The 227032-nt window shown below is 73.0% G+C and carries 201 protein-coding genes, 1 tRNA gene, 2 pseudogenes and 1 riboswitch (2 of these 205 cut by a window edge); of the genes and pseudogenes, 107 read left to right on the top strand and 97 right to left on the bottom strand.

Annotated features, from left to right (window positions below; all coding sequences use genetic code 11):
* Positions 1–579 carry the 3' portion of a DsbA family protein gene (locus ACIGEZ_RS01315; RefSeq protein WP_399824509.1) on the top strand. Its footprint begins 249 nt before the window's first position, so 579 of the gene's 828 nt are visible here — the last part of the coding sequence; the start codon falls outside the window, past its left edge; it ends in the stop codon at positions 577–579.
* Positions 580–672: 93 nt separating this feature from the next.
* Positions 673–1698, top strand: coding sequence for a prolipoprotein diacylglyceryl transferase (gene lgt, locus ACIGEZ_RS01310; protein WP_399824508.1), 1026 nt, complete (start codon positions 673–675; stop codon positions 1696–1698).
* A 71-nt stretch (positions 1699–1769) separates the two neighbouring features.
* On the opposite strand, the gene ACIGEZ_RS01305 is transcribed toward lgt, so the two are convergent.
* From ACIGEZ_RS01305 to ACIGEZ_RS01275, 7 genes are read right to left on the bottom strand one after another with little or no spacing between them, the layout of a single operon-like run.
* Positions 1770–2585, bottom strand: coding sequence for an HpcH/HpaI aldolase/citrate lyase family protein (locus tag ACIGEZ_RS01305; protein WP_399824506.1), 816 nt, complete (start codon positions 2583–2585; stop codon positions 1770–1772).
* A complete protein-coding gene (locus ACIGEZ_RS01300) occupies positions 2582–3799 on the bottom strand; it encodes a CaiB/BaiF CoA transferase family protein (protein ID WP_399824505.1) in 1218 nt (405 codons plus the stop codon). Before ACIGEZ_RS01300 ends, ACIGEZ_RS01305 begins: the two co-directional genes overlap by 4 nt.
* A complete protein-coding gene (rbsK, locus tag ACIGEZ_RS01295) occupies positions 3796–4707 on the bottom strand; it encodes a ribokinase (protein ID WP_399824504.1) in 912 nt (303 codons plus the stop codon). Before rbsK ends, ACIGEZ_RS01300 begins: the two co-directional genes overlap by 4 nt.
* The gene (locus tag ACIGEZ_RS01290) at positions 4704–6167 is read right to left on the bottom strand and encodes an ADP-ribosylglycohydrolase family protein (RefSeq protein WP_399824502.1); all 1464 of its coding nucleotides are present in this window, start codon (positions 6165–6167) and stop codon (positions 4704–4706) included. The genes rbsK and ACIGEZ_RS01290 overlap by 4 nt, the downstream gene beginning before the upstream one ends.
* Entirely contained in the window at positions 6164–7315 is a 1152-nt protein-coding gene (locus tag ACIGEZ_RS01285) for an ADP-ribosylglycohydrolase family protein (protein ID WP_399824501.1), read from the bottom strand. The genes ACIGEZ_RS01290 and ACIGEZ_RS01285 overlap by 4 nt, the downstream gene beginning before the upstream one ends.
* A complete protein-coding gene (locus tag ACIGEZ_RS01280) occupies positions 7296–8762 on the bottom strand; it encodes an ADP-ribosylglycohydrolase family protein (RefSeq protein WP_399824499.1) in 1467 nt (488 codons plus the stop codon). Before ACIGEZ_RS01280 ends, ACIGEZ_RS01285 begins: the two co-directional genes overlap by 20 nt.
* Entirely contained in the window at positions 8762–9790 is a 1029-nt protein-coding gene (locus tag ACIGEZ_RS01275) for an ADP-ribosylglycohydrolase family protein (protein WP_399824497.1), read from the bottom strand. Before ACIGEZ_RS01275 ends, ACIGEZ_RS01280 begins: the two co-directional genes overlap by 1 nt.
* 238 nt (positions 9791–10028) lie before the next feature.
* On the opposite strand from ACIGEZ_RS01275, the gene ACIGEZ_RS01270 reads away from it, so the two are divergent.
* The 3 genes from ACIGEZ_RS01270 to ACIGEZ_RS01260 all read left to right on the top strand — a co-directional run bounded on the left by ACIGEZ_RS01270 (position 10029) and on the right by ACIGEZ_RS01260 (position 17331).
* Positions 10029–10757, top strand: coding sequence for a VIT1/CCC1 transporter family protein (locus tag ACIGEZ_RS01270; RefSeq protein ID WP_399824495.1), 729 nt, complete (start codon positions 10029–10031; stop codon positions 10755–10757).
* 561 nt (positions 10758–11318) lie between these two features.
* Positions 11319–15878, top strand: coding sequence for a glutamate synthase large subunit (gene gltB / locus ACIGEZ_RS01265; RefSeq protein WP_399824493.1), 4560 nt, complete (start codon positions 11319–11321; stop codon positions 15876–15878).
* On the top strand, positions 15871–17331 hold the full coding sequence (locus tag ACIGEZ_RS01260; protein WP_399824491.1) for a glutamate synthase subunit beta: 1461 nt from the start codon (positions 15871–15873) through the stop codon (positions 17329–17331). Before gltB ends, ACIGEZ_RS01260 begins: the two co-directional genes overlap by 8 nt.
* Positions 17332–17492: 161 nt before the next feature.
* Here ACIGEZ_RS01260 and ACIGEZ_RS01255 read toward each other — a convergent pair whose 3' ends face one another.
* The 5 genes from ACIGEZ_RS01255 to ACIGEZ_RS01235 form a co-directional block, all read right to left on the bottom strand.
* Positions 17493–17945: a hypothetical protein gene (locus ACIGEZ_RS01255; protein ID WP_399824490.1), complete on the bottom strand. Its 453-nt coding sequence runs from the start codon at positions 17943–17945 to the stop codon at positions 17493–17495.
* Positions 17942–18412: a hypothetical protein gene (locus ACIGEZ_RS01250; RefSeq protein ID WP_399824488.1), complete on the bottom strand. Its 471-nt coding sequence runs from the start codon at positions 18410–18412 to the stop codon at positions 17942–17944. The genes ACIGEZ_RS01255 and ACIGEZ_RS01250 overlap by 4 nt, the downstream gene beginning before the upstream one ends.
* 88 nt (positions 18413–18500) lie before the next feature.
* A complete protein-coding gene (locus tag ACIGEZ_RS01245) occupies positions 18501–19373 on the bottom strand; it encodes an alpha/beta hydrolase (protein WP_399824487.1) in 873 nt (290 codons plus the stop codon).
* Positions 19370–20095, bottom strand: a complete 726-nt coding sequence (locus ACIGEZ_RS01240) for an SDR family NAD(P)-dependent oxidoreductase (RefSeq protein WP_399824485.1) — start codon at positions 20093–20095, stop codon at positions 19370–19372. The genes ACIGEZ_RS01245 and ACIGEZ_RS01240 overlap by 4 nt, the downstream gene beginning before the upstream one ends.
* Positions 20092–21219, bottom strand: a complete 1128-nt coding sequence (locus ACIGEZ_RS01235) for an LLM class flavin-dependent oxidoreductase (RefSeq protein WP_399824484.1) — start codon at positions 21217–21219, stop codon at positions 20092–20094. Before ACIGEZ_RS01235 ends, ACIGEZ_RS01240 begins: the two co-directional genes overlap by 4 nt.
* A 116-nt stretch (positions 21220–21335) precedes the next feature.
* On the opposite strand from ACIGEZ_RS01235, the gene ACIGEZ_RS01230 reads away from it, so the two are divergent.
* From ACIGEZ_RS01230 to ACIGEZ_RS01215, 4 genes are all read left to right on the top strand, one after another.
* Complete coding sequence (locus ACIGEZ_RS01230) at positions 21336–21920, top strand: helix-turn-helix transcriptional regulator (protein ID WP_399824482.1); 585 nt, start codon at positions 21336–21338, stop codon at positions 21918–21920.
* Positions 21911–22660 (top strand): vWA domain-containing protein, encoded by a 750-nt coding sequence (locus tag ACIGEZ_RS01225; RefSeq protein WP_399824481.1) that lies wholly within the window; start codon positions 21911–21913, stop codon positions 22658–22660. Before ACIGEZ_RS01230 ends, ACIGEZ_RS01225 begins: the two co-directional genes overlap by 10 nt.
* A 60-nt stretch (positions 22661–22720) precedes the next feature.
* On the top strand, positions 22721–23098 hold the full coding sequence (locus ACIGEZ_RS01220; protein WP_399824480.1) for a VOC family protein: 378 nt from the start codon (positions 22721–22723) through the stop codon (positions 23096–23098).
* A 73-nt stretch (positions 23099–23171) separates the two neighbouring features.
* Positions 23172–23690: a pyridoxamine 5'-phosphate oxidase family protein gene (locus ACIGEZ_RS01215; protein ID WP_399824478.1), complete on the top strand. Its 519-nt coding sequence runs from the start codon at positions 23172–23174 to the stop codon at positions 23688–23690.
* Here the strand turns inward: ACIGEZ_RS01215 and ACIGEZ_RS01210 are convergent.
* Both ACIGEZ_RS01210 and ACIGEZ_RS01205 read right to left on the bottom strand, forming a co-directional pair.
* Positions 23685–24668: an acyl-CoA dehydrogenase family protein gene (locus ACIGEZ_RS01210; RefSeq protein ID WP_399824476.1), complete on the bottom strand. Its 984-nt coding sequence runs from the start codon at positions 24666–24668 to the stop codon at positions 23685–23687. The genes ACIGEZ_RS01215 and ACIGEZ_RS01210 overlap by 6 nt on opposite strands.
* Positions 24668–25813 carry an acyl-CoA dehydrogenase family protein gene (locus tag ACIGEZ_RS01205; protein WP_399824475.1) on the bottom strand — a complete coding sequence of 382 codons (1146 nt, stop codon included), beginning with the start codon at positions 25811–25813 and terminating at the stop codon, positions 24668–24670. Before ACIGEZ_RS01205 ends, ACIGEZ_RS01210 begins: the two co-directional genes overlap by 1 nt.
* Before the next feature lie 64 nt (positions 25814–25877).
* On the opposite strand from ACIGEZ_RS01205, the gene ACIGEZ_RS01200 reads away from it, so the two are divergent.
* Genes ACIGEZ_RS01200 through ACIGEZ_RS01185 form a run of 4 tightly spaced genes read left to right on the top strand, consistent with a single transcriptional unit; the run spans position 25878 to position 29630 of the window.
* Positions 25878–27014, top strand: a complete 1137-nt coding sequence (locus ACIGEZ_RS01200) for an acyl-CoA dehydrogenase family protein (protein ID WP_399824473.1) — start codon at positions 25878–25880, stop codon at positions 27012–27014.
* The gene (locus ACIGEZ_RS01195) at positions 27011–27811 is read left to right on the top strand and encodes an SDR family oxidoreductase (protein WP_399824471.1); all 801 of its coding nucleotides are present in this window, start codon (positions 27011–27013) and stop codon (positions 27809–27811) included. The genes ACIGEZ_RS01200 and ACIGEZ_RS01195 overlap by 4 nt, the downstream gene beginning before the upstream one ends.
* 15 nt (positions 27812–27826) lie before the next feature.
* Positions 27827–28450, top strand: coding sequence for a TetR/AcrR family transcriptional regulator (locus ACIGEZ_RS01190; protein WP_399824469.1), 624 nt, complete (start codon positions 27827–27829; stop codon positions 28448–28450).
* 22 nt (positions 28451–28472) lie between these two features.
* Positions 28473–29630 (top strand): acetyl-CoA C-acetyltransferase, encoded by a 1158-nt coding sequence (locus ACIGEZ_RS01185; RefSeq protein WP_399824468.1) that lies wholly within the window; start codon positions 28473–28475, stop codon positions 29628–29630.
* 46 nt (positions 29631–29676) lie between these two features.
* Here ACIGEZ_RS01185 and ACIGEZ_RS01180 read toward each other — a convergent pair.
* The 6 genes and pseudogenes from ACIGEZ_RS01180 to ACIGEZ_RS01155 form a co-directional block, all read right to left on the bottom strand.
* A pseudogene (locus ACIGEZ_RS01180) lies at positions 29677–30174 on the bottom strand (transposase); the annotation flags it as partial.
* A gap of 172 nt (positions 30175–30346) precedes the next feature.
* Positions 30347–31243, bottom strand: coding sequence for a tyrosine-protein phosphatase (locus ACIGEZ_RS01175; RefSeq protein WP_399824467.1), 897 nt, complete (start codon positions 31241–31243; stop codon positions 30347–30349).
* An 18-nt stretch (positions 31244–31261) separates the two neighbouring features.
* Positions 31262–32308 carry an NAD(P)H-dependent flavin oxidoreductase gene (locus ACIGEZ_RS01170; protein ID WP_399824466.1) on the bottom strand — a complete coding sequence of 349 codons (1047 nt, stop codon included), beginning with the start codon at positions 32306–32308 and terminating at the stop codon, positions 31262–31264.
* Positions 32308–33021: a CoA-transferase subunit beta gene (locus ACIGEZ_RS01165; protein ID WP_399824465.1), complete on the bottom strand. Its 714-nt coding sequence runs from the start codon at positions 33019–33021 to the stop codon at positions 32308–32310. The genes ACIGEZ_RS01170 and ACIGEZ_RS01165 overlap by 1 nt, the downstream gene beginning before the upstream one ends.
* A complete protein-coding gene (locus ACIGEZ_RS01160) occupies positions 33018–33872 on the bottom strand; it encodes a CoA transferase subunit A (protein ID WP_399824464.1) in 855 nt (284 codons plus the stop codon). The genes ACIGEZ_RS01165 and ACIGEZ_RS01160 overlap by 4 nt, the downstream gene beginning before the upstream one ends.
* Positions 33869–34618: an enoyl-CoA hydratase family protein gene (locus tag ACIGEZ_RS01155; RefSeq protein ID WP_399824463.1), complete on the bottom strand. Its 750-nt coding sequence runs from the start codon at positions 34616–34618 to the stop codon at positions 33869–33871. Before ACIGEZ_RS01155 ends, ACIGEZ_RS01160 begins: the two co-directional genes overlap by 4 nt.
* A 66-nt stretch (positions 34619–34684) precedes the next feature.
* Here ACIGEZ_RS01155 and ACIGEZ_RS01150 point away from each other — a divergent pair, with 66 nt between their 5' ends.
* Both ACIGEZ_RS01150 and ACIGEZ_RS01145 read left to right on the top strand, forming a co-directional pair.
* A complete protein-coding gene (locus tag ACIGEZ_RS01150; RefSeq protein WP_399824462.1) occupies positions 34685–35464 on the top strand; it encodes an SDR family oxidoreductase in 780 nt (259 codons plus the stop codon).
* Positions 35451–36326 carry an SDR family oxidoreductase gene (locus tag ACIGEZ_RS01145; protein ID WP_399824460.1) on the top strand — a complete coding sequence of 292 codons (876 nt, stop codon included), beginning with the start codon at positions 35451–35453 and terminating at the stop codon, positions 36324–36326. The genes ACIGEZ_RS01150 and ACIGEZ_RS01145 overlap by 14 nt, the downstream gene beginning before the upstream one ends.
* A gap of 16 nt (positions 36327–36342) precedes the next feature.
* On the opposite strand, the gene ACIGEZ_RS01140 is transcribed toward ACIGEZ_RS01145, so the two are convergent.
* Both ACIGEZ_RS01140 and ACIGEZ_RS01135 read right to left on the bottom strand, forming a co-directional pair.
* Positions 36343–37845, bottom strand: a complete 1503-nt coding sequence (locus ACIGEZ_RS01140) for an ankyrin repeat domain-containing protein (protein ID WP_399824459.1) — start codon at positions 37843–37845, stop codon at positions 36343–36345.
* A gap of 52 nt (positions 37846–37897) precedes the next feature.
* A complete protein-coding gene (locus ACIGEZ_RS01135; RefSeq protein ID WP_399824457.1) occupies positions 37898–38722 on the bottom strand; it encodes a hypothetical protein in 825 nt (274 codons plus the stop codon).
* Positions 38723–38893: 171 nt separating this feature from the next.
* Between ACIGEZ_RS01135 and ACIGEZ_RS01130 the strand changes: the two genes are divergently transcribed.
* Positions 38894–39676, top strand: a complete 783-nt coding sequence (locus ACIGEZ_RS01130; protein WP_399824456.1) for a S1 family peptidase — start codon at positions 38894–38896, stop codon at positions 39674–39676.
* Positions 39677–39840: 164 nt separating this feature from the next.
* Here ACIGEZ_RS01130 and ACIGEZ_RS01125 read toward each other — a convergent pair whose 3' ends face one another.
* Positions 39841–41586, bottom strand: a complete 1746-nt coding sequence (locus ACIGEZ_RS01125) for a beta-galactosidase family protein (protein ID WP_399824454.1) — start codon at positions 41584–41586, stop codon at positions 39841–39843.
* Between the two features lie 95 nt (positions 41587–41681).
* On the opposite strand from ACIGEZ_RS01125, the gene ACIGEZ_RS01120 reads away from it, so the two are divergent.
* The 6 genes from ACIGEZ_RS01120 (at position 41682) to ACIGEZ_RS01095 (ending at position 49564) form a co-directional block, all read left to right on the top strand.
* Complete coding sequence (locus tag ACIGEZ_RS01120) at positions 41682–42569, top strand: helix-turn-helix domain-containing protein (RefSeq protein WP_399824453.1); 888 nt, start codon at positions 41682–41684, stop codon at positions 42567–42569.
* A gap of 11 nt (positions 42570–42580) precedes the next feature.
* Positions 42581–42913 (top strand): chorismate mutase, encoded by a 333-nt coding sequence (locus ACIGEZ_RS01115; protein ID WP_399824451.1) that lies wholly within the window; start codon positions 42581–42583, stop codon positions 42911–42913.
* Positions 42913–43911 (top strand): asparaginase, encoded by a 999-nt coding sequence (locus ACIGEZ_RS01110; protein WP_399824450.1) that lies wholly within the window; start codon positions 42913–42915, stop codon positions 43909–43911. The genes ACIGEZ_RS01115 and ACIGEZ_RS01110 overlap by 1 nt, the downstream gene beginning before the upstream one ends.
* A gap of 116 nt (positions 43912–44027) precedes the next feature.
* Positions 44028–46511 carry an aminopeptidase N gene (gene pepN / locus ACIGEZ_RS01105; protein WP_399824449.1) on the top strand — a complete coding sequence of 828 codons (2484 nt, stop codon included), beginning with the start codon at positions 44028–44030 and terminating at the stop codon, positions 46509–46511.
* Between the two features lie 273 nt (positions 46512–46784).
* On the top strand, positions 46785–48155 hold the full coding sequence (locus ACIGEZ_RS01100; RefSeq protein ID WP_399824447.1) for a pyridoxal phosphate-dependent decarboxylase family protein: 1371 nt from the start codon (positions 46785–46787) through the stop codon (positions 48153–48155).
* A complete protein-coding gene (locus ACIGEZ_RS01095; RefSeq protein ID WP_399824446.1) occupies positions 48152–49564 on the top strand; it encodes a lysine N(6)-hydroxylase/L-ornithine N(5)-oxygenase family protein in 1413 nt (470 codons plus the stop codon). Before ACIGEZ_RS01100 ends, ACIGEZ_RS01095 begins: the two co-directional genes overlap by 4 nt.
* A gap of 10 nt (positions 49565–49574) precedes the next feature.
* Here ACIGEZ_RS01095 and ACIGEZ_RS01090 read toward each other — a convergent pair whose 3' ends face one another.
* Positions 49575–51377 carry a 5'-nucleotidase C-terminal domain-containing protein gene (locus tag ACIGEZ_RS01090; RefSeq protein WP_399824444.1) on the bottom strand — a complete coding sequence of 601 codons (1803 nt, stop codon included), beginning with the start codon at positions 51375–51377 and terminating at the stop codon, positions 49575–49577.
* Positions 51378–51501: 124 nt separating this feature from the next.
* Here ACIGEZ_RS01090 and ACIGEZ_RS01085 point away from each other — a divergent pair, with 124 nt between their 5' ends.
* Entirely contained in the window at positions 51502–52176 is a 675-nt protein-coding gene (locus ACIGEZ_RS01085; RefSeq protein ID WP_399824443.1) for an SIMPL domain-containing protein, read from the top strand.
* A 146-nt stretch (positions 52177–52322) separates the two neighbouring features.
* Entirely contained in the window at positions 52323–53753 is a 1431-nt protein-coding gene (gene pyk, locus ACIGEZ_RS01080; protein ID WP_399824441.1) for a pyruvate kinase, read from the top strand.
* Between the two features lie 3 nt (positions 53754–53756).
* Here pyk and ACIGEZ_RS01075 read toward each other — a convergent pair whose 3' ends face one another.
* On the bottom strand, positions 53757–54539 hold the full coding sequence (locus tag ACIGEZ_RS01075; RefSeq protein WP_399824440.1) for a helix-turn-helix domain-containing protein: 783 nt from the start codon (positions 54537–54539) through the stop codon (positions 53757–53759).
* Between the two features lie 109 nt (positions 54540–54648).
* A tRNA-Leu gene (locus ACIGEZ_RS01070) sits at positions 54649–54723 on the bottom strand.
* A 121-nt stretch (positions 54724–54844) separates the two neighbouring features.
* Here ACIGEZ_RS01070 and ACIGEZ_RS01065 point away from each other — a divergent pair.
* Positions 54845–55507: an ANTAR domain-containing response regulator gene (locus ACIGEZ_RS01065; protein ID WP_399824439.1), complete on the top strand. Its 663-nt coding sequence runs from the start codon at positions 54845–54847 to the stop codon at positions 55505–55507.
* Positions 55508–55612: 105 nt separating this feature from the next.
* Here the strand turns inward: ACIGEZ_RS01065 and ACIGEZ_RS01060 are convergent, their stop codons facing one another.
* From ACIGEZ_RS01060 to ACIGEZ_RS01020, 9 genes are all read right to left on the bottom strand, one after another.
* Positions 55613–56329 (bottom strand): ABC transporter ATP-binding protein, encoded by a 717-nt coding sequence (locus tag ACIGEZ_RS01060; RefSeq protein ID WP_399824438.1) that lies wholly within the window; start codon positions 56327–56329, stop codon positions 55613–55615.
* Positions 56326–57435: an ABC transporter ATP-binding protein gene (locus ACIGEZ_RS01055; protein ID WP_399826149.1), complete on the bottom strand. Its 1110-nt coding sequence runs from the start codon at positions 57433–57435 to the stop codon at positions 56326–56328. The genes ACIGEZ_RS01060 and ACIGEZ_RS01055 overlap by 4 nt, the downstream gene beginning before the upstream one ends.
* A gap of 5 nt (positions 57436–57440) precedes the next feature.
* Positions 57441–59213: a branched-chain amino acid ABC transporter permease gene (locus tag ACIGEZ_RS01050; protein ID WP_399824436.1), complete on the bottom strand. Its 1773-nt coding sequence runs from the start codon at positions 59211–59213 to the stop codon at positions 57441–57443.
* Positions 59214–59218: 5 nt separating this feature from the next.
* Entirely contained in the window at positions 59219–60151 is a 933-nt protein-coding gene (locus ACIGEZ_RS01045) for a branched-chain amino acid ABC transporter permease (RefSeq protein ID WP_399824434.1), read from the bottom strand.
* A 111-nt stretch (positions 60152–60262) separates the two neighbouring features.
* On the bottom strand, positions 60263–61501 hold the full coding sequence (locus ACIGEZ_RS01040) for a branched-chain amino acid ABC transporter substrate-binding protein (RefSeq protein ID WP_399824433.1): 1239 nt from the start codon (positions 61499–61501) through the stop codon (positions 60263–60265).
* 450 nt (positions 61502–61951) lie between these two features.
* Entirely contained in the window at positions 61952–62374 is a 423-nt protein-coding gene (locus ACIGEZ_RS01035; protein WP_399824432.1) for a hypothetical protein, read from the bottom strand.
* A gap of 153 nt (positions 62375–62527) precedes the next feature.
* Positions 62528–63037 carry a PaaI family thioesterase gene (locus ACIGEZ_RS01030; RefSeq protein ID WP_399824431.1) on the bottom strand — a complete coding sequence of 170 codons (510 nt, stop codon included), beginning with the start codon at positions 63035–63037 and terminating at the stop codon, positions 62528–62530.
* A gap of 75 nt (positions 63038–63112) precedes the next feature.
* A complete protein-coding gene (locus tag ACIGEZ_RS01025) occupies positions 63113–64045 on the bottom strand; it encodes a hypothetical protein (RefSeq protein ID WP_399824430.1) in 933 nt (310 codons plus the stop codon).
* Between the two features lie 336 nt (positions 64046–64381).
* Positions 64382–66667: an FdhF/YdeP family oxidoreductase gene (locus tag ACIGEZ_RS01020; RefSeq protein WP_399824429.1), complete on the bottom strand. Its 2286-nt coding sequence runs from the start codon at positions 66665–66667 to the stop codon at positions 64382–64384.
* 139 nt (positions 66668–66806) lie between these two features.
* Here ACIGEZ_RS01020 and polA point away from each other — a divergent pair, with 139 nt between their 5' ends.
* Entirely contained in the window at positions 66807–69527 is a 2721-nt protein-coding gene (gene polA / locus ACIGEZ_RS01015; protein ID WP_399824428.1) for a DNA polymerase I, read from the top strand.
* A 131-nt stretch (positions 69528–69658) separates the two neighbouring features.
* Positions 69659–70312, top strand: a pseudogene (locus ACIGEZ_RS01010) (serine hydrolase); the annotation flags it as partial.
* A 199-nt stretch (positions 70313–70511) separates the two neighbouring features.
* Here the strand turns inward: ACIGEZ_RS01010 and ACIGEZ_RS01005 are convergent.
* Complete coding sequence (locus tag ACIGEZ_RS01005; protein WP_399824427.1) at positions 70512–71540, bottom strand: DUF4184 family protein; 1029 nt, start codon at positions 71538–71540, stop codon at positions 70512–70514.
* A 194-nt stretch (positions 71541–71734) separates the two neighbouring features.
* Here ACIGEZ_RS01005 and ACIGEZ_RS01000 point away from each other — a divergent pair, with 194 nt between their 5' ends.
* From ACIGEZ_RS01000 to ACIGEZ_RS00990, 3 genes are all read left to right on the top strand, one after another.
* Complete coding sequence (locus tag ACIGEZ_RS01000; RefSeq protein ID WP_399824426.1) at positions 71735–73465, top strand: lytic transglycosylase; 1731 nt, start codon at positions 71735–71737, stop codon at positions 73463–73465.
* Between the two features lie 171 nt (positions 73466–73636).
* Positions 73637–73777, top strand: a complete 141-nt coding sequence (locus ACIGEZ_RS00995; RefSeq protein ID WP_399824425.1) for an SPW_0924 family protein — start codon at positions 73637–73639, stop codon at positions 73775–73777.
* A 12-nt stretch (positions 73778–73789) separates the two neighbouring features.
* Positions 73790–74797 (top strand): DUF3068 domain-containing protein, encoded by a 1008-nt coding sequence (locus tag ACIGEZ_RS00990; RefSeq protein ID WP_399824423.1) that lies wholly within the window; start codon positions 73790–73792, stop codon positions 74795–74797.
* Here the strand turns inward: ACIGEZ_RS00990 and hrpB are convergent.
* Both hrpB and ACIGEZ_RS00980 read right to left on the bottom strand, forming a co-directional pair.
* Positions 74781–77348, bottom strand: a complete 2568-nt coding sequence (hrpB, locus tag ACIGEZ_RS00985; protein ID WP_399824421.1) for an ATP-dependent helicase HrpB — start codon at positions 77346–77348, stop codon at positions 74781–74783. The two genes, ACIGEZ_RS00990 and hrpB, sit on opposite strands and share 17 nt — an antisense overlap.
* Positions 77349–77453: 105 nt before the next feature.
* Positions 77454–78287 carry a class I SAM-dependent methyltransferase gene (locus ACIGEZ_RS00980; protein WP_399824420.1) on the bottom strand — a complete coding sequence of 278 codons (834 nt, stop codon included), beginning with the start codon at positions 78285–78287 and terminating at the stop codon, positions 77454–77456.
* A 375-nt stretch (positions 78288–78662) separates the two neighbouring features.
* On the opposite strand from ACIGEZ_RS00980, the gene rpsA reads away from it, so the two are divergent.
* The gene (gene rpsA, locus ACIGEZ_RS00975) at positions 78663–80165 is read left to right on the top strand and encodes a 30S ribosomal protein S1 (protein ID WP_399824418.1); all 1503 of its coding nucleotides are present in this window, start codon (positions 78663–78665) and stop codon (positions 80163–80165) included.
* Positions 80166–80263: 98 nt separating this feature from the next.
* Here the strand turns inward: rpsA and ACIGEZ_RS00970 are convergent, their stop codons facing one another.
* On the bottom strand, positions 80264–81214 hold the full coding sequence (locus tag ACIGEZ_RS00970) for a right-handed parallel beta-helix repeat-containing protein (protein WP_399824417.1): 951 nt from the start codon (positions 81212–81214) through the stop codon (positions 80264–80266).
* A 209-nt stretch (positions 81215–81423) separates the two neighbouring features.
* Here ACIGEZ_RS00970 and ACIGEZ_RS00965 point away from each other — a divergent pair, with 209 nt between their 5' ends.
* From ACIGEZ_RS00965 to ACIGEZ_RS00955, 3 genes are all read left to right on the top strand, one after another.
* Positions 81424–82362 (top strand): PAC2 family protein, encoded by a 939-nt coding sequence (locus ACIGEZ_RS00965; RefSeq protein WP_399824415.1) that lies wholly within the window; start codon positions 81424–81426, stop codon positions 82360–82362.
* A 31-nt stretch (positions 82363–82393) separates the two neighbouring features.
* The gene (gene coaE / locus ACIGEZ_RS00960) at positions 82394–82999 is read left to right on the top strand and encodes a dephospho-CoA kinase (protein WP_399824413.1); all 606 of its coding nucleotides are present in this window, start codon (positions 82394–82396) and stop codon (positions 82997–82999) included.
* A gap of 134 nt (positions 83000–83133) precedes the next feature.
* Positions 83134–83505 carry a tetratricopeptide repeat protein gene (locus ACIGEZ_RS00955; RefSeq protein ID WP_399824411.1) on the top strand — a complete coding sequence of 124 codons (372 nt, stop codon included), beginning with the start codon at positions 83134–83136 and terminating at the stop codon, positions 83503–83505.
* A 15-nt stretch (positions 83506–83520) separates the two neighbouring features.
* Here ACIGEZ_RS00955 and ACIGEZ_RS00950 read toward each other — a convergent pair whose 3' ends face one another.
* Positions 83521–83793, bottom strand: a complete 273-nt coding sequence (locus ACIGEZ_RS00950) for a DUF6343 family protein (RefSeq protein ID WP_399824410.1) — start codon at positions 83791–83793, stop codon at positions 83521–83523.
* A 99-nt stretch (positions 83794–83892) separates the two neighbouring features.
* Between ACIGEZ_RS00950 and ACIGEZ_RS00945 the strand changes: the two genes are divergently transcribed.
* Positions 83893–84621, top strand: a complete 729-nt coding sequence (locus ACIGEZ_RS00945; protein ID WP_399824409.1) for a class I SAM-dependent methyltransferase — start codon at positions 83893–83895, stop codon at positions 84619–84621.
* On the opposite strand, the gene ACIGEZ_RS00940 is transcribed toward ACIGEZ_RS00945, so the two are convergent.
* Positions 84611–84946 carry a hypothetical protein gene (locus tag ACIGEZ_RS00940; RefSeq protein WP_399824407.1) on the bottom strand — a complete coding sequence of 112 codons (336 nt, stop codon included), beginning with the start codon at positions 84944–84946 and terminating at the stop codon, positions 84611–84613. The two genes, ACIGEZ_RS00945 and ACIGEZ_RS00940, sit on opposite strands and share 11 nt — an antisense overlap.
* A gap of 192 nt (positions 84947–85138) precedes the next feature.
* Here ACIGEZ_RS00940 and ACIGEZ_RS00935 point away from each other — a divergent pair, with 192 nt between their 5' ends.
* Genes ACIGEZ_RS00935 through ACIGEZ_RS00920 form a run of 4 tightly spaced genes read left to right on the top strand, consistent with a single transcriptional unit; the run spans position 85139 to position 91937 of the window.
* Positions 85139–88012, top strand: coding sequence for a DEAD/DEAH box helicase (locus ACIGEZ_RS00935; RefSeq protein ID WP_399824406.1), 2874 nt, complete (start codon positions 85139–85141; stop codon positions 88010–88012).
* Positions 88009–89301 (top strand): SWIM zinc finger family protein, encoded by a 1293-nt coding sequence (locus ACIGEZ_RS00930; RefSeq protein WP_399824405.1) that lies wholly within the window; start codon positions 88009–88011, stop codon positions 89299–89301. The genes ACIGEZ_RS00935 and ACIGEZ_RS00930 overlap by 4 nt, the downstream gene beginning before the upstream one ends.
* Positions 89302–89343: 42 nt before the next feature.
* Entirely contained in the window at positions 89344–89829 is a 486-nt protein-coding gene (locus ACIGEZ_RS00925) for a hypothetical protein (protein ID WP_399824404.1), read from the top strand.
* Positions 89826–91937, top strand: coding sequence for a tetratricopeptide repeat protein (locus ACIGEZ_RS00920; protein ID WP_399824402.1), 2112 nt, complete (start codon positions 89826–89828; stop codon positions 91935–91937). Before ACIGEZ_RS00925 ends, ACIGEZ_RS00920 begins: the two co-directional genes overlap by 4 nt.
* A gap of 49 nt (positions 91938–91986) precedes the next feature.
* Here ACIGEZ_RS00920 and ACIGEZ_RS00915 read toward each other — a convergent pair whose 3' ends face one another.
* A complete protein-coding gene (locus ACIGEZ_RS00915; protein ID WP_399824401.1) occupies positions 91987–93858 on the bottom strand; it encodes a hypothetical protein in 1872 nt (623 codons plus the stop codon).
* A gap of 179 nt (positions 93859–94037) precedes the next feature.
* Between ACIGEZ_RS00915 and ACIGEZ_RS00910 the strand changes: the two genes are divergently transcribed.
* The gene (locus ACIGEZ_RS00910; RefSeq protein WP_399824400.1) at positions 94038–94835 is read left to right on the top strand and encodes a chaplin; all 798 of its coding nucleotides are present in this window, start codon (positions 94038–94040) and stop codon (positions 94833–94835) included.
* Positions 94836–94930: 95 nt separating this feature from the next.
* On the opposite strand, the gene ACIGEZ_RS00905 is transcribed toward ACIGEZ_RS00910, so the two are convergent.
* From ACIGEZ_RS00905 to ACIGEZ_RS00895, 3 genes are all read right to left on the bottom strand, one after another.
* Entirely contained in the window at positions 94931–95590 is a 660-nt protein-coding gene (locus ACIGEZ_RS00905; protein WP_399824398.1) for a DUF2293 domain-containing protein, read from the bottom strand.
* Positions 95591–95633: 43 nt separating this feature from the next.
* A complete protein-coding gene (locus ACIGEZ_RS00900; RefSeq protein WP_399824397.1) occupies positions 95634–96092 on the bottom strand; it encodes a hypothetical protein in 459 nt (152 codons plus the stop codon).
* 116 nt (positions 96093–96208) lie between these two features.
* Positions 96209–97420, bottom strand: coding sequence for a pyridoxal phosphate-dependent aminotransferase (locus ACIGEZ_RS00895; RefSeq protein ID WP_399824395.1), 1212 nt, complete (start codon positions 97418–97420; stop codon positions 96209–96211).
* Positions 97421–97486: 66 nt separating this feature from the next.
* On the opposite strand from ACIGEZ_RS00895, the gene ACIGEZ_RS00890 reads away from it, so the two are divergent.
* Entirely contained in the window at positions 97487–98179 is a 693-nt protein-coding gene (locus ACIGEZ_RS00890) for a winged helix-turn-helix transcriptional regulator (RefSeq protein WP_399824394.1), read from the top strand.
* Here ACIGEZ_RS00890 and ACIGEZ_RS00885 read toward each other — a convergent pair.
* Together ACIGEZ_RS00885 and ACIGEZ_RS00880 are read right to left on the bottom strand one after the other, a co-directional pair.
* Positions 98110–98529, bottom strand: coding sequence for a MerR family transcriptional regulator (locus ACIGEZ_RS00885; protein ID WP_399826145.1), 420 nt, complete (start codon positions 98527–98529; stop codon positions 98110–98112). The genes ACIGEZ_RS00890 and ACIGEZ_RS00885 overlap by 70 nt on opposite strands.
* Positions 98530–98555: 26 nt before the next feature.
* On the bottom strand, positions 98556–99359 hold the full coding sequence (locus ACIGEZ_RS00880; RefSeq protein WP_399824393.1) for an SDR family NAD(P)-dependent oxidoreductase: 804 nt from the start codon (positions 99357–99359) through the stop codon (positions 98556–98558).
* 62 nt (positions 99360–99421) lie between these two features.
* On the opposite strand from ACIGEZ_RS00880, the gene ACIGEZ_RS00875 reads away from it, so the two are divergent.
* Positions 99422–100057, top strand: a complete 636-nt coding sequence (locus ACIGEZ_RS00875; protein WP_399824391.1) for a uridine kinase — start codon at positions 99422–99424, stop codon at positions 100055–100057.
* Between the two features lie 121 nt (positions 100058–100178).
* Here the strand turns inward: ACIGEZ_RS00875 and ACIGEZ_RS00870 are convergent, their stop codons facing one another.
* Genes ACIGEZ_RS00870 through ACIGEZ_RS00855 form a run of 4 tightly spaced genes read right to left on the bottom strand, consistent with a single transcriptional unit; the run spans position 100179 to position 104037 of the window.
* A complete protein-coding gene (locus ACIGEZ_RS00870) occupies positions 100179–101078 on the bottom strand; it encodes a carbohydrate kinase family protein (RefSeq protein WP_399824390.1) in 900 nt (299 codons plus the stop codon).
* Positions 101075–101986 carry a pseudouridine-5'-phosphate glycosidase gene (locus tag ACIGEZ_RS00865; RefSeq protein ID WP_399824388.1) on the bottom strand — a complete coding sequence of 304 codons (912 nt, stop codon included), beginning with the start codon at positions 101984–101986 and terminating at the stop codon, positions 101075–101077. The genes ACIGEZ_RS00870 and ACIGEZ_RS00865 overlap by 4 nt, the downstream gene beginning before the upstream one ends.
* 49 nt (positions 101987–102035) lie before the next feature.
* On the bottom strand, positions 102036–103169 hold the full coding sequence (locus tag ACIGEZ_RS00860; protein WP_399824387.1) for a hypothetical protein: 1134 nt from the start codon (positions 103167–103169) through the stop codon (positions 102036–102038).
* Positions 103153–104037, bottom strand: coding sequence for a hypothetical protein (locus tag ACIGEZ_RS00855; RefSeq protein ID WP_399824386.1), 885 nt, complete (start codon positions 104035–104037; stop codon positions 103153–103155). Before ACIGEZ_RS00855 ends, ACIGEZ_RS00860 begins: the two co-directional genes overlap by 17 nt.
* A gap of 451 nt (positions 104038–104488) precedes the next feature.
* On the opposite strand from ACIGEZ_RS00855, the gene ACIGEZ_RS00850 reads away from it, so the two are divergent.
* The 4 genes from ACIGEZ_RS00850 (at position 104489) to ACIGEZ_RS00835 (ending at position 108700) form a co-directional block, all read left to right on the top strand.
* Positions 104489–104845: a cupin domain-containing protein gene (locus ACIGEZ_RS00850; RefSeq protein ID WP_399824385.1), complete on the top strand. Its 357-nt coding sequence runs from the start codon at positions 104489–104491 to the stop codon at positions 104843–104845.
* 251 nt (positions 104846–105096) lie between these two features.
* Positions 105097–106461 carry a discoidin domain-containing protein gene (locus tag ACIGEZ_RS00845; protein ID WP_399824384.1) on the top strand — a complete coding sequence of 455 codons (1365 nt, stop codon included), beginning with the start codon at positions 105097–105099 and terminating at the stop codon, positions 106459–106461.
* A complete protein-coding gene (locus tag ACIGEZ_RS00840) occupies positions 106461–107720 on the top strand; it encodes an MFS transporter (RefSeq protein WP_399824383.1) in 1260 nt (419 codons plus the stop codon). The genes ACIGEZ_RS00845 and ACIGEZ_RS00840 overlap by 1 nt, the downstream gene beginning before the upstream one ends.
* The gene (locus ACIGEZ_RS00835) at positions 107717–108700 is read left to right on the top strand and encodes a hypothetical protein (protein ID WP_399824381.1); all 984 of its coding nucleotides are present in this window, start codon (positions 107717–107719) and stop codon (positions 108698–108700) included. Before ACIGEZ_RS00840 ends, ACIGEZ_RS00835 begins: the two co-directional genes overlap by 4 nt.
* Before the next feature lie 46 nt (positions 108701–108746).
* On the opposite strand, the gene ACIGEZ_RS00830 is transcribed toward ACIGEZ_RS00835, so the two are convergent.
* The gene (locus ACIGEZ_RS00830; protein ID WP_399824380.1) at positions 108747–110039 is read right to left on the bottom strand and encodes an MFS transporter; all 1293 of its coding nucleotides are present in this window, start codon (positions 110037–110039) and stop codon (positions 108747–108749) included.
* 164 nt (positions 110040–110203) lie between these two features.
* Positions 110204–110767: a methylated-DNA--[protein]-cysteine S-methyltransferase gene (locus ACIGEZ_RS00825; RefSeq protein WP_399824378.1), complete on the bottom strand. Its 564-nt coding sequence runs from the start codon at positions 110765–110767 to the stop codon at positions 110204–110206.
* Positions 110768–110923: 156 nt separating this feature from the next.
* On the opposite strand from ACIGEZ_RS00825, the gene ACIGEZ_RS00820 reads away from it, so the two are divergent.
* From ACIGEZ_RS00820 to ACIGEZ_RS00800, 5 genes are all read left to right on the top strand, one after another.
* Positions 110924–111814, top strand: a complete 891-nt coding sequence (locus ACIGEZ_RS00820) for an MHYT domain-containing protein (protein WP_399824376.1) — start codon at positions 110924–110926, stop codon at positions 111812–111814.
* 71 nt (positions 111815–111885) lie between these two features.
* Complete coding sequence (gene uvrB / locus ACIGEZ_RS00815; RefSeq protein WP_399824375.1) at positions 111886–114018, top strand: excinuclease ABC subunit UvrB; 2133 nt, start codon at positions 111886–111888, stop codon at positions 114016–114018.
* A 128-nt stretch (positions 114019–114146) separates the two neighbouring features.
* Entirely contained in the window at positions 114147–114725 is a 579-nt protein-coding gene (locus ACIGEZ_RS00810) for a TerD family protein (protein ID WP_399824374.1), read from the top strand.
* A gap of 43 nt (positions 114726–114768) precedes the next feature.
* Positions 114769–116625 (top strand): TerD family protein, encoded by a 1857-nt coding sequence (locus ACIGEZ_RS00805; protein ID WP_399824373.1) that lies wholly within the window; start codon positions 114769–114771, stop codon positions 116623–116625.
* A 247-nt stretch (positions 116626–116872) separates the two neighbouring features.
* On the top strand, positions 116873–117928 hold the full coding sequence (locus ACIGEZ_RS00800) for a TerC family protein (protein WP_399826142.1): 1056 nt from the start codon (positions 116873–116875) through the stop codon (positions 117926–117928).
* Between the two features lie 104 nt (positions 117929–118032).
* Here the strand turns inward: ACIGEZ_RS00800 and ACIGEZ_RS00795 are convergent, their stop codons facing one another.
* The 3 genes from ACIGEZ_RS00795 to ACIGEZ_RS00785 form a co-directional block, all read right to left on the bottom strand.
* Positions 118033–119319, bottom strand: coding sequence for an MFS transporter (locus ACIGEZ_RS00795; RefSeq protein WP_399824372.1), 1287 nt, complete (start codon positions 119317–119319; stop codon positions 118033–118035).
* 82 nt (positions 119320–119401) lie between these two features.
* On the bottom strand, positions 119402–120058 hold the full coding sequence (locus ACIGEZ_RS00790) for an MBL fold metallo-hydrolase (RefSeq protein ID WP_399824371.1): 657 nt from the start codon (positions 120056–120058) through the stop codon (positions 119402–119404).
* A 47-nt stretch (positions 120059–120105) separates the two neighbouring features.
* A complete protein-coding gene (locus ACIGEZ_RS00785; protein WP_399824370.1) occupies positions 120106–120798 on the bottom strand; it encodes a maleylpyruvate isomerase family mycothiol-dependent enzyme in 693 nt (230 codons plus the stop codon).
* A gap of 213 nt (positions 120799–121011) precedes the next feature.
* Here ACIGEZ_RS00785 and uvrA point away from each other — a divergent pair, with 213 nt between their 5' ends.
* Positions 121012–124020, top strand: coding sequence for an excinuclease ABC subunit UvrA (uvrA, locus tag ACIGEZ_RS00780; protein WP_399824368.1), 3009 nt, complete (start codon positions 121012–121014; stop codon positions 124018–124020).
* A 69-nt stretch (positions 124021–124089) separates the two neighbouring features.
* On the opposite strand, the gene ACIGEZ_RS00775 is transcribed toward uvrA, so the two are convergent.
* A complete protein-coding gene (locus tag ACIGEZ_RS00775; protein WP_399824365.1) occupies positions 124090–124983 on the bottom strand; it encodes a carbohydrate kinase in 894 nt (297 codons plus the stop codon).
* Positions 124984–125138: 155 nt separating this feature from the next.
* Between ACIGEZ_RS00775 and ACIGEZ_RS00770 the strand changes: the two genes are divergently transcribed.
* Entirely contained in the window at positions 125139–125564 is a 426-nt protein-coding gene (locus ACIGEZ_RS00770; protein ID WP_399824363.1) for a Rieske (2Fe-2S) protein, read from the top strand.
* A gap of 35 nt (positions 125565–125599) precedes the next feature.
* Here the strand turns inward: ACIGEZ_RS00770 and ACIGEZ_RS00765 are convergent, their stop codons facing one another.
* Positions 125600–126529, bottom strand: a complete 930-nt coding sequence (locus tag ACIGEZ_RS00765) for a hypothetical protein (RefSeq protein ID WP_399824362.1) — start codon at positions 126527–126529, stop codon at positions 125600–125602.
* A 235-nt stretch (positions 126530–126764) separates the two neighbouring features.
* Here ACIGEZ_RS00765 and ACIGEZ_RS00760 point away from each other — a divergent pair, with 235 nt between their 5' ends.
* Positions 126765–127352, top strand: coding sequence for a papain-like cysteine protease family protein (locus tag ACIGEZ_RS00760; RefSeq protein ID WP_399824360.1), 588 nt, complete (start codon positions 126765–126767; stop codon positions 127350–127352).
* Between the two features lie 5 nt (positions 127353–127357).
* Complete coding sequence (locus ACIGEZ_RS00755) at positions 127358–128155, top strand: hypothetical protein (protein WP_399824358.1); 798 nt, start codon at positions 127358–127360, stop codon at positions 128153–128155.
* 89 nt (positions 128156–128244) lie between these two features.
* Here the strand turns inward: ACIGEZ_RS00755 and ACIGEZ_RS00750 are convergent, their stop codons facing one another.
* Positions 128245–129060, bottom strand: coding sequence for an SDR family NAD(P)-dependent oxidoreductase (locus ACIGEZ_RS00750; RefSeq protein WP_399824357.1), 816 nt, complete (start codon positions 129058–129060; stop codon positions 128245–128247).
* Between ACIGEZ_RS00750 and uvrC the strand changes: the two genes are divergently transcribed.
* From uvrC to ACIGEZ_RS00700, 10 genes are all read left to right on the top strand, one after another.
* Positions 129059–131050: an excinuclease ABC subunit UvrC gene (gene uvrC / locus ACIGEZ_RS00745; protein WP_399824355.1), complete on the top strand. Its 1992-nt coding sequence runs from the start codon at positions 129059–129061 to the stop codon at positions 131048–131050. The two genes, ACIGEZ_RS00750 and uvrC, sit on opposite strands and share 2 nt — an antisense overlap.
* A 53-nt stretch (positions 131051–131103) precedes the next feature.
* Positions 131104–132009 carry an RNase adapter RapZ gene (gene rapZ / locus ACIGEZ_RS00740; protein WP_399824353.1) on the top strand — a complete coding sequence of 302 codons (906 nt, stop codon included), beginning with the start codon at positions 131104–131106 and terminating at the stop codon, positions 132007–132009.
* The gene (yvcK, locus tag ACIGEZ_RS00735) at positions 132006–133028 is read left to right on the top strand and encodes a uridine diphosphate-N-acetylglucosamine-binding protein YvcK (RefSeq protein WP_399824351.1); all 1023 of its coding nucleotides are present in this window, start codon (positions 132006–132008) and stop codon (positions 133026–133028) included. Before rapZ ends, yvcK begins: the two co-directional genes overlap by 4 nt.
* On the top strand, positions 133019–134008 hold the full coding sequence (gene whiA, locus ACIGEZ_RS00730; RefSeq protein ID WP_030205188.1) for a DNA-binding protein WhiA: 990 nt from the start codon (positions 133019–133021) through the stop codon (positions 134006–134008). The genes yvcK and whiA overlap by 10 nt, the downstream gene beginning before the upstream one ends.
* Positions 134009–134161: 153 nt before the next feature.
* Positions 134162–137110 carry a M14 family zinc carboxypeptidase gene (locus ACIGEZ_RS00725; protein ID WP_399824349.1) on the top strand — a complete coding sequence of 983 codons (2949 nt, stop codon included), beginning with the start codon at positions 134162–134164 and terminating at the stop codon, positions 137108–137110.
* A 247-nt stretch (positions 137111–137357) separates the two neighbouring features.
* Positions 137358–138368: a type I glyceraldehyde-3-phosphate dehydrogenase gene (gene gap, locus ACIGEZ_RS00720; protein WP_399824347.1), complete on the top strand. Its 1011-nt coding sequence runs from the start codon at positions 137358–137360 to the stop codon at positions 138366–138368.
* Between the two features lie 104 nt (positions 138369–138472).
* Positions 138473–139684, top strand: a complete 1212-nt coding sequence (locus ACIGEZ_RS00715) for a phosphoglycerate kinase (protein ID WP_399824346.1) — start codon at positions 138473–138475, stop codon at positions 139682–139684.
* Positions 139685–139691: 7 nt separating this feature from the next.
* Positions 139692–140468, top strand: coding sequence for a triose-phosphate isomerase (gene tpiA / locus ACIGEZ_RS00710; RefSeq protein WP_399824345.1), 777 nt, complete (start codon positions 139692–139694; stop codon positions 140466–140468).
* A gap of 114 nt (positions 140469–140582) precedes the next feature.
* A complete protein-coding gene (secG, locus tag ACIGEZ_RS00705; RefSeq protein WP_399824343.1) occupies positions 140583–140813 on the top strand; it encodes a preprotein translocase subunit SecG in 231 nt (76 codons plus the stop codon).
* Between the two features lie 77 nt (positions 140814–140890).
* Positions 140891–141226, top strand: coding sequence for an RNA polymerase-binding protein RbpA (locus ACIGEZ_RS00700; protein ID WP_003957010.1), 336 nt, complete (start codon positions 140891–140893; stop codon positions 141224–141226).
* Between the two features lie 98 nt (positions 141227–141324).
* On the opposite strand, the gene ACIGEZ_RS00695 is transcribed toward ACIGEZ_RS00700, so the two are convergent.
* Complete coding sequence (locus ACIGEZ_RS00695) at positions 141325–142161, bottom strand: MurR/RpiR family transcriptional regulator (protein ID WP_399824342.1); 837 nt, start codon at positions 142159–142161, stop codon at positions 141325–141327.
* Between the two features lie 62 nt (positions 142162–142223).
* On the opposite strand from ACIGEZ_RS00695, the gene ACIGEZ_RS00690 reads away from it, so the two are divergent.
* The 5 genes from ACIGEZ_RS00690 to ACIGEZ_RS00670 all read left to right on the top strand — a co-directional run bounded on the left by ACIGEZ_RS00690 (position 142224) and on the right by ACIGEZ_RS00670 (position 147894).
* The gene (locus tag ACIGEZ_RS00690) at positions 142224–143144 is read left to right on the top strand and encodes an N-acetylglucosamine kinase (RefSeq protein ID WP_399824340.1); all 921 of its coding nucleotides are present in this window, start codon (positions 142224–142226) and stop codon (positions 143142–143144) included.
* 115 nt (positions 143145–143259) lie between these two features.
* Complete coding sequence (locus ACIGEZ_RS00685; RefSeq protein WP_399824339.1) at positions 143260–144024, top strand: sugar isomerase domain-containing protein; 765 nt, start codon at positions 143260–143262, stop codon at positions 144022–144024.
* Positions 144025–144099: 75 nt separating this feature from the next.
* A complete protein-coding gene (gene pgi, locus ACIGEZ_RS00680) occupies positions 144100–145764 on the top strand; it encodes a glucose-6-phosphate isomerase (RefSeq protein ID WP_399824337.1) in 1665 nt (554 codons plus the stop codon).
* Positions 145765–145768: 4 nt separating this feature from the next.
* Positions 145769–146269 (top strand): PH domain-containing protein, encoded by a 501-nt coding sequence (locus ACIGEZ_RS00675; RefSeq protein WP_399824336.1) that lies wholly within the window; start codon positions 145769–145771, stop codon positions 146267–146269.
* Complete coding sequence (locus ACIGEZ_RS00670) at positions 146266–147894, top strand: PH domain-containing protein (protein WP_399824334.1); 1629 nt, start codon at positions 146266–146268, stop codon at positions 147892–147894. Before ACIGEZ_RS00675 ends, ACIGEZ_RS00670 begins: the two co-directional genes overlap by 4 nt.
* 22 nt (positions 147895–147916) lie before the next feature.
* Here the strand turns inward: ACIGEZ_RS00670 and pgl are convergent, their stop codons facing one another.
* From pgl to tkt, 5 genes are read right to left on the bottom strand one after another with little or no spacing between them, the layout of a single operon-like run.
* Positions 147917–148699, bottom strand: a complete 783-nt coding sequence (gene pgl, locus ACIGEZ_RS00665; RefSeq protein WP_399824333.1) for a 6-phosphogluconolactonase — start codon at positions 148697–148699, stop codon at positions 147917–147919.
* Positions 148696–149730, bottom strand: a complete 1035-nt coding sequence (gene opcA, locus ACIGEZ_RS00660; protein WP_399824331.1) for a glucose-6-phosphate dehydrogenase assembly protein OpcA — start codon at positions 149728–149730, stop codon at positions 148696–148698. Before opcA ends, pgl begins: the two co-directional genes overlap by 4 nt.
* The gene (gene zwf, locus ACIGEZ_RS00655; protein ID WP_399824329.1) at positions 149727–151259 is read right to left on the bottom strand and encodes a glucose-6-phosphate dehydrogenase; all 1533 of its coding nucleotides are present in this window, start codon (positions 151257–151259) and stop codon (positions 149727–149729) included. Before zwf ends, opcA begins: the two co-directional genes overlap by 4 nt.
* Positions 151260–151264: 5 nt before the next feature.
* Positions 151265–152383, bottom strand: coding sequence for a transaldolase (gene tal, locus ACIGEZ_RS00650; protein ID WP_399824327.1), 1119 nt, complete (start codon positions 152381–152383; stop codon positions 151265–151267).
* Between the two features lie 36 nt (positions 152384–152419).
* Positions 152420–154504 (bottom strand): transketolase, encoded by a 2085-nt coding sequence (gene tkt, locus ACIGEZ_RS00645; RefSeq protein WP_399824326.1) that lies wholly within the window; start codon positions 154502–154504, stop codon positions 152420–152422.
* Positions 154505–154836: 332 nt separating this feature from the next.
* Here tkt and ACIGEZ_RS00640 point away from each other — a divergent pair, with 332 nt between their 5' ends.
* The 3 genes from ACIGEZ_RS00640 (at position 154837) to ACIGEZ_RS00630 (ending at position 157411) form a co-directional block, all read left to right on the top strand.
* On the top strand, positions 154837–155790 hold the full coding sequence (locus ACIGEZ_RS00640; RefSeq protein ID WP_399824324.1) for a heme o synthase: 954 nt from the start codon (positions 154837–154839) through the stop codon (positions 155788–155790).
* Positions 155791–155906: 116 nt separating this feature from the next.
* Positions 155907–156242, top strand: coding sequence for a hypothetical protein (locus tag ACIGEZ_RS00635; protein WP_399824323.1), 336 nt, complete (start codon positions 155907–155909; stop codon positions 156240–156242).
* An 89-nt stretch (positions 156243–156331) separates the two neighbouring features.
* Positions 156332–157411, top strand: a complete 1080-nt coding sequence (locus ACIGEZ_RS00630) for an amidohydrolase (RefSeq protein WP_399824322.1) — start codon at positions 156332–156334, stop codon at positions 157409–157411.
* A 33-nt stretch (positions 157412–157444) separates the two neighbouring features.
* On the opposite strand, the gene ACIGEZ_RS00625 is transcribed toward ACIGEZ_RS00630, so the two are convergent.
* From ACIGEZ_RS00625 to ACIGEZ_RS00615, 3 genes are all read right to left on the bottom strand, one after another.
* Entirely contained in the window at positions 157445–158413 is a 969-nt protein-coding gene (locus ACIGEZ_RS00625; protein ID WP_399824320.1) for a heme A synthase, read from the bottom strand.
* Between the two features lie 87 nt (positions 158414–158500).
* Positions 158501–159268, bottom strand: coding sequence for an ABC transporter permease (locus tag ACIGEZ_RS00620; protein WP_399824319.1), 768 nt, complete (start codon positions 159266–159268; stop codon positions 158501–158503).
* Positions 159265–160200 (bottom strand): ABC transporter ATP-binding protein, encoded by a 936-nt coding sequence (locus ACIGEZ_RS00615; protein ID WP_399824317.1) that lies wholly within the window; start codon positions 160198–160200, stop codon positions 159265–159267. Before ACIGEZ_RS00615 ends, ACIGEZ_RS00620 begins: the two co-directional genes overlap by 4 nt.
* 111 nt (positions 160201–160311) lie before the next feature.
* Here ACIGEZ_RS00615 and ACIGEZ_RS00610 point away from each other — a divergent pair, with 111 nt between their 5' ends.
* The 9 genes from ACIGEZ_RS00610 (at position 160312) to ACIGEZ_RS00570 (ending at position 167816) form a co-directional block, all read left to right on the top strand.
* Complete coding sequence (locus tag ACIGEZ_RS00610; RefSeq protein ID WP_399824316.1) at positions 160312–161121, top strand: DUF72 domain-containing protein; 810 nt, start codon at positions 160312–160314, stop codon at positions 161119–161121.
* A gap of 103 nt (positions 161122–161224) precedes the next feature.
* Positions 161225–161965, top strand: coding sequence for a helix-turn-helix transcriptional regulator (locus ACIGEZ_RS00605; protein ID WP_399824315.1), 741 nt, complete (start codon positions 161225–161227; stop codon positions 161963–161965).
* Positions 161962–163377 (top strand): Fe-S cluster assembly protein SufB, encoded by a 1416-nt coding sequence (sufB, locus tag ACIGEZ_RS00600; RefSeq protein ID WP_399824313.1) that lies wholly within the window; start codon positions 161962–161964, stop codon positions 163375–163377. Before ACIGEZ_RS00605 ends, sufB begins: the two co-directional genes overlap by 4 nt.
* An 84-nt stretch (positions 163378–163461) precedes the next feature.
* Entirely contained in the window at positions 163462–164643 is a 1182-nt protein-coding gene (sufD, locus tag ACIGEZ_RS00595; protein WP_399824312.1) for a Fe-S cluster assembly protein SufD, read from the top strand.
* Positions 164643–164960 carry a bifunctional 3-phenylpropionate/cinnamic acid dioxygenase ferredoxin subunit gene (locus ACIGEZ_RS00590; RefSeq protein ID WP_350973455.1) on the top strand — a complete coding sequence of 106 codons (318 nt, stop codon included), beginning with the start codon at positions 164643–164645 and terminating at the stop codon, positions 164958–164960. Before sufD ends, ACIGEZ_RS00590 begins: the two co-directional genes overlap by 1 nt.
* Before the next feature lie 7 nt (positions 164961–164967).
* Positions 164968–165732 (top strand): Fe-S cluster assembly ATPase SufC, encoded by a 765-nt coding sequence (gene sufC / locus ACIGEZ_RS00585; RefSeq protein WP_399824311.1) that lies wholly within the window; start codon positions 164968–164970, stop codon positions 165730–165732.
* Positions 165729–166997, top strand: coding sequence for a cysteine desulfurase (locus ACIGEZ_RS00580; RefSeq protein WP_399824310.1), 1269 nt, complete (start codon positions 165729–165731; stop codon positions 166995–166997). Before sufC ends, ACIGEZ_RS00580 begins: the two co-directional genes overlap by 4 nt.
* A 10-nt stretch (positions 166998–167007) precedes the next feature.
* Positions 167008–167481, top strand: a complete 474-nt coding sequence (sufU, locus tag ACIGEZ_RS00575; protein ID WP_399824308.1) for a Fe-S cluster assembly sulfur transfer protein SufU — start codon at positions 167008–167010, stop codon at positions 167479–167481.
* Positions 167478–167816: a metal-sulfur cluster assembly factor gene (locus ACIGEZ_RS00570; RefSeq protein ID WP_399824306.1), complete on the top strand. Its 339-nt coding sequence runs from the start codon at positions 167478–167480 to the stop codon at positions 167814–167816. Before sufU ends, ACIGEZ_RS00570 begins: the two co-directional genes overlap by 4 nt.
* A 72-nt stretch (positions 167817–167888) precedes the next feature.
* Here ACIGEZ_RS00570 and ACIGEZ_RS00565 read toward each other — a convergent pair whose 3' ends face one another.
* Positions 167889–168965 carry an oxidoreductase gene (locus ACIGEZ_RS00565; RefSeq protein ID WP_399824305.1) on the bottom strand — a complete coding sequence of 359 codons (1077 nt, stop codon included), beginning with the start codon at positions 168963–168965 and terminating at the stop codon, positions 167889–167891.
* Between the two features lie 62 nt (positions 168966–169027).
* Between ACIGEZ_RS00565 and ACIGEZ_RS00560 the strand changes: the two genes are divergently transcribed.
* The 4 genes from ACIGEZ_RS00560 to ACIGEZ_RS00545 all read left to right on the top strand — a co-directional run bounded on the left by ACIGEZ_RS00560 (position 169028) and on the right by ACIGEZ_RS00545 (position 171960).
* Complete coding sequence (locus tag ACIGEZ_RS00560; RefSeq protein WP_399824304.1) at positions 169028–169348, top strand: DMT family transporter; 321 nt, start codon at positions 169028–169030, stop codon at positions 169346–169348.
* Positions 169349–169385: 37 nt separating this feature from the next.
* On the top strand, positions 169386–169949 hold the full coding sequence (locus tag ACIGEZ_RS00555; RefSeq protein WP_399824302.1) for a TetR/AcrR family transcriptional regulator: 564 nt from the start codon (positions 169386–169388) through the stop codon (positions 169947–169949).
* Positions 169950–170057: 108 nt separating this feature from the next.
* Entirely contained in the window at positions 170058–171041 is a 984-nt protein-coding gene (gene dapD, locus ACIGEZ_RS00550) for a 2,3,4,5-tetrahydropyridine-2,6-dicarboxylate N-succinyltransferase (RefSeq protein WP_399824301.1), read from the top strand.
* A 100-nt stretch (positions 171042–171141) separates the two neighbouring features.
* Entirely contained in the window at positions 171142–171960 is an 819-nt protein-coding gene (locus tag ACIGEZ_RS00545) for an SDR family NAD(P)-dependent oxidoreductase (RefSeq protein WP_399824300.1), read from the top strand.
* Between the two features lie 37 nt (positions 171961–171997).
* Here the strand turns inward: ACIGEZ_RS00545 and ACIGEZ_RS00540 are convergent, their stop codons facing one another.
* Positions 171998–172450, bottom strand: coding sequence for a GNAT family N-acetyltransferase (locus ACIGEZ_RS00540; protein ID WP_399826139.1), 453 nt, complete (start codon positions 172448–172450; stop codon positions 171998–172000).
* A gap of 34 nt (positions 172451–172484) precedes the next feature.
* A complete protein-coding gene (locus ACIGEZ_RS00535) occupies positions 172485–174335 on the bottom strand; it encodes an endonuclease/exonuclease/phosphatase family protein (protein WP_399824298.1) in 1851 nt (616 codons plus the stop codon).
* Positions 174336–174549: 214 nt separating this feature from the next.
* Here ACIGEZ_RS00535 and ACIGEZ_RS00530 point away from each other — a divergent pair, with 214 nt between their 5' ends.
* Positions 174550–175998, top strand: coding sequence for a hypothetical protein (locus ACIGEZ_RS00530; protein WP_399824296.1), 1449 nt, complete (start codon positions 174550–174552; stop codon positions 175996–175998).
* Positions 175999–176058: 60 nt separating this feature from the next.
* Here the strand turns inward: ACIGEZ_RS00530 and ACIGEZ_RS00525 are convergent, their stop codons facing one another.
* Positions 176059–176865: an SDR family NAD(P)-dependent oxidoreductase gene (locus ACIGEZ_RS00525; protein WP_399824295.1), complete on the bottom strand. Its 807-nt coding sequence runs from the start codon at positions 176863–176865 to the stop codon at positions 176059–176061.
* 87 nt (positions 176866–176952) lie between these two features.
* Here ACIGEZ_RS00525 and ACIGEZ_RS00520 point away from each other — a divergent pair, with 87 nt between their 5' ends.
* From ACIGEZ_RS00520 to ACIGEZ_RS00510, 3 genes are all read left to right on the top strand, one after another.
* Positions 176953–178398, top strand: coding sequence for an alkaline phosphatase PhoX (locus tag ACIGEZ_RS00520; protein ID WP_399824293.1), 1446 nt, complete (start codon positions 176953–176955; stop codon positions 178396–178398).
* Positions 178399–178496: 98 nt separating this feature from the next.
* Entirely contained in the window at positions 178497–179153 is a 657-nt protein-coding gene (locus tag ACIGEZ_RS00515; RefSeq protein ID WP_399824291.1) for a GntR family transcriptional regulator, read from the top strand.
* 108 nt (positions 179154–179261) lie between these two features.
* Positions 179262–180281 carry a 1-aminocyclopropane-1-carboxylate deaminase gene (locus ACIGEZ_RS00510; protein ID WP_399824289.1) on the top strand — a complete coding sequence of 340 codons (1020 nt, stop codon included), beginning with the start codon at positions 179262–179264 and terminating at the stop codon, positions 180279–180281.
* On the opposite strand, the gene ACIGEZ_RS00505 is transcribed toward ACIGEZ_RS00510, so the two are convergent.
* Together ACIGEZ_RS00505 and ACIGEZ_RS00500 are read right to left on the bottom strand one after the other, a co-directional pair.
* A complete protein-coding gene (locus tag ACIGEZ_RS00505; protein ID WP_399826137.1) occupies positions 180282–181493 on the bottom strand; it encodes a TerD family protein in 1212 nt (403 codons plus the stop codon).
* A gap of 45 nt (positions 181494–181538) precedes the next feature.
* Positions 181539–181778, bottom strand: a complete 240-nt coding sequence (locus ACIGEZ_RS00500; RefSeq protein WP_399826135.1) for a hypothetical protein — start codon at positions 181776–181778, stop codon at positions 181539–181541.
* A 55-nt stretch (positions 181779–181833) separates the two neighbouring features.
* Between ACIGEZ_RS00500 and ACIGEZ_RS00495 the strand changes: the two genes are divergently transcribed.
* Positions 181834–182799 carry an AraC family transcriptional regulator gene (locus ACIGEZ_RS00495; RefSeq protein WP_399824288.1) on the top strand — a complete coding sequence of 322 codons (966 nt, stop codon included), beginning with the start codon at positions 181834–181836 and terminating at the stop codon, positions 182797–182799.
* A gap of 247 nt (positions 182800–183046) precedes the next feature.
* Here ACIGEZ_RS00495 and ACIGEZ_RS00490 read toward each other — a convergent pair whose 3' ends face one another.
* On the bottom strand, positions 183047–183859 hold the full coding sequence (locus tag ACIGEZ_RS00490) for an NAD-dependent epimerase/dehydratase family protein (RefSeq protein WP_399824287.1): 813 nt from the start codon (positions 183857–183859) through the stop codon (positions 183047–183049).
* A gap of 206 nt (positions 183860–184065) precedes the next feature.
* Here ACIGEZ_RS00490 and ACIGEZ_RS00485 point away from each other — a divergent pair, with 206 nt between their 5' ends.
* Both ACIGEZ_RS00485 and ACIGEZ_RS00480 read left to right on the top strand, forming a co-directional pair.
* The gene (locus ACIGEZ_RS00485) at positions 184066–184998 is read left to right on the top strand and encodes a 5-dehydro-4-deoxyglucarate dehydratase (RefSeq protein ID WP_399824285.1); all 933 of its coding nucleotides are present in this window, start codon (positions 184066–184068) and stop codon (positions 184996–184998) included.
* Positions 184995–186131 (top strand): hypothetical protein, encoded by a 1137-nt coding sequence (locus ACIGEZ_RS00480; RefSeq protein WP_399824284.1) that lies wholly within the window; start codon positions 184995–184997, stop codon positions 186129–186131. The genes ACIGEZ_RS00485 and ACIGEZ_RS00480 overlap by 4 nt, the downstream gene beginning before the upstream one ends.
* Before the next feature lie 62 nt (positions 186132–186193).
* On the opposite strand, the gene ACIGEZ_RS00475 is transcribed toward ACIGEZ_RS00480, so the two are convergent.
* A complete protein-coding gene (locus ACIGEZ_RS00475; protein ID WP_399824283.1) occupies positions 186194–187351 on the bottom strand; it encodes an MFS transporter in 1158 nt (385 codons plus the stop codon).
* Positions 187352–187479: 128 nt separating this feature from the next.
* Here ACIGEZ_RS00475 and cpt point away from each other — a divergent pair, with 128 nt between their 5' ends.
* On the top strand, positions 187480–188001 hold the full coding sequence (cpt, locus tag ACIGEZ_RS00470) for a chloramphenicol phosphotransferase CPT (RefSeq protein ID WP_399826132.1): 522 nt from the start codon (positions 187480–187482) through the stop codon (positions 187999–188001).
* Between the two features lie 159 nt (positions 188002–188160).
* Here the strand turns inward: cpt and ACIGEZ_RS00465 are convergent, their stop codons facing one another.
* The 6 genes from ACIGEZ_RS00465 to ACIGEZ_RS00440 form a co-directional block, all read right to left on the bottom strand.
* Positions 188161–188553 (bottom strand): hypothetical protein, encoded by a 393-nt coding sequence (locus ACIGEZ_RS00465; RefSeq protein WP_399826129.1) that lies wholly within the window; start codon positions 188551–188553, stop codon positions 188161–188163.
* Positions 188554–188763: 210 nt separating this feature from the next.
* On the bottom strand, positions 188764–190212 hold the full coding sequence (locus ACIGEZ_RS00460) for a peptidoglycan D,D-transpeptidase FtsI family protein (protein WP_399824282.1): 1449 nt from the start codon (positions 190210–190212) through the stop codon (positions 188764–188766).
* A gap of 138 nt (positions 190213–190350) precedes the next feature.
* The gene (locus ACIGEZ_RS00455; protein WP_399826127.1) at positions 190351–190998 is read right to left on the bottom strand and encodes a response regulator; all 648 of its coding nucleotides are present in this window, start codon (positions 190996–190998) and stop codon (positions 190351–190353) included.
* A complete protein-coding gene (locus ACIGEZ_RS00450) occupies positions 190998–192245 on the bottom strand; it encodes a sensor histidine kinase (protein ID WP_399824280.1) in 1248 nt (415 codons plus the stop codon). The genes ACIGEZ_RS00455 and ACIGEZ_RS00450 overlap by 1 nt, the downstream gene beginning before the upstream one ends.
* Positions 192242–193234, bottom strand: coding sequence for a hypothetical protein (locus tag ACIGEZ_RS00445; protein WP_399824278.1), 993 nt, complete (start codon positions 193232–193234; stop codon positions 192242–192244). The genes ACIGEZ_RS00450 and ACIGEZ_RS00445 overlap by 4 nt, the downstream gene beginning before the upstream one ends.
* 92 nt (positions 193235–193326) lie before the next feature.
* A complete protein-coding gene (locus tag ACIGEZ_RS00440; RefSeq protein ID WP_399824276.1) occupies positions 193327–194097 on the bottom strand; it encodes an IclR family transcriptional regulator in 771 nt (256 codons plus the stop codon).
* Positions 194098–194211: 114 nt separating this feature from the next.
* Here ACIGEZ_RS00440 and ACIGEZ_RS00435 point away from each other — a divergent pair, with 114 nt between their 5' ends.
* Positions 194212–195705 carry an aldehyde dehydrogenase (NADP(+)) gene (locus tag ACIGEZ_RS00435; RefSeq protein WP_399824274.1) on the top strand — a complete coding sequence of 498 codons (1494 nt, stop codon included), beginning with the start codon at positions 194212–194214 and terminating at the stop codon, positions 195703–195705.
* A gap of 90 nt (positions 195706–195795) precedes the next feature.
* Here the strand turns inward: ACIGEZ_RS00435 and ACIGEZ_RS00430 are convergent, their stop codons facing one another.
* Entirely contained in the window at positions 195796–196794 is a 999-nt protein-coding gene (locus tag ACIGEZ_RS00430) for a zinc-dependent alcohol dehydrogenase family protein (protein WP_399824273.1), read from the bottom strand.
* 102 nt (positions 196795–196896) lie between these two features.
* Here ACIGEZ_RS00430 and ACIGEZ_RS00425 point away from each other — a divergent pair, with 102 nt between their 5' ends.
* Positions 196897–197811, top strand: coding sequence for an AraC family transcriptional regulator (locus tag ACIGEZ_RS00425; RefSeq protein ID WP_399824271.1), 915 nt, complete (start codon positions 196897–196899; stop codon positions 197809–197811).
* On the opposite strand, the gene ACIGEZ_RS00420 is transcribed toward ACIGEZ_RS00425, so the two are convergent.
* Positions 197793–199232, bottom strand: coding sequence for an MFS transporter (locus ACIGEZ_RS00420; RefSeq protein WP_399824270.1), 1440 nt, complete (start codon positions 199230–199232; stop codon positions 197793–197795). The genes ACIGEZ_RS00425 and ACIGEZ_RS00420 overlap by 19 nt on opposite strands.
* Positions 199233–199302: 70 nt before the next feature.
* Between ACIGEZ_RS00420 and ACIGEZ_RS00415 the strand changes: the two genes are divergently transcribed.
* From ACIGEZ_RS00415 to ACIGEZ_RS00405, 3 genes are all read left to right on the top strand, one after another.
* Positions 199303–200283, top strand: a complete 981-nt coding sequence (locus ACIGEZ_RS00415; RefSeq protein WP_399824269.1) for a GlxA family transcriptional regulator — start codon at positions 199303–199305, stop codon at positions 200281–200283.
* Positions 200284–200533: 250 nt separating this feature from the next.
* The gene (locus ACIGEZ_RS00410) at positions 200534–201226 is read left to right on the top strand and encodes a DsbA family oxidoreductase (RefSeq protein WP_399824268.1); all 693 of its coding nucleotides are present in this window, start codon (positions 200534–200536) and stop codon (positions 201224–201226) included.
* A 144-nt stretch (positions 201227–201370) separates the two neighbouring features.
* Positions 201371–202426, top strand: a complete 1056-nt coding sequence (locus tag ACIGEZ_RS00405; RefSeq protein WP_399824267.1) for an aminotransferase class V-fold PLP-dependent enzyme — start codon at positions 201371–201373, stop codon at positions 202424–202426.
* A gap of 58 nt (positions 202427–202484) precedes the next feature.
* Here the strand turns inward: ACIGEZ_RS00405 and ACIGEZ_RS00400 are convergent, their stop codons facing one another.
* Positions 202485–202979 carry a MarR family winged helix-turn-helix transcriptional regulator gene (locus ACIGEZ_RS00400; RefSeq protein ID WP_399824265.1) on the bottom strand — a complete coding sequence of 165 codons (495 nt, stop codon included), beginning with the start codon at positions 202977–202979 and terminating at the stop codon, positions 202485–202487.
* Between the two features lie 117 nt (positions 202980–203096).
* On the opposite strand from ACIGEZ_RS00400, the gene ACIGEZ_RS00395 reads away from it, so the two are divergent.
* Entirely contained in the window at positions 203097–204164 is a 1068-nt protein-coding gene (locus ACIGEZ_RS00395) for an alkene reductase (RefSeq protein WP_399824263.1), read from the top strand.
* 39 nt (positions 204165–204203) lie between these two features.
* Here ACIGEZ_RS00395 and ACIGEZ_RS00390 read toward each other — a convergent pair whose 3' ends face one another.
* Entirely contained in the window at positions 204204–205310 is a 1107-nt protein-coding gene (locus ACIGEZ_RS00390; RefSeq protein WP_399826125.1) for a pyridoxal-phosphate-dependent aminotransferase family protein, read from the bottom strand.
* Between the two features lie 273 nt (positions 205311–205583).
* Between ACIGEZ_RS00390 and ACIGEZ_RS00385 the strand changes: the two genes are divergently transcribed.
* Both ACIGEZ_RS00385 and ACIGEZ_RS00380 read left to right on the top strand, forming a co-directional pair.
* Positions 205584–206594, top strand: coding sequence for a hypothetical protein (locus tag ACIGEZ_RS00385; protein ID WP_399824262.1), 1011 nt, complete (start codon positions 205584–205586; stop codon positions 206592–206594).
* Positions 206595–206670: 76 nt separating this feature from the next.
* Positions 206671–207765 (top strand): amidohydrolase family protein, encoded by a 1095-nt coding sequence (locus ACIGEZ_RS00380; RefSeq protein ID WP_399824261.1) that lies wholly within the window; start codon positions 206671–206673, stop codon positions 207763–207765.
* A gap of 96 nt (positions 207766–207861) precedes the next feature.
* Here ACIGEZ_RS00380 and ACIGEZ_RS00375 read toward each other — a convergent pair whose 3' ends face one another.
* Positions 207862–208455, bottom strand: coding sequence for a GNAT family N-acetyltransferase (locus ACIGEZ_RS00375; RefSeq protein ID WP_399824260.1), 594 nt, complete (start codon positions 208453–208455; stop codon positions 207862–207864).
* Positions 208442–210598, bottom strand: a complete 2157-nt coding sequence (locus ACIGEZ_RS00370; protein ID WP_399824259.1) for a penicillin acylase family protein — start codon at positions 210596–210598, stop codon at positions 208442–208444. Before ACIGEZ_RS00370 ends, ACIGEZ_RS00375 begins: the two co-directional genes overlap by 14 nt.
* 83 nt (positions 210599–210681) lie before the next feature.
* Between ACIGEZ_RS00370 and ACIGEZ_RS00365 the strand changes: the two genes are divergently transcribed.
* Positions 210682–211446, top strand: coding sequence for a siderophore-interacting protein (locus ACIGEZ_RS00365; RefSeq protein ID WP_399824258.1), 765 nt, complete (start codon positions 210682–210684; stop codon positions 211444–211446).
* Between the two features lie 284 nt (positions 211447–211730).
* On the top strand, positions 211731–212756 hold the full coding sequence (locus ACIGEZ_RS00360) for an SCO1860 family LAETG-anchored protein (protein WP_399824257.1): 1026 nt from the start codon (positions 211731–211733) through the stop codon (positions 212754–212756).
* 87 nt (positions 212757–212843) lie between these two features.
* Here ACIGEZ_RS00360 and cobC read toward each other — a convergent pair whose 3' ends face one another.
* Positions 212844–214406 (bottom strand): Rv2231c family pyridoxal phosphate-dependent protein CobC, encoded by a 1563-nt coding sequence (gene cobC, locus ACIGEZ_RS00355; protein ID WP_399826123.1) that lies wholly within the window; start codon positions 214404–214406, stop codon positions 212844–212846.
* A 45-nt stretch (positions 214407–214451) separates the two neighbouring features.
* Here cobC and ACIGEZ_RS00350 point away from each other — a divergent pair, with 45 nt between their 5' ends.
* The gene (locus ACIGEZ_RS00350) at positions 214452–215231 is read left to right on the top strand and encodes a ZIP family metal transporter (protein WP_399824256.1); all 780 of its coding nucleotides are present in this window, start codon (positions 214452–214454) and stop codon (positions 215229–215231) included.
* Between the two features lie 2 nt (positions 215232–215233).
* Here the strand turns inward: ACIGEZ_RS00350 and ACIGEZ_RS00345 are convergent, their stop codons facing one another.
* The 7 genes from ACIGEZ_RS00345 to ACIGEZ_RS00315 all read right to left on the bottom strand — a co-directional run bounded on the left by ACIGEZ_RS00345 (position 215234) and on the right by ACIGEZ_RS00315 (position 223639).
* Positions 215234–216613 carry a cobyrinate a,c-diamide synthase gene (locus ACIGEZ_RS00345; RefSeq protein WP_399824255.1) on the bottom strand — a complete coding sequence of 460 codons (1380 nt, stop codon included), beginning with the start codon at positions 216611–216613 and terminating at the stop codon, positions 215234–215236.
* The gene (cobO, locus tag ACIGEZ_RS00340) at positions 216607–217215 is read right to left on the bottom strand and encodes a cob(I)yrinic acid a,c-diamide adenosyltransferase (protein ID WP_399824254.1); all 609 of its coding nucleotides are present in this window, start codon (positions 217213–217215) and stop codon (positions 216607–216609) included. Before cobO ends, ACIGEZ_RS00345 begins: the two co-directional genes overlap by 7 nt.
* Positions 217215–219275 (bottom strand): putative cobaltochelatase, encoded by a 2061-nt coding sequence (locus ACIGEZ_RS00335; protein WP_399824252.1) that lies wholly within the window; start codon positions 219273–219275, stop codon positions 217215–217217. Before ACIGEZ_RS00335 ends, cobO begins: the two co-directional genes overlap by 1 nt.
* 61 nt (positions 219276–219336) lie before the next feature.
* The gene (locus ACIGEZ_RS00330; protein WP_399824250.1) at positions 219337–220845 is read right to left on the bottom strand and encodes a cobyric acid synthase; all 1509 of its coding nucleotides are present in this window, start codon (positions 220843–220845) and stop codon (positions 219337–219339) included.
* Positions 220842–221816 carry a cobalamin biosynthesis protein gene (locus ACIGEZ_RS00325; protein WP_399824249.1) on the bottom strand — a complete coding sequence of 325 codons (975 nt, stop codon included), beginning with the start codon at positions 221814–221816 and terminating at the stop codon, positions 220842–220844. Before ACIGEZ_RS00325 ends, ACIGEZ_RS00330 begins: the two co-directional genes overlap by 4 nt.
* Before the next feature lie 33 nt (positions 221817–221849).
* A riboswitch (cobalamin riboswitch) is annotated at positions 221850–221985 on the bottom strand.
* 141 nt (positions 221986–222126) lie between these two features.
* Positions 222127–222348, bottom strand: coding sequence for a hypothetical protein (locus tag ACIGEZ_RS00320; protein ID WP_399824247.1), 222 nt, complete (start codon positions 222346–222348; stop codon positions 222127–222129).
* Between the two features lie 16 nt (positions 222349–222364).
* Positions 222365–223639 (bottom strand): anion permease, encoded by a 1275-nt coding sequence (locus tag ACIGEZ_RS00315; RefSeq protein WP_399824245.1) that lies wholly within the window; start codon positions 223637–223639, stop codon positions 222365–222367.
* Between the two features lie 339 nt (positions 223640–223978).
* Here ACIGEZ_RS00315 and ACIGEZ_RS00310 point away from each other — a divergent pair, with 339 nt between their 5' ends.
* Together ACIGEZ_RS00310 and ACIGEZ_RS00305 are read left to right on the top strand one after the other, a co-directional pair.
* Positions 223979–225106, top strand: coding sequence for an alpha/beta hydrolase (locus ACIGEZ_RS00310; protein ID WP_399824244.1), 1128 nt, complete (start codon positions 223979–223981; stop codon positions 225104–225106).
* Between the two features lie 121 nt (positions 225107–225227).
* Positions 225228–226610 carry a hypothetical protein gene (locus ACIGEZ_RS00305; RefSeq protein WP_399824242.1) on the top strand — a complete coding sequence of 461 codons (1383 nt, stop codon included), beginning with the start codon at positions 225228–225230 and terminating at the stop codon, positions 226608–226610.
* 37 nt (positions 226611–226647) lie between these two features.
* Here the strand turns inward: ACIGEZ_RS00305 and ACIGEZ_RS00300 are convergent, their stop codons facing one another.
* Positions 226648–227032, bottom strand: partial view of a VOC family protein gene (locus tag ACIGEZ_RS00300; RefSeq protein ID WP_399824240.1) — the 3' portion only. Its footprint extends 23 nt past the window's final position; the window shows 385 of its 408 coding nt (coding positions 24–408); its start codon lies off the right edge, out of view; its stop codon occupies positions 226648–226650.

Genomic DNA, 227032 nt, shown 5'->3' with positions numbered 1-227032 from the left:
GGCAGGCCCGACGCCCCTTCCACCCTGCAGATCTGGGAGGACTTCCGCTGCCCCGCGTGCGCCCAGTTCGAGAACGTCTTCCGGGACACCATCCACGAGCTGGAGGCCGCCGGCGCCGTCAAGGCCGAGTACCACCTCGCCACCCTCATCGACGGGAACATGGGCGGCAGCGGCTCCCTGCGCGCCGCCAACGCCGCCGCCTGCGCCCAGGACGCGGGGAAGTTCACCGCGTACCACGACGTGCTCTACACCAACCAGCCGCAGGAGACCGACGACGCCTACGCCAAGAACGACAAGCTCGTCGAGCTCGCCGCGAAGGTCCCCGGCCTCGACACCCCCGCCTTCCGCAGCTGCGTCGAGGAGGGCACGCACGACGGCTGGGTGAAGAAGTCGAACGACGCCTTCCGCAGCAGCGAATTCCGCGGCACGCCGTCCGTCCTGCTCAACGGAGAATCGATCTTCCCGACGAAGGGGAACGAGCAGATCTCCCCGGACAACCTGAAGAAGTGGGTCGCCGAGGCCAACAAGGGCAAGAAGGCGGGCACCGCCTCCCCGGCCGCGGGATCCCCGGCCCGCTGACGTCCGACGGCCCGCTGGGCCCGACGGCGTTACGGAGAAGTTGCCGGGCTGGCTGCCGTACGGCCCGCCCGGCAAGGTAGCGTCGGTCCTGCCATGGACCTTGCCTACATTCCCAGCCCGTCGACCGGCGTGATCCACCTCGGACCGATCCCGCTGCGCGGCTATGCCTTCTGCATCATCATCGGTGTCTTCGTCGCCGTCTGGCTCGGCAACAAGCGCTGGGTCGCCCGGGGCGGCACCGCCGGTACCGTCGCCGACATCGCCGTCTGGGCGGTGCCCTTCGGCCTCGTCGGCGGCCGGCTCTACCACGTGATCACCGACTACCAGCTGTACTTCAGCGAGGGTGAGAACTGGGTCGACGCCTTCAAGATCTGGGAGGGCGGCCTCGGCATCTGGGGCGCCATCGCGCTCGGTGCCGTCGGCGCCTGGATCGGCTGCCGCCGCCGCGGCATCCCGCTCCCGGCGTACGCGGACGCCATCGCGCCCGGCATCGCCCTCGCCCAGGCCATCGGCCGCTGGGGCAACTGGTTCAACCAGGAGCTGTACGGCAAGCCGACCGACCTGCCCTGGGCGCTGAAGATCACCGCCGGCCCCAACCGCGAGGCCGGCCTCTACCACCCGACCTTCCTCTACGAGTCGCTGTGGTGCGTCGGCGTCGCGCTCCTCGTCATCTGGGCCGACCGCCGCTTCAAGCTGGGCCACGGCCGCGCCTTCGCGCTCTACGTCGCCGCGTACTGCGCCGGCCGGGTGTGGACCGAGTACCTGCGCGTCGACGAGGCGCACCACATCCTCGGCCTGCGGCTGAACGTGTGGACCGCGATCATCGTCTTCGTCCTGGCGGTCGCCTACATCGTGATCTCGGCGAAGGTGCGCCCGGGTCGCGAGGAGATCGTGGAGCCGAGGAAGCCGACCGGCGACAAGGCGGCGGAGGGCGAGTCCACGAAGGACGAGTCCGCCGGGGACAAGGCCGGGGAGGGCGAGAACGACTCCGTCGTGGATGCCGCTGTGGCCGATCCGGCGCCGTCGGACGAGACCCCCGGCGACACCCCGGACGAGACCCCCGACGACATTCCCGCGAAGGACGGCGCCGACAACGGCGCGGGTGCCACCGGGCGCTGATCCCGTGCAAGGAACGGCGAGGAACGGCGGAGGGCCGCCGGGACCGAAGGGACCCGGCGGCCCTCTCCGTTTCAGGACCCGCGGGCGGCGAGGGCCAGGACGCGGCGGGCGCCGGTGACCACCGCCGCGTCCACGAAGCGGCCGTCGGGCAGGGCGAGCGCACCCTCCTGGGTCTCCGACGCCTTGACGACCTCCTCGGCGGCGGCGATCTCGTCGGGGGTGGGGAGATAGGCCTGCTCGATGACCGGGAGCTGGCGCGGGTGGATCGCGGCCCGGCCCAGGAAGCCCATCGCCCGGCCCCGGGCGCAGCTCGCGGCGAGCGACGCCAGGTCGCGGACGTCGGGGTGCACCGACTGGATCGGGGGCGGGAGCGCGGCCGCCCGGGCGGCGACCACGACCCGGCTGCGCGGCCAGTCGAGGCCGCTGTCCTCCCGTACGCCCAGGTCGGCGCGGAGGTCCGCCTCGCCGAGGGCGATGCCGCGGACCGTGGGATGGGCGGCGGCGATGGCGTACGCGTGCTCGACGGCCAGCGCGTTCTCCAGGAGCGGGTAGAGCGGGAGGCCCTCCGCGAGCTCGACGAGCCGGTGGATGTCAGTGGCGTGTGTCACCTTGGGAACACGGAGAGCGACGAGTCCGGGAAGGGGAGCGAGCGATGGGATGTCGCGGGGCGCGTGGATGCGGACATGGACCGGTACGGGCTGGGGGTCCGCGAGCAGTTCGGCGGTGGCGGCCAGGGCGTAGGCCCGGCGGTCCGGGGCCACCGCGTCCTCCAGGTCGACGATGACGACGTCGGCTCCGGAGGCCAGTGCCTTCTGGACCACGGCGGGGCGGTCGCCGGGGGCGTAGAGCCAGGTGAGGGCGACGGGCTGGCCCGGGGGCTCGATCACAGGGCCCCCTCGGCGCGCAGGGCGTCGATCTCGGCGCCGGTGAGGCCGAGCTCGGCGAGGAGCTCGGCGGTGTCGGCGCCGTGCGGCCGGCCGGCCCAGCGGATCGCACCGGGGGTCTCGGAGAGCCGGAAGAGGACGTTCTGCATGCGGATCGGCCCCAGTTCGGGGTCCGGCACCTCGGTGACGGTGTCGAGGGCCTGGAACTGGGGGTCGGCGAGCACGTCGCGGACGTCGTAGACCGGGGCGATGGCGGCCTCCGCCTTCTCGAAGGCGGCCATCGCCTCGTCGCGGGTGTGCCGGGCCATCCAGGAGCCGACCGCCTCGTCGAGGAGCTCCGCGTGGGCGGCCCGGCCGGAGCCGTCGGCGAACCAGGGCTCGTCGATCAGTTCCGGGCGGCCGACCAGGCGCAGTACGCGTTCGGCGATGGACTGGGCGGAGGTGGACACGGCGACCCAGGAGCCGTCGGCGGTCCGGTAGGTGTTGCGCGGGGCGTTGTTGCGGGAGCGGTTGCCGGTGCGGGGCTGGACGTAGCCGAGCTGGTCGTACCAGAGGGGGTGGGGTCCGATGACGGAGAGCATCGGTTCGATGATGGCCATGTCGACGACCTGGCCGCGGCCGGTGGTGTTCCTCGCGGTGAGCGCCGTCATCACGGCGTACGCGGTGGCGAGGGCGGCGATGGAGTCGGCGAGGCCGAAGGGCGGGAGGGTCGGCGGGCCGTCCGGTTCGCCGGTGATCGCGGCGAAGCCGCTCATGGCCTCGGCGAGGGTGCCGAAGCCGGGACGGTGGGCGTACGGGCCGAACTGGCCGAAGCCGGTGACCCGGGCGAGCACGAGGCGCGGGTTGACGGTGGACAGCTCCTCCCAGCCGAGGTCCCAGCGCTCCAGGGTGCCGGGGCGGAAGTTCTCCACGATCACGTCGGCGTCGGCGGCGAGCCGCAGCAGGGTGTCGCGGCCGCCGCGGGTCGACAGATCGAGGGTCATCGTCCGCTTGTTGCGGCCGAGGACCTTCCACCACAGGCCGACGCCCTCCTTCGCGGGGCCGTGGCCGCGGGACGGGTCGGGTTTGCGGGGGTGCTCGATCTTGACGACGTCGGCGCCGAAGTCGCCGAGCATCATCGCCGCGAGCGGTCCGGCGAAGAGGGTGGCGAGGTCGAGGACGCGCAGTCCGTGCAGGGGAGGGGCGGCGGAGCTACCTGCGGCGGGTGTGCTGGTCATACGGGATCGGCCTCCAGGTTCTCGGCTGCGGCCTCGATCTCGGTGCGGTACGGCATCGAGGTGGACGCGCCCTCGCGCTGGACGGAGAGCGCGGCGGCGGCCGAGGCCCAGGCGAGGGCCCGCGGCACGGGCCGGCCCTCGGCGAGGGCGACGGCCAGGGCGCCGACGAAGGTGTCGCCCGCGGCGGTGGTGTCCACGGCGCGGACCCGGGGCGCGGGCACGGTGACCGGCCGGCTGCCGCGGGCGGCGTGCAGGCAGCCGGCCGCGCCGAGGGTGACGACCACCTCGGGGACGTCCGCCAGCAGGGCCTGGGCGGCGGCATGCGGGTCGTCGAGGCCGGTGAGGGCGGCGGCCTCGTGCTCGTTGGGCACCAACAGGTCGGTGGCGGCGAGGAGTTCGGGTGGGAGGGGGCGTGCGGGGGCCGGGGTGAGGACGGTGCGGACGCCTCGCTCGCGGGCGGCCCGGGCGCCCTCGACGACCACGGAGAGGGGGAGTTCGAGCTGGAGGAGCAGGGCGTCGGCGGTGGCGATCAGCGCCTCGTCGCCGTGGGTGAGGGAGGTGACGGTGCCGTTGGCGCCGGGGACGACGACGATCGCGTTGCCGCCCTCGTCGTCGACGACGATGTGCGCGGTGCCGGAGGGGCCCTCGGAGGTGCGCAGCAGGTCCGTGTCGACGCCGCTGTGGTCGAGCGCGGCCCGGAGCCGTAGGCCGAAGTCGTCGGCGCCGACCGCGCCGATCATCGACACCTCGGCGCCCGCGCGGGCGGCGGCGACGGCCTGGTTGGCGCCCTTGCCGCCGGGGACGGTGCGGAACTCGCGGCCGGTCACGGTCTCGCCGAGGGCGGGGGCCCTGGCCACGTAGGCCACGAGGTCCATGTTCGTGCTGCCGAGCACGACGATGCTGGTCATGGGCGTACTGCCTCCGAGTGCGTCAGTGCGGCCAGGGTGTCGAAGCCGATGCCGTCGAAGGACGGCACCGAGGTCGAGAGCCGGTTCTTGAGAGGGGAGGTCCAGCGTTCGGGCAGCCGGTCGGGCCGGCCGGCGAGGAGACCGGCGACCGAACCCGCCGTGGCGCCGTTGGAGTCGGTGTCCCAGCCGCCGGAGACCGCCGCGCAGACGGAGCGCGTGAAGTCGCCGTCGGCGTGGGTGAGGGCGGCGGCGAGCAGGGCGGCGTTGGGTACGGCATGGACCCAGTGATACCCGCCGAACTCGGCGTGGAGCCGGTCGACGACGGCGTCGAAGTCGCGGGTGGCGCGGGCGGCGGCGATGCCGCTGCGTACGGCGCGGGCGAGCCGTGACCCCGGCGGTACGACACCGAGTCCGGCGGCCAGGGCCTGGTGCACGTCGGCGGTGCCGGTGGCGGCGGCCGCGATCGTGGCGGCGACGAACATGGCGCCGTAGACGCCGTTGCCGGTGTGGGTGAGCACGGCGTCCCGGTGCGCCTGCCGGGCCGCCGCCGCGGGGTCACCGGGACGGGTCCAGCCGTGCACGTCGGCGCGGATCTGGGCGCCGATCCACTCCCGGAACGGGTTGCGGTGGGAGGCGGTTCGCGGGGGCTCGATGCCGTCGAGGAGGTTGCGGTAGGCGATCCGCTCGGCGGTGAAGGTGCGCCCGGCGGGCAGCTCGTCCAGCCAGAGCCGGGCGACGTCGGCGGTGGTGAAGTCGCGGCCGTGGCGCTGGAGGAGCAGGAGACCGAGGAGGGGGTAGTTGAGGTCGTCGTCCTCGGGCATGCCGTCGATGTTCTCGGCGAGGGAGGTGGGGGCGGAGCGGCGGTTCCACGGGTGCGCGGCGAGGAGCGCGGCGGGCACGCCACGGGCCGTGAACCAGTCGGCGAGCGGCCAGTTGCCGGTGGCCCGGGCGAGCTTCCGGATGGCCTCCAGGGGCAGTTTCTCGACGGGCTTGCCGAGCAGACACCCGACGGCGCGGCCGAGCCAGGCGGCGTGCAGGCGGTCGAGCAGCCCGCTGCCTTCCCCCACGCAGCCCCTGTCCGGAACCCTCCCCGGCTCCGGGGGGCGCGGCCAGTCGGGGCAGAGCGCCACGATCGCGTCGAGGGCGGCGGGCTCGCCTTCGGCGGAGGGGGAGGGGAGCTCGGCCAGGGTGTCCAGGAGTTCCTCGGCCAGCGGGCGCAGGTCGGGGCGCGGGGTGGGGGACGCGCCGGCGGCCGGCGGGGCGGGGTGGCCGCCGGCGGCGTACCAGCGGTCGGCGAGGGCGCGGGCGTCGCGGCCGTCCTCCGCGGCCTGGCGCAGCTCGTGGCCCACCAGGTCCTCCGGCTGGACCCAGGTCAGGCGCAGGAGGCCGGCGGCCCTGTCCGGCCGACCCGGCGCCCGGACGCTGCCGACTGCGGGCGCCCCTGAGCCGGTGTCCGTCATCGGGGCGCGCCCCTCAGCGCCGCGAATGCCGACTCGTGGGCTCTGCGGCGGGCCGTGTCCCGGGTGAAGATCTCCTGGGTCACCGTGGTCAGGGACGTCGCCGGGGCGTGGAGGTCCAGGCGGCTGGCTTCCGCTACCTGCTTCGACCAGTCCGCGGGCACGGCGGATTCGCCGTGGAGGGCTCCGGCCAGGGCTCCTGCCATCGTGGCGATCGAGTCGCAGTCGCGGCCGTAGTTGACGGCGCCCAGCACCGTGCGGCGGTAGTCGCCCTCGCCGACGAGGAGCATGCCGAGGGCGATCGGGAGTTCCTCGATCGCGTGCAGGCGGGACGGGCGGCGGGCGGCGAGGGACGGGGCGCGGTAGTCGGGGCCCACGGAGTCGTAGGGGGCGACCGCCCGGCGCAGGGGGGCCAGGGCGGGTTCGAAGTCCCGGTGGGAGTCCGCTACTTCGGCCACCGCCTCGATCGCGGAACGGGTGCCGTCCTTCGCCAGGGAGAGGGCCGCTTCCACGACTGATTCCGGGGTCGCGCCCGGAGCGCACGCCGCCGCCACCGCCGCCGCGAAGACGCCGGCCGCCTCACGGCCGTACGAGGACTGGTGGGCGCCCGCGATGTCGAGGGCCTCGGCGTAGGCGCCCGCCGGGTTGGCCGCGTTGACCAGGCCGACCGGGGCCATGTACATCGCCGCACCGCAGTTGACGATGTTTCCGGTCCCGGCCTCGCGGGGGTCGGCATGCCCGTAGTGGAGTCGCGTCACGATCCACTTCTCGGCGAGGAAGACGCGTTGCAGGGGGAGCGCCTCCGCCTCCAGCTCCGGGATCCAGACGGGGCGGCCCATCAGTTCGGGCACGAGGTGGTCCGCGACGGCGTACGCGTCGAGGTGGTCGCGGACCTTTTCGTACACCCTGATCAGGGCGTGCGTCATCAAGGTGTCGTCGGTGACGTGCCCGTCGCCCTTGTGGTACGGCGCGATGGGGCGGGCGGTGCGCCAGGCGTCGCCGTTCCAGGGGCCGACGATGCCGGTGACGCGGCCGCCGTGGCGTTCCAGGATCTGCTCGGGGGTGTAGCCCTCGACGGGGCCGCCGAGGGCGTCGCCCACGGCGGCGCCGACGAGACTGCCGGTGATCCGGTCATCCAGAATGGGGGTCATGTCGGAATTGTCCACCCGGGGCGGTCAGTTCCGTGGCTGCGAGGAGACCGGCGAGTTCGACGAGATCCGTGCCCGCGAGGCGGGGCAGCGCGCAGCCCGCGAGCGTGCGGCACGCCTCCCGCCAGGTCTTCGGGACCGAACCCCCGCCGCTCAGCGCGCCGGTGAGCGCGCCCACCAGCGCGGGGGCGGAGTCCGCGACGCGGGAGAGGCAGGCCGCGGCCGGTACCGCGGCGGAGACCTCGCCGCGGGCGGCGGTGGCCAGGGCGAGGGTGACGGGTACGGTCTCGGCGGCGGCGATGCCGTAGCTGTAGACGTGGTCCACGATCTGGTGTTCCAGGAGCGGCACCAGTTCGAACGCGGAGGCGGCGGTGCGGGCCAGCTTGACGGCGTACCGGCCGTTGCGGCCGATCTCGGTGGCGGGCGGCAGCTGGTGCAGGGCCGCGTCCACCGCCTCGTCTGGCGACGCCCCACCGAGCGCCGCCGCCGTGGCCGCCGCCATCGCGCGGGCGCCGTGGACGCCGTCGCCGTCCTGGGTGTACCGGGCGTCGAACTCGGCGAGTTCGGCGGCGGACGCCGGGTCGCCGGGGTGGACCAGGGCGAGCACGGCGGCGCGGACGCAGGCGGCGTCGTCGAAGTAGTGCGGGTTGTCGTGGCCGGTGGCGGGCGGGCGCAGGCCGGCGGCGAGGTTGCCGAGGCCGGCGCGGACCGAGATGCGGGCGCGCAGGGGGAGGACGGCGGACTCGACCTCGGGCGCGCGGTCGGCCGCGGCGGCGACCTGGCTCGCGAGGGCGTTCCAGGCGAGGTCGACGGCGGCGCGGAGGCGGCGCTCGGGGGCGAGGGTGCGGAACAGGGGGCCGTTCGCGGCGAGCAGCGCCTCGGCGGTGAACACCGCCCACTCGGCGTCGTCGGACGGGCCGAGCCGGAGGGGCTCGGGGGGCTGGTTGAGGGCGATCGGGACGGGGAGGGTGGTGGTGGCGTTCTGCTCGGCGAAGGTGTCGAGCTCGCGGGTGAGACGGCGGGTCCACTCGGGCATGCGGGCGGCGCGGTGGCGGGCGGCCGGCCAGCCGGCGGCGTCGCCCGCGGCGAGGCCGAGCAGGAGGCCCTCGACCCTGTCGCGGCTCGCCCTGGCGGGGGGCGCGGGCGTGCCGGCCCGGAGGGCGGCGCCCAGGACGGGGGTGCGCCGCTTCGCCTGGGTGCCCCGCACCGTGGGCCCCGCAGGGTGCCGGCGGACACCGTCCAGCAGGTCCGTCCCCGACGTCGTGGGCAGGTCCCACCCGTGCCCCCCGGCGGAACGGCTGCCCACAGCGGGAGCCTCGGCGGTGCCCACCCCGGGAGCGGCGCCGGCGGCGAAGCCGCCCAGCCCCAGGGCGGGGGCGTCTGCCGCGGCGGAGGAGCCGTCCGCGGGGCCGGGTGTCACGGTGTTCACCGTCGTCGTGTCCGCGCTCATCAGGCGTCTCCCTCCGGGGTCAGCAGGTCCGCGATGTCCAGGACGTGGTAGCCGCGCATCGACGGGAGGCAGCTGCCGGCTACCGGAGGGATGGCCGAGGACCACTCCTCCGGGATGGCGCTCACGCCGCCGAGGGCGCCCGCCAGCGCGCCCGCGACCGCCGCGGTCGTGTCGGCGTCGCGGCCCATGTTGACCGCGGTCAGGACCGAGGTGCGGAAGTCGCCGCGGGCGGCGGCGAAGGCGCCGAAGGCCAGGGCGACGGCCTCGGGGGCCAGGTCCGTCCAGGGGTAGCCGCCGATGACGACGGCCGAGCGGACCGTGCGCTCGCGTTCCAGCGGGTCCGGCTGCACGCGTCCGGCGGCGACCACCGCGCGGCGCATCGAGCGGGCCGTCCACGAGTCCATCGGGACCACCGAAAGGGCCGCCGCGATGACCGACGTCACGGACGCGCCGCCCATCGCCGCCGCCACGCCCGCCGCGACGGCCTGGCCGCCGTAGATGCCCTCGCCGTCGTGGCTCACGCTGCCGTCGATGGCGACCAGTCGCGCCGCCTCCGCGGGGCGACCCGCCGCGAAGACCCCGAAGGGCGCGGCCCGCATCGCCAGGCCGTCCGACCACGCGTGCCGGTGCTGCGCCGAGATGGGCGCAGCGAGCCCGCGCCGGAGGTTCTCCAGCGTGCCGCGCTCGCTGAAGCCCGCGCCGCGGAACGGGCCCTCGTCGAGGTCCGCGATCCAGTGGTGCCAGGCGCGTTCGACATGGGCGACGGTCAGCGCCGAGCCGTGCCGGGCGAGCAGCAGTCCGGAGAAGATCGCGTACTCCGTGTCGTCCGTCCCCGCCGGACGGTCCGTCACGAAGCCCTCGATCCGGCCCCACCGGCGGCGGATCTCCGAGGGGCGCAGGTTCTCGGCGGGCGCGCCGAGCGCGTCGCCGACCGCCAGGCCGAGCAGTGCGCCCCGCGCGCGCTCGCGCACATCGCAGAGGAGCGTCGCAGCCTCGGTCCCCGTCTCGGTACTCGACTCTCCGGGCATCTCGCTCCCCTTTCACGGTCACCGGATCCACCGGATCTGTGCCACGCGGGGAGGCCCACCCCTTCACAGAAACGTTTCTGTCACCCGGGTGACAGCGCCTCAGGTTCCCGTCCCCACACCAAGGCGAGCCTTACTAAGTACGGCCTGCCTTGCTGGCGCGCCCCTTACATCGCGCGTATTTTCGAGAGTGTCCAAGGGGGCGGGCGCGCCGAACCCGCAGGAAAGACAGGGGAGAAGCATGTCCATCATCGAAGCCGTCGCACCACTTCACGAGGCGCACCGCGACAACCACACCCACCGTGACGTCAACGGCGGCTGGCTGCGCCCCGCGGTCTTCGGCGCGATGGACGGACTCGTCTCCAACCTGGCACTCATGACCGGTGTCGCCGGCGGCGCCGTCTCCTCGCAGACCGTCGTCATCACCGGCCTCGCCGGACTCGCGGCCGGTGCCTTCTCGATGGCCGCCGGCGAGTACACCTCCGTCGCCTCGCAGCGCGAGCTCGTCCAGGCCGAACTGGACGTCGAACGTCGTCAGTTGCGCAAGCACCCGATCGACGAGATGGAGGAGCTGGCCGCGCTCTACGTCTCCCGTGGCGTCGAGCCCGCGCTCGCCCGCGAGGTCGCGATGCAGCTGTCGCGCGACCCGGAGCAGGCGCTGGAGATCCACGCCCGCGAGGAGCTGGGCATCGACCCCGACGACCTGCCGTCGCCGATGGTCGCCGCGGTGTCGTCGTTCGGCTCGTTCGCGCTCGGCGCGCTGCTGCCCGTACTGCCGTATCTGCTCGGGGCGACCGCGCTGTGGCCGGCCGTGCTGCTCGCGCTGCTCGGGCTGTTCGCCTGCGGCGCCCTGGTCGCCCGGGTCACCGCCCGCAGCTGGTGGTTCAGCGGGCTGCGCCAGCTCGTCCTCGGCGGCGCCGCCGCGGCCGTCACCTACGGACTCGGCATGCTCTTCGGTGCGGCGGTGTAGCGGTCGTGCCGTACCCCGTTGGGCCTGAGCGGCCCCGGCGGGACCTCCAGCCCTCCCGTACCCCTTCGGCCTGAGCGGCCCCTACAGGGCCTCCGGATTCCCCGGAGGCCCTTTCCCGTGCCCCCGGCACGTACCCCGGGCAGGTAGGAACGCACGGACGCCGGCCCCTGTCTCTGTGACGTATATCCCTGAGCGGATCCGGCCTTCCGGTGCGACACTATGCACAGCGCCACATAACTAGCCGGTTACTCGGCGGTTTCGGATCCCGGACCACCGGGCATGAGGCGTAAGCGCCGCGGGCAATGAAGCCCGCTCTTGCGACGGGTCGCCGGAGACCCCCGGAACATCGAGCCGTCCCTCACGGAAACACCGGGAAACCCCGTAGTTGCCGTGCCCCACAGCTGAACCACACGACACCGCCCGTATCGGCGGTGTCCGCATGCTGGAATGAGCTATCCACTTTCCGAGAAGCCAGCCATCATGTAACCTGCACGAAATTTCGCGGAGGGCCAACGTCGTCCCTCGGCTGCTGCATATGCCACGACGACGACGGGAGAGCCGATGCGTTCCGACGCCTGGTCGCCCATGGACGGTCGCCCCGCCCCGCAGGGGATGTACGACCCCCGTAACGAACACGACGCCTGTGGTGTCGGGTTCGTGGCCACCCTCACCGGTGTAGCCAGCCACACGCTGGTCGAGCAGGCGCTGACCGTACTGCGCAACCTCGAGCACCGCGGCGCCACCGGCTCCGAGCCCGACTCGGGAGACGGCGCCGGCATCCTGTTCCAGGTCCCGGACGCGTTCCTGCGCGAGGTCACCGGATTCGCCCTTCCCGACGCCGGCTCCTACGCCGTCGGCATCGCCTTCCTTCCCGCAGACGGCTCCGCACAGGCCGTCTCGCGGATCGAGACGATCGCCGCCGAAGAGGGCCTGGACGTCCTCGGCTGGCGCGAGGTCCCCGTCGCCCCCGAGCTGCTCGGCGCCTCCGCCCGCAGCACCATGCCGGTCTTCCGCCAGCTGTTCGTGGCGGACGGCGAGAACGCGGGCATCGCGCTCGACCGCAAGGCCTTCGTCCTGCGCAAGCGCGCCGAGCGCGAGGCCGGGACCTACTTCCCGTCGCTCTCCGCCCGCACCATCGTCTACAAGGGCATGCTGACCACCGGCCAGCTCGAGCCCTTCTTCCCGGACCTGTCGGACCGCCGCTGCGCCTCCGCCGTGGCCCTGGTCCACTCCCGGTTCTCCACCAACACCTTCCCGAGCTGGCCGCTGGCCCACCCGTACCGCTTCGTCGCCCACAACGGTGAGATCAACACCGTCAAGGGCAACCGGAACTGGATGACCGCCCGCGAGGCCCAGCTCGTCTCGGACGTGTTCGGCGAGGGCGAGCTGGAGCGGATCTTCCCGATCTGCACCCCCGACGCCTCGGACTCCGCCTCCTTCGACGAGGTCCTGGAGCTGCTCCACCTCGGCGGCCGCTCGCTGCCGCACGCGGTCCTGATGATGGTCCCCGAGGCGTGGGAGAACCACGACTCCATGGACCCGGCCCGCCGCGCCTTCTACCAGTACCACTCCACGATGATGGAGCCCTGGGACGGCCCCGCCTGCGTCACCTTCACCGACGGCACCCAGGTCGGCGCGGTCCTCGACCGCAACGGTCTGCGCCCCGGCCGCTACTGGGTCACCGACGAGGGCCTCGTCGTGCTCTCCTCCGAGGTCGGCGTCCTCGACATCGACCCCGCCAGGGTCGTCCGCAAGGGCCGCCTCCAGCCCGGCAAGATGTTCCTCGTCGACACCGCCGAGCACCGCATCATCGAGGACGACGAGATCAAGGCCGGCCTCGCCGCCGAGAAGCCGTACGCGGAGTGGCTGGAGGCCGGCGAGATCGAGCTCTCCGACCTCCCCGAGCGTGAGCACATCGTGCACACCCACGCCTCGGTCACCCGCCGCCAGCAGACCTTCGGCTACACCGAGGAGGAGCTCCGCGTCATCCTCGCCCCGATGGCCCGCACCGGCGCCGAGCCGATCGGCTCCATGGGTACGGACTCGCCGATCGCGGCCCTGTCCGAGCGCCCCCGGCTGCTCTTCGACTACTTCACCCAGCTCTTCGCGCAGGTCACCAACCCGCCGCTGGACGCCATCCGGGAGGAGCTCGTCACCTCCCTGCGCTCCTCGCTCGGCCCGCAGGGCAACCTGCTCGACCCGACCTCCGCGTCGTGTCGCAGCGTCACCCTGCCCTTCCCGGTGATCGACAACGACGAGCTGGCCAAGCTCATCCACATCAACGCCGACGGCGACATGCCCGGCATGAAGGCCGTGACGCTCTCCGGCCTCTACCGGGTCTCCGGCGGCGGCGACGCGCTCGCCGCCCGCATCGAGGAGATCTGCGCCGAGACCGACGCGGCGATCGAGGGCGGGGCCCACCTCCTCGTCCTCTCCGACCGGCACTCCGACGCCGAGCACGCGCCGATCCCGTCGCTGCTGCTCACCGCGGCCGTCCACCACCACCTCATCCGCACCAAGCAGCGCACCCAGGTGGGCCTGCTCGTCGAGGCCGGTGACGTCCGCGAGGTCCACCACGTCGCCCTGCTCATCGGCTACGGCGCCGCCGCCGTCAACCCGTACCTCGCCATGGAGACCGTCGAGGACCTGGTCCGCGCCGGCACCTTCATCGAGGGCCTGGAGCCCGAGCAGGCCATCCGCAACCTGATCTACGCCCTCGGCAAGGGCGTCCTGAAGGTCATGTCCAAGATGGGCATCTCCACCGTCGCCTCCTACCGCGGCGCCCAGGTCTTCGAGGCCGTCGGCCTCGACACCGCCTTCGTCGAGAAGTACTTCAACGGCACCGCCACCAAGATCGGCGGCGCCGGCCTCGACGTCGTCGCCAAGGAGGTCGCCGCCCGCCACGCCAAGGCGTACCCCGCCACCGGCGTCCCCTCGGCGCACCGCGCCCTGGACATCGGCGGCGAGTACCAGTGGCGCCGCGAGGGCGAGCCGCACCTGTTCGACCCGGAGACCGTCTTCCGCCTCCAGCACGCCACGCGCTCCAAGCGGTACGACATCTTCAAGAAGTACACGGAGCGGGTGAACGAGCAGTCCGAGCGGCTCATGACGCTCCGCGGCCTGTTCGGCTTCGCGTCCGACCGGGAAGCCATCTCCGTCGACGAGGTCGAGCCGGTCTCCGAGATCGTCAAGCGCTTCTCCACCGGCGCCATGTCGTACGGATCGATCTCCCGCGAGGCCCACGAGACCCTCGCCATCGCCATGAACCAGCTGGGCGGCAAGTCCAACACCGGTGAGGGCGGCGAGGACCCGGACCGCCTCTACGACCCGGCGCGCCGCTCCGCGATCAAGCAGGTCGCCTCCGGCCGCTTCGGCGTGACGAGCGAGTACCTGGTCAACGCGGACGACATCCAGATCAAGATGGCCCAGGGCGCCAAGCCCGGCGAGGGCGGCCAGCTGCCCGGCCACAAGGTCTACCCGTGGGTCGCCAAGACGCGTCACTCGACGCCCGGCGTCGGCCTGATCTCCCCGCCGCCGCACCACGACATCTACTCCATCGAGGACCTGGCCCAGCTGATCCACGACCTCAAGAACGCCAACCCGGCCGCCCGCATCCACGTGAAGCTGGTCTCCGAGGTCGGCGTCGGCACGGTCGCCGCCGGTGTCTCCAAGGCCCACGCGGACGTCGTCCTCATCTCCGGCCACGACGGCGGTACGGGCGCTTCGCCGCTCACGAGCCTCAAGCACGCGGGCGGTCCCTGGGAGCTCGGCCTCGCCGAGACCCAGCAGACGCTGCTGCTCAACGGCCTGCGCGACCGGATCGTCGTCCAGACCGACGGCCAGCTCAAGACCGGCCGCGACGTCGTCATCGCCGCGCTGCTCGGCGCCGAGGAGTTCGGTTTCGCGACCGCGCCGCTCGTCGTCTCCGGCTGCGTCATGATGCGCGTCTGCCACCTGGACACCTGCCCGGTCGGCATCGCCACGCAGAACCCGGTCCTGCGCGACCGCTTCTCCGGCAAGGCCGAGTTCGTCGTCAACTTCTTCCGGTTCATCGCCGAAGAGGTCCGCGAGATCCTCGCCGAGCTGGGCTTCCGCACCCTGGAGGAGGCGGTCGGCCACGCCGAGCTGCTCGACACCAGCCGCGCGGTCTCCCACTGGAAGGCGCAGGGCCTGGACCTGGAGCCGCTGTTCCACGTGCCGGCGCTGCCCGAGGGCGCGGTCCGCCACGCCCTGGTCGAGCAGGACCACGGCCTGGAGAAGGCCCTCGACAACGAGCTGATCGAGCTCGCCGCCGAGGCCCTGAACGCCGAGTCCGCCGAGGCCGCCCAGCCGGTCCGCGCCCAGGTCGCGATCCGCAACATCAACCGGACGGTCGGCACCATGCTCGGCCACCAGGTGACGAAGAAGTTCGGTGGCGCGGGCCTGCCCGCCGACACCGTCGACATCACCTTCACGGGCTCCGCCGGCCAGTCCTTCGGCGCCTTCCTGCCGGCCGGTGTCACCCTCCGCCTCGAGGGCGACGCCAACGACTACGTCGGCAAGGGCCTCTCCGGCGGCCGCGTGATCGTCCGCCCGGACCGGGGCGCCGACCACCTGGCCGAGTACTCCACCATCGCGGGCAACACCATCGCGTACGGAGCCACCGGCGGCGAGCTGTTCCTGCGCGGCCGCACCGGCGAGCGCTTCTGCGTCCGCAACTCCGGCGCGCTGGTCGTCTCGGAGGGCGTGGGCGACCACGGCTGCGAGTACATGACCGGCGGCCAGGCGGTCGTCCTGGGCGAGACGGGCCGCAACTTCGCGGCCGGCATGTCCGGCGGCGTCGCGTACGTCATCGACCTCGACCGGGACAACGTCAACTCCGGCAACCTGGGCGCCGTCGAGGCCCTGTCGGACACCGACAAGGCGTGGCTGCACGACGTGGTGCGCCGCCACCAGGAGGAGACGGCCTCGACCGTCGCCGAGAAGCTGCTGGCCGACTGGGACACCGCCGCGGCCCGCTTCAGCAAGATCATCCCCACCACGTACAAGGCAGTGCTCGCCGCCAAGGACGCCGCTGAGCTCGCCGGTCTCTCCGAGGCCGAGACCACCGAGAAGATGATGGAGGCGGCGACCCATGGCTGACCCCAAGGGCTTCCTGACCACCGGGCGCGAGGTCGCCAAGACCCGGCCGGTGGGCGAGCGAGTCAAGGACTTCAACGAGGTCTACGTTCCCGGCTCCCTGCTGCCGATCATCAGCAAGCAGGCCGGCCGCTGCATGGACTGCGGCATCCCGTTCTGCCACAACGGCTGCCCGCTGGGGAACCTCATCCCCGAGTGGAACGACTACGCCTACCGCGAGGACTGGTCGGCGGCGTCGGAGCGGCTGCACGCGACCAACAACTTCCCGGAGTTCACCGGCCGCCTGTGCCCGGCTCCGTGCGAGGCGGCGTGCGTGCTCGGCATCAACCAGCCGGCCGTCACCATCAAGAACGTCGAGGTCTCGATCATCGACAAGGCGTGGGACGGCGGCGACGTCCGGCCGCAGGCGCCCGAGCGCCTGTCCGGCAAGACCGTCGCGGTGATCGGCTCCGGCCCGGCGGGTCTCGCCGCCGCGCAGCAGCTGACCCGGGCCGGGCACACCGTGGTCGTGTACGAGCGGGCCGACCGCATCGGCGGTCTGCTGCGCTACGGCATCCCCGAGTTCAAGATGGAGAAGCGGCACATCAACCGCCGCATCGAGCAGATGCGCGCGGAGGGCACCAAGTTCCGCACCGGCATCGAGATCGGCCGCGACCTGACCGCGACGGACCTGCGCAAGCGGTTCGACGCCGTCGTCGTCGCCGCCGGCGCCACCACCGCCCGCGACCTGCCCGTCCCGGGCCGTGAGTTCAAGGGCGTGTACCAGGCGATGGAGTACCTGCCGCTCGCCAACAAGGTCGTCGAGGGCGACTTCGTGTCCTCGCCGATCTCGGCCGAGGGCAAGCACGTCGTCGTCATCGGCGGCGGCGACACCGGCGCCGACTGCGTCGGTACGGCGCACCGCCAGGGCGCGGCCTCCGTCACCCAGCTGGAGATCATGCCGCGGCCGGGCGAGGAGCGGAACCCGGGCCAGCCCTGGCCGACCTTCCCCATGCTGTACAAGGTCACCTCGGCGCACGAGGAGGGCGGCGAGCGGGTCTACTCCGTCTCCACCACCCACTTCGAGGGCGACGACGAGGGCAACGTCCAGTTCCTGCACCTGGTCGAGGTCGAGTTCGTCGACGGCAAGCCGACCCAGAAGCCGGGCACGGAGCGCAGGATCCCCGCCCAGCTGGTCACCCTCGCGATGGGCTTCACCGGCACGGACGTGGAGAACGGCCTGGTCGGGCAGTTTGGTCTGGACCTCGACGAGCGGGGTAACATCGCCCGTGACGCGGACTTCGCCACCAATGTCGATGGCGTCTTCGTCGCCGGTGACGCCGGCCGCGGTCAGTCGCTGATCGTCTGGGCCATCGCCGAGGGCCGCTCGGCCGCCCGTGGCGTGGACCGCTACCTGACGGGCGCCAGCTCCCTGCCGGCCCCGATCCGCCCGACGGACCGTGCACTGACGGTCTGACCGGCCGGAACCACCCCACAGACGTCCCGTACAACGACGTGCGGAACTGAGCGCGGCGCTCGCCCCACCTGTCCCCGACCGGACGAACTGGGCGAGCGCCGCGGCGCGTCCGGCCCGCCGGCCGGTGCCCCGGCCCCGAGCCGGGCCGGGGCGGGGCGACGTCACGTGGCGCCGGGCACGATCCAGGTCACCAGCGCGGCCGCCGCCACCGCGAGCACGGCGACGAGCCCGAGCCAGCGGGCCCAGTCGGTCATCCGCCGTACGGTACGAGCGCGATCCCGCTCGTAGCGCAGGATCTGTACGGCCCCGAGCGGCCGGGTCCGGCCGGGCCGCTCGTGGACGGCGGACACCATCATCCAGGACGCCGTGATCAGCAGCAGGAACGCCCCGGAGAGCAGCCCGATCACGGTCCACTTCGGCCCCGCCGTCAGCTTGCCCAGATTCTCCTGCCCCTTCAGCACGAAGATCACGGTGAGCAGCCCGGTGAGGGTGGTGAGGAAGTTGCGGTACCCCTCCGCCTGCTGAAGCGCGGCCTTCAGCTGCTGCGGCGGGGAGGCCATCTCCGCTGCCCGGTCGTCGGCGTCCCGGAGCTGCTCCGGCGTGAACTCGTTCACCGCGGCAGGCCCTGCGGCGGAAACGCGATCCAGAACCCGGCCCCGCACCCGCGCTCCACCCCCTCAGGCCGGTTCACGTGCACGGACGCGCAGGTGCATTTGGTGAACCAGGGCCCGTCGTCCTCCTCCGGCCGCTGCCGCCGGCTGAACGGCCCCTTGGTGGTCGTGTGCTGCCCGTACGGCCAGGACTTCGTCATCACACACCGGCACCCGGGGCACTCGCCGGTCACCTCGTACGACCAGTCGCCCTCACGGCGCAGCTCCCACAGGAAGTATCCGGCGGCCTCGGTGAGGGGTTTGTTCTGCTCGGTGTACGGCACGGATGAGCTCATGGGCGTGGGCCTCCGGTGGCGGTGGTCGGCAATTGCGAGGTCGAAGAGCCGGGCGTACGGCCGGAGCCTGCCCAGGACCTCCTCCTCGGTCAGGTGGGGCTCCTCGGAGCAGAGAACGACGTGATCGGGGTCCACGGTTCCTTCGACGGCGGGGGCGCGGCCGGTGAGCCGCGTGGTGAGAACGATGACACCGCGGGCGAAGGCGCGGGAGGGGCGACGGTCGTCACCGGCTGAGGGCGGACAGCCAGGCGGCCGCCGCGTCCAGTGCTTCGTCCGCCTCCGGGAGCAGGCCCGCGCCGCCCAGGAAGCCGTGGAACATGCCGGTGTGCAGCTGGACCCGGGCCCGCACGCCCGCCGCGGAGAGGCGGCGGGCGTAGGCCAGGCCCTCGTCGCGCAGCGGGTCGCAGTCGGCGAGGACGAGGAGGGCCGGGGGGAGGTCCCTGAGGTCGGCGGCGAGGCCCGGGGAGGCGGCGGCCGGGTCGCCGCCGGGGCCCACGTACTGCTGCCAGTACCAGCGCATGTGGGCCGTGGTGTGGAAGAAGCCCTCGGCGTACGTCCTGGCCGAGGGCCCCTCCAGGCGGTGGTCGAGGACCGGGTAGACCAGGAGCTGTCCCGCCACCGGCGGGCCGCCACGGGCGCGGGCGCGCAGGGCGGCCGCCGCCGCGAGGTTGCCGCCGCTGGAGTCGCCGGCCAGGACGAGCGGGCGGCCCGGGTAGGCGGCGGCCGCCCACTCCAGGGCCGCGTACACGTCGTCCTCGGCGGCGGGGAAGCGGTGTTCGGGGGCGCGGCGGTAGTCGACGGAGACCACGGTGGCGCCGGTACGGGAAGCGAGCGCGCGGCACAGGCGGTCGTGGGTGTCCAGGTCGCACAGCACCCAGCCGCCGCCGTGCGCGAAGACGACGACCGTGTCGGCGGTGCCCTCGTAGCGGCGGACCGGGACGCCGTGCGCCGACGCCCCGGCCGCGGGCGGCAGCTCGCCGAGGTGCGCCCTGGCCGCTGCGCGCAGTGCCGCCGCGCCCGCCTCGGGACGGGGGAAGCCCGCCGACAGGGCGTCGCACAGCGCGCGGGCCGCGGGGGTGAGCGGGTCGGTCGTCACGCCGTCAGCCCCCCGTCCACCGTGAACGCCGCGCCCGTCACGTACGACGACGCGTCCGAGAGAAGGAACGCCACCAGCTCCCCGACCTCCTCCGGCCGGCCCATCCGGCCCAGCGGCACGTGCGACCAGTCCCGGCCCGCTACCGCCGCCGTCATGGGGGTGTCGACGGCGCCGGGATGGACGGAGTTGACGCGGACGCCGTACGGCGCGAGGTCGAGCGCCGAGGACCGGGTGAGGCCGCGGAGCCCGAACTTGGACGAGCCGTAGGCCGCGTGGCCGGCGATCCCGACCAGGCCCGCGGTCGACGAGACGTTCACGATCGAGCCCCCGCCGGCCTCCCGGAGCGCCGGCAGAACCGCCTGGATGCCGAGGAACGGGCCCAACAGGTTGACCCGCAGGAGCAGTTCGAAGTTGTCGTACGTCTCCGACTCCACGGGCGCGGTCCGCCACAGGGCCGCGTTGTTGACCAGCCCGTCGATCCGGCCGAACGACCCCAGGGCCCTGGCCACTGCCGCGCCCCAGTCCTCCGGTGACGTCACGTCGTGGCGGACGAACACCGCCGCGCCGCCGCCCAGTCCGGCGGCCACCGCGCGGCCCTCCTCCTCCCGTACGTCGGTGAGCACGACCCGCGCCCCCTCCGCCACCAGGAGCCGGGCCTCGGCCGCGCCCTGTCCGCGGGCCGCGCCGGTCACGATCACCACCTTGTCCTGGAGGCGGCTCACGACGTCGCCTCCAGCGCGCGGAAGTGGGGGATGACCTTCTCGCCCCACTGGCGGATGGTCTCCATGCAGACGTCCTGGGGCACGGTCCCCATCTGGATCAGGCACATCACCTCGTCGACACCGATCCGCCGCAGCCGTTCCACGTACGCGACGGCCGTGCCGGCGTCCCCGTAGGCGTGGTCGGTGTTGTACGTGCCGGTGTCGACCGGCCGGGCCGGGATGTCCGCCTCGTGCAGCCGGGCCACCAGCTCCCGCCGCTCCCGTTCCAGCGCGCCCGCGTGGTCCTCGTCCTCCGCGTAGCCGGTGGGCGCGGGGGCGCCGCCGTACCAGTGGGCGATGGACTCGGCGAAGAAGCGCTGGCCGCGGGTGCCGAGCCGCAGCGCGCGGGCGGCGTCGTCCAGGACGACGGTCGGGCAGAGCGCGGAGAAGTGGTCGTTGACCTGGGTGGAGACCAGGTGCGAGCCGTCCCGCACGGCGATGGCCTCGTCGTACACCTTGCGCATCGCGCGGACGTCGTCGGCGCCCGCGAACCCCATCACCAGGGCCCCGATGCCGAGTTCGGCGGCGCGCTTGAGGGAGTCGTGCTGGGAGCAGGCCATGAACAGCGGCGGGTGCGGATGCTGCACCGGGCGGGGCAGGACGGCGCCCGGGCCGATGTCGAGGGTGCCGTGCCACTCGAACTCCGGCTCGCGCCAGGCCGCGGCGAGGATCCGCAGCGCCTCCTCCGTCTGCGGGCGGGTGTCGTCGGGGCGGACCCCGAACATCCGCATCTCCTGGCGGGTCGCGCCCCGGCCGGCGCCGATGTCGACCCGGCCGCCGGAGAGCACGTCGAGCATGGCGGCGCGTTCGGCGACCCGGACCGGGTGCTGGTAGCCGAAGGGCATGGTGACCACGCCGTGTCCGATGCGGATGGTGCGGGTGCGGGCGGCGACCCAGGTCAGGAAGATCTCGGACGCGCTCATGTGCGCGTACTGGGTGAGGGAGTGGTGTTCGACCGCCCAGATCCGGTCGAAGCCCATCTCCTCGGCGTGGACGGCCTGTTCGACGCAGTCGCGGATGACCTGGTGTTCGCGGGCGGGCGTGGGGTCGACGAGCTGTGCTTCGAAGATCATCGAGAACTTCACGGGGAGCTCCTCCCGGAACCGATAGGCGAGCGAGTGGATATGCCTCTTCAGAATGCCTAATCGAAATACTTCTAGCAGGCATAGGTGGAGGAGGGAAGGGCCGTAGACTGCCGTCCGTGGTGGACGACGAGAAGGTGCCCGCGCTTCCCGCGACCAGCTGGGCGGTGCTCGGACTGCTCTCCTTCGGGCGGGAGTTGTCCGGCTACGACCTGAAGAAGTGGTCGGACCGGTCGCTGAGCCTGTTCTACTGGAGCCCGTCCTTCAGCCAGATCTACAGCGAGCTCAAGCGCCTGGAGGGGGCCGGTTACGCCACCTCCCGCCTGGTCGCGCCGGAGAGCGGCACCCGCGACAAGCGCGTCTACCGGATCACCGGCGAGGGCCTGGCCGCCGTGCGGACCTGGGCCCGCACCGCCCCCCTCGACCCGCCCGTCCTCAAGCACGGGCCGATGCTGCGGCTCTGGCTCGGTCACCTCGTGGAACCCGACCGGAGCCGCGAGATCCTCGCCGGGCACCGGGAGTTCGCCGAGACCATGCGGCTGCGCGCCGAGGCGGACGTCGCCGACGCCGGGGCGGACGAGGCGTGGGCGTACCCCCTGCTCACCCTCAAGTGGGCCGAGCGGTACTACGCCGCCGAGCGCGACCTGGCCGACGCCATGCTCGCGGACATCGAGGAGCTGGAGAGGAACCGCCCGTGCCCCTGAGCCTGCGCAAGGTCGAGGAGACCGCGCCCGCCCTGGTCAGCCTGTACAAGACGGCCGGGGAGTCGTTGCGGCGGCACGGCATGGGAGACGGCGCGGGCGGGCCGCACGGGCCGGCCGGCGAGCGGGTCGCCGTCTACCTCGTCGTCGACTACTCGGGTTCCATGAAGCCGTACTACGCCGACGGCAGCGTCCAGGCCCTCGCCGACCGGGTGCTCGGGCTCTCGGCGCACCTCGACGACGACGGCCGGGTGCCGGTGGTCTTCTTCTCCACGGACATCGACTGCGAGACCGACATCGCGCTCGCCGACCACCAGGGCCGCGTCGACCGGATCGTCGCGGGCCTCGGCCACATGGGCAAGACCAGCTACCACCTGGCCATGGACGCGGTCATCGACCACTACCTCGACAGCGGCACCCGTGCGCCCGCGCTCGTCGTCTTCCAGACCGACGGCGGGCCGATCAACAAGCTCGCCGCCGAGCGGTACGTGTGCAAGGCGGCCCGGCTGCCGATCTTCTGGCAGTTCGTCGGGTTCGGCGACCCGGACAGCCGCCAGTTCGACTTCCTGCGCCGGCTCGACGAGCTGGCCGTGCCGGCGAAGCGGCCCGTGGACAACGCCGGTTTCTTCCACGCGGGCAAGGACCCGCGCCGGGTCCCGGACGCGGAGCTGTACGACCGGCTCGTCGCCGAGTTCCCGGCCTGGCTCGCCGCCGCCAGGGCCCAGGGCATCGTCCGCGCGTGACGCGCGGGGGCACCGGTAATGGAGTGGTGGGGGGCGGCGCCGCCGCGCGATAGTGACGGCATGACCTCTCTCGTGCGACACGTCACCATCGACTGTTCCGACCCCTACGCCCTGGCCACCTTCTGGAGCCAGGTCCTCGACTCGAAGGTGTCCGACGAAGACCAGCCGGGCGACCCGGAGGTGCTGGTCGAATCGCCGGGCGCCGGCCTGCTCTTCATCCAGGTGCCCGAGAAGAAGTCGGTGAAGAACCGGGTCCACCTCGACGTCCAGCCGCAGGACCGCACCCGCGACGAGGAGGTCGAACGACTCCTCGCGCTCGGCGCCACGCTCGTCGGCGACCACCGCAACCCCGACGGGACGGGCTGGGCGACCCTCGCCGACCCGGAGGGCAACGAGTTCTGCGTGGAGCGCAGCACGGCGGAGCGCGCGCAGGCGTGACGCCGGGCGCGGTGCTGAGCGGTCCGGAGTAATCCGGACAGAAGGCGTCGGGTTTCCGGTGTTCCCTGGAGCCATGGGACACACCGGAACCACCCCGACCGCCGGCTGGGCGGCCTTCGAGGCCGCCGAGCCCGACCTCGCCGCGACCGTGCGCGAGCGCTTCGGGCAGTACACCCACCACGCCCTCGCCACCCTCCGCACGGACGGCTCGCCCAGGCTCAGCGGCATCGAGGCGGACTTCCGCGCCGGCGAACTGTGGCTCGGCATGATGCCGAACTCCCGCAAGGCCCTCGACGTCCGCCGCGACCCCCGGCTCGCCCTCCTCGCCAACCCGGGCGAGGGCACCGGCATGGGCGGCGGCGACGTCCGCGTCTGCGGCCGTGCGGTCGAGATCACCGACCCGGAGAAGCTGGCCTGGTACGCGGACGAGGCCGGCGAGCCGCAGCCGTACCACCTCTTCCGCGTCGAGCTCACGGAGGTCGTCCGGACCTCGGTGGAGGGCGACGAACTCGTCATCCGCACCTGGTCGCCGGGACGACGGCTCCGTACGATCCGACGCGGCAACGACGAGAGCCCGCCCAGGGAGTCATGAGGACGCGGCGATGACCTCGGCCCGGCACCAGGACGGCGTGCCCCAGGCGTCGCGCAGGGGGCGGGCCTTGCGGAGCCAGAGGGAGAGGTCGAGTTCTTCGGTGTAGCCGAGCGCGCCGTGGATCTGCAGGGCGGTGCCGGCCGCCGCGTACGCGGCCTCACCGGCCGTCGCCTTGGCCGCCGCGAGATCGGCGCGCTCGAAGGTGAGCGCCGCTCCGAAGACGAGCGGGCGGGCGAATTCCAGGGCGACCAGGGTGTCCGCGAGGCGGTGCTTGACCGCCTGGAAGGAGCCGATCGGCGCGCCGAACTGGGTGCGCTGCCTCGCGTAGGTCACCGTGCGGTCCAGGAGCGCGAGCCCCACCCCGAGCGACTGCGCGGCCGTCGCGAGCAGCGCCCAGCGCCGGGCCGCCCGGGCCGCCGCGACCACGGCGGGGCCGGCCGCGAGCCGTTCCCCGCCGGGGGCGGGCCGCGCGAGGCGTCGTACCGGGTCGGAGGAGATGCGGAGGCCCCCGTGGCCGGGGGCGAGGCGCAGCTCCTCGCCGTCCACCACCAGGAGCACGTCGGCCGCGTCCGGATCCAGGGCGAGGGCGTCCGGGGCGAGGGCCAGCGTCGCCGTCGCCGCGCCCCCCACCAGCCCCGGCAGGAGCCGCTTCGCCGGGACGGGCTCGCCCAGCTCGGCCAGCTCCGCGAGCAGGGCCGTCGCCGCGACCGTCTCCACCAGCGGGCCCGGCACCGCGTGGCGGCCCGACTCGACCAAGGCGTGGGCCAGTTCGACGGGGAGCGGGCCCACGCCCTCGTACGCCTCGGGAGCCGCGAGCGCGAAGACGCCCGCCTCCCCGAGCCGCCGCCACACCGCGCGCCCGGGTCCCGGGTCGCCCGCGGCCCAGGCCCGTATCGCGAGGGGCGTGTCCGCCGCGGAGAGCATCGCGTCCAGGGAGCGAGCGAAGTCCCGCTGCTCGTCGGTCGGCAGAAAACGCATCAGCGGCGGCCCTTCGGGAGGCCGAGCAGCCGCTCGGCGATGATGTCGCGCTGGATCTCGTTGGTGCCGGCGTAGATCGGGCCGGCGAGCGAGAAGACGTGGCCCTCGGCCCACTCGGTGTCGGCCAGCTCGCCCTCGGCGCCGAGGAGGTCGAGCGCCGTCTCGTGCAACGCGATGTCGTAGCCCGACCAGAACACCTTGTTGAGGCTGGATTCCGCCCCGGTGCTCCCGCCCGCCGCGAAGCGCGAGGCTCCCGCGGCCGTGAAGAGCTGGTAGGCGCGGGCCCCGATCACCGCGTCCGCCACCCGGTCCCGCAGTGCGGTCCCGCCCGCCTCCCCCCGCTCGTGCCACAGCCGTACGAGCCGGTCCGCCGCGGCCAGGAAGCGGCCCGGGGAGCGCAGCGTGAGGCCCCGCTCGTTGCCCGTCGTGGACATCGCGATCCGCCAGCCCTGCCCGGGCTCGCCGATGACGTCCTCGTCGGGTACGAACACCTCGTCCAGGAAGAGTTCGGCGAAGGCCGGCTTGCCGTCGAGCCGCCCGATGGGCCGTACGGTCACGCCGGGCGCGCGCAGGTCGAACATCAGATACGTCAGGCCCCGGTGCGGCCGGCCGGCGTCCGGGTCGCTGCGGAAGAGGCCGAAGGCGCGGTCGGCGAAGGCGGCCCGCGAGGACCAGGTCTTCTGCCCGGAGAGCAGCCAGCCACCGTCCGTGGGGACCGCCCGCGAGGTCAGCGAGGCGAGGTCGGAGCCGGCCTCCGGCTCGGACCAGGCCTGCGCCCAGATCGTCTCGCCGGTCGCCATCGACGGCAGGACGCGGGCCCGTTGTTCCTCGGTGGCGAAGTCGAAGAGCGTGGGAGCGAGCAGGTTGATGCCGTTCTGCGACACCCGGCCGGGCGCCCCCGCCGCGTAGTACTCCTCCTCGAAGACCAGCCAGCGGAAGATGTCGGCGTCCCGGCCGCCGTAGCGCTCCGGCCAGGAGACCACCGACCAGCGGTCCGCGGCGAGTTCGGCCTCCCAGGCGCGGTGCGCGGCGAAGCCCTCCCCGGTCTCCAGGGACGGCAGCGGCACGGCGGGCACATGGTCGCGCAGCCAGGCGCGGGCCTCGGCGCGGAAGGCGTGCTCCTCGGCGGTGTACGAGAGGTCCATCGGCTCCCCGACTCCTTCCCTAACAAGTGTTTGGTAGGTTAACGTACGGCCCATGAGGAGCGCCATGAGCAGCGTCCAGGAGTTCCGCACCGAGGTACGGGACTGGCTACACGACCGGCTCCAGGGCGAGTTCGCCGATCTGAAGGGCCGCGGCGGCCCCGGCCGCGAGCACGAGGCCTTCGCCGAACGGCTCGCCTGGGAACGCCACATGGCCGCCCACGGCTGGACCTGCATCGGCTGGCCAGAGGAGCACGGCGGCCGCGGCGCGAGCATCGAGCAGCAGATCGCCTTCCACGAGGAGTACGCGCTCGCCGACGCCCCCGCCCGCGTCAACCACATCGGCGAACAGCTCCTCGGCCCCACCCTCATCGCCCACGGCACCGACGAGCAGAAGGCCCGCTTCCTGCCGCCCATCCGGGCCGTCGAGGAACTGTGGTGCCAGGGCTACAGCGAACCCGACGCCGGATCCGACCTCGCCGCCGTCCGCACCCGGGCCGTCCGCGAGGGCGACGCGTGGGTGCTGCACGGCCGCAAGATCTGGACCTCCCTCGCCCACGAGTCCCAGTGGTGCTTCGTGCTGGCCCGCACGGAACCGGGTTCCCGGCGCCACACGGGACTCTCCTACCTCCTCGTCCCGCTCGACCAGCCGGGCGTCGAGATCCGTCCGATCGTGCAGCTCACCGGCACCAGCGAGTTCAACGAGGTCCTCTTCGACGGCGCCCGCACCCCCGCCGCCCACGTCGTCGGCGCCCCCGGCGACGGCTGGCGGATCGCCCTGGCCACCCTCGGCTACGAGCGGGGCGTGTCCACCCTCGGCCAGCAGGTCGGCTTCCGCCGCGAGCTGGAGGCCCTCGTCGCGCTCGCCCGCGCCAACGGCGCCGCCGCCGACCCGCTCATCCGCGAGCGCCTCGTCCGCGCCTGGACGGGCCTGCGCGCGATGCGCGCCAACGCCCTGCACGGCACCGAACCCTCCATGGCCAAGCTCTACTGGTCCCACTGGCACCGCGACCTCGGCGAACTCGCCATGGCCGTCCGCGGCGCCGGCGCCACCCTCGCCGCCGGCGAGCCGTACGAACTCGACGACTGGCAGCGGCTGTTCCTCTTCTCCCGCGCCGACACCCTCTACGCCGGATCGAGCGAGATCCAGCGCGACATCATCGCCGAGCGGGTGCTCGGCCTCCCGAAGGAGCCGCGCCCATGACCCGTACGCCCGCGCCGCCGCCTCCGCCCTACGTCCCCGGGCACGGCCTGCTCGCCGGCCGCACCGCCGTCGTCACCGCCGCCGCGGGCGCCGGCATCGGCGGCGCCACCGCACGCCGCCTCCTGGAGGAGGGCGCCCGCGTCGTCGTCAGCGACGCCCACGCCCGCCGCCTCAAGGAGACCGAAGCCGCCCTCGCCGGCGAGTTCGGCGCCGACCGGGTCGCCGCCCAGGCCTGCGACGTCACCGACGAGACCCAGGTCCAGGCCCTCCACGACACCGCCGTACGGCTCCACGGCGGGCTCGACATCCTCGTCCACAACGCCGGCCTCGGCGGCACCGCCGCACTCGCCGACATGACCGACGAGCAGTGGAACCGCGTCCTCGACGTCACCCTGAACGGCACGTTCCGCTGCACCCGCGCCGCCCTGCGCCACTTCCGGGAGACCGGGCGCGGCGGGGTGATCGTCAACAACGCCTCCGTCGTCGGCTGGCGTGCCCAGGCCGGGCAGGCCCACTACGCCGCCGCCAAGGCCGGGGTGATGGCCCTGACCCGCTGCGCCGCGATCGAGGCCGCCGAGTACGGGGTGCGCGTCAACGCCGTCGCGCCCTCGCTCGCCATGCACCCGCACCTGGTCAAGGTCACCTCCGCCGAGCTGCTCGCCGAACTCACCGAGCGGGAGGCCTTCGGGAGGTACGCCCAGCCCTGGGAGGTCGCCAACGTCATCGTCTTCCTGGCCAGCGGCTACTCCTCGTACATGACCGGCGAGACGGTCTCCGTCAGCAGTCAGCACCCGTAGGACCAGAATGGACGTGTGCCGAAGACTGCCAGCAAGAAGAAGACCCAGGTGACCGCCTCGCCCGAGCGGCGGCGCGAGCTCCTGGACACGGCGGCCGAGGTGTTCGCCGCCCAGGGTTACAACGCCACCACCGTCCGCAAGATCGCCGACGCCGCCGGCATGCTCGCCGGCAGCCTCTACTACCACTTCGATTCCAAGGAGTCGATGCTCGACGAGATCCTCTCCACCTTCCTCGACGAGCTCTGGGACGGGTACGACACCGTCCTCGCCGCCGGACTCGGCCCCCGGGAGACCATCGAGGCCCTCGTCACCGAGTCCTTCCGGGAGATCGACCGGCACCGCGCCGCCGTCGCCATCTACCAGAAGGAGTCCCGCCACCTGGTCGACCAGCCCCGCTTCCACTACCTCGCCGACTCGCAGGTCAAGTTCGAGAAGGCCTGGCTCGGCACCCTGGAGCGCGGGGTCGAGGCCCGGGTCTTCCGCGCCGACCTCGACGTCCGGCTCACCTACCGGTTCGTGCGCGACACCGTCTGGGTCGCCGCGTCCTGGTACCGCCCGGGCGGACAGCACAGCCCCGAGGAGATCGCCCGCCAGTACCTGTCGATGGTGCTCGACGGGATCGCCGTACGAACCGGATAGACCACCCACAGGAGGAACTGCCATGGCCGAGGCCTATATCGTCGACGCGGTCCGCACCCCCGTGGGCCGCCGCAGGGGCGGCCTCGGCGCCGTCCACCCGGCGGACCTCGGCGCGCACGTCCTGAAGGCCCTCGTCGAGCGCACCGGCGTCGACCCGGCCGCCGTCGAGGACGTCGTCTTCGGCTGCCTCGACACCGTCGGACCGCAGGCCGGCGACATCGCCCGCACCAGCTGGCTCGCGGCCGGACTGCCCGAGGAGGTCCCCGGCGTCACGATCGACCGCCAGTGCGGCTCCTCCCAGCAGGCCGTCCACTTCGCCGCCCAGGGCGTGCTGTCCGGCACCCAGGACCTGGTGGTCGCGGGCGGCACACAGAACATGACCATGATCCCCATCGCTTTCGCCTCCCGGCAGGCCGCCGAACCGCTCGGCCTCACCGAGGGCCCGTACGCCGGCTCCGAGGGCTGGCGCGCGCGGTACGGGGACGCGCCGGTCAACCAGTTCCACGGCGCCGAGCTGATCGCCGCCAAGTGGGGCATCACCCGCCGCGAACAGGAGGAGTTCGCCCTCCGCTCGCACCAGCGGGCGCTGCGTGCCATCGACGAGGGCCGCTTCGCCCGCGAGACCGCCGCCTACGGCCCCGTCACCGCCGACGAGGGCCCGCGCCGGGACACGAGCCTGGAGAAGATGGCCACCCTCAAGCCGGTCGTCGAAGGCGGCACCATCACCGCCGCCTGCTCCTCCCAGGTCTCCGACGGCGCCGCCGCCATGCTCCTCGCGAGCGACCACGCCGTACGGGAACACGGACTCACCCCCCGCGCCCGCATCCACCACCTCTCGGTGCGCGGCGAGGACCCGATCCGCATGCTCTCCGCGCCCATACCCGCGACCGCCCACGCCCTGCAGAAGACCGGCCTGACCATCGACGACATCGACCTGGTCGAGATCAACGAGGCCTTCGCCCCGGTCGTCCTGGCCTGGCTGAAGGAGACCGGCGCCGACCCGGACCGCGTCAACGTCAACGGCGGCGCCATCGCCCTCGGCCACCCGCTCGGCGCCACCGGCGTCAAGCTGATGACGACCCTCCTGCACGAACTGGAACGCACGGGCGGCCGCTACGGCCTCCAGACCATGTGCGAGGGCGGCGGCCAGGCGAACGTGACGATCATCGAGCGCCTCTAGGACCCCCCCTACGGCGGCGGCCCGCACCCCGGGAGAGGGATGCTGGTGTCTCGTTGACCAGCTCCAGCCAGTTCAGAGCCCGCGCTGAGGACTCCACGTGGGTGGAGTCGGTGCGAGCGCGGCCGGCGGTCTTCAGCAGCCCTTTCTCGCGGCAGCCGACAAGGATGCCGTCCAGCACCCGCGGCCCGGCATCCGCCCCGATCAGACGGTCTCTGAACTCCGAGAGCACCGAGAAGTCGAAACCCGGATCACCCAGGTCCAGGCCCAAGGCGTACTTGTAGTCGATCCTGGCCCGCACCGCTTCCGCGGCCTGCCGGTCGGTCAGCCCCTCGACGAACTGCAACACCAGCACCAGCGCGAGGCGGCCCGGTGACCAAGCGGGCCTGCCACGCGTCGGGAACAGGTCCGCGAACTCATCATCGGTGAACAGCAGCCCCAGCTCGTCCCTCACCCGGATCGCCAGACTGCCCTTCGGGAACGCGGCCCGCGCCACCCGTACCGTCTCCGCGGGGATCTCCTCAGACCCCTTCGGCTGCATCGACACCCGCACCCACCCCATACGACAACGTCGGCCTTCAAGACCACAACCAGGTCTCGAAGGCCGACGTCACGCCGCAGAGGGGCCCAATTGACCAACTGCGTCCCCGGGAGAGGGCGCGGGCCGCTCGCCGTACGGCTCCCCGGGGCCGGCCCCGGGGAGATCCGACAGGCACGGGCTAGCTGACCAGGCGGTTCCTGAGCCCCGCCAGGACCCCGATGTCCAGGCCCAGGCCGGTGGTGGCGTAGCGGTAGAGGGTGCCGTAGGCGTTGCGGACCTCGGTCAGGGCCGCGTCCAGGTAGGCCTGGCGGACCTCCTGGAGGGGGATGATCAGGTCCGGGTTCTGCATCAGGCCGCCCTGCTTCAGGCCCTCGCGGACCCGGGCGTCGTAGGCGGCGCGGAAGGTGTTGGAGGCCAGGTAGTCCTCGGTGGCCGTGCGCTCGGGGACGCCGACGAGATTGAGGATCAGCCAGCTCGTCCAGCCCGTACGGTCCTTGCCCGAGGTGCAGTGGTAGAGCACCGGTGCCGCGCCCGGCTGGGCGAGCTCGCGCAGCGTCGCGCCGAGGCGTTCGCGGTTGGCCGCGCTGGTGACGAAGGTGCGGTACACCTCGGTCATGAACGCCGCCGCCCGGCCGCCGCCCAGCATCTGCTCCTGCCGCACCGGGTCGCGCGAGCCGATCGCCGCGAGCAGCTGGCCGAACAGGCCGTTGTCGGTGAGGGAGCGGGAGACGCCCGCGACACCGGCCGGCAGCCGGTCCGCGCCGTCGTACTGCACCTCGAGGGGGATCCGGAAGTCGATCACCCGGCCGAGGCCGAGACCGCCGATCGTGGCCACGTCGGCGTCGGTCAGCTTGCCGAGGTGGTCGCCGCGGTAGACCAGGCCGTGCCGGAACCTGGCCCCGTCGTAGGTGAGGTAGCCGCCCAGGTCACGGACGTTGACCGCGCCCTGGAGCGGGATCTGCCGGATGGCGTTCGCGGTGCGGACCCGTGGTCCGGCCAGGACGGGCGGGGCGGCGATCGCCAGGATCGCGGTGGCACCCGCGGTGCTCAGCAGTGCGCGTCTCGACAGAGACATGGCTGACTCCCTTGAGCCTTAGAGAGAGGGAAGGGTACGGAGCACGTGCGCGGCCTCGGACATGATCCGGGTGACGAGTTCCTCGCAGCTCGGCAGGTCCTCGATCACCCCCGCGACCTGTCCGGAGGCCATGACGCCGAGGTCGGTGCGGCCCTCGACCATGGAAGCCTTCAGGAGCATCGGGGTGTTCGCGGCGAGCAGGACCTGGCTCCAGGACAGGTCCTTGCCGTGGCGCATCGCCAGGCCGTCGCGGACCATCGCCGCCCACGAGAGCCCGGAGATCCTGCGGAAGCCGGCCGCCCGGCGCACGGCCTGCGCCAGCGCCCGTACCCGGCCCGCCCGTTCGAGCGCGGCGACCATCTCGGTGCGGAGCATCCGGTGCGGGAGGCCGTCCACGGCGGTGGTCACGGTGATGTCCCCGACCGTCGCCGACAGGTACCTCGCCTTGACCGCGTCCGGCACCGTCGAATCCGCCGTCAGCAGGAAACGCGTGCCCATCGCGATCCCCGCCGCCCCGTACGACAACGCAGCCACCAGGCCCCGCCCGTCGTGGAAGCCGCCGGCGGCGACCACCGGGATGTCCACCGCGTCCACCACCTGCGGCAGCAGTACGGTCGTGGCGACCTCGCCGGTGTGCCCGCCGCCCTCGCCGCCCTGCACGATCACCGCGTCCGCGCCCCAGGCCGCCACTTTCTCGGCGTGCCGGCGTGCCCCGACGGAGGGGATGACGACGACCCCGGCGTCCTTCAGTTCGGCGATCAGCTCGCGGGACGGCGCGAGGGCGAAGGAGGCGACCCGTACGCCCTCGTCGACGATGATCCGGACCCGCTCCCGGGCGTCGCCCGCGTCCGCCCGCAGGTTGACCCCGAAGGGCCGGTCCGTACGGGACTTCACCTCGCGGACCGCCGCGCGCAGCTCGTCCACGGTCATGGTCGCGGAGGCGAGCACGCCGAGGGCGCCCGCGTTCGCGCTGGCCGAGACGAGCCGGGGGCCCGCGACCCAGCCCATGCCGGTCTGCACGATCGGGTGGCGGACACCGACCAGTTTGGTGAGCGGCGTCTCCATCAGACCCTGACCTCACGGTTCCTGAGGCCCTGCGGGTCGATCACCTCGCGGATCAGCCGCAGTTCGGCGTCCTCCGGCTCGCGCGTGTACGGCACCTCCCCGTCCACCACGAGCTCGAAGCCGGTCGCCGCCCGGACCTCGGCCACCGTCACGCCCGGGTGGACGGACGCCAGCCGCATCGCGTGGCCGGGCGTCTCGAAGTCGAGGACGGCGAGGTCGGTGACGACCCGGGGGAGGCGGTGGTAGGGGCCGACGGCATGGTCGTAACCGACCCCGCTGATCATGTCGACGCGCTCGACGAACACCCGGGGGGAGTGCTTGGGGATCCAGTAGCTGACCGGGTTGTTGAGCGTGTTGACGGGCGCGCCGCGCACGCCGAGGAGCTGGCGGGCGGGCCGCTCCCAGTCGCCGATGCAGGAGATGTTCTGGTTGCCGTACCGGTCGATCTGGCTGGCGCCCATCATCACGTGCCGCCGCCCGCCGGTGACCACGGCGAGGTGCCTGCGGTACGGCAGCCAGCCCTCGGGCTCGCCGTCGAGGCCGACGAGCAGGGCCTCGCCGTCGGTGAGCAGCAGGTCGGGGGAGAAGGTGCGCTTGGCCAGCCGGGCGCCGAGGGACGGGATGAGGCCCATGGGGCTGGCGAGCACCTCGCCGTTGTCGCGCCAGGCCTCGGCGCAGGCGATCACGCAGTATTCGGCTCGGCTGGTCGTCACCGCTGCTCCTCGCGCTCGTCGTGCCAGGTCCGTACGGCGGCCTGGTAGTCGTCCTCGCTCTTGCCGGACAGGAAGCGCTCGGCGAACTCGGGCCAGGGGGTGGTGGCGTAGAGCCGCTGGAAGGGCTCGTCGCGGTCGTGATCGGGGACGCAGGAGGTGAAGTGGGCCCCGTTCGGGGTCTCGACGACGCCGGTGACGCTGTGCCGGCTCACGAGCAGGGTCTGCGGCACCACGTCGGGGCCGAAGGAGTCCACGACCTTCTCGCAGGAGACGTACGCGGTGTCGGCGGCCTCGCAGAACAGGTCGTCGAAGTACGGGTCGGGGCCGAGGTACTGCCCGTTGCCGAGCCGGTCGGCGCGGTTGAGGTGCACCAGCGCGGCGTCCATGCGCAGGGCGGGCACGGCGACGAACTCCTCGCCGTCCTCGTACGGCGAGGTGACCGTCCGCAGACCGGGGTTGACCCGCATCACGTCCGAGCCGAGCCCGGCCCGCACCGGCAGGAAGGGCAGCCGGTTGGCGGCGGCGTGCAGACCCCACATGAACATCGCCTCGTCGAGCTCGGTGAGCTCGAAGGCGCCGCTCTCGCGGGCCGCCCGGAAGTGGGGTTCGAGGGGAATGGAGTCGAGGGTCGCGAAAGGGGCGACCAGCCGGCGGATCCGGCCGGCCGCGGCGAGCAGGCCGACGTCGGGGCCGCCGTACGAGATCACCGTGAGATCCGTGATCCCGGACCGGAGCAGCGCTCTGACCAGGGCCATGGGCTTGCGCCGCGAGCCCCAGCCGCCGATGCCGACGGTCATGCCGGAGCGGAGTCGTCCGACGACGTCCTCGGGGGTCATGGTCTTGTCGGTCACCGTGAGCTCTCCGTCCCGAAGGTGTCGCGGACCCGGTCGGCGACGCCGCTGAGGTTCGCCTCGAAGGTGAAGCCCTGCTCGAAGCGGTAGCTGCGGCGCACGTCGACGGGGTCGATGCCGTTGATGGCGGCCTTGGCGAGCCGGATCAGGGTGCCGTCCTTCGCGGCGATCTCGCCCGCCAGCTCCAGTGCCGCCTCCAGGAGTTCCGTGCGCGGCACGACCCTCCAGACCGAGCCGTGGGCGTGCAGCTCGTGCGCGGTGGCGGTGCGCGAGGTGTAGTAGAGGGCGCGCATCAGGTGCTGGGGGACGAGCCGGGCCAGATGGGTGGCGGCGCCGAGCGCCCCCCGGTCGAGTTCGGGCAGACCGAAGACGGCGTCGTCGGCGGCGACGATCGCGTCGGCGTTGCCGGCGAGCCCGATGCCGCCGCCGAGGCAGTGGCCGCCGACCGCCGCGACGACCGGCACCTCGCAGTCGTAGACCGCCGCGAACGCCTCCGCGCAGCCGCGGTTGACGGCGACCAGCGAGCCGTGGCCGGGATCGCGCTGCAGCTCCTTGATGTCGACGCCCGCGTTGAAGCCGCGGCCCTCGGCGGCGAGCACGACACAGCGGATCTCCTGGTCGCGCCCGGCGGCGCGGACGGCGTCGGCGAGCTCGTACCAGCCCCGTACGGGAAGGGCGTTGACGGGCGGGTGGTCGACGGTGACGAGCGCGACGCCCTTGCCGGGGCGTGAGGTGGAGACACCCATGAGCGGATCAGCTACCTTTCCACCAAACGTTTGTTAGGTGAGGTCCTGGGAGGAAGGTAGCAGCCGATGGAGCTGGACGGGAGGGTCGCCGTCGTCACCGGCGGAACCCGCGGGGTCGGCGCGGGCATCGCCCGGGCCTTTCTGCGGGCCGGCGCCGAGGTCGTGGTCTGCGCCCGCAGACCCCCGGACGAACCGGTCGCCGCGGCCGGCCGCACGGCCCGCTTCCACCCGCTCGACCTGCGGGAACCGGAGGCCGTACGCGGCTTCTTCGGCGAGCTCGCCGAGCGGTGCGGCCGGCTCGACACCCTCGTCAACAACGCCGGCGGCACGCCGTACCGCCTCCTGGGCGAGGGCGAACCCGACCGCCACGCCAGAGTCGTCGAGCTGAACCTCACCGTCCCCCTCACCGTCTCCCTCGCCGCCCACGAGCTGCTCCGCGCCGCCCGCGGCTCGGTCGTCATGATCGGCAGCGTCAGCGGCACCCGCCCCTCGCCGGGCACCGCCGCCTACGGCGCCGCCAAGGCCGGCCTGGAGAACCTGGCCCGCTCCATGGCCGTGGAATGGGCCCCCGACGTGCGGGTCAACACGCTGGTCCTCGGCATGGTCAGGACCGAGCTGTCCCACCTCCACTACGGCGACGCCGACGGCATCGCCGCCGTCGGCAGGACCGTGCCGCTGGGCCGGCTCGCCGAGCCGGCCGACATCGGGGAGGCGGCGGTCTTCCTCGCCTCCGACCGGGCGGCCTACGTCACGGGAGCCTCGCTCCTGGTGCACGGGGGCGGGGAGCGCCCCGCCTTCCTGGATGCCGCAAACGTCAACAAGGAGAGCCGAGATGGGTCTGTGTGACGAGCGAGTGGTGATCGTGACCGGCGCGGGCCGGGGGCTCGGCAGGGCCCACGCCCTCGCCTTCGCGGCCGAGGGCGCCCGGGTCGTCGTCAACGACCTCGGCGTCGGCCTCGACGGCCGCCCCGGCCCCGACAGCCCGGCCGCGCGGGTCGTCGAGGAGATCAGGGCCGCCGGCGGCGAGGCCGTCGCCCACGGCGGCGACATCGCCACCGGGGACGGGGCCGCGTCCCTGGTGGCGACCGCCCTGGAGACGTTCGGCCGGCTCGACACCCTCGTCAACAACGCCGGGTTCCTGCGCGACCGCATGCTCGTCAACCTGGACGAGGACGACTTCGACGCGGTCCTCCGCGTCCACGTGAAGGGCCACTTCCTGCCGCTCAGGCAGGCCGCCGCCCACTGGCGCGCCGAGGCCAAGGCGGGCCGCCCGGTGGCCGCCCGGGTGGTCAACACCACCTCGGGGGCGGGCCTGCTCGGCAGCGTCGGCCAGGGCAACTACGCCGCCGCCAAGGCCGGCATCGTCGGCCTGACCCTGGTCGCCGCCGCCGAGATGGGCCGCTACGGCGTCCAGGTCAACGCCATCGCCCCGGCCGCAAGGACCCGCATGACCGAAGAGACCTTCGCCGGCCTCGCCGCCCTCCCGGAGGACGTCTCCCCCCTGGTGGTCTGGCTCGGCTCCGCGGCCTCGGCGGGCGTCACCGGCCGCGTCTTCGAGGCCGAGGGCGGCCGCCTCACCGTCATGGAGGGCTGGCGCCCCGGCCCCACCGCCGACAAGGGCGCCCGCCGCACCCCGGCCGAGGCGGGCGAAGCGGCCCTCGAGCTCCTGGCGCAGGCGGAGCCGCCGCAGGCGGTGTACGGCGCGTAGCGCGTACGACGCCCCCTCAGCGGCAGCGCGGTGCCGTCCACTCCAGGCGGGTCCGAATCCGCGGATCCCGTACGTGTTCCAGGGCGGCCAGGGCCGTCTCACGGGGCGTGCCGTCCGGGTCGCCGTCGGCCAGGACACGGGCCAGGGCCTCGACGGCGCGCGGGTCCTGACGGATGGCCAGGCCGCGGGCGGCCTCGGCGGCGGTCTCCGGGTCCGGGTCGGCGAGGCGGGCGGCGAGGGCCTCGCGCAGGGCGGGGGTGTCGTCGGGGAGCTCGGCGAGGGCCAGGGTGGCCCAGTCGCGGACCCGGGGCTCGTGGTCCCGGCTCAGGCCGACCAGGACGGCGACGGCCTCGCCGTGCCCGGCCGGGACGAGACCGGTGAGCGAGGCGGCCACTTGGCGGCGTACCTCGGGCTCGGGATGCCGGGCGAGCCCGAGCAGTTCGGGCACGGCACCCGGGTCCGCGCAGTCGCCGAGCGCGGTGGCGAGGGAGAGGGCGGGCTCACGGGCGGCGGCGGTGGGTCCGCCCGCCCCCGCCCCCTCGCCCGGGGCCCCGGCCGCCGCCAGGCTCCGCAGCACCGGCACCGCCCGCGCCGCGAAGCCGGGCAGGGCGGCCAGCACGCGCGCGCCCAGGGCGCGGCGCAGCGGATCGGGGCTCGCGCACCAGGCGGCGGCCGCCGTGAAGGCGGGCTCGTCGCCCCGGGCCGCGAGGGCGGCGACCGCCGTGGTCCAGTCGTCCTGCTCCGGGTCGCCGCAGCGCAGCGCCCGGGCGGCCAGCTCCTCGTGCGGGACGCGGATGCCGAGGGCGCCCTCCAGGAGGGTGGCGATGGCCGCGTGGCCGGTCTGGCGCTCGTCGCCGCGGCCCGGGGCGCCGTCCTCGCGCAGCAGCTCGACGACCACGGTCACCCCGCCGTCCTCGGGGACCCGCCGCACCACCGCCTCGTACGTGTCCCCGGCGCCGCCGCCCTCGACCAGCCCGCGCCGCAGCACGGCCGCCATGTCGGCGCCGATCCACCGCCGGGCCTCGTCGAGGGCCTCCGCCACGTTCCCCGCGCCGTGGTCGAGCAGTGCCCGCACGCACGGGGTCGAGCCGCGGCGGGCGGCGGCGACGAGCGGAGCGAGCCCGTCGGGGCCGGGCCGGCCGGGGGAGGCGCCGGCTTCGAGGAGGGCGCGGACGGTGTCGGCGTGGCCGAGGCGTACCGCCCAGGCCAGGGCGGTGAAGCCGAAGCCCTCCTCCTGGTCCGGGTCCGCGCCCCCGGCGAGCAGCGCCCGTACCACCTCCGTATGACCCCCGCAGGCGGCCCCGCACAGCGGCAGGTCGGTGTCGTCCTCGCCGCTCGCACGTCCGGGGTCGGCGCCGGCGGCGAGGAGCAGCCGGACGGCGACCGGGTGGTTTCCGACGGCCGCCCGGTACAGCGGGGTCTCGTCGTCCTCCCTCGCCTCGGGGTCCGACCCCTCCCGCAGGGCCCGGACCACCCCGTCGTCGTCCCCGCGCCACAGCGCCTCGAACAGCTTGCTCATGCGCCGACCTTCACCCGAAGCGCCCGAACGGCGCAAATACATGGCCCGTTCGCTACGGCGCGCACTCCAGGACCGTGCGGCACACCCCGCACCGCGCCTTCACCCGCCGCCCCGGTGCCACGCGCAGCCGCTGGCAGCACACCGGGCAGCGGAACACGCCGTCGCCCACCGCCCGGGCGCGCCGGCGGGCCGCCCACCCGGCGCCGGCGAGCGGCGGGCGCCGCCAGTCGCGGGCGGCCTCGTCCCGGCCCCGCACCCACGCGTCGTACGCCACCGCGCTGGTGAACCACGGCGAAGGGTCCTCCCCGAAGGCCTCGGCCCGTTTGGCCAGGACGTAGCCGAACTCCTCCGGCGTCAGGTAGCCGAGCTTCTGGCTCGACATGCCGTCCTGCCGGAAGGCGTCGAGGAGCAGCCAGCCCGCGCCGAGGTACGTCGTGACGACGTCGGTGAGGATCTCGTTCTCCCTGGTCGTGGGGAAGGCGAGGCCGAGGCGGTGGAGCAGGACGTGGGTGATCTCGTGGGCGAGGGCCGCGCCGATGTCCCGGCGGTGGTGCCGGAAGCGGTCGTTGAGCTCGACGAAGTACTCGGGGCCGGAGGTCAGTCCGACGCTCGCCGCGTGCTCCATCGTGCGGAAGCTCACCACCATCCGGGCGTCGGGAAGCCGCAGGTGGCGGACGAGGGCCCGGGCCGCGCGCTGGGTGCCGAGGAACAGCTCCGCCGGGTCCTCCACGGCGACGTCGGAGGCCGGGACGCTCGTCTCGTAGCGCCGTACGCCGTCGGGGGAGAGCCGCCGGTAGAGGGCGGTGATCGCGGCCCGGACCGTGTCGAGGTGCTCGAAGCCGTGGACCACACGGGAGACTTCATCGCTGTGCGGCAAAGCGACCACCCCCTGATGTCCAGGGTACGGGCGGCGCCCATGTCCCCGCGTGTCCCCCATCTGGCCGAAAAGGCCTCCTTGTGACGCCCGTTGCGCGCTGTCCATAATCCGGACCAGTTCTTGACGGGCACATGCCATCAAGATCAACCCCCCATGAAAGAAGGCAGTCGAATGCAGAAGAACAGACTGGTTCGCGCACTGCAGAAACTCGCCGCGGCCGGCGCCGTCGTCCTCGCCGCCGTCAGCCTCCAGCCCACCACCGCCTCCGCGGCTCCCGCGCCGGTCGTCGGCGGCGTCCGCGCCGCCCAGGGCGAGTTCCCCTGGATGGTCCGGCTTTCCATGGGCTGTGGCGGCTCCCTGATCACCCCTCAGGTCGTGCTCACCGCCGCGCACTGCGTGAACGGCTCCGGCAACAACACCAGCATCACCGCCACCGCCGGTGTCGTGGACCTCCAGTCCGGCAGCGCCATCAAGGTCCGCTCGACCAAGGTCTACCAGGCCCCCGGCTACAACGGCCAGGGCAAGGACTGGGCCCTCATCAAGCTCGCCTCGCCGATCAGCAGCCTGCCCAACCTGAAGATCGCCGAGACCACCGCGTACAACAACGGCACCTTCACCGTGGCCGGCTGGGGCGCCACCCGCGAGGGCGGCGGCCAGCAGCGGTACCTGCGCAAGGCGACCGTCCCGTTCGTCTCGGACGCCGACTGCCAGTCCGCGTACGGCAGCTCCCTCGTCCCGGGCGAGGAGATCTGCGCCGGCTTCGACGAGGGCGGCGTCGACACCTGCCAGGGTGACTCCGGCGGCCCGATGTTCCGCAAGGACAACAGCAACGCCTGGGTCCAGGTCGGCATCGTGAGCTGGGGCGAGGGCTGTGCCCGCGCCGGCTACCCCGGTGTCTACACCGAGGTCTCCACCTTCGCCTCCGCGATCAAGGCCGCGGCGGCATCGCTGTGACCCCCTGAACGACATCGGGTGCCCGGGGCCTCGCGCCCCGGGCACCCGCGCGTACGAGGACGCCCCCGGCACGCGGCGCACGCGGCCCCCGCTCCCCTGCACGGCCGCCCGCGGCGCCCGAACCGGCACTGCCCGTTTGCGGCGGCCCGCCCCGCGGCGTTGCCCTACGCCAGCTCCACCGCGCCCCCCGCCCCGCCCTCCAGCTCGAGCACCCACACCTCGTTGGCGCCCTCCCGCAGCACCGGGCCCGGCACGAACAGCGAATCCTGCGGGCCCGCGTTCCAGTAGCGGCCCAGGCAGAAGCCGCCCACCCACACGAAGCCGCGGGTCCACCCCGGCAGCCGAAGCGCCGCGTCGCCCGGCGACGGGACGTTCAGGGTGCCCCGGTACAGGCCCGGCCCCGCCGCCGCGGGGACCTCGCCGAACGGCACCCTCCCCACCGCCCCGGCCTCGAACGCGTCGAGCCGCAGCCCCCGCGCCCGCACCCCGTGCAGATACTGCCGCTCGTGCCGCACCCCGCCCGTGATGCCCTTGGCCTCCGCCTGCCGCGGCCCGTAGTTGACCCGGCCGAGGGACTCCACCCACAGCTCCACCACCGCGGGCCCCGCCACCGGCTCCGGCAGCTCCGCCTCCTCCGCCTCGAGCACCCCGGCCAGAGCCCCGTCCACGTACACCGTCGCCCGGTCCCGCAGCCCCGTCACCGCCAGCGGATACGGCTGCCGCGGGCCCGGCACCTCGAGCCGGTAGCGGACCAGACCCCGGTCCACCCCCAGCTCCTCGAAGGTCGGCGGCACCGGCGTGTCCGACTCCTCGTCGCCCAGCACCGCCAGGACCTCCGGCAGCGGCGCCCAGCCGTCCGGCGCACCGGCCACCGGCGCGCCGATCCGCACCGGCGGCTCCGGCACCTCGGGCAGCGGCCCCTCCGCGTACTCGGCGAGCACCTCGCGGAACCGCCAGAACTTCTGCGTCGGCAGCCCCGCCTCGTCGACCGGCGCGTCGTAGTCGTACGAGGTCACCGTCGGCCGCAGCGCCCCCTCGTGAAGGCGTCCCGCCCGGTTCGCCCCCGCCCACCCGGCGAAGCTCGTGCCGCCGTGCGCCATGTAGACGTTCACCGACGCCCCGCACTCCAGGATCTCCCGAAGCGTCGCCGCCGCGTCCGCCGCGTCCCGCCCGACGTGCTTCGTGCCCCAGTGGTCGAACCAGCCGCACCAGAACTCCATGCACATCAGCGGCCCCTCCGGCCGGTGCCGCCGCAGCGTCTCGAACGCCTCCCGCGCCCCCGAGCCGAAGTTCGCCGTCGCCAGCACCCCCGGCACCGAACCGCCCGTCAGCATGTGGTCCTCCGGGCCGTCCGAGGTGAACAGCGGCACCTCCACGCCACAGGCGAGCAGCAGGTCCTTCATGTGCCGCAGATACCCGGCGTCCGTGCCGTAACTGCCGTACTCGTTCTCCACCTGCACCAGGATCACCGGGCCGCCCCGCCCGATCTGCCGCTCCACCACCTGCGGCAGCAGCCGGCGGAACCAGCGGTCCACGTGCACCAGGAACTCCGCGTCGTCCGTCCGCACCCGCCGGCCGAGCCGCCCCGTCAGCCAGTGCGGCAGTCCGCCGTTCTCCCACTCGGCGCAGATGTACGGGCCGGGGCGCACGATCGCCCACATCCCCGCCCGCTCCACCGCGTCCAGGAAGCGGCCGAGCGCGCCCACGTCCCCGTACCGGCCCGGCTCCGGCTCGTACAGGTTCCACGGCACGTACGTCTCGACACAGTTGAGGCCCATCGCGCGCAGCATCCCGAGCCGGTGCTCCCACTGCTCCTCGTGCACCCGGAAGTAGTGCAGCGCTCCCGAGAGGAGCCGCACCGGCCGCCCGTCGAGGAGAAAGTCCTCGTCACCCACCACGAACTCGCTCATGCGCCTCACCTTCGCCCTCTGGCGGCGGACCGGTCCATGGACAAAGATCGTCGCAGTTTGGACGTTCAGTCGGGTGCTCGGGAGGCTGCCGCGCGATGTACCACACCTGGATGCGCTACTTCACGCCCGGCCCCGTCCACCACCGCCTCGGCCTGGTCTGCCTCGGCGTCGGACTCCAGCACGGCGCGCTGCCCGCCGTCGGCCCGCGCACCCTCGACCACCACGTCGCCGTCGTCGTCAGCTCCGGCAGCGGCTGGTACCGGGGCCCCGACGGCCGCCGCACCACCGTCACCGCGCCCGCGCTGATCTGGCTCACCCCCGGCGCCCCGCACCACTACTCCGCCGACCCCGGCACCGGCTGGGACGAGTCCTTCGTCGACTTCACCGGTCCCGCCACCGCCACCTACACCGAACTCGGCTACATCGAACCCGAGCGGCCCGTCGTCCCCCTCTCCGACGCCGCCCCCGCCCGCGCCGCCATCGGCCGCATCGCCCGCGCCGCCCGCCCCGGCAACCCCCTCCTGGAGGTCGAGACCGCCGCCGCCGTCCACGAACTCCTCGTCGCCCTGCGCCGCGCCCGCGCCGACACCAACGCCGACGGCGCCCCCGTCCTCGCCGCCCTCGCCCGTGACGCCTTCACCCGCCTCACCGTCGCCGAACACGCCACCCGGCACGGCATGACCCCCGCCGAGCTGCGCACCGCCGTCCGTCGCGCCGCCGGCTGCAGCCCCAAGGACTACCTGCTCACCGTCCGCCTCGGCCGCGCCAAGGAGCTGCTCGCCGCCACCGACCTGCCCGTCGCAGCCGTCGCCCGCCGGGTCGGCTACGACGACCCCGCCTACTTCTCCCGGCTCTTCACCCGTCGCGTCGGCACCGCCCCGATCCGCTTCCGCGAGCAGCAGGGCAGGACCGTCCACGGCGGCTGGAGCAACACCGTTCCGGATCCCGAACACCCGCCCACGATCCCCCCGAGATCCGGATAGGCTCGCCCATCATGAGCGAGACCAGTGACCCCAGCGCCACCACCGGCATCGACGAGTCCGTACGCGCCGAGCTGACCCGGCTGCGGGAGAGCATCGACAACATCGACGCGGCGGTCGTCCACATGCTCGCCGAACGCTTCAAGTGCACCCAGCAGGTCGGCGTCCTCAAGGCCGAGCACAACCTGCCGCCCGCCGACGCGGCCCGCGAGGCGCGCCAGATCGCCCGGCTGCGCGAACTCGCCGAGAGCGCGAAACTGGACCCGGCGTTCGCGGAGAAGCTGCTGAACTTCATCATCGCGGAGGTCATCCGCCACCACGAGACGATCGCGGACGGAGCACGCTGATGGCGCGCGTCACCGTATTCACGCTGGGGGGAACCATCTCCGCGCGAGGCGGTGACGCGACGCGCATGACCGGCACCGAGGTGCTCGCCGAGCTCGGTGCGGCCACCGGCCCCGACCTCGACGTCGAGCTGCGCGACTTCCGCCGGGTGCCCAGCTCCTCGCTCTCCTTCGAGGACCTGGCCGAGCTCGCCGACGAGGTGCGGGCGACCGTCGCCGCCGGCTCCGGCGTCGTCGTCGTCCAGGGCACCGACACCCTGGAGGAGACCGCCTTCCTCCTCGACCTGCTGTGCACCACCGAACAGCCGGTCGTCGTCACCGGCGCCATGCGCCGCCCCGACCTGCCCGGCGCCGACGGCCCCGCCAACCTCGCCGCGGCCCTCGCCGTCGCCGCCGCCCCCGGCTGCCGCGGCCTCGGCGTCCTCGTGGTCCTCGCCGACGAGATCCACGCCGCCCGCTTCGCCCACAAGAGCCACACCACCTCCGTCGCCACCTTCGCCTCGCCCGGCGCGGGCCCCCTCGGCGCCGTCGTGGAGGGCGAACCGCGCATCCTGCTCCGCCCCGCCGGAGCGGCCGCGCCGTGCCACCTCTCCTTCGACCCCGCCGTACGGGTCGCCCTCCTCACCCTCTCGGTCGGCGACCGCGGCGACCTCCTCGACACCGTCGCCGAGCGGTACGACGGCCTGGTCGTCGCCGCCTTCGGCGCGGGCCACGTCCCCGGCTGGCTCGTCGAGCCGCTGGCCGCGCTCGCCGAGCGGATGCCGGTCGTCCTCGCCTCCCGTACGGGCGCGGGCGCCACCCTCTCGCACACCTACCGCGGCCCCGGCTCCGAGTACGACCTGCTGCACCGCGGCCTCGTCCCGGCCGGCCCGCTCGCCCCCGTCAAGGCCCGGCTGCTGCTGCACGCCCTGCTCTCCAGCGGCGCCAAGGGACCCGCCGGCTACGACCGGCCCCGGATCTCCGCGGCCTTCGCCCACCTCGACGGCACGGGCCTGGCCTAGGGGCGTCCCGGGCCTCCGGCGGACCGGCGGATCAGGCCCTAACCGGGCAACATGGCGCAATCGGGCATTGCGGGATCGCCGTACCCCTGCCCGGTCTCATCAGGCAGCATGGGCCCATGTCCGTACTGACGCGCGACGAAGCGCAGACCCGTGCCCAGCTCCTCGACGTCCACCACTACACCGTGGACCTCGACCTCACCACCGGCGACGAGACCTTCGAGTCCACCAGCCTCATCAGGTTCACCGCCCGCGCCGCCGGGGACACCTTCGTCGAGCTCAAGCCGGAAACCCTCCACTCCGCCGTCCTCGACGGCGAGCGGCTCGACCCCGCGGCCCTCGACGGCAACCGGCTCTCCCTCACCCTCACCGAAGGCGAGCACACCCTCAGCATCGCCACCACCATGCGCTACTCGCGCACCGGCGAGGGCATGCACCGCTTCACCGACCCCACCGACGGCGAGGCGTACGTCTACACCCAGCTGTTCATGGAGGACGTCCAGCGCGTCTTCGCCGCCTTCGACCAGCCCGACCTCAAAGCCGTCTTCGAGGTCTCCGTCACCGCCCCCGACGGCTGGACCGTCCTGTCCAACGGCATCACCGAGCAGCAGTCCGACGGCCGCTGGACCGCCGCCCCCACCCCGCTGCTCTCCACCTACTTCGTCTGCGTCGCCGCCGGACCCTGGCACTCGGTCCGCACCGAGCACGCCGGCCTGCCCTTCGGCATCCACTGCCGCCGCTCGCTCGCCCCCCACCTCGACGCCGACGCCGACGAGATCCTCGACATCACCAAGGCCTGCTTCGACCGCTACCACGAGAAGTTCGACGAGCCGTACCCCTTCGACTCGTACGACCAGGCCTTCGTCCCCGAGTTCAACGCGGGCGCCATGGAGAACCCCGGACTCGTCACCTTCCGCGACGAGTTCGTCTTCCGCTCCGCCGTCACCGACACCGAGCGGATGACCCGCGCCATGGTCATCGCCCACGAGATGGCCCACATGTGGTTCGGCGACCTCGTCACCCTGCGCTGGTGGGACGACATCTGGCTCAACGAGTCCTTCGCCGAGTACATGGGCTTCCAGACCGTCAACGAGGCCTGCTCCGACCGTTTCGCCGACACCTGGATCGACTTCGGCGTCACGCGCAAGGCCTGGGGTTACGAGGCCGACCAGCGCCCCTCCACCCACCCGGTCGCCCCCGACCCCGACGCCGTCCCCGACACCGCCTCCGCCCTCCTCAACTTCGACGGCATCTCCTACGCCAAGGGCGCCTCGGCGCTGCGGCAGCTCGTCGCCTGGATGGGCGAGAAGGACTTCCTCGCCGGCATCAACATCCACTTCAAGCGGCACCGGTTCGGCAACGCCACCCTCGCCGACTTCATCGACAACCTGGCCGCCGCCACCGACCGCGACGTCCACGGCTGGGCCGAGCAGTGGCTGCGCACCACCGGCGTCGACACCCTCACCCCGCGCCTCACGGGCGAGGGCAACCGCTGGCGGCTCGGCGTGGACCACGACGGCAGCCGGCCGCACCGCCTCTCCGTCGGCGTGTACGACCGCGACGCCGCCGGCGACCTCGTGCTGCGCGAGCGGCCGTGGGCCGACGTCCCGCAGGAGGCCCCGCTCGACCTCACCGGCCCGCGCCCGGCCCTCGTGGTCCTCAACGACGCCGACCTCACGTACGCGAAGATGCGCTTCGACGAGGTGTCCGAGGAGACGGCGCTGCGCTCGCTGTCCCGCATCCCCGACGCGCTGACCCGAGCCGTCGTCTGGAACAACCTGCGCGATACGGTCCGCGACGGCGTCCTCGAGCCCTCCGCCTACCTGGAGACCGCCCGCGCCCACCTCTGCGGCGAGACCGAACTCGCCGTCGTGCAGGGCGTCCTGGGCTTCGCCCGAACGCAGATCGCCGACCGCTACCTCTCCGAGGCCGACCGGCCCGCCGCCCTCGCCACGATCTGCGAGATCGCCCGCGACCTGATGCGCCGCACCGAGGACGGCGAGGCGCCCGGCCTGCGCCTGACCGCCGTACGCACCTACATCGACAGCGCCACCACCCCCGACAAGATCGCCTCCTGGCTCGAGGAAGGCACCGTCCACGGCGGCCCCGAGCTCGACCCCGAGCTCCGCTGGCGCATCCTCGCCCGCCTCGCGGTCCTCGGCGCGACCGACGAGGCCGCGATCGCCGCCGAGCTCGACCGCGACCCGAGCGCCAGCGGCCAGGAGGGCGCCGCCCGCTGTCGCGCCGCCCTGCCGACGGCGGAGGCGAAGGCGGCCGCATGGGCGGCGATGTTCGACACCGACGACCTCTCCAACTACCTGTTCACGGCCACCGCCCAGGGCTTCTGGAAGCCCGAACAGTCCGACCTGGTACGGGACTACGTCGCCCGCTTCTACCCCGCCGCCACCGCCCTCGCCACCCGCCGGGGCCCCGCCATGGCCGAGGCGGCAGGCCGCTGGGCCTTCCCCTCCTACGCGATCGACGCGACCTCCCTGACCCTGGGCGAGCGCCACCTCGCGCAGACCCCCACCACCCCGGCCCTCCACCGCAAACTCGTCGACCAGCTCGACGACCTGCGCCGGGCCCTGCGGGTCCGCGGCTAGCCGCGGGGCCGGGCCCCGCCCGCGCCGGGGCCCACCCCGCCGTCGGGCCCCGGGCAGTCGTCCCACAGGCGGGACGGGCGGGCGCAACCCGACCACCGGGCCGCACCCGCCCCCTCTGCCGCACCCGCCCCCCTCTGCCGCACCCGCCCCCTCTGCCGCACCCGTCCCCTACTACCGGGGCACGGCGCCCAGTACAGAGCCCGTGTCCCCCGTTCGGGGTACACGACCGTACTCTCCGGACAAACCCCGACAACCCCCGGCACCCTGTCGTCCATGCGTGCCGAACCCCCAGCCCTCGCCGCCGACACCCCCACCCTGCGCCGCCTCCTCGACACCGTCCTCGACGCCCTCACCGAGGGGGCCGCCACCCGCGGCGGACCCCTCCCGGCCGGGGGCCCGGACGCCGTGGACGGCCACATCCGGCAGGCCCTCGGGCAGGCCCTGCCCGAGAAGGGCACCGGCCCCACCGAAGCCCTCCGCACCCTCGTGCACGCCCTCGCCGCCGGCGCCGCCGACCCCGCCCACCCCCTGTGCACGGCCCACCTCCACACCCCACCCCTCGCCCTCGCGGCCGCCGCCGATCTCGCCGCCTCCGCGCTCAACCCCTCCCTGGACTCCTGGGACCAGGCCCCGGCCGCCGCCGCGCTCGAAGCCCTGGTCACCGCAGCCCTCGCCGCCGAGGTGTTCCCCGCCGCACCCCGCCCCGACGCCCTCGTCACCACCGGCGGCACCGAGTCCAACCAGCTCGCGCTGCTCCTCGCCCGGGAGCGGCACCGCACCGTCCAGACCGTCGCCGGCGCCAACGCCCACCACTCCTTCCGGCGCGCCGCCTGGATCCTGGGCCTGCCCGAGCCGGTCGTCGTCCCCGCCCCGAACGGCACCATGGACCCCGTCGCCCTGGACGAGGCCCTCACCGACCTGACCGGCCCCCTCCTCGTCACGGCGACCGCGGGCACCACCGACGCCGGACTCATCGACCCGCTCCCCGAGATCGCCGACCTGTGCGCGGCCCACGGCGCCGAGCTGCACGTCGACGCGGCCTACGGCGGGCCCGTCCTGTTCAGCGCCGCCCACCGCCCGCTCCTCGCCGGTCTCGACCGGGCCCGCAGCGTCACGGTCGACCTGCACAAGCTGGGCTGGCAGCCCGCCGCCGCCGGAATCCTCGCCGTACGCGACGCCGACGACCTCGCCGTACTCGGGCACACCGCCGACTACCTGAACGCCGACGACGACACCGCCGCCGGGCTCCCCGACCTCCTCGGCCGCTCCCTGCGCACCACCCGCCGCCCCGACGTCCTCAAGACCGCCGTGACCCTGCGCGCCCTCGGCCGCTCGGGCCTCGGCTCCCTCGTCGACACGTGCATGGGTCTCGCCGGGGAGCTGGCCGACCTGGTGGAGAAGGCGCCCGGCCTCGAGCTGTACGCGCGGCCCACCCTCACGACCGTCCTGTTTCGCCCGTACGACCTCGCCGACGCCGCCGTCGCCGACATCCGCCGGACCCTCCTCGCCGAGGGCCGCGCGGTCCTCGGCCGGGCCGAGGCCGACGGCCGGCTGTGGCTCAAGGCCACCCTGCTCAACCCCCACGCCACCCCCGGCGACCTGGCACAGATCATCACCCTCGTGGAAGGCGGCACCGACCGATGACCGGCAGCATCCCGCAGCACGACCTCGACCGGCCGCACGACCTCGTGGGTGTCGGCATCGGCCCGTTCAACCTCTCGCTCGCCGCCCTCGCCCACGGTGTCCCCGGGGGCCTCGACACCGCCTTCTACGAGCAACGGCCCGCCTTCCACTGGCACCCCGGGCTCCTCATCGAGGGCGCCACCCTCCAGGTGCCCTTCCTCGCCGACCTGGTGACCCTCGCCGATCCGGCCAGCCCCTGGTCCTTCCTCAACTACCTGCGCTCCCGCGACCGGCTCTTCCCCTTCTACTTCGCCGAGCGCTTCCACATCCAGCGTGCCGAGTACGACGCCTACTGCCGCTGGGTCAGCGAGCTGGTGCCGGGACTCCACTTCGGCCACCAGGTCGACTCGGTCCGCTGGAACCCCGAACGCCGCTTGTTCGAGGTCGACTTCACCCAGCTCGACGCCGACGGCGAGGCCGAGGCGCTGGGCCGCACCCACACCCGTAACGTCGTCCTCGGCGTCGGCACCGAGCCGTACGTCCCCGAGCCGCTCCGCCCGCTCGCCCAAGCGCCCGGCGTACCGGTCATCCACTCCGCCGACTACCTCACCCACCGCGAGGCCCTGCTCGCCGCCGGACACGTCACCGTCATCGGCTCCGGCCAGTCCGGCGCCGAGATCTTCCTCGACCTGCTGCGCGCCCGCCCGGCCGGGGCCGAGCGGCTGCACTGGCTGGCCCGCACCGAGGCGTTCGCCCCGATGGAGTACTCCAAGCTGGGCCTGGAGCACTTCACCCCCGACTACACCCGCTACTTCCACGCGCTCCCCGAGCCCGTACGCAACGAACTCGTGCCCCGCCAGTGGCAGCTGCACAAGGGCATCGACGCCGACACCATCGCCGCACTCCACGACGAGCTCTACCGCCGCACCCTGCACGGCGGCTGGCCGGACGCCGTCCTCACCCCGGGCGTGCGGGTCCGCACCGCGGGCCGGGTCGCCACCACCAAGGTGGAGCTCCACCTGGAACACGTCCAGCAGGCCAGCCGCTCCCGGCTCACCACCGACGCCGTCGTCCTCGCCACCGGCTACCGCGAACGCCCCGTGGAGCGGATGCTCGCCGGCCTCGACCCGTATCTGCGCCACGACTCGGCCGGCCGGGCCCGGATCGACGCCGCGTACCGGCTCGTCCTGGACGACTCGGTCACCGGCTCGGTCTACGTGCAGAACGCGGAGAAGCACACCCACGGCGTCGGCGCCCCCGACCTGGGGCTCGCCGCCTGGCGCAGCGCCGTCATCCTCAACTCGGTCACCGGCAAGGAGCCGTACCCGCTGCCGCGCCGCACCGCCTTCACCAGCTTCGGCCTGGACGCGCGAGAGGCGCCGGGCATTCCGGCCCAGGGCCAGAAGCTGACGCCTCTCGTACAGCATTGAGAACGGGGGATCAGAAGACCGGCACGCCGTCGCGGGTGAGCTTCCAGTCCACCGACGCGAACCCGCCCGGGTCCACCGTCCCCTTCGCCTTCACCCACTGGATGATCGTGTTGCGGATCTCCTCCGAGTTCGCCCACAGCTGCTGGGCCTTGGCCACGTGCGGGAAGGCGCCGCCGCCGCTGGCCCGGTAGTTGTTGACCGCGAGCACGAACTGCGCGGCCGGGTCGAGCGGCTTGCCCTGGAAGGCGAGGTTCGCGATCCGCTGACCCACCGGCTTGGCGACGTCGATGTCGTAGGTCAGACCCGACACGGCGTCGTAGTTGTAGTCCGGGGTGTTGTCCGCGTTGGTCAGCTTCGACGTGTCGACGGGGGAGCCCGCCGGGGTCTGCACGTAGTACCGCGCCGAGAACTCCAGGTAGTCCTTCAGCTGGGCGCCCGTCATCAGGCGCGCCTCCAGGGTGTTCTCGAAGGGGTAGAGCCCCGCGGCGTCCTTGATGGTGACCTGGCCGGCCGGGATGCGGGCGGTGCGGGAGAAGCAGGAGGCCTGGGAGAGCACCGGCAGGCTCGCGTACGCGCCGCCGGCCAGGGCGGCCTTGACGGTCTCGGCCTGGACGACGTTGATCAGGTCGATGATCGGCTCGTCCTTCCACGGCGCGTCGGCCGTGGTCATGGCGGCGGTGGAGGTGCCGATGACCTGGTTGACGTACTCGACGACCTTCTTGTGCTCGTCGATGAGCAGCCCGGTGATCTCCGGGTCCTCGGCCACCGTGTTGGAGTTGAGCACCTGCGCGCCGACCTTCTCGACGACCCAGCGGCCCTTCTCCCACACCAGGTCGAAGTCGAACAGGGTGAGGCGCTGGCCCCACTTGAGCGGCTCGGACAGGACGACGTCCTTGCCGGTCTCCTTGTTCCTGACCCGGTACTCGGGGATCTCGGTGTGCGCGTGGCCGACGAGGATCGCGTCGATGCCCGGGACCTGCTCGGCGACCAGCCCGGCCGCGTTCTCGACGTACGGGAGCTGGTCACCGTACGAGGAGGTGCCGCTGGAACCGGAGTGCGCCGAGACGACGACCACGTCGGCGCCCAGGGAGCGCAGCCTCGGCACCCACTTGGCCGCCTGCTCCTCGAGGCCGGGGAAGACCATCCTGCCGCTGACGTTGGCCTTGTCCCAGATGGCGATGCCGGGGTTGGTCAGACCGAGGACGGCGACCTTGACGTCGCGGCCGTGCGGGGTGCGCAGCCGGTGGATGCTGTACGGCGGGAAGGCCGGGCGCAGGGTCTTCGCGTCCAGCGCGTTGGCGCCGAGCAGCGGGAAGTCGCACTGCTCCTGGAACTTGCGGAGCACCGGGATGCCGTAGTTGAACTCGTGGTTGCCGAGCGCGGCGGCGTCGTAGCCGATGGCGTTCATGGCCTGCGCCATCGGGTGGACCGGGCCGCCGGCCTGGGTGATGGGGTCGACCTTGGCGTAGTAGTAGGACAGCTGGGTGCCCTGGATGGTGTCGCCGGCGTCGATGAGCAGGGTGTTGCGGCGGCCCTTCTCCTTGCGGACCCGGTCGACCAGGGTGGAGATCTTGGCGAGGCCGACGTCGTTGTGCGCCTTGTCGTCGAACTCCCTGTCCGTGAAGTAGTCCCAGTTGAAGACGTTTCCGTGCAGGTCGGTGGTGCCCATCACGGTGAAGGAGTACCGCTTCTGCGGACGCGGGCGGCCGTGGCCGCCGTGGGCCTCGGCAGGGACGGCGGCGGCGCCGGTGAGGGCCACTCCGGCCCCGGCGGCGGCCGAGCGCTCCAGGAACGTCCTGCGGTTCAGCGGCATGTGTTCTCTCCCCTTTGGTTCAGTGACGCCGGCGCCTCCCACGGCGCACAACGCGCGTAGATTCTGGCTCAGACCGCACTGTCGCAACAGCCCTTTCGGGTTACGGAGTGGGAAAGTGTTCGGTATGACACAGCCGCACCCCACCCCCGAGGCGCCCCAGGTGACGGTCCGCGGCGAGGGCCGCCTCGAGGTCGAACCTGAGCTCGCCCGCATCGGAGTCTCCGTACGCGCCAGGGGCACCGACCGGGCCTCGGTCCTGGCCGCGCTGACGGGCCGTAACGCCGAGGCGATCGCGCTCGTCAAGTCGTACGGCGAGGCCGTGACCACGCTGGAGACGGGCGGCCTGTCCGTCACCCCCGAACCCGCCCGGCACGGCCGCGGCGAGCGCGTGCGCGGCTACCAGGGCTGGGTGCACCTGTCGGCCGAGCTCACCGACTTCACCGCCCTCGGCGAACTGACCACCCGCCTCGCCGACCTGGAGTGGACCCGGGTGGACGGGCCGTGGTGGGCGCTGCGCCCGGACTCCCCGGCGTACGCGGAGGCGCGCCGGCAGGCCGTACGGGAGGCGGTGCGGCGGGCCCGCGAGTACGCGCAGTCGCTCGGCTCGTCGCTGGTGGCGCTGCTCGAACTCTCCGACACCGGGCTCACCCCGCTCGCCCCCGCCGGGACGGGCAGCCCGCGGATGGCGTTCGCCGCGGAGGCCGTCCCGGCGCCCGCCGCGCTGGACCTGGAGCCACAGCGGCAGACGGTCACGGCGGAGGTCGCGGCGCGGTTCACCATGGCGCCGCCCGTACTCTGAGACAACCGTGCGCCGGGCCCGTAATCCGCTCATCGGAGCAGTCAGGTGCACAGATTCAAGACTTGTCAACAGCCTTTCACGGAAAGGTTGTTGAGTAGTCATGTCCGGCCCGTTCGCTACCCGTGGGTAAGCCCTAGGCTCGCCTCATGCGCCGAGCAAAAATCGTTTGTACCCTTGGGCCCGCCACCGAAACATACGACCAGATCAAGGCGTTGATCGAGGCCGGAATGGACGTGGCCCGCCTCAACCTCAGCCACGGCAGCTATGTCGAGCACGAGGAGCGCTACCAGCGCGTTCGCAAGGCCTCCGACGAAACCGGCCGCAGCGTCGGCGTCCTGGCCGACCTTCAAGGCCCGAAGATCCGCCTCGGCCGATTCCGCGAGGGCCCCGTACTCCTTGAACGCGGCGACGAGTTCACCATCACCGTCGAGCCGGTCGAGGGCGACCGCCACTGCTGCGGCACCACCTACGCCGGCCTGGCCGGTGACGTCACCGCCGGTGAGCGCATCCTCGTCGACGACGGCCGGGTCACCCTCGAGGTCACCTCCGTCGACGGCCCCCGCGTCCACACCCTGGTCGTCGAGGGCGGCATGGTCTCCGACAACAAGGGTCTCAACCTGCCCGGAGTCGCCGTCTCCGTCCCCGCCCTGTCCGAGAAGGACGTCGAGGACCTGCGCTGGGCCCTGCGCACCGGCGCCGACGTCATCGCCCTCTCCTTCGTCCGCAGCGGCCGCGACGTCGAGGACGTCCACCGGATCATGGACGAGGAAGGGCGCCGGATCCCGGTCATCGCCAAGGTCGAGAAGCCGCAGGCCGTCGAGAACATCGACGACATCGTCGCCGCCTTCGACGGCATCATGGTCGCCCGCGGCGACCTGGGCGTCGAGATGCCCCTGGAGCAGGTGCCGATCGTCCAGAAGCGGGCCGTCAAGCTCGCCAAGCGGAACGCCAAGCCGGTCATCGTCGCCACCCAGATGCTCGACTCGATGATCGACAACTCGCGCCCCACCCGCGCCGAGGCCTCCGACGTCGCCAACGCCGTCATCGACGGCACCGACGCCGTGATGCTCTCCGGCGAGACCAGCGTCGGCAAGTACCCGATCGAGACCGTGCGCACCATGAGCCGGATCGTCGAGGCCGCCGAGGAGGACATCCTCGCCAAGGGCCTGCCGCCGCTGACCGAGCGCAACAAGCCCCGCACCCAGGGCGGCGCCGTGGCCCGGGCCGCCGCCGAGATCGGCGACTTCCTCGGAGCGAAGTTCCTGGTCGCGTTCACCCAGTCCGGCGACACCGTCAAGCGGCTCTCCCGCTACCGCTCGCCGATCCCGCTGCTCGCCTTCACGCCCGACCCGGCGACCCGCTCCCAGCTCAACCTCACCTGGGGCGTCGAGACCTTCCTCGGCCCGCACGTCGACTCCACCGACGCGATGGTGGCCCAAGTCGACGAGGAACTGCTGCGGATCGGCCGCTGCAAGAAGGGGGACATCGTGGTCATCACGGCCGGCTCCCCGCCCGGCGTCGCGGGCTCCACCAACCTGGTCCGCGTCCACCACATCGGGGACCCGGTGAGCAGCTGACGCTCAGTACTTCGGGCCGACGTGGGCGTCCATGAGCGCGACGGAGTCCCGGCGGGCGACGGACACGTCCTGAGCCCCCGTCGCCCGCCGTCGGCTCCGCCAGGCGACTCCGACCCGGTCCAGGGTGTCGGTGTACAGCCGGACGACGTCGTCCGACGTGTTGGTGAAGAAGTAGCGGGGGTACTCGTAATGCTTCGTCCGCCCGGCGATGGTCTTCCGCGTCCGGTTGACGATCCGCGACCCGTCGGAGTGCATGAGCCCCCTGAGCAACTCCCACGGACGGGCCTCGACGATCTCCTGCTGCCAGGTCTCGAGGACGATGGGGCGTTCGTGCTTCCTGCCGGGGCCGTGCTGGGGGAACAGACACGTCCAGTGCCGGCCGTAGCTGGTCACCATGACGCACCCCTGCTTTTGGAGGGCGCAGGTGCTGCCCTCGGGGCGAACCGCCAGGATCGCCGTTCGACACGCCTCGATGAGCCCGGGCCACGCGTCCGCGCACGCGATGCGGAGGTACCGGCCGCCCCGGGGATGGTCGCTGATGCAGCCGTCCCCGAGGTACAGGCCCAGCAGGTAGGCGTACGCCGCCGTGTCGTCGGGCGGGCCCGGGAGGGGGCGACATCTCGCGCAGGTGGAAGCCCGTCCGTTGGCGTGCGGAGGAGCCCCGTCGCGCAGCTGCCAGGCACGCAGAGCGGAACGCGAGATACCGGTCTGTCTGCTCACGGAGCTGAGGCTGTGGCCATCGGAGACGAGGGCGAGGGCGTGTGCGCGCGTCGCAAGGTCATACATACGTGCGAGCTTCGTGGGCGGAGTGTCCACGCGTCTCGTATTCGAAGAGGTGTTCACCAGTGTGGGTGAACAGTCGAGCGGGAGGCGGAACCTTGGAATCAATGGAAGGTGCCCCAGGTGGGATTCGAACCCACACTGTCCGCTGTTTGAGAGCGGCCTCTCTGACCAATTGGAGTACTGGGGCCTTGGAAACACAGGGCCGCATGGGCCCTGCGGACCACCACCTTACAGGAGGTAGGTAGGCTCATGGGGAGCTGTATCCGCCTCGATCCCCCTTGGAACGAGGCCTTGAACGAGGAGCCCGCGTGACCGCCCCCGAGTCGCCCCAGCCCGCCGCCGACGACGACGCCGCCACCGCGTCCCACGTCCCGCCGCTGACGACCCGCGTCGTCATCGCCGAGGACGAGGCCCTCATCCGTCTCGACCTCAAAGAGATGCTGGAGGAGGAGGGCTACACCGTCGTCGGCGAGGCCGGCGACGGCGCCACGGCCGTCGAGCTGGCCCGCGAGCACCGCCCCGACCTGGTGATCCTCGATGTGAAGATGCCCGTCCTCGACGGCATCTCCGCGGCCGAGAAGATCGCCGGCGAGTCCATCGCCCCGGTCCTGATGCTGACCGCCTTCTCGCAGCGCGAGCTCGTCGAGCGCGCCCGGGACGCCGGCGCCATGGCGTACCTGGTCAAGCCCTTCAGCAAGAGCGACGTGGTGCCCGCCATCGAGATGGCCGTCTCCCGCTTCGCCGAGCTGCGCGCCCTGGAGAAGGAGGTCGCCGACCTCTCCCAGCGTCTGGAGACCCGCAAGCTCGTCGACCGCGCCAAGTCGATCCTGCAGACGCAGTACGGGCTGACCGAGCCCGCCGCTTTCCGGTGGATCCAGAAGACCTCCATGGACCGCCGCATGTCGATGCAGCAGGTCGCCGAGGCCGTCATCGAGGACGCCGAGGAGAAGAAGGCCGCGAAGGGCCAGTAGGCGCGGCCGGCCCGAAGTCGTCGCCAGTCGTCGCCGGCGGTAGTCAAGCGAAGAAGGCCCGCCCCACGTCACTGTGGGGCGGGCCTTCCGTTTGGGGTGGAGGGGCTACTCCTCGCCGAGGTACGTCTTGCGGACCTCGTCGTCGACGAGCAGGTCCTGGCCCGTGCCGGACAGCTTGATCTTGCCGACCTCGAGCACGTAGCCGTAGTCCGCCAGCGAGAGGGCGGCCTGCGCGTTCTGCTCGATGAGCAGGATCGTCATGCCCTCCGCCTTCAGGGTGGCGATCGTCTCCATGATCTTCTGCATCATGATCGGGGAGAGACCCATGGACGGCTCGTCCAGCATCAGCAGCTTCGGCCGGGACATCAGCGCCCTGCCCATCGCCAGCATCTGCTGCTCACCGCCCGAGAGGGTGCCGGCGGCCTGCTTGCGGCGCTCGCCCAGGATCGGGAAGAGCTCGTAGGACCGCTGGATGTCCTGCGCGATGCCGTCCTTGTCCTTGCGGAGGAAGGCGCCGAGCTGGAGGTTCTCGGCGATGGTCAGCTTGGGGAAGATGTGCCGGCCCTCGGGGGAGTGGGCCATGCCCAGCGAGACCGTCTTGTGGGCCGGGATGCCGTTGAGCACTCGACCGTCGAAGGTGATCTTCCCGCTGACCGGCTTGATCAGGCCGGAGAGGGTCCGCAGGGTCGTGGTCTTGCCCGCGCCGTTGGTGCCGATCAGGCTGACGACCTGGCCGGCTTCGACGGAGAAGGAGATGCCCTTGACGGCCTCGATCTTGCCGTAGGCGACCCTGAGGTCCTCGACCTCGAGGAGTGCGGTCACTTGGAGTCTCCTTCGGTGGTGCTGTCCGCGTCGGCGGCCGGAGCCGCCTCGTCGGCCGGGGCTTCGCCGGCCGGAGCCTCAGCCGCGGGGGTGTCGTCGGCCTCGTCGGCCTCGGACTCGCCGGTCTCGTCGGCGTCGGGGGCCTCGACGGCCTCAGCGGTCTCGTCGGCCTCGGCGGCCTCGACAGCCTCAGCGGCCTCGTCGGCCTCAGCCGTCTCGACGGCCTCAGCGCTCTCGTCGGCCTCGGCGGCCTCCTCGGCCGCGTGGGCCTCGGCCGCCTCGACCTCGGCCGCCTCCTCGGCGCCCGGCGCGCCCTCGTACGGCGTGCCCAGGTAGGCGGCCACGACGCGCTCGTCGCCCTGCACGACCTCGGCCGTGCCCTCGACCAGCTTCTCGCCCTGGACGAGGACGGCCACACGGTCGCACAGGTTGAAGATGAACTTCATGTCGTGCTCGATGACCAGGACCGCGATGCCGAGGTCCCGGATCGCGAAGACCAGCTCCTCGGTGGTGCGGGTCTCGTTCTGGTTCATGCCGGCCGTCGGCTCGTCGAGCAGCAGCAGACCGGGGTCGCTGGCGAGCGCGCGGGCGATCTCCAGCTTGCGCTGCTCGCCGTACGGCAGGTTGCGGGCCAGGTGCTCCGCCTTGGCGGCGAGGCCCACGAACTCCAGGAGTTCCATGGCGCGTTCGCGCGAGGCGGCCTCCGCCTTCTTGAAGCCGGGGCCGCGCAGCAGCGCGGACCACAGGCCCTCCTTGGTCCGGGTGTGGCGTCCGACGAGGACGTTCTCCAGGACCGTCATGTTGGAGAAGAGGCGGATGTTCTGGAAGGTGCGGGCGATGCCGGCCTGGGTGACCAGGTGCGGCTTCGGCGGGAGCACCGTCCCCTTGTAGCTGACCTGGCCCTCGGTCGGCACGTACAGACCGGTGAGGCAGTTGAAGAAGGTCGTCTTGCCGGCGCCGTTGGGGCCGATGAGGCCGACGATCTCGCCCTCGCGGACGGTCAGGTCCACCCCGCGCACGGCGGTGAGTCCGCCGAAGCGCATCGTGACACCGCTGGCGTCGAGGACCGTGGTGGCCGTGGCCTTCGTGGTGGTGGTGGTCGTCATGGCGTTCACGCACCCGCCTTCGCGGTTCCGGCGCCGGAGTCGGCGGACAGCCGCTGTTCCGGTACGTCGAGCTTGTCGGCGCCCTCGTCGTGCTCGTGGTACTCGAGCTGCGCGCGCCGGTTGGGGATGAGGCCCTCCGGGCGGAAGCGCATGAGCAGGATGAGCGCGAGGCCGAACGCGAGCAGCTGGTAGTCCTTGAGGAAGGCCAGCTTCTCGGGGATCAGGAAGAGCAGCGCCGCGCCGAGGAGCGGGCCGCGGATGGTGCCCATACCGCCGAGGATGACGGCCGCGAGGAGGAACGCGGAGTTCGGGGCGACGGGGCCGGCGAACACGTACATCTCGGGGAGGACCGTGCCCTGGAAGTGGGCCTGGACCGTGCCGGCGACGCCGGCGAGGGTGGCGCCGAGGGCGAAGGCGATGAGCTTGACCCGGAAGCCGTTGATGCCCATGGCGGTGGCGGCGGTCTCGTCCTCGCGGATGGCGACCCAGGCGCGGCCGATGCGGGAGTCCTGCGCCCGGCTGAAGACCAGGACGACGAAGACCATGACGAGCAGCATCAGCAGGTAGTAGTTGGCGTACGAGCTGATCTCCACACCGAGGACGGTGTGCGTCGCGCCGAAGTCGTAGCCGAAGATGTCGAGCGCCGGGATGTTCGGGATGCCGTTGGGTCCGTTGGTGATCTGCGGACCGTTGTCGCCGTCCATGTTGTTGACGGTGATACGGAAGATCTCTCCGAAGCCCAGGGTCACGATGGCGAGGTAGTCGCCGTGCAGCCGCAGGGTCGGCGCGCCGATGACGACGCCGAAGACCAGGGCGACGAGCGCGCCGATGACGATGGCGGCCCAGAACGGCAGCTGGATGTCGAAGGCGGAGGCTGTGGACCCGGACACCAGGGCGGCGGTGTAGGCGCCGACGCCGAGGAAGGCCACGTAGCCGAGGTCGAGGAGACCCGCCAGACCGACGACGATGTTGAGGCCGAGCGCGACCGTCGCGAAGATCAGGATGTTGACCGCGATGACGGTGAACGTGTCCGTGGTCTGCGTGAAGGGGAACGCGGCCGCGGCGACGAACGCCGCGGTGGCGGCGACCTGCTTGTTCTTGGAGGCGATGGCCGAGACCCGGGACATCAGGCCGGACTTGTTGAAGGCGGCCGCGGCGAAGCCCGCGAGGAGCAGGTAGCCGATGAACAGCTCGCCGTACTCGGTGGAGATGCCGTAGGTCACCGCGTACATGCCGATGGCGAACGCCGCGACGAGGACGAGGATCTCCGCCCAGGAGGGGATCTCCCTGGGCTTGGCCGGCTTGCGCGAGTCGTCCTTCAGCAGGAAGGCGGTCAGCGGGACCAGCGTGGCGACGGCGGCTATGAAGCCGCCGGGCTCCAGGTGCACGAGGCCGCCGAGCTGTACGGCGATCGCGAGCACGGTGTACCAGGTGGTGGCGAACGCGCCGAGGGCGAGGAACCGCAGTGCCTTCGTGGAGCCGCCCGGGGTCAGCCAGCGCAGGCCCTTGATGCCGAGCCCGGAGAGGGCGAAAAGGATCAGGAGCGCGCCGGCGACCAGGGTGAGGACCTGGAGGCCGCCGGGGTAGCCGGTGACGGTGAGGTCGCCGGGGAACGCGGTGGTGTAGGTCCAGGCGAGGAACGTCGAGGCGACGGTGGCGAGGCCACCGGCGGCGACGGCCCAGTGGAGGAGGCCCGGGCCCTGGGGCGCCGCGGTCTTCTCCGCCGTCACGGCGGGGGTGCCGGACTCTTCGGGGGACTTGGTGAGGTCGGTCGTCATCACGATCACGCCCTGTCCGCTGTGCGTTGTCCGAGCAGACCCTGGGGCCGGAACAGCAGCACGAGGATGAGGAGGGAGAAGACCCAGATGTCCTTCCAGGCACCGCCGCCGAACTGCGCCATCCCGGGGATGTGCTCGACGTAGGCGATGGAGAGGGTTTCCGCGAGACCGAGCACCACGCCGCCGATCATGGCGCCGTAGATGTTGCCGATGCCTCCGAGCACGGCGGCGGTGAACGCCTTGAGGCCGAGCAGGAAGCCCATCTCGAAGCGGATCTGGCCCTTGTCGAGGCCCTCGGCGACCGCCGCGACCGCCGCGAAGGCGGCGCCGATGGCGAAGGCCATCACGATGATGCGGTCGGTGTTGATGCCCATGAGCTTCGCGGTGTCCGGGTCCTGGGCCGTGGCCTGCATGGCGCGGCCGCTGCGGCTCTTCTGGACGAAGATGCCGAGGGCGAGCATGCAGGCGGGGGCGGCGACGAGGACGAACGTGTCGGCGCGGGAGATCGCCAGGTTCTCGAAGATCTGGAAGCTGTCGCCCTTGAACTCGGGGAACTTCACGGCGCTCTTGGCGCCGGGGTAGAAGCCCCAGATGAGCTGCTGGAGGACGATCGACAGGCCGATCGCCGTGATCAGCGGGGCGAGGCGGGGGGCGCCGCGCAGGGGACGGTAGGCGAAGCGTTCGGCAGCGGTGGCCACCGCCACGGAGACCAGCGCGCCTCCGACCAGCATCACCGGGATGGCGATGGCCAGTGCGGTGCCGTCGGGGAGGATCGTGTACGCCGTGAGGGCGCCGAAGCCTCCGATCATGAAGATCTCGCCATGGGCGAAGTTGATGAGCTGGACGATGCCGTAGACCATCGTGTAACCGATGGCGATGAGCCCGTAAAGGGCCCCGAGGGCAAGGCCGTCGGCCAGCTGTTGCGGCAGTTCGTTCACCGCAGGGCCTCCGATGAGCGTGTCGGATATGACACCGCGCGAGGGCGCTGTTTGCGCCCTCGCGCGGCTTGGTTCATGTGGTGCGTGTTGCTGTGCGGGGCGGTGCGGGGGTCAGTCCTTGAAGGTCTCGGACTTGACGTCGGTCCAGGCGCCGTTCTTGACCTGGTAGACGGTGAGCTGCTTGTTGGTGGTGTCGCCGTACTGGTCGAAGGCGACCGTCCCGGTCACACCCTCGAAGGAGACCTTGGCCATGGCCTCGGTGACCTTGGCGCGGGCGTCCTCGGGCAGCTTGCCGTTGTTGGCGGCGGCGACGGCCTTCACGGCCTGGATGATGGACCAGGCGGCGTCGTAGGAGTAGCCGCCGTAGGCCGCGTACGCGTCCTTGTAGCCGGCCGCCTTGTAGTCGTCGATGAACTTCTTGGCGGTGGGGAGCTTCTCGACCGGGTAGCCGACCGAGGTGGCCAGGTCACCGTCGTTGGCCTCGCCCGACGCCTTGATGAACTCGGGGTCGTAGATGCCGTCGCCACCCATGGTGGGGATCTTCGCGCCGGCCTTCTTGACCTGGTCGGAGAGGAGACCGCCCTCCGGGTACTGGCCGCCGAAGTAGACGGAGTCGGCGCCCGAGGCCTTGATCTTGTTGGCGGTGGAGGAGAAGTCGGTCTCCTTCACGGTGACGGAGTCCGTGCCGACGACGGTGCCGCCGAGGCGCTTGAACTCGTCGCTGAAGATCGCGGCGAGGCCGGCGCCGTAGGTCTGCTTGTCGTTGACGACGAAGACCTTCTTCTTGCCGGCGTCCTTGAACAGGTAGTTCGCGGCGAACTTGCCCTGGATGACGTCCGTGGTGGCGGTACGGAAGTACGTCTTGAACGGACGCTTGAACTCGCCCTTGCCCCAGTTGTCGCCCTGGGAGAGCGACGGGTTGGTGTTGGCCGGCGAGACCTGGGTCAGGTTGGCCTTGTCGAAGTCGGCCTGCATCGACTGGGAGACGCCGGAGTTCAGCGGGCCGACGACGCCGAGGACGTCCTTGATGCCGACGAGCTTGGTGGCGTTGGCCTTGCCGGTGGCCGGGGTGGCCTGGTCGTCGAGGGCCTCGATCTTGAAGGTGACCCCGGGGACCTCTTTGTTCTTGTTGGCGGTCTGGACCGCCAGGTCGACGGAGTTCTTGATGCCCTGGCCCAGCGCGGAGAGCGAACCGGTGAGCGGGGCGTCGACACCGATCACGACGGTCGTGGTGCCGCCGGCGTTGTCGCCGCCGCCGTTGGCCTTGTCGTCGCGCGAACCGCAGGCGGTGAGAGTGAGTGCTCCGGTCGTGAGCACGCTGGTGAGGATGAGCAAGGAACGGTGTCGCACGAAGAATCCTTTCCCTGGCGCGGCCCCCTCGAGCTGAGGCGGTGCCGTGAAGCTTTGTAGCTAGAGGTGCCGTTTTCGATGCCGGGCCGTACTGGGTGGAGCAGGGCCGTGCATGAGGCGAAGCGCCCGGCGGCGCGGTGACTGGCCGTGACTCTAGGCGCAGGTGGGGAGGGTCGGGGAGCGCCCAGGTCATGATGTGACTGTCTTGTTATGCCGACGGGGGGAGATGGTGTGCAGGCGGGGGGCAAACCGGGGCATAACTGGCCGTAGTGCAGTGTTCACATAGTGAGAACATGCAGTTCCGCTAAGGGGCTTGAGTGGTTTTGGCTCCTGACCGGCCCCCCGGAGAGGTATCCGGATATCGGACACCGCCCTCAACGTCACCGGACGGATAGCTGACCGGAACGCTCCGTTCCGCCACGGCGCGCACGTCACTCAGCGTTACGGTGATCATGGCTGGACACCGTTTATGGGAACTCTCTGTTCGCTGGGCGGGCGCCAGTTCTCGGAACTTCCCGTCGCCCCCTTCGCCTTCTCGCACCGCCGCCGGCTCTCCCGATCGGCCAGTGCGAGGGCCGAATCCCGGCCCGCCCGCCGCTCCTCGGCGCGTGCCGCGGCCAGCACCTCGTCATGGATCACGTACTGCTCGTTGGACAACCCCTTCTGCTCCCAGTCGAGCCCTGCCCACTTGCTGCCCTTGAGCGCCTCTTTCACCCAGTACGACACCAGGTTCGTACAGACGTCCGCGGGGCTGCTCGGCCGCGGCCCGGGGGCCGGAGCCTCGCCGCAGCCGACGGCCAGGAGCAGGGCGCAGCCGGCCACGCCGGCGGCGATCCGCCTGCGGCCCGGGGGAGTCGGCGCTACGACGCTCACGGTGCGCCAGTCAAGCGTGTGCGGTCGGCGAGGGCAAGGGGGGGTCGGGGGAAGGGGAGTTGAAACGCGCCGCGGCCCCGTGGCGGAGTAATCCGCCACGGGGCCGCGGGAGTTGTGCGGGTCGGTGCGTGCGTGTGCTCGTGTGCGGGGGTGCTAGGCGCCCGCGCCGTCGACCCGGCCGGCGTCCGGCAGGTTGCCCGCGTCCTTCGCGCCGGCCTCACGCAGCAGGCAGGTCAGCCGCGCCGAGCAGACCCGCTTGTCCTGCTCGTCGGTGATCACGATCTCGTACGTGGCGGTGGACCGCCCCCGGTGCACGGGCGTCGCCACACCGGTCACCAGGCCGCTGCGCACCCCGCGGTGGTGGGTGCAGTTCAGGTCCACGCCGACGGCGATCCGGGACACCCCGCCGTGCAGCATCGACCCGATCGACCCCAGCGTCTCGGCCAGCACCGCCGATGCCCCGCCGTGCAGCAGCCCGTACGGCTGGGTGTTGCCCTCCACCGGCATGGTCCCGACCACGCGCTCCGCCGAGGCCTCCAGGATCTGCACGCCCATCCGGTTCCCGAGGTGCCCGGCCGAGAAGAGCGCGGGCAGGTCCACACCGAGCGAGGCGTACTCGTCGATGACCTCCTGCGGGAACTTCACGTGCTGCTGCTCACCCATGGGCCCGGCTCCGTTCGTCTTCGTACGGCTATCTGCTGATCTGCCTGAGCAAACGCTTAGGCGAGGGTGATTGTGTCATGGGTCCCGAAGGTGGGAACGGCAGATCACGTCGGTCGCGTACTGCGGTCCGTGGCAGGGGACGACTCGCATCAGAGTGGAGTGGTAGAGGAAGAGCTGGTCCGGTGCCCTGGGCGGCGACTCGGCCCGGAACGGGCGGTCGCCGTTCCGGAGCACCACCTCCCCGCCGCCCGCCGCGTCCTCGTACGTGGCCTTGATCTCCCAGTCGCAGCTCTCCTCGCCCACCGTGGCCGCCACGCGAAGGCCGCCCGGAGTGTTGCCGCCGCCCAGGTCGATCTTCCGCTGGTCGAAGTAGGCGCGGCCCTGGTCCTTGCCCTCGTCGGTGACGACGGGCACCGGGTTCTTCCGGCGCAGATCGAAGAGGACACCTGGATAGAAGGCCTCGCCCTGGGGCGGATGGCGCAGCACGAAGCGCGCGGACGAAGGGCCGCAGCGGACGATCCGCGCCTGCATGCCGGTGACCGACAGCTGGGCGGTCCGTTCGCTGAAGAGGTTCAGCCGGACCACGGTCGTCGGGCCGTCGGGGAGGAAGTCGCCACCGTAGTGCACCATCTGCAGACGCGGGACGGGGCCGATCACCCGCCCTCCCAGTGGCCCCAGGAGCTGCCACGCATCCCGGGGGTACGTGCTCGCGAGCGAGTCCAGCGCCTCGAGCGAGCGCACCTCGGCAGCGGTGAGCGGCCGGTCCAGGACGATCGTCCAGTCATTGCCGTCGAGCGCCGAGACGTCGGCCTCCGCCCTTGCGGTGAAGGGGGCCTCCTCCTGGTCCAATTGCCTCTGGGCGTCGTCCTCGGCCTGGGCCCGGGACTTCGCGAACCAGGTGTCGTAGCCGTAGGTGATGACCTGGCCCAGTGCGGCGGTGGCCAGCAGCCCCGCGACGATCACCAGCAGGCTCTGGAACAGGAACCGGGTCCTTCGCGAGGCAGGCACCTGGGCGCCTGGCGCGATCCGTTCGAACAGGGTGTCCCAGATGGACGGACCCGGTGGCTCCGGCGCGGCTGCCGGTTCGGCGGTCGGTGCCGGGCCCTCGACGGGCGCCGAGGGCACCGGGGGCGGCGGAGCCGACGGGGCCGGTCGAGGGGGCGGAACGGGCGGCGGGTTCTGCTCCGGCGGCGGCCCGCCGGTGGCTGGGGTGGACAACGGGACCCCCGTGGCGTCCTCGGCCGGCGGCCGACTGCCGCGGCGCGGGAGGGGAGGATACTGATCCGCGGGCACCTCCGGGCAGGGCAGAACCGGTCACGGTCACCGCCCCCCCCGACGGCCGGATCAGTCGCCCGCCGCCTGCGGGACGAGCCGGACGATCACCGACTTGCTCGCGGGCGTGTTGCTGATGTCCGCCGTCGACTCCAGTGGCACCAGGACGTTGGTCTCCGGGTAGTACGCCGCCGCACAGCCGCGGGCCGTCGGGTAGTGGACCACCCGGAATCCGGGCGCCCGGCGCTCGGTGCCGTCCGTCCATTCGCCGACCAGGTCCGCGTACGCGCCGTCCGCGAAGCCGAGGGCCGTCGCGTCGTCGGGGTGGACGAGGACCACCCGGCGGCCGCCCTTGATGCCGCGGTAGCGGTCGTCGAGGCCGTAGATCGTGGTGTTGTACTGGTCGTGCGAGCGCAGCGTCTGCAGCAGCAGCCGGCCCTCGGGCACGCTCGGGTACTCGACCGGCGCGGCCGTGAAGTTGGCCTTGCCGGTCGCCGTCGGGAAGCGGCGCTCGTCGCGCGGGGCGTGCGGGAGCGCGAAGCCACCCGGGTTCGCGGCGAGCCGCGCGTTGAAGTCCTGGAAGCCGGGGATCACCCGCGCGATGCGGTCGCGGATCGTCGCGTAGTCCGCCTCGAACTCCTCCCACGGCGTGGCAGAGCCCTCGCCGAGGACGGCCCGCGCCAGCCGCGCCACGATCGCCGGCTCGGACAGCAGGTGCGGGCCCGCCGGCGGCAGGTTGCCGCGCGAGGCGTGCACGAGGCCCATCGAGTCCTCGACCGTCACGACCTGCTTGCCGCTCTTCTGCACGTCCTTGTCCGTGCGGCCCAGCGTCGGCAGGATCAGCGCGCGCGTACCGGTGACCGCGTGCGAGCGGTTCAGCTTCGTCGACACGTGGACGGTGAGGCGCGCCCGCCGCATCGCCGCCTCGGTGACCTCGGTGTCCGGGGTGGCCCCGACGAAGTTGCCGCCCATGGCGAAGAACACCTTCGCCTCGCCGTCGCGCAGCGCCTGGATGGAGCGGACCACGTCGAAGCCGTGGTGGCGCGGCGAGACGATCCCGAACTCCTTGTCCAGGGCGTCGAGGAAGGCCGCCGCCGGCCGCTCGAAGATCCCCATCGTCCGGTCGCCCTGCACGTTGGAGTGACCGCGCACCGGGCACACCCCGGCGCCAGGCCGGCCGATGTTGCCGCGCAGCAGAAGGAAGTTGACCACCTCGCGGATGGTCGGCACGGAGTGCTTGTGCTGGGTGAGACCCATCGCCCAGCAGACGATCGTCCGCTCCGAGGCGAGCACCATCTCCAGCGCCTGCTCGATCTCGGCGCGGGACAGCCCGGTCGCGGCGAGCGTCTCGTCCCAGTCGGCGGCCTTCGCGGCCGCGGCGAACTCCTCGTACCCATGGGTGTGCTCGGCGACGAACTCCTCGTCCACGGCGCCGGGGGTGTCCAGGACCAGCCGGTTGAGCAGCCGGAACAGCGCCTGGTCGCCGCCGATCCGGATCTGCAGGAAGAGGTCGGTGAGCGCGGCGCCCCTGAGCATGCCCTGCGGTGTCTGCGGGTTCTTGAACCGCTCGAGGCCCGCCTCCGGCAGCGGGTTCACCGAGATGATCCTCGCGCCGGCCGCCTTCGCCTTCTCCAGGGCGGACAGCATGCGCGGATGGTTCGTCCCCGGGTTCTGCCCGGCGACCACGATCAGATCGGCCTGGTGCAGGTCCTCGAGCGAGACGCTGCCCTTGCCGATGCCGATCGTCTCGTTGAGCGCGGAGCCCGAGGACTCGTGACACATGTTGGAGCAGTCGGGCAGGTTGTTGGTGCCGAACTCGCGGGCGAACAGCTGGAGCAGGAACGCCGCCTCGTTGCTCGTCCGCCCCGACGTGTAGAACAGCGCCTCGTCGGGGGAGGAGAGCGCGGTCAGCTCCTCCGCGATGATCGCGAACGCCCGCTCCCAGGACACCGCCTCGTACCGGTCCGCGCCCTCCGGCAGATACATCGGCTCGGTGATCCGGCCCTGCTGCCCCAGCCAGTACCCACTGCGCGTCGCCAGGTCCGCCACCGGGTGCGCGGCGAAGAACTCCGGCGTCACCCGGCGCAGCGTCGCCTCCTCGGCGACCGCCTTCGCCCCGTTCTCGCAGAACTCCGCCACATGCCGCTTGTCGCCCTCCGGCCAGGCGCAGCCGGGGCAGTCGAAGCCGTCCTTCTGGTTGACCTTGAGCAGCGTCCGCGCGGTGCGCCGCACGCCCATCTGCGCCTGCGCGATCCTCAGGGTGTGCGCGATCGCGGGCAGCCCCGCGGCGGAGTGCTGCGGCGCCGCGACCTGCGGCGCGTCCTGGACCGGGTCACCGGCGGGCGGCTTGCTCACCATCGCGCTCTCCCTTGAGCGGAAAACTGAAATCTCGTACCTCCGACGATCCTGTCACGCCGCACCGACAGCGGCCCACGCCCGGTCGGTGCGGACGGGAAGGGTGGACCGGAATGTCAGTGGCGCGTGGCAGGATCGTCGTGTGGCCGAGACAGCAGCGAAGAAGACCGATATGACCGAAGCGAACCGTCCGCGCCTGCTCCTCATGGACGGGCATTCCCTGGCGTACCGGGCATTCTTCGCGCTGCCCGCGGAGAACTTCACCACCGCGACGGGACAGCCGACCAACGCGATCTACGGTTTCGCGTCGATGCTGGCGAACACGCTCCGCGACGAGGCGCCCACGCACTTCGCCGTCGCCTTCGACGTGTCCCGCAAGACCTGGCGCTCGACCGAGTTCCCCGAGTACAAGGCGAACCGCTCCAAGACCCCCGACGAGTTCAAGGGACAGGTCGAGCTGATCGGCGAGCTGCTCGACGCCATGCACGCCCCCCGCTTCGCCGTCGAGGGCTTCGAGGCGGACGACGTCATCGCCACCCTCGCCACCCAGGCCGAGGCCGAGGGCTTCGAGGTCCTCATCGTCACGGGCGACCGGGACTCCTTCCAGCTGGTCAGCGACCACACCACCGTGCTCTACCCGACCAAGGGCGTCTCCGAGCTGACCCGCTTCACCCCGGAGAAGGTCCAGGAGAAGTACGGGCTGACGCCCTCGCAGTACCCGGACTTCGCCGCTCTGCGCGGCGACCCGTCGGACAACCTGCCCGGCATCCCCGGCGTCGGCGAGAAGACCGCCGCGAAGTGGATCAACCAGTTCGGCTCCTTCGCCGAGCTGGTGGAGCGTGCCGAGGAGGTCAAGGGCAAGGCCGGCCAGAACTTCCGTGACCACCTGGAGTCGGTCAAGCTCAACCGTGTCCTGACCGAGATGGTCCGCGACGTCGAGCTGCCCAAGGGAGTCCTGGACCTGGCCCGCGAGCCGTACGACCGCACGGCCGTCGCCCTCGTCCTCGACACCCTGGAGATCCGCAACCCCTCCCTGCGCGAGCGGCTCCTCGCCGTCGATCCCGGCGCGGCCGAGGAGACCGCCCCCGCTCCGGCCGCCGGCGTCGCCCTCGACTTCACCGTCCTCGGCACCGGCGAGCTCGCCGGCTGGCTCGCCGAGCACGGCGGGCAGCCGCTCGGCGTGGCCACCGTCGACAGCTGGGCGCTCGGCACCGGCAACGTCGCCGAGATCGCGCTCGCCGCCGCCGGCGGCGCGGCCGCCTGGTTCGACCCGAGCCGGCTCGACGAGGCCGACGAGCGGGCCTGGGCCGAGTGGATCGCCGACCCCGAGCAGCCGAAGGTCCTGCACAACGCCAAGGGCGCGATGCGGGTCTTCCCCGAGCACGGCTGGAGCGTCGCCGGCGTCACCATGGACACCGCGCTCGCCGCCTACCTGGTCAAGCCTGGCCGCCGCTCCTTCGCCCTGGACGCGCTCTCCGTCGAGTACCTGGGCCGCGAGCTCGCCCCCGCGGCCACCGCCGACGGCCAGCTCGCCTTCGGCGCCGAGGACACCGCCGAGGCCGAGGCCCTGATGAGCCAGGCCCGCGCCGTCCTCGACCTCGGCACCGCCTTCGACGAGCGGCTCGCCGAGGTCGGCGCCCGCGAGCTCCTCCATGAGGTCGAGCTCCCCACCTCCCGCCTCCTCGCCCGCCTGGAGCGGCACGGCATCGCCGCCGACCGCGACCATCTGGAAGCCCTGGAGCAGCAGTTCGCGGGCGCCGTGCAGCAGGCCGTGAAGGAGGCGCACGCCTCCGTCGGCCATGAGTTCAACCTCGGCTCGCCCAAGCAGCTCCAGGAGGTCTTCTTCGGCGAGCTCAACCTGCCCAAGACGAAGAAGACCAAGACCGGCTACACCACGGACGCCGACGCGCTGGCCTGGCTCGCCGGCCAGACCGAGCACGAGCTCCCGGTGATCATGCTCCGGCACCGCGAGCAGGCCCGGCTGCGCTCCACCGTCGAGGGTCTGATCAAGACCGTCGCCGCCGACGGCCGCATCCACACCACCTTCAGCCAGACGGTCGCGGCCACCGGCCGCCTGTCCTCCACCGACCCCAACCTGCAGAACGTGCCGGTGCGCACCGACGAGGGCCGCGCGATCCGCCACGGCTTCGTCGTCGGCGAGGGCTTCGAGGCCCTGATGACCGCCGACTACAGCCAGATCGAGCTGCGCGTGATGGCCCACCTCTCCGAGGACGAGGGCCTGATCGAGGCCTTCGCCTCCGGCGAGGACCTGCACACCACGGTCGCCTCGCAGGTCTTCGGCGTCGAGCGGTCCGCCGTCGACGCGGAGATGCGCCGCAAGATCAAGGCCATGTCGTACGGCCTGGCGTACGGCCTGTCCGCCTTCGGCCTCTCCCAGCAGCTGGGCATCGACCCCGCCGAGGCGCGTGGCCTGATGGACACGTACTTCGAGCGCTTCGGCGGCGTGCGCGACTACCTGCGCCGCGTCGTCGACGAGGCCCGCGCCACCGGCTACACGGAGACGATGCTGGGCCGCCGGCGCTACCTCCCGGACCTCAACAGCGACAACCGTCAGCGCCGCGAGGCCGCCGAGCGCATGGCCCTCAACGCCCCGATCCAGGGCACCGCGGCCGACATCGTGAAGGTCGCGATGCTGGGCGTCGACCGCGCCCTGACGGAGGCGGGCCTCGCCTCCCGCATGCTCCTCCAGGTCCACGACGAAATCGTCCTGGAGATCGCCCCCGGCGAGCGCACCCGGGTCGAGACCCTGGTCCGCGACCAGATGGCGAGCGCGGCCGAACTGCGCGCCCCCCTGGACGTGTCGGTGGGCGTGGGCCCGGACTGGGACTCGGCGGCGCACTGAGGGACGGTGGCGGCGGCTGGGGCCGCGGCAGCCCCTGAGCCCCCGGACGCCCCGCCCCGTGGATCCCGGCCTTGCGCCAGGTGGACCAGCCGTGGGGTGCCGGGGGCCCGGGGGTCCCGAGACTGGGGGACATGGTCACCCGCCGTCGTATCCGCCTGCGCGCCTGGCTTCTGCTCGGAGTCGTCCTCGGCGTGCTGGCCGTGCCCCGGGCCGCCGGGGCCCGCGGCGCGTCCGAGCTGTGCAGCTCGCCGCGTGAACCCGCGCTCGCCGCGCGGCTGTCGCAGGACATCCGCACCGCGCTCGCGGGCCGCGAAGGCACCGTGTCCCTCGCCCTGCACGACCCCAGGCGCCGGCTGCGCTGCCGGCTCGCCCACACCCGCTCGTACGACTCCGCCAGCATCGCCAAGGTGCTGATCATGGAGGCCGTTCTCGGCCGGGCCGAGGAACTGGGCAGGGCGCCCACGCGCCTGGAGTCCCAGCGGCTCAGGGCGATGATCACCCGCTCCGACAACGACTCCGCGACCAAGCTGTGGTCCGGGCTGTCCCGCGCCCGGCTACGGCGCGTCCTGCGCGAGGCCGGGGCCGTCGACACCGTCCCCGGCCACCACAACTACTGGGGGCTGACCCGCACCACCGCCCGCGACCAGCTCGCCCTGCTCGCCGCCGTCGCAAAGCGGCCCGCGGCCCTCGCCCTGATGGGGCAGGTGATCCGCCGACAGGCCTGGGGCGTCACCGCGGGCGCCCCGCACGGCGTCACCGTCCACCTCAAGAACGGCTGGCTGCCCCGTGCCACCCACGGCTGGCGGGTGCACAGCATCGGCGTCGCCCGGGGCACCGGCCTCGACTACCGGCTCGCCCTGCTCAGCCACGACAACGCCACCATGCGGTACGGCGTGCGCACCTTGGAAAGGGTCGCCCTCGCCGTCCACCGGCGCCTCGGCGGCAGTGCGGCGGCGGCCCGCGACTGCACCCCGGACGAGGGGATCAGCGAGGTCCCGGACGGGAGCGCTCCGGCGAACGACCCGGCGCGGCCGTCGGCGTCGGCGCCCGGTCCGGTGCCTGGCCCCATGTCTGGTCCCGTGCCTGGCCCGGTGCCTGCCCCGGTGCCTGTCCCGGTGTCTGGTCCGGTGTCTGGCCCGGTGCCTGTCCCGGTGTCTGGTCCCGTGCCTGGCCCGGTGCCTGCCCCGGTGTCTGGTCCGGCTCCGGGGCCGGGGCGTTCGGGCGCAGCCGCACCCCCGCCCCGTACAGCACCAGACCGAGCGCAAGACCCGACCCCGCCCCGAAACAGAGCGTCGGGATGACGTCCAGTGGGGTGTCGATCCGCCCCCAGTACGCGTACCAGCGCAGCACCCGATGCACCGCGCCGGCCACCACGCACGCCCCGATCACACCCACCGCGAGGAACCGCGCCCGCCGGTCGAGCACCGGGACCCGCGCCGGCTGCTCCGCCCCCGCGGGCGCCGCGCGCAGGGCCCGTACCGAGAACCGGCACAGCAGGACCAGGGCCAGCGCCGACCCCCCGTACTGCGCGTACAGGTAGACCGGGAAGCCGCCCACGACCTCGCCCAGGACGGGGATCGCCCGCGTGCCCCACCGGTCGAGGTGCGTGAACGAGTCCCACACCACGTGGGTCGTCGCCCCGAGCACCGCCGAGACGCCGAACCAGACCGCCGCCCCGGCCCGGCGCCGCTCCCGCCACGGCCGGCCCCGGAGGACCCCGTACACCCGGCCCCGCCACCCCCGAGGCAGCAGCGCCACCAGCGGCTCACGCACCATCAGCCACACCGCCACCAGCGCCGCCGTGATCAGGACGTCGACGGTGACGACCCCGACGGGGGAGTGCGTGACGTCGCCGAAGAACATGGCGCCGGGCACGGCGGTGGCCGCGAAGTAGGTCATGTCCGGCGAGAAGGAGCCCGCGACCAGCGCCGACGCCACGAGCGGCCCGCGGGCCGTCCCGTCCTTGCGGATGCCGGGCAGCACGGCGGCGGCATGGCTGAGTGTGAACGGCACGCTGAGTCCCCCTCGTACGGTCTGCCGCCAGTATCCCGGAGCGGCCGGCACAGAACGCGAGGGCGGCCAAGTGGTGACGAAACCGTGAAACACGGTCAGGGCCCGGTCCCGCCGTGCCCGGAGTTGGCATAGGGTCACGTGGTCAGACTTCGCGCGGGGAGCGCGGAAGCGGGTAACGGGGAGGGACCACACGTATGGCAGCGCACTTGGGCCGCCGGCTGCGCAGGGGAGCCACCAGCGGTGCGGTGGTGGCCGCGGCGGTCGCCGCGCTGGCCGCCTCGCAGGCACCCGACATGGCCCCGCCGCCCGCGGACAACGCGAGCGGCGACGTGCCGGTCGGTGCCGGTGACACGACCACGCCCCCGGACGGCTCGGCCTCCGGCAACTCGCCGTACTACACCGACCTGCCGCCGCTGAACACCCCGAACAAGCCCGGCGCTCCCACCAACCTGCCGATCATCACCGGCCCCGCCGAGGCAGGCATACCCGCGTCCGTGCTCGCCGCCTACAAGCGCGCCGAGGAGTCGATCAGGTCGACCGACCCGAGCTGCAACCTGCCCTGGCAGCTGCTCGCCGGCATCGGCAAGGTCGAGTCCGGCCAGGCGCGCGGCGGCAAGGTCGACGCCAACGGCACCACCACCTCGCCGATCCTCGGCCCCGTCCTCAACGGTGTCGGCTTCGCCAACATCTCCGACACGGACAAGGGCCTGTACGACGGCGACAGCGTGCACGACCGGGCGATAGGCCCGATGCAGTTCATCCCGGCCACCTGGGCCACCTGGGGCCAGGACGCCAACGGCGACGGGAAGAAGGACCCCAACAACATCTACGACGCCGCCCAGGCCGCCGGTCTCTACCTCTGCGCCAACGAGCGCAACCTCGCCGTCAAGGCCGACCTGGACCGGGCGATCCTCAGCTACAACCACTCGACGGAGTACCTGAACACGGTGCTCTCCTGGTTCGAGTACTACAAGCGCGGCACCCACCAGGTGCCCGACGGCATGGGCGTGCTGCCCGACAACCGCAGCGACGAGCGCGGCCCCACCACCCCCGGCCGGACCACCCCGTCCCCGACGACGCCCACGACGCCGTCCCCGACGCCGTCGAAGCCGACCCCGTCGAAGCCCGTCACCCCGAAGCCGACCACCCCGCCCACCACCTCCCCGCTGGCCAGGGTGATGCGCCTCAAGGCCGATTCGCCGGCCACCTTCACCGCCACCGCGGGCGGCACCTTCGCCACCCGGCCCTCGGTCGTGGCGCTCGACCTGTCCGGCAAGCCCGTCGGCGGAGTCCAGGTGCGCTTCCAGGTCACCGGTGACACCGACTCCCGCTTCGGCATCGGCGCGCGCGAGATCACCGCCACCACGGCGAGCAACGGCAAGGCCGTCGCCCCGAGCCTCAGGGCCGGCGAGCGGACCGGCGGCTTCACCGTCCGCGCCGCCGTCGTGGGCCGCACCCTGAACGCGGTCTCGTTCAGCGCGACCGTCGCCGAGCGCCGCGCCGACAAGCTCACCCGGCTCGACGCCAAGGAACTGGCGGCCACCACCGGCGCCGAGTTCGCCGACGAGGTGCAGATCAAGGCCACCGACGGCGCGGCCATCGCCTCCGGTGTCGCCCTCACGGCCACCTTCATCACCGCGGCGGACGACCCGCAGACCGCCACCGACGGCCCCTTCTTCAAGGACGCGGACGGCGCCGCCCTGCGCACCCTCACCGGCCTGAAGACGAACGCCGACGGTGTCCTCACCCTGCCGAAGATCTACGCGGGCGACAAGGCCGGCACCTTCCTGCTGCGGCTGACCGCGCCCGGCGGCGGGACGGTGGACGTCAAGCTGACGGTCAGCGCCCCGGTCGAGCCGACCCCGACCCCGACGCCGTCCCCCTCGTCGTCCACGGGCACCCCGGAGGCCACGCCGACCTCCTGACCCCTCGGGTCCTCGGGATTCCGGCCGCCGCTCCCGCCGCCGCCCCGCGTCCGCACCGGATGCGCGGGCGGCGCGGTGCGTTCTGAGTGCAACGTGTTCTCATCTCGCGGCCGCGTTGCTACGGTGCCCCCGCCCTGACGACGTATCAGATCGAGCACCGGGAGGCCGACCTTGCGCGCCCTTGCAGCCGCCGCCATCGGACTCGTCCCCGTCCTCCTGTTCGTCCTCCTCGTCTCCCTGGTCGATCTGCCGCCGGACGGACCCACCTCGCCCAAGCCCCTCCTGACCGCCGACCCCGGCCCCAAGAAGTAGAGGGGACCGACCATGCGCCGCCGAGCCAGCCTCGTCCTCCTCGCCTTCGCCGTCTTCTTCGCCGCCATGGCGCCCACCCTGCGCTGGTACGCCTTCCCGCGCCTCGCGAAGATCCCGCCGAACCAGTACCAGGAGACCGTCCTGGAGGCGAAGCCCGCCACCCTGCTCAACTACTCCACCCTCAAGGCCGAGAAGGTCGACAGCATCACGATCATCCAGACCCTCAAGGGCAACGTGGAGGAGTCGAAGCGGATCGAACGCGACGCCGGCCGAGATGTCGTCGTCTGGGACTCCCTCTCCTACGTCACCGGCCCCGACGGCAAGATGGTCTCCAAGATCCCCGAGCGGTACATCTTCGACGCCCACACCCAGGACCCGGTCCACGCCACCGGCGAATCGGTCGACGGCGACCCGGTCCGGCGCGAGGGCATCGAGTTCAAGTGGCCCTTCCTCACCGAGAAGCGGGACTACCAGTACTTCGACGCACAGACCCGCACCTCCGCGCCCATCCACTACCAGGGCACCCGCACCTTCCGCGGCCTCGAGGTCTACTACTTCGAGCAGACCATCCCCTGGACCCAGGTCCCCATGCCCAAGACGATGCCCGTCAAGGGCATCACCCCCGACGTCCTGGCCAAGACCGGCCTCACCCGCTGGTACAGCACCAAGCGCATGTTCTGGATCGACCCCGTCACCGGCGCGCCCGTCAACGGCGAGGAGATCCACAAGGAGGAGCTCCGCAACGCCCGCGCCCTGATGGGCCAGGACACCATCACCGTCTTCGAAGGCCATGTGAAGATGCGCGAGGACTACATCGTCAGCGTCGTCGACCTGGTCAAGTCCAACCGCCTGATGGTCCTGATGCTCGTCTCCTATCTGCCGTGGACCTTCACCCTGCTCGGCCTCGCCCTCCTCGCCCTCTCCCTCTGGCTCGAAGCCCGCTCCCGCCGCCCCGGGCCGGACACCCGACCCCTGCGGGAGGCCGGCCCCGGACCGGCGCCCGTCACCGCTCCCGTCTGAGCCGCGCGCTGGTGAACCGGGTCGGCTCCGCAGCCGAAGGGTCCTCCGGCCACGGGTGCTTGGGATAGCGACCCCGCAGCTCCGCCCGCACCGCGCGATACCCGTCCCGCCAGAACGAGGCCAGATCCGCGGTCACGGCCGCCGGCCGCCCGGCCGGCGACAGCAGATGCACCAGGACCGGAACCCCCGCCACCCGCGGCGTCTCGGCGAGCCCGAACATCTCCTGCAGCTTCACCGCGAGCACCGGCCGCTCCCCGCCGTAGTCCACCCGTATCCGCGAACCGCTCGGCACCTCGATCCGCTCCGGCGCCAGCTCGTCGAGGCGCCCCGCCTCGCCCGACGCCCACGGCAACAGCCGCTGCAACCCCTGGCCCGCGTCGATCCGGCCCAGATCCGCCCGCCGCCGCGCCCGGGACAGCTCCGGCTCCAGCCACTCGTCCGCCCGCGACAGCAGCGCCTCCTCCGACACCTCCGGCCACGGCGCACCCAACTCCCGGTGCAGAAACGCCAGTCGGTGCCGCAACTCCACGGCCCCCTGGCTCCACCGCAGCAACACCGTCCCCTCCCGCCGCAGCCCCTCCAGCAGCGCCTCCCGCACGAGCGAGGCATCGGCGTCCGCCCGCAGCGGGCGGACCGTCAGCTCCACCGCGCCGAGCCGCTCCACCGACCGGGCCACCACGTCCCCGTCCTCCCAGTGGACCTCCTCACCCCTCGAGAACAGATGCCCGGCCGCCCGCCGTGCCACCTCCTCGTCCACCACGGCCGCGAGCCGCACCCGGGCCGTGGCGTTCTGCACCGTCCGGTCCGCCACCGCCACGGCCAGCCACGAAGCGGACCGCAACCCCGACCCCTCGCCCAGCCGCGCCCCCGTGCCCGACACCATCAGATACCCACCCTGCTCCCGCACCCGGGCCACCCGCTCCGGAAACGCGAGCGCCGTCACCAGCCCGGCCACCGCGTCCTCGGCCGCACCCCCGGCACCGGCCCGGCCGGCCGTGCGGCCCGTCTCCGCGCTCCCCTCCTCGCCTGCGGAGCGTTCCAGCCGCCGCACCTCCGCCTTCCAGCGCGCCGCGTACCCGTCGCCGCCCCTGCGCGCCTCGCGCCAGGCCGCGGTCAGGTCGTCCCCGTACTCCCGGGGCGGCTCCTCACTCAGCAGGGCCACCACCTCAGCCGCCCGCCGGGCGCCCACCTCCGGCGTGCCGTCGAGCAGGGCCCTGCCGAGTCGTGGGTGCAGGCCGAGCCGGGACATCCGTACGCCACGGTCGGTGGCCCGGCCGTCCTCGTCCACGGCGCCGATCGCCGCCAGGACGCCCCGGGCCGCCGCCATCGCCCCGGCGGGAGGCGCGTCGAGCAGCGCGAGCCCCGCGGCCGCCGGATCGCCCCAGCACGCGGCCCGCAGGGCGAAGTCGGTCAGATCGGCGACCCTGATCTCGGGGGAGGGGAACCGGGCCTGGCGCGCGTCCTCCGCCGCGGACCAGCAGCGGTACACCGTTCCGAAGGCCTCACGCCCGGCCCGGCCGGTCCGCTGGGTCGCCACCGCGACCGAAACCGGCACGGTGGCCAGCGAGCCGAGTCCCCGTGCGTGGTCCATCCGTGGCTCCCGGGAGAGCCCGGAATCCACCACGATCCGCACTCCCGGCACCGTCAGGCTCGACTCCGCCACCGAGGTCGCCAGGACCACCCGGCGCCGCCCGCCCGGCTCGGCGCCCCGCAGCACCGCGTCCTGCACCGCCGCCGGAGCCCGCCCGTGCAGCTGCAGCACCTCGGCATCCAGGTCCGCGAGCAGCCCGGCCGTCCGGGCGATCTCGCCCGTCCCCGGCAGGAAGCAGAGCAGGTCGCCCTCGTGCCGCTCCAGCGCATCCCGGACGGTGGCGGCGACATGGCGCAGCAGCGCCGGGTCCACCCACGTGCCGTGCGCCGGTCGCACCCCGGCCGGCGGCGGCGCGAAGCGGATCGCCGATCCGTGGATCCGCCCCTCGGCCCGCACGACCGGAGCCGGCCCGCCGCTGCCGTCCAGCACGGTCAGCAGCTGCGCCCACGCCTCCGCGTCGCTCGTCGCCGACGCGGCGATCAGCTTCAGCTCCGGCCGCAGCGTCGCCCGCACGTCCACCAGGAACGCCATCGCCGTGTCCGCGTCCAGATGCCGCTCGTGACACTCGTCGAGCAGCACCACGTCCACCCCGGCCAGCTCCGGATCGCGCTGGAGCCGCTGGAGCAGGACACCCGTGGTCACCACCTCGACCCGGGTGGCGGGCCCGGCCCGCCGCTCACCGCGCACCGAGAAGCCGACCGACCCGCCGACTTCCTCGCCGAGCAGCCACGCCATCCGCCGCGCCGCCGCCCGCACCGCCATCCGGCGCGGCTCGGCCACCAGCACCCGTCGCCGCGGTCCGTCCCCTATAAGCCCCGCGAGGGCCAGCGGGACCAGCGTGGTCTTGCCGGTCCCGGGCGGGGCGTACAGCACCGCCGCGCCGCGCTCCTCGAGCGCGGTCAGCAGCTCGGGGACGGCGTGACGGACGGGAAGCAGGTCGAGTGCGTCGTTTCGGATCACGCAGTCAGTCTCGTACGTCCCGGAAGTCCGTCGGGCCCGGCTGTCCACAGGCCCGCCGATAAATACGACTAATCGGCGGGCTTGCGCGGGTCTCGGCCCTCGCGCTCAGTCCCCGGCGCGCTCGCACACGAAGATCGCCGTCCCCGGGATCAGATTCCCCCGCAGCGGCGACCAGCCGCCCCACTCCTGGCCGTTCCAGGCCGGCCACTCCGGCTCGACCAGATCCAGCAGCCGGAAGCCCCCGGCCACCACGTCCCGCACCCGGTCCCCGATCGTCCGGTGGTGCTCGACGTACACCGCGCGGCCCTGCTCGTCCTGCTCCACGTACGGCGTCCGGTCGAAATAGGAGGCCGCCACCGACAGACCCTCGGGCCCCGGCTCGTCCGGGAACGCCCAGCGGATCGGGTGCGTCACCGAGAACACCCACCGCCCGCCCGGCCGCAGCACCCGCCGCACCTCCCGGAAGACCTGCACCGGATCGGCCACGAACGGCACCGCGCCGTACGCCGAGCACGCCAGGTCGAAGGAGCCGTCGCGGAACGGCAGCGCCCCCGCGTCCGCCTCCACCAGCGGCACCTCCCCGCCGATCCGCAGCGCGTGCTGCAACTGCCGGTGCGAGAGGTCCAGGGCCACCGGCCTTGCCCCCTGCGCCGCCAGCCAGCGCGAGCACTGGGCCGCGCCCGCGCCGATCTCGAGGACGTCGAGCCCCTTCAGCGAACCGGCCGGGCCGAGCAGCCCCGCGTCCGCCTCGTCGAGCCCCTCGGGGCCCCAGACGAACCGGTCGTCCCCCAGGAACGCTCCGTGCTCGCTCTGGTACTCGTCGGCGTTCCGGTCCCACCAGCCCCGGCTCGCCCGGCTGCTCTCCGCGTCCCCCGCATCACGCCGGGTCGCCGCCGGCTCCTCCTCGGGGCCGTCTTCCTGTCCGTACTCTTGGTTCATCTCGCCCGTCGATGTAGTTTGCGCTCAGTGCCGCACTCGGACCGGACACGGTCTGCTGCGGCGCGGTCCGTCGCGGCCAGGATGGCCTGGGCCGACACGAGTTGTGCCGGGTATGAGGCGATCCGCCCCGGGTGCGCGCTTCGCGCATTGACCCCGTCCGGCCGCCCCCGTATGCTAAAGGTTGCGCTGCGGGCCTGCGCGCCTCAGACGTAGCAGGCTGCGCTCGCATCTGTTGTATGTCCCCTCGGTTTTCGAGGCCCCACCCGTTCGTTCGGGCAGGTGCTTCCTTGGCTGTCCGGCTTCTTCAGCTGCGATACGGGCTCTCGGCGTAGCAGTACCTACGACTTCAATGTCCGTACCGGAGCCCTTTCCCACATGACGAGCAGCACCGAGACCACCGCCACCACCCCGCAGGTTGCGGTCAACGACATCGGTAACGAGGAAGCCTTCCTCGCCGCGATCGACGAGACGATCAAGTACTTCAACGACGGCGACATCGTCGACGGCGTCATCGTGAAGGTCGACCGGGACGAGGTCCTGCTCGACATCGGTTACAAGACCGAAGGTGTCATCCCGAGCCGCGAGCTCTCGATCAAGCACGACGTCGACCCGAACGAGGTCGTCAAGGTCGGCGACGAGATCGAGGCCCTTGTTCTCCAGAAGGAGGACAAGGAAGGCCGCCTGATCCTCTCGAAGAAGCGCGCCCAGTACGAGCGTGCCTGGGGCACCATCGAGAAGATCAAGGAAGAGGACGGCATCGTCACCGGTACCGTCATCGAGGTCGTCAAGGGTGGTCTCATCCTCGACATCGGCCTCCGTGGCTTCCTGCCGGCCTCCCTCGTCGAGATGCGCCGCGTCCGCGACCTCCAGCCCTACGTGGGCAAGGAGCTCGAGGCGAAGATCATCGAGCTGGACAAGAACCGCAACAACGTGGTCCTGTCCCGCCGCGCCTGGCTCGAGCAGACCCAGTCCGAGGTTCGCCAGACGTTCCTCACCACCCTGCAGAAGGGTCAGGTCCGCTCCGGCGTCGTTTCCTCGATCGTCAACTTCGGTGCCTTCGTGGACCTGGGTGGCGTCGACGGTCTCGTGCACGTCTCCGAGCTGTCCTGGAAGCACATCGACCACCCGTCCGAGGTTGTCGAGGTCGGCCAGGAGGTCACCGTCGAGGTTCTCGACGTGGACATGGACCGCGAGCGTGTCTCCCTGTCGCTGAAGGCGACGCAGGAGGACCCGTGGCAGCAGTTCGCCCGGACCCACCAGATCGGTCAGGTCGTCCCGGGTAAGGTCACCAAGCTGGTTCCGTTCGGTGCGTTCGTCCGTGTGGACGAGGGCATCGAGGGTCTGGTCCACATCTCCGAGCTGGCCGAGCGCCACGTGGAGATCCCGGAGCAGGTCGTCCAGGTCAACGACGAGATCTTCGTCAAGGTCATCGACATCGACCTCGAGCGTCGTCGCATCAGCCTCTCGCTGAAGCAGGCCAACGAGTCCTTCGGTGCCGACCCGGCCTCGGTCGAGTTCGACCCGACCCTGTACGGCATGGCCGCGTCCTACGACGACCAGGGCAACTACATCTACCCCGAGGGCTTCGACCCCGAGACCAACGACTGGCTGCCGGGCTACGAGGCCCAGCGCGAGGCGTGGGAGACCCAGTACGCCGAGGCGCAGCAGCGCTTCGAGCAGCACCAGGCTCAGGTCATCAAGTCCCGCGAGGCCGACGAGGCCGCCGCTGCCGAGGGTGGCGCCGCCGCTCCGGCCGGTGCCCCGGCGGGCGTCTCCGGTGGTTCGTACTCCTCGGAGTCGGACGACACCTCCGGCGCCCTGGCGTCGGACGAGGCCCTGGCTGCCCTGCGCGAGAAGCTGGCCGGCGGCCAGAGCTGAACAGGCTCACCGCTGAGCTCGAGTAGCTAGCGTCGAGGCCCGCCTCCCTTCGGGGAGGCGGGCCTCGGTCTTTTCGTGCCTGTCCCGGTCGCGCGGGATCAGGGGGTGACGGCGATGTTCGTCAGGCCGTTGCCGCCGGTGACCGTGTTGGAGCTGTGCACCGTGGTCGTGCAGCCGCCGCTCTGGTTGGTGACGTAGACGGCGAGCCGCTTGGCGCCGCTCGCCCCGGTGAGGTCGGACCGGTTGCCGCGGAAGACGGTGCCGCAGCCCCACCCGCTCTGCTGGGTGTGGGTCTCGTAGCCGTTGTTGGTGGTGCCGCGGCCGGTGTTGTTCTCCACCAGGACGGCGTTGCCCTTCACGTCGACCCAGGAGTCGTCGTAGTTGGCGCCGGTCAGGCCGCTGCCGTCGAAGGTGTTGCCGATGATCCTCGCGCCCGTCGTGCCCTCCTTGACGTCGACGTTCTCACCGCCGACGCCGGGGCCGATCACGTTGTCGAGGATCTGCACGTCGTCGCTCTTGTCGGAGAGCGTGTTGGCCGTGCCGACGTAGACGCCCTCGCCCATGCCGCGGCCGTCCTGCCCGGTGTCGTAGATCTTCGAGTTCCTGATGACGCCGTTCTTGCTGGAGTTGCGGAAGTGCACGCCCTCCATGTCGAGGTCGTGCACCGTCACTCCGTCGATGACCACCCCGTTCGCGGTGTCGGTCATGATGCCCTTCTGGCCGCCGGTCACGGTGACGCCCCGGACCGTCCAGTACGCGGCGCCGTCGAGGTGCAGCCCGTAGCCGCCGCCGGCCCTGAGGATCGCGCGGGACGAACCGGTGAGGGTGATCCTCGCCGAGGAGGTGCCCGGGACGGTGGCCTTGAAGTTGCCGGTGTACGTGCCGTCCGCGAGGTGGATGGTGTCCCCGGGGCGGGCGTCGGCGAGCGCCGTCTTGAGCTGGGCGGCCGTGGACACCTCGATCGTGGCCGCCTCGACCGGCGCGGCCGTCGCGAGGGGGAGGGTCAGGAGAGCGGGGAGGAGGGGGAGGAGCAGCGTTCGCGTGCGCATGGGGGTGCCTTCCGGTCGACGCCAGAGGTTCTCGTATGTGTACGCCAGACGAGATGGTGAACGCGGTGCTGTTCCGTGAAGGTAGGGATCGAGTGTGGGCATGCCAAGGTCTGGACCAGTGGGCGGGTGCGGTGGCAAATCCGGGGCACGGGGAATGGTGGTGCGCCGGTCGGCGTTCTCCAGGAAGAACGCGAGGAGGAGCGGAAATCGTGCTTGATCCCCAGGATTTGTACGAATGGGACCAGAAGGGTCTGGCCGTGGTCGACATGGCCCTGGCTCAGGAGTCGGCCGGACTGGTCATGCTCTATCACTTCGACGGCTACATCGACGCCGGCGAGACCGGCGAGCAGATCGTCGAGCGGCTGCTCGACACCCTGCCCCACCAGCTGGTGGCCCGCTTCGACCACGACCGGCTGGTGGACTACCGGGCCCGCCGCCCCCTGCTGACCTTCCGCCGCGACCGCTGGACCGGGTACGAGACGCCCGCGATCGAGGTCCGCCTCGTCCAGGACGCCACGGGTGCGCCCTTCCTGGTGCTCTCCGGGCCCGAGCCCGACGTCGAGTGGGAGCGCTTCGCCGTCGCCGTGCGCCAGATCGTCGAGCGGCTCGGCGTCCGGCTCTCGGTAAACTTCCACGGCATCCCCATGGGCGTCCCGCACACCCGCCCCGTCGGCCTCACCCCGCACGGCAGCCGCACCGACCTCATGCCCGGCCACCGCAGCCCCTTCGACGAGGCCCAGGTGCCCGGCAGCGCCGAGTCCCTCATCGAGTTCCGCCTCACCGAGGCCGGCCACGACACCCTCGGTGTCGCCGCCCACGTCCCGCACTACGTCGCCCGCTCCCCGTACCCGGACGCGGCCCTGACCGCGCTGGAGGCCGTCACGGCCGCCACCGGCCTGGTCCTGCCCGGCGTCGCGCACTCCCTGCGCACCGAGGCGCGCCGCACCCAGACCGAGATCGAGCGCCAGATCGGCGAGGGCGACGAGGAGCTGGTCGCACTCGTCCAGGGCCTTGAGCACCAGTACGACGCCGTCGCCGGAGCCGAGACCCGCGGCAGCCTGGTCGCCGAACCCGTCGACCTTCCCTCCGCGGACGAACTGGGCCGCGAGTTCGAACGCTTCCTCGCCGAACGGGAGGGCGAGGCGTAGTCGCCGTACGGTGGGATCTAAGCTGCCGCTCATGCTGAAGGTGGGCCTGACCGGCGGAATCGGCGCCGGCAAGAGTGAAGTGTCGCGGCTGTTCGTCTCGTACGGAGCCGTGCTGATCGACGCCGACCGGATCGCCCGTGAGGTCGTCGAGCCCGGAACGCCCGGGCTCGCGGCCGTCGTGGCGGAGTTCGGGCCGGAGATCCTCACCCCGGAGGGGACCCTCGACCGGCCGAAGCTGGGCTCGATCGTCTTCAACGCCCCCGAGCGCCTCGCCGCCCTCAACGCCATCGTCCACCCGCTCGTCGGCGCCCGCTCCGCCGAGCTGGAGAGCCGGGCCGGCGCCGGCGACGTCGTCGTCCACGACGTGCCGCTGCTCACCGAGAACGGCCTCGCCCCCCTCTACGACCTCGTCGTCGTCGTGGACGCCGCCCCGGAGACCCAGCTCGACCGGCTCGTACGGCTGCGCGGCATGACCGAGCCCGAGGCCCGCGCCCGGATGGCCGCCCAGGCCACCCGCGCACAACGGCGCGCCGTCGCCGACCTGCTCATCGACAACGACGGCCCGCTGGAGGCGCTCGAACCCCAGGTGCGCAAGGTCTGGGACGAGCTCCGCGAGCGGGCGGCCGGCGGCCGATAGGGAAGCGGCGCGTCGCAAGAGGCCCCGGACGGGGTAGAGATGACGTTCACGGGGAATGCCGCTGCCGGGCACCCCGCGGAATACGGCCGCCGTGCCCGCTGTTGAACGGCCGGAGCGAGGGGAAAGGAACCACTGTGGCCGAGAGGAACCCGGAGACCCACGTCATCGACTTCCGCGCCGCCGAGCAGCTGCTTGCCGCGCGGGACCCGCGTGGCGCGGTCAAACTGCTCGACTCGGTGATCGCCGCCCATCCCGAGAACACCGCGGCCCGGCTGCTGCGCGCCCGCGCCTTCTTCGCCGCCGCCCAACTGCGCCCCGCCGAGCTCGAGTTCGAGCTGGTCCTGGAGCGCGAGCCGGACAACGCGTTCGCGCACTTCGCGCTCGCCCGCACCTACCAGCGCTCCGGCCGCTCCGACCAGGCCACCCGCCACTTCCGCCTGGCCGCCGCGCTCGACCCGAAGCCGGAGTATCTGGAGGCGGCCCGGTTCGACAGAGCCGGCGACTGACCGGACGCCGGGACGTCAGCGGCGGCCGCGACCGCCGTGATCCGGCTCGTACGGGGGGATGTCCCGGCCCGGCTGCCAGTGCGGGCCCTGCCGCAGATGGTGCGCGACCATGATCAGGTCGACCGCCGCCACCACGAAGAGCACCCCGCACGCCGCCGCCCACCCCGGCCGCTCGAGCAGCGAGAACACCGTGGTGCCGAAGCCGGCCCACAGCACGCCCCACAGACTCAGCCAGAACCGCAACCGCAGGGGACTGCGTGCGGTCAGTGGCTCACTCCCCGTACGCATGACATCGCATCTCCCGGACAGGACCCCTGAGAGCACTTCCAGCATCTACCCACGGAACGCGATCCGGAAGCACACCTGGCGGCGAGAGGACGTGAGGGCATGAGGGAACCGAGGAGCGCGGGCCGCGGGCGGACGGGCCACCGGGGGACCGGCCCCGGGCCCATCACCCCGGACGGCTGCGCCGTCGAGCTGTACCGGCGGCTCGCCGTCGGCAGCGAGGCCGACGTGATCGAGGCCGCGCTGCCGGCCGGGGCCGCCCTGCTCGAACTGGGCAGCGGGGCGGGCCGTGTGACGCTGCCGCTCACCGAACGCGGCTTCGCCGTGACCGCGGTGGACGAATCGGCCGAGATGCTGGCCGCGGTCGCCGAACGGGTGCCGGGCGTCGAGACCGTCCACAGCCCCATCGAGACCCTCCGGCTGCCCCGGCGCTTCGACGCGGTCGTCCTCGGCTCGTTCCTCGTGCACACCGCGGACCACCGGACCCGGCAGGCGCTCCTGGAGAGCTGCCGCCGCCATGTGAAGGACGACGGCTTCGTCCTGATCCAGCGCGAAGGCGCCGACTACCACGAGAACCTGCCGAGGGAGCGGCGCGACCCCGCCGGCTACACCGTACGGATCGTGTCCGCGCGTCCGGTCGGCGACGGCGTCCACTCCGTGTTCGCCGAGTACGTCTTCCCGGACGCGCGCTGGACCCAGACCTTCCTGTCCCGCCCGCTCACCCGAGAAGCGTTCGAGAACCACCTCGCCGAGGCGGGGCTCGCCCTCGACGCCTATCTGACCGACGACGGCACCTGGGTACGGGCCCGGCCCGCCGGAGCTAGTGGATGACGCTGTAGCTGCGCCAGGGCAGCGTGCCCGGGACGATCTCGTTGCCAGTGTTGCTCGGCAGGTACGTGGACTCCTTGCCCGTGCAGTCCCGCGTGCGGTACAGCACGAGGTCCACCAGCGTGTTGTTCTCGATCCTCGTCACCCCCGTCGGCGCCAGCCGGTGGCAGCCCTTCACGGACGGGCTGGTCACCCTCACCCCGATCTCGTGCCCGGTCTCGTAGTCGACCGTGCCCACCGCGGTACGTCCCAGGCCCGAGCAGCCCACGACGGCGAGCGAGAGCAGGGCGGCCCCGGTGGCGATGGAGAGACGCCGGTGAAGAGACATGGGCGGAGATCCTCGTCTGTCGGGCATGGGCCGTGGAAGCCTGTTCCCGGCCACCCTGCCGCGTTGCGCGCCGGGTGTCATGTCCGGTTGGGCCGCCCGGGCGAAGCGCCGCGCACGGCCGTTGTCAGACCCCACCCGTATGGTCGGAAGTCCAGTCGGAAATCCGTCGCGGACCGGGAGGTGAGCAGCGCCGTGACCACAACCCTGCTCGGCAGCGCCGCCGTCTTCCTGCCCGCCGCCCTGCCCCGTGAGGGCCGCGTCGCCTTCTGGTCCCCGGACGGCACGGCCGTGCGGGTCCCCGATGCGGACGCGCACCTCCCCGACCCGGCCGTACGGGGCGAGCTCACCGTCGTACGGCGGCACGGCGCCGGCGTGCGCGGCAGGACCGTACCCGCCGTGATCCTGCCCATCGCCGAGGCGCTGCCCCACCTGGTCACCGCCCGACGGCACCCGGCCGCCCACCCCGCCACCGCCTGCTGGGGCGCCGCCGCCCTGCACGCCCTGCACCTGGTCGCCCGTGGGCGACTGCTGCCCGGACTCACCGCCGACGACCACGACGCCTGGCGGGCCGGCCCGCTCGACGCCGAGGACATCGCCCACCTGCGGGCCGTGGCCGCCGCCATGCCGTACGAGGCCCACGCCGTCCCCGTGCCCGCCCCCGGCCCGCTGCGGCTGCCGGAGCCGGAGGCACTCGTGCGCGCCTTCCTCGACGCGGTCGCCGACACCCTGCCCCGCACCCCCGCCGCGCCCCACGCGGTCGGCGCGCCGTTCGCCGCCCGCGAGCCCAGGCACCTGCCCCGTGCGCGGGCCTGGGCCGCCGAGGCCGCCGCCGGCATGGACGCGGGCGTGCGCGTCTCCCTCCGCCTGGACCTGTCCGGATACGAACTCTTCGACCTCTCCGACGACGGCACCGGCGAGGAACGCCAGGCCGCCGCCGCGCTCCTCCAGGTGCACAGCCTCGCCGATCCCACCCTCGTCATCGACGCCGCCGCCCTGTGGGCCGGCGACGGCGACGAGCACTTCGGACCCCGCGCCCGGATCGACGCCGTCCTCGCCCTGCGCCGCGCCGCCCGCGTGTGGCCGCCGCTCGGCCGCCTCCTGGAACGGGAGGTGCCCGACGTCATGTCCGTGACCGAGGACGAGCTGTACGAGCTCCTCGGCCCCGCCACCGCCCGGCTCGCCGACGCCGGAGTCGCCGTCCACTGGCCGCGCGACCTCGCCCGCTCCCTCACCGCCTCCGCCGTCGTCCGGCCGGCCCGCACCGCGCCCGGCTCCGCCACCGACGGCACCACCTTCTTCGACAGCGAGGAACTGCTCCGCTTCAACTGGCAGCTCGCCCTCGACGGCGACCCCCTCACCCAGCGCGAGATGGACGCCCTCGCCGAGGCCCACCGCCCCGTCGTCCGCCTGCGCGACCAGTGGGTGGTCGTCGACCCCGCCCTCGTCCGCAAGGTCCGCAAGCGCGAGCTCGGGCTGCTGCAGCCCGTCGACGCGCTCGCCGTCGCCCTCACCGGCACCGCCGAAGTCGACGGCGAGACCGTCCCCGCCGTCCCCGTCGGCACCCTCGCCACACTCCGCGACCGGCTCCTCGCCGGACCCGAGGACATCCCCCCGCCGCCCGGCCTCGACGCCACCCTGCGCGACTACCAGCTGCGCGGCCTCGCCTGGCTCGACCTGATGACCTCCCTCGGCCTCGGCGGCTGCCTCGCCGACGACATGGGACTCGGCAAGACCGTCACCCTCATCGCCCTCCACCTGCGCCGCTCCCATCGTGCCCCCACCCTCGTCGTCTGCCCGGCCTCGCTCCTCGGCAACTGGCAGCGGGAGATCCGGCGCTTCGCCCCCGGCGTGCCCGTCCGCCGCTTCCACGGCGCCGACCGCACCCTCGACGGACTCGACGGCGGCTTCGTCCTCACCACCTACGGCACCCTGCGCACCAGCGCGGCCCGCCTCGCCGAACAGCCCTGGGGCATGGTCGTCGCCGACGAGGCCCAGCACGTCAAGAACCCCTTCTCGGCGACCGCCAAAGCCCTGCGCACCATCCCCGCACCCGCCCGGATCGCCCTCACCGGCACCCCCGTGGAGAACAACCTCTCCGAACTGTGGGCACTCCTCGACTGGACCACCCCCGGCCTCCTCGGACCCCTGAAGGCCTTCCGCTCCCGGCACGCCCGCGCCGTGGAGAACAGCGAGGAGATCGAGAACGAGGAGGCCGTCGAGCGCCTCGCCCGGCTGGTCCGGCCGTTCCTGCTGCGCCGCCGCAAGTCCGACCCCGGCATCGCCCCCGAACTGCCGCCCAAGACCGAGTCCGACCACCCCGTGGCCCTCACCCGCGAACAGGCCTCGCTCTACGAGGCGGTGGTGCGCGAGACGATGGCCCAGATCGAGGGCGCCGAGGGCATGGCCCGCCGCGGACTCGTCATGAAGCTGCTGACCTCCCTCAAGCAGATCTGCAACCACCCCGCCCAGTACCTCAAGGAGCGCTCCCCCAAGGGCGGCGGAGCCCTCTCGGGGGCCGGCTCCGTGCGGCTCGCCGGACGCTCGGGGAAGCTCGCCCTGCTCGACGAGCTCCTCGACACCATCGTGGCCGAGGACGGATCCGTCCTCGTCTTCACGCAGTACGTGTCGATGGCGCGGCTCCTCGCCGACCACCTCGCCTCCCGCGGCATCGGCGCCCAACTCCTGCACGGCGGCACGCCCGTCCCGGAGCGCGAGCGGATGGTGGACCGCTTCCAGGCCGGCGAGGTCCCGGTCTTCCTGCTCTCCCTGAAGGCCGCGGGCACGGGCCTCAACCTGACCCGGGCCGGCCATGTCGTCCACTACGACCGCTGGTGGAACCCGGCCGTCGAGGAGCAGGCCACCGACCGCGCGTACCGCATCGGACAGACCCAGCCGGTCCAGGTCCACCGCCTCATCGCCGAAGGCACCGTCGAGGACAGCATCGCCGAGATGCTGCGCGCCAAACGGGCCCTCGCCGACGCCGTCCTCGGCTCCGGCGAAGCCGCACTCACCGAACTGACCGACCGCGAACTGGCCGACCTGGTGTCCCTGAGGAGGCCGTCATGACCCCCCGCCTCCCCGGCCGCCCCCGCCCCGCCGCCGCCCGCGCCGCGCTGCCCCGTCACGACGACCGCCGCCGCACCTTCCCCCAGGTCGCCCCGCACGAGGCGCCCGACGGGCGGTTCGCCGCCACCTGGTGGGGCAACGCCTGGGTGGAGGCCCTGGAGGACACCGCACTCGACCCGGCCCGGCTCGCCCGCGGCAAGGCGTACGCCCAGCGCGGCCACGTCGACGCCATCACCGTCACCCCCGGCCGGGTCGTCGCCTACGTCCACGGCAGCCGCCCCCGCCCCTACCGCACCGAGATCCGGCTGCGGACCCTCGGCGACGACGACTGGGAACGGTTCCTCGACGAGGCCGCCGCCCGCCCCGACCACATCGCCGCCCTCCTCGACAAGGACGTCCCGCACGCCCTGGAAGCCGTCACCGGACTCCTGCCCGCCCCCGGCGACCTCGTCCCCGACTGCTCCTGCCCCGACGACGGCTACCCCTGCAAGCACGCCGCCGCCCTCTGCTACCAGTCCGCCCGCCTCCTCGACGAAGACCCCTTCGTCCTCTTCCTCATGCGCGGCCGCGGCGAACAGGAGCTCCTCGCCGACCTCACCCGGCGCAACGCCGCCCGCTCCGCCGCCGAAAGCGCCGTCGCCGCCCCCACCATGCCCACCCTCCCGGCCCGCACCGCACTCACCCCGCTCACCGGACACGCCCTCCCGCCACTGCCCCCACCGCTCCCCGCACCCGCCCACCCCGGCCGCCCCGCGGTCTTCCCGGCCGACCCCGAAGCCCCCGACCCGCTCGCCCTCGACCTCCTCGCCACCGAGGCCGCCGCCCGCGCCCACACCTTCCTGACCACCGGCCACGACCCCGTCGCCAGACTCACCCCGTGGCAGGACGCCGTACGGCTGGCCGCCGCGCACCCCGGCTCCGGCCTCACCGCCTCCACCCGCGCCCTCTACCGCGACCTGGCCTACGCCCTCGACCGCAACACCACCGACCTCGCCCGCGCCGTCGCCGCCTGGCGCCAGGGCGGGTCCGCAGGACTCGCCGTCCTCGAGGAACCCTGGGACCCGCCCGCCGGACCCTTCGACCGGGCCAGACCCGCCCTGCTCGCCGCCGACCTCCCCGCCTTCCGCCCCTGGCGCAACCGGCTGTCCACCCGCTCCCTCCAGCTCCGCTTCGGCCGGGACGGCCTCTGGTACGGATACGAGTCGGACCCCGACCGCGAGGACTGGTGGCCGCGCGGCACCCCCGACGCCGACCCGGTCGGTGTGGTCACCGACCTCCTCGGGAGGTGACCGATAGGCTGGAGCGACGATCGAAGCGCCGAAGGGGGCCTGGTGGAAGCCGAGTTGGTGGCACTGGCGACAGCGGGGGCGACCGCCCTCGTACAGCAGATGGTGGGCGACGGCTGGGAGCGGGCGCGGACCAGGATCGCCACGTTCTTCGCCGCCCGCTCCGGAGCCGACGAGGAAGCGGTCGGCGCCGAACTCGAATCCGCCCGCGACGAACTGCTGCGCGCCGCACGCGACGGCGACTCGGAAGCCGTCGACGAGGCCACCTCCGAGGCCCGCGTCGAATGGCGCGCCCGGATGCGCCGCAGCCTGCTCGCCGACCCCCGCTCCGCCGGCGAACTGCGCCGCATCCTCGCCGACCTCGCGCACGACGAACAGAGCGCTGCCCCGCCGCCCCTCACCGTCTCCAACGCCATCAACGGCGGTGTCCAGCACGGCGTCGTGATCCAGACCGGCACCATCGGACACCTCCGGATCGGCGACCAGCCGGGCCCCGCGGGCCCCGACGGCCAGGACGGCACCCGCCCGTGAACCCGGACCCGGCGGTGCGCAACGAGGTCGGCGGCACGGTCCACGGCACCGTCGTCCAGGCCCAGCACATCGGCACCCTGACCCTTCAGGAGGCCGTCGTCCCGGCGCTCGTACCCGGCGCGCCGACCCCCCGGTTACTCCCGGCCCCGGCCCGCCACTTCACCGACCGGCGCACCGAACTCGACCGGCTCTCCGCCCTGTTGGACGCGGACGACGACCCGGCACCCCGCGTGGTCGTCCTCACCGGCACGGGAGGCATCGGCAAATCGGCCACCGCGCTCCACTTCGCCGCCCGCCTGAAGGACCGCTACGACGGCGGCCAGCTCCACGCCGACCTGCGCGGCGACGCCACCGCCACCGCCGCCGCGCCCTCCACCGTCCTGGTCCGCTTCCTCCGCGCCCTCGGTGTCGCACCCCCGTACGTCCCGGCCGACGAGCAGGAGCAGATCGACTGGTTCCGCACCCTGACCGCGGGCCGCCGCCTCCTCACCGTCCTCGACAACGCGCACTCGGTCGCCCAGGTCCTCCCGCTCCTGCCCACCGGACCCGGCTCGCTCACCCTCGTCACCAGCCGCCGCCGGCTCTCCGGCCTGCGCAGCGCGGCCGGCGCCCACCACCTCGCTCTCCCGCCGCTCGGCCCGGCCGACGCCGCCCTGCTCCTCACCCGCCTCGCCGGCCGCGCCCCCGGAACCGACTCCGACTCCGACGGCGCGGCAGCCGTCGCCCGCCGCTGCGGCGGCCTGCCGCTCGCCCTGTGCATGGCCGGCGAACGCCTCGCCGTACGCACTCACCTCACCTGGCAGCAGCTGGAGCACGACGTGGCATCGGCAGCAGCGCACGACCGCCCGGACGGCCAGGACGGCCCCGGGCGCGACCCCGTCACCGCCACCGCCGACACCTCATACGGCGACCTCACCCCCGACGCCGCCCGCCTCTACCGGCTCGGCGGACTGCGCCCCTGGGCGGGCCTCACCGCCCCGGCCGCCGCCGCACTCGTCGACCTGCCCGAGGAGCGGGCCGCCGCCCTGCTCGAAGAACTGGCCTCCATCCACCTCGTCGAGGAGTCCGCGCCCGGCCGCTACCGCTACCACGACCTGCTGCGCACCCACGCCGAGCGCCGCGCCCTGAAGGAGGACGGCCCCGCCCGCTCCGCCGCCGCGGTGGGACGGCTGCTGCGCCACCACCTGGCCGCGGCCGCCGCCGCCGACGCCCGCCTCATGCCCGGCCGCTGGCGCCTCGGCCCGGCCTACACCCGCGTCCCCGAAGGCCCCGGGACCCCCGGCGAGGCGACCGACTGGCAGCTCGCCGAGCGCGAGAACCTCGTCGAGGCGGTACGGACCGCCGACGAGTACGGACTCGACGACCTCACCTGGCAGTTGTGCGAAGCACTGTGGAGCCTCTTCCTGAGGCAGGGCTTCCACCAGGACTGGCTCGCCACCCACCGCCTCGGCGTCCACGCCGCCGCCCGCTGCCCCGGCACCCCCGAAGCCGAGGGCCGCATGCACGCCCAGCTCGGTTTCGCCCTCCTCGGCCTGGGCCGCCACGACGAGGCCGAGGCCGCGTTCACCTCCGCCGCCGACGCGGACCGGCGCTGCGGGCACCGCAGGGGCGAGGCCACGGCCGTCGAGTCGCTCGGCCTCGTACGGCTCGCCCAAGGCCGGTACGCCGAGGCGGCCCACTCCTTCCGCGCCGCCCAGGGCCTCGCCGACGACCCCCGAGCCCGCGCCCTCCTCGAACACCACCTGGGCCGCGCCCTCTCCGGCCGGGGGCGGCACGCCGAGGCCGCCGCCACCCTGGAGCGGGCCAGGGACCTGATGAGCGCGCTGCCCGACCCGTACAACGAGGCCCGCGTCCTGACCAGCCTCGGCGAGGCCGCGCTCGCCGCGGGCGACCGCGACTCGGCCGCCGCCCGTCTGGCGGAGGCGGCCGAGCGGATGGCCCATGAGCGCGCCCCGGTCCAGGAGGCGGCCATCGCCGCCCTGCGCGCCCGGGCCGCCGCCACACCGGAGGAACGCCGGCGCTTCCTGACCGAGGCGATCGAGCGGTACGAACGCCTCGGCTCACCCGCGGCGGCGGCGCTCCGCGAGCAACGGGACGCACAGGGCTAGCCAGGGGGTGTCCCGCCGATCAGGCCGGATCAGGGCCGATCAGGCCGGATCAGGCCGGATCAGGGCCGGACAGGCGTGAGCCGGCCACGGTCCGCACCGCGACCCGGTGCCGGATCGCACCCGTCACCACGACCAGGCCGCCGGCGTCCGCGAGGGCGGCGAGTCCGCGGCCGTCCGCCTGCCAGGCGTGGACGGCGGAGGCGTACGCGGCCGGGTCGCACGGGTCGGCGAAGCCGTCCGGGCGGGGGAGCGCGGCCAGTTCGAGGACCGAGCCGTCCCGGGTGCGGACCAGGCAGCTCCCGGGGCCGGTCAGGACCGCGGCGAGTCCGGCATACGGCTGCTGCTCGAGGAGCTCCGCCGCGCGGGGGCCCGGCGGCTCGTCGGACCGTTCGCGATCGACGACCACGTCCGCAAGGGCGAGCCGTCCCTCGTCGCCGTTCGCCTCGTCCACGGCCGTGTGCGCGTCGTCGGCGTCGGGGGTGTCCGGCTCCGCCGCAGGGTCGGCGTAGCGGGTGACGGTGACCTCGGGCAGGCCCTCGGCCCCGGCAGCCCGGAGTGAGGTGAGGACGCGTACGGGCACGGTGACGGGCGGGATCCCCAGCTCCGGCGGCAACGGCACCGGCAGCGGGGCGAGCCGGGCCGGACGCGCCGGCTCGGGCAGGCCGAGCAGCGTGTGGAAGAGCGAGCGCAGGAGCCGGGCGGAGTCACCCGGGTCGGCGCTCGCGGCCGCCGCGAACCCGTCGTAGCGCCCCGGCACATGCCCGTCGATCACCGCGTCGAGGCGAGCACGCAGCGGCGTCCCCGGCCGGAGGCGGGGCGCGGCCCGCCCGAGTGCGGCGACGGGCGACGCCGGATCGAGGTCCTCGGACGCGAACGCGCCGAGGAGGACGGGCAGCCCGAGCGCGGCGGCGTAGTACGTGACGGAGCCGTGGTCGCCGATGACGCAGTCGGCCGCGGCGACGGCCTGCCGCCAGTGCCCCAGCGGGTGGATCACGGTGAGCCCGGAGTGCTCGGCCCGGCGCAGCCAGCCATGGACCTGGCCGGTCCCGTGCCCGTACCAGATGTTGGGGTGGAGCACCGCGCACAGCCGGTACTCGTCCGCCGGCAGGGTCTCGGTCAACTCCCGCAGCAGGGCCGGAAACGCGTCGGAACCGGCCAGGGACGTGGGCCCCCAGGTGGAGTTCAGGACGACGAGCCGGCGCCCGTCGCCGGCACCGAAGGCGCGGCGCAGCGCGGGGCGCCGGCGGCGGAGCGCGAGCAGCCGGTCGTAGCAGGGGTCACCGGCGAGGACGGCGGTCCCGGCGGCCTCGGGGCAGGCGCGCCGCAGCCGGTCGAGCTGTTCGGGATGCGACAGGACGGTCGCCGTCGCGAGCGGCCGGCCGTCGTGGAGCACCCACTCCGGGGCCATTCCGAAGACGGGAGCGCCGCCTTCCGGCTCCCGCGCCCTGGCGCCGGGCGCAGCCCCCGGCCCTGTCCCTGTCCCTGTCCCAGCCCTATGTCCGGTGTCCGGTGTCCGGTGTCCGGTGTCCGGTGTCGCCAGCCTCTTATTGTATCCGGCGCCGTGCGAAACGACGGTCAACTTCCCTTGAAATGCCTCCAGTTCACCGCCGTAGCTCGCGGCGATCGCCAGGTCGATGCGGTCGGCCGCCGCAAGCTCCTTCGCCTGCTCCCAGGGGACCACCGGCAGGCCCGTCTTCGCCAGCAGTTCCGGAACACCGGCCAGGAACGGCGAGGACCCCGTGCACGTCGCCAGACACTGCACGTCGAGGGCGTCGTCGAAGAGCGTCAACACGTCGAGCAGCCGGGTCGCCGAGGTGACGTTGTGGACGACGAACAGCACGGTGCGCACCGCCCCGCGCGTACGCCAGCGGGCCGCGTCCGGCCCCACAGGCACCCGCAGCGGCTCCAGCCCCACCGTCACCCCACCCCTCTCCGGGTCACGATAACCCTCCGGAAACAACCGACGTCGAGGCATGATCCGCCGCCTCACACTCGCTCGATGGAGTGAAACACGCCGTCTGTCGGATCCGCGCCCCTCGCGGATGACGTTATTTCGGATACGGGCGACTGCCCGTGAAGACATCCGGAAGGCAGGAAGCCATGAGGCAGATTCGCCGAAGTGGTCTGGCCACATTGATGGTCACCGGTGGCGCGCTCGCGCTCTCGGCGGGCGCCGCCCACGCCGACTCCACGGCGCACGGCGCCGCGGTCGGTTCGCCGGGGGTCGGCTCCGGCAACACCGTACAGCTGCCGGTGCACGTGCCCGCCAACGTCTGCGGGAACACCGTCAACGTCGTCGGACTGCTCAACCCGGCGGTCGGCAACAGCTGTGCGAACCGCTCGGGCTCCGACGGTCACGGCTCCGAGGACAGCGGCCTGAGGCACAAGGACCAGCCGGGCACCCCCCGCGCCGGCTCCACCGACGGCGGACGCCACCACGAGGGCGGCGGCTCGTCCCACGGCGGCTCGTCCATGGGCGGCGGCTCCTCCAACGGAGGCGGCGCCACCGCCGGGAGCCACGCCGAGGGTTCCCCCGGCGTGCTCTCCGGCAACGGCCTCCAGCTGCCGCTCGACCTCCCGGTCAACCTGAGCGGCAACTCCGTCAACGTGGTCGGCATCGGCAACCCGGCCATCGGCAACACCGCGGTCAACGAGTCCGAGGAGGAGTGCGAGCACCCCGAGACCCCGACGCCGCGCCCGCAGACCCCCGTCCGCAACATCCCGCCCGCCCCGAGCACGGACCACGAGGTGCCCGGCCCGGCCCCGCAGTCCAACTCGGTCCAGCTCGCCAGCACCGGTTCGGACGCCATCGGCCTCGCCGCGCCGGCCGGCGCCGCACTGCTCCTCGGCGGCGCGCTGATGTACCGCAGGGCCCGCCGCGCGGGCGACCAGGGCTGAGCACCGGGCGCCCGCAGGGCCTGCCGCGCGGCGACCGGGCCTGAGCACCGAGTGCTCCCGGCCCGCCCGATCCGCCGGACCCTCCGCCGCGCCCCTCAGCCCGTACGCCAGGCCCGGAGCACCGCCTCGATGGCGGGAGCGACCCTCATCCGGGCCTGGTGACGGGGCACCCCCGCCATCAGCAGCGCGTCGTAGTCGGTGTCGACATGCCGTATCGAGGCCCGCACCGCCGCTGTGACCGCGCCCCGGTCCAGGGCCCGGCCGGCGGCCGTGCGCCCCACCCGGCCGCTGCCCTTCGCCGACGCGTGCCCGGAGATCTCCGCTGCCCGGTCCGCCGGGCAGCGCGGGAACAGCCGCAGGATCTCCGCCTCCAGGGCCACCGTGACCGCCGCGTCCCGGTCCGCCCGGCGCGCGGCGTCCCGCGCCCGGCGCCGCGCCCGTGCCTCGGCGTCCGCGAGGCAGGCCGCCTCGGCACGCCGCAGCGCCGCCTCCTCGACGAGCAGGCCCTGGCGTTCGTAGCGCGTGCGGCGCCGGTTGTGCCGTACGACCACCGCCCACAGCGCACTGGCCTCGCGGGCGCGACGGGTGAGCGCGGTGTCGCCGCGACGCAGGAAGACCAGATGCCCGAGATCCGCGCAGTCCAGGCAGACGGGCGCGTTGAACTCGACGACCATCCGCTCCAGCGGCCCCTGGTGGCACTCCGAGCAGCGGCGTCGCTTGAGCGGTTCGACCACGACGGGGGCGACGAGATCCACGCCCGACTTCTACCCGCGGGGCGCGCGCCCGATGCTCAGCGCTTCAGCGCACGCCCGGCGCGGCCGCGGCGATGAAGAGCGCCAGCGCCTCCTTGGCCTCCGCCGAGCGCCGGCCCCGCTCCTCGTCGTCCGCCGCCTCGTGCATGGAGTTGGTGATCTCGAAGGCGGACTCGGCCAGTCGGCGGGTGTCCGGGTCGTCGCAGACGAGCTGGACCCGGAACAGGGCCTGCCGGGCGGTGGTGCGCTGCCGGTACGAGGCGAAGCGGGACTCCTCCGCCTCCTCGGAGCCCGGTTCGAGCCTGCCGCGGAACCAGCGTTCGTTCTGGCTGCGCCGGTAGTCGACGACCTCGCCCGCGAAGGTGCTGTAGGCCGCGATCCGTTCCTGCCGCAGCTGCTCGGTCCTGGCGAGCGCCGCCGTGCGCTCGGCGGCGCGGCCCTGGAACCAGTGGGTGGCCACCACGCCCAACAGGGTGCCGACGACGGCTGTCAGCGCCGCATCCATGACGGGTTCGCTCCTCTCCACCGGCGGTCCGTCCACCGGCAGTTCCGGGCCGGCAGTGCTCTCCGCCGGAAGGTCGGACAGATCATCGCAGGGGAGCGGGCGTTACGCCGGGTGGACTACTGCCGATAGCCGCCGAGGAAGCGCCCGATGCGGCTGATGGCCGCGTCCAGGTCGTCCGCGTGAGGGAGCGTCAGGATGCGGAAGTGGTCCGGGCTCGGCCAGTTGAAGCCGGTGCCCTGGACGACCTGGATCTTCTCCCGCAGGAGCAGGTCGAGGACGAACTTCTCGTCGTCGTGGATCCGGTGCACGGCCGGGTCGAGGCGCGGGAAGGCGTAGAGGGCGCCCTTCGGCTTGACGCAGGAGACGCCGGGGATCTCGTTCAGCTTCTCCCAGGCGCGGTCGCGCTGTTCGTGCAGCCGGCCCCCGGGGGCGGTCAGCTCGTGGATCGACTGCCGGCCGCCGAGGGCGGCCTGGATGGCGTACTGCGCTGGGGCGTTGGGGCACAGCCGCATGGAGGCCAGCATGGTCAGGCCCTCCAGATAGCTCCTGGCGTGCTCCTTGGGGCCGGTCACGACCAGCCAGCCGGATCGGAAGCCGGCCACCCGGTAGGTCTTCGACAGCCCGCCGAAGGTGAGGACGACCAGGTCGGGCGCGAGGGAGGCGGCCGGATAGTGCACGGCGTCGTCGTACACGATCTGGTCGTAGATCTCGTCGGCGAACACCATCAGGCCGTGCCGGCGGGCGAGGTCGAGGATGCCCTCGACGATCTCCTTCGGATACACCGCGCCCGTGGGGTTGTTGGGGTTGATGATCACTACGGCCCGGGTCCGGTCGGTGATCTTCGACGCCATGTCGTCGAGGTCCGGGTACCAGTCGGCCGACTCGTCGCACAGATAGTGCACGGCCCTGCCGCCCGCGAGGGTCGTGACCGCGGTCCACAGCGGGAAGTCGGGGGCCGGGACGAGAACCTCGTCGCCGTCCTCCAGGAGCGCCTGGACGGCCATCGACACCAGCTCCGAGACCCCGTTGCCGAGGAAGACGTCGTCGACGTCCACGCCCAGCAGGCCCATCGACTCGTAGCGCTGGGCGACCGCGCGGCGGGCGGAGAGGATGCCGCGCGAGTCGGTGTAGCCGTGCGCCTTGGGGAGCATGCGGATCATGTCCTGGACGATCTCCTCCGGCGCCTCGAAGCCGAAGAGCGCCGGGTTCCCGGTGTTGAGGCGCAGGACGCTGTGGCCCGCCTCCTCCAGGGCGTTGGCGTGCTCGATGACCGGGCCGCGGATCTCGTAGCAGACCTCGCTCAGCTTGCTCGACTGCCGGAACTGCATGCGCCGACCTCCCCAGAAGTGTTGTTGCTTGGTTTTACCAAGTTCGAGCTTGGAAAGTCCAACAACATGTCTAGACTGCGTCGCATGCCACGCCGCCGAAGCTATGACCAGTACTGCGCCGCAGCCCGCGCCCTCGACGCCGTCGGCGACCGCTGGACGCTGCTGATCGTCCGTGAACTCCTCGCCGGGCCGCGCCGCTACAGCGACCTGCACGCCGATCTCCCCGGCGTCAGCACCGACATGCTCGCGGGCCGCCTCAAGGACATGGAGAGCGCCGAACTCGTCACCCGCCGCAGGCTGCCGCCGCCCGCCTCCGCGTCCGTGTACGAGCTCACCGACCGGGGCCGCGAACTCCTCCCCGTCCTGCGCGCTCTCGCCGCCTGGGGCGCCCCCGCCCTCGACGCGCCCCGGCCGACGGACGCCGTACGCGCCCACTGGTTCGCGATCCCGCTCCTCACCGCCCTGGAGGGGCTGGGGGCGCGGGTCGTCCAGGTCACCCTGGACGAAGGCGAGTTCCATGTACGGACCGGGGCCGGCGGCCGGGCCGAGTACGGGGACGGAGCCGCCGCCGACGCCGACGTACGCCTCCACACGGACGCGGCGACCTGCCGGGCCCTGGCGAGCGGGGAACTGACGCTCGCCCAGGCGGTCGAGTCGGGGCGGGCCGAACTGGCGGAGACCGCCGCGACTCAGCCCGAGGCGGAGCCGTTGGCCGCCGACGAGCCGGCCCCCGCGTGCGCGACGGCGCCGCGGCGCTGATCCACGGCCTGTGAGGCCAGGGCGGCCGCGAGCCGGTCCCTGGCCTCCGTCTGCGCCGCGATCCGCGCGTCGAGCACCGCCAGCCGCTCGCGAGCGATCTCCAGTCCGCGGGCGGACGGCGGCGCGGCGGGCATGTCACCGTCGAGACAGGACGCGAACGCGGCCACGTCGTCGAGCGTCAACCCGGCGCCGAGCAGGTACCGGATATTGGATACACGAACCAACGCGCCCTCGTCGTACACCCGGTATCCATTGTCCGCGCGGACCGAACCGATCAGCCCCGCCTGCTCGTAATGGCGCAGGGCGCGAGCCGTCGTCCCCGTTCTGCGGGCCAGTTCACCGATGCGCAAGAACAGCACCTCCCCGCGCAGTCGTATCACGCCACCAGGGCGCCCCCGTCCACGGGCAGCACCGTGCCCGTCAGATACGCGGCATCCGGCGAGGCCAGCGAGGTGATCGCCCAGGCCACCTCCTCCGGGCGGCCGACCCGCGCCAGCGGCGTGTGCGCGATCTGCCACTCCCGCACCGCACGGCGCTGCTCCTGCGTCAGCCCCATGTGGTCGGCGATCGGGGTCTCCACCGCCCCCGGCGCGACCGCCACCACCCGCACCCCGCGGGGCGCGAGCTCCACCGCCCAGCACCGGGTCAGTGTCTCCAGAGCGCTCTTCGTCGCCGGATACACCGAGTTGTCCGGCCAGCCGCGCTGCCCCACCGTCGTCGTCACGTTGACGACGACCCCGCCCCCGGCGGCCGTCAGCGCCGGCAGCGCGGCCTGCGTGAGCAGGACCGGCGCGACGAGATTGGTTTCGAGGAGCGGGCCGATCACCTCGCGGCCGAGGGTGCCGAGCGGCCCGCCCGACGCGATGCCCGCGTTGTTGACGAGGACGTCGAGCCCGCCGTACGCGTCGACGGCCGTCCGCACGATCTCCTCGGGCGCGCCGTCCGCCGTGATGTCCGCGACCAGCGGCCGGACGCCCCCGAACCCCTCGGCGGTCTCCGCGAGCGGCCCCGGCCTGCGGCCCACGGCGAGCACGGTCGCCCCCTCCCGAGCGAAGGCCCGGGCCGTGGCCCGCCCGATCCCCGTCCCGGCCCCGGTGACCACGACGACCCTGCCCGTACCCCTCCCCGTACCCCTGCCCCTGTCATTGCTGCTGCCGCTGCGCTGCGTGTCGCTGTCCATGCCGTGATCCTCGAACCCTGCCGCCAAGGGCAAGGTCAAGTCCGTGGGGCAGGATGGGACGGATGCGATTCGAACCGATCAGCTGGGAGCGGCTGGCCGAGGCGATGGCCGGCCGGCTCGACCGGGCCGAGCCCGCCGACGGCGGCCCGTGGCTCAAGGTGGGGATCGACGGCGCCCCCGCCGCGCCGACGGCGGAACTGGCCGGGCACGTCGGCGACGCGCTGCGGCTGCGCGGACGGTCCGTGCTCGTCGTCGGGACCGGCGGCTTCCTGCGGCCGGCCTCCCTGCGCTACGAGCACGGCCGGCAGGACCCGGACTCCTACTACGGCGACTGGTTCGACACCGGGGCGCTGTGGCGCGAGGTCTTCAAGCCGCTGGAGCCCGGCGGCAACGGCCGTGTGCTGCCCGACCTGTGGGATCCGGTCACCGACCGCGCGACGCGCAGCCCCGCCGTACCGCTGCCGCCCGGTGGTGTCCTCGTCCTGCACGGGCCCTTCCTGCTGGGCCACTGGTTCCCGTTCGACCTGACGGTCCATCTGCACCTGTCGCCGGGCGCACTCGCCCGCCGCACCGAGCAGGCCTGGACCCTGCCGGCCTTCGAGCGGTACGAGAACGAGGTCGGCCCCGCGGAGACCGCCGACGCCGTCGTGCGCGCCGACGACCCGCGCCGCCCGGCCTGGGCCGGCTTCCGCGACTGAGCCGACGCCCGCCGACCGCCGTCGGTCGCGCGCCTGGCCGACCGCCGTCACGCCCGCCCGCCCCGCTGATGTCAGCCCCGCCCGCCCGACTGCCGGCAGCGGGCCGCCCACACCGACACCGTCAGGGCCGCCCGCCCACCCGGGTCACCGCCTCCGCACCCGCGCGGCAGCCCGATTCCGCCGCCCGCACCGGGTCCGCGCCGGCCAGCCGGGCCGCCAGGAACGCGCCGGTGAACGCGTCGCCCGCGCCCGTGGAGTCCACCGCGCGCACGGACGGCGCCGCCACGCTCGCCGTCACCCGGCCGTCCGCGGCGAGGACGGCGCCCGCGCCGCCCAGTGTGACCGCGACCAGCGGGAAGCGGCGGCTCAGGGCCGCGGCCGCCTCGCCGGGATCCGCGCACCCCGTGAGCAGCCGGGCCTCGTCGGCGTTGGGCAGCAGACACTCCGCACCGGCCACCTCCGCGAGGAACCGCTCCGCGCCCAGCTCCGTGAGGAACCCGGCCGACGCCGGATCCACGCTCACCGCGAGGCCCGCCGCCCGCGCGTCCCGCAGCACGCACCCGGCCGTCTCACGGCTCGGCCCGGCGAAGAAGAGGTAGCCGGACAGATGCACCCGGGCCACCCCGTCGAGCAGCCCGGGCGACCAGTCCTCGGGCGCGAGACGCAGCGACGCCCCGCTGTCCGTGAGGAAGGTGCGCTCCGCGTCGGGGCCGACCAGGGCGATCACCGTGGCCGTGGGCGCGTCCGGGTCCAGGGCGAGCAGCGGCCGTACCCCGGCGCGGCGCAGCTCACGGTCGTGCCAGTCCGCCCCGTCGGCGCCCACCCGCCCCAGGAGCCGGACGTCCGCGCAGCCCGAACGAGCCGCCCAGCAGGCCACGTTCGCGCCCGCACCGCCGGGCAGCGTGCGGATCCGCGCCGGTGTGTCGGTCGCGGCCGCGAGGGGCTTGTGGTGCCGGGCGACGACATCCGTGACGACGTCCCCGGCCACCAGGAGCCCGGCGGGACCCGCGGGCCCGGTCACGGCCGCGCGCGGTAGGCCGTCGCGATCCGGGCCGCGAGCCGCACATTGCCCCGTACCGCCGCCAGGTTCGCCTCCAGGGACGCCCCTTCGGTGTGCACCGTCAGATGGTCGAGGAGGAAGGGCGTGACGGCCTGCCCCGTGATCCCCTTCTCCTTCGCCGCCGCGAGCCCCTGCGCGAGCACCCGGTCGTGCAGCGCCGGGTCGAGCTGGTCCTCGCGCGGCACCGGGTTGGCGACGATCAGCGCCGCCCGGGGCCCGCCGAGCTCGTCCTGGGCCCGTATCACCTCCGCCACCTCGTCCGGCGTGCGCAGCGTCCAGTCGACCGGCTCGCCCGACGAGGCGAGGTAGAAGCCGGGGAACCGGTCCGTCCCGTAGCCGGCGACGGTCACCCCGAGCGTCTCCAGACGCTGGAGCGTCGCGGGCACGTCGAGGATCGACTTCACCCCGGCGCACACCACCGTGACCCCGACCTGGGCGAGCAGCCGCAGGTCCGCCGACTCGTCCTGGGTCTGGGCCCACTCCCGGTGGACCCCGCCGAGGCCGCCGGTCGCGAAGACCCGTATACCGGCCCGGTCCGCGAGCCAGGCCGTCGCGGAGACGGTCGTCGCCCCCGTCGCCCCGGTCGCCAGCGCGGGTGCCAGATCGCGGTGGCCCAGCTTGCGCACCGACGGGTCCTCGGCGATCCGGGTCAGCCCGGCCTCGTCCAGGCCGACCCGGGCCGTGCCGTCGAGCACCGCGATGGTGGCGGGCACCGCCCCGCCCTCCCGCACCAGGGCCTCGAGCTCCCGCGCCACCGCCAGATTGCGCGGGCGCGGCAGGCCGTGGGCGATGATCGTCGATTCGAGCGCGACGACGGGGCGCCCCTCGTGGAGCGCCTCCCGTACCTCCTCGGACACATGTGTCGACATGGAGGATCTCTGGCGCGGCCACGCGCCCCGCAAACCTCGGTGGCGAGCTTCAGCCACAGCGCGGCAGCCCCGGCAGCCGCGCCGCGTCCACCACCTGGACGACGGCGCGGGCACCGGCCGACTTCGCGTTGCCGACGCTGTACGCCACGGCCAGCGCACCTCCCGCCGCCTGGGCGTACCCGTAGGCCGGCGTGATCTCGGTGTACGCGCCCGAGCCGAGGTCCAGGGCGTACGAGGTCTCCGGAGTGCGCCAGGTGACCAGCCGGCCGGTGACCCGCACCTGGTCCATGCCGTCGACGGCGGGGGAGGCGGTCACCGCGGCCGAGGCCCGCGCCTCGCCCGTGCGCCACACCATCAGGCGCGGCGTGCTGTCACCCGCCACCCAGGCCCACGTCGTGCCGTCGGACACCGGGGCGCGGAGGTCGCGCACGGCGGCGATCGGGGCCGGCAGCTCCGCCGGTCGCCCGTCCTTCAGAGAGGCCGCCACCAGTCGCGTCCGGGCGCCCTCGGCCTCCCGCCACACCAGGAGGCCCCCGGCCGTGAACGGCGTGTCGAAGACGCCCGTGTGCCACGCCCGCGGGGCGCCGCCCTTGGCGGGGGCCGCGAAGACGGTGGCCTTCCCCGGGCCCGTGCCCTGCGCCCACACGACCGTGCCGTCGTGGACGACGGGGCGGGGGAGGGGCCCCGGCCGGTCGGCACGGGCGAGCCGCCGGGCCCTGCCGGTGGCCGCGTCCCACACGTACAGGCTCCACGGGCTGTCCAGCGTCCGGCCCTCAAGGACGGCGAACGCGGCCCAGCGGCGCCCGTCGAAGTCGGCGGCGAGCAGCTGGTGTTCGACCGGGTCGGCGAACCGCAGCAGGAGGCGGGGAGCCGTCTCGCCGCGCCGGACGAGGACGGCGCCGCGCCCTTCGGCGCCGGACAGCTGGAGCGCCGTCCAGCCCGGGCCCGCGTCCGTGAGGACCGCGCGCTGCCCGGCCGGCGGACGGTACTCGCCCCGGGCGAACGCGGACCGCCACGCGGCCGGCAGCGCCACCCGGCAGGCCACGGCCCGCACCGCCGGCGTCCGCGTGGCGGTGGGCACCAGGCTGGGGCCGGGCCCCGGTCCGCCCGACGAGCACCCCGCGAGCAGCAGAGCCGCCAGCAGGGCGCCCGCCGGGAGCGGTCGCCTACCAGACGTACCCACGGCCGCCCATGATGGTCGTGATCGTGTCGGAGGAGATGTGGGCCGACTTCGGGACCGGGCCCGCCCAGGAGATGACGCTGGTGCTCACGCCGCCCACCGGGTCGAGGTAGTTGACCTGCCCGGCGGCCGTGTCGGTGTTGTAGCCGTCGATCGCGACCCAGTGGAAGATCTCGATGTTGGGGTGGCCCACGAGGTGCGGACCGCCCGGCACCTCCCAGGCGTTGCCGGCGATGGCGTAGTCGTTGTCGGTGTTGTGCGTGATGTGCTGCTTGAAGTTCGCCTTGTCGGTGGCCGTCGGCGTGTACGGGAGGGCCCTGGGAACGTAGTCGGCGCCGGGGAGGCGGTAGTTCAGCGCGTCCGCCATGGGGTAGCCGGTCGGGTTCGGGACGTTGATGTCGATGCCGTACCAGGCGGTTCCGCTGGTGTTCGTCCTGAGCAGGTTCGCCGCGTCCTGCTGCGATCGGCCGCCGACGCCGTCGTGGGCGGACTGGGTGATCACCAGGGTGGCCGGGCCACACCAGTAGGAGGTCTGCTGCGACTGGTGGAAGCCGCCGGAGAGCTTGTACCCGGCGACGACGCCCAGGGCGCCGAAGACGCTCGCCCGTTCGTACGTCCGCTCCGCCACGGCCTGCTTGGCGGCGGAGAGTCTCTCCTGTTCGGGCGTGAGCCGCTGCGGCCCGAGCGTGTCGTGTGCGGCCTTGTAGGCGGCGCCGGGCGCGGGATCCGCCGCGACCGTGGCAGCGGCGTCGGCGTCGGCGGTGGCGGTGGGGGCGGCCGTCACGGCGGTCAGCAGGGCCGCGGCGGTGAGAACGGTGGCGCGGAGGAGGATGGGCGTGGCGGTGCGGAGACGGGTGGGGGCGGCGGGCATCGCGCTCTCCTGTCCGGGTGGGGGAAGCGGGGAGGAAGGAGCCTGGGGGGAGTGTGACTCGCTCGGGCCCCCACTTACAGGGGGCTCGACGCAAACCCCGGGACCAACATTGGGCCCACCAAAGGCGCCGCCTCCGACCAGCGCGGACGCGCGCGGCCACCACCCGCACGGCGGAGTGGTTTTCGGCGCCCGGGGGACGAGAACACGCCCATACGGCCGAATCCGCCTCCTCGCGCGCGCACGCGGGCGACTACGGAATCGGTGCCCGGCCCCACCGCCCCGCGTCCCCACTCGGCCCCTTTGGGCGCGCCCCGGCCGCAAACCCCTCCTTCGGATTCCGTCGCACCGGCCGGCCGGAGGAACCGCCCTGGTCGGAGCTGAAACGGAGGGCCTGTTTCCGGGTGGTCCCGGCACCGTAACCGGCCCTCGGCCCGCGCTACAGTCACCGCCCATGACGACACACGCGCAGCCCTCCTTCGCCGTCCACATCCCCGACGCCGACCTCGAGCCCGAGCCGCTCGACCCCGGTCAGATCGTCTCCGGCACCCCCGAGGTGACGGGGAAGGTCCTGTGGGAGTCCGCCGACGGCAAGCAGATCCGCGGCATCTGGCAGATCACCCCCGGCGTGGTCACCGACACCGAGGCCGACGAGCTCTTCGTCGTCGTCAGCGGCCGCGCCACCGTCGACGTCGAGGGCGGCGGCACCCTGGAGATCGGCCCGGGTGACGCCTGTGTGCTGCGCGAGGGCGACCGCACCACCTGGACCGTGCACGAGACCCTGCGCAAGGCGTACCACATCAGCCTCTGAACTCCCCCTGAGGGAAGCCGGGTTCAGACTCTGGTAGGAAACCTTCCTGTCCACTAGCATCCCCGGCAGCGGCTTGGCGCGGCGCCCGCTCCCCGGCACCCCCGGGGAGCCCGCGTGACGCGCTCAGCGAGAGCTCTGACCCGGCCGCGGTGCACCGCTGCACGCCCCGTGGCGCCCGGCGCCACGAGGGCCGGGCCGCGCTGCCCGCACCGTGTCCAGCTCTCACCGCCCCCAGGCCAGGGAGCCCACGAATGCACCCGCACGCCTCCGCCCCACCCCGCCGCACCGTACTCACCCTCCTCCTCGCCGCCGTCCTGCTCCTCACCGGCGGCCTCCTCCTCGCCGCCCCCGGCCGCGCCGACGCCGCCGACCCGCTCCTCTCCCGCGGCAGGCCCGCCACCTCCTCCTCCGACGAGGACAGCACCCTCACCCCCGCCAGGGCCTTCGACGGCGACCCCGCCACCCGCTGGGCCAGCGCCGAGGGAAGCGACCCCCAGTGGCTCCGCGTCGACCTCGGCGCCCCCGCCACCGTCTCCCGCGTCCGCCTCTCCTGGGAGGCCGCCTACGCCAAGGCCTACCGCGTCGAGATCTCCGCCGACGACACCACCTGGACCACCCTCGCCACCGAGTCCGCCGGCAACGGCGGCACCGACGACTGGACCGCACTCACCGGCAAGGGCCGCTACCTCCGCATCCTCGGCACCGCCCGCGGCACCTCGTACGGCTACTCCCTCTACGAAGCAGAGGTCTACGGCACCACCGACGGCAGCACGCCGCCTCCCACCACGCCGCCCCCGACCACCCCGCCCCCCACCGGCGCCTTCACCGTCGTCGCCGCCGGCGACATCGCCGCCCAGTGCACCGCCTCCAGCAGCTCCTGCGCCCACCCCAAGACCGCCGCCCAGGCCCAACGGATCAACCCGGCCTTCTATCTGACGATGGGCGACAACCAGTACGACGACGCCCGCCTGAGCGACTACCGCGCCTACTACGACAAGACCTGGGGCGCCTTCAAGGCCAAGACCCGCCCCGCGCCCGGCAACCACGAGACCTACGACCCCGCCGGCCCGCTCGCCGGCTACAAGGCGTACTTCGGCGCCCTCGCCTACCCGCAGGGCAAGCCCTACTACAGCTACGACCAGGGCAACTGGCACTTCATCGCCCTCGACTCCAACTCCTTCGACGACGCCGCCCAGATCCAGTGGCTCAAAGACGACCTCGCCCGCAACGCCAAGGGCTGCGTCGCCGCCTACTTCCACCACCCGCTCTACTCCTCCGGCGGCCACGGCAACGACCCCGTCTCCAAGCCCGTCTGGCAGATCCTCTACGCGGCCAGGACCGACCTGGTCCTGAACGGCCACGACCACCACTACGAGCGCTTCGCCCCGCAGGATCCCGCCGGCCGCGCCACCACCGACGGCATCGTCGAGATAGTCGGCGGCATGGGCGGCGCCGAGCCCTACCCCATCGAGACCGTCCAGCCGAACAGCCAGAAGCGGATCAGCGGCACCTACGGGGTCCTGCAACTGGACTTCACCGACACCACGTACACCTGGCAGTACGTCGGCACCGACGGCCGCGTCAAGGACACCGGCCCGACCTACACCTGCCACTGATGTACCTCGCGACCACCGGTCGCCGCGGCGCACCGCCCGCCCCCACCGGGGCGCGGCGGCGCGTCTCCGCCACCGTCCTCGCCCTCGGCACGGTCAGCCTCGTCACCGACGTCTCCTCCGAGATGGTGACCGCCGTCCTGCCGCTCTACCTCGTCATCGGACTCGGCCTGACCCCCCTCCAGTTCGGCTTCCTCGACGGGCTGTGCACCGGCGCCACCGCCCTCGTACGGCTCCTCGGCGGCCACGCCGCCGACCGCGGCGGCCACCACAAACGGATCGCCGGCATCGGCTACGCCCTCTCCGCCTGCTCCCGGCTCGGCCTCCTCCTCGCCGGCGGCGCCACCGGCTGGACAGCCACCGCGCTCGCCGCCGACCGGCTCGGCAAAGGCATCCGCACCGCCCCGCGCGACGCACTCATCACCCTCGACAGCCCGCCCGACGCCCTCGGCCGCGCCTTCGGCGTCCACCGCGCCATGGACACCACCGGCGCCCTCCTCGGCCCCCTCGCCGCCTTCGCCCTCCTGTGGGCCACCGCCGACGCGTACGACGCCGTCTTCGTCGTCAGCTTCTGCACCGGACTCCTCGGCGTACTGCTCCTCGTCGTCCTCGTCCCCGGCGGACGACGAGCAGCCGACGGCGCCCCCGCCGGGCCGCCCACCGCCCGGCGCGCCCTCCTCGCCCCGCTCCGGGCGCCCGCCCTACGCCGCGTCACCCTCGCCGCCGCGCTCCTCGGCGCCGCCACCGTCGGCGACGCGTTCCTCTACCTGCTGCTCCAGCACCGGACCCACCTCGCCGCCACCTGGTTCCCCTTCCTGCCGCTCGGCGCCGCTGCCGCCTACCTGCTGCTCGCCGTACCGGCCGGGCGGCTCGCCGACCGCATCGGCCGCCGGCGCCCCTTCCTGTACGGGCACGGGACCCTGCTCCTCGCCATGGCGCTGCTCCTCGCCCCCGTACCCGACGCGGTCCTCCTCGCCGGGGTCCCCGTCCTGCTCGGGGCCTTCTACGCCGCCACCGACGGGGTCCTCATGGCGCTCACCGGACCGCTCCTCCCGGCCGCGCGGCGGGCGAGCGGACTCGCCGCCGTCCAGACCGCGCAGGCCCTGGCCAAGGTGGCCGCCGCGGCAGGCTTCGGAGCCGCCTGGACGCTGTGGGGGCCGACCGCCGCGCTCCTCCTCGCCCTCGGAGGGCTCGCGGCCGCACTCGGCTGCGCCGGCCGGCTGCTGCCCTCGGACCCGCCCCGTGAAAGGAAGCCGTCATGACCGCCCTACCCGCCCTCGCGGGGCGTCGCCTGTGGGCGCTCCTCCTCGGCGTGCTGCTCCTCGCCGGCGGCGCCACCGCGTACACCCTGCGTGCCGCCGCCGGGCGGCCCGACGCGGCCGCGGCAGCGGACCCGGGCTTCCGCCTCGACGCGCCCCCGGGCACGCTCTACTTCCGCGACACCGCCACCGGGCGCGTCGCCCGCCAGGACCCCGCGGCGCCCGGCTCCCGCGTCGCCCAAGGGCCGCGCTGCGACCGCTTCCACGCCGCCGGGCCCACCGCGCTCTGCCTCCAGCGGCGACCGGGGCTGCCGGCCCGTTCGTACGTCCTCGTCCTCGACCGGCGGCTGCGCGAACTGCGCCGGATGAGCCTGCCGGGCATCCCCGACCGGGCCCGGGTCTCCGCCTCGGGACAGGTACTCGCCTGGACGACCTTCGCGACCGGCGACTCGTACGCCACCTCCGCCTTCTCCACCCGGACCTCGATCCTCGACCTCCGCACCGGCTACCTGATCAAGAACATCGAGCAGATCCCGCTCACCCTCGACGGACGCCGCCACCACGCCCCCGACGTCAACTACTGGGGTGTGAGCTTCGCCGGCGACGACAACCGCTTCTACGCCACGGTCGCCACCCGGGGGCACACCCACCTCGTCGAGGGCGACCTGCGGAACTGGTCGGCGCGCGCCGTCAAGGAGAACGTCGAATGCCCCTCGCTCTCCCCGGACGGCACCCGCATCGCCTACAAGAAGAAGGTCTCCACCGACCCGCGCGCACCCTGGCGGCTGTACGTCCTCGATCTCGCCACCCTGCGCGAGCACCCGCTCGCCGAGACGCGCTCGGTCGACGACCAGGCGGCGTGGACCGGCCCCGGCACCCTGGCCTACGCCCATGAGGGCGCGGTGTGGACCGTACCCGCCGACGGCTCGGGCGCCCCGAGCCGCACGGCGGCCGGGGCCACATCACCGGTGGTGCTGCGCTGAGGAGATCGGATCCAATATCCAAAATCCCGTATCCGATATCCCTGCGTCAGGCGCGCCGCGCCGCGCCCCGCACCGCCAGCAGCGTCATCGGCACCAGCAGACACGCGCCCAGCAGGTTCAGCCAACCGTATCCCACCGTGGAGACGACCAGCCCCGCCGCGAGACCGCCGACGCCGGCCGAAGTGTTCATGATGAAGTCGGAGAGTCCCTGGACCGCGGCCCGAGCCGCCTGCGGGACCGAGTCGGTCAGCAGTGCCGAGCCCGAGACCAGCCCGGCCGACCAGCCGAGCCCCAGGACGAACAGGCCGAGCGCGGTCTGCCCGTGACTCGGCCCCGCCGTGCCGGCGAGGAGGGCCGCCACCGCGATCAGCGCCACCGCGAGCCCGATCACCGAGAGCCGGCCGAGCCGGTCCGAGAGCCAGCCCATGACCGGCGAAAACGCGTACATGCCGGCGATGTGACCGCTGATCACCAGGCCGATCAGCCGGATGTCCGCCCCGTGGTGGCTGAGCGCGACCGGGGTCATCGACATGATCGACACCATCGCCGTGTGCGAGCCGGCCACCGTCACCAGGGCGAGCCGGGCCCGTGAGGACTCCCGTACCGCCCGCATCCCGGCCTTCAGCGAGCGCCCCTCCGCCGCCGCCTCGTCCTCGGGACCGGCCATCGCCCGCGCGGTGAGCAGCGGATCGGGCCGCAGCAGCAGCGCCACCACGACGGCGGAGACCACGAACACTCCGGACGCCCAGACGAACGGCCCGGCCGCCGCCGGGATCCCGAGGCCGGCCACGCTGTCCCCGGCGGGGGCGGCGACGTTGGGGCCGACGACGGCACCGATGGTGGTGGCCCACACCACGGTCGAGATGGCCCGGGCCCGCCGGTCGGGCTCGGCCAGGTCGGCGGCGGCGAACCGGGCGGCCAGGTTGGCCGAGGAGCCGGCGCCGAAGCCGACCAGGCCGGCCAGGAGCAGCGGGAAACTGCCGGTCACCGCACCCAGGACCACGACCCCCGCCCCGACCGCACCGACGAGATAGGCGAGGACGAGTCCGGCGCGCCGCCCCCGGGTGGCCATCAGCGAGGCGAGCGGCATCGCGAGCAGCGCGGGCCCCGCCACGGTGGCCGTCGACGCGAGCCCCGACAGCGCCTCCGTACCGCTGACCTCCTTGGCCAGCACCGCCGCGAGCGCGACGCCGATGGCTATCCCCAGTCCGCCGAGGATCTGGGTGGCGATCAGCACCGCCTGTATTCGGCGCCGCAGGGCCGGCAGCACGGCGGGGGAGACGGGAACGGACGGCTCGGTCGACAGGAGCGCGTCAGGAGCGTCAGGGGCATTGGTCACTTACGCATAGTGCCAGTCCTCCCACAGCGTGGGAACGCCACCCGCACCCTCGCCGCCTGCGCGGCACCCTCGTCGCCTGCTGCCTGCTGCCTGCCGCCCGCTGCCCGCCGCCCGCGCCGACCCGCCCCCGCCGCCCGCCCCGCCCCCGCCCGGCCCGCCACGGCTCAGAACAGCGGCTCCGGCAGCACCCCTTCCAGGGCCAGCAGCCTGCGCTTGGTCTCCAGGCCCCCGCCGAAGCCCCCGATCCCGCCGTCGCTCTCCACCACCCGGTGGCACGGCACCACCACCGGCAGCGGATTGGCACCCATCGCCGCCCCGACGGCCTGCGCGGCCGCCGGCTGTCCCACCCGGCGCGCCAGATCCCCGTACCCCACCACCGTCCCGTACGGGACGCCGTCCGCCAGCTCGCGCAGGACCTGGCGGTTGAATCCGGTCACCAGCGTCCAGTCCAGCTTGACGTCGAAGCTTCGCAGCCTCCCGTCGAAGTACGCGGCCAGCTGCCGGACCGGCTCGGCGAGCAGGCCCGACGCACGCTCCACCAGCTCCCCTCCGAGCGCCCCCGCGAGCCGCTCCAGGGCCCGGTCCCGCACCCGCTCGTCGGCGTGGAAGACCACGCTCACCAGACCCCGGTCCGTCGCGGCCAGCAGCAGCGGACCGATGCCGCTGGCCACCACGGCCCACTCCACACGCCCGGCCTCCTGCGCCGTCTCCGGCTCGTCGCTGTCCATGCCGTTCACCGTACGACCCGGCACCGACAACCGGGCCGCCCAATTCGCGGACCGCGTGGCCGAGGGGCCGCACCGGGCGCCATAATCCGGTAGCACTACTCAGCGGTACCGACTGTTTTCGGACGACGTTGCACCACGGGTGGAGGACATACGCTCATGCAGGGCACGGTCGACGGATTCAGTTACGGCCTGGTCACCCCGGTGGCGGCCTTCCTCATGGCCTGCCTCGGCGGTGCGCTCGGGCTGCGCTGCACCACCCGCTCGCTGCGCCACAGCGACAGCTTCAAGGCGGGCTGGCTCGCCCTCGGTGCGACCTCCATAGGCACCGGAATCTGGACCATGCACTTCATCGCCATGATGGGCTTCTCCGTCCGGCAGGCCCCGATCAGCTACGACCGCCCCATCACCTTCGCGAGCCTCGCCGTCGCCGTCGTCATGGTCGGCATCGGCATCTTCATCGTCGGCTACCGCGGCGCGACCCCGCTGACCCTGGTCACCGGCGGCACCATCACGGGACTCGGTGTCGCCACCATGCACTACCTGGGCATGGCCGGTATGCGACTGCACGGGCGGATCGAGTACGACACCCTCACCGTCGCCCTGTCCGTCGTCATCGCCGTCGTCGCCGCCACCACCGCCCTGTGGGCGGCCGTCTCCGTGCACGGCTTCATGGCCAGCCTCGGCGCCAGCCTGGTGATGGGCCTCGCCGTCAGCGGCATGCACTACACCGCCATGGCGGCGGTCGACGTGAAGCTGCACGGCACGCCCGCCCAGAGCACCGGCGACACCGCCGCCTCGCTCCTGCTGCCCATGCTGATCGGACCGGGCGTCTTCCTGCTGCTCGCCGCCGTCGTGGTCATGTTCGACCCGCTGCTCGTCATGGGCGAGCCCGACTGGCAGAAGCCGGCGGCCGGCGGCTACCGCCACGGCGCCCCCGGGGTGCCCGCCGCCCGCCGCGTCCCGGCCTACGGCGAGCCCGCGAACTGGTCGGCCCGCCCCGCCCGCAGGGGTGCCCGCCGCGACACCTACCGCTCCCAGGACTGGTGAGCGACCCCGTACGACCAGGGCGCCGAGCCGATCGCCCCCCGGCTGTCAGTGCCGGGTCGTACGGTGGTTGCATGCGGCCCGTTTCCAAGATCGAACGTACGGTGGCGCCCTTCGAGGTCGTCAGCCCCTTCCAGCCCAGCGGCGACCAGCCCGCGGCCATCGCCGAGCTCGACCGGCGCGTCCGCGCCGGCGAGAAGGACGTCGTCCTGCTCGGCGCCACCGGCACCGGAAAGTCGGCGACGACGGCCTGGATGATCGAGCAGCTTCAGCGCCCCACCCTGGTGATGGCGCCGAACAAGACGCTGGCCGCCCAGCTGGCGAACGAGTTCCGCGAGCTGCTGCCGAACAACGCGGTCGAGTACTTCGTCTCGTACTACGACTACTACCAGCCCGAGGCGTACGTCCCGCAGTCGGACACCTACATCGAGAAGGACTCCTCGATCAACGAGGAGGTCGAGCGGCTGCGCCACTCCGCGACCAACTCCCTGCTCACCCGCAGGGACGTCGTCGTGGTCGCCTCCGTCTCCTGCATCTACGGCCTGGGCACCCCCCAGGAGTACGTGGACCGGATGGTCTCCCTCAACGTGGGCGACGAGATCGACCGCGACCAGCTGCTGCGCCGCTTCGTCGACATCCAGTACACCCGCAACGACCTGGCGTTCACCCGCGGCACCTTCCGCGTCCGCGGCGACACCATCGAGATCTTCCCGGTCTACGAGGAGCTCGCCGTCCGCATCGAGATGTTCGGCGACGAGATCGAGGCGCTGTCCACGCTGCACCCGCTCACCGGCGAGGTCATCAGCGACGACCGCCAGCTGTACGTGTTCCCCGCCAGCCACTACGTCGCGGGACCCGAGCGCATGGAGCGGGCCGTCAACGACATCGAGACCGAGCTCGACCAGCGCCTGAAGGAGCTGGAGAAGCAGGGCAAGATGCTGGAGGCCCAGCGGCTGCGGATGCGCACCACGTACGACATCGAGATGATGCGCCAGATCGGCTCCTGCTCCGGCATCGAGAACTACTCGATGCACTTCGACGGCCGCGAGCCCGGCTCCCCGCCCAACACCCTCCTCGACTACTTCCCCGAGGACTTCCTCCTCGTCATCGACGAGTCGCACGTCACCGTCCCGCAGATCGGCGCCATGTACGAGGGCGACGCCTCCCGCAAGCGCACCCTCGTCGACCACGGCTTCCGGCTGCCGTCCGCGCTCGACAACCGGCCGCTGAAGTGGGAGGAGTTCCAGGAGCGGATCGGCCAGACCGTCTACCTCTCCGCCACCCCGGGCACGTACGAGCTGTCCCGCTCCGACGGCTTCGTCGAGCAGATCATCCGCCCGACCGGCCTCGTCGACCCCGAGGTCGTCGTCAAGCCCACCGAGGGCCAGATCGACGACCTGGTGCACGAGATCCGGCTGCGCACCGAGCGGGACGAGCGGGTCCTGGTCACCACGCTCACCAAGAAGATGGCCGAGGACCTCACCGACTACTTCCTGGAGCTCGGCATCCAGGTGCGCTATCTGCACAGCGACGTCGACACCCTGCGCCGGATCGAGCTGCTGCGCGAGCTGCGGGCCGGCGAGTACGACGTCCTGGTCGGCATCAACCTGCTCCGCGAGGGCCTCGACCTGCCCGAGGTCTCCCTGGTCGCCATCCTCGACGCCGACAAGCAGGGCTTCCTGCGCTCCGGCACCTCGCTCATCCAGACCATCGGCCGCGCCGCGCGTAACGTCTCCGGCCAGGTCCACATGTACGCGGACACCATCACCCCGGCGATGGCGCAGGCCATCGACGAGACCAACCGGCGCCGCGAGAAGCAGGTCGCCTACAACCAGGCCAACGGCATCGACCCGCAGCCGCTGCGCAAGAAGATCAACGACATCGTCGCGACCATCGCGCGCGAGGAGGTCGACACCGAGCAGCTGCTCGGCAGCGGCTACCGCCAGGGGAAGGACGGCAAGGGCGCCAAGGCCCCGGTGCCCTCGCTCGCCGCGCACACCACGAAGGGCAAGGGCGCGAAGGCGGGCTCCACCCTCGAGCTCGGCGATCGGCCGGCGGCCGAACTGGCCGGGATCATCGAGGAGATGACCGACCGCATGAGGGCCGCCGCGGCCGAGCTGCAGTTCGAGGTCGCTGCCCGGCTGCGCGACGAGGTGTCGGAGCTGAAGAAGGAGCTGCGCCAGATGAAGGAGGCGGGGCTCGCGTAACGAGGGTGGTCAGAGGGGTCCGGCGACGGCCCGGTGTGTTGCAAGACCGACACAAAACCGGGCCGCTCCCCGCGCGTTGTCAGTCCCCCTGCGTAGGGTTCTGCCCAAACCGATGAGAGGGGCAGCGCGTGACGGTCAACATGACCAAGGGGCAGGCCATCAGCCTGGAGAAGCAGGGCGGGGGCAGCCTCACCTCCGTACGGATGGGGCTCGGCTGGCAGGCGGCACCCCGCCGCGGTCTGTTCGGCTCGCGCACCCGCGAGATCGACCTGGACGCCTCGGCGGTCCTCTTCGCCGACAAGCAGCCGGTGGACGTGGTCTTCTTCCGCCACCTGGTGAGCGACGACGGCTCGGTCCGTCACACGGGGGACAACCTGGTGGGCGGTGTCGGCCAGGGCGGCGACGACGAGGCGATCCTGGTCGACCTCCAGCGCGTCCCGGTCCACATCGACCAGATCGTCTTCACGGTGAACTCCTTCACCGGGCAGACCTTCCAGGAGGTGCAGAACGCCTTCTGCCGCATCGTGGACGAGACCAACGGCCAGGAGCTCGCCCGCTACACCCTCAACGGCGGCGGCCAGTACACGGCGCAGATCATGGCCAAGGTGCACCGGGCCGGCTCCGGCTGGCAGATGACGGCCCTGGGCAACCCGGCCAACGGCCGCACCTTCCAGGACCTGATGCCGTCCATCTTCCCGGTCCTTTAACGCGACCGCCCGGCCCACACGTTCGTACGGAGAGACGGAAAAGATGACCGCCGAGCTGGTCCGGGGGCAGAACCACCCCCTGCCCCACACCCGCCTGGAGATCCGGGCCTCGGCCGGTCATCCGGTCGTCGCCGCGGCCACCCTCGGCGACGAGCAGGGCCGGATCGCGGGCGCCGGAGCCGTCGCCCACCCCGGGGCGGCCGCGCTGCCCGGGGTCGAGGTGCCCCGCCAGGCCGCCGCGCAGCACCGGCTGGCGGTCGACCTGGAGGCCGTCGAGGAGGCCGTCCACCGCGTGTGCGTCCTGCTCGCCCTGCCCGTCGGCGTGGACGGCCCGGACCGGTTCGGGGCCAGCGCCGCGCCCGTCGTCACCGTCACGGCGGCCGACGGCACCGGCATCGCCGACTACACGATCACCGGCCTCGACCGGGAGTCCGCCGTCGTCGCCCTGGAGCTCTACCGCCGCCAGGGCGCGTGGAAGGTCCGGGCCGTCGGCCAGGGGTACGAGGGCGGGCTCGCCGCCCTCTTCGCCGACCAGGGCCTCCAGCGTCCCGCAGAGCTCGCCGGCACGATCCTGGAGGCCGTCGCCCAGGGCCTGGCACGCTCGGTCGCCGCCCCGCCCCCGCGGGTCCCGGACACCGACCGGGTCCGGCAGACCGCGCCCGTCGCCACCGGCGGGCCCATCGACTACACGCACCGGGGCCGCCGGCCCGCCCCCGAGACGACGCAGGGCCCGCCGCCCGCCCTGCCGTCGGCCCCGCCCGCGCACCCCGCCCCCATCGCCGGTGACGCCACCGGCTGGTCCATGGACGAGCGGCTCTACAACCAGGTGTGGGGCATGTTCGAGGACCTGGCCCGCACCGCCGCCGCGTACCGCAGCGCCTGCCAGTTCGCCGAGTCCCGGCTCGACCAGGAGCTGGACCGCGCCCTGTCCGACCCGCGCAACCGGATCGGCGGCGCCGGCGACGCGGCCCGGGCCGCCGCGAAGGCGAAGCACGACGAGCTCACCGCCCGCGCCCAGGAGGCCCTGGACCGTGACCTCGCCCAGCTCGCCGCCGAGTCCCAGGTCGTCGAGCCGGCCCTGCCCGCCGCCTACGCCCGCTGGGACAGCCCGGTCTGGCAGGCCTACCGGGTCCCGATGGAGGCGCCGATGGCCGTCCGCCTGGGCGACCTGCACCTGCCCGAGCGCACCGGACTGCGCATCCCGTTCCTGGCACGCCTCCCCCTGGCTCGCGGGCTGTGGATCGACAGCGGACGGGGTCACTCCGACGCGGCGGCGCTCCTGGACACGGCCGAGCTGCGCCGGCTCGCCCTGGACACGGCCGCCCTGCACGTGGCCCGGCTGATCGCGGTGCACCCGGCGGACGGTCTCAGGGTGCAGCTGATCGACCCGGCGGGGGCCGGCGCGAGTGCGTTCGCGCCGCTCGTGGAGGCGGGCGTGCTGGCCGGCCCGCCGGCCGCCGGTGCGGCCGGGGTCTCGGCCGTGCTCGCCCAGCTGACCGAGCGGGTCGACCTGTTGCAGATGGCGCTGCGCGCCGGTGCGGCCGACGACCTGCCGCCCGGCCTCGACACCGCCGAGCACCTCCTGGTCGTCCACGACTTCCCGCACGGCTTCGACGACCGGGCGGTCAACCAGCTGCGCTACCTCGCCGACGAGGGCCCGGCGGTCGGCCTGCACCTGCTGATGGTCGCGGACCGGGAGGACGCCGCCGCGTACGGGCCGGTGCTCGACCCGCTGTGGCGCTCGCTGATGCGGCTCACGCCGGTCCCCGACGACCACCTCGCCGATCCGTGGGTCGGTCACGCCTGGACGTACGAGCCGCCGGCCGTGCCGAACGGCAGCGCGGTGCTGCGGCAGGTGCTGGGTCAGGTGGCCGAGTCGCGCCGGCAGTGGGGCCGTTGACGGCCGTGACCAGGTAAACGCCCTTGACCTGCGGTTTTGGGCTCTCTTTACCCTTCCCTTTACCTTTCCTTGGTTGTTCGGGTACTGTTCTTTCCGCGGAGGGGAGTACTCCCCAAGCGCGGCGCACCCGTCAGTACGGACAGGTCGGTGACCTGATCCCGGGGCGTCGGCCCGGTCAGTCCCCCGGGTGGAAGAGACCTCCGGCAGCGACGACGCTGATCACAAGCCGTACGACGCCGGAGGCGCAGTGGACGTTTCGATGACCCTCTGGGTGCTGACCATTCTCGGTCTTGGCGCCCTGATCGCAGTCGACTTCTTCATCGGGCGCAAGCCCCATGACGTGTCGGTGAAGGAAGCCGGAATCTGGACGGTCGTCTGGATCGTCCTGGCCGTGCTGTTCGGCCTCGGCCTGATGGTGTTCGGCAACAGCCAGGCGTCGGGAGAGTTCTTCGCCGGCTTCATCACGGAGAAGTCGCTCAGCGTCGACAACCTCTTCGTCTTCGTCCTGATCATGGCGAAGTTCGCGGTGCCCTCGCACCTCCAGCAGCGCGTGCTGCTCGTGGGTGTGCTGATCGCCCTGGTGCTCCGCGCGATCTTCATCGCCGCCGGCGCCGCGATCATCTCCAACTTCTCCTGGGTCTTCTACCTCTTCGGCGCGTTCCTGATCTACACCGCCTGGAAGCTCATCCAGGAGGCGCGCGCCGACGACGAGGAGGACGAGTTCGAGGAGAACCGCCTCCTCAAGTCGGTCGAGAAGAAGTTCGGCGTCGCCGACCGCTACCACGGCACCAAGCTCTTCATCCGCAACAACGGCAAGCGGGTGCTGACCCCGCTGATGATCGTCATGCTGGCCATCGGCACCACCGACGTGCTGTTCGCCCTCGACTCCATCCCGGCGATCTTCGGCCTCACCCAGGACCCGTACATCGTCTTCACCGCCAACGCCTTCGCCCTCATGGGTCTGCGCCAGCTGTACTTCCTGATCGGCGGCCTGCTCAAGAAGCTGGTCCACCTCAGCTACGGCCTGTCGGTGATCCTCGGCTTCATCGGCGTGAAGCTGGTGCTGCACGCCCTGCACGAGTCCGGGGTGCACGTCCCCGAGATCTCCATCCCGTTCTCGCTCGCCGTCATCTGCGGTGTCCTGATCATCACCACGATCACCAGCCTCATCGCCTCGAAGAGGCAGGCGGACCGCGAGGCCGCCGAGGGCGGCGACGAGACCAAGGTCGTGGCCGGGGCGGAGGCCGGGTCCGAGACCCGGACCGGGAACGGCGAGACCGAGAAGGACAGCGTCGGGGCCTGACCCCGCGCAGTCGGGGCCCGGCTCCGGCCGGGAACCCGCCGGAACGCCACCAGGGGCCGGTACGGGCGGCACACCGCCGCCCGTACCGGCCCCTGCCGTGTGCCCTACGCGGGCGCCGCCTCCGGCTCCGGGACCACCGCCCGGGCCGGGAGGGTCTCCGGGAGCAGGGCGAAGCAGCCCAGGCTCGCCAGCGCCACCACCGTCAGATACGCCGCCACGCCCCACGGCGGGCCCGAACCGCCCTCCGCGAGCGCGGTCGCGACGATCGGGGTCAGCGCCCCGCCGAGCACGCCCGCCAGGTTGTAGCCGACGGCCGCGCCGGTGCACCGCACCCGGGGCTCGTACAACTCGGGCAGATAGGCGGCGACCACCGAGAACATCGTGATGAACGCCAGCATCGACCCCAGGAAGCCCAGGAACATCAGCAGTGGCCGCCCGGTGTACAGCAGCGCCACCATCGGGAACATCCACAGGGCCGAGGCCGCGCAGCCGGTCAGGCACATGGTCCGGCGTCCGAAGCGGTCGCCGAGCATCGCGGCGAAGGGCGTCACCGCCCCCTTGATCGCGACCGCCGCCATCACACACGTGAGCATCACCGTGCCGGGTACGCCGAGACGCTCGGTGCCGTAGGCCAGGGCCCAGGTCGAGACCGTGTAGAACACGGCGTAGCCGACCGCCAGGGCGCCCGCCGTCAACAGCACGAGCCGCCAGTGCCCCCGGACCACCTCCGTCAGCGGCGCCTTCGCCCGCCGCCCCGAGGCGGCCAGCTCCTCGAACCGGGGCGTCTCCGCCAGCGAGGAACGCAGCAGGAGTCCGGCGGCGGCCAGCAGTCCCGCCGCCCAGAACGGCACCCGCCAGCCCCAGGAGCGGAACGCGGCGTCGCTCAGCCCGGCCGTCAGGGCCAGCATCACGCCGTTCGCGAGCAGGAAGCCGACCGCGGGCCCGATCTGCGGGAAGCTCGCCCACAGCGCCCGCTTGCCCTCCGGGGCGTGCTCGGCGGTGAGCAGCACCGCGCCGCCCCACTCCCCGCCGAGGCCGAGCCCCTGCAGGAAGCGCAGCACGAGCAGCAGGACCGGTGCGGCGATGCCGAGCGTCTCGTACGTGGGGACGAAGCCGACCGCCACGGTGGCGCAGCCGGTCAGCAGCAGCGAGGCGAACAGGACCGGGCGCCGCCCGTGGCGGTCGCCGGCATGGCCGAAGAGGACCGAGCCGAGCGGGCGGGAGAGGAAGCCGACCGCGAAGGTGCCGAAGGCCGCGAGGGTGCCGGCCAGCGGGGAGAAGGTGGGGAAGAAGAGCGGGCCGAGGACGAGGGCCGCGGCCGTGCCGTACACGAAGAAGTCGAAGAACTCGATGGCCGTGCCGGCGAGTGAGGCGGCGGCGAGCCGCCCCATCGACGGAGAGTGACTGTGGTGCATGTGGCGCCAACTACCCGCCGCCCGCCCGGGTTACGGGGGCGTGCGGAGGCGCCCGGGGTCACCAGCCGCGCTCGCGCCACTCCTGAAGGTGCGGGCGCTCGTCGCCGAGCGTGGTGTCCTTGCCGTGCCCCGGGTAGACCCAGGTCTCGTCCGGCAGGGCGTCGAAGAGCTTGGTCTGCACGTCGTGGATCAGGCTCGCGAAGGCCTCCGGGTCCTTCCACGTGTTGCCGACGCCGCCGGGGAACAGGCAGTCGCCGGTGAAGACGTGGGGGTGGCCGTGCGGGTCGTCGTAGACGAGGGCGATCGAGCCGGGCGTGTGCCCGACGAGCCGGCGGGCGGTCAGCTCGACCCGGCCCACCGTGATCGTGTCGCCGTCCTCCACGCGGACGTCGGTGGCGACGGGGATGCCCTCCGCGTCGTACGCCCCCGCGTAGGTGCGCGCGCCGGTGGCGGCGACGACCTCGGCGAGCGCCTGCCAGTGGTCGCCGTGCTGGTGGGTGGTGACGACGGACGCGATGCCGTCGTCACCGATCAGCGTGAGCAGCGTGTCGGCCTCGTTGGCCGCGTCGATCAGCAGCTGCTCGCCGGTCGCCCGGCAGCGCAGCAGATACGCGTTGTTGTCCATCGGGCCGACCGCGACCTTCGAGATCATCAGGCCGGTCAGCTCGTGCACGTCCGCAGGTCCGCCGACCTTCACCGCTCCGCTGTACGTCATGGCCTCAGCCTAGCCCCGGGTGGCGCCCCCCGGGGCGGCAACAGGGGCTACAGCGGCGGGAGCTGGGGGAGCGGGCCACCCTCGGTGACCAGGCGGGCACCCTTGTCGCCACGTCCGGCCAGCCAGCCGAGCAGCTGGTCCAGCGGGCCCGAGACGGTGACGGGGGCTCCCTCGGTGCCGCCGGTCTTCCCGGTGGCCTCGCCGTCGGGGGTCCGCAGGGTCACCGGCGGGACCTCGGGCCGGCCCGACCAGCGGTCGGCGAGGAAGTCGATCTCCCGGCGGAGGAAGTCCTCCGGGAGGTCCGCGAGGTCGTAGCCGGAGCCCAGGTCGACGTGGTGCAGGGCCACCTCGACCCAGCGGCGGAAGGGCACCCGCGCGGCCCGGTCGGTGACGCCGTTGCGGAGCTCCACGGTCCGGTCCCAGTCGGCGGGCTCGCGGCACACCTCGTCGAAGCGGTCGGCGGTGGCGCGCAGGTCGGCGAGCTGGACGTCCAGCGGCCGGCCGGCGCCGGCCTCGATGTCGGCGTCGCGGGTCGCGCCGTCCTTGTACATCGGCAGGCCCTGGAGCACGTTCACCAGGGCGTCGGCGTTACGGGAGAGATGGGCGAGCACGTGGCCGCGGGTCCAGCCGGGAAGCCGTGACGGCGCGGCGAGCGCCGCGTTGTCCCAGGAGGACACGGCGTCGATGAGCCGGTCGGTCGCCTCGCGCACGGAGGCGAGGTCACGCAGATGGTCGATCATGGCGCCGACCCTAGGGGGTTCCGGGCCGGTCCGGCCAGGCCCGTCGGGCCCCGACCAGGCAGGACGCCCCGGCGCCGCCACTCGTTCGGGTGAAGAGGGCGACGGGCCGCCGGAAATCGAATGTGCGTGCTATAGGCTCGGAGGAAGCATCCGGCATCCTTGGTTGTTGGGTGTTCAGGCACATCCGCTCTCTCAAGAAAGGTGCGGACCGGCGTGGCCGACCGTCTCATCGTCCGTGGCGCTCGCGAGCACAACCTCAAGAACGTCTCGCTCGACCTCCCCCGTGACTCCCTCATCGTCTTCACCGGGCTCTCCGGGTCGGGCAAGTCCTCCCTCGCGTTCGACACGATCTTCGCCGAGGGGCAGCGCCGGTACGTCGAGTCGCTCTCCTCCTACGCCCGCCAGTTCCTCGGCCAGATGGACAAGCCGGACGTCGACTTCATCGAAGGTCTGTCGCCCGCCGTCTCCATCGACCAGAAGTCGACCTCGCGCAACCCGCGCTCCACGGTCGGCACCATCACCGAGGTCTACGACTACCTCCGCCTGCTCTTCGCCCGCATCGGCAAGCCGCACTGTCCCGAGTGCCGCCGGCCGATCTCCCGCCAGTCGCCGCAGGCCATCGTCGACAAGGTCCTGGAGCTGCCCGAAGGCAGCCGCTTCCAGGTCCTCTCGCCGCTGGTGCGCGAGCGCAAGGGCGAGTTCGTCGACCTCTTCGCCGACCTCCAGACCAAGGGCTACAGCCGCGCCCGGGTCGACGGCACGACGATCCAGCTCAGCGAGCCGCCGACGCTGAAGAAGCAGGAGAAGCACACCATCGAGGTGGTCGTCGACCGCCTCACCGTGAAGGACAGCGCCAAGCGGCGCCTCACCGACTCCGTGGAGACCGCCCTCGGCCTCTCCGGCGGCATGGTCGTGCTCGACTTCGTCGACCTGGCCGAGGACGACCCCGAGCGCGAGCGGATGTACTCGGAGCACCTCTACTGCCCGTACGACGACCTGTCCTTCGAGGAGCTGGAGCCGCGCTCCTTCTCCTTCAACTCGCCCTTCGGCGCCTGCCCGGACTGCACCGGCATCGGCACCCGCATGGAGGTCGACCCCGAGCTGGTCGTCCCCGACGAGGACAAGTCCCTCGACGAAGGCGCCATCCACCCCTGGTCGCACGGCCACACCAAGGAGTACTTCGGCCGGCTCATCGGCGGCCTCTCCCAGGCCCTCGGCTTCCGCACCGACATCCCGTTCGCCGGGCTGCCGCAGCGGGCCAAGAAGGCCCTGATGTACGGCCACAAGACCCAGGTCGAGGTGCGCTACCGCAACCGGTACGGCCGCGAGCGGGCCTACACCACGCCCGCCTTCGAGGGCGCCGTCTCCTTCGTCAAGCGCCGGCACAGCGAGGCCGAGAGCGACTCGAGCCGCGAGCGCTTCGAGGGCTACATGCGCGAGGTGCCCTGCCCCACCTGTGAGGGCACCCGCCTCAAGCCGATCGTGCTCGCGGTCACCGTGATGGAGAAGTCCATCGCCGAGGTCTCCGCGATGTCGATCAGCGACTGCGCTGACTTCCTGGGCCGGCTCACCCTCAACGCCCGCGACAAGAAGATCGCCGAGCGGGTCCTCAAGGAGGTCAACGAGCGGCTGCGCTTCCTCGTCGACGTCGGCCTCGACTACCTCTCGCTCAACCGGGCCGCCGGCACCCTGTCCGGCGGCGAGGCCCAGCGCATCCGGCTCGCCACCCAGATCGGCTCCGGCCTGGTGGGCGTGCTCTACGTGCTCGACGAGCCGTCCATCGGCCTGCACCAGCGGGACAACCACCGGCTCATCGAGACCCTGGTACGGCTGCGCGACATGGGCAACACGCTCATCGTCGTCGAGCACGACGAGGACACCATCAAGGTGGCCGACTGGGTCGTCGACATCGGCCCCGGCGCCGGCGAGCACGGCGGCAAGGTCGTCCACTCCGGATCCCTGAAGGAGCTCCTCGCCAACGAGGAGTCGATGACCGGGCAGTACCTGTCGGGCCGCAAGGCCATCGGCACCCCGGACATCCGCCGCCCCGTGGACCCCGGCCGCCGCCTCACCGTGCACGGCGCCCGTGAGAACAACCTGCGGGACATCGACGTCTCCTTCCCGCTGGGCGTCCTCACCGCCGTCACCGGCGTCTCCGGCTCCGGCAAGTCGACCCTGGTCAACGACATCCTCTACACCCACCTGGCGCGCGAGCTGAACGGCGCCAGGTCGGTGCCCGGCCGGCACACCCGGGTGGACGGCGACGACCTCGTCGACAAGGTCGTGCACGTCGACCAGTCGCCCATCGGCCGCACCCCGCGGTCCAACCCGGCGACCTACACCGGCGTCTTCGACCACGTCCGCAAGCTCTTCGCGGAGACCATGGAGGCGAAGGTCCGCGGCTATCTGCCCGGCCGCTTCTCCTTCAACGTCAAGGGCGGCCGCTGCGAGAACTGCTCCGGCGACGGCACCATCAAGATCGAGATGAACTTCCTCCCGGACGTCTACGTCCCCTGCGAGGTCTGCCACGGCGCCCGGTACAACCGGGAGACCCTGGAGGTCCACTACAAGGGCAAGTCCATCGCCGAGGTCCTGGACATGCCGATCGAGGAGGCCCTGGGCTTCTTCGAGGCCGTCCCGACCATCGCCCGCCACCTGCGCACCCTCCACGAGGTCGGCCTGGGCTACGTCCGCCTGGGCCAGTCCGCGCCGACCCTCTCCGGCGGCGAGGCCCAGCGCGTCAAGCTCGCCTCCGAGCTCCAGAAGCGCTCCACGGGCCGCACGGTCTACGTCCTGGACGAGCCGACCACGGGCCTCCACTTCGAGGACATCTCGAAGCTGATCAAGGTCCTCTCCGGCCTGGTCGACAAGGGCAACTCGGTGATCGTCATCGAGCACAACCTGGACGTCATCAAGACCGCGGACTGGGTCGTCGACATGGGCCCCGAGGGCGGCAGCGGCGGCGGCCTGGTCGTCGCCGAGGGCACGCCCGAGGAGGTCGCCTCGGTCCCGGCCAGCCACACCGGCAAGTTCCTCCGCGAGATCCTGGGCGCCGACCGCATCAGCGACGCCTCGGTCCCGGCCGCGCCCAGCGCCAGGAAGGCGCCGGCGAAGAAGACCACGGCCACCAAGGCCGCGGCCTCGAAGACGGTCGCCAAGAAGGCCGCGCCCGCCAAGAAGACCGCCGCCAAGAAGGCGACGGCCAGGACCCGCAAGGCCTGACGGTCACGGGCCGGCCCACATGAGCCGGCCCCCACCAGGGGGCGGACCCGCGGCGACGGGGCCGCCCCCTCAGGCATCGCCCAGCTCGTGCCCGTACGGAGGCTCCGCGCCCGCCCGGGTGCAGGTGACCGCCGCCGCCCGGGCCGCGAACGCGAGCAGCCTCCGCCACTCCTCCCGGGTCAGGGAGGCCACCGGGCGGCCTGCGAGACCGTGCAGCAGGGCCGCGTTCACCGTGTCGCCCGCGCCGATCGTGTCCACCACCGGCACCGGCAGGGCCGGGACGGACACCTCGTACCCGCGCGTGAAGACGGTCAGACCCGCGCCGCCCCGGGTGAGGACCACCGCCGCCGGGCCCCGCTCCAGCCACCCGGCCGGAGAACCGCCCAGCCAGGCCGCGTCCTCCTCCGACAGCTTCAGCAGCGAGACGTACGGCAGCCAGCCCGCGAACCGCTCCCGGTAGGCCGCCGGATCCGGGATCAGGCCGGGCCGGATGTTCGGGTCGAGCAGGGTGAAGGCGCCCTCCCGCGACGAGCGCCGCAGCAGCGACTCGTACGCGCTCGCGCCCGGCTCCAGGGCCAGCGAACAGGTCCCGAAGGCGAGTGCCCGCACCCCCTCCGGCAGCCGCTCCGGCAGCGCGAAGAGCCGGTCAGCCGTGCCCTCCACGTAGAAGCCGTAGCGGGCGGAGCCGTCCGGGCCCACCGAGGCCACCGCCAGGGTCGTCGGCTCCGGCCCGCGCTGGACGAGACCGGTCGCCACCCCCGCCGTCCGCAGCCCGTCGAGCAGCGCCTCGCCGAAGGCGTCCGTGGACACCCGCGAGCAGAAGGCCACCTCCGCGCCGATCCGGCCGAGCGCCACCGCCGTGTTGTACGGGCCGCCGCCCGGCCGGGGCAGCAGCGGGGACAGGGGGCCCGCGGCCCCGTCCGGAACCAGGTCGATCAGGGACTCACCGGCGACGACGATCACGCACCGGAACGTAACCCATTCGCCGCCCGTCACGACAGACACCTGCGGCCGGGCAGGGCGTCAACCCGGGCGCGGGGCTCCCAGGACCCGCCGGTATCGTCGATTCGGTCCCCTCTCGGGACGCCTTGTCCCCGATCCGTCACCGTGGAGCGCTCATGTCCGGCCAGTCCACCCGCCGCACCGTCCTCAAAGGCGCCGCCCTCGCCGGGGCCGCCGGGCTGGGTGTCGCCGCCTGCTCCACCGAGTCCAAGCTCGGCCACGCCGAGAACCCGACGCCGACCGCGCCGGTCGCCCTCGGAGCCCCCGACGAGGTCCCCGTCGGCGGCGCCAAGCTCTACCGCGAGCAGCGACTCCTGGTGCACTGCCCGGCCAAGGGCCAGTACAAGGCGTTCAGCGCCCAGTGCACCCACGCCGGCTGCGTCCTCGACAGGATCGAGAACAACCAGGGCAACTGCCCCTGCCACGGCAGCCGCTTCGACGTGACCACCGGCAAGGCGCTCCAGGGGCCGGCGACCGTCCCGCTCCCCGAGGTGCCCGTCCGTGTCGAGAACGGGAAGCTGGTCGCCGGGCCGGAGGCCTGAGGACCCGAGTGCCCAGGACCCGACGGCCTGGACTCCTACGCCCAGTCCCAGTCGATCCCCAGGATCTCCGGGCGCACCCCCTGCTCCACCAGGTGCACCGTGCGGTGCCGGCCGCTCAGCGTCAGCTCGGTCCGGCCACCGCGCGGCGCCCCCGTCGACGCCTGCGCGAACCGCCGGCAGCGCACCGGCAGCGCCGCCTCGTCGAAGGCGACCTGCAGCACGTACTGCCCGCCCGCGAAGCTGAACCCGCGCTGGTACTCCCGGCTCGGACCGCCCGTGCCGTCCTCGAAGCCGTACGAGAAGAAGTACGTCTCGCCGGCCCGCAGCCGCGTGTCGAACAGCAGCTCCGCGACGAGCACCCCGGTCTCCGCGTGCCGCCGCACCCGCCCCGTCCGGCAGTTCTCCGTCGCCCGCACCTCCACCCGGGAGGGGTCGCAGCCCGGGTCGCCCCGGTGGATCGCCAGATAGCGGTCGATGCCGTCCCGGTGCGCCCGCACCACGTGCTGCGAGTCCCGGCCGAGCAGTTCACGCCCCGCCCCGATCCGTACCCGCTCGTGGTGGCCGACCGTGTGCAGCCCGCCGTCCGCCGGGCTCTCCAGCTCGGCGAGCAGCTCCTCGACCACGCCGTGGGCCTCCACGAGAGAGCGGTACGAGCGGGTCGCCGGGCGGTCCACGTCGGCGCGGGCGGCCGTGTCGTCGGCGAGCAGCCGGATCAGCGAGTCGCCCGGCAGCTGGAGCACCTCCTCCAGGGCGCGCACCGCCTTCATCGACTCGGGCCGCTGCGGACGGCGGGCGCCCTGCTGCCAGTAACTGAGGGACGTCACCCCGACCTTGATGCCCCGGTGCGCCAGATGGTGCTGCACCCGCTGGAGCGGCAGCCCGCGCACCGCGAGCGCCGTCCGCAGCGCCAGATGGAACGGGCCGGTGTGCAGCAGTTGCGCCAGATCGGCCTCGGTGTGACTCACGAGGGCTCCTCAGTGAACGTTCACGGCAGGGGAGGCGGAGCACGGTGCCGCCGGGGGCGGACGGGCAGGTGGGCCGGGGAGGGCCGTTCACAGCCGGGTCACACCGTTCACAGCTCGCCGTCACCCCGCATTGAAGCGTGTTGACCGGATCCGGACAACGTCCGATGCTCCAGATCAGCGTCCGGACGCGCTCCTCTCCTCCAACTCCCCACATCCCCACACCGGGAGGAACGCGATGCGCAGTAGAAAGGCCCTCGCGGCGCTCGCCGCGACCGCAGCCCTCTTCCTCGTCCCCGCCCCTTCGGCGTCCGCCGCGCCGACGGGTGAGGACGCCTCGACCCTCGCGTACAAGCGGCTCGGCATCACCATGCAGGCGCAGCAGAAGAACAACTGGTGCTGGGCGGCCGGCGGCAACACCATCGCCACCTGGTTCGGCCGCAACTACAGCCAGAACCAGTTCTGCAACGCCGCCTTCAACCGCCAGCAGGGCTACGACTGCCCCAACTGGCAGGCCACCCTCGGCAATGTCCAGACCGGGCTGAGCTGGGCGGGCATCAACCCCGGCTCGTACGTCGACGGCTGGCTGCGCTACTCGACCGTGCAGACCGAGATCAACGCCGGCCGGCCGGTCGAGACGCGGATCCAGTGGTCGAGCGGCGGCGGTCACATGCATGTGATCTACGGCTACGACGACGCCGACAGCTGGGTGTACTGGGGCGACCCGTGGCCGTCGAACGACCGCTACAACTGGGCCTCGCACGCCTGGTACGTGGACAACAACTCCTTCTCCTGGACCCACTCGCTCTACCGGATCGGGGCGTGACGACGATGAGCACCCCTGTACGTGCCGCGGGCGCCGGCCTGCTGACCGCCGCCGCCCTCGTCGTCCTCGGCGCGCTCCCGGCCGGCGCGGCCGAGCCGCAGCCGACGGCGGCGACCCCCGAGGAGGCGGTCGCCGCGCCGCGGACGCTCGACACGCTCACCCGGTTCTTCGGCCGGGACGCGCAGGGCGCCCGGGCCGGCGCTCTTGCGCGGTCCGCCGGTAAACCCCGGATCGACGGCGCTTCCGTGCCGGTGCGGATCCTCTCGCCCGACTTCGTGGCCGGGAAGCCGGGGGCTCCGGTGGCCCGCGTCGAGTTCCACGCCAGCAAGGCGGTCGCCGCGGACGGGCGGACGGCCTCGCTGTGGACCGTTCGCGGGGCGGGCGGCGGCTGGCAGGTGGTGAACATCGCCACCGGCGACGACGAGCAGCGCTACACCGAGCAGGGGCGGCGGGCGCTGCCCGGCGGGATCGTCTTCCGCGAGCCGCAGATCGACGCCTGGTACGTGCAGAAGGGGCCGAAGGTGCTCCCGCTGGACGAGGACGCCGTACGGGCCGTGGGAAGGAACGGCACCACCCTCGGCGCCTATCGGGACCGGGTCGTCAAGGCGTACGGCGACAAGCTTCCCGGCTCTGCCTACGCCGGGAAGGGGGCGGCGGGCGGCTACGACGCCACGAAGGCCGCCGCTCCCGCGCCCCACGCCGAGCCCGCCGTCTTCACCGCCTCGACGGTGTCCGGTGCGGGCGCTGTGCTGGCGCTCGCCCTCGGGGCCACCGCGGTGCTGCGGCGCCGCCGCTCCCGGTAGGGGGCCGGAGGGGGCCGGGGCCTCCGTGGGGGCCCCGGCCTCCCGCGGAGGCCCCGGGCCCCTCCCCGCCGTCGACGGGCGCGGCGCCGCTATTGCGCCAGGTATCCGCCGTCGACCGGGAGTACCGCCCCCGTCACGAAGGAGGCCTCGTCCGAGGCCAGGAACAGGATCGCGGCGGCCACCTCCTCCGGCTTGCCGAAGCGTTCCATCGGATGGGCGCGGGCGACCGTCTCCAGGTACGCGAGGCCGCCCGGCTCCTCGCGTACCGCGGCCACCCGCTCCGTCTCGATCGTGCCGGGGGCCACCGCGTTCACCCGGATCCCGTGGGCGGCCCACTCCACCGCCAGGTGCTTGGTCAGACCCGTCGCCACGAACTTCGCCGGTCCGTAGACCGCCTGCCGGGCCTGGCCCGCCACGCCCGAGACCGACGAGGTGCACACGATCGCCCCGCCGCCCGTGCCGCGCATCGCCTCGATCGCGTACTTGCAGGTCAGGAACATGCCACGGCCGTCGACGGCCATGACCGTGTCGAAGTCGTGGGCGCTCGCCTCGGTGACGTCGAGCAGCGGGATCACCCCGGCGTTCGCCACCAGGACGTCGAGCCGGCCGAAACGGTCCACCGCCGTGGCGATCATGCGCCGGGCGTCTTCCTCCTTGGATACGTCGCCGGTCACCGTCACCATGCCGTGGCCGAGTGTGCCGAGGCGCTCCGCGTTCACGTCCGTCGCCACCACGCGGGCGCCCTCCGCCGCGAAGCGCAGCGCTGTCGCCCGCCCGATTCCGCCGGCCGCGCCCGTGATCACGCACACCCGGTCCGCCAGCCGCCCTGAGGTCTCGTTCACCATGTCCGGCCAACGAGCGCGCGCGGCCGGAGTGTCGGTCCCCGCCAGTAGGGTGGGAGCCATGGCCGACCCCTCCAGCTACCGCCCCAAGCCGGGGCAGATCCCCGACACGCCGGGGGTCTACAAATTCCGCGACGAGCACCGCCGGGTGATCTACGTCGGGAAGGCGAAGTCCCTGCGTCAGCGGCTGGCGAACTACTTCCAGCCGGTCGCGAGCCTGCACCCGCGCACGGCGACGATGGTGACCACGGCCGCCTCCGTGGAGTGGACGGTCGTCTCGACCGAGGTCGAGGCGTTGCAGCTGGAGTACTCCTGGATCAAGGAGTACGACCCCCGGTTCAACGTGAAGTACCGGGACGACAAGAGCTACCCGTACCTCGCGGTCACGCTCGACGAGGAGTTCCCCCGCGTCCAGGTCATGCGCGGGCACAAGAAGAAGGGCGTGCGCTATTTCGGGCCGTACGCGCACGCCTGGGCGATCCGCGAGACCGTCGACCTGATGCTGCGGGTCTTCCCGGTGCGTACGTGCTCCGCGGGCGTCTTCCGCAACGCCGCCTCCGCCGGCCGCCCCTGCCTGCTGGGCTACATCGGGAAGTGCTCGGCGCCCTGTGTCGGCCGGGTCGGCCCCGAGGAGCACCGCGAACTGGCCGAGGAGTTCTGCGACTTCATGGCCGGCCGCACCGGCACGTACATCCGCCGCCTGGAGAAGCAGATGATGCTCGCGGCCGAGGACATGGAGTACGAGAAGGCCGCCCGGCTGCGCGACGACATAGAGGCGCTGCGCAAGGCCATGGAGAAGAACGCGGTGGTGCTCGCCGACGCCACCGACGCCGATCTGATCGCGCTCGCCGAGGACGAGCTGGAGGCCGCCGTCCAGATCTTCCACGTCCGCGGCGGCCGGGTCCGCGGCCAGCGCGGCTGGGTCACCGACAAGGTCGAGGCGGTCGACACCGCCGGGCTCGTCGAGCACGCCCTCCAGCAGCTGTACGGCGAGGAGAGCGGCGACGCGGTCCCCAAGGAGGTGCTCGTCCCCGCCCTGCCCGAGGACGCGGCCGCCGTCACCCAGTGGCTCACCGGCCGGCGGGGTTCCCACGTCTCGCTGCGCATCCCGCAGCGCGGCGACAAGAAGGACCTCATGGAGACCGTCGCGCGCAACGCGCAGCAGTCGCTCGTGCTGCACAAGACCAAGCGGGCCAGCGACCTGACCACCCGCTCGCGGGCGCTCGAGGAGATCGCCGACGCCCTGGAGCTCGACTCGGCGCCGCTGCGCATCGAGTGCTTCGACATCTCGCACCTCCAGGGCGAGGACGTCGTGGCCTCCATGGTCGTCTTCGAGGACGGGCTGCCCCGCAAGAGCGAGTACCGCCGCTTCCAGATCAAGGGCTTCGAGGGCCAGGACGACGTCCGGTCCATGCACGAGGTGATCAGCCGCCGCTTCAAGCGCTACCTCGCCGAGAAGGAGAAGACCGGCGAGTGGGTGGACGGCGAGGTCCCGGCGGAGCCCGGGGCCGAGGGGCGCGAGGACGACGGCCGGCCCAAGCGCTTCGCCTACCCGCCGCAGCTCGTGGTCGTCGACGGCGGGCAGCCGCAGGTCGCCGCCGCCCGGCGGGCCCTGGACGAGCTCGGCATCGACGACATCGCCGTCTGCGGCCTCGCCAAGCGCCTGGAGGAGGTGTGGCTGCCCGGCGACGACGACCCGGTCGTGCTGCCCCGCTCCAGCGAGGGCCTGTACCTCCTTCAGCGGGTACGTGACACGGCTCACGACTTCGCCATCCGCTACCAGCGGTCCAAGCGGAACAAGCGCATCCGCAGCAGCCCCCTGGACGCGATCCCAGGCCTGGGAGACACCCGCAAACAGGCGCTCATCAAGCATTTCGGCTCGGTCAAACGGCTCCGGCAGGCGACAATCGAGCAGATCTGCGAGGTCCCCGGCATGGGCCGCAAGACGGCCGAGGCCGTGGCGGTGGCCCTCGCGCAGGCGGCCCCGGCCGCGCCCGCCGTGAACACGGCAACAGGAGAGATCATGGAAGACGACGGGGGCACGACGGCATGACCACGCACGACCAGCACGACGAGCAGCACGAGAATGAAGACGGAGCGCCAGACATGGACACGGGCACGACGGAGCCCGCCGGCGACAACGCCGACGCGGCCATCCCCGAACTGGTGATCATCTCCGGCATGTCCGGCGCCGGCCGGTCCACCGCGGCGAAGTGCCTGGAGGACCTCGGCTGGTTCGTCGTCGACAACCTGCCGCCCGCGCTGATCCCCACCATGGTGGAGCTCGGCGCCCGCTCCCAGGGCAACGTCGCCCGGATCGCGGTCGTCGTCGACGTCCGCGGCCGGCAGTTCTTCGACAACCTCAAGGACTCCCTCGCCGACCTCGACGCCAAGCAGGTCACCCGCCGGATCGTGTTCCTGGAGTCCTCCGACGACGCCCTGGTCCGGCGCTTCGAGTCGGTCCGCCGCCCGCACCCGCTCCAGGGCGACGGCCGCATCGTCGACGGCATCGCCGCCGAGCGCGACCTGCTGCGCGAGCTGCGCGGCGACGCGGACCTGGTGATCGACACCTCCAGCCTCAACGTCCACGAGCTGCGCGCCAAGATGGACGCCCAGTTCGCCGGCGACGAGGAGCCCGAGCTGCGGGCCACCGTGATGTCCTTCGGCTTCAAGTACGGCCTGCCCGTCGACGCCGACCTCGTCGTCGACATGCGCTTCCTGCCCAACCCGCACTGGGTCCCGGAGCTGCGCCCGTTCACCGGCCTGAACGAGGAGGTCGCCAACTACGTCTACAACCAGCCCGGCGCCAAGGAGTTCCTGGACCGCTACACCGAGCTGCTCCAGCTGATCGCCGCCGGCTACCGCCGCGAGGGCAAGCGGTACGTGACGATCGCCGTCGGCTGCACCGGCGGCAAGCACCGCTCGGTGGCCACCGCCGAGAAGCTGGCCGCCCGGCTCGCCTCGGAGGGCGTGGAGACCGTCGTCGTCCACCGGGACATGGGGCGCGAGTGAGGCCGTACCGCCGGCGCACCTCCACCCTCTCGGTGCGTACGCTCCGCAGGCGCGGCGCCCAGCCGAAGGTGGTCGCGCTGGGCGGCGGCATGGGCCTGTCCGCCTCCCTCGCCGCCCTGCGCCGGATCACCGGCGACCTGACCGCCGTGGTCACCGTCGCCGACGACGGGGGCTCCAGCGGCCGGCTCCGCGAGGAGCTGGGCGTGCTGCCCCCGGGTGACCTGCGCAAGGCGCTCGCGGCGCTGTGCGGCGACGACGACTGGGGCCAGACGTGGGCCCGGGTGATCCAGCACCGCTTCCAGTCCAAGGGCGAGATGCACGGTCACGCGGTCGGCAACCTGCTGATCGTCGCCCTCTGGGAGCAGCTCGGCGACCCCGTGCAGGCCCTGGACCTGGTCGGCCGCCTGCTCGGCGCGCACGGCCGGGTGCTGCCCATGTCCGCCGTACCGCTGGAGCTCCAGGCCCTGGTCAGGGGCCACGACCCGGCCCGCCCGCACGACGTGGACACCGTACGGGGCCAGGCCACCGTGGCGCTCACCCCCGGCGAGGTGCAGTCCGTGCACCTGGTGCCGGCCGACCCGCCGGCCGTCCCCGAGGCGGTCGCCGCGGTCCTGGACGCCGACTGGGTGGTGCTCGGCCCGGGCTCCTGGTTCTCCTCGGTCATCCCGCACCTGCTCGTGCCGGAACTGCTCGACGCCCTGATGGAGACGAAGGCCCGCCGGGTGCTCTCGCTGAACCTCGCGCCGCAGCCCGGAGAAACCGAGGGCTTCTCCCCGCAGCGTCATTTGGAGGTTTTGGCACGACACGCCCCTAAACTCGCCCTGGACGTGGTGCTGGCCGACGAGGCCGCCGTGCCCGACCGCGAGTCCCTCGCCGATGCCGCCAAGCGGCTCGGCGCCGCGGTCGAGCTGGCGCCGGTGGCCAGGCCCGACGGTGCTCCGAAGCATGATCCGGAGCTGTTGGCCGCCGCGTACGACCGTATTTTTCGGATGCATGGAAGGATCGGCCCATGGCGATGACGGCAGCGGTGAAGGACGAGATCTCCCGGCTCCCCGTCACCCGGACCTGCTGCAGGAAGGCCGAGGTCTCGTCGATCCTGCGGTTCGCGGGCGGGCTGCACCTGGTGAGCGGCCGGATCGTGATCGAGGCGGAGCTGGACACGGCGATGGCGGCCCGCCGGCTCAAGCGGGACATCCTGGAGATCTTCGGGCACAGCTCCGAGCTGATCGTGATGGCCCCGGGCGGGCTGCGCCGCGGTTCGCGCTTCGTCGTCCGGGTGGTCGCGGGCGGTGACCAGCTGGCGCGGCAGACCGGCCTCGTGGACGGCCGCGGCCGCCCCATCCGTGGCCTGCCCCCGCAGGTCGTCTCCGGTGCCACCTGCGACGCCGAGGCGGCCTGGCGCGGTGCCTTCCTGGCGCACGGCTCGCTGACCGAGCCGGGCCGCTCCTCCTCCCTGGAGGTCACCTGCCCCGGCCCGGAGGCCGCGCTCGCCCTGGTCGGCGCCGCCCGGCGGCTGTCCATCGCCGCCAAGGCCCGCGAGGTACGGGGTGTGGACCGGGTGGTGGTCCGCGACGGTGACGCCATCGGCGCCCTGCTGACCCGGCTCGGCGCGCACGAGTCGGTGCTCGCCTGGGAGGAGCGGCGGATGCGGCGCGAGGTCCGCGCCACCGCCAACCGGCTGGCCAACTTCGACGACGCCAACCTGCGCCGCTCGGCCCGGGCCGCGGTCGCCGCGGGCGCCCGGGTGCAGCGGGCCCTGGAGATCCTGGGCGAGGAGGTGCCCGAGCACCTCGCCGCCGCCGGCCGGCTGCGCATGGAGCACAAGCAGGCCTCCCTGGAGGAGCTGGGCGCGCTCGCCGACCCCCCGCTGACCAAGGACGCGGTGGCCGGCCGGATCCGCCGGCTGCTCGCCATGGCCGACAAGCGGGCGCAGGACCTGGGCATCCCCGGGACCGAGTCCAACCTGACCGAGGAGCTGGACGACAGCCTGGTCGGCTGACCTGCCCGGAACCCCCGATTCCCCGCTGCCGGTGCCTTTCTGAGGCGCCGGCAGCTCCTTTTCGACGCGCCGCAGGCACTCTTGACACCCCCATGAGCCCCCACGAGCCTGGCGTCTGTTCACTTTCGTGGCAGACAACAGCAAGGGGGGCTTATGAGACGCAGAGCGGGATCGATCCTCGCCGCGGCTTCACTGCTGATCGCGGGACTCGCGGCCGCGCCGGCCGCCGGAGCACGGCCGGGCGGCGACGAGGGCGACACCCTCTCCGTGTGGCGCGCGAAGGTCACCAAGGAGCAGGTTCCGCTGCTGCTCCAGGCCGGCACCGACGCTCACGAACTGACCGAACAGGTGCCCGCGAAGGGCACCGCCACCGTCGAGCTCTACCTCACCGCGGAGCAGGCCGGGCAGCTGCGCGGCCAGGGCGTCGAGCTCGCCGCGCACACCCTGAGCGACGGGGCCGCGAAACGGGTCGCGGGCGCCGGGGACGGCGTCTTCCGCCCGTACGGCGGCAAGGGCGGCCTCAAGCAGGAGATCCTGGACACCGCCAAGGCCCACCCGGGCCTCACCAAGGTCGTCTCCATCGGCAGGACCCTCAAGGGCCAGGACATCCTCGCCCTCAAGATCAGCAAGGGCGCCGCCAAGGCGAAGGACGGCAGCAGGCCCGCCACGCTGTACATGTCCAACCAGCACGCCCGCGAGTGGATCACCCCCGAGATGACCCGGCGGCTGATGCACTACTACCTCGACGGCTACGGCAAGGACGCCCGGGTCACCGGCCTGGTCGACACCACCGAGCTGTGGTTCGTGCTCTCCGCCAACCCCGACGGCTACGACTTCACCCACGCCGACCCCGACAACCGCCAGTGGCGCAAGAACCTGCGCGACAACGACGGCGACGGCCGCACCGGGCCCGGCGACGGCGTCGACCTCAACCGCAACTTCGCCTACAAGTGGGGCTACGACGACGAGGGTTCGTCACCCTCCCCCGACAGCGAGACCTACCGCGGCAGCCGCGCCATGTCCGAGCCGGAGACCCGCGCCCTGGACGCCTTCGAGAAGCGCGTCGGCTTCCGCTACGGCGTCAACTACCACTCCGCCGCCCAGCTCCTGCTGTACGGAGTCGGCTGGCAGGTCGCCACCGACACCCCGGACGACGTGGCCCTCAAGGCGCTCGCCGGCACCCCGCAGAAGCCCGCGATCCCCGGCTACCGCCCACAGGTCTCCTCCGAGCTCTACATCACCAACGGCGAGGCCGACGGCCACGCCGCCAACGTCAACGGGATGCAGATGTTCACCCCGGAGATGTCGACCTGCGCCACCGCCTCCCGCGTCGACCCGAACGACGCCTGGGACCCCGCCGACTGCGCCTCCGTCTTCACCTTCCCCGACGACGAGAAGCTGATCCAGGCCGAGTTCGCCAAGAACGTCCCCTTCGCGCTCGCCGTCGCCGAGACCGCCGCCCACCCGGACCGGCCCGTCTCCCCGGTCGGCATCGAGGCCCCCGACCTCACCCCGGACACCTTCGCGACCTCGTACGCCGGCGGCGGCGACCAGGAGGTCTCCGTCACCGCCCGCAAGGCGCTGCGGAACAAGACCCTCAACTACCGGATCAACGGCGGCCGCACCCACCACGAGGGCCTCACGCCCTGGAGGGGCGGCGAGACCTACGGCGGCGAGGACAACCTGTACTTCGACCAGTACCGCGCCGAGGTCGGGGGCGCCCGGCCCGGCGACCGGGTCGAGGTCTGGTTCTCCGCCCGCACCCGCGAGGGCAGGGCCACCGCGTCCGCCCCGTTCACCTACACCGTGGCCGAGCGGCCCCGCGGCGACGTCCTCGTCCTCGCCGAGGAGGGCGGCACCGCCGCCGCGCAGCACGCCGGCGCCTATGTGAAGGCGCTCGCCGCGAACGGCCGCAGGGCCGCCGTCTGGGACGTCGCCACCCAGGGCGCCCCGCACGCCCTCGGCGTACTGAGCCACTTCCGTACCGTCGTCTGGTACTCCGGCGCCGAGGAGCCCTCCGGCTCCGTGCTGCTCGCCGTGCGCGCCTACCTCAACGAGGGCGGCAAGCTGATCAACGCGGGCGAGAAGTCCGGCGGCCTGGTCACGGTCGGCCGGGCCCAGTCCAACGACTTCGCCCAGTACTACCTCGGCGCCTACCGCCGCACCGGACTCAGCGCCCCGCCCTTGTTCGCCGGCGGCGGCCGCCTCGGCGGCAGCGGCGCGAGCCTCGGCCCCGCGGCCGGCAACCCGCTCGACAACGCGGGTGCCTACACCGTCACCTCCGACACCCTCGAGCCCGACCGCTTCCCGCAGTTCGCGAGCAGCGCCGCGGCCGGCGACTTCCCCGGCATCCGCACCCCCTTCGAGCCGTACGAGGGCAGCCGCTTCGCGGCCCTGCGCCACACCGACGGCACCTGGGGGCGGCTCAGCCGGACCGTGGACCTCACCGGCACCGACGCCGCCGCGCGGCCGAACCTGACCTTCCAGGTCAGCTACGACACCGAGCCCGGCTACGACAACCTGGTCGTCGAGGCCCGCACCGCGGGCCAGGACGACTGGACCACCCTGCCCGACGCCAACGGCGGCACCTCCGCCGAACCGCCCGCCGACTGCGGCGAGGGCTACTACGTCCGCGACCACCCCTTCCTCGGCCACTACCTCACCGTCGGCCAGGACGACTGCACCGCCACCGGCACCAGCGGCGCCTGGAACGCCTTCACCGGCCCCTCCAACGGCTGGCGGCAGGCGAGGGTCGACCTCAGCGGCTACGCCGGGAAGCAGGTCGAGCTGGCGATCTCGTACATCTCCGACCCCGGCACCGGCGAGACGGGCGCCTTCGTCGACGACCTGCGCCTGACCACCGGGTCCGGCACCGACACCGAGGGCTTCGAGACCGGCACCGGCAGCTGGTCCGTACCGGGACCGCCGGCCGGAAGTCCCGGAAACGGCAGCGACTGGACCTCTTCCGAAGCGCTGTTCCATTCCCAGGCCGCGGTCACCACCCGTGACACCGTCCTGTTCGGCTTCGGCCTGGAACACGTCCCGAATACGACGGAACGGGCGGCTCTGCTCGGAAAGGCCCTTAATTCGCTCCGACGCTGAATGCGGCGCTCAGTCGAGCGCCGAATTCGGTGACTCAGCGTAATGAGACCCAAGGTCCCCCGAGGGCCCTTACCCGTTGGTAGGCAAGGGCTGTCGGCCTTTTTCCCGCACTTTCCGGGCGTGTACGGCTGCACTGGATGTCACGCCCGGCCATCGGGAGAGGTAGGGTCGTAAGCGGTCGGGGACATCCCAAAAGAGAAGCTCGCCGGGCGTCGAAACCCGGCGTACCTAACGAGGAGATCGGTTCGTGACGATCCGCGTAGGCATCAACGGCTTTGGCCGTATCGGTCGCAACTACTTCCGCGCGCTCCTTGAGCAGGGTGCCGACATCGAGATCGTGGCTGTCAACGACCTGGGTGACACCGCGACCACCGCACACCTGCTGAAGTACGACACCATCCTGGGCCGCCTCAAGGCCGAGGTGACCCACACCGCCGACACCATCACCGTCGACGGCCACACCATCAAGGTGCTGTCCGAGCGCAACCCGGCCGACATCCCCTGGGGAGAGCTGGGCGTCGACATCGTCATCGAGTCGACCGGCATCTTCACCAAGCGCGCCGACGCCGCCAAGCACCTCGCCGGCGGCGCCAAGAAGGTCCTCATCTCGGCTCCGGCCTCCGACGAGGACATCACCATCGTCATGGGTGTCAACCAGGACAAGTACGAGCCGGCGAAGCACGACGTCATCTCGAACGCCTCCTGCACCACCAACTGTGTCGCGCCGATGGCCAAGGTCCTCGACGAGAACTTCGGCATCGTCAAGGGCCTGATGACCACGGTCCACGCGTACACCAACGACCAGCGCATCCTGGACTTCCCGCACAAGGACCTGCGCCGCGCCCGCGCCGCCGCGGAGAACATCATCCCGACCACGACCGGTGCCGCCAAGGCCACCGCCCTGGTCCTCCCGCAGCTCAAGGGCAAGCTCGACGGCATCGCGATGCGCGTCCCGGTCCCCACCGGCTCCGCCACCGACCTCGTCGTCACCCTCGACCGCGAGGTCACCAAGGACGAGGTCAACGCCGCGTTCAAGAAGGCCGCCGACGACGGCGACCTCAAGGGCATCCTGTTCTACACCGAGGACCCGATCGTGTCCTCGGACATCGTGAGTGACCCGGCTTCCTGCACCTTCGACGCCTCTCTGACCATGGTCCAGGAAGGCAACACGGTGAAGATCCTGGGTTGGTACGACAACGAGTGGGGCTACTCCAACCGTCTCGTCGACCTCACCGTCTTCGTCGGCGGCCAGCTCTAAGCTTCAGGGCGGGCTTTCGATGTGAGCAGGGCTCGGGCAGCGCAACGCCGCGCTGTGCGAGCCCTGTTTGTGTGCTCCACCGCGTACCAAGGAGTCTGTGACAGATGAAGACGATCGACGAGCTTCTCGCCGAGGGCGTCTCCGGCAAGCGGGTGTTCGTCCGCGCCGACCTCAACGTGCCGCTCGACGGCACCACCATCACCGACGACGGCCGCATCCGCGCCGTCGTCCCCACGGTCAGGGCGCTCGCCGACGCGGGTGCCCGCGTCGTGGTCGCCTCGCACCTGGGCCGCCCCAAGGGCGCCCCGGACCCGGCGTTCTCACTCGCCCCGGCCGCGCAGCGCCTCGGCGAGCTGCTGGGTGCCGATGTGGCGTTCGCGACCGACACCGTGGGCGAGTCCGCCCAGGCGGTCGTCGCGGGCCTCGCCGACGGCCGGGTGGCCGTCGTCGAGAACCTGCGCTTCAACGCCGGCGAGACCAGCAAGGACGACGCCGAGCGCGGAGCCTTCGCGGACCGGCTGGCCGCCCTCGCCGACGTCTACGTCGGCGACGGCTTCGGTGCCGTGCACCGCAAGCACGCCTCGGTCTTCGACCTCCCGGCGCGCCTGCCGCACGCCGCGGGCTTCCTGATCGCCACCGAGGTCGGTGTCCTGAAGAAGCTCACCGACGACGTCAAGCGGCCGTACGTGGTCGTCCTCGGCGGCGCCAAGGTCTCCGACAAGCTCGGTGTGATCGACCACCTCCTGGAGAAGGCCGACCGCATCCTGATCGGCGGCGGCATGGCGTACACCTTCCTCAAGGCCCAGGGCCACGAGGTCGGCATCTCGCTGCTGCAGAAGGACCAGATCCCGGCCTGCCTGGAGTACCTGGAGCGCGCCAAGGAGCGCGGCGTGGAGTTCGTGCTCCCCGTCGACGTGCTGGTCTCGGCCGACTTCCCGGACCTGAAGACCAAGGCCCCGGCCAACCCGACCACGGTCGCCGCGACTGCCATCCCGGCCACCGAGGAGGGCCTGGACATCGGTCCGGAGACCCGCAAGCTGTACGCATCGAAGCTCGCCGACGCCGCCACCGTCTTCTGGAACGGCCCCATGGGCGTCTTCGAGCACCCCGACTACGCCGAGGGCACCAAGGCCGTCGCCCAGGCGCTCGTCGACTCCCCGGCCTTCACGGTCGTCGGTGGTGGCGACTCCGCCGCCGCCGTCCGCATCCTGGGCTTCGACGAGAACGCATTCGGCCACATCTCGACCGGCGGCGGCGCCTCCCTCGAATACCTCGAGGGCAAGACGCTGCCCGGCCTCGCCGCACTGGAGGACTGACCTTTCCATGAGCACCCGCACCCCGCTGATGGCGGGCAACTGGAAGATGAACCTCAACCACCTCGAGGCCATCGCCCACGTCCAGAAGCTCGCCTTCGCGCTGACCGACAAGGACTACGACGCCGTCGAGGTCGCGGTCCTCGTACCCTTCACCGACCTGCGCTCCGTGCAGACGCTGGTCGACGGCGACAAGCTCAAGATCAAGTACGGCGCCCAGGACATCTCGGCGCACGACTCCGGCGCGTACACCGGTGAGATCTCGGGCCCGATGCTGGCCAAGCTGAAGTGCGCCTTCGTGGCCGTCGGCCACTCGGAGCGCCGCCAGTACCACGCCGAGACCGACGAGGTCTGCAACGCCAAGGTGAAGGCCGCCTACAAGCACGGCGTGACCCCGATCCTGTGCGTCGGCGAGGAGCTGGAGGTCCGCGAGGCCGGCAACGCCGTCGCCCACACCCTGGCCCAGGTCGAGGGCGGTCTGAAGGACGTCCCGGCCGAGCAGGCCGAGTCCGTCGTGATCGCCTACGAGCCCGTCTGGGCCATCGGCACCGGCAAGGTCTGCGGCGCCGAGGACGCCCAGGAGGTCTGCGCGGCCATCCGCGGCAAGCTCGCCGAGCTGTACTCGCAGGAGCTGGCCGACAAGGTCCGCATCCAGTACGGCGGCTCCGTGAAGGGCGGCAACGTCGCCGAGATCATGGCGCAGGCCGACATCGACGGCGCCCTGGTCGGCGGTGCCTCGCTGGACACCGACGAGTTCGTCAAGATCGTCCGCTTCCGCGACCAGTGACGCGACCGGTGAGTATGCCGTAGCGACGATCCGTCGTACCCTTGCGGGGGTCGGGCAGGTACCCTGTCCGGCCCCCGTCCGTATAAGTCCGAGGAAGTTGGTCCAGCCGTGGTTATGGGGTTCTCGATCGCCCTGATCGTCTTCAGTGCGCTGCTGATGCTGCTCGTGCTGATGCACAAGGGGAAGGGCGGCGGCCTCTCCGACATGTTCGGTGGCGGAATGCAGTCGTCCGTCGGTGGTTCCTCGGTCGCCGAGCGCAACCTCGACCGCATCACCCTCGTGGTCGGTGTGCTGTGGTTCGCGAGCATTGTCGTACTTGGTCTGCTGATGAAGTTGGACGGGTAACTCCAATCACTGGACGCGCGTTGGGCCTTACGTAGACTGGGGCATCTTCGAGCACCATCACGCAGGGAGTTACGACCGTGGCAAGTGGCAACGCGATCCGGGGAAGCCGGGTCGGAGCGGGGCCGATGGGGGAGGCCGAGCGGGGCGAGTCGGCACCGCGCCTCCGCATCTCCTTCTGGTGCTCGAACGGGCACGAGACGCAGCCGAGCTTCGCCAGTGACGCACAGGTTCCGGACACCTGGGACTGCCCGCGCTGTGGTTTCCCGGCCGGCCAGGACCGGGACAACCCGCCGGACCCCCCGCGCACCGAGCCGTACAAGACGCACCTCGCGTACGTGCGCGAGCGGCGCAGCGACGCGGACGGCGAGGCGATCCTCGCCGAGGCGCTGGCCAAGCTCCGCGGCGAGATCTGAGCGTGGTGTGACGATGTGACGGACGGGCCCTGCCCGCGAACCGAGTTCGCGGACAGGGCCCGTCCGCGTCTCACCGTCTACACCGTCTGACCTGCGTCTCACCTGCGGTGGTCGGCCGCGATGTGCGCGGTGGCCGCGAGGGCGGCGCTGGCACGCGAGAAGGTCAGCTGTGCCACGCGCGCGTAGAGACAGTCCAGGATCAGCAGGACCGAGTGGCGGGTGCCGAAGCCGCCGTGCCGGAAGCCGGTCTCCGCGGAGGTCGACGTGAGGTGGACACCGGCCGCCTTCGCCGCGGCGGAACGCGGGTCGCCGGTGACGGCGATGGTGGCCGCGCCCCGCTCGGCGGCGAGCCGCAGCGGAGCGAGCACCTCCCGGGTGGCACCCGAGTGGGACAGGGCGACGACCGCGTCCCCCGCCGTCAGCAGGGCCGCCGAGGTCTCCGCCGCGTGCACCTCGGTCCAGGCACGGGCCTCGCAGCCGATACCGAAGAGCCGGGCCTGGGTCTCCAGCGCCAGCACGCCCGAGGTGCCGACCCCGTACACGTCGATCCTGCGCGCCTGGGCGAGGGCGCGGGCGGCCCGCTCCAGGGCGTCGAGGTCGAGTTGTCCGGCGGTGGCGCGCAGGGCCCCCAGATCGGCCTGGGCGACGGCGGCCACGACCTGGTCGAGGGGGTCGTCGGGGCCGATGTCCGGACCGAGGGGGCGGGTCTCGGCGTTCCGCTCCTGCGCCAGGGCGAGTTGCAGGTCCCGGTACCACTGGAGACCGAGGGCCTGCCAGAAGCGGGTCACCGTGGCCTGAGAGGTCCCGGTCTCCTGTCCCAGTTCGGCGGCGGAGAGTCGGGTGACCCGGCCGGGGTTCTCCAGGACCCAGACGCCGACCTTGCGCAAGGATCCCGACATCCGGGGGAGTTCGGAGCGGATCCGTGCGGTGATCATACGAAGTGCCTTCCGGCGCGGGTCTTGTGGTCCGGTGAATCTATCAACCAGCATGCGGGCTGATGGACGAATCCGGGATTCAGTACGTGGTGGGCATCGACGCCGGCGGTACGCGGACCAGGGCACGGCTCGCCGAGGCGGCGACCGGCCGGGTCCGCGGCGAGGGCGCGGGCGGCCCGGGCAACGCGCTGAGCGTGCCCGCGGAGGAGCTCGTACGGCACCTGGCCGAGGCGCTGCGCGGGGCGCTGCCGCCGGGTGGCGGGGGACAGGTCGCGGCGGTGGTGGCCGGCTTCGCGGGCGGCGGGCCGGGCGGCGGGTGCGAGCGGGCGCAGGCGGCGCTCGCGGCGGCGTTGGCCGAGGTCGGGGTGGTGCGGCCGGCGCGCGTCGAGGTCCGTGGCGACGCCGAGGTGGCCTTCGCGGCCGGGCCCGGCACCCCTGCCGACGGGCTCGTCCTCATCGCCGGCACGGGCGCGGCCGGTGCGCGGGTGGCGGGGCGCCGCATGGTGCGCGCCGTGGACGGGGACGGCTGGCTGCTCGGCGACGCCGGCAGCGGCTTCTGGCTGGGGCGCGAGGCGCTGCGGGCGGTGCTGCGGGCACTGGACGGGCGGGGGCCGGGGACGGCCCTCGCGGGTCCGGTGGGGGAGCTGTGCGGGGGCCTGACGAAGGAGCGCGTCGTCGGGTACGCGTACGCCGCGCACCCGGTCCGGCTGGCGCGGCTGAGCCCCCTGGTGGTGGACGCGGCCGCCGCCGGCGACGCGGTCGCCGCGACCCTGCTGGACCGGGCCGCCGAGGAACTGGCGGCCACGGTACGGGCGTTGGCGCCCCGGCCGGGCGAGCCCCTGGTGGTGACGGGCGGGCTGCTCGGGCCCGGCGGGCCCCTCCTGGCCCGACTGGCCGCGCTCGTCGAGGAGCCGGGCCTGACCCCCTGTCCCGTACCCGACGGCCTGGCGGGGGCGGTGGCCCTGGCCCGGCTGTCGCTCTGACGTCGTCGCGCCCCCGGTGTGGGCATGGGCCCCCTTGACGCGCTCCGCGCCCTGCTGGTTCATTGAACCGGCCAGGATCGCCACACTCGGTTTGCCCAACCAGAGGAGTCCCGTCATGGCCCAACCCGCCCCCACCTCCGCCCGGTTCGCCGACCACGCCCGCCACGCCCTCGAGCAGGCCGTCGCCGCCAACAAGGACTCCGTGCCCCTCGCCGCGCGCCTCTTCGCCGACTGTGTGGCCGCCGACGGGGTGATCCACGCCTTCGGGACCGGGCACTCGCAGGCCGCCGCCCTCGAAGTGGCCGGGCGGGCCGGGGGGTTCGTACCGACCAGCCGGATCGCGCTGGCGGACCTCGTGCTGCGGGGTGGTGAGGATCCCGCGATCCTCGACGATCCGCTGCTCGAGCGCTCCCCGGGGCTCGCCGACCGGCTCTACGCGCTCGCCACACCCCGCCCGCAGGACCTGTTCGTCATCATCTCCAACTCCGGCGTCAACAACGCGATCGTCGACCTCGCGCTCAAGGTCACCGGCGCCGGGCACTCCCTCGTCGCGCTCACCTCCCTGGAGCACACCCACGCCGTCCCCGCCCTCCACGCGAGCGGCAGGCGGCTCGCCGACCTCGCCGACGCCGTGCTCGACAACTGCGCCCCGGCCGGCGACGCCGTCCTCCCGCTCCCCGACGGCGGCGCGCTGTGCGGCATCTCCACGTTCACCTCCTCCCTGCTCGTCCAGATGGTCGTCGCCGACGCCGTCGCCCTGCTGCTCACCGAGGGCCACGAACCGCCCGTCTACGTCTCCGCCAACCTCCCCGGCGGCCATGAGCGCAACGCCCTCCTCGAAGCCCGCTACGCGGGACGGCTGCACCGTGGCGGACACTGAAGGCTTTCGCACAACGGATCAATTAGGTTGGGAGGTGCAGCGGGACACACACGCAGTAAGACGAGGAAATGGGCGATGTCCGAGATGACGAACGAAGGCCGCACCAGGCTCAACCGGCTGCCCGAGTGGGCGGCCCTCGGCAAGCACCGTGAGCAGCTGGGCGACACCCACCTGCGCGAGCTGTTCGCCGCCGACCCCGAGCGCGGCACCGGGTACACGCTGCGCCTCGGCGACCTGTATCTGGACTACTCCAAGCACCTGGTGACGGACGAGACCCTGGCGCTGCTGCGCGACCTGGCCGCCGCGACCGGCGTCGCCGAGCTGCGCGACGCCATGTTCCGCGGCGAGAAGATCAACACCACCGAGCAACGGGCGGTCCTGCACACCGCGCTGCGCGCCCCGCGCGGCGCCGTGGTCGAGGTCGACGGCGAGAACGTCGTGCCCGCCGTCCACGCCGTGCTCGACAAGATGGCCGCCTTCGCCGACCGGGTCCGCGCGGGCGAGTGGACCGGCCACACCGGCAGGCCGATCAAGAACATCGTCAACATCGGCATCGGCGGCTCCGACCTCGGCCCGGCCATGGCCTACGACGTCCTGCGCTCCTTCACCCAGCGCGATCTGACGTTCCGTTTCGTCTCCAACGTCGACGGCGCCGACCTGCACGAGGCCGTCCGCGACCTCGACGCGGCCGAGACCCTCTTCATCGTCGCCTCGAAGACCTTCACCACCATCGAGACGATCACCAACGCCACCTCCGCCCGCAACTGGCTCCTCACCGGGCTGCAGGCCGGCCAGGAAGCCGTCGCCAAGCACTTCGTGGCCCTGTCGACCAATGCCGAGAAGGTCGAGGAATTCGGCATCGACACCACGAACATGTTCGAGTTCTGGGACTGGGTCGGCGGCCGCTACTCCTACGACTCCGCCATCGGCCTCTCCCTGATGATCGCCATCGGACCGCGGCACTTCCGCGAGATGCTCGACGGCTTCCACCTCGTCGACGAGCACTTCCGCACCGCCCCGGCAGAGGACAACGTGCCGCTGCTCCTCGGCCTCCTCGGCATCTGGTACGGCGCGTTCTTCGACGCGCAGTCGCACGCCGTGCTGCCGTACTCGCACTACCTGTCGAAGTTCACCGCGTACCTCCAGCAGCTCGACATGGAGTCCAACGGCAAGTCCGTCGACCGCGAGGGCCGGCCCGTCGACTGGCAGACCGGGCCCGTCGTCTGGGGCACCCCCGGCACCAACGGCCAGCACGCGTACTACCAGTTGATCCACCAGGGCACCAAGGTCATCCCGGCCGACTTCATCGGCTTCGCCCGGCCCGTCACCGACCTGCTGCCCGGCCTGGTCGCCCAGCACGACCTGCTCATGGCCAACTTCTTCGCCCAGACCCAGGCCCTTGCCTTCGGCAAGACGCCCGAGGAGGTACGGGCCGAGGGCGTGCCCGAGGAGCTCGTCCCGCACAAGACCTTCCAGGGCAACCACCCCACCACCACGATCCTGGCCGACGCGCTCACCCCCTCCGTCCTCGGCCAGCTCGTCGCCCTCTACGAGCACAAGGTCTTCGTCCAGGGCGCCGTCTGGAACATCGACTCCTTCGACCAGTGGGGCGTCGAACTCGGCAAGGTCCTCGCCAAGAGGATCGAGCCGGTCCTCACCGGGGGCGAGGGCGGCGAGCGCCTCGACAGCTCCACCGCCGGGCTCGTCGCCGCCTACCGCACGCTGCGCGACCGGAGCTGACGGGATGACGGGGGAGAACGCGGTACGGCTGCGCCCGCCCAGGAACGCCGTGGACGGGCGGGCCGTCGTCTGGTGGCGGGTCCGGCTCCTGGTCACCACCGCCGTGCCGGTGGCCGTGCTCGCCGCGCTCGGCGCGCTCGTCGGACCGGCCAGGACCTGGCTGTTCGCCGCCGCCGCGGCCGTGGCGGTCCTCGGGCTCGCCTGCACCGCGTTCTTCCCCGCCTGGTGGTTCCGGGTGCACCGCTGGGAGGTCACCGAGGACGCCGTGTACGTCCGTACCGGCGCCCTCTGGCAGGAGTGGCGGATCGCCCCCATGTCCCGGATCCAGACCGTCGACACCGAACGCGGCCCGCTGGAGCAGACGTTCCGGCTCGCCACCGTGACGGTCACCACGGCCTCCTCCAAGGGGGCGCTGCGGATCGAGGGCCTCGACCACCAGCTCGCCGCCGAGCTCGCCGAGCGGCTCACCGCGATCACCCGGGCCACCCCCGGGGACGCCACATGAGCGCCGACGCCGGTACGGGCGGCCCGGACGCCGCTACGGACGGCCCGGACGCCGGCAGGGACGGCCCGGGCGAGGAGTGGCGACGGCTCGCCCCCGGCACCGTCCTCGCGGCCGCCGCCGTCCTGTGCGGCATCGCCGGTGGCGCCGCGCTCCCCGCCACCCTCAGCCTCTCCTCCGGCTCACGCCCCCTGTGGCAGGCCGTCGCGTGGGTCCTCGCCGGCGCCGTGCTGCTCATCGGCGGCGGCACCGCCGCCGACTGGATCCGGCTGCGCCGCACCCGCTACCGCGTCGGCGGCGAACGGGTCGACCTCCACACCGGGCTCCTCGTCGTCAAGCGCCGCTCCCTGGCCCGCGAGCGGATCCGCAGCGTCGACCTCACCGCCAACCCGCTCGAACGCCTCCTCGGCCTGGTCAAGGTCAGGATCGGCACCGGCGAGCACACCGACGGCGAGTCCACCCTCGAACTCGACCTGGTCACCCGCGCCGAGGGCGAACACCTCCGCCGCACCCTGCTCGCCCGCCCCGCCGGTTCCGTGGACGACCCGGCCCACGACGGCGTCCTCGCCACCCTCGACCCGCGCTGGATCCGCTACGCCCCCGTCTCCTTCGTCGCCCCGCTGCTCGGCGGCGCGGCCGCCGGGGCCGTCATGCAGGTCAGCGACTGGTTCGGCGCCCAGGACGAGGTCATCCACTGGATAGGCGACCGCTTCGAGGACGTCTCCCTGCCCTGGATGATCGTCGACCTGGTGCTGCTCGCCACCGCCGCAGGCGCGATCGGCGCCCTCGGCCTGTGGGTCGAGATGTGGGCCGACTACCGCCTGGAGCGCGAGCCGGGCGGCACCCTGAGGGTCCGCCGCGGCCTGCTCACCGCCCGCTCGATCTCGCTGGAGGAGCGGCGCCTGCGCGGCGTCGAACTCGTCGAACCCCTCGGCGTACGGCTCTTCCACGCCGCCCGCGTCGACGCCGTCGCCACCGGTCTCGCCCAGGACGACGACGACCAGCACGCCGACCTCAAGAACCTGCTGCCGCCCGCGCCCCGCGCCGTCGCCGACCGGGTCGCCGCCCAGGTCCTGCGCGAGGCGGAGCCGCCCACCCGCGCCCCGCTCGCCGCCCACCCCCGCGCCGCCCGCACCCGGCGGCTGCGCCGGGCGCTATGGACCGCCCTCGGCCCCGCCGCCGTCCTCGCCCTGCTCGGGTCCTGGCTCACCCCCGTGCTCGGCTACCTCGCGGGCGGCCTCGCCGTCGTCCTCACCCCGGTCGCGCTGCTCCTCGCCCTCGACGCCTACCGCAACCTCGGACACGGCGTCAGCGGCGGCTACCTGGTCACCCGTTCGGGCACCGTGCGCCGCTCCACGGTCGCCCTGCAGCGCGCCGGAGTCATCGGCTGGACCGTCAAGCAGTCCTGGTTCCAGCGCCGCGCGGGCCTGCTCACCCTGAGCGCGACCACCGCCGCCGGAGAAGGCGCGTACGACGTGCACGACGCGGGCGAGAGCCAGGGCCTGACCTTCGCCGCCGAGGCCGTACCCGATCTCCTCGCGCCCTTCCTCGAGTCCGTGACGACACCGCAGCCGCCCGAGGAGCCGAAGGCCCCGGACACGCCGAAGGCCCGGTCCACCAGCGGGTGAACCGGGCCTCGACGACTCAGCCTCAGGCCGAGGCCGGCGGATACAGACTCCGCGGCAGCTCGGACGCCGCCGCCGCGTCGAGCAGCCACAGCGTGCGCGCCCGCCCGTAGGCGCCCGCCGCCGGGGCCTGCACCTCGCCTGCGCCGGACAGCGCGATGGCCGCGGCCTTCGCCTTGTCCCCGCCCGCCGCGAGCAGCCAGACCTCCTTCGCGGCCCGGATCGCCGGCAGCGTCAGCGAGATCCGGGTCGGCGGCGGCTTCGGCGCGCCGTGCACGCCCACCACCGTCCGCTCGGTCTCGCGGACCGCCGGAAGCTCCGGGAACAGCGAGGCCACATGGGTGTCCGGGCCGACGCCCAGCATCAGCACGTCGAAGGTCGGCACCCCGCCGTGGTCACCGGGACCCGCGGCCGCCGCGAGCTCCGCCGCGTACGCCGCCGCGGCGGCCTCGACGTCGTTGCCGTACGGGCCGTCCGAGGCCGGCATCGCGTGCACCCGTGCCGGGTCCAGCGGGACGCTGTCGAGCAGCGCCTCGCGGGCCTGGGTGACGTTGCGCTCCGGGTCCCCGTCGGGCAGATACCGCTCGTCGCCCCACCACAGGTCGAGCCGCGACCAGTCGACCGCGTCCCGCGCGGGCGCCGCACTCAGGGCCGCGAGCAGCCCGTTGCCGTTGCGGCCGCCGGTCAGCACCACCGAGGCGGAGCCCCGGGCGGCCTGGGCGTCCACGATCTTCGTGATCAGCCGGGCCGCCGCGGCCTCGGCCATCAGCTCCTTGTCGCGGTGGACGACGAGCTGCGGGGTGCTCACTTGGCCGCCGCCTTCTTGGCCGGGGCCTTCTTCGCCGCCGGCTTGGCCGCCGGAGCCGCGGCCCCGGGTGCCTCCTCGACGGTGACGGGGGCGGTGGTCGCCGCGTCCTCGTCGAGCCGCTCCAGACCGAACTTCAGCGCCGAGGCGTAGGTGTCGTCCGGGTCGAGCCGGCGCAGCTCCTCCGCGATCAGCTCGGCCGTGTCCCGGCGCTTGAGCGCCACGGCACGGTCCGGCTGTCCCTGGATGGAGAGCGTCGCGAGCGAGCCGTCCGGCCGGTCGAGCACGATCGGACCGGTGGTGGTCTGCATGCGTACGGAGGTGAGGCCCGGCCCCGCGGACTTCGCGCGCCGCACCGGCACCGCGAGCCGCTCGGCCAGCCACATCGCGAGCAGTTCGACGCTCGGGTTGAACTCCTCGCCCTCCACCTCGGCCGAGGTGACCTCGCACTCGACCTGGTCGAGCGCGGCGGCCAGCATCGAGCGCCACGGCGTGATCCGGGTCCACGACAGGTCCGTGTCGCCCGGGGTGTAGGTGTCCGCGCGCGCGGTCAGCTCCTGGATGGGCTGCTCGGCGGCGTACGTGTCGGTCACACGGCGCTGGGCGAGCGCGCCCAGCGGGTCGTTCGCCGGGTCGGTCGGCGCGTTGACCGCCCACCAGACGACGACGGGCGCGTCCGGCAGCAGCAGCGGCAGCACCACCGACTGGGCGTGGTCGACGACCTCGCCGTACAGCCGGAGCACGACCGTCTCGCCGGTGCTGGCGTCGGCGCCGAGGCGGACCTCGGCGTCGAGCCGCGCCTTGGCGCGGTCCCGCGGGGAGCGCGAGACCCGCTTGATGACGACGAGGGTCCGCGAGGGGTGCTCGCGGGACGCCTCGTTGGCCGCCTTGAGCGCGTCGTAGGCGTTCTCCTCGTCGGTGACGATGACGAGGGTGAGCACCATGCCGACGGCCGGGGTGCCGATGGCCCGCCGCCCGAGCACCAGCGCCTTGTTGATCTTGGAGGACGTGGTGTCCGTCAGGTCGGTCTTCATGGCCGGCGCCAGCTCCGTCCGTCTCGTGCGAGCATCTCGTCCGCCTCGACCGGACCCCAGGTCCCGGACTGGTACTGCGCGGGCTTGCCGTGCTTGTCCCAGAACTGCTCGATGGGGTCGAGGATCTTCCAGGACAGCTCGACCTCCTCGACCCGCGGGAAGAGGTTGGAGTCGCCGAGCAGGACGTCGAGGATGAGCCGCTCGTAGGCCTCGGGGCTGGACTCGGTGAAGGACTCGCCGTAGGCGAAGTCCATCGACACGTCCCGGACCTCCATCTGCGTGCCCGGCACCTTGGAGCCGAACCGCACGGTGACGCCCTCGTCCGGCTGGACGCGGATGACGAGCGCGTTCTGGCCGAGCTCCTCCGTCGCCGTCTGGTCGAAGGGGGAGTGCGGGGCGCGCTGGAAGACCACCGCGATCTCGGTGACGCGGCGGCCGAGCCGCTTGCCCGTCCGCAGGTAGAAGGGGACGCCCGCCCAGCGGCGGTTGTCGATCTCCACCTTGATGGCCGCGAAGGTGTCGGTCTTCGACTGCGGGTCGATGCCGTCTTCCTGCAGGTAGCCGACGGCCTTCCCGCCGCCCTGCCAGCCGGCCGCGTACTGGCCGCGGACGGTGGACTTGGCCAGGTCCTTCGGCAGCTTCACCGCGCCGAGCACCTTGGTCTTCTCGGCCGCGAGGGCGTCGGCGTCGAAGGAGGCGGGCTCCTCCATCGCGGTCAGCGCGAGCAGCTGGAGGAGGTGGTTCTGGATGACGTCACGGGCGGCACCGATGCCGTCGTAGTAGCCGGCGCGGCCGCCGATGCCGATGTCCTCGGCCATGGTGATCTGCACGTGGTCGACGTACGACCGGTTCCAGATCGGCTCGAAGAGGGTGTTGGCGAACCGGAGCGCCAGGATGTTCTGGACGGTCTCCTTGCCGAGGTAGTGGTCGATCCGGAAGACCGCGTCCGGCGGGAAGACCTCGTGGACGACCTCGTTGAGCTCCTTGGCGGAGGCCAGGTCGTGGCCGAAGGGCTTCTCGATGACCGCGCGGCGCCAGGAGTTGTTCTTCTGGTCGGCCAGGCCGTGCTTCTTGAGCTGCTGGACGACCAGGGGGAAGAACTTCGGCGGCACGGAGAGGTAGAAGGCGAAGTTGCCGCCCGTCCCCTGCGCCTTGTCCAGCTCCTCGATGGTGGTCTTCAGCTGGTCGAAGGCGTCGTCGTCGTCGAAGTCGCCCTGGACGAAGCGCATCCCCTGGATCAGCTGGTGCCACACCTCCTCGCGGAACGGCGTGCGCGCGTGCTGCTTGACGGCCTCGTAGACCTCCTGCGCGAAGTCCTCGTCCTGCCATTCGCGGCGGGCGAAGCCGACGAGCGAGAAGCCCGGCGGGAGCAGACCCCGGTTGGCGAGGTCGTAGACGGCGGGCATCAGCTTCTTACGGGACAAATCGCCCGTGACACCGAAGATCACCAGACCCGACGGCCCCGCGATACGCGGGAGCCGTCGGTCTGCGGCGTCACGGAGCGGGTTGGCTCCGGTGACTGCGCTCAAGGTGATTACGCCTCCGAAGGTGTGCGGCGGGCGAGCTCCGCCTCGGTCGACTTGAGCAGGTCGTTCCAGGACGCCTCGAACTTGTCGACGCCCTCGTCCTCCAGGACCTGGACGACGTCGTCGTACGAGATGCCGAGCTTCGCCACCGCGTCGAGCACCGCACGGGACTCGTCGTAGGTGCCGCGGATGGTGTCGCCGGTGATCCGGCCGTGGTCGGCGGTGGCCTCCAGGGTGGCCTCCGGCATGGTGTTGACCGTGCCCGGGGCGACCAGGTCGTCCACGTACAGGGTGTCCTTGTACGCCGGGTCCTTCACGCCGGTCGAGGCCCACAGCGGACGCTGCTTGTTGGCCTGCGCCTTGTCGAGGGCGGCCCAGCGCTCGGAGCCGAAGACCTCCTCGTAGGCCTCGTACGCCAGACGCGCGTTGGCCAGGGCGGACTTGCCCTTGAGGCCCTTGGCCTCGTCGGTGCCGATGACGTCCAGGCGCTTGTCGATCTCGGTGTCCACGCGGGACACGAAGAAGGACGCCACCGAGTGGATCTTCGACAGGTCCAGGCCGCGCTCGCGGGCCTTCTCCAGGCCGGCCAGGTAGGCGTCCATGACCGCGCGGTAGCGCTCGAGCGAGAAGATCAGCGTCACGTTGACGCTGATGCCGAGGCCGATGACCTCGGTGATCGCCGGCAGACCCGCCTTGGTGGCCGGGATCTTGATGAGGGTGTTGGGCCGGTCCACCAGCCAGGCCAGCTGCTTGGCCTCGGCGATGGTCGGCGCCGTCTCGTGGGCCAGCCGCGGGTCGACCTCGATGGACACCCGGCCGTCCTGGCCGTCGGTCGCGTCGAAGACGGGACGCAGGATGTCGGCGGCGTCCCTCACGTCAGCCGTCGTGATCATGCGGATGGCCTCGTCCACGGTCACCTTGCGGGTGGCGAGGTCGACGAGCTGCTGCTCGTAACCGTCACCCGAGGAGATGGCCTTCTGGAAGATGGACGGGTTGGTGGTCACACCGACCACATGGCTCTGGTCGATGAGCTCGGCCAGGTTGCCGGACGTGATCCGCTTGCGCGAGAGGTCGTCCAGCCAGATCGCGACGCCTTCGTCGGAGAGGCGCTTGAGAGCGTCTGTCATGAGAGTTGCATCTCCATTAAGTCGTACGTATGCGCGTCAGCGCGCGACGGCGTCCAGGGATTCCCGCGCGGCGGCGACGACCGCCTCCGGCGTGAACCCGAACTCACGGAACAGGACCTTGGCGTCGGCCGAGGCACCGAAGTGCTCCAGCGACACGATCCGGCCGGCGTCACCGACGTACTTGTGCCAGGTCAGGCCGATACCGGCCTCGACCGCCACGCGTGCCTTGACGGACGGCAGCAGAACGGCGTCCTTGTACGCCTGGTCCTGCTCCTCGAACCACTCCACCGACGGCATCGAGACCACACGGGTCGGGACGCCGGCGGCCTGCAGCTGCTCACGGGCCTCGACGGCCAGGTGCACCTCGGAACCGGTCGCGATCAGCACGACCTGAGCGTCGCCGTCGGCGTCGAACAGCACGTAGCCGCCCTTGGCCGCGTCCTCGTTCGGCGCGTAGGTCGGCACACCCTGGCGGGTCAGGGCCAGACCGTGCGGGGCGCCCTTGCCGAAGACCTTGGTGTGCCGCTGCATGATCTCGCGCCAGGCGATCGCCGTCTCGTTGGCGTCGGCCGGGCGGACCACGTTCAGACCCGGGATCGCACGCAGCGAGGCCAGGTGCTCCACCGGCTGGTGGGTCGGGCCGTCCTCGCCGAGACCGATCGAGTCGTGCGTCCACACGTACGTCACCGGCAGGTGCATCAGCGCGGACAGGCGCACGGCGTTGCGCATGTAGTCGGAGAACACCAGGAAGGTGCCGCCGTAGACACGGGTGTTGCCGTGCAGGGCGATGCCGTTCATCTCCGCGGCCATGGAGTGCTCGCGGATGCCGAAGTGGATCGTCCGGCCGTACGGGTCCGCCTCGGGCAGCGGGTTGCCCTCCGGGAGGAAGGAGGACGTCTTGTCGATCGTGGTGTTGTTGGAGCCGGCGAGGTCGGCCGAACCGCCCCACAGCTCCGGGATCACCGCGCCGAGCGCCTGCAGGACCTTGCCGGAAGCGGCACGCGTCGCGACGCCCTGGCCCGCCTCGAAGACCGGGATCTTCTCGGCCCAGCCGGCCGGCAGCTCGTTGGCCTGGATGCGGTCGAACTCGGCCGCCCGCTCCGGGTTGGCGGTACGCCACGCGGCCAGCGACTTCTCCCACTCGGCGCGGGCCTCGCGGCCGCGGTCGCCCAGCGAGCGGGTGTGGCCGATGACCTCGTCGGTGACCTCGAAGGTCCGCTCCGGGTCGAAGCCCAGGACGCGCTTGGTGGCCGCGACCTCCTCGTCGCCCAGCGCCGAGCCGTGCGCGGCCTCGGTGTTCTGGGCGTTCGGCGCCGGCCAGGCGATGATCGAGCGCATCGCGATGAACGAGGGGCGCTCGGTCTCGGCCTCGGCGGCCTTGATCGCCGCGTACAGGGCGGCCGGGTCCAGGTCGCCGTTGGCCTGCGCCTCGACGCGCTGGACGTGCCAGCCGTACGCCTCGTACCGCTTCATCGTGTCCTCGGACACGGCGGTCTCGGTGTCGCCCTCGATCGAGATGTGGTTGTCGTCCCACAGCAGGGTCAGGTTGCCGAGCTTCTGGTGCCCGGCGAGCGAGGAGGCCTCGGCGGAGATGCCCTCCTGGAGGCAGCCGTCGCCGGCGATCACGTAGACGTGGTGATCGAAGGGAGAGGTGCCCGGGGCGGCGTCCGGGTCGAACAGACCGCGCTCGTAGCGGGCGGCCATCGCCATGCCCACCGCGTTCGCGACACCCTGGCCCAGCGGACCCGTGGTCGTCTCGACGCCCGCGGTGTGCCCGTACTCCGGGTGGCCCGGGGTCTTCGAGCCCCAGGTGCGGAACGCCTTCAGGTCGTCGAGCTCGAGACCGAAGCCGCCCAGGTACAGCTGGGTGTACAGGGTCAGGGACGAGTGCCCGGCGGAGAGCACGAAGCGGTCGCGGCCCACCCACTCCGGGTCGGCGGGGTCGTGCCGCATCACCTTCTGGAAGAGGGTGTACGCGGCGGGCGCGAGGCTCATGGCCGTTCCGGGATGGCCGTTGCCGACCTTCTGTACGGCGTCGGCGGCCAGGATGCGGGCGGTGTCCACGGCCCGCTGGTCCAGTTCGGTCCACTCGAGGTCTGTGGTCGTCGGCTTAGTGCTCACCCTGAGTCAGGGCTCCTCTCCGCATGTCTTGAGCCGGTGACTGAGGGTGTCCCGGCGATGTCGAGCCTACCCCCGGAATTCGCCCCTCTTTTCGTGTCCATGCCCCTCATATGAGCGCACACGGCAAGACTGCCGGTGGCCGGGGCGGTTCGCCTCCCGAGGCGCGGCCGACGCGGTGTCCATCCCTTGGGACGCACCGCCGGGTGAGGCCCGCCAACACGACCCCACCCCCGCGAAGATCGGCGTATGGGCAACGTCTACAGTGGCGTGGTACGCGCAAGTCTTCACCCCGTCTTCATCCGGGGAGCTTGCTGGGAAATTCTCTGTCAGGGGTGTGCGTGACGGCCGTCGAGTCCCGACCCGCAGGGGTCGTCTTGACTCCCAGCCCGGGGGGCCATCGGCCGTTCGGGGCCCGCGTCAAGGCATTCGTGGCGCTGACCAAGCCGCGGATCATCGAGCTGCTGCTCATCACCACCGTTCCGGTGATGTTCCTCGCCGAACAGGGCGTGCCCGACCTGTGGCTGGTCCTCGCCACCTGCCTCGGCGGCTACCTGTCCGCGGGCGGCGCCAACGCGCTGAACATGTACATCGACCGCGACATCGACGCGCTGATGGACCGCACGTCCCAGCGCCCGCTGGTCACCGGCATGGTCTCGCCGCGCGAGGGCCTCGTCTTCGGCCTCACCCTCGCGGTGGTCTCCACGCTCTGGTTCGGCTTCCTCGTCAACTGGCTCTCCGCCTGGCTCTCGCTCGGCGCGCTGCTCTTCTACGTCGTGGTCTACACGATGCTCCTCAAGCGGCGCACCACCCAGAACATCGTCTGGGGCGGCATCGCCGGCTGCCTGCCGGTGCTCATCGGCTGGTCGGCCGTGACGAACTCGATGTCCTGGGCCGCCGTCATCCTCTTCCTGGTCATCTTCTTCTGGACGCCGCCGCACTACTGGCCGCTGTCGATGAAGGTGAAGGAGGACTACGCGCGCGTCGGCGTGCCCATGCTCCCGGTCGTCGCCTCCAACAAGGTCGTCGCCAAGCAGATCGTGGCCTACAGCTGGGTGATGGTGGCGGTCTCCCTGCTGCTCACCCCGCTGGGCTACACCGGCTGGTTCTACACCGCGGTCGCGCTGGCCACCGGCGGCTGGTGGCTGTGGGAGGCGCACGGGCTCCTGAACCGCGCCAAGGCCGGCGCGACGGGCGCCAAGCTCAAGGAGATGCGCCTCTTCCACTGGTCCATCACCTATGTGTCGCTGCTCTTCGTGGCGGTCGCGGTGGATCCCTTCCTGCGCTAGCCCCTCCCGGACACGGAGCTAGCCCCTCCCGAATCCCGGCGACGGCCGGGGCACGTGGCCCACACCACGTGCCCCGGCCGTCGCCACATGATCTACCCGCGAGTAGCATCTTTTTCATGGCAGACACGAAGCAGGCGGACACGCAGCGGGGCGAGCGCAAGGCGGCCCGGCTCGCCAAGCAGATCAAGGCGTTCGCCGCGCAGCACGGCGGCGCCGAGGGGCAGCTCGCCCACATCGGCCAGGCGGGCACCCGGATCGTCCTCGTGGGCGAGGACGGCGGCTGGGGCGACCTGGTGGCCCCCACGTACGCGGTCGCGCAGGCGGCCGCCGAGCGGGCCGGGCTGACCCTCCACGAGGAGTTCGACGGCGAGTTCGCCGCCAAGGTCGTCACCGGCCCGTACGAGTGGACCCGTATGGCGGGCATCCAGATCGGTGGCCCGGCCAACGCCTGAGCCCTTACGACAGGGGTGCCCGAGGCAACAACCTCACGCGGGGCTCACCCGTTAGGAGGGGTGAAGCCCGTCCACACGTGGGAGCCCCGATGATCGACACTCCGAGCCTGGTGGACCAGTACTGCCACGGGGTGCTCCGTACGGAGCTCGGCCTCGGCACCTTCGAGACGCATCTCGCCCCGACAGCCGCCCCGCCCGCGGCCGGCACCACCTTCTTCGACACCCAGACCGGCTTCGCGGTACGCCGCTGGTGCCCGCCGCTCCTCGGCCTCGAACCGCACTGCCCGCCCGCCCGCTACCTCGCCCGGCGCCGCGAACTCGGCGTCGTCGAGTCCCACCGGCGGCTGCTGCGGGCCTCCGGCATCGCCACCTACCTCGTCGACACCGGACCGCACGGCGACCTGACCGGACCCGCCGAACTGGCCGCCGCGGGCGCGGCCGCCGCGCACGAGATCGTCCGCCTGGAACCCCTCGCCCAGCAGGTCGCCGACACCTCCGGCACCGTCGAGGCCTTCCTGGCCAACCTCGCCGAGGCCGTGCACGGGGCCGCCACCGTCGCCGTCGCCTTCACCTCCGTCGCGGGGGCGCGCGGCGGGCTCACGGCCGCGCCGGAGCCGCCCTGGCCCGGCGAGGTACGCGGGGCGGCCGGGCGCTGGCTGGCCCGGCGCAGTGCGGGCGGAGCCCTGGACGACCCCGTCCTGCTGCGCCATCTGCTGTGGATCGCGGTCGGCTCGGGGCGGCCGCTCCAGCTGCACGTGGGGGAGCGGGACCCCGGCGACCTGGCCGGGTTCGCGGCGGCCACCGGGGGCCTGGGCGCGGACCTGGTGCTGCTGCCCGACTATCCGTACCACCGCCAGGCCGCGCGGCTCGCCGGCCACTTCCCGCACGTCCACACGGACCTCGGCCCCGTCGTGGCCCGCACGGGGGCCAGGGCGGCGGCCGTGCTCGCCGAGTTCCTGGAGCTCGCGCCCTTCGGCAAGCTGCTGTTCTCCAGCGGCGCCCGGGCCCTGCCCGAGCTGCACGTGGTCGCCGCGAGCGTCTTCCGCGGCGCGCTCGACCGGGTGCTCGGCGAGTGGGTCGGCGACGGTGCCTGGTCCCGTACGGACGCGCAGCGGGTCGCCGACATGATCGCGGCGGGGAACGCGCGGCGGGTGTACCGGCTGGGGTAGCACCCGGTGGCCCTCGGAGCTACGGGCGGACCCCTAGGCGGCTGCCAGCTCCGCGTCCGGCTGGGACGGGATCTCCGGCGGGCTCAGCGGCCGCTCGCGCAGGCTCAGGGCGAGCCGCAGGACCGCGATCCACATCAGCGAGGAGCCGAGCATGTGCGCGGCGACCAGGAGCTCGGGGACGCCGGTGAAGTACTGGACGTAGCCGATGCCGCCCTGCGCGGTCAGCACGATCAGCAGGTCGCGGGCGCGGGCCCGGGTGTCGTCGGGGGCGTCCACCACGCGCAGGACCAGCCACATGGCGAGCGCGAGCGCGCAGACGACCCAGGCGGCGATGGCGTGGAGGTGGGCGGCGGCGGTCCAGTCCCACGGCATGCGCGGGACCTCGCTGCTGTCGCCGGCGTGCTTGCCGGCGCCCGTCACCGTCGTACCGAGCGCGATGAGCAGCCCGGAGCCGATGACGATCGCCCAGGACAGCTTGCGCACCGGGCCCGGGACCCGCGGCTTCGCGCTCGTGTCGCCCTCGCCGGTGCGGTGCCAGGTGACGACCGCCACCGTGAGCAGCGCGTTCGCGGCGAGGAAGTGACCGGCCACGGTCCACGGGTTGAGGCCCATCCACACCGTGATGCCGCCGATGACGGCGTTGCTCATCACGATCCAGAACTGGGCCCAGCCGAGCCGGGTCAGCCCGCGCCGGCGGGGCTTGAGGGAGCGCGCGGCGATGATCGTCCAGCCGACCGCGGCCGACAGGACGTACGTCAGCATGCGGTTGCCGAACTCGATCAGGCCGCGGTAGCCCTGCTCGGGCGTGACGATCAGGCTGTCGTCCGTGCACTTGGGCCAGGTGTCGCAGCCGAGACCGGAGCCGGTCAGCCGGACCGCGCCACCCGTGACGATGATGATCACGCTCATCACGACGGCGGTGAGCGCAGCGCGCCGGAGCGTCCGGGGGGACGGCGTCCAGCGCTGGGCGATGAAGGCGAGGGGGGTCTGCACGGCCACCATCGTAGGCGGGGGCTTGTGCACGCTTTCACGAGGGGGTGGGTACGGGGCGAGTCGTCCCGGTACGTCACCCGGCGACCAGGGCGTGTGCTACTCCCAGCGGAAGAACCTGGCCGCCGCCCCGAGCCCGAGCAGCGCCCAGACCGCGAGGATCAGCGCGTCGCCCCACGGCATCGCCGCACCGCCCTGCAGCACCCCCCGCAGCCCGTCGGAGAGCGCCGAGATCGGCAGCAGCTCAAGGGCCGAGCGGGCCGCCTCCGGGAACCTGTCCAGCGGCACGATCACCCCGCCGCCCACCAGGAGCAGCAGGAAGACCAGGTTCGCCGCGGCCAGCGTCGCCTCCGCCTTGAGCGTGCCCGCCATGAGCAGGCCGAGCCCGGAGAAGGCGGCGGTGCCGAGCACGAGCAGGCCGAGCACCGAGACCGGGTCGCCCTGCGGGGACCAGCCGAGCGCCAGCGCGATCACCGTCAGGAGGGCGATCTGCAGCACCTCGGTGACCAGCACGGACAGCGTCTTGGCGGTCATCAGCGCCCAGCGCGGCAGCGGTGAGGCGCCGAGCCGCTTCAGGACCCCGTAGCGGCGCTCGAAGCCGGTCGCGATGGCCTGCCCGGTGAAGGCGGTCGACATCACCGCGAGCGCGAGCACGCCCGGGGCGAGGAAGTCGACGGCCCTGTCCGCGCCCGTGTCGACGATGTCCACCGTCGAGAAGAGCACGAGCAGGAGGGAGGGGATGATCACGGTGAGCAGCAGCTGCTCGCCGTTGCGCAGCAGCATCCGGGTCTCCAGCGCCGTCTGCGCGGCGATCATCCGGCCGACGGGCGCGGCCCCCGGCTTCGGCGCGTACGTACCCGTGCTCATCCGCGCAGCTCCTTGCCGGTCAGCTCCAGAAAGACGTCTTCGAGGGTGTGGCGCTCGACCGAGATCCGGTCGGGCATCACGCCGTGCTGCGCGCACCAGCTGGTGACGGTGGCGAGCAGCTGCGGGCCGACCGTGCCGGTCAGCCGGTACGTGCCCGGCGTCGGCTCCGCGGCGGCGGTGCCGTCCGGCAGGGCCTTCAGGAGCGAGCCGAGGTCGAGGCCGGGACGGCCGGTGAAGCGCAGGGTGTTCTCGGCGCCGCCGCGGCACAGCTGCTCGGGGCTGCCCTGGGCGGCGACCCGCCCCGCGTCGACGATGGCGACGTCGTCGGCGAGCTCCTCCGCCTCGTTCATGAAGTGGGTGGTCAGCACGACCGTCACCCCGTCGGCGCGCAGCTCGCGGACCAGGTCCCAGGTGGCGCGGCGGGCCTGCGGGTCGAGTCCGGCGGTCGGCTCGTCGAGGAAGACGAGCTCGGGGCGGCCCACGACGGCCATGGCGAGCGACAGGCGCTGCTGCTGGCCGCCGGAGAGCCGGCGGTAGGTGGTGCGGCCGCAGGAACCGAGGCCGAGGCGCTCGATCAGGGCGTCCACGTCCAGCGGGTGGGCGTGCAGCTTCGCCGTGTGGCGCAGCATCTCGTCGGCGCGGGCGCCGGAGTACACGCCGCCGGACTGGAGCATCACTCCGATCCGGGGCCGCAGGGCGGCGGCGTCGGCGACCGGGTCGAGGCCGAGGACGCGTACGGTGCCGGCGTCCGGTCGCCGGTAGCCCTCGCAGCTCTCGATGGTGGTGGTCTTGCCGGCGCCGTTGGGCCCGAGGACGGCCGTGACGGTGCCGGCCCGGACGTCGAGGTCGAGGCCGTCGACGGCGGTCTTCGTCCCGTACCGCTTGACCAGGCCCCGGACCCGGACGGCGTACTCGACGGACTCGTTTCGCATGCCGGGAAGTCTAAGGACCCGCCCGGGCGGCCCGGGCCGCGGCCCCGGATCCGGTCCGGATCCGGCCCCGGGAAGCGGGGTGGACGGTCCGGAATCGGGCAGGGGCACCGTATGCCCGTGTTCATCGGCACGTCCGGATGGCAGTACCGGGACTGGCGCGGCGTTCTCTACCCCGAGGGCGTGCCGCAGCGGCTCTGGCTGGAGGAGTACGCGGGACGGTTCGCGGCCGTCGAGAACAACAACGCCTTCTACCGGCTGCCCGAGCGGGCCACCTTCGCCGAGTGGCGGGAGCGGACACCCGAGGGCTTCGTCATGGCCGTCAAGGCCAGCCGCTACCTCACCCACATCAGGCGCCTCCACGACCCGCAGGAGCCCGTGGCGCGCCTCATGGACCGCGCGGCGGGTCTCGGCGACCGGCTCGGGCCCGTCCTGCTCCAGCTGCCGCCGACGCTGCGCGCCGACGACGCGCTCCTCGACGCGGTGCTCGGATGCTTCCCGGCCGGAGTGCGGGTGGCGGTCGAGCCGCGGCACGAGTCGTGGTGGACGGACCGGACCGCCGGGGTCCTGGCGGACCGGGGCGCCGCGCTGTGCTGGGCGGACCGGGGCTCGCGGCCGGTGACCCCGCTGTGGCGGACGGCGGACTGGGGCTATCTGCGCCTGCACGAGGGCCGGGCGCTGCCGCACCCGCAGTACGGGCGGCAGGCGCTCGCGACCTGGGCGGACCGGCTCGCGGAGACCTGGCGGGACCAGGCGGACGTGTACGTGTTCCTCAACAACGACGCGGGCGGCGCTGCGGTCCGAAACGCGGAAACTTTCATCCGTGTGGTGGAGGCGCTGGGCAGGTCCTCGGTGGCGCCCGCGGGACGGCCCGCGGGGAGGGAAAGCGCTGGTCACCGGCCTGGTGATTCATCCCATGAATGATCGTTTCCGCAGGTCAGGTAAGCCTTACCTGCGTGACGCACGGCACCGCCGGCGGCCCGGACCTCGCTTGTCAGTCCCTGATTAATTACGCAACAATGGCGTTGTGAAAAACGTCGGTGAGGCTCCCACGGAGGAACTCGCGACCGGTGAGCGGTCCACCCGCAACCGGGTCGCGCGCTCCATCCTGGACCACGGCCCCTCGACCGTCGCCGATCTGGCCCAGCGACTCGGCCTCACCCAGGCCGCCGTCCGCCGCCACCTCGACTCGCTGGTCACGGACAACGTCGTGGAGGCGCGCGAGAAGCGGGTCTACGGCGCCCGTACCCGCGGCCGGCCCGCCAAGGTCTTCGCACTGACCGACTGCGGCCGGGACGCCTTCGACCAGTCGTACGACACGCTGGCCGTGGACGCGCTCCGCTGGATCGAGCGGAGCGCCGGCGGAGGGGCCGCAGGCGAGGCGGCCGTCGCCGCCTTCGCCCGCGACCGGATCGAGGCACAGGCCGAGGCCTACCGCAAGGCAGTCGACTCCGCCGACCCCGACCAGCGCACCGAGGCTCTTGCCAAGGCGCTGACCGCCGACGGGTACGCTGCCACTGCGCGGAACGCGCCGGTCGGCGAGCAGCTCTGCCAGCACCACTGCCCGGTCGCCCACGTCGCCGAGCAGTACCCGCAGCTGTGCGAGGCGGAGACGGAGATCTTCTCCCGCCTCCTCGGGACCCACGTCCAGCGCCTGGCCACCATCGCGCATGGTGACGGCGTCTGTACGACGTTCATCCCGCACGGCGCCCCACAGACCACACCACCATCAGCATCCGCAAGTACGGCCGGGAGGAACCCCGCATGACCACCGAGATCAGCCACCCCGAGCTCGAGGGCCTGGGTCGGTACGAGTACGGCTGGGCCGACTCGGACGCGGCAGGTGCCGCCGCCAAGCGAGGACTCTCCGAGGACGTCGTCCGCGACATCTCCGCGAAGAAGAACGAGCCCGAGTGGATGCTGAAGCTGCGGCTCAAGGGCCTGAAGCTGTTCGGCAAGAAGCCCATGCCGACCTGGGGCTCCGACCTGTCCGGCATCGACTTCGACAACATCAAGTACTTCGTGCGGTCCACCGAGAAGCAGGCCGAGTCCTGGGAGGACCTGCCGGAGGACATCAAGAACACGTACGACAAGCTCGGCATCCCCGAGGCGGAGAAGCAGCGCCTCGTCGCCGGTGTCGCCGCGCAGTACGAGTCCGAGGTCGTCTACCACCAGATCCGCGAGGACCTGGAGGAGCAGGGCGTCATCTTCGTCGACACCGACACCGCGCTGAAGGAGCACGAGGAGCTCTTCAAGGAGTACTTCGGCACCGTCATCCCGGTCGGCGACAACAAGTTCGCCTCCCTGAACACCGCCGTCTGGTCCGGCGGATCGTTCATCTACGTGCCGAAGGGCGTGCACGTCGAGATCCCGCTCCAGGCCTACTTCCGTATCAACACGGAGAACATGGGCCAGTTCGAGCGGACGCTGATCGTCGTCGACGAGGACGCCTACGTCCACTACGTCGAGGGCTGCACCGCCCCGATCTACTCCTCGGACTCGCTGCACTCCGCGGTCGTCGAGATCATCGTCAAGAAGGGCGGCCGCTGCCGCTACACGACCATCCAGAACTGGTCGAACAACGTCTACAACCTGGTGACCAAGCGCGCCGTCGCCTACGAGGGCGCCACCATGGAGTGGGTCGACGGCAACATCGGCTCCAAGGTCACCATGAAGTACCCGGCCGTCTACCTGATGGGCGAGCACGCCAAGGGCGAGACCCTCTCCATCGCCTTCGCGGGCGAGGGCCAGCACCAGGACGCCGGCGCCAAGATGGTCCACATGGCCCCGAACACCTCCTCCAACATCGTCTCCAAGTCGGTGGCGCGAGGCGGCGGCCGCACCTCCTACCGCGGTCTCATCGAGATCGGCGAGGGTGCGCCGGGCGCCAAGTCGAACGTGCTGTGCGACGCGCTGCTCGTCGACACGATCTCCCGCTCGGACACGTACCCCTACGTGGACGTCCGCGAGGACGACGTCTCCATGGGCCACGAGGCCACCGTCTCCAAGGTCTCCGAGGACCAGCTCTTCTACCTGATGAGCCGTGGCCTCACCGAGTTCGAGGCGATGGCCATGATCGTCCGCGGCTTCGTCGAGCCCATCGCGAAGGAGCTGCCGATGGAGTACGCGCTGGAGCTCAACCGGCTGATCGAGCTGCAGATGGAAGGCGCGGTCGGCTAAGAGCCCCGCCTCCAGCAGCTAGTGGCCCGCCTCACCGGGCGGGCCTCGGATCGCAATACGTAGGAAGAGAGCAACACGACAGCCATGGCTGAGGCTCAGAACATCCCGGCGGGCTCCACCACCGCCGGCTCGATCGCGGTGGCCGCCGAGTCCACCGTCGCCACGCGCATGAGCGCGCCGCCGTCCTTCGACGTCGCGGACTTCCCCGTCCCGCACGGCCGCGAGGAGGAGTGGCGCTTCACCCCGCTGGAGCGCCTGCGCGGCCTGCACGACGGCACCGCCGTCGCGTCCGGCGAGGGCGTCAAGGTCGAGATCGAGGCCCCCGAGGGCGTCACCGTGGAGACCGTGGGCCGCGAGGACGCGCGCCTCGGCAAGGCCGGCACGCCGGTCGACCGGGTCGCCGCCCAGGCGTACTCCGCCTTCGAGAAGGCCTCGGTCGTCACCGTCGCCAAGGAGGCCGTGCTCACCGAGCCGATCCGGATCGCCGTGCACGGCGAGGGCGGCGTGGCCTTCGGCCACCAGGTGATCGAGCTCGGCGCCTTCGCCGAGGCCGTCGTCGTCATCGACCACACCGGTGACGCGGTGCTCGCCGCCAACGTCGACTACGTGCTCGGCGACGGCGCCAAGCTCACCGTCGTCTCCGTGCAGGACTGGGACGAGAAGGCCGTCCACGTCGCCCAGCACAACGCGCTGGTCGGCCGCGACGCCTCCTTCAAGTCGGTCGTCGTGACCTTCGGCGGCGACGTCGTCCGCATCCACCCGCGCGTCACCTACGCCGCCCCCGGCGGCGAGGCCGAGCTCTTCGGTCTGTACTTCACCGACGCCGGCCAGCACCAGGAGCACCGCCTCCTGGTCACCCACAACGTCCCGCACTGCAAGTCCAACGTGGCCTACAAGGGCGCGCTGCAGGGCCAGAACGCCCACGCCGTGTGGATCGGCGACGTCCTCATCGAGGCCAAGGCCGAGGGCACCGACACCTACGAGCTCAACCGGAACCTCGTCCTCACCGACGGCGCCCGGGTCGACTCCGTGCCGAACCTCGAGATCGAGACCGGCGAGATCGCCGGCGCCGGCCACGCCTCCGCCACCGGCCGCTTCGACGACGAGCAGCTGTTCTACCTGATGTCCCGCGGTATCCCGGAGTCCGAGGCCCGCCGCCTGGTCGTCCGCGGCTTCTTCGCCGAGCTGGTCCAGCAGATCGGTCTTCCGGACGTCGAGGAGCGCCTCATCGCCAAGATCGAGGCCGAGCTGGAGGCGTCCGTCTGATGGCCTTCGTCCGAGTCTGCGCACTGAGCGAGCTGGAGGCCGACACCCCGAAGCGGGTCGAGGTCGACGGCACGCCGGTGTCGGTCGTCCACACCGACGGCGAGGTGTTCGCGATCAACGACATCTGCTCGCACGCGAACGTCTCCCTCTCGGAGGGCGAGGTCGAGGACTGCGCCATCGAGTGCTGGCTGCACGGCTCCAGCTTCGACCTCCGCACCGGCAAGCCGTCCGGCCTCCCCGCGACGCGCCCCGTCCCCGTATACCCCGTAAAGATCGAAGGGGACGATGTGCTCGTCTCCGTCACCCAGGAGTCCTGAGTCACCCATGGCAACGCTTGAAATCCACGACCTGCACGTCTCCGTCGAGGCCGAGAACGGTCCGCGCGAGATCCTCAAGGGTGTCGACCTGACCATCAAGCAGGGCGAGACCCACGCCGTCATGGGCCCGAACGGCTCCGGCAAGTCGACCCTGGCGTACTCGCTGGCCGGCCACCCGAAGTACACGATCACCGGCGGCACCGTCACCCTCGACGGTGAGGACGTCCTGGAGATGTCGGTCGACGAGCGCGCCCGCGCCGGCGTGTTCCTCGCCATGCAGTACCCGGTCGAGGTCCCCGGCGTCTCGGTCTCCAACTTCCTGCGCACCTCCGCCACCGCCGTCCGCGGCGAGGCGCCCAAGCTGCGCACCTGGGTGAAGGAGGTCAAGGAGGCCATGGAGAAGCTCCAGATGGACCCGGCCTTCGCCGAGCGCAACGTCAACGAGGGCTTCTCCGGCGGTGAGAAGAAGCGGCACGAGATCCTCCAGCTCGAACTGCTCAAGCCGAAGATCGCGATCCTCGACGAGACCGACTCCGGCCTCGACGTCGACGCCCTTCGCGTCGTCTCCGAGGGCGTCAACCGCGTCCGCGAGACCGGCGAGGTCGGCACCCTGCTGATCACGCACTACACGCGGATTCTCCGCTACATCAAGCCCGACTTCGTGCACGTCTTCGCGAACGGCCGCATCGTCGAGTCCGGCGGCGCCGAGCTCGCGGACAAGCTGGAGAACGAGGGCTACGAGGCGTACGTGAAGGGTGGCGCATCCGCGTGACTTCTGCCCATCAGGGGCTGACCGGCCTCCTCGACACCGAGGCGATCCGCAAGGACTTCCCGCTCCTGGATCGCGTGGTCCACGACGGCAAGAAGATCGTGTACCTGGACTCCGCGGCGACCTCGCAGAAGCCGCGCCAGGTCCTCGACGCGCTCAACACGTACTACGAGCGCCACAACGCCAATGTCCACCGCGGCGTCTACACGGTCGCCGAGGAGGCCACCGCGCTGTACGAGGGCGCCCGCGACAAGGTCGCCGCCTTCGTCAACGCGCCGAGCCGCGACGAGGTGATCTTCACCAAGAACGCCTCCGAGTCGCTCAACCTCGTGGCCAACATGCTGGGCTGGGCCGACGAGCCCTACCGCGTGGACCACGAGACCGAGATCGCCATCACGGAGATGGAGCACCACTCCAACATCGTCCCGTGGCAGCTGCTGTCGCAGCGCACCGGCGCGAAGCTGAAGTGGTTCGGCCTCACCGACGACGGCCGTCTCGACCTCTCGAACATCGAAGAGGTCATCACCGAGAAGACCAAGATCGTCTCGTTCACGCTGGTCTCGAACCTGCTGGGCACGATCAACCCGGTCGAGACGATCATCCGGCGCGCCCAGGAGGTCGGTGCGCTCGTCTGCATCGACGCCTCCCAGGCCGCGCCGCACATGGTGCTCGACGTGCAGGCGCTGCAGGCCGACTTCGTGGCCTTCACCGGCCACAAGATGTGCGGCCCGACCGGCATCGGCGTGCTGTGGGGGCGCCAGGAGCTCCTGGAGGACCTGCCGCCGTTCCTCGGTGGCGGCGAGATGATCGAGACCGTCTCGATGCACTCCTCCACCTACGCGCCGGCCCCGCACAAGTTCGAGGCCGGCACGCCCCCGATCGCCCAGGCCGTCGGCCTCGGCGCGGCCGTGGACTACCTCTCGGCGATCGGCATGGAGAACATCCAGCGCCACGAGCACGCGATCACCGAGTACGCCGTCCGGCGCCTCCAGGAGGTCCCGGACCTGCGGATCATCGGCCCCACCACGGCCGAGGACCGCGGCGCGGCGATCTCCTTCACGCTCGGCGACATCCACCCGCACGACGTGGGCCAGGTCCTCGACGAGCAGGGCATCGCGGTCCGCGTCGGACACCACTGCGCGCGTCCGGTCTGCCTGCGCTACGGAATTCCGGCGACCACGCGAGCGTCGTTCTATCTGTACTCCACCCCGGCCGAGGTCGACGCCCTGGTCGCGGGTCTGGAGCACGTACGGAACTTCTTCGGCTAGGGGACGGCTCGTGAAGCTGGATTCGATGTACCAGGACGTCATCCTGGACCACTACAAGCACCCGCACGGTCGTGGTCTCAGGGACGGCGACGCCGAGGTGCACCATGTCAACCCGACCTGCGGCGACGAGATCACGCTGCGCGTGAAGTACGACGGCTCGCGCATCGAGGACGTGTCGTACGAGGGCCAGGGCTGCTCGATCAGCCAGGCCTCGGCCTCCGTCCTCAACGAGCTGCTCGTCGGCAAGGAGCTGGCCGAGGCGCAGAAGATCCAGGGCACCTTCCTGGAGCTGATGCAGTCCAAGGGCCAGATCGAGCCGGACGACGCCATGGAGGAGATCCTGGAGGACGCGGTCGCGTTCGCCGGTGTCTCGAAGTACCCGGCCCGGGTGAAGTGCGCGCTGCTCAGCTGGATGGCGTGGAAGGACGCGACCGCCCAGGCGCTGGGCGGGGACGACCAGAATTCTGTGAGGAAGTCGGCATGACCGAGAACGCCGAGGCCACGATGAAGCCGGCCTCCGAAGAAGAGATCCGCGAGGCGCTGTACGACGTCGTCGACCCCGAGCTGGGCATCGACGTCGTCAACCTCGGCCTGATCTACGGCATCCACATCGACGACTCGAACGTCGCGACGCTGGACATGACCCTGACGTCGGCGGCCTGTCCGCTGACCGACGTGATCGAGGACCAGGCGAAGGCCGCCACCGACGGCATCGTCAGCGAACTCAAGATCAACTGGGTCTGGATGCCCCCGTGGGGCCCGGACAAGATCACGGACGACGGCCGCGAGCAGCTCCGCGCGCTCGGCTTCAACGTCTGACCGCGGGTCTCCCGCGAAATGGCCATGCCCTCCAGGCTGACTGGAGGGCATGGCCGTTTCTCCGTACGGGGGTCACGGGCCGGAGGTCGCCGCCTGTGCCAGGACCGGGGCCAGGTTCTCCTTGCGGATGCGCTGGTCCACGTAGAGCAGGGCGGAGACCAGGGGCTGGAGGGGGGCCAGGACGGCCTGGGAGGCGATGGTGCCGACGAAGAGGACGGCCATCGTGCCCGAGAGAGTGCCGATGATCTCGCCGGCGCTCGTGCCGGCGTCGGTGTCGACCGCCGACATCGGGAACATCGCCAGGACCGAGAAGACCTGCTGGATCGCCCAGCTCACGACGGCCACGATCACGCCCGCGGCGAGCATGCAGCCGAAGATCCGCCACCAGGAGCCGCGGACCAGGTGCGACGAGCGGCGCATCGAGGCCGTGGCGCCCAGGCCCTCGATGACGGCGACCGAGGGGGCCAGGCTGAACTTCACCCAGAGCCACAGGGCGAGGGGAGCGGTCGCCAGGGCGCCCAGGAAGATCAGTACGCCGATGACGGCCAGGCCGGAGCCGTTGTCACCGCCGCCCCTCTCGGACGCCGCGACGCCCATGAAGACGCTGGTCATCAGGAAGCCGAGGCCGACCATGCAGAGCACCATCGGCACGAACGAGGCGAGCATCGTCAGGAAGACGGAGGCGAGCACGGAGCCGAGCCGCGACCAGGCCCGCCGCCACACGGTGCCGAAGCCGAGGGGCCTGCCGAGCACCGCCTCCTGGGCGACGGCCGGCGCGGCCGCGTAGACCAGGCCGCTCGCCAGGATCAGGCCGGTCACACCGGCCAGCCACACGCAGCCGAAGGCGACGAGCAGCGGCTGGATGTCCGCGAAGTCCGGCTCCTGCTGCGAGGGCAGGTGGGTCAGCCGGTCGACGTGGTCCGCGACCGTCGTCCAGGCCAGCAGCATCGCCCCGCCGACCAGCAGCGTCGCCGCCGCGTAGGCGGTCACGGCGACGCCGAGCAGCGGCTTCCAGTAGCGCCCGAAGGTGCTGAAGGCGCCGGTCAGGATCTGGCTGAAACTCAGCGGAGCCAGGGGTATGACGCCGGGTTTCGGCGGTGGGGGCGGAGGGGCGTAGCCGTAGCCGTGCGGACCCGAGGGGTATGTCATGCGCACACCGTATCGGCAGTCGTTGCGTACGGCCGTACCCATCGATGCGTACACTCGTACACATGGGATACGGACTGCTCGCGGGCGCCATAGCGGCGGAGATCGTCGCCACCACCTCCATGAAGTACAGCGACGGCTTCACCCGGCTCGGCCCCTCCCTCCTCACCGGCGCCGGCTACCTCCTCGCCTTCGCCCTCCTCGCCCAGGCCCTCAAGACCCTCCAGGTCGGCACCGCCTACGCCATATGGTCCGGCGTCGGCACCGCCGCGGTCGCCGGGATCGGTGCCCTCTTCCTCGGCGAGTCCATGAACCTCGCCAAGATCGCCGGCCTCGTGCTGATCATCGCCGGCGTCGCCGTCCTCAACCTCGGCGGCGCCCACTGATGGCCCTCACCCGCCCCACGTGCGCAGGCGCCCGCTGATGGCCCCCTCCCGCCCCCGCGCCCGCCGCCACGACCCCGAGCGGCGCGAACGGATCGTCGACGCCGCCCTGCGCGTCGTCGCCCGCGACGGCATCGCCGGACTCAGCCACCGCACCGCCGCCGCCGAGGCCGACGTGCCGCTCGGCTCCACCACGTACCACTTCGACTCCCTCGACGAACTCCTCGTCGCCGCCCTGCGCAAGGCCGACGACACCTTCGGCCGCGCCCTGCGCGAGAGCACCCGCAGCACCGGCCCCGGCACCGATCTCGCCGCCCTCCTCGCCCGCCTCATGGGCGAGTGGCTCGGCGGCGAGCGAGGCGGCGTGGAGCTGGAGTACGAGCTCTACCTCGCCGCCCTGCGCCACCCCGCCCTGCGCCCCGTCGCCGCCGAGTGGACCGAGGACGTCACCGGGATCCTCGCCGCCCGCACCGATCCGGCCACCGCCCGCGCCGTCGTCGCCCTCATGGACGGCATCTGCCTCCAGGTCCTGCTCACCGACGGCCGCTACGACGAGGGGTACGCGCGCGAGATGCTGGCCCGGGTGCTGAACGCCACGGTCTGAACGAAGGACCCAACGGGCGGGCCGGGAACTCGTCGGAACCGCCAGGGCGGCGGCCCGACACCTGAGACCGGTTGGCCCGCGCGGGGGCCCGCCGGTTAGGTTTCCGTCATGACCACTGCTCCTCGCTCCACCGGCGCCGTCGCCGCCGGCCTCGCCACCATCGCCGGTGACGGCACCGTTCTCGACACCTGGTTCCCCGCCCCCGAGCTGACCGACGCCCCCGGCCCCGCCGGCACCGAGCGACTCAGCCCCGAAGCGGCCGTGAACGCCCTCGGCGAGGGCGCCGCCAAGGCCCTCGGCGTGGACGCCCGCCGCGGTGTCGAGGTGGTCGCCGTCCGCACCGCCATCGCCTCGCTCGACGACAAGCCGCTCGACGCCCACGACGCCTACCTGCGGCTCCACCTGCTCAGCCACCGCCTGGTCAAGCCGCACGGCCAGAGCCTGGACGGCGTGTTCGGCCTGCTCGCCAACGTCGCCTGGACCTCGCTCGGCCCGGTCGCCGTCGACGACATCGAGAAGGTGCGGCTGAACGCCCGCGCCGAGGGCCTGCACCTCCAGGTCACCTCGATCGACAAGTTCCCCCGCATGACCGACTACGTCGTGCCCGCCGGCGTCCGCATCGCCGACGCCGACCGCGTCCGCCTCGGCGCCCACCTCGCCGCCGGCACCACCGTCATGCACGAGGGCTTCGTCAACTTCAACGCCGGCACCCTCGGCACCTCCATGGTCGAGGGCCGCATCTCCGCCGGCGTCGTCGTCGGCGACGGCTCCGACATCGGCGGCGGCGCCTCCACCATGGGCACCCTCTCCGGCGGCGGCAACGTCGTCATCGCCATCGGCGAGCGCTGCCTCATCGGCGCCGAGGCGGGCGTCGGCATCGCGCTGGGCGACGAGTGCGTCGTCGAGGCAGGTCTGTACGTCACCGCCGGCACCCGCGTCACCATGCCCGACGGCCAGATCGTCAAGGCCCGCGAGCTCTCCGGCGCCTCGAACATCCTCTTCCGCCGCAACTCGGTCACCGGCGCCGTCGAGGCCCGCCCGAACAACGCGGTCTGGGGCGGCCTCAACGAGATCCTGCACAGCCACAACTGATCCACGCGCCCGGCCGGACGGCCCGCCGCCCCTGCCCGGGGCGGCGGGCCGTCTGACATGATCCTCCTGCGCGACAGGAGGACATGGAGAGAACATTCCTATGAGTGAACAGCGTGAACTGCGGGAAGTGCGGGAAGTGCGGGAATTGGGGGAACGGCGGGAACAGCAGGGACAGCAGGGACAGCAGGGACAGCGCGTCGCCCTCGTCACCGGCTCGTCCTCCGGCATCGGAGCCGCCGTCGCCCGCCGCCTCGCCGCCGCCGGCTACCGGGTCGCCGTCAACTCCGCCCGCTCCGTCGAGGCCGGCGAGAAGCTGGCCGCCGAACTGCCCGGCGCCCACTACCTCCAGGCCGACGTCTCCGACCAGGCCCAGGCCACCCGGCTCGTCGAGGAGACCGTGGCGCACTTCGGCCGCCTCGACCTGCTGGTGAACAGCGCGGGCACCACACGCTTCATCCCGCACGACGACTTCGCCGCCGCCTCGCCCGACGTGTGGCGGCAGCTGTACGACGTCAACGTCATCGGCGTCTGGCAGACCGTCACCGCCGCCGTGCCGCACCTGCGCGCGGCGGGCGGCGCCGTCGTGAACATCTCCTCGCAGGCCGGCGTCCGGCCCGGCGGCAGCTCCATCCCGTACGCCGTGACGAAGGCCGCCGTCAACCACATGACCAAGCTGCTCGCCAAGACCCTCGGCCCCGGGGTGCGGGTCAACGCGGTCGCGCCCGGCCTCATCGACACCCCGTGGTTCGACGGGGTCGAGGGCGCCGACGCCGCCAAGGAGCACGTGGCCTCGGTCGTGCCGCTGCGCCGGGTGGGCCGCCCCGAGGACATCGCCGAGGCCGTCCACGACCTGGCGAACGCCTCGTACATCACCGGCGAGGTGCTGCTCGTGGACGGCGGCGGGCACCTGCTCGGCTAGCCCGCGGCTAGCCCGCTGTCTCCGCCGGGGACGCCCCCTACAGGCCGAGCTTGAAGCCCTCGTGGCTGCGGGCGAAGCCCAGCGAGGTGTAGAAGCGATGGGCGTCTGTCCTGGCCTTGCCGCTGGTCAGCTGGACGAGCGCGCAGCCACGGGTGCGCGCCCGCGCCACCGCCAGGTCCATCAGCGCCCGGCCGAGGCCGGCGCCGCGCCGGTCGGCCCTGATCCGGACCGCCTCGATCAGCGCCCGCTCGGCGCCGCCCTTGCCGAGGCCCGGGATGTACGTGGCCTGGAGGCAGCCGAGGACGAGCCCGTCGTCCGTCTCGTCGGCGAGGACGAGGAGCTCGTTGCGCGGATCGGCCTCGATGTCCGTGAACGCCCGCTCGTAGGCGGCGGTGACGGTCACCGAGGCCGGGTCCACGACCCGCTCCTCGTCGGCCAGCAGCGCGAGGACGGCGGGCAGGTCGGCACGGGTGGCGAGGCGCAGGATCACGGCCGCAGTCTCGCACACCCGTGCGGTCGCTCCCTTACGGGCGGAAGCGCAGCACCTGCGGGTCGTGGTCGCTGTTCTGGTCCGCGAACTCCGCGTTGATGTGCACGCTGTCGTACGCGAAGTGGTGCACGCCGGGGCTCGTCAGGATCTGGTCGAGGACCTGGCTGTTGCCCTGGTAGACGTACGAGTAGCGCTCGCTGCGCGGCAGCGACTTCACCGCCGGGAACAGCGCTCCGCCGTCGGTCAGCGCCTTCGTGGTGCCGGAGAACTCGAAGTCGTTGATGTCGCCGAGGACCAGCACGTCGGCCTGCTTGTCGAGGGCGAGGACGTCCTTGACGAAGCCGTTGACGGCCTGCGCCTGGAGCAGTCGCTTGGCCTCGGAGGAGCGGACCGGCGGCTGGTGGTGCGAGACGAGGGACTCGTCCCCGCCCTTGGAGCCGAAGTGGTTGGCGACCACGAGGACCGTGCGGCCGCGGAAGAGGAACTCGCCCGCGAGCGGCTTGCGGCTGTTCTCCCAGGCGGTGTTCGCCGGGTCGATGCGGCCGGGGGAGAGGGTCAGGTGGGCGTCGCCCTTGCTCCCGGTCACCGCGGTCGCGGCGGTCGCGTCGCCGCCCGCGCGGTCGACGAAGGAGACCCGCTCGGGGTTGAAGAGGAAGACCTGGCGGATGTTGCCGCCGGGCTCGCCGCCGTCCTTGTTGTTCTCCGGGTCGACCGAGCGCCACTCGTACGCCGGGCCGCCCGCCGCGACGATCGCCGCGGTGAACTTCTTCAGCGTCTCGCCGGCCGTGACCGTGCCGTCGTTCTTGGCGCCGTTGTCGTCCTGGATCTCCTCCAGGGCGACGATGTCGGGCGAGGCCAGGTTCTCGACGACCGCCTTGGCGAGCGCGTCGAACTTCTCCTGCGGGTCGCTCGGGTCGAGGTTCTCCACGTTGTACGTGGCGACCGCCAGCTCGTTCTTGTGTTGGCGCTGCGTCACCTCGCGCTCCAGGCCGAGGTCCACGAGCTTGCCGAGGGTGTTCGCGACCAGGGTGTAGCCGCCGAACTGGTTGAAGTCCAGCGGGCCCGCGGTGGGGCCGGCCAGCCAGTCGCCGACGTTCGCCTTGGGGAAGGGCTGCTGGGCGATCGGGGCGAGCTGCTGGATCTGCAGCCGGCCGGTGTTCTGCGCGTCGTACGAGCCGTAGACGGCGCCGCCGCGGCGGTTGCCGTTCTCGAACGGCTTCACCGTCACCCACAGCTCGGAGTACGGGTCGCTGGCGCCGACCACCCGCGAGGAGCCGATGCGGACGTTGGTGCCCTCCAGGGACTCGTAGTAGTCCAGGGCGTACGTGTCCGGCTCCAGGGCGAGACCGTTGATCGAGCCGCCGGCGGCCGCATCGCCCTCGGGGGCGTACGCGTCGGGGACGGAGCCGGCCCAGATGGTCACCGGGGCCGGGACCGGGTTGCCCTTCGACAGGACGGTGACGACCGGCTTGGAGATCTGGGTCAGCGACTGGTTGCCGGAGTTCAGACCGCCGGGGACGTACTCCGTGACCGTGCCGTTCAGGCTCACCGCGTCGCCGACGGCGACGGTCGGGACGGAGCTGGTGAAGACGAAGATGCCCTCACTGGTGGCCTCGTTGTCATCGGCCATTGGATCCTGGATCCAAAATCCACGCGAGCCGTAGGTGCGCACACCGGTGACGATGCCGGTGACACCGGTGACCTGCTTGCCGACGAGCGGCGACACCCGGGTCGTGCCCTGGATGTCGTGGATCCGCACGGCGTCGGCGGCGGTGTCGGCGGACGCGCTGGTGGAACCGGCCAGCAGACCGGCGGCGAGCGCGGCGGAAACGACCGCGGCGACGGAAGCGGACCGCGCGGCGGATCTCGGTATGGAGGAAGGCATCAAGGCACTCCGTGAGGGTTGGGCAATCGATCGATTGATCTACGCGCGTCAATTTCCTGTCAGAGCACTGCCCTTGTCAAGGGTCGACGGGTGTACGAAGGCTGACGCCCCGGTGAACCGCCGGGCCGGCCCCCGAATGCGTCTACGCTGAAGGCGGCTCGAAGCCACTCGCAGCCCCGCAGCCCGCCCGTACTCGCCGAGGAGAACACCCCAGATGGCACCGGACCGCCAGACCCTGCCCCCCGTCCTGCTGCTCTCGGACGCGGAGCTGGCGCGGGACGCCCTGGCCGCCCCCCTCCTCTCCCGCGCCGTGCGCCTCGCCCGCTGGGCCGGACCCGAGACCCGGGTAGGCGCCGGCGGCGAGCTCGTCGACGAGCAACTGCCCGCCGCCGCCGAGCTGCTCGGCCTCGCCGACGACGAGGACGGCGAGGCGTACGCGAGCGAGGCCTGGCGGCTCGCCGTGGACACCGGCCTGGTCGACGTCGAGGACGGCGAGGAGACCGAGGACGTCGAGACCCCCGGCACCGTCACCGCCGGCGAGAACCTGCCCCTCGTCACCGGCGGCTCGCCGCACGACGTCCTCACGATCTGGCTCGACGGCTTCGACGCGGTCTTCTCCGACGCCGCCGCCCCCTACATCGAGGACCTCGACGCGCTCGTCGGCGAGAACGGCGAGATCGACTTCGAGGCGCTGGACTGGGACCCGGAGGGCGAGGCCGAGTTCCTGGAGGGCGTGCTCGGCAACCTCTACCTCCTGACCGTCGCCGAGGGCGGCGCCGGCGAGGGCCCGGTGCCGCTGCCCGCGCTCGCCGCGTCGATGGTCGTCCCCGACGACATGGGCGAGCCCACCGACGACGTCCTGGAGCAGGTCTCCGACGCGATGATGCGGCTCGACGAGCAGTTCCGCATCCTGGAAGGGATCGGCCTCGTCGAGTACCGGCCGGTCGACGAGGCCCTGATGGCCGAGGAGGGCGACGAGCCCGCCCCGCCCGTCGACGACGAGGACGTCAGCCGCTACGGCATGGTCCGGCTCACCCCGCTCGGCCTGTACGGCGTGCGCGCCCGCATGCTGGAGGCCGGCCTCACCGCCCCCGTCGTCGGCGAACTCGCCGACCAGGGCGCCGACGTGCTGCTCGACGCCATCGCCCACTACCCGCAGGACGCCGCCCGCGCCGAGACCTCGGGCTGGCTCACCGCCCGTAAGCCCGCCGACGCCGCCCGCGAACTCCTCGCCGCCGCCCGCGGCACCGACCCGGGCTCCCCGCTGCGCCGCCTCCACGCCCAGCAGGCCCTCTCCCTCGTCGGCGCCGAGGCCGAACCCGCCGTACGGGAGGTCCTCGACGACCCCGAGCTCGGCGGCCTCGCACGCGTCTGGCTCGCCGAGCACGGCGCGGCGGACATCCCGGCGCCCCCGGAGTCGATGATCTTCTGGCTGGCCATCGACACGATCGCCGCCCACCTCGACGCCGAGGGCGACCCGACCGAACTCCAGGACCTGATCGAGGGCCTGACCAGCCGCCACGGCGGCTTCTTCGACGCGGCCTGGCGCATCGAGCACCCGGCGACGGCCGACGTCCTGGAGGCCATGGGCCGCCTCCACCGCGACAAGCCCACGGCCAAGGAGGCCCGCAAGGCCGCCTTCAAGGCGCGCTCGCGCGGCTGACGCGCGGTCGCGCCGGTCGTGCCGGTCGTGCCGGTCGCGCCGGTCGTGCCCGTTGTGCCCTCAGGTCCGCAGGTACGACGCCCCGTTGAGGTCGAGCACCGTGCCCGAGGCCCACTCGGCCTCGGGCGAGGCGAGCCACAGGACCGCCGCCGCGATCTCCTCCGGCGTCGCCACCCGGCCGAACGGGCTCTGGGACCGGATCGCCTCCCCCTCCGGTCCCTCCAGACGCGGGGCGACCCGCTCGGTCGCGAAGAACCCGGGCGCCACCGACGCCACGCCGATCCCGTGCGGAGCCAGGGCGACCGCGAGGGACTGCCCCAGGGCGTGCACGGCGGCCTTCGTGGCGCCGTACGCCGGGTGGTCCGGCTCGCCCCGGAAGGCACCGCGCGAACCGATGTTGATGATCCTCCCGCGGCCTCCGGCCGGACGGACCCCCGTCTCGCCGCGCTCGCCGTTCCCGGCGTCGATCATCCGGCGGGCCGCGAGATGGCTGAGATACGCCGTGCCCAAGAGGTTCACGGACACATGCCGCTGCCACAGCTCCGCCCACTCCTCGTACGGCGTCGTCGCCGGCGGGTGCGGCAGGTTCACGGCCGCGTTGTTGACCAGCACGTCGATGCCGCCGAGCGCCTCCGCCGCCGCGTCCGCGACCCGGGCCGCGCCCGCGGGGTCGGAGAGATCACCGCAGACCAGCGCATGTCCGGTGCCCTCGAGCGAGCCGAGGGTCTCGCGCGCCTCCTCGGCGCGGGAGCCGTAGTGCACGGCCACCCGGTCGCCGTGGGCCGCGAAGGTCCGGGCCACCGCGCGGCCCAGACCGCGCGACGCACCACTGACGAGAACGCTCCGGCCGTTCGTGAGCAGGTTCATGGGGGATCGCCTTTCTGTTCAACCGCCGTTTATACGGGGGCGCGACCGTGTGCCGCGACATCGGGTGCCGACAGGGAGAAGACCGTCATGCCTCTCAACCGCAGGGAATTCGCCAAGCAGTCCGCCGCCACGGGCGCCGGACTCGCCCTCACCGGCGCCGTCGGCGCGCTCGCCACCGCCCCGCAGGCGCTGGCCGCCGACGACCCGCACGAGGTGGCCGCCGAGGGCCACGGTCACGGTCACGGGCACGACCACGGCCGCCGCCTCGGCTACGGCGAGCTCGTCGCCGACCCGGAGGGCGTGCTGGCCCTGCCCGAGGGCTTCACCTACCGCGTCATCACCCACAGCGGCGTCACCCGCCTGGAGACCGGCGAGTTCACGCCCTCCAACCACGACGGCACCGCCACCTTCGCCGGGCGCCGCGGCACCACGTACCTCGTCAACAACCACGAGCTCAAGGGCCCCCGCAAGGACTGGGCCCACCCCGTCCCGCTCACCGACGGCCTCGTCTACGACCCGGCGGCCTCCGGCGGCTGCACGGTCGTCGAGGTCCACCGCGACGGCACCGTCGCCGAGTGGGTCGGCATCGCCGGCACCTCCACCAACTGCGCGGGCGGCCGCACCCCCTGGGGCACCTGGCTGACCTGCGAGGAGACCGAGGACCTGGCCGGCAAGAACGGCATGACCAAGGACCACGGCTACGTCTTCGAGGTCGACCCGCACGACCGCCGGGCCAACCGCGACCCCAAGCCGATCAAGGCCTTCGGCCGCTACGCCCACGAGGCCGTCGTCATCGACCCCAAGCGCGGCCACGCCTACCTCACCGAGGACGCCTCCGGCCCCAACGGCCTCTTCTTCCGCTGGGTCCCGCCGAAGGGCTTCGAGCACGGCCGCGGCCGCCTCGACACCCTGGCCGACGACGCGGGCGTCCTGCAGGCCCCCAAGTGCTTCGACTCGGCCGGCCGGTTCGTCGACGACCTCTCCCGCGCCACGAAGATCGGCACCGTCTACGGCGTGGACTGGGTCGACGTCCCCGACCGCGACGCCCGCACGACCCCGGTCCGCAAGCAGTTCGCGGCCGGCGAGGTCACCCGCGCCCGCAAGCTGGAGGGCATGTGGTGGGCCGACGGCGGCACGTACATCGTCTCCTCGTACGCCCGTGAGGAGAGCCCCGGCGCCCCGCACGACGGCCAGGTCTGGTTCTACGACCCCAAGCGCCGCACCCTCACCCTCCAGGTGCTGCTCGGCGTCAACGCCGCCCCCGACGAGGACGGCGCCTACGACGGCCCGGACAACATCACCGTCTCCCCGTACGGCGGTCTCGTCATCGCCGAGGACGGCGAGGGCGTTCAGCACCTGTTCGGCGCGACCGAGAGCGGCCGCACGTACCCGATCGCCCGTAACGACCTGAACGACAGCGAGTTCACCGGCGTCGTCTTCTCGCCCGACGGCGACACCCTGTTCGCCAACATCCAGACGCCCGGCATCATGGTCGCGATCACCGGACCCTGGCGCCGCCAGCCCCGCCGCTGACACCGTGCCCGGCCCAGGTCCGGAGCCGGTACCGCCTTGATCCCGAGGGCCGGTCCGGTCCTGTTCCCGAGGGCCGCTGACACCTAACATGTCAGCCCATGGACGCCTTGCGGCCCGTGGGCCGGACCCTGCTGCGCGACCGCGCGTACGAGGCGCTGCGCGAGGCCATCGTGCGCGGCGAGCTCGCACCCGGCTCCGTGGTCAAGGACGCCGACGTCGCCGAACGGCTCGGGCTCTCGCGCGCACCCGTGCGCGACGCCCTGGCCCGGCTCGGCGACGAAGGGCTCGTCGAGACCAAGCCGCAGAGCTACACCCGGGTCACCCGGCTGGTCAGCCGGGTCGTACGGGACGCCGCCTCCGTGGTGCGGGTGATGCACGAACTCGCCGCCCGCACCGCCGTGCCGCTGCTCGGCCCCGAGGGCATCCGGGCCATGCGCGAGGCCAACGTGCGCTTCGCCGCGGCCGTGTGCGCGGCGGACGTCGAGGCCGCGCTGCGCGCCGACGACGAACTCCACCAGATCCTCGTCGGCGCGAGCGGCAACCACGCGCTGGCCGCGACCATCGAGCGCTACACACCCCTGATCCGCCGGGTCGAGCGCCGCCTCTTCGGCGACTCCGGCACCTGTGGCTCCGCCGAGCTGCACGCCCGTCTCATCGACGCGTGCGAGGCCGGAGACACGGAGGAGGCGGTCCGGGTGACGACGGAGATATGGCGCGCCCTCGAAGAGCTCGCGGACGAGGCCGCGGACTCCTGACGGGCCCTGCCGGCCAGGCCGCCCCGGTCCGCCCCGGTCCGGCCCGGCCTGGCCGGCAGGACCCCTCAGGAATCCAGGCCACAGGCCGCCACCACTCCGGGAGCCCGCATGCCGACGATCGCCGACTTCGACCGCTACCCGCTCCTCTTCGGGCCCTCGCCCGTCCACCCGCTGCGGCGGCTCACCGACCACCTCGGCGGGGCCACGCTGTGGGCCAAGCGGGAGGACTGCAACTCCGGCATCGCGTACGGCGGCAACAAGACCCGCAAGCTGGAGTACCTGGTCGCCGACGCCCTCGCCCAGGGATGCGACACCCTCGTCTCGATCGGCGGCGTGCAGTCCAACCACACCCGCCAGGTCGCCGCCGTCGCCGCGCACGCGGGCCTCACGTGCGTGCTGGTGCAGGAGAGCTGGGTCGACTGGCCCGACGCCGTCTACGACAAGGTCGGCAACATCCTCGTCAGCCGGCTCGCCGGCGCCGACGTGCGGCTCGTGCGGGCCGGGTTCGGCATCGGGTTCAAGGAGAGCTGGGAGCAGGCCCTGCGGGAGGTCGAGGAGGCCGGAGGCCGGCCGTACGCGATCCCGGCCGGTGCCTCCGACCACCGGCTCGGCGGGCTCGGCTTCGCCCGCTGGGCCTACGAGGTGGCCGAGCAGGAGGACGAGCTCGGCGTCTTCTTCGACACCGTGGTGGTCTGCTCGGTGACCGGCTCCACCCAGGCCGGCATGGTCGCGGGCTTCGCCGCGCTCGCCGAGGAGGGCGGCCGGGCCCGGCGGGTCGTCGGTGTCGACGCCTCGGCCGAGCCGGCGGCCACCCGCGAGCAGATCGCCCGCATCGCCCGGAACACGGCCGCCCTCATAGGCGTCGAGCGCCCGCTCGACGACGCCGACGTCGAGCTCGACGACCGCTACCACGCCGGGGTGTACGGCATCCCGGACGAGGCCACCCTGGAGGCGATGCGGCTCGCCGCCCGCACGGAGGGCATGATCACCGACCCCGTCTACGAGGGGAAGTCGATGGCCGGACTGGTCGACCTGGTGGACCGGGGCGAGATCGCTTCGGACTCGACCGTCCTCTACGTCCACCTCGGCGGCCAGCCGGCCCTCAACGCGTACAGCACGCTGTTCTGATCACAGCGCCTGGGCGGCGGGCTTCACCATGCCCCGGACCGTGCGGGACTTCACGAACTCGCCGATCGCCGTCATCTCCCACTCGCCGGAGAACTGCTTGATGAGCTTGGCCATCATCACGCCCGTCTGCGGCTCCGCCGTGGTCAGGTCGAAGCGGACCAGCTCCTCGCCGCTCGCGGCGTCGATGAGCCGGCAGTAGGCCTTGGCGACCTCGGTGAACTTCTGGCCTGAGAAGGAGTTCACGGTGAAGACCAGGCCGGTGGCGTCGGCGGGCAGCCGGCCGAGGTCGACCACGATGACCTCGTCGTCGCCCGCGCCCTCGCCGGTCAGGTTGTCGCCGGAGTGCTTGATCGCGCCGTTCAGGATGGACAGCTTGCCGAAGTAGCAACTGTCGATGTGGTTGCGCTGGGGGCCGTAGGCGATGACCGAGGCGTCGAGGTCGATGTCCTTGCCGCGGTACGCGGGCTCCCAGCCGAGGCCCATCTTGACCTGGGACAGGAGCGGGCGGCCGCCCTTGACCAGGGACACCGTCTGGTTCTTCTGGAGGCTGACCCGGCCCTTGTCCAGGTTGATCTTCCCGGTGCCCACGGGCGGCGCGGCCGGCGGGGCCGGGGGAGCGGCGGGCGGGGCGGGGGCCGCGACCGGCGCCGGAGCCGGGGTGGCAGCGGGGGCCTGGGCGGGGGCGGGCGTCGGCGTGGATGCCGGCGTGGGCGTGGGCTCCTCGTCCACGCTGACGCCGAAGTCGGTGGCGATCCCGGCGAGCCCGTTCGCGTACCCCTGGCCCACCGCACGGGCCTTCCAGGCGCCGCCCCGCAGATAGATCTCCATGACCACGAGCGCCGTCTCGGTGCCGAGCCGCGGCGGGGTGAAGGTGGCCAGCACGCTGCCGTCGTCGGCGTTGCGCAGGGTCGCGGTGGGTTCGATGCCCTGGAAGGTCTGGCCCGCGGCGTCCGGGCTCGCGGTCACCACGATCTTCTCGACGCCGGCCGGCACGGCGGCGGTGTCCACCAGGATCGCGTCCGGCGCGGTGCCGCCGCCGGAGCGGTAGCTGACACCGGGGCCGGTGGGCTGGTTGTAGAAGATGAAGTCGTCGTCGGAGCGCACCTTGCCGTCGGCGCCGAGCAGCAGGCCCGAGACGTCGAGCCGCACGGGGGCGGCCACGTCCACCGCCACGCGCGCGGCGGTGAGAGGGATGTTCGAGCCGGGGGTCATAGCGGTCATGACCGGGGTAACGAACGAGACACCTTTGCCGTTCCCTTACCTTCCGCCGGTTCGGCCACTCCGGTTACGCGGGTGGTTGCGCGCCATGCGCTCGTTGCCGAACTTGTACGCCCCCGTCCAGCGGGCCATGACCAGCTGCGGGTCCCCGGACTCGACCTCCGCCAGGAACTTCTCCGCGCGTCCGCCGCGCAGGGTGGCGGCCGCGCGGCCGTGGTGCGTGATGGCGACGGTGCTGTCCGCGCGCTGTTCGTAGGCAAATCCCCGTGGCTGTGGCATGACGGGCATCCTGCCGTTCCCGGTCACGTCCGTCATATGAATATTCTTTCGGACCGTGGGTGGGAGTTCTTTCCGGACGCGGGACGTGGACGAGGCGCGCGAGGAGATCGACGCGCGCTATTACGCCAACTTCATGGACGTGATCGACGCGCAGAAACGTCCCTTCGCGGCGCGCTTCGACACCGTCGGGCTCGGGCCGCTGATGATCGGCGACCTGAGCTGCGGCACGGACGTGCGGATGCGCTTCGGTGAGCTGGGGGCGTTCCACATCAACGCGCCGATGAGCGGGACCATGGAGCTGCGCCAGGGCGCGGGCGGACGCCGGCTGGTCGCCACCGCGCAGGACGCGGTGCTGCTCGACCCGGCGGGGGACACCTTCCTCGACCGGTGGAGCGGGGACTGCCGCACCCTCTCGGTCAAGGTCGGCGCGGCCGCCCTCCGGGACCGCCTGGAACAGCTGCTCGGGCGAGCGCCGCGCGGCCGGCTCGCCCTCGGCCCGGGCCTCGACATCACGCGCGGTCCCGGTCTGAGCTGGGTGACCTTCGCCCGGCAGGTGGCGTACGGGGCGCTCGCCGGGGACGGCCTTGCCACCCACGAGCTGGTCGCGCGGCCGCTCCAGGAGGCGCTGCTCAACGGGCTGCTGCTCGCGGCCGACCACCCCTGGCGGGACGAGCTGGCCCGGCCGGGCGAGCCGGCCAGGCCCGCGCCGGTCAAGCGGGCCATGGACGCGGTGCGGGCCCGCCCCGAGCACCCCTTCACCAGCACCGAACTCGCCGCCCTCGCCCGGGTGAGCGTGCGCCGGCTCCAGGAGTCGTTCCGGGAGTACGTGGGGATGTCCCCCATGGCGTACGTGCGCGAGGTCCGGCTCGAGCGGGTCCACGCGGAGCTGCGGACGGGCGACCCGGACGGGCTGAGCGTGACCGAGGTGGCCTGGCGCTGGGGGTTCACCCACCCGGGACGGTTCGCGGCGCAGTACCGGGCGCGGTTCGGCGAAACGCCCTCGCGCACGCTGCGCGGGTGAGGGCGTCGCGCCCCTCGTGTGGAGCGCGAGTGAACGCATCGCGCTTTGCGGACAGTTGCCGCGTTCCGCGGCTCGCGATGATCTTGACGGGCGCATATCGTCGGCTTGTCCGCGTGCGGCAGCGCACGTGTCGACCCGGGTCCCGGCCGGCTCCCCCGCATTGTCCGGCCGGGCCCGTGACTTCCCCGTGCGGCCCGCCGGGTCCGCCCTCCGCTGATTCCGCCGGCCCGCCGGGTCCGGGTGGCGCTCAGTGCGGCCAGCGGGGCGGGTTCACGCAGAAGTGCCCGCCCAGGTAGACGTCGTCCGCGCTGCCCGGCGCCGGCAGGCCGTTCTCCGCGATGATCCGCTCGGCGTGGATCTCGGAGTCGTCCTTCGGCTCGTAGCCGAGCGCGCGGGCGGACGAGAGGTCCCACCACTCCCGGGTGTTCGCGGAGGAGCCGTACACCACCGTGTGTCCGACCTCGGGCGCGGTGAGCGCCGCGTGGAACAGCCGGGCGCAGTCGGCGGGGCTCAGCCAGATCGAGAGCATCCGCACCGAGGCCGGCTCGGGGAAGCAGGAGCCGATGCGCACCGAGACGGTCTCGACGCCGTGCTTGTCCCAGTAGAACTGGGCCAGGTCCTCGCCGAAGGCCTTGGACAGGCCGTAGAAGGTGTCGGGCCGGTGCGGGGTGTCGACGGGCAGCGGCGGCTCGCCCGGGCGCGGCCGCGTGGTGAAGCCGACGGCGTGGTTGCTGGACGCGAAGACGACCCGGGGCACCCCCTCCTCGCGCACGGCCTCGTAGAGGTTGTGGGTGCCCGTGATGTTGGCGGCGACGATCTTGTCGAAGTCCGCCTCCAGGGAGATCCCCGCGAGGTGGATCACGGCGTCCGCCCCGCGGACGGCCTCCCGCAGCGCCGCACGGTCGGCGAGGTCGGCGACGATCGCGTCCGGGGCGCCGGGGACGGGGGCCACGTCGAGCAGGCGGAGCTCGTATCCGTACGCGGGCAACAGCTCCCGCATCAGGGTGCCGACGCCGCCGGCGGCGCCGGTGAGCAGGACGGTGCGGGGGGCGGGGGTCATGAGGGCGGTCTCCGTCCGTAAAGCGCATTCACAAACATGGACGAGGCGTCACGCTAGGCAGTGGCATGCCGGACCGTCAAGGAACCATGTGACATGAGGAGTTTGTATCTTGACCGGCCCTTCCGCCCTCCTCTAGCGTGAAGGCGTTCATGAATATGGACGACAGTCAGAATGGTGCACGACAGATTTTGCCCCTGGGAGCGCCCGTGACCACTGCCCCGCTCGCCGAACGGCTCGACGGCCTTCTCTTCTTCCCCGTCACCGCATTCGGCCCGGACGGCACCGTCGACCTCGACACCTTCCGCGCCCATGTCCGCGCCGGGATCGACGCGGGCGCGGGCGCGGTCTTCGCCTGCTGCGGCACCGGCGAGTTCCACGCCCTCACCCCCGAGGAGTTCCGCGACTGCGTCGCCGCCGCCGTCGAGGAGACCGCCGGCCGCGTCCCCGTCCTCGCCGGCGCCGGCTACGGCACCGCGCTGGCCGTCCGCTACGCCCGGCTCGCCGAGGACGCCGGCGCCGACGGGCTGCTCGCCATGCCCCCGTACCTGGTCGTCGCCGACCAGGCCGGCCTGCTGCGCCACTACGCCGGACTCGCCGCCGCCACCTCGCTCGACGTCATCGTCTACCAGCGCGACAACGCCGTCCTCACCCCCGAGACCGCCGTCGCCCTCGCCCGCACCGACGGCATCATCGGCCTCAAGGACGGCCTCGGCGACCTCGACCTGATGCAGCGGATCGTCAGCGCCGTCCGCACCGCCGGGCTCGACCTGCTCTACTTCAACGGCCTGCCCACCGCCGAACTCACCGGCCTCGCCTACCGGGGCATCGGCGTCACCCTCTACTCCTCCGCCGTCTTCTGTTTCGCCCCGGACATCGCCCTCGCCTTCCACCGGGCCCTCGCCACCGGGGACGACGCCACCGCCACCCGGCTCATCGACGGCTTCTACCGTCCGCTCGCCGAACTCCGCTCCCGCGGCCGCGGATACGCCGTCTCCCTCGTCAAGGCGGCGGTCCGGATGAACGGGCTCGACGTCGGCGAGGTCCGCCCGCCGCTCAGCGAACCGGCGCCCGAGCACCTCAAGGAGCTGGCCGGCATCATCGAGCGCGGCCGCGTCCTTCTCACGGAGGGCGGCCGATGACGCGGACCGGAGCCTTCGTCTATCCATGGGACGTCAACGGCGATCCCGCCGCTGCCGGCCGCCTCGCCGGGCTGGGCCTCGACCAGGTCACCCTCGCCTCCGCCTACCACTCCACGCGCGCCCTCACCCCCCGCCACCCCCGGCACCGCATCGTCACCGCCTCCCACGCGGCCGTCCTCTACCCGCCGGACGCCGCCCGCTGGCAGGGCCACGCCCTCAAGCCGTACGCGGCGGGCGACTGGGCTCCTGGCGACGCGTACGGGGCGGCCGCGGAGGCCCTCGCCGAGGCGGGCCTCGAGGTCCACAGCTGGGTCGTCCTCGCCCACAACTCCCGGCTCGGCGCCGAACACCCCGAGACGTCCGTCGTCAACGCGTACGGCGACCGCTACCCCTGGGCCCCCTGCATCGGCCAGGACGCCGTCCGTGCCCACCTGGTGGAGCTCGCGGCCGAGGCGGCGGTACGGCAGGGGGCGGCCGGCACCGAGCTGGAATCGTGCGGCTGGTACGGCTTCGCGCACCTGCACGGCCACGACAAGACGGCCGGTGTCGGTCTGGACGACACGGCGCGGTATCTGATGTCGCTGTGCTTCTGCTCCTCCTGCCGCGCCGGGTACGGGAGGCACGGGGCGGACCCGGAGCGCCTGGCGGGGGCCGTGCGGGGGGCCCTGGAGCCGGTCTGGCGGGGCTCGGGGGAGGCCGCGCTGGACGCCGCCCTCGCGGAGGCGGCCCTCGGCTGGCGCCTGGAGGCGGCTCGTGGCCTCCAGGAGGCCGCCGTGGCCGCCGTGCGGGCCGCCGCGCCCAGGGGCTTTCGCGTGCTGCTGCACGCGGACCCGGCCCCGTACCGGAGCGGGGCGAACGCGGGCACGGACCCGGAGCACATCCTCCGGGTCGCCGACGGGGTCGTGACGCCGGCGCCCGATGTCGCGGCCTTCGCCGCGCATGCCCGCGCCCGGACCGTGCTCGTCGCCAACCTGGGTGTGGTGACGGGGATGGGCGGGTCGCCCGCGACCCTCGCCCAGGACGCGAAGCGTGCCGGGGAGGCCGGGGCCACCGAACTGCGGCTCTACCACGCGGGGCTGGCCTCGGACGCGGACCTGGTGGCGGTACGGGAGGCGTTGACGAGCATCGGCTGAACGGAGAGCACGGCCTTCCGGGCAAGCCTTCCGGGCGCGGCCCTTCCTCCAACGGGCCGCCGTTACGGCGTGACGGGGTTGTCGCGCCTGCCCGTCCCCAGTGCCGTCGCTCCCGCCAGGCCGGCCACGCCGAGGAGCGGCAACAGCACGCGTACGTCCGTCATCGCGACCAGGCCCGCCCCCAGAGCCAGGGCCACGGCGTTCGGCACGAAGACGAGGGTGTTCGCCGTCGCGGCGGCCCGGCCCACCGCCTCCGCGGGGACCTCCCGCTGGACCGCCGTCATCGTGGCGATCAGCACCCAGGGCAGGCCGAGGCCGATCAGGCCGCTCGCCCCCAGAGCCGTCGGGTCGTCCGGCAGGGCTCGGGCGCCGACTCCCAGGGCGAAGAGGGCGAGGCCGGCCGTCGCCAGGGTCCGTTCCCCGGTACGTCGCAGCAGGGGGCCCGCCACGAGGCCCGCCACCACCGAACCCGCGCCCTGCACGGCGTACAACACCCCGGCGTACGCGGGTGCGTGGCCCAGCCCCCGGTCCACCACCGGGTAGATCGCAGCCCCGTTGAGGCCCGCGAGCAGCATCGTGAAGCCGCCGGCCAGGACCAGGGGGCGCAGGGAGGGCGACCCCCAGAGGAGGCGGACGCCGTCCGCGACGGGAGGCCGTTCGGTGCGCTTCGGTCGTTCCTCCCGCACGCGCAGCAGCGTGAAGACGCCTGCCGCCGCGGCGAACGTCGCCGCGTCGAGCAGGGCGACCGGTCCGCCGCCGTACGCGGTGAAGAGGCCGGCGGCCGCCAGTGGGGCGATGAGTTTCATCGCCTCGTTGACCGTCATGCGCAGCCCGTTGAGGTCGCCGAGCCGGTTCCGGTCCAGAGCCGTCGCCGCCAGGGCGGTCTCCGCCGCCTCGTGCACCGTGCCCTGTGCCCCGTACACGACGAGGACCGCGAACAGGAGCCACACCCGGCCGGGCCGGTCCACCCAGAGGAGCAGGGGGAGCAGCGCCGCCATCGTGGTGTTCGCCGCGATCAGGAGGGGGCGGCGGCGCACGCGGTCCACCAGCGAGCCGAGGACGGGGCCCAGGAGGACCGGTGCCCACAGGGCGAAGGTGCTGAGGGCCGCCAGGGAGTCCGAGCCGGTCAGGGACTTCACCCAGATGCCGGAGACCAGCCACATCGCGGTGGTGCCGAAGCCGGAGACGAGGACCGCCGTCAGATAGAGGGGGATGCGCATGACGGCAGGCTGACGTCTGAGGAGGGCGCGCCGGATCGGGCAGATGCCCTAAGGGGCTGGCCGGCGTCGCGATATTCGCTTCGCGCGCGGTATGGGGAGCGGCCTAGTGTGGCGCCGTGACGACTCGGATGATCATTCTCAACGGTGGGTCCAGCTCGGGGAAGTCCGGGATCGTACGGTGTCTGCAGGCCGTACTGCCCGATCCCTGGCTCGCGTTCGGGGTCGACTCCTTCGTCGACGCGATGCCCGCCACGATGGAGGGGACGGACGGGGGGCTGGAGATCGGCGCGGACGGCGGGGTGAGCGTAGGGACGGAATTCCGGGCACTGGAGGCGGCCTGGGCCGAGGGCATCGCCGCTATGGCGCGGGCAGGTGCCCGGATCGTCGTCGACGACGTCTTCCTCGGCGGCGCGGAGTCCCAGCAGCGATGGCGGAAGGTCCTCGACGGCCTGGACGTGCTCTGGGTCGGGGTCCGGTGCGACGGCGCGGTCGCCGCCGGGCGGGAGATCGCCCGGGGCGACCGCGTCCGGGGGATGGCCGCCCTCCAGGCGGACGTCGTGCATCAGGGCGTGTTTTACGACCTGGAGGTCGACACGACACGAGCCGAGTCCCTGGAGTGCGCGCGGGCCATCGTCGCCCGTGTCGACTGACCGGGCGCGCGCCGGAGTTCCGGGCGCCCGGGTTCCGTTCCCCCGCCGCCTGGTCGCGACGCGACACGACGGCGGGCCCGCCGGAGCATCAGGTTCGCCGCCTGCCCGGGCCACGCCCAGCCGGCCCACGCCGCACCGGGCCGCCGTGCCGGCCGGCCGTCACGCCACCGCCTGCCGCCGCGCCCGCCGCGTCTCGTACCGCAGCGCCGCCCCCGTCGTCAGCGCGCCCAGGCCCTCCCAGAGGCCCACGCCGAGGAAGCCGGACGGAGCGCGGCCGGTGACGACGGCGAGGGTGAACACGGTGCAGGTGAGCAGGCGGAAGGGGACCGTCCAGCGGAAGAACGGCTTCCAGTCGGCCAGGGCCGCCAGGACGTAGTAGACGCCCATGTTGAGGGCGGCCATCGAGGAGGCCGTCAGGAAGACGAGGGTGTGGTCGCCGTCCGCGCGGCTCGCCCCGGGTACCGGCGAGAAACCCATGAGGCGGATCATCGTGTCCGGGGAGACCAGGCCCACGACGCCCAGGACCGCGGCGAGGACGCCGAAGACGGCCATGGTCCAGCCGGACAGGGAACGGGGCAGACGCACGGCGGTCCTCCGCGAGGTCGAGGATATGCACGGGGCATGACAGGACACCTGCATACCGTGCGGCGGGGGCGGCCGCTCCACCGGCCCCCGCCTTCAGCCCACGTGGCCGAGCCTCAGCCGGCTCACCTCACCTCACCTCACCGCGCCTCAGCCGGCTCACCTCACCCCGCCTTCGGCTCACTTCAGCGCGGCCTTCATCATCTTCTGCGCCACCGGCGCCGCCAGGCCGTTGCCGCTGACCTCGGAGCGGGCCGCTCCCGAGTCCTCGATCATCACCGCGACGGCGACCTCCTTCCCGGTGGCCGGGTCCTTCGCGTACGAGGTGAACCAGGCGTACGGGGTCTTGCTGTTGTTCTCGCCGTGCTGGGCGGTGCCCGTCTTGCCGCCGACCTCCATGCCGTCGATCGCCGCGTTCGAGCCGGTGCCCTTGTCGACCACCGTCCGCATCGCACTGCGCAGCTGCTCCGCCGTGGCGGAGGACACGATCCGCGTGGTGTCACCGTCCTCGTACGACCGGAGCGCGTCGCCGTCGGCGTCGACCACCTTCGAGACCATGTGCGGCTTCGCCAGGAGACCGTCGTTGGCGATCGCCGCCGACACCATCGCCATCTGCAGGGGCGTGGCCGTCACGTCGAACTGGCCGATACCGCTCAGTGCCGTCTGCGCCTCGTCCATGCCGGACGGGTACACGCTCGGGTAGGCGCGCACGGGGACGTCGAGCTCCTTGTCGTCGAAGCCGAACTTCTCCGCCATCGCCTTCACCTTGTCCTGCCCGAGGTCGACGGCCATCTTCGCGAAGACGTTGTTGCAGGAGTACTGCAGCGCGGTGCGGATGGTCGCGTTCTCGCAGGGCGCGGAAGGGTTCTCGTTCTTCAGGTAGCGGGTCGAGCCGGGCAGCTTGTACGGGTCGGGGCTGTCGGTCGCGGTGTCCACGGAGCCGTACAGGCCGTCCTCGAGGGCCGCGGCCGCGACGACCAGCTTGAAGGTCGATCCCGGCGGCAGGGGCTGCCTGAGCGCCCGGTTGACCAGCGGCTTGTTCTCGTCTTCGGTGAGCCGCTGCCACACGTCGCCGTCCGTCAGCCCGGCGATCTTCGACGGGTCGTACGACGGCGTCGACACCATGCCGAGGATCCGGCCCGTCCTGGGGTCGATGGCGACGGCTGCGCCCTTCTTGTCGCCGAGTGCCTCGAAGCCGGCCTTCTGCACGGCCGGGTCGATCGTCGTCAGGACGGCGCCCGGCTCCGCCTGCTTGCCGGTGAGTGCGTCCACCGGGTTCTTCAGCCGGGTGTCGGTGCCGTCCAGGACGTGCGAGTAGATGCCCTCCAGCTGGGTCGCCCCGTAGGCCTGCGAGCTGTACCCGGTGACCGCCGCGTACAGCTCGCCGTCGGTGTAGTCCCGCTTGTACGCGAGGTCGCCGCCCTTCGTCTCCTTCGAACCGGTGACCGGCGAACCGGCCACGATGATGTTCCCGAGCGGTTGCGCGTACTGCGCGATGATCTTCCGCCGGTTGGTCTTGTCGTCCGCGAGGGCCTTGCCTTCGTACGCCTGCACCCAGGTGGCCCGCCCGAGGAGGGCGAGCACCAGGAGCAACGAGAAGACCGAGGCGCGCCTGATCGTCTTGTTCATCCCATATGCGGGACGAGCGGAGCGGGGGCGGGCGTTCCGGATGTGGCGTGATTCTCAGGATTCTCAGGTTTCTCAGCGCACGTTCACCAGAGGTGCCGCGGGGCCGGCCGGCACCCCCGTGGTCGGCCGGCCCCGCCGTCAGCGGGGTGTGATGAAGCCCGACTCGTACGCGGCGATCACGGCCTGCGTACGGTCCCTGGCGCCGGTCTTCGCGAGGACCGAGGCCACGTGCGTCTTCACGGTCGCCGGGCCGACGCCCAGCGGTGCGGCGATCTCCGCGTTGGTCAGGCCCTTCGCCATCAAGCGCAGCACCTCGGCCTCCCGCTCGGTGAGGCGGGCCGCCCAGGCGGGGGCGACCGGCGGGTTGCGGCGGGCGTGTTCGGCGGCGAGGCCGCGGACGGCGGCCGGGTAGAGCAGGGAGTCACTGCGCGCCACCAGGCGGACCGCGCCCACCAGATCCTCCGCCGCGGCCCGCTTGAGCAGGAAGCCGGCCGCGCCCACCCGCAGCGCGTCGTACACGTAGGCGTCGTTCTCGAAGGTGGTGACGACCACGATCCGCGGGGCCTCGGGCAGCGAGGCCAGGATCTGCCGGGTCGCCTGGATGCCGTCGACATCGGGCATCCGCACGTCCATCAGGACCACGTCGGGCCGCAGCTCCCGCACCACCGACACCGCCTCGGCGCCGGTCGACGCCTCCCCGACGACCTCCAGGTCGCGCTCCGCGTCCAGGATCACGCGCAGCGCGGTGCGGACCATGCGTTCGTCGTCGGCGAGCACCACCCGGATCACCGCCCGCCTCCCACCGGCAGGCGGGCGGCCAGCCGCCAGGTGCCGTCCACCGGGCCCGCCTGGGCGGTGCCGCCGAGCAGCCGGGCCCGCTCGGCGATGCCGCGCAGGCCGCGCCCGCCGTCCGGGCGGCTGACCGGCGCGCTGCCGGGCAGCGGATTCTCCATGGTGATCTCCAGTTCGTCCCCCGACAGCGCGATCCGCGCCGTCACCTGCTCGTCCCGCGCGTACCGCACGGCGTTGGTCAGCCCCTCCTGCACGATCCGGTACGCCTCGCGCGACACCGCATCCGGCAGGCCCTCCAGGCTCCCGCGGACGCTCAGCGCCACCCGCGGCCCGGCACCCCTCACCAGCGCGTCGAGCACGTCGAGGCCGGGCGCGGCGAGCTCGCCGTCGTCCTCGCCGCTGCGCAACAGGCCGAGGACGGCGTCGAGTTCGCCGACCGTGCGCCGGGTGGTCTCCTCGATCGCGGTGAGCGCCTCCCGTACGAAGCCGGGGTCGGTCCCCGAGTCGAGCACCCGGCGCGCCGCGCCCGCCTGCAGGGTGACCGCGCTCAGGGCGTGGCCCACCGAGTCGTGCAGCTCGCGCGCGAGCCGGTTGCGTACGGCCAGTTCGGCGGCGCGCCGCTCGGCCGCCGCGAGCCGGTCCACGGGGCTCGGCCCGAGCAGCCGGGGCGCCTGCCGGGCAAGGAGCGCGCCGGTCGCCGCGGCGGTACCCGCGAGGGCGAGCAGCAGGAGCAGCCCGAGCGGCACCCCGGCCCAGGCGAGCCATGCCTGGTCCAGATGCCAGAACCGGCCGACCTCCGAGCCGCGCAGCTCCGCCGAGAACGGCAGCGCCATCACGGCGAGCGCGAACGGCGGCAGTGCCAGCGTGGCCCCGCTGAGCAGCGCGCCCGCCCCCACGTGGAGCACGAACCAGCCGGAGGTCCGCGTCTTCGCGCCCCGCCCCCGGGCGGGCCCGTCCGCGAACCGGTCCGGGGCCACCCCGCACAGGGCCCGCGCCGCCGCCACCGACATCGGCCGGGCGAGCGGGAAGAGCGCGGTGACCGCGGCGATCGGCAGCCCGACCGCGTACGCCGCGAGCTGGAAGCCGAGACTCCCGGAGAAGGTCCCGTTCCCGCCGCCGAACGGCCCCACGACCACGGAACCGACCAGCCAGTACGGCATGAACAGGGCGCCGCCCAGGATCAGATGGAGCCAGCGCCGCCTGGCCCGCTGCCCGAAGAGGGCGCCCCACAGCCGGGTCATACCGAGGTGCTCCGGCGGCTCAGGACCACGGCCAGGCAGCCGGCCAGCAGGAATCCGGTGATCATTTCGCCAGCGTAGGCGGTGGTCATCAGGCCCGGCGGCTCTTTCCCGGCATCGGTCTGCGGCATGAGCACGACCAGCGACATGTACGCGCCCCAGCACCCGGCCGCCCCGGAGGACACCCACGCCAGGGCCATCGCGGTGCGCACCCGCAGCCCGGCGGGGCGGCGCAGCACGAGCAGGAGGGTCACGACGGCGGCGAGGACGAGGAAGGCGGCGCGCATGGCGTCCACGATCGCGTTGTCGGCGTCGTACGCGGCGGCGAGGTCGCGGGGGAGGCCGCGGGCCATGCCGCAGGCCCACAGCGTGTGCAGCGCGGCGGGTACGAGGGCGATGACGGCCGCGGCGACGGCGCAGGCCCGCACGGCGGGGCCGCTCACGCCGGCCGGCAGCTCTCCCAGGCGCCCGCGCCAGACGTGGCCCCAGCGGTCCCGGGCGTACAGGACGAAGAGGGTGCCGAGGGTGAGGCCCTGGACGATGAAGCCGCCGTAGACGACGGGGAAGACCCACGAGTCGAGGAAGGGCTCCGGGGGAGCAGCGGGGGTGCCCGTGGCGGAGGCGCCGAAGAGGGAGACGACGACCTGCGCCGGATAGGCCACCATGATCGGGCCGATGAGCCCGATCGCCGCCCAGACCGGCAGGAGGAGCAGCCAGGCCCGTACCCGCAGCCCCCACGGCCGGGTGAGGAGCAGCGCGAGCAGCACCACGACGGCGTCGGCGACGACCGAGATCCCGTTGCCGACGGCCATCATCGCGGGATGGTCGAGCAGGACGCTGCCGTCGGGGATGCCGATCCTGCTGCCCGCCACCCAGGCGACCTTGATGACGATGTACGGGAGGCAGGCGACCATCGCGAGGACGCGCAGGGTCAGCCGCAGGGGCCCGGCAGGCGCGGCGGCGGTGATGGCGGGAAGGGTCGGTGTCGTCATGCCCCCACCGTCCCGCCAGGACCGGCCCCGCCACCTCCTGCCTCGAGACGAACCGCCTCCGCCGCACGGGGGAGAGCGGCCGCCCCGAAGGGTCAGAGGCGGCGGGTCGCCAGCGCGAGCCGGTCGCGCGCGTCGAACAGCGCGTCCTTGATCAGCTGCTCGTGCCCCGGGGTCAGCCTGGCCACCGGCACCGAGCAGCTGATGGCGTCGCGCGCCGGGGTCCGGTAGGGGATGGCGATGCCGAAGCAGCGCAGCCCCAGGGTGTTCTCCTCGCGGTCCACCGCGTACCCCTGCTCGCGGATGACGTGCAGCTCCTCGATCAGCTGCTCGCGGTCGGTGAGGGTGTGCTCGGTGAGCGCCGGCAGCGTCTCGGGGAGCAGCTTGCGCACCTGCTCGTCGCTGTGGGTGGCGAGCAGCGCCTTGCCGAGCGAGGTGGAGTGGGCAGGAAGCCGGCGCCCGACGCGGGTGAACGGCCGCAGGTAGTGCTGGGACTGGCGGGTCGCCAGATAGACCACGTTGGTGCCGTCGAGGCGGGCCAGGTGGATGGTCTCCGTGGTGTCGTCGGAGAGCCGGTCGAGGGTGGGCCGGGCCGCGGCCACCACCTCGTCGCCGTCGATGTACGAGGTGCCGACGAGCAGCGCCCGCACGCCGATGCCGTACCGGGTGCCGGTCGCGTCGGTCTCCACCCAGCCGAGCTCGACCAGGGTGCGCAGCAGCATGTACAGGCTGGACTTGGGGTAGCCGACGGCCTCCTGCACGGCCGCGAGGGAGTGCATGCCGGGCCGCCCGGCGAAGTACTCCAGCAACTCCACGGTCCGTACGGCGGACTTGACCTGGGCCCCACCCGCGTCGTTCGTCGACATCGCCCTCGCCCCTCTTCCCGAAGCCTCTTGTGGAGACGGCTCGGCCGTCAATAGAGTCCGCTGCGGATTCACCTACAGGGACAGTGTTCAGAATAGCGAACGAGGTGCGTGGCGGTGGCAGCAGAACCAGTGTGGAGTGTGGACCCCCGGACGGGAAAGCCGCGGGAACAGGTTGCGGTGGAGGCCACAGCCGAGGAGATCGACCGGGCCGTACGGGCCGCGCACGCCGCCCGGGGCGCGCTCGCCGACCGCACCGCCCGCGCCGCGCTGCTGCGGACCGCGGCCGACCTGCTCGACGAGGCGGGCGACCACGTCATCGAGGCCGCCGACGCCGAGACCGCGCTCGGACCGGTCCGGCTCACCGGCGAACTCGCCCGCACCACCGCCCAGTTGCGCTTCTTCGCCGACATCGTCGACGAAGCCGCCTTCCTCGACGTGACGATCTCCCTGCCCGATGCCACGACCACCCCGCCCACCCCCGACCTGCGGCGCATGAAGATCCCGCTGGGTGTCGTCGCCGTCTACTCCGCCGGCAACTTCCCGCTCGCCTTCTCCGTCCCCGGCGGCGACACCGCGAGCGCCCTGGCCGCCGGCTGCCCCGTCGTGATCAAGGCCCACCCCGACCACCCGGCCACCTCCGAGCTCTGCGCCTCCCTGCTGCGCCGGGCCGCCGCCAAGGCCGGCCTGCCCGAGGACGTCGTCTCCCTCGTGCACGGCTTCGACGCCGGCGTGCGGCTCATCCGCCACCCGCTGATCGCCGCGGCCGGCTTCACCGGCTCCGTACGCGGCGGGCGGGCGCTCCACGACGCGGCCGCCGCCCGGCCCGTACCCATCCCCTTCCACGGCGAACTCGGCTCGCTCAACCCGGTGGTGATCACCGGCGCCGCCGCCGAGGAGCGGGCCGACGAGCTCGGCGCCGGGCTCGCCGCCTCCATGACCCTGGGCGAGGGCCAGTTCTGCACCAAGCCCGGCTTCGTCCTCGCGCCCCGGGGCGAGGCCGGCGACCGCGTGGTGGCCGCGCTCACCGCCGCCGTCAGCGAGACCGAACCCGGCGTGATGCTCGACCACCGCATGCGCGGCGCCTTCCTCGACGGCGTACGCGAGCGGGCCGCGCTGCCCGAGGTCACCGCCCCCGTCACCCCCGGCGCCGGCGGCGAGCACACGGTCAGCGCCGGCGTCCTCACCGTCGACGCGGGCCTGCTGCCCGGCGGCGGCCACGGACTGCTCCTGGAGGAGTGCTTCGGGCCCGTCACCGTCGTCGCCCGCTACACCTCGCGCGACCAGGTCAGCGCCATCCTCGGCATGCTGCCCGGCAACCTCACCGCCACCCTGCACATCGCCGGCGAGGACCCCGCCGCCGCCTCACTGCTCACCGAACTCACACCGCTGGCCGGACGGATCCTCGTCAACGGCTGGCCCACCGGCGTCGCCGTCGCCGCCGCCCAGCACCACGGCGGCCCCTACCCGGCCGCCACCTCCACCAGCACCTCGGTGGGCGGGACGGCGATCGAACGCTGGCTGCGCCCGGTCACCTACCAGTCGACCCCCCAGCACCTGCTGCCGCCGGAACTGCGCGACGACAACCCGCTGGGCGTGCCCCGCTCGTAGGCGCCCGGGACCGCCCGCCGGGCGTGCCCCGCTCGGAGGCGCCCGGGACCGCCCGCCGGGCGTGCCGCGCTCGGAGGCGCCCGGGACCCCCTACACCCGCACCACGATCTTCCCGGTGTGGGTGTTCGACTCCATCAGCCGGTGGGCGTCGGGCATCGCCGCGAGACCCTCGAAGGTCTCGGCGACCACCGGCGCCAGCGAGCCGTCGCGCAGCCCGGAGCCGATGAACCCGGCCATCCGGGCGCGCCCCTCCGGGCTCCGCACGACCGCGCCGTTGGCGTAGCCCCGCACCGTCAGCGGCCACTGCATCGGCACCTCGGCCGGCCGCTCGTCCAGCCAGCCGTACAGCACCGCCGTGCCCTCCGGGCGCAGCGCACCGCCGAGCCGGGCGAAACCGGGGCCGCCGATCGGGTCGAAGACGACGTCGGCACCCCGGCCACCGGTGATCCGCCGCACCTCGTCGACCAGATCCGTCTCGTCCGTCGCCACCACGTGCGGCGCGCCCAGGTCGAGGAGCCGCCCGCGCTTGGCCGCCCCGCGGGTCGCGGCGATCGGCACGGCCCCGATCCGCAGCGCCGTCTGGATCGCTGCCGTACCCACCCCGCTGGACGCGCCGGTGATCACCACATGGCCGCCGGGGCGCAGCCCGCCCGCCTCCACCATGCCGCCGTACGCCGTCGAGTACGCCAGCCAGGCCGCCGCCCCGGCCGTCGCGTCCACCCCCGCGGGCCGCGACACCAGGTACTCCTGCGGCAGCACCACCCGCTCCGCGTACACCCCGTACACCCCGAAGTCGAAGTTGGCCGCCGCCATCACCGCGTCGCCCGGCGCGAAAGCCGTGACGCCCTCGCCGACCTCCTCGACCACCCCGGCCGCCTCGTAGCCGAGCCGCGAACCGGGCAGCGTCGCCTGGTAGTAGTAGCCGCCCGAACGGAACAGCGCCTCGGCGCGGTTGAGACCGATCGCCTCGACCCGCACCCGCACCTCGCCCGGCCCCGGCGCCGCGAGGACGAGTTCCTCGACGGTCAGCACCTCCGGGCCGCCGAGCTCGTGGAACACCACCGCCGTCGTCTTCATGTCATTTCCCATGACCACGACGCTAGGCGTACGCGCAGAGACGATCCATATCCCGATCTCTCCCGACCATGTCCGATCGTCTCCCTCCCCACGGAGCGCGCTACGGTGCCGGGCATGGACGTACTGAGCGATGCCATCGCCGCCATGCGCACCGGCCGGCCGCACTCCTCCCGTACCGTCAGGTTCGCCCCCTGGGGCATCCGCTTCCCCGCCACCAGAGGCGCCGGATTCCACGTCGTCCTCCAGGGCACGGCCTGGCTGCTGCCCCCCGACGGCTCGGCGCCCGTCCGGCTCGGCCCCGGCGACGTCGTGCTGCTCGCCCACGGCACCGGACACGGCCTCGCCGACCGCCCCGACACCCCGCTCGCCGACGCCGTCCCCGCGCCCGACGGCTCCTGGCCCACCGGACCCGACCGCGGGCCCGTCGGCACCGAGGAGACCCTGCTCCTGTGCGGGGCCTACCAGCTGAGCCGGGCCCGCGCACACCCCCTGCTCACCGAGCTGCCCCCGTACGTCCACATCCCGGCCCGGATCGGCGCCCACCCCCGGCTGCGCGCCGCCGTCGACCTGCTCGGCGCCGAACTCGCCGAACCCCAGCCCGGATCCGACAGGATCGTCCCCGCCCTGCTCGACACCCTGCTGCTCTACCTGCTGCGCACCTGGTGGCTGACCGAGCGCGCCGACCGGTCCACCGGCTGGTCCGCCGCCCTCAGCGACCCGGCCGTCGCCGGCGCCCTGCGCGCCCTGCACGACGACCCGGCCCGCGCCTGGACGGTCGAGGAGCTCGGCTCCCTCGGGGGCCTGTCACGGGCCGCGTTCGCCCGCCGGTTCACCACCCTGGTGGGGCGGCCGCCGCTCGCGTACCTCACCTGGTGGCGGATGACCACGGCCGGCCGGCTGCTGCGCACCGACGACCTGCCGCTGCGGGCCGTGGCCCAACGCGCCGGCTACTCCTCGGAGTTCGCCTTCGCCAAGGCGTTCAAGCGGGAGTACGGAGTGGCCCCGGGCCGCTATCGGCGCAGTGCCTGACGGTGCCGCGGCAGCCGGGTCGAGGCCAGGGCGGTGACGGTCACGAGCGCCGCGCTGATCAGAGCCGAGGTCCGCAGCGCCGTCGCCATGCCTTCGGCGGCCAGCGAGCCGAAGACCGCGACGGCCAGCGCACCCGCCGTCTGCCGGATCGCGTTGAGCAGACCCGCCGCCGTGCCCGCCCGCTCGGCCGGAACGGCCTCCATCATCGAGGCGATCAGCGGCGGCAGCGAGAACCCGGCCCCGAGCGCCAGCGGCACCAGCAGCAGCGCCTGCGCCGCACGCGGGGTGTCCGCGTCCACGGTCAGCAGGCCCAGCAGACCGGCGACCGCAACGACCTGGCCCACGACGATGGGCAGCCGGGCCCCGTACCGGGCCGCCACCTTCGCCGACAGCACGTTCACGCCCGCGAGCAGTCCCGTCATCGGCAGGAACATCAGGCCGGCGCCCAGCGCCGACAGCCCGAGGACCTGCTGGAAGAACAGGCTGAAGACAAAGATCATGCCGTAGAAGGCCACGCTGTTCGCCGAGCCCGCCGCCACCGCCACCGCGACCGTCGTGTCGCGGAAGAGCCCCAGCGGCACCATCGGGTGCGCCCGGCGGGCCTCGACCAGCAGGAAGGCGGCGAAGGAGACCACCGCGACACCCAGCGCCCACCACCCGGCCGTGCCGCCCTCGATGGCCGCGAAGGTCAGCGCGCCGAGCGCCGCCATCGCCGTCAGCTGCCCCGGCAGGTCCAGCGGCGCGTGACGCCTGGCCGAGGCGGCCACCCGGGCCAGCAGGAGGAGCGCGACGAGGCCGAGCGGCAAGTTGATGAAGAAGATCCCGCGCCAGCTCCACGCCGTGGTCAGCGCACCGCCCGCGACCGGGCCGAGCGCCACCGCGACCGTGCCGCCCGCCGCCCACAGCGACACCGCGCGGGCCCGCCGTACCGGATCGCCGTACGCCTCCCGTACCAGCGCGAGGGAGGCCGGCAGCATCACCGCTGCCGCCGCGCCCTGCACCGTACGGGCCGCGAGCAGCGCCGGCAGGCCGGGGGCCAGGCCGCAGGCGGCGGAGGCCAGGGCGAAGACGACGACCCCGGCGCCGTACGCGCGGCTCGCGCCGATCCGGTCGGCGAGCGCCCCGCTGGACAGCAGCAGCGCGGCGAAGGCCAGCGTGTAGGCGTCGACCACCCACTGCAGACCCGTCATCCCGGCCCGCAGGTCGGCGCCGATCGCGGGCAGGGCGACGTTGACCACCGAGGTGTCGAGGGTGATGAGGGCGAAACCGAGCATCGCGGCGGCGAGCGCCGGGCCGGGCGATCCGGTACGGGCCGGGGCGGCGGCCCCGCGGGAGGCGACGGTCGGTCCAGGGGAGGCGACGGTGGATCCGGGGGAGGCGGCGGTGGATCCGGGGGTGTCGGAGAGGTCGGTCGTTGTCATGCGCCCAGCCTGGTGATCATGGCGGCCGTAGAGTAGTGGCCCGAATGCCATATGACCGGAGGTTCTGGCCATGTCCTGTGTCCGGCGCGTCGCCGTCATCGCCGCCCCGCCCGTCTCCATGTTCAACCTCGCCATCCCGGAGATGCTCTTCGCCAAGGTCGACATCGACGGCGCCCCCGGCTACGAGACGGTCCTCTGCGCCCCCGACCCCGGCCCCGTCGCCACCACCGGCGGCCTCGACCTGCACGTGCCGCTCGGGCTCGACGCGGCGGACTCGGCCGACACCGTGATCCTGGCCGGCAGCGGCTCGTACACCGACCCGGATCCGCGCATCCTCGACGCGCTGCGCCGCGCCGCCGCCGCGGGCAAGCGGATCGCCTCCATCTGCACCGGCTCCTTCGCGCTCGCCGCCGCCGGGCTCCTCGACGGGCGCGCGGCCACCACCTACTGGGCCTACCGCGAGCTGCTCGCCGAACGCCATCCGACGGTCGACCTCCAGGGCGACGTGCTCTTCGTCCAGGACGGCCAGGTGCTCACCTCCTCCGGCTACGCCGCCGGCATCGACCTGTGCCTGCACATCATCCGCACCGACCACGGCGCCGCCGTCGCCAACGCGGTGGCCCGGCTCGCTCTCGTCGCCCCCGTACGGCCCGGCGGCCAGGCCCAGTTCACCCGCACTCCGCTGCCGCCCGAGCGCGGGGTCTCCTTCGCCGCCACCCGCGCCTGGGCCATGGAGCACCTCGACCGGCCGCTCACCCTCACCGACCTGGCCCGCCACGCCGGGGTGTCCGTGCGCACCCTCTCGCGCCGCTTCCACGCCGAGACCGGCGTCAGCCCGCTCCAATGGCTGCTGCACCAGCGCGTCGATCGCGCGAAGGAACTCCTGGAGACCACCTCCCTGCCCATGGACCAGGTCGCCCGGGCGAGCGGCCTCGGCACGGCGGACTCGCTGCGCCAGCACCTCCTGCGCAGGACCGGGCTCACCCCGAGCGCCTACCGGGCGTCCTTCAGCCGCCTCGCCGGAGCCACGCCCGCGGTCTCCGCGTCCTGACGAATCATGATCGGATCCAATATCCGAGATCCAATATCCGAGATCCAATATCCGAGATCCGAACGAGAACGGCACCCGCGCCCAGGCCCTCTGCGCGGCCCTCGGCTGGACACCGGACCCCGACACCCCCCGCTCCGGCACCCCCTTCGTGCTCCGCCTCACACTGGGCCCCGCGGCGGAATGAACCCGGCAGGCCGGGGCGTTTCCGCCACGGAACACCCGCCCCCCAGTCCAGGAGAGAAGCCACACCATGCGCGTCGAGATCTGGAGCGACATCGCCTGCCCCTGGTGCTACATCGGCAAGGCCCGCTTCGAGCAGGGACTCGCGGCCTTCGCCCACCGCGACGAGATCGAGGTCGTGCACCGCTCCTTCGAGCTCGACCCGCACCGCGCCAAGGGCGACACCGGCCCGGTCCTGGAGATGCTGGCGAAGAAATACGGCCGCACCCTCGACGAGGCCCGCGCCATGGAGGCCCACGTCGCCTCCAACGCCCACTCCGAGGGCCTCGGCTACCGCACCGAGGGCCGTGACCACGGCAACACCTTCGACATCCACCGCCTCCTCCACCTGGCCAAGGAGCGCGGCAGGCAGAACGAGCTCCTGGACCTCGCCTACCGCGCCAACTTCGCCGAGGAGCGCTCGGTCTTCGACGCCGAGACCCTCGTCGCCCTCGCCGTCGAGGCCGGCCTCGACGAGGCCGAGGCCCGAGCGGTGCTCGCCGACGAGACCGCGTACGCCGACGCCGTACGGGCCGACGAGCGCGAGGCAGCCGAACTCGGCGCGAACGGCGTGCCGTTCTTCGTCCTCGACCGCAAGTACGGCGTCTCCGGCGGCCAGCCCGCCGAGGTCTTCACCCAGGCCCTGGAGCAGGCCTGGCAGGGCCGCACCCTGCAGCCGGTCGGCGGGGACGCCGCCGCCTGCGACATCGACGGCACCTGCTGAGCCGCTGACCTGCCGACCTGCCGACCTGGCGAGCCGCCGACCCGCCGAGCGGAACCGACCGGGTTTCGGCCATAAGCAGGCCTTGGGGATTCTCCATGATCTTCAACAATTGACGTGAGATCGTGGGGAATCCAGGCTGGGCCCATGGATACCCTGGACCCTCTGGGCGGAGCCGAGTTCGCCCCGAAGCAGACCTACCTCAACACCTCCGCCTGCGCCCTGATGCCCCGCCGCACGGTCGAGGCCGTCACGCTCCTCGCCGAGGAGACCGCGGCCGGCCGCCCCGGCGGCGCCGGCGAATTCGACATCGTCGACGAGGCCCGTGCCACCTTCGCCCGGCTCGCCCACGTCACCCCCGACCGGGTCGCGGTCGGCAGCTCGGTCTCCGTCCACGTCGGCATGGTGGCGCAGTCCATGGCGGCCGGCGCCGAGATCCTCTTCCCCGAGGGCGACTTCTCCTCCGTCATCACCCCCTTCACCGTCCGCGACGACCTGAAGATCCGCTACGTGCCGCTGGAGCGGCTCGCGGAGTCCGTGCGGCCCGAGACCGCGCTCGTCGCGTTCTCCGCCGTGCAGTCGGCGGACGGCCGGACGGCCGACTTCGCGGCCGTCCGCGCGGCGGCGGCCGCCCATGGCGCCCGCACCCTCCTCGACGCCACCCAGTCCGCGGGCTGGCTGCCGCTGTACGCGGGGGAGTGGGACTTCACCGTCTCCGGCGGCTACAAGTACCTGCTCTGCCCGCGCGGAGCCTCCTTCATCACCGTCACCGAAGAGGCCCAGGACGTGCTGCGGCCGATCCACGCGGGCTGGGTCACGGGCGAGGACCTGTGGGCCAACAGCTACGGCCCGGTGCGCGAACTGGCCCGCTCCGCACGCCGGTTCGACGAGCCCGCGGCCTTCCTGTCATACCACGGCGCGGCCCGCTCGCTCGCCCTCCTCGAGGAGATCGGCATCGAGCGCATCGAGGCCCACAACAAGGCGCTGGCCGCCCGCTTCCGGGCCGGGCTCGACGCCCTCGGCCACCCCGCGGTCGCGGACGACTCCACCGTGGTGGGCATCCCGGGCCTCGGCGACCGCAGCGACGCGCTGCGCGAGGCCGGCGTGCTCGTCTCCGCCCGCGCGGGCAACCTGCGGGCCTCCTTCCACCTGTACAACTCCTCGGCGGACGTGGACCGGGCCCTGGAGGTCCTGGCGCGCTAGGGGGTGTCTCGTCGGCCCGGGGTGATCGGCGAGACGCCCGAGGCCGTGGCCTGACGCCTCAGCACTCGCCCGCCTCCCGGCAGAGGTTCCCCTCCAGACGGCCGAGGAGGCGGGCCAGTTCCGCGCGTTCGGCCTCGTCGAGGCCGGCCAGGGAGTGCCGCTCCAGGCCCGTCCAGACCTCCTCGACCCGGGCGCGCAGGTCCTCGCCCTGCTCCGTCGGCTCGACCAGGACGGCCCGCTTGTCGGCCGGGTCGGGGCGGCGGCGGACATGGCCGCACTGCTCCAGGCGCTGGAGCATCTTCGTGACCGTCGACGGGTCGAGCCCGAGCGACTGGATCAGTGTGGACTGCCGGACCGGACCGCAGTCCCACAGCGCCATCATCAGGAACTCCTGGCCCGGGTAGAGCCCCAGTTCCTTGAGGAGTCGCCCCGCCTCGACCCGGTGCAGCCGGGCCACCCGGGACAGGGCGAGGCTGACCGGCCCGCCGCGTGCGGCGGACGGCAGGTGGCCGGCGGGGCCGGGGTCGGTACAGAAGGGTTCGCTCGCGGGCATCGGGGGCCTCCTCCTCAAGGGCTCCGCCCCAGAATAACTTGGTCGGCCAAGGAATGGGTTACAGTGGCGTTCGTACGGAGATAGTTGGCCGACCACATAAATCCTGAGGGGACCGTCATGACCACCGCATTCGACCCCGTCGACCTCGCCGGCACCCGACTCGCCAACCGCATCGCCATGGCGCCCATGACCCGCAGCCGGGCCGAGGCCCAGGGCCGTACCCCCACCCCGCTCACCGCGGAGTACTACGCCCAGCGCGCCTCGGCCGGACTGATCATCACCGAGGGCATCCAGCCGGTCCCCGAGGGCCAGGGCTACCCGAACACCCCCGGACTGCACAGCCGCGAGCAGATCGCCGCCTGGCGCGAGGTCACCGACGCCGTCCACGAGCGCGGCGGAAGGATCTTCGCCCAGCTGATGCACTCGGGCCGGATCGGCCACCCCGACCTTCTCGACGGCGACCTCCACCCCGTCGCACCGTCCCCCGTCACCCCGGCCGGACAGCTCTTCGCCGGCTCGGGACTCATCGACTTCACCACCCCGCGCGAACTCACCGGCGACCAGGTGCGGGAGACGATCGAGGGCTTCGCCGCCGCCGCGCGCAACGCGATCGAGGCCGGCTTCGACGGCGTCGAGATCCACGGCGCCAACGGCTACCTCGTCCACCAGTTCCTCGCCACCGGCTCCAACCACCGCACCGACGAGTGGGGCGGCCCGGTCGAGAACCGGATCCGCTTCGCCGTCGAGGTCACCCGCGCCGTCGCCGCCGAGATCGGCCCCGGGCGCACCGGCCTCCGCCTCTCCCCGGGCAACCCGTACAACGACATCGCCGAGACCGACACCGAGGAGACCTACACCCGCCTCGTCGACGCGATCGAACCCCTCGGCCTCGCCTATCTGCACCTCCTGGAGATCGGGCCCGAGGTGCGCGAGACGACCCTCGCGCTGCGCAAGCGGTTCTCCGGCACCCTCGTCCTCAACCCGGCCACCGACGGAACCACCGGCCCCGAATCGCTGGCGCTGATCGAGGACGGCACCGCCGACCTCGTCGCGTACGGCGCGATGTTCATCGCCAACCCCGACCTGCCCGCCCGGCTGCGGGCCGGCGGCCCGTACAACACCCCGGACCGCACGACCTTCTTCGGCGGCGACCACCGCGGCTACACCGACTACCCGGCGCTGTAGCGACGGCCCGGACGCGGGCGGCCGCTCACCGGACACTCCCTAGCGGCCGCCCCACGCCTCCGTGACCGCCCGGCGTGCGCCCTCCAGGTCCACCGGCCGGCCGGTCTCCGCCAGCGCCGCGCCCAGCGCCGCGAGCGAGGACTGCACCGCGCCCGGGGTCGCGTCCACCCCGTAGTGGTTCACCCGGATCATCTCCTTCGCCAGCGCCCCGCCACCCGCGATCAGCGGCAGCGACGGGTCCGCGGCCAGCGCCTTCGCCACGAGCTCCGCGGCGTCCACCCCGGCCGGCGAGCGCAGCGTCGTCGCGACCGGGGCCGCGTCCTTCGCCTCGTGGACGTACGGCTCGAGACCGCCGCCGAGCGCGAGCGCGCCCGCCCGGGTCGCCGCCGCGGCCGCCGCGTGCCGTCCCATCAACGCGGCAGGACCCTCCGCCTCGATCCGCTCCAGGCACGCCTCGAGCGCCAGCATCTCCAGCTGCGCCGGGGCATGGAGGAGCGCCTTGCGGCCGCCGTCGATCCACCGCTCCTTCCAGTCCAGGAGCGAGAGGTACGAGCGGCGCGGCGCCCGCGGGTTGGCGGCGAACCGCTCCCAGGCACGCTCGCTCACCGACACCGCCGAGACACCCGCCGGGCCGCCCATCGCCTTCTGCGCGCCGATGATGCACATGTCGACGCCCCACGCGTCCGGCAGCACCGGCTCGGCGCCGATCGACGCCACCGCGTCCAGGTAGAACAGCGCGCCGTGCGCCCGCACGACCTCGCCGATCTCGGCGACCGGGTTGGTGTTGCCGGTCGCCGCCTCCGCGTGCACCAGGGACACGAAGTCGATCTCCGGGTGCTCGGCGAGGGCCCGCGCCACCTGGTCCGCGGTCACCGCGGTGTGGAACGGCACCTCCAGGTCGACGACCGTGGCACCGCAGTCCCGCAGCCAGTTGCCGAAGGTCTGCCCGTACGGACCGGTCACCACGTTCAGCGCGGTCGAGCCGGGCCGCGCCCCGCTGCGGATGCAGCCCTCCAGCGGCAGCAGCGCCTCGCCCTGGGTGATCACCACGTCCTGCTCGGTGGAGAGCAGCGCGGCGACCCGGCGCTCGATCGACGCGAACTGCGCGGCGGTCAGCGGGGCCAGGTCGAGAAGCGGGTGTGTCACGGTCACGGCGGTGCCTTCTTCGGTGTCGAATGCGTGTCGCATACATCGGGGTCGAGCTCGTGCCAGCCTAGATGCCCCGTCCGCCGGCCCGCCGGTCGCGAGGGCGGCGCCGTGCCGGCCGGCGCGCGCGACCCGCCGTCACGGCGGCGTCCGGAACGTGTCACAGGGCTCGTACCGCCGGGCGCGGACGCTTCCCCCGCAGCCCCGTCGGTGGGATGTTGCGGGCCGGAGCGGCCCCGCAGGGGGCCGCCGGGAGGAATCGGGGTGGACACCATGGTTCGGAGAACCGACAGAACCCACAGATCCGGCGGAGCCGGCGCGAACGGCGGCGCGCGGCTGCGCCGGGCGGCCGCGGCCGCCGCGGCGCTCGCCGTCGCCGCGCCGCTGACCCTCGGTGCGGCGGCGGACGCGGGCGCGGCAGGGGTGGCGGGGCCGGCCGCCGTGCCGGGGGCGGTGCGGGTGGCCGCGGACCACCCGATCGTCTTCGCCCGCTACACCGCGGCGGCGCCCGTCGAGGACCTGTACGCGATCTCCCCGGCCGGCGGCGCGCCCGTCAAGCTCACCCACACCCCCACCGTCAGCGACGTGATGCCCAGCTGGTCCCCGGACGGCAAGCGGGTGGCGTTCCTCCGCTACGGTGCCGGTGGCGCGATCGACGGCATCTGGACGATGAAGTCCACGGGCGGCGACCTGAAGCCCGTGCCCGGCACCCAGGGCGCCTCCGACTTGGCATGGTCCCCCGACGGCAAGCGGATCGCCTACTCCAAGCCGGTCGGCACCCAGCGCGAGCTCTACGTCGCCGACATCGACGGCACCCCCGCGACCCGGCTCACCCACACCGCGGCGGACGAGTTCCACCCGACGTGGTCCCCGGACGGCGGGCAGCTGGCGTTCAGCCGCGCCGACGCGTCCGGACTCAGCAGACTGATGCGGATCCAGCTGTCCACCCTGGCCCAGACGCCGGTCACCCTGTCCGGCTCCCACGACTGGACGCCCGACTGGTCACGCGGCAACCGGATCGTCTTCAGCCGGGTGGACTCCACCGGCTTCGCCCACCTCTACGTCGTCCGCCCCGACGGCTCGGGGCTGCACCGCATCACCTCGGCCCGCGCCAACGACAAGTACCCCTCCTGGTCGCCGGACGGCAGGCGCCTGGTCTTCACCCGGGGCGGTACCGACGACGCGGACCCCGAGCACCTCTTCCTGGTACGGGCCGACGGCACCGCACCGACCCAGCTCACCAAGGCCGGCTCGCACGACCTTGAGGCCGACTGGCGCCCGTGAGGGGCCCGGCGGTCACGGCCCGAAGGTGACGAACATCGCCGCCCGGGTCCCGGGCGGCGGCTCGTAGAGTGCGGGTATGAGCGATCACGTGGTGCTGCATGTGAAGGGGCGGGTGCTCGTCGGCCCGGAGGACGTCCGGGACGAACTGTGGTGCGTCGACGGGCGCGTCACCTTCGAGCGGCCCGCCGGCCCGGCCCGGGACGTCCTGACCGTCGAGGGCTGGGCGCTGCCCGGTCTCGTCGACGCCCACTGCCACGTCGGGCTCGACAAGCACGGCCCGGTCGACGAGGTCACCAGCGAGAAGCAGGCCGTCACCGACCGGGATGCCGGCACCCTGCTCATTCGCGACGCGGGATCGCCCTCCGACACCCGGTGGGTCGACGAGCGCGAGGACCTGCCGAAGATCATCCGGGCCGGCCGGCACATCGCCCGCACCCGCCGCTACATCCGCAACTACGCCCACGAGATCGAGCCCGACGAGCTCGTCGCCTACGTCGGCCGTGAGGCCCGGCGCGGCGACGGCTGGGTCAAGCTGGTCGGCGACTGGATCGACCGCGACCTGGGCGACCTCTCGCCGTCCTGGCCGCGCCCCGAGGTCGAGGCGGCCATCGCCGAGGCGCACCGGCTCGGCGCCCGCGTCACCGCGCACTGCTTCGCCGAGGACTCGCTGCGCGACCTGGTCGAGGCCGGCATCGACTGCATCGAGCACGCCACGGGACTCACCGAGGACACCATCCCGCTCTTCGCCGAGCGGGGCGTCGCCATCGTGCCCACCCTGGTCAACATCGCGACCTTCCCGCACCTCGCGGACGGCGGCCAGAAGAAGTTCCCGCGCTGGTCGGCGCACATGCGCAGGCTCCACGAGCGCCGTTACGACACGGTCCGCGCCGCCTGGGACGCGGGCATCCCGGTCTTCGTCGGCACCGACGCGGGCGGTTCCCTGCCGCACGGCCTGGTGGCCGCCGAGGTCGAGGAGCTCACCCGGGCCGGCATCCCGGCCCTGGACGCCCTGTCCGCCACCACCTGGGCGGCCCGCGCCTGGCTCGGCCGCCCGTCCCTGGAGGAGGGTGCCCCGGCCGACCTCGTCGTCTACGGCGAGGACCCGCGCGCCGACGTCCGGGTCCTCGCGGCGCCGCGGCGGGTGGTGGTGAACGGACGGGTGATCGGCTAGGGGGTGTCTCGCCCGGCCGGCTCCACCTGATTGGATCCGATATCCAATATTCGAAGGTTGGATCCCGGATTTCGGATCCAACCTCCGGCCGGTCGGCTACGCCTGCGCCGCCGCGGCCGCCGCCCTCGTCTCGCGGGTCAGGAAGGCCAGCCGCGCCTTCTTCTCCGGGATGAACACCTCCGGCAGGTCCACCTCCGGCAGGACGACCTCCGGGCCCAGCTCGAACCCGGCGCGCGCCAGCCGGGCGATCGCCTTCCCGTTGGCGGCGTCCGGCTCGGCGACCAGCCGGGTGTGGCCGGTCAGCGCGAAATCGATCAGCGCCGTGAGCACCCCCGCGGTGAAGCCCCGCCGCGGCGCGGCCGAGGGCGCGATCATCAGGTGCACGCCGAGGTCGCCGGGCTGCGCCTCGTAGCACTCGGAGACCCGGTCGGCCTCGGGCTCGTACGTCTGGAAGAGCGCCACCGGCTCGCCGTCGCGCCGCACCAGGAAGCCGTGGTGGGTGCTGAGCGAGTCGAGGTGCGCGTAGACGTCCCGCACCTGCTCGACGGTGGTGCCGGCCATGCCCCAGAAGCGGGCGCGCTCCTCGTTCACCCAGGCGTGGATGAGCGGGGCGTCCCGCTCGGGGTCGATGCGGTCGATCCGGACGGTGCCGAAGCCCTCGACGTCCTGGATGTGCTCAGCGGTGGTCATGCGGTTCCTGCTCCTCGTGCTCCGGTGTGAGGGACTTCCAGTCGGTGGTGACGGGGGCGAGCTCGCCCCGCAGCCACAGGGGGAGCTGGTCGCGGTGGTGCGGGTCGCCGGGCACCCCGGAGGCGCCGAACGGCACGACCCACAGGCTGCGTTCGCGGTCGGCCAGGTCCCAGACGTACCGGGCGGCCGAGGCGCGCGCGCCGCGGTCGGTGAACCCCGGCACGCTGGACGTGGACAGCACGCAGTCGTGGTCGCCGGCGAGCCCCGGCCACTGCGCGTCGTCGCCATCGGGCAGCGCCTGCCACGGCGCGAGCCGGTGCGTCACCCCCCACGCCGGCGGGGTCTCCGCGGCCCCGGCCTCCTCGAGCGCCTCCCGCACGATCCGCGCGATGTCCCCGGCCGGTACGGGCCCGCTGACCAGCAGCGTCTCCAGGGCGAACGCGACCCGCGCACCGAGCGCCAGCCAGGGCCGGAACAGCTCCGGGTACGGAGCCGGCTCGCGCAGCACCGCGAACGCCTCGTGCGCGGCAAGCCGCCGGACGACCGCCCCGCGCACGGCCGCGTACAGACCGGCGTCCACGCTGTCGGCGGCCATCCGCCGGTCCCAGGCGAGCAGCGTCGCGCGCACGGCCCGGGCGGCGGGCGAGAGGGCGGTCTCGTCGGCGCCCCGGACCGCGTCGAGCAGGCGGCGGGCGGACGGGTTGTCGGTGTCGGTGTGGACGGCGGCCGTCGTGGCCGGCGTCCAGGACGCCGAGGCGTCCAGCAGGGCGGTGATCCGCTCGGCCCGGTGCGGCGGCGCGAACTCGACGCCCAGCGGCCCGGCGAGCCCGCGGGCGTTGGCCATGACGGCGTGCCCGTCGACCTCGGCACGGGGTGTGGCGGCGGCCCGGCCCGACCAGGCGTGGGCGGCCTCCCAGGCGGGCACGACCCGCAGCGCGTTGTCCCGGTCGCGTACGGGCACGTACCCGGCGACCCGGTGCAGCAGCCCGCCGTCGACGTCGGCGGCCTGCACGACGTTCACCGGCTCGACCCACCGGTCGAGCGCCCGGTCCACGTCCCCGACACCGCGCGCGGCCAGCAGTGCGGGCAGCACGGAGAAGCCCGACTCGCCGGTGACGCGGGGCGGGTAGCGCAGGCTGACGGCCTCCCACTCGGGGACCCCGCCCTCGTCGTCCGTGTCCACGTCCATGTCCGCGTCCGGGCCCCAGTCCCCGCCCCCGCCCCCGCCCCCGCCCGCGCCGATGATCACCGGACCCCGGCCCGTCTCGATCACCTCGATCCGCACCGGCTCGGCCGAGCCCGCCACGCGGATCGTCTCCGAGTGCGCGGTCGCCGGCTCCCAGCCGTCCGGGCCGAGGGCCTCCACGCGGCCGTCGGGCCGGCGGCGCAGCCGCTCGCGGTAGAGGTCCTGGTAGTCGGCCATGGCGTTGGTGATCGCCCAGGCCACCCGGCCCGTGTGGCCGAAGTGGGCGAGGCCGGGGACGCCCGGGACCGCGAGGCCGAGGACGTCGTATTCGGGGCAGGCGAGCCGGATCTGCTGGTAGACGCCCGGCGCCTCGATGAAGCGGTGCGGGTCGCCGGCCACGATCGCCGCCCCGCTCGCCGTACGCGCGCCGGAGACGACCCAGCCGTTGGAGCCGGCCGTGCCGGGGCCGTCCGTGGCGAAGAGCTCCGTCCACTGCTCGCCGAGCCGCCGCGCGACCTGGTCCCGCCACAGCTTGGTGGGGAAGCCGGCGAAGAGGATGTGGGTGGAGAGCCACACCGCGAGCGGCGTCCAGGGCTCCCAGCGGCCCGGTTCCAGGCCGGTCGCGGCGAACTCGGGCGCCCGCCGGGCCCCCGCAGCGAGGCCCTCGTTGACCCCGTCCACGTACGCCCGTACCCAGGCCGCCGTCTCCGTGTCAAGCCGGTCGTAGCACCGGCGCGCGGTGTCGGCCAGCCTGGCCTGACGGACGAAGGTGTCCCAGCCGGCCTCCGCGGCACCGAGGAATCCCGCCGTCGTCCCCTGCGCCCGGTGCCGCTCGACCTCCAGCTGCCAGGCGCGGTCCCGGGCGGTCACCAGGCCCTGGGCGTGGGCCAGTTCGCGCGGGTCGGCGGCGCGCAGATGGGGGACGCCCCAGGCGTCCCGGTAGACCTCGATGCTCACTGCGTACGGCCCCGATCGGATCAACATTTCTTAGGTTAGGCTGACCTAAATTAATCTACAGGACTCCAGGGGAGGGGATCACCGTGGGTCGTACGGGCCACGGCTGGGAGGGCGTCGTCCTCAAGCTGTTCCGCGGCAGGGACTTCACGTTCACCGTGACCGGCGCCGAGCAGGTGACCGCGCACTACCGCCGGGTGGGCTTCACGGACGGCGGACTGCTCGCCGCCGCGGGTGTCCACCCGACCATGTGGGTACGGCTCTGGTTCGACAACGCGGGCAAGCCGCACCAGCGCGCCTACACCCTCGTCGACCCGGACCCCGAAGCCGGCACCTTCAGCCTGGAGTTCGCCCTGCACGACGGCGCCGCCAGCGACTGGGCGCGCTCCTGCGCCCCCGGCGACACCATCGAGGCCACCCTCCAGGGCACCGGTTTCACCGCGCCCGAGCCGGTGCCCGGCCGCCTCCTCGTGATCGGCGACGCCGCCTCGCTGCCCGCGGTCAACTCCCTGCTCGACGCCTTCCCCGCCACCCCCGCCACCCTCTGGTTCGAGACCGTGCACGCCTCGGACGAGGAGCTGCCGCTGCGGACCGACGGCGACCTGCACGACGTACGCCGGGTGCCCCGGCAGGACGCCGGCGCCGCCCTGGTCGCCCGGGTGAGGGAGGAGCTGCCCGCGCTCGCGGCCGCCGCCGGTGCCCCGTACGTCTGGATCGCCTGCGACACCGCGACCACCCGCACCCTCGCCTCGTACGTCCGCAAGGACCTCGCCCTGCCCAAGGAGCGGGTCCACGCGCTCGGCTACTGGCGGCCCACGCGCGAGCGTGCGGAGGGCCTGGCGGCGGGTTGACGATCCGTTACCTCCACCCGGCGCACGTCGTTAAAGCACCTCCCGTGAACGCGCCCCCGCGCCCGCGCACTCCGCAACACGCGGGGCTCGCGAGAACACCTGTGCCGAAAGATTCGAATATGGGCACGGAAACCACCCTTTGGAGTGAACTCACGCCAGGTGTCTGTCAGTTCACCCACAGTGCGTAAAGATTCCGGTGTCTCAAGTCGCCGTCGCCGCAACGACCCACAGTCCCCGTGGCGAGCGGCCGGCGACGCCATGTCTCCTGTGGGGGTTCCACCGTCTTGAACAGCAACACCTTCCGCATGCCCGCACGCCGCTGCGCCGCCGCCGCCACCGTCGCCGCGCTCGCCGCCGGCCCCCTGGTCCTCGCGGCCGCCCCGGCCGCCCACGCCACGGAGGGCCCGAGCGCCACGGACGGCAGGGGCACCACGGACGGCAGGGGCGGCAGCGGCGAGGGCGGCGAAGGTCATGCCACCGCCGTCGTCCTGCGCACGAGCCTCGACGTCGACCTGCTCGACAAGGCGGTGAACGTGCCGCTGCGCGCCTCCCTCAACGAGGTCGAGGCCCCGGCCAGCGCCGGGAAGACCGCGCTCAGCGTGAAGGTGCAGGGCGCCGACAGGGGCCGGCCCGTCGACGTCCTGCGGGCGGACGCCGCCACCTCCGAGGCGACCGTGGAGGGGAACACGGCCCGGGGGTACGTCAACCTCGCCAAGGCCCGGGTCCACGTCCCCGGACTTCCCGCGCTCTCGCTCATCGAGCTGGAGAAGGTCACCTCCAAGGCCGTCTGCGAGGCCGGCAAGCGCCCGGTCGCCCAGACCAACCTGCTCGGCCACGTGACCGTCCTCGGCAAGAAGACCACCCTGTCGACCGGCGGCCGGACCAAGGTCGGCGTGCCCGGCGTCGGCGAGGTCGTCCTCGACCTCTCCCGCACCTCCACCACCTCCCGTACCGCCGCCGCCACCGCCCTGGAGCTGACGGTCTCGGTCAACCCGCTGCACCTCAACGTCGCCGAGGTCCAGGGCAAGGTCACCCTCGCCGAGGCCACCTGCGCGACCCCGGCCGGCCACGAGCCGACCAAGCCGACCAAGCCGGCCGAGCAGCCCACCGAGCACCCCACCGAGCAGCCCTCCGCGCAGCCCGGCCGCGACGGCGGGGTGACCACCCAGAACGGCGGCACCACCCCCACCCAGAACCTCGCCGAGACCGGCGGCAGCTCCATGACCCCGTACCTGGCCGGCGGCGCGGCCCTGCTGCTCGGGGCCGGCGGCGGCGCCCTCGCCCGCGGCCGCGGCCGCGCGCGCGGCTGACCGGCCCGAGGGGGTAGCGCAGGGGGACGAGAAGCGGAGGGCGGCGCCACCGGGGCACCGCCCTCCGCCCACGGCCCCCAGGGCGGTTCAGCCCAGCATCAACAGCGCCTGGTCAAGCGCCTGAAGGAAGCGGTTCGTCGTCACCCGGTCCCGCACCGCGAGCCGCAGCCAGTTCCGGTCGAGCCCGGGGAAGGTGTCGCCCCGCCGGGCCGCGAAGCCCAGGCACCGCAGCCGGTCCCGTACCGCGTCCGCGCCCTCGATCCGTACGAGCACGAACGGGCCCTCCGCCGCGGCGACCGCCCGTACCTCGTCGAACTCCGCCAGCCCTGCCAGCAGATGGGCCCGCTCCACCCCGATCCGGTGGGCCGCGTACTCCGCCTCCGCGAGCGCCGCCCGCGACATGCACGCCTCCGCCGCCACGAGCGCCGGCGTGGACACGGGCCACAGCGGCTGTACGCGCTCCAGCGCCTCGATCGTCTCCGGCGCCGCCAGCACATAGCCGATCCGCAGCCCCGCGAGACCCCAGGTCTTCGTCAGGCTGCGCAGCACGACCAGACCCGGCACGTCCGTCCGCGAGGCCAGCGACTCCCGCTCGCCCGGCACCGCGTCCATGAACGCCTCGTCGACCACCAGGGTCCGCCCGGGCCGGGCGAGCGCGGCGATCGCGGCCGCCGGGTGCAGCACCGAGGTGGGATTGGTCGGATTGCCGATGACGACCAGATCCGCCTCCTCCGGCACCGCCGCCGGATCGAGCCGGAAACCGTCCTCCTCGCGCAACAGCACCCTTTCCACCTCGTGCCCGGCGTCCCGCAACGCGGCCTCCGGCTCGGTGAACTGCGGATGCACCACGACCGGCCGCCGCACCGGCAGCGCCCGCGCGAGCAGCACGAACGCCTCCGCCGCCCCCGCCGTGAGCAGCACCCGACGGGCCGGCAGATCGTGCCGCTCGGCCACGGCCGCCCGCGCCGCCCGGCCGTCCGGGTAGGCCGCGAGGCCCGTGAGGGAGTCGGCGATCCGCTCCCGCAGCCAGTCCGGCGGCGTGTTCGCCCGGACGTTGACCGCGAGGTCGATCAGCTTCTCGTCCCGAACCTCCGCGTCGCCGTGGTGACGCAGATCGTGTGCATCAGCATGAGTGTGGGTGTCCATGGCCGCCGTCGTGTGGGGGGTGGGGATGGGGATGGTGCGCGTGGGGGATGAGCTGGGGGATGAGTGGGGCTCGCCAGCGAGATACCCGTGGCCCGAGGGCAACAACCGTACGCCCACGGCATCTTCGTTCGGAGAAACCGGGACGGAACGGGCAAGTGCGCACGTTACGCGCCGGGCCTTCCGCTTCGGTACGAGGAGCACAGCCCCGGGACCCGCCGCCCGCAGCGCCGCCGCCTCCGCCACGGACGCCGTCCCCGTCGCGGCCAGCGGCACCGACGAGGGATGCGGTACGGCCACGGTGGCCAGTTCCCCGCTCGCGAACCCACGCACCGGCACCCCGAGCCGCCCGGCCGCACCCGCGATCCCCGGCTCCGCGGCCCGTGCGTCGAGCGTCGCGAGCGCCACCACGTCCCGGGCGTTCAGCCCCGCCTCGCGCAGCACCGACCCGACCAGGCCCAGCACCTCGTCCACGGCGGCCCCGGAACGGACGCCCACACCGACCACCACCTCGAGGTGCGCGAAGGAGCCGCGATCCGATAGCAAAGGCCCATGGCTGTAGTCGTCGCGCTCGGCGCGTTCCTCATGACGCTGTTCGGCGGCTGGACGGCCCAGCGCGTCACCGACCGACGCCACCTCGTCCTCGGCCTCGCCGGCGGCCTCATGCTCGGCGTCGTCGGACTCGACCTGCTCCCCGAGGCCGTCGAGGCGGCGGGCCGGAAGGTCTACGGCGTCCCCCAGGCCCTGCTGCTCTTCGTCGGCGGCTTCCTCTTCGCCCACGTCGTGGAGCGCCTGCTCGCCGTCCGCAGCGCCGCCCACGGTGCCGAGGCGAACTGGGGGGCGGCGCAGAGCGCTCCGACGACGGGTGGTAGCCGGGAGACGGGTGGGAGGGTGCCGCAGGTCGGCCTGACCGCGGCGGCCGCCATGGTGCTGCACAGCCTCATGGACGGCGTCGCCCTCGGCGCCGCCTTCCAGGTCGGCGGCGGCATGGGCGCCACCGTCGCCCTCGCCGTCATCACCCACGACTTCGCCGACGGCTTCACCACGTACACGATCACCAGCCTGTACGGGAACGCCCGCCGCAAAGCCGTCGCCATGCTCGTCGCCGACGCGGTCGCCCCGGTCGTCGGCGCCGCGTCCACCCTGCTGTTCACCCTTCCGGAGGAACTCCTGGGCAGCTATCTCGGGTTCTTCGGCGGAGCCCTGCTCTACCTCGCGGCCGCCGAGATCCTGCCCGAGGCCCACCACGAACACCCCGCCCGCACCACCCTGCTGTGCACGGTGGCGGGCGTGGCGTTCATCTGGCTCGTGGTGGGCCTGTCCGGCGGCTGAGCTCACCCGCGGTGCTCCCCGCGGTGCTCCCCGCAGTGATCAACGAAACGCGCGGCGGCCTGCGGAGCCCCCGCCCAGTGCGTGTGCACGTAACTGGCGTGCACCCCCTGCCGGACGAAGCCCTCGACGCGGCGCTCCGGCTGCCGCAGCCCCCAGGCCGGCAGCGCCCCGGCGCCCGGCTCGATCACGGTGCGGTGGAACTCGTGCCCCCGCATCCGCGTCCCGGACGCCGCGAGCACACTGTCGCTCACGGCGACCGCGTCCCGGTACCCGAGGGTGAGCCGCTCCGACATGCGCGCGTCGGCGTCGAGCACCCCGCACATCGGCCGCCCGTCCAGCGAGCGAGCCAGGTACAGCAGCCCGGCGCACTCGGCGGCGACCGGCGCCCCGGACGCGGCGAGCTCCGCGACGGCCTTGCGCAGCGGCGCGTTGGCGGACAGCTCCTCGCCGTACACCTCGGGAAAACCGCCGCCTATGACGAGCCCGCTCGTGCCCTCGGGGAGGGCCTCGTCGCGGAGCGGGTCGAAGGTGACGACATCGGCGCCGGCAGCCGTCAGCAACTCCGCGTGCTCGGCGTACGAGAACGTGAACGCGGCCCCGCCCGCGACGGCGACGACCGGCCTGCGGCCGGGCTCGTTCGCCGCGGCCGACGGCCCGTGGGGCTCGGGCTCCCAGGGGTCGCCGGCCAGTTCCGGCGCCGACCGCGCCAGCGCGAGCAGCGCGTCCAGGTCGCACCCCCGCCGTACCTGCTCCGCCTGCGCCGCCACCGCGTCCACCGCCTGCGCCTGCCGCTCCGCGACCGGGACGAGCCCCAGGTGACGGGACGGCGTGGCGACGGCCGGGGCGCGCCGGAGCACGCCGAGGACCGGCACGCCGGACTCCTCCAGGGCCTCGCGCAGGAGCAGCTCGTGCCGGTCGGTGGCGACCTTGTTGAGGATCACCCCGCCGAGCCGCACCTGTGGGTCCCAGGAGGCGAAGCCGTGCACGAGGGCCGCCACCGACCGGGACTGCGAGGAGGCGTCCACGACGAGCACCACCGGCGCCTTCAGGAGCTTCGCCACCTGCGCGGTGGAGGCCAGTTCGCCCTGGCCCGCGGCCCCGTCGTACAGGCCCATCACACCCTCGACGACCGCCAGGTCGCAGCCCCGCGCGCCGTGCGCGAAGAGCGGCGCGACCAGCTCCGTACCGCACATGTACGCGTCGAGGTTCCGGCCGGGGCGGCCGGTGGCGAGCGCGTGGTAGCCCGGGTCGATGTAGTCCGGGCCGACCTTGTGCGGGGAGACCGCCAGGCCACGGCCGGCGAACGCGGCCATCAGGCCGGTCGCGACCGTGGTCTTGCCCGCGCCCGAGGACGGGGCGGCGATGACGAGACGTGCTACCACTCGATGCCCCGCTGGCCTTTCTGACCCGCGTCCATCGGGTGCTTCACCTTCGACATGTCGGTCACCAGGTCCGCGAAGTCCACCAGCTCCTGCGGGGCGTTGCGGCCGGTGATGACGACGTGCTGCTGCCCGGGACGGTCGCGCAGGACCTCCACGACCTCCCTGGTGTCGATCCAGCCCCAGTGCAGCAGGTAGGCGAACTCGTCGAGGACGTAGAACCTGTACTTCTCCTCCGCGAGGTCGCGCTTGACCTGCTCCCAGCCCTCGCGCGCCTTGTCCTCGTGGGACTGCTCGCCCTCGGCGACCTCGCGCTGGATCCAGGACCAGCCCTCGCCCATCTTGTTCCAGACGACCGTGCCGCCCTTGCCGGTCTCGCCGAGCGCCTTGAGGGCGTTCTCCTCGCCGACCCGCCACTTGGCGGACTTCACGAACTGGAACACCCCGATCGGCCAGCCCTGGTTCCAGGCGCGCAGCGCCATGCCGAAGGCGGCGGTCGACTTCCCCTTGCCCACGCCCGTGTGCACCATCACGAGTGCGCGGTTACGACGCTGACGGGTGGTCAGCCCGTCCTCCGGTACGACGCTCGGCTGTCCCTTCGGCACTACGCGGCCCTCCTCATAGAGCTGTTGCCTTGTACGTTCCTGACGAGCCCGGCGATCGAGTCGGCGCGCAACTCGTCGAGGGTGACGGCGGTGCCGCCCAGTTCGCGGGCGAGTTCCCCGGCGAGCCCGAGCCGCACCGGGCCCGTCTCGCAGTCCACGACCACCGAGGCCGTGCCGTCGGCGGCGTGCAGCCGCGCGGCGCGGGCGGCGAGCGCCAGCGGGTCGGCTCCGCCGCCGGTCGCCCGGCCGTCGGTGACGACCACGAGCAGCGGGCGGCGCGAGGGGTCCCTGAGGCGTTCGACGCGCAGGACGTCGTGGGCCTTGAGCAGCCCCGCCGACAGGGGGGTGCGGCCACCCGTAGGGAGCTGTTCGAGCCGGGCGGCGGCCGCGTCCACGGACGAGGTCGGCGGCAGCGCGACCTCGGCGCCGCGGCCGCGGAAGGTGATCAGGCCGACCTTGTCGCGCCGCTGGTAGGCATCGAGGAGCAGCGAGAGGACCGCGCCCTTGACGGCGCTCATCCGCTGCCGGGCCGCCATAGAGCCGGAGGCGTCCACGGCGAACAGGACCAGGTTGCCCTCGCGGCCCTCGCGGGTCGCCTGGCGCAGGTCGTCCCGCCGCACCACCAGGCCGGGGCCGCTGCGGCCGCGCGCCTTCTGGTACGGGGCGGCCGCCTGCACCGTCGCCGCCAGGTGCAGCCTGGTCAGCGTGCCGCGCGGCCGGGTGGCGCCGGTGGTCCTGCCGTGCTCGGTCCTGGCCCGGGAGCGCCGGCCGGCGGCGCCCTCGCCGAGACCGGGCACGCTCAGCATCTTCGTACGGAACGGCTCGGCGGCCTTGACGGCGGCGCGCTCACCGGAGCCGGGCCCGCCGGTCCGGGGCGCGGGGGCGCTTTCGGGTGCCTCGGGTGCCTCGGGTGCGGACGCCTCTGCCGCGGGCCCCTCGGGCCCGTCACTCTGCGGCGGGATGCCGCCCCCGCCGCCCCCACCGCCGCCCCCGCCGTCGGGGCCGCCGTCGCCCGGGCCGTCGGGCTCGGGGTCCTCCTCAGGCTCCTCGCCCCTGAACTGCTCCAGCGTCTCGTCGAGCTTGTCCTGGTCAAGGCCGGGCGCGTCGAACGGATTGCGCCGGCGCCGGTGGGGCAGGGCCAGCAGGGCGGCCTGCCGTACGTCCTCGGAGGTGACCTCCGTGCGCCCGGCCCAGGCCGCGAGCGCGGTGGCCGTACGGGCCATCACGATGTCGGCGCGCATGCCGTCCACCTCGAACGCGGCGCAGGTCGCGGCGATCTGCAGCAGCGCGGCGTCGCCGAGCACCACCTGCGGCAGCAGGGCCCGCGCGGCGACGATCCGCTCCCGCAGGGCGGCCTCCTCGTCCGCCCAGCGAGCGGCGAACGCCCCGGGGTCGTCCTCGAACGCGAGCCGCCGCCGCACCACCTCCACCCGCTGCTCGGGCTCCCGCGAGGCCGCGACCTCCACGGTCAGCCCGAACCGGTCGAGCAGCTGCGGCCGCAGCTCCCCCTCCTCGGGGTTCATGGTGCCGACGAGCAGGAACCGGGCGGCATGCCGCACGGAGACCCCTTCGCGCTCGACGTACGAGGACCCCATGGCGGCGGCGTCGAGCAGAAGGTCGATCAGGTGGTCGTGGAGGAGGTTGACCTCGTCGACGTAGAGGATGCCGCGGTGCGCGTTGGCGAGGAGGCCCGGCTCGAAGGCCTTCACGCCCTCGGCGAGCGCCCGCTCGATGTCCAGCGCGCCGACCAGCCGGTCCTCGGAGGCGCCGACCGGCAGCTCGACCATCCGTGCGGGACGGGCGGACGCGGGGGTGTCGGTGTGCGGCCCGTCCGGGCAGGCGGGGTCGGGCGAGGCCGGATCACAGCTGAACCGGCACCCGGCGACCACGGCCACCTCCGGCAGCAGGTCCGCGAGCGCCCGCACGGCGGTCGACTTCGCGGTCCCCTTCTCACCGCGCACGAGGACACCGCCCACCGCCGGGCTGACGGCGTTCAGCAGCAGCGCGAGCCGCAGGTCGTCCATGCCGACGACGGCGGTGAACGGAAAGCGGGTGCTCATCGGGTGGTCGCTCCTTCGGGTCGTACGGGATGTCGTACGCAACGGCGGGTGGACGGGGTGCTCACGGCGCACCCGGCGGCACGAACGGCAGCCCCTTCGGGGCGCCCTGCTCGATCAGCCGCAGCAGCGCGTCCGTATCGGCGTGTTCCTCGATCAGGTCGCCGAGGCGGTCGAGCTGTTCCTCGCGCAGGGCGCCGAAGGACGTGTCGGGCGCCGGGACGAAACGGCGGCCGGCCGCCGACGCCACCTCGCGCAGGAAGGCGCGGCGGAAGGCGTCGGACTCCAGGGAGCCGTGCCAGTGGGTGCCCCAGACCGCGCCGACCCGGCACCCGTCCAGGAACGGTTCCCCGCCCCGTACGTCGGCGACGCCGTGGTGGATCTCGTACCCCTCGACCCGCTCGCCGAGCGCCTCGCCGACCGGCCGGGCCAGCGTCTTCTCGGCCGCGAACCGTACCCGTACGGGCAGCAGGCCGAGCCCGCCGACGGCGCCGGCCCTCGACTCGACCTCGTCGTCGATGTGCTCGCCGAGCACCTGGAAGCCGCCGCAGATGCCGAGCACCGGCCGGCCCTCGGCCGCGCGCCGGGCCAGGGCGTCGGCCAGGCCGCGTTCGCGCAGCCACGCCAGCGCCTTCACCGTCCCGCGCGTGCCGGGCACGACCACCAGGTCCGCGTCGGCCAGCTCCTCCGCGCGGTCCACGAACCGCACCACCACGCCCGGCTCCGCCGCCAGCGCGTCCACGTCGGTGAAGTTGGACATCAGCGGTACGGCGCAGACGGCGACCCGCAGCACGTCCTCGCCGACCGGCGGCGCCACGACCGACTCGCGCACGGCACCCCGCAGCGAGACCCTGAGGCCGTCCTCCTCGTCGATGCCGAGGCCGTGCGCGTACGGCAGGACGCCGTAGCTGCGGCGCCCGGTGAGCCCGTGCAGCATGTCGAGGCCCGGTTCGAGCAGGGTCACGTCGCCGCGGAACTTGTTCACGAGGTAGCCCGCGACGAGCTCCTGGTCCTCCGGCGCGAGCAGCGCCGTCGTCCCGAAGAACTGGGCGAACACGCCGCCCCGGTCGATGTCGCCGACGACCACGACGGGCAGCCGCGCGGCCCGCGCGATGCCCATGTTCACGATGTCCGTGCGCCGCAGGTTGATCTCGGCCGGACTGCCCGCCCCTTCGCAGATCACGGCGTCGTACGTGCCCCGCAGCTCCTCCAGGCATGCGAGGACCGGCTCGAAGAGCTGCTTCTGCCGGCCCCCGTGGTAGCCGCGGGCGCTGAGCTCGCCGACCGGCCTGCCCATGAGGACGACCTGGCTGGAGCGGTCGCTGCCGGGCTTGAGCAGCACCGGGTTCATCAGGGCGGTCGGCTCGACGCGGGCGGCCTGCGCCTGCATGGCCTGCGCGCGGCCGATCTCGGCGCCCTCCCGGGTCACGAAGGAGTTCAGGGACATGTTCTGTCCCTTGAACGGCGCGACCTTGATCCCCTGCCGGACCAGCCACCGGCAGATGCCGGCCGTGACGACGCTCTTGCCCGCGTCGGACGTGGTGCCGGCGACGAGCAGCCCCCCACCCCTCATGCGTTCCTCCGCTTCAGCCTGCTCGCGATCAGCCGGCCGCCCACACAGGCGGCCAGGGTCAGTGCGGTGACCCGGCGGGAGAGCCGTACCGCCCGGTCGATGTCCGCGACCTCGACGGCCCGGCCCTCCCCGTTCAGTACGGGACGGTGCTCGACGCGGCCGCCGTACGCCAGGGTGCCGCCGAGCCGTACGCCGAGCGCCCCCGCGAACGAGGCCTCCACCGGGCCCGCGTTGGGGCTCGGGTGCTTCGACGCGTCCGTACGCCAGGACCTCAGCGCACCGCGCGGATTCCCCCCGGCGACGGTGGCGAGTACGGCGGTGAGCCGGGCGCCCGGCCAGCCTGCGAGGTCGTCCAGGCGGGCCGAGGCCCAGCCGAACCGCCGGTACCGCGGGGACTTGTGGCCGACCATCGCGTCCAGGGTGTTCACCGCCCGGAAGCCGACCAGGCCCGGCACGCCCGCGACCGCGCCCCAGAACAGGGCGCCCACGACGGCGTCGGAGGTGTTCTCGGCGACCGACTCGACGACCGCCCGGGCCATCGCGGGCCCGTCCAGGGAGTGCGGGTCGCGCCCGCACAGGTGCGGCAGCCGCTCCCGGGCCACCTCCAGGTCCCCGGCCGCCAGCGCCCCGCCGATGGCGCGGGCCTCGCGCCCCAGCGTCGTACCGCCGACGACGGCCCATACGGAGGCGGCGGTCAGGGCGATCGAGGCGGTGCGGCTGCCCCGTACCGTACGGGCGGCGAGGGCGCCGAGCGCCACGGTCGAGCCGGCGCAGAGGGCGGTGTGCAGGGCGCCGCGGCCGCGGTCGTCGCGCCACAGCCGGCGCTCGACGGCGGCGGCGGCGCGGCCGAACGCGGCGACGGGATGCCCGCGGCGGGGGTCGCCGAGGAGCAGGTCGACGGCGAGGCCGGCGGCCGCTCCGTACGCGAATCCGCCCGGGAACGGGGGGCTGGCACTGCTGCGGCCGGGCATGGCGCTAGGTCCTCACTCAGGGTCCGCGCCCTGGATCGACGTGACCGGCGGCGAGAGTTCCTGACTCCCGGACCGCTCGGGTCCGGTCACAGTGGCGGGACCGCGCCGGATTCGCACCGGACTTCCTCTGCTTGCCGCCGTAATGGCCTCGGCAGTCCACCACGCTGCGCGAAGAGCCGTCAACTCACCTTTGACCTGCGTCGGGTCACTGTGCGAAGCGCCACAGACACGACGGCCGGGCGGCCCGCACGCGAGGTGCGGGCCGCCCGGCCGGAAGGGTGTCGTGCCGGGCACGACGAGGTGTCGCGGGTCAGACGACGATCAGGTAGATGCCGTACGCGACGGCTGCCGCGCACAGCGCGAAGCAGGCGTAGGCGCCGGTGCGGGCCAGGGTGGCGGAGCCACCGTTCGCCGCGGCCTCCTCCTGCTTGGAGAGGCCGACGACGCCGAGGGTGAACAGGCCCACGAGGGCGACGGTCGCCACGAGGCTGACTCCGAAGACGGAGCCGAGAGCTGCCCAGTCGATCTTCATGCTTGGTTCCAGTTCCTTAGACCGCGGCGGCGGGGGCCGGGGGAGCGGCCGGGTCCGCCGGGCTCGGGGCGGGGATGGTGGTCTTCAGGTCCTCGTCCGTGACGGCGGCGACGGAGCCGGCCGGCGGCGGCGGGGTGACGGCCGCGATGGCGGTGGTGACGACGCCCGCGGGCTCGGCCTGCGCGTCCAGGTCGTCGGCGGTGACGTTGTGCTGGTCGACCGGCTTGCGGCGGGACAGCGACCAGATGACGCCGGAGCCGGCGATCAGGAGGATCGCGACGGCGACGATGCCCCAGGTGCCCTGCTTGGTGAGGAACTCGGCGGCGGCGCCGACCAGGCCCGCGGCGGGCAGGGTCAGACCCCAGGCGACGAACATCCGGGTGGCGGTCGACCAGCGGACGACACCGCCCTTGCGGCCGAGGCCCGCGCCCATCACGGCACCCGAGCAGGACTGGGTGGTGGAGAGGGAGAAGCCGAGGTGCGAGGAGGCCAGGATGACCGTGGCGGCGCTGGTCTGGGCGGCGAAGCCCTGCTGCGGCTGGAGGTCGGTGAGGCCCTTGCCCATGGTGCGGATGATGCGCCAGCCGCCGAGGTAGGTGCCGAGCGCGATCGCGAGACCGGCGGCGACGATGACCCACATCGGGGGGTTGGAGCCGGGGGCGAGGACGCCGCCGGTGACCAGGGCGAGGGTGATGATGCCCATCGTCTTCTGGGCGTCGTTGGTGCCGTGGGCGAGCGAGACGAGACCGGCGGAGGCGATCTGGCCGGCCCGGAAGCCCTTGGCCGTGGCCTTCGTCTTCGGGTTGGCGCCGATCCGGTAGGTCAGCTTGGTGGCGGCCATCGCGGCGAGACCGGCGACGATCGGGGCGGCGACCGCCGGGATCAGGACCTTGGTGACGATGGTCGAGCCGTTGACGGCACCCCAGCCGGCCGACATGACCGCGGCGCCGATGAGGCCGCCGAACAGGGCGTGGGAGGAGCTGGACGGCAGGCCGAGCAGCCAGGTCAGCAGATTCCACAGGATGGCGCCGACGAGCGCCGCGAAGATCACTTCGGTACGAATGCCCTCTTCGTTGATGATCCCGCCGGAGATCGTCTTGGCGACCTCCACGGACAGGAACGCGCCGACGAGGTTCAGCACGGCGGACATGGCCACCGCCGTCTTGGGCTTGAGAGCACCGGTCGAGATGGTCGTCGCCATCGCGTTGGCGGTGTCGTGGAAACCGTTCGTGAAATCGAACACGAGAGCTGTCACGACCACAATCGCGAGCAGCAGCGTGATGTGTTCCATTTACCCAGGCAATCGTTTGACGTCAGTGGCTGGTTGAACGTAGTCAACCTGAGTGAACGGAAGGTGAACTGGGCCGGGCGGTGTGGTGTCCCGAACCGGGGTCAGGAGATTCCGCTTACGGGGTGGACGGACCTCCTGTCCACGATGCGGTCAGGGTGCGACCCCGGGTAAGCCGTGCCGTTCCTGGACGGATGCGACACGTGCGCCTTCCGCCACTCTCGCCCCGTTCCGTCCCGTGGACCACTTCAGCCCTTCGGAGGAGCCCGCGAGGAGACCCACGTCACTCCGGGGAGGGCCCGCCCGGTGGCAGGGCGGGCCCCGGCTGCCGACACTGGGAGCGTGCGCCCGGCTACAGCGACGGCAGCGGCCGTCACCACAGTGATCGGTGTCGGCGCGGCCGCGGTGGCGGCCGGCCGGTACGCCAGCGACGCCGCCCTCAAGGTGCCGTCCGGACGCCCGCTGCCGGGCGATCCCAAACTCACCGTGCACGCCACGGGACCCGGCCGGATCACCCTCACCCGCAGCCTCGCCTCCCTGCGCGCCGGCACCTACGGCATCGAGGCCACCGGACTGCACGCCGTCGTCGGCCCCGTCCTCGACCGCGTCCCGCACACCGCCGACACCGTGGTGCGCCGCCTCGAACGGGTCGAGCTCGGCACCCTCGCCACCGGCGGCCGGATCCGCTTCACCCCGCAGCTGCACTGCGGCACCCCCGAGACCGCCCTCGGCCTGCCCTACGAGGACGTCGAGATCCCCGGCGAACTCGGCAACCTGCCCGCCTGGGTCGTCCCCGGACCCCGCCTCACCTGGGTGATCGCCCTGCACGGACTCGGCGCCACCCGCGAGCACCCGCTCAACCTGCTCCCCTTCCTCCACCGCCGGCGCATTCCCGTCCTCATCCCCGCCTACCGGGGCGACGAGGGCGCGCCCGCCTCCCCCGACGGGCTCGCCCATCTCGGCGACTCCGAGTGGCGCGACGTCGACGCCGCCATCCGCTACGCCGTCCGCCGGGGCGCCGAGCACGTCATCCTGCACGGCTGGGGCACCGGAGCAGCGATGGCCCTGCACGCCGCCGCGAGCTCGGGGGTACGGGACAGGATCCGCGGCCTCGTCCTCGACTCCCCGGTCCTCGACTGGGAGGCCACCCTGCGCAACCTGGCCGCGGCCCGCCGCATCCCAGGCCCGCTGATCCCGCTCGCCGTCCGCGCCGCCCAGGGCAGGACCGGCCTCCACGGCGACCGGCTCCAGGAGGCCGCCGACCCCGAGGCCCTGCGCGTGCCGACCCTGGTCTTCCACGGCCCCGACGACACGATCGCCCCCTGGGCCCGCTCCCAGGAGCTGGCCGCCCTCCGCCCCGACCTGGTCACCCTGACCACCGTCCGGGGCGCCCCCCACGCGGCCATGTGGAACGCCGACCCCCTGCGCTACGAGGAGGCCCTGCGCCGCTTCCTGACCCCGCTCGTCTAGGACGCGGACCAGGCCTTCGCCCGGGCGGGCCGGGCCCCCGCTTCCGTGCAAGCGCGGGGCGATGCAGCGGCGTTGCGGATTCCGATTGGGCTTTCGGGCCGTCAGCGGGAAGACTGCCCCCGTGACGTCTCGAAAGCCCGATGAACCATTGGCGCGCAACTCCAGACTCCGACTCGTCCGTCCGCGGGCCCTCGCCACCGCTCGAAGGGCCGTGACGACCCGGCGCACCCGCCCGGCGCCGCGGCCGCCCGAGGGGACACCGCCCCGGGCGGAACTGGCCGGCCAGGCCCGTGCCGTCCTGGCCGACGCCGTACGGATCGCCCGCTGGGCCGCCGTCGACCGGCAGGCCGAGACCGCACCCCCGAACGGGGAACGGGCCGCCGCGGCGCTGGATCTGACGCCCGCCCAGGTCCTGGCCGGCTGGGACCGGGCCCGGCTCGCCGGCCTCGTCGAGCTGCACGGCGACACCGCCCGCCCCGGCTGGCGGCTGCACGCCTGGGACCGGGACGACTCCGCCGTACTGCGCGGCTGGGTCGCCCTCTTCGACGCCTGGTCGCTGGTCCACCCGGCCCCCGCGGACGTGGCGGCCGGCGCCGTCGCCGAGGTCGTCGAGGCCGTCCCCCAGGTCCTCTCGCTCCTCCAGCTGTCCGCCGGGCCCGTCGCGGTGCCGAGCCTGCTCGACCTGCTGCGCCAGCGCGTCGAGGAGCTCCGCGAGGAGCGCTGCGAGGTCCCGGCACCCGGCACGACCGTCGAGGCGGCCCCCGCCGCCGAGGGCCTGCCGGCGCTGCTCGACTGGGCCCTTGAAGGCCTCGCCGCCGTCGGCGCCCTGACCCTGGGCGCGACCCCCGACGGCGGGCAGGCCACCCTGACGCCGCTCGGCAACTGGGCGGTCTGGGTCAAGCTGGAGCAGATCTGCGTCGCCGCGCAGAGCCCGGCCGGCAACATCGAGCAGTCCGCCGAGGACATGCTCCGCGGCTGCGCCCGCCTCACCCCGGGCCCGGCCCGCGACGAGTACCGCGCCTGGCTCGCCGCCCGCACCCTCTCCAGCGCCGTGGCCGAGCTCATCGCCGTCGCGCGCGGCGAGGACGCCCTGCTGCGCGGCCTCGCCTTCGAGGCCCTGCGGGTGGTCGGCGCTCCGGCCGAGCCCGAGGTCAGGACGGCTCTCGCGGAGCCCTCGCTGCGCCCGTACGCCCTGCTGTGGCTCGCCGAGTACGAGGGCGCGGACCCGGACGACGCCCCCGAGGTGCTCACCCGCGAGGAGGCGACCTGGCTGTGGGTGGACACCGCGGCCGCCGTCGCCGACCACGGCGAGAGCGCCCTGCTCGTCCGCCACCTCGACTCCGCGGTCCAGGGCACGGTCCCCGCCCTCCTCGACGAGGTCAGGGCCGTCGGCCACCCCCGTACCGTCCAGGTCCTGGTCGCCCTCGCGGCCGCCCACCCGGACCCGGCCCTCGCGAAGGCGGTGCGCCGGGCCGCCTTCCAGGTCCACACCGGGGGCGCCTGAACCGGCGGGGAGCCACGCCGCCGCCGACGGGCACGGCCTACCCCGCGGCCGCCGCGCCGGGGGCATACGTCCCGAAGCTCCAGACGTTGCCCTCGGCATCCCGGGCCATGTAGTCCCGGGAGCCGTAGTCCTGGTCCGTCGGCGGCATCACGATCTCGACGCCGTGCTCCACGGCCCGCGCGTGGTGCGCGTCGACGTCGTCCACGCGTACGTACACCCCGACCGGGCCGCCGCCGGCCATGAGCTTGTCGAACTCGCTGCCGGTGCCCTTGCTGCCGAGCATCACCATCCCGTTCCCGTACGCGAGCTCGGCGTGCATGACGCTGCCGTCCTCGCCCTCGTACACCGCGGTGGTCGTGAAGCCGAACGCCTCCGTGAGCAGCGTGATCGCCCCCTTGGCGTCGTCGAACCTCAGCGTCGGG

It is taken from the genome of Streptomyces sp. NPDC085481 (assembly GCF_044541845.1).
GTDB lineage: Bacteria > Actinomycetota > Actinomycetes > Streptomycetales > Streptomycetaceae > Streptomyces.
Note: the sequence above shows the minus strand (reverse complement) of the source record. Positions and strands in the feature narration are given on the sequence as shown.

Bases quoted from the DNA above. Each gene is read 5' to 3' on its own strand.
- ACIGEZ_RS00330 (WP_399824250.1), bottom strand. From the start codon at position 220,845: ATGAGGGGTGGGGGGCTGCTCGTCGCCGGCACCACGTCCGACGCGGGC.
- ACIGEZ_RS00890 (WP_399824394.1), top strand. From the start codon at position 97,487: ATGTCTAGACTGCGTCGCATGCCACGCCGCCGAAGCTATGACCAGTAC.
- ACIGEZ_RS00440 (WP_399824276.1), bottom strand. From the start codon at position 194,097: ATGTCGACGAACGACGCGGGTGGGGCCCAGGTCAAGTCCGCCGTACGG.
- ACIGEZ_RS00940 (WP_399824407.1), bottom strand. From the start codon at position 84,946: ATGTCTCTTCACCGGCGTCTCTCCATCGCCACCGGGGCCGCCCTGCTC.
- ACIGEZ_RS01050 (WP_399824436.1), bottom strand. From the start codon at position 59,213: ATGACGACCGACCTCACCAAGTCCCCCGAAGAGTCCGGCACCCCCGCC.
- tal (WP_399824327.1), bottom strand. From the start codon at position 152,383: ATGACAGACGCTCTCAAGCGCCTCTCCGACGAAGGCGTCGCGATCTGG.
- pepN (WP_399824449.1), top strand. From the start codon at position 44,028: ATGTCCGTACTGACGCGCGACGAAGCGCAGACCCGTGCCCAGCTCCTC.
- ACIGEZ_RS00500 (WP_399826135.1), bottom strand. From the start codon at position 181,778: ATGCCACAGCCACGGGGATTTGCCTACGAACAGCGCGCGGACAGCACC.
- ACIGEZ_RS00625 (WP_399824320.1), bottom strand. From the start codon at position 158,413: ATGGTGGCCGTGCAGACCCCCCTCGCCTTCATCGCCCAGCGCTGGACG.
- ACIGEZ_RS00320 (WP_399824247.1), bottom strand. From the start codon at position 222,348: ATGAAGATCGACTGGGCAGCTCTCGGCTCCGTCTTCGGAGTCAGCCTC.
- ACIGEZ_RS00560 (WP_399824304.1), top strand. From the start codon at position 169,028: ATGGGATACGGACTGCTCGCGGGCGCCATAGCGGCGGAGATCGTCGCC.
- ACIGEZ_RS00445 (WP_399824278.1), bottom strand. From the start codon at position 193,234: ATGACGACACCGACCCTTCCCGCCATCACCGCCGCCGCGCCTGCCGGG.
- ACIGEZ_RS01260 (WP_399824491.1), top strand. From the start codon at position 15,871: ATGGCTGACCCCAAGGGCTTCCTGACCACCGGGCGCGAGGTCGCCAAG.
- ACIGEZ_RS01075 (WP_399824440.1), bottom strand. From the start codon at position 54,539: ATGTATGACCTTGCGACGCGCGCACACGCCCTCGCCCTCGTCTCCGAT.
- uvrB (WP_399824375.1), top strand. From the start codon at position 111,886: ATGCGGCCCGTTTCCAAGATCGAACGTACGGTGGCGCCCTTCGAGGTC.
- ACIGEZ_RS00475 (WP_399824283.1), bottom strand. From the start codon at position 187,351: ATGCGCATCCCCCTCTATCTGACGGCGGTCCTCGTCTCCGGCTTCGGC.
- ACIGEZ_RS00900 (WP_399824397.1), bottom strand. From the start codon at position 96,092: ATGGATGCGGCGCTGACAGCCGTCGTCGGCACCCTGTTGGGCGTGGTG.
- ACIGEZ_RS00615 (WP_399824317.1), bottom strand. From the start codon at position 160,200: ATGCGAAACGAGTCCGTCGAGTACGCCGTCCGGGTCCGGGGCCTGGTC.
- ACIGEZ_RS00570 (WP_399824306.1), top strand. From the start codon at position 167,478: ATGACCGAGAACGCCGAGGCCACGATGAAGCCGGCCTCCGAAGAAGAG.
- ACIGEZ_RS00415 (WP_399824269.1), top strand. From the start codon at position 199,303: ATGTCCTGTGTCCGGCGCGTCGCCGTCATCGCCGCCCCGCCCGTCTCC.
- ACIGEZ_RS00525 (WP_399824295.1), bottom strand. From the start codon at position 176,865: ATGAACCTGCTCACGAACGGCCGGAGCGTTCTCGTCAGTGGTGCGTCG.
- ACIGEZ_RS01085 (WP_399824443.1), top strand. From the start codon at position 51,502: ATGACACAGCCGCACCCCACCCCCGAGGCGCCCCAGGTGACGGTCCGC.
- ACIGEZ_RS01170 (WP_399824466.1), bottom strand. From the start codon at position 32,308: ATGGAGACGCCGCTCACCAAACTGGTCGGTGTCCGCCACCCGATCGTG.
- ACIGEZ_RS01150 (WP_399824462.1), top strand. From the start codon at position 34,685: ATGGAGCTGGACGGGAGGGTCGCCGTCGTCACCGGCGGAACCCGCGGG.
- ACIGEZ_RS00515 (WP_399824291.1), top strand. From the start codon at position 178,497: ATGGACGCCTTGCGGCCCGTGGGCCGGACCCTGCTGCGCGACCGCGCG.
- ACIGEZ_RS00895 (WP_399824395.1), bottom strand. From the start codon at position 97,420: ATGCAGTTCCGGCAGTCGAGCAAGCTGAGCGAGGTCTGCTACGAGATC.
- ACIGEZ_RS00545 (WP_399824300.1), top strand. From the start codon at position 171,142: ATGAGTGAACAGCGTGAACTGCGGGAAGTGCGGGAAGTGCGGGAATTG.
- ACIGEZ_RS00950 (WP_399824410.1), bottom strand. From the start codon at position 83,793: ATGCGTACGGGGAGTGAGCCACTGACCGCACGCAGTCCCCTGCGGTTG.
- ACIGEZ_RS00530 (WP_399824296.1), top strand. From the start codon at position 174,550: ATGGCACCGGACCGCCAGACCCTGCCCCCCGTCCTGCTGCTCTCGGAC.
- ACIGEZ_RS00760 (WP_399824360.1), top strand. From the start codon at position 126,765: ATGCGCAGTAGAAAGGCCCTCGCGGCGCTCGCCGCGACCGCAGCCCTC.
- ACIGEZ_RS01090 (WP_399824444.1), bottom strand. From the start codon at position 51,377: ATGCCGCTGAACCGCAGGACGTTCCTGGAGCGCTCGGCCGCCGCCGGG.
- ACIGEZ_RS01100 (WP_399824447.1), top strand. From the start codon at position 46,785: ATGCGTGCCGAACCCCCAGCCCTCGCCGCCGACACCCCCACCCTGCGC.
- ACIGEZ_RS00715 (WP_399824346.1), top strand. From the start codon at position 138,473: ATGAAGACGATCGACGAGCTTCTCGCCGAGGGCGTCTCCGGCAAGCGG.
- sufB (WP_399824313.1), top strand. From the start codon at position 161,962: ATGACCACCGAGATCAGCCACCCCGAGCTCGAGGGCCTGGGTCGGTAC.
- ACIGEZ_RS00480 (WP_399824284.1), top strand. From the start codon at position 184,995: ATGACGCGGACCGGAGCCTTCGTCTATCCATGGGACGTCAACGGCGAT.
- ACIGEZ_RS00675 (WP_399824336.1), top strand. From the start codon at position 145,769: ATGACGGGGGAGAACGCGGTACGGCTGCGCCCGCCCAGGAACGCCGTG.
- ACIGEZ_RS01210 (WP_399824476.1), bottom strand. From the start codon at position 24,668: ATGCGTTTTCTGCCGACCGACGAGCAGCGGGACTTCGCTCGCTCCCTG.
- ACIGEZ_RS00510 (WP_399824289.1), top strand. From the start codon at position 179,262: ATGCCGACGATCGCCGACTTCGACCGCTACCCGCTCCTCTTCGGGCCC.
- ACIGEZ_RS00695 (WP_399824342.1), bottom strand. From the start codon at position 142,161: ATGATCACCGCACGGATCCGCTCCGAACTCCCCCGGATGTCGGGATCC.
- ACIGEZ_RS00460 (WP_399824282.1), bottom strand. From the start codon at position 190,212: ATGAACAAGACGATCAGGCGCGCCTCGGTCTTCTCGTTGCTCCTGGTG.
- ACIGEZ_RS00980 (WP_399824420.1), bottom strand. From the start codon at position 78,287: ATGAACCAAGAGTACGGACAGGAAGACGGCCCCGAGGAGGAGCCGGCG.
- ACIGEZ_RS00725 (WP_399824349.1), top strand. From the start codon at position 134,162: ATGAGACGCAGAGCGGGATCGATCCTCGCCGCGGCTTCACTGCTGATC.
- cpt (WP_399826132.1), top strand. From the start codon at position 187,480: ATGATCATTCTCAACGGTGGGTCCAGCTCGGGGAAGTCCGGGATCGTA.
- ACIGEZ_RS00350 (WP_399824256.1), top strand. From the start codon at position 214,452: ATGGCTGTAGTCGTCGCGCTCGGCGCGTTCCTCATGACGCTGTTCGGC.
- ACIGEZ_RS00875 (WP_399824391.1), top strand. From the start codon at position 99,422: ATGCGATTCGAACCGATCAGCTGGGAGCGGCTGGCCGAGGCGATGGCC.
- ACIGEZ_RS00865 (WP_399824388.1), bottom strand. From the start codon at position 101,986: ATGTCGACACATGTGTCCGAGGAGGTACGGGAGGCGCTCCACGAGGGG.
- ACIGEZ_RS00850 (WP_399824385.1), top strand. From the start codon at position 104,489: ATGACGACACACGCGCAGCCCTCCTTCGCCGTCCACATCCCCGACGCC.
- ACIGEZ_RS01185 (WP_399824468.1), top strand. From the start codon at position 28,473: ATGGCCGAGGCCTATATCGTCGACGCGGTCCGCACCCCCGTGGGCCGC.
- ACIGEZ_RS00790 (WP_399824371.1), bottom strand. From the start codon at position 120,058: ATGACGTACAGCGGAGCGGTGAAGGTCGGCGGACCTGCGGACGTGCAC.
- ACIGEZ_RS00375 (WP_399824260.1), bottom strand. From the start codon at position 208,455: ATGACCACCGCTGAGCACATCCAGGACGTCGAGGGCTTCGGCACCGTC.
- ACIGEZ_RS00820 (WP_399824376.1), top strand. From the start codon at position 110,924: ATGCAGGGCACGGTCGACGGATTCAGTTACGGCCTGGTCACCCCGGTG.
- ACIGEZ_RS00535 (WP_399824298.1), bottom strand. From the start codon at position 174,335: ATGCCTTCCTCCATACCGAGATCCGCCGCGCGGTCCGCTTCCGTCGCC.
- ACIGEZ_RS00315 (WP_399824245.1), bottom strand. From the start codon at position 223,639: ATGGAACACATCACGCTGCTGCTCGCGATTGTGGTCGTGACAGCTCTC.
- ACIGEZ_RS00505 (WP_399826137.1), bottom strand. From the start codon at position 181,493: ATGACCCCCGGCTCGAACATCCCTCTCACCGCCGCGCGCGTGGCGGTG.
- ACIGEZ_RS00855 (WP_399824386.1), bottom strand. From the start codon at position 104,037: ATGCCCGCCGCCCCCACCCGTCTCCGCACCGCCACGCCCATCCTCCTC.
- ACIGEZ_RS00770 (WP_399824363.1), top strand. From the start codon at position 125,139: ATGTCCGGCCAGTCCACCCGCCGCACCGTCCTCAAAGGCGCCGCCCTC.
- ACIGEZ_RS01215 (WP_399824478.1), top strand. From the start codon at position 23,172: ATGGGACACACCGGAACCACCCCGACCGCCGGCTGGGCGGCCTTCGAG.
- ACIGEZ_RS01125 (WP_399824454.1), bottom strand. From the start codon at position 41,586: ATGAGCGAGTTCGTGGTGGGTGACGAGGACTTTCTCCTCGACGGGCGG.
- ACIGEZ_RS00490 (WP_399824287.1), bottom strand. From the start codon at position 183,859: ATGACCCCCGCCCCCCGCACCGTCCTGCTCACCGGCGCCGCCGGCGGC.
- tpiA (WP_399824345.1), top strand. From the start codon at position 139,692: ATGAGCACCCGCACCCCGCTGATGGCGGGCAACTGGAAGATGAACCTC.
- rbsK (WP_399824504.1), bottom strand. From the start codon at position 4,707: ATGACCAGCATCGTCGTGCTCGGCAGCACGAACATGGACCTCGTGGCC.
- ACIGEZ_RS01030 (WP_399824431.1), bottom strand. From the start codon at position 63,037: ATGGGTGAGCAGCAGCACGTGAAGTTCCCGCAGGAGGTCATCGACGAG.
- ACIGEZ_RS01220 (WP_399824480.1), top strand. From the start codon at position 22,721: ATGACCTCTCTCGTGCGACACGTCACCATCGACTGTTCCGACCCCTAC.
- ACIGEZ_RS01140 (WP_399824459.1), bottom strand. From the start codon at position 37,845: ATGAGCAAGCTGTTCGAGGCGCTGTGGCGCGGGGACGACGACGGGGTG.
- ACIGEZ_RS00670 (WP_399824334.1), top strand. From the start codon at position 146,266: ATGAGCGCCGACGCCGGTACGGGCGGCCCGGACGCCGCTACGGACGGC.
- ACIGEZ_RS00690 (WP_399824340.1), top strand. From the start codon at position 142,224: ATGGACGAATCCGGGATTCAGTACGTGGTGGGCATCGACGCCGGCGGT.
- ACIGEZ_RS00990 (WP_399824423.1), top strand. From the start codon at position 73,790: ATGCGCCGCCGAGCCAGCCTCGTCCTCCTCGCCTTCGCCGTCTTCTTC.
- ACIGEZ_RS00430 (WP_399824273.1), bottom strand. From the start codon at position 196,794: ATGGGAAATGACATGAAGACGACGGCGGTGGTGTTCCACGAGCTCGGC.
- ACIGEZ_RS01175 (WP_399824467.1), bottom strand. From the start codon at position 31,243: ATGTCTCTGTCGAGACGCGCACTGCTGAGCACCGCGGGTGCCACCGCG.
- ACIGEZ_RS00970 (WP_399824417.1), bottom strand. From the start codon at position 81,214: ATGCGCACGCGAACGCTGCTCCTCCCCCTCCTCCCCGCTCTCCTGACC.
- ACIGEZ_RS00910 (WP_399824400.1), top strand. From the start codon at position 94,038: ATGAGGCAGATTCGCCGAAGTGGTCTGGCCACATTGATGGTCACCGGT.
- ACIGEZ_RS01270 (WP_399824495.1), top strand. From the start codon at position 10,029: ATGTCCATCATCGAAGCCGTCGCACCACTTCACGAGGCGCACCGCGAC.
- ACIGEZ_RS00335 (WP_399824252.1), bottom strand. From the start codon at position 219,275: ATGAGCACCCGCTTTCCGTTCACCGCCGTCGTCGGCATGGACGACCTG.
- ACIGEZ_RS01205 (WP_399824475.1), bottom strand. From the start codon at position 25,813: ATGGACCTCTCGTACACCGCCGAGGAGCACGCCTTCCGCGCCGAGGCC.
- ACIGEZ_RS00325 (WP_399824249.1), bottom strand. From the start codon at position 221,816: ATGCCCGGCCGCAGCAGTGCCAGCCCCCCGTTCCCGGGCGGATTCGCG.
- ACIGEZ_RS00825 (WP_399824378.1), bottom strand. From the start codon at position 110,767: ATGGACAGCGACGAGCCGGAGACGGCGCAGGAGGCCGGGCGTGTGGAG.
- dapD (WP_399824301.1), top strand. From the start codon at position 170,058: ATGACCACTGCTCCTCGCTCCACCGGCGCCGTCGCCGCCGGCCTCGCC.
- rapZ (WP_399824353.1), top strand. From the start codon at position 131,104: ATGGACACGGGCACGACGGAGCCCGCCGGCGACAACGCCGACGCGGCC.
- ACIGEZ_RS00425 (WP_399824271.1), top strand. From the start codon at position 196,897: ATGGACGTACTGAGCGATGCCATCGCCGCCATGCGCACCGGCCGGCCG.
- ACIGEZ_RS00880 (WP_399824393.1), bottom strand. From the start codon at position 99,359: ATGGACAGCGACACGCAGCGCAGCGGCAGCAGCAATGACAGGGGCAGG.
- opcA (WP_399824331.1), bottom strand. From the start codon at position 149,730: ATGAAGACCGACCTGACGGACACCACGTCCTCCAAGATCAACAAGGCG.
- coaE (WP_399824413.1), top strand. From the start codon at position 82,394: ATGCTGAAGGTGGGCCTGACCGGCGGAATCGGCGCCGGCAAGAGTGAA.
- ACIGEZ_RS00750 (WP_399824357.1), bottom strand. From the start codon at position 129,060: ATGGCTCCCACCCTACTGGCGGGGACCGACACTCCGGCCGCGCGCGCT.
- ACIGEZ_RS01020 (WP_399824429.1), bottom strand. From the start codon at position 66,667: ATGGTGAGCAAGCCGCCCGCCGGTGACCCGGTCCAGGACGCGCCGCAG.
- ACIGEZ_RS00395 (WP_399824263.1), top strand. From the start codon at position 203,097: ATGACCACCGCATTCGACCCCGTCGACCTCGCCGGCACCCGACTCGCC.
- ACIGEZ_RS00400 (WP_399824265.1), bottom strand. From the start codon at position 202,979: ATGCCCGCGAGCGAACCCTTCTGTACCGACCCCGGCCCCGCCGGCCAC.
- sufD (WP_399824312.1), top strand. From the start codon at position 163,462: ATGGCTGAGGCTCAGAACATCCCGGCGGGCTCCACCACCGCCGGCTCG.
- ACIGEZ_RS00785 (WP_399824370.1), bottom strand. From the start codon at position 120,798: ATGATCGACCATCTGCGTGACCTCGCCTCCGTGCGCGAGGCGACCGAC.
- ACIGEZ_RS00465 (WP_399826129.1), bottom strand. From the start codon at position 188,553: ATGGCCGTCTTCGGCGTCCTCGCCGCGGTCCTGGGCGTCGTGGGCCTG.
- ACIGEZ_RS01120 (WP_399824453.1), top strand. From the start codon at position 41,682: ATGTACCACACCTGGATGCGCTACTTCACGCCCGGCCCCGTCCACCAC.
- uvrC (WP_399824355.1), top strand. From the start codon at position 129,059: ATGGCCGACCCCTCCAGCTACCGCCCCAAGCCGGGGCAGATCCCCGAC.
- ACIGEZ_RS01290 (WP_399824502.1), bottom strand. From the start codon at position 6,167: ATGACGGACACCGGCTCAGGGGCGCCCGCAGTCGGCAGCGTCCGGGCG.
- ACIGEZ_RS00520 (WP_399824293.1), top strand. From the start codon at position 176,953: ATGCCTCTCAACCGCAGGGAATTCGCCAAGCAGTCCGCCGCCACGGGC.
- ACIGEZ_RS00685 (WP_399824339.1), top strand. From the start codon at position 143,260: ATGGCCCAACCCGCCCCCACCTCCGCCCGGTTCGCCGACCACGCCCGC.
- ACIGEZ_RS01145 (WP_399824460.1), top strand. From the start codon at position 35,451: ATGGGTCTGTGTGACGAGCGAGTGGTGATCGTGACCGGCGCGGGCCGG.
- ACIGEZ_RS01155 (WP_399824463.1), bottom strand. From the start codon at position 34,618: ATGGGTGTCTCCACCTCACGCCCCGGCAAGGGCGTCGCGCTCGTCACC.
- ACIGEZ_RS00565 (WP_399824305.1), bottom strand. From the start codon at position 168,965: ATGACATACCCCTCGGGTCCGCACGGCTACGGCTACGCCCCTCCGCCC.
- ACIGEZ_RS00845 (WP_399824384.1), top strand. From the start codon at position 105,097: ATGCACCCGCACGCCTCCGCCCCACCCCGCCGCACCGTACTCACCCTC.
- ACIGEZ_RS00805 (WP_399824373.1), top strand. From the start codon at position 114,769: ATGACCGCCGAGCTGGTCCGGGGGCAGAACCACCCCCTGCCCCACACC.
- ACIGEZ_RS01095 (WP_399824446.1), top strand. From the start codon at position 48,152: ATGACCGGCAGCATCCCGCAGCACGACCTCGACCGGCCGCACGACCTC.
- ACIGEZ_RS00380 (WP_399824261.1), top strand. From the start codon at position 206,671: ATGAGCGATCACGTGGTGCTGCATGTGAAGGGGCGGGTGCTCGTCGGC.
- ACIGEZ_RS00385 (WP_399824262.1), top strand. From the start codon at position 205,584: ATGGTTCGGAGAACCGACAGAACCCACAGATCCGGCGGAGCCGGCGCG.
- ACIGEZ_RS01200 (WP_399824473.1), top strand. From the start codon at position 25,878: ATGAGCAGCGTCCAGGAGTTCCGCACCGAGGTACGGGACTGGCTACAC.
- ACIGEZ_RS01285 (WP_399824501.1), bottom strand. From the start codon at position 7,315: ATGACCCCCATTCTGGATGACCGGATCACCGGCAGTCTCGTCGGCGCC.
- ACIGEZ_RS00635 (WP_399824323.1), top strand. From the start codon at position 155,907: ATGGCAGACACGAAGCAGGCGGACACGCAGCGGGGCGAGCGCAAGGCG.
- lgt (WP_399824508.1), top strand. From the start codon at position 673: ATGGACCTTGCCTACATTCCCAGCCCGTCGACCGGCGTGATCCACCTC.
- ACIGEZ_RS01115 (WP_399824451.1), top strand. From the start codon at position 42,581: ATGAGCGAGACCAGTGACCCCAGCGCCACCACCGGCATCGACGAGTCC.
- ACIGEZ_RS00620 (WP_399824319.1), bottom strand. From the start codon at position 159,268: ATGAGCACGGGTACGTACGCGCCGAAGCCGGGGGCCGCGCCCGTCGGC.
- ACIGEZ_RS00630 (WP_399824322.1), top strand. From the start codon at position 156,332: ATGATCGACACTCCGAGCCTGGTGGACCAGTACTGCCACGGGGTGCTC.
- ACIGEZ_RS01280 (WP_399824499.1), bottom strand. From the start codon at position 8,762: ATGAGCGCGGACACGACGACGGTGAACACCGTGACACCCGGCCCCGCG.
- ACIGEZ_RS01000 (WP_399824426.1), top strand. From the start codon at position 71,735: ATGGCAGCGCACTTGGGCCGCCGGCTGCGCAGGGGAGCCACCAGCGGT.
- ACIGEZ_RS00450 (WP_399824280.1), bottom strand. From the start codon at position 192,245: ATGACCCGGCTGTGGGGCGCCCTCTTCGGGCAGCGGGCCAGGCGGCGC.
- ACIGEZ_RS00835 (WP_399824381.1), top strand. From the start codon at position 107,717: ATGACCGCCCTACCCGCCCTCGCGGGGCGTCGCCTGTGGGCGCTCCTC.
- ACIGEZ_RS00555 (WP_399824302.1), top strand. From the start codon at position 169,386: ATGGCCCCCTCCCGCCCCCGCGCCCGCCGCCACGACCCCGAGCGGCGC.
- ACIGEZ_RS00795 (WP_399824372.1), bottom strand. From the start codon at position 119,319: ATGGGGCGGCTCGCCGCCGCCTCACTCGCCGGCACGGCCATCGAGTTC.
- ACIGEZ_RS00840 (WP_399824383.1), top strand. From the start codon at position 106,461: ATGTACCTCGCGACCACCGGTCGCCGCGGCGCACCGCCCGCCCCCACC.
- ACIGEZ_RS00410 (WP_399824268.1), top strand. From the start codon at position 200,534: ATGCGCGTCGAGATCTGGAGCGACATCGCCTGCCCCTGGTGCTACATC.
- gltB (WP_399824493.1), top strand. From the start codon at position 11,319: ATGCGTTCCGACGCCTGGTCGCCCATGGACGGTCGCCCCGCCCCGCAG.
- ACIGEZ_RS01300 (WP_399824505.1), bottom strand. From the start codon at position 3,799: ATGACCAGCACACCCGCCGCAGGTAGCTCCGCCGCCCCTCCCCTGCAC.
- ACIGEZ_RS01130 (WP_399824456.1), top strand. From the start codon at position 38,894: ATGCAGAAGAACAGACTGGTTCGCGCACTGCAGAAACTCGCCGCGGCC.
- whiA (WP_030205188.1), top strand. From the start codon at position 133,019: ATGGCGATGACGGCAGCGGTGAAGGACGAGATCTCCCGGCTCCCCGTC.
- ACIGEZ_RS00930 (WP_399824405.1), top strand. From the start codon at position 88,009: ATGACCCCCCGCCTCCCCGGCCGCCCCCGCCCCGCCGCCGCCCGCGCC.
- ACIGEZ_RS00590 (WP_350973455.1), top strand. From the start codon at position 164,643: ATGGCCTTCGTCCGAGTCTGCGCACTGAGCGAGCTGGAGGCCGACACC.
- ACIGEZ_RS00945 (WP_399824409.1), top strand. From the start codon at position 83,893: ATGAGGGAACCGAGGAGCGCGGGCCGCGGGCGGACGGGCCACCGGGGG.
- pyk (WP_399824441.1), top strand. From the start codon at position 52,323: ATGCGCCGAGCAAAAATCGTTTGTACCCTTGGGCCCGCCACCGAAACA.
- ACIGEZ_RS01055 (WP_399826149.1), bottom strand. From the start codon at position 57,435: ATGACGACCACCACCACCACGAAGGCCACGGCCACCACGGTCCTCGAC.
- sufC (WP_399824311.1), top strand. From the start codon at position 164,968: ATGGCAACGCTTGAAATCCACGACCTGCACGTCTCCGTCGAGGCCGAG.
- ACIGEZ_RS00610 (WP_399824316.1), top strand. From the start codon at position 160,312: ATGCCCGTGTTCATCGGCACGTCCGGATGGCAGTACCGGGACTGGCGC.
- pgi (WP_399824337.1), top strand. From the start codon at position 144,100: ATGTCCGAGATGACGAACGAAGGCCGCACCAGGCTCAACCGGCTGCCC.
- secG (WP_399824343.1), top strand. From the start codon at position 140,583: ATGGGGTTCTCGATCGCCCTGATCGTCTTCAGTGCGCTGCTGATGCTG.
- ACIGEZ_RS00405 (WP_399824267.1), top strand. From the start codon at position 201,371: ATGGATACCCTGGACCCTCTGGGCGGAGCCGAGTTCGCCCCGAAGCAG.
- ACIGEZ_RS01275 (WP_399824497.1), bottom strand. From the start codon at position 9,790: ATGCCCGGAGAGTCGAGTACCGAGACGGGGACCGAGGCTGCGACGCTC.
- ACIGEZ_RS00755 (WP_399824358.1), top strand. From the start codon at position 127,358: ATGAGCACCCCTGTACGTGCCGCGGGCGCCGGCCTGCTGACCGCCGCC.
- ACIGEZ_RS01110 (WP_399824450.1), top strand. From the start codon at position 42,913: ATGGCGCGCGTCACCGTATTCACGCTGGGGGGAACCATCTCCGCGCGA.
- ACIGEZ_RS00420 (WP_399824270.1), bottom strand. From the start codon at position 199,232: ATGACAACGACCGACCTCTCCGACACCCCCGGATCCACCGCCGCCTCC.
- ACIGEZ_RS01195 (WP_399824471.1), top strand. From the start codon at position 27,011: ATGACCCGTACGCCCGCGCCGCCGCCTCCGCCCTACGTCCCCGGGCAC.
- rpsA (WP_399824418.1), top strand. From the start codon at position 78,663: ATGACGAGCAGCACCGAGACCACCGCCACCACCCCGCAGGTTGCGGTC.